This window comes from Halosimplex rubrum (genome assembly GCF_013415885.1).
Classification (GTDB): Archaea; Halobacteriota; Halobacteria; order Halobacteriales; family Haloarculaceae; genus Halosimplex; species Halosimplex rubrum.
The window spans coordinates 441,510-667,108 of record NZ_CP058910.1; the positions used below are offsets into that span (position 1 = coordinate 441,510).

The 225,599-nt window shown below is 69.4% G+C and carries 220 protein-coding genes, 2 tRNA genes and 1 pseudogene (2 of these 223 cut by a window edge); 117 read left to right on the forward strand and 106 right to left on the reverse strand.

Annotation, left to right across the window (positions count from 1 at the left end; translation table 11 throughout):
* On the reverse strand, positions 1-618 hold the 5' portion of the coding sequence (locus HZS55_RS02255; RefSeq protein WP_179910142.1) for a DUF63 family protein. The gene continues 225 nt to the left of window position 1, outside the view; the window shows 618 of its 843 coding nt (coding positions 1-618); its start codon is at positions 616-618; its stop codon lies off the left edge, out of view.
* Between the two features lie 177 nt (positions 619-795).
* Between HZS55_RS02255 and deoC the strand changes: the two genes are divergently transcribed.
* Positions 796-1,482, forward strand: a complete 687-nt coding sequence (gene deoC / locus HZS55_RS02260) for a deoxyribose-phosphate aldolase (protein ID WP_179910143.1) — start codon at positions 796-798, stop codon at positions 1,480-1,482.
* A gap of 93 nt (positions 1,483-1,575) precedes the next feature.
* Positions 1,576-2,832: a tRNA (N(6)-L-threonylcarbamoyladenosine(37)-C(2))-methylthiotransferase gene (locus tag HZS55_RS02265; RefSeq protein WP_179910144.1), complete on the forward strand. Its 1,257-nt coding sequence runs from the start codon at positions 1,576-1,578 to the stop codon at positions 2,830-2,832.
* 44 nt (positions 2,833-2,876) lie between these two features.
* On the opposite strand, the gene HZS55_RS02270 is transcribed toward HZS55_RS02265, so the two are convergent.
* On the reverse strand, positions 2,877-3,641 hold the full coding sequence (locus HZS55_RS02270; protein WP_179910145.1) for a hypothetical protein: 765 nt from the start codon (positions 3,639-3,641) through the stop codon (positions 2,877-2,879).
* A gap of 105 nt (positions 3,642-3,746) precedes the next feature.
* Between HZS55_RS02270 and HZS55_RS02275 the strand changes: the two genes are divergently transcribed.
* The 3 genes and pseudogenes from HZS55_RS02275 to HZS55_RS02285 all read left to right on the forward strand — a co-directional run bounded on the left by HZS55_RS02275 (position 3,747) and on the right by HZS55_RS02285 (position 5,354).
* The gene (locus HZS55_RS02275) at positions 3,747-4,538 is read left to right on the forward strand and encodes an alpha/beta hydrolase (protein ID WP_179910146.1); all 792 of its coding nucleotides are present in this window, start codon (positions 3,747-3,749) and stop codon (positions 4,536-4,538) included.
* 217 nt (positions 4,539-4,755) lie between these two features.
* Positions 4,756-5,193 (forward strand): annotated as a pseudogene (locus HZS55_RS02280) (SLC13 family permease); the annotation flags it as partial.
* 23 nt (positions 5,194-5,216) lie between these two features.
* Entirely contained in the window at positions 5,217-5,354 is a 138-nt protein-coding gene (locus tag HZS55_RS02285; RefSeq protein ID WP_394353560.1) for a hypothetical protein, read from the forward strand.
* Here HZS55_RS02285 and HZS55_RS02290 read toward each other — a convergent pair whose 3' ends face one another.
* The 4 genes from HZS55_RS02290 to HZS55_RS02305 all read right to left on the reverse strand — a co-directional run bounded on the left by HZS55_RS02290 (position 5,355) and on the right by HZS55_RS02305 (position 9,219).
* A complete protein-coding gene (locus HZS55_RS02290; RefSeq protein WP_179907703.1) occupies positions 5,355-5,948 on the reverse strand; it encodes a hypothetical protein in 594 nt (197 codons plus the stop codon). It abuts the gene before it with no gap.
* 103 nt (positions 5,949-6,051) lie between these two features.
* A complete protein-coding gene (locus HZS55_RS02295; protein WP_218927266.1) occupies positions 6,052-7,497 on the reverse strand; it encodes a carotenoid oxygenase family protein in 1,446 nt (481 codons plus the stop codon).
* Between the two features lie 182 nt (positions 7,498-7,679).
* Complete coding sequence (locus tag HZS55_RS02300) at positions 7,680-8,615, reverse strand: cation diffusion facilitator family transporter (protein ID WP_179910148.1); 936 nt, start codon at positions 8,613-8,615, stop codon at positions 7,680-7,682.
* A 52-nt stretch (positions 8,616-8,667) separates the two neighbouring features.
* Entirely contained in the window at positions 8,668-9,219 is a 552-nt protein-coding gene (locus HZS55_RS02305) for an HIT family protein (RefSeq protein WP_179910149.1), read from the reverse strand.
* A 122-nt stretch (positions 9,220-9,341) separates the two neighbouring features.
* On the opposite strand from HZS55_RS02305, the gene HZS55_RS02310 reads away from it, so the two are divergent.
* Positions 9,342-9,533, forward strand: a complete 192-nt coding sequence (locus tag HZS55_RS02310) for a hypothetical protein (protein ID WP_179910150.1) — start codon at positions 9,342-9,344, stop codon at positions 9,531-9,533.
* On the opposite strand, the gene HZS55_RS02315 is transcribed toward HZS55_RS02310, so the two are convergent.
* Positions 9,534-9,989 carry a GNAT family N-acetyltransferase gene (locus HZS55_RS02315; protein ID WP_179910151.1) on the reverse strand — a complete coding sequence of 152 codons (456 nt, stop codon included), beginning with the start codon at positions 9,987-9,989 and terminating at the stop codon, positions 9,534-9,536.
* A gap of 125 nt (positions 9,990-10,114) precedes the next feature.
* On the opposite strand from HZS55_RS02315, the gene HZS55_RS02320 reads away from it, so the two are divergent.
* Entirely contained in the window at positions 10,115-10,360 is a 246-nt protein-coding gene (locus tag HZS55_RS02320) for a hypothetical protein (RefSeq protein ID WP_179910152.1), read from the forward strand.
* Positions 10,361-10,400: 40 nt separating this feature from the next.
* On the opposite strand, the gene HZS55_RS02325 is transcribed toward HZS55_RS02320, so the two are convergent.
* Genes HZS55_RS02325 through map form a run of 3 tightly spaced genes read right to left on the reverse strand, consistent with a single transcriptional unit; the run spans position 10,401 to position 12,621 of the window.
* On the reverse strand, positions 10,401-11,270 hold the full coding sequence (locus tag HZS55_RS02325) for an NAD-dependent epimerase/dehydratase family protein (protein WP_179910153.1): 870 nt from the start codon (positions 11,268-11,270) through the stop codon (positions 10,401-10,403).
* Between the two features lie 45 nt (positions 11,271-11,315).
* Complete coding sequence (locus HZS55_RS02330) at positions 11,316-11,714, reverse strand: universal stress protein (protein WP_179910154.1); 399 nt, start codon at positions 11,712-11,714, stop codon at positions 11,316-11,318.
* Positions 11,715-11,727: 13 nt separating this feature from the next.
* The gene (gene map / locus HZS55_RS02335; protein ID WP_179910155.1) at positions 11,728-12,621 is read right to left on the reverse strand and encodes a type II methionyl aminopeptidase; all 894 of its coding nucleotides are present in this window, start codon (positions 12,619-12,621) and stop codon (positions 11,728-11,730) included.
* A 161-nt stretch (positions 12,622-12,782) separates the two neighbouring features.
* Here map and HZS55_RS02340 point away from each other — a divergent pair, with 161 nt between their 5' ends.
* From HZS55_RS02340 to HZS55_RS02360, 5 genes are all read left to right on the forward strand, one after another.
* Entirely contained in the window at positions 12,783-13,121 is a 339-nt protein-coding gene (locus HZS55_RS02340; RefSeq protein WP_179910156.1) for a DUF3784 domain-containing protein, read from the forward strand.
* A 96-nt stretch (positions 13,122-13,217) separates the two neighbouring features.
* Complete coding sequence (locus HZS55_RS02345) at positions 13,218-13,553, forward strand: winged helix-turn-helix domain-containing protein (protein ID WP_179910157.1); 336 nt, start codon at positions 13,218-13,220, stop codon at positions 13,551-13,553.
* Entirely contained in the window at positions 13,550-13,891 is a 342-nt protein-coding gene (locus HZS55_RS02350; RefSeq protein WP_179910158.1) for a DUF7521 family protein, read from the forward strand. Before HZS55_RS02345 ends, HZS55_RS02350 begins: the two co-directional genes overlap by 4 nt.
* 46 nt (positions 13,892-13,937) lie before the next feature.
* Complete coding sequence (locus tag HZS55_RS02355; RefSeq protein ID WP_179910159.1) at positions 13,938-14,192, forward strand: antitoxin VapB family protein; 255 nt, start codon at positions 13,938-13,940, stop codon at positions 14,190-14,192.
* Positions 14,189-14,581 carry a PIN domain-containing protein gene (locus HZS55_RS02360; protein ID WP_179910160.1) on the forward strand — a complete coding sequence of 131 codons (393 nt, stop codon included), beginning with the start codon at positions 14,189-14,191 and terminating at the stop codon, positions 14,579-14,581. The genes HZS55_RS02355 and HZS55_RS02360 overlap by 4 nt, the downstream gene beginning before the upstream one ends.
* Here HZS55_RS02360 and HZS55_RS02365 read toward each other — a convergent pair.
* Complete coding sequence (locus HZS55_RS02365) at positions 14,578-15,489, reverse strand: isoaspartyl peptidase/L-asparaginase (protein ID WP_179910161.1); 912 nt, start codon at positions 15,487-15,489, stop codon at positions 14,578-14,580. The two genes, HZS55_RS02360 and HZS55_RS02365, sit on opposite strands and share 4 nt — an antisense overlap.
* A gap of 102 nt (positions 15,490-15,591) precedes the next feature.
* Between HZS55_RS02365 and HZS55_RS02370 the strand changes: the two genes are divergently transcribed.
* Entirely contained in the window at positions 15,592-16,227 is a 636-nt protein-coding gene (locus tag HZS55_RS02370; protein WP_179909309.1) for an IS6 family transposase, read from the forward strand.
* Between the two features lie 512 nt (positions 16,228-16,739).
* Here HZS55_RS02370 and HZS55_RS02375 read toward each other — a convergent pair.
* A complete protein-coding gene (locus HZS55_RS02375) occupies positions 16,740-18,806 on the reverse strand; it encodes a histidine kinase dimerization/phospho-acceptor domain-containing protein (protein ID WP_179910162.1) in 2,067 nt (688 codons plus the stop codon).
* Between the two features lie 205 nt (positions 18,807-19,011).
* Between HZS55_RS02375 and icd the strand changes: the two genes are divergently transcribed.
* On the forward strand, positions 19,012-20,289 hold the full coding sequence (icd, locus tag HZS55_RS02380; protein ID WP_179910163.1) for an NADP-dependent isocitrate dehydrogenase: 1,278 nt from the start codon (positions 19,012-19,014) through the stop codon (positions 20,287-20,289).
* Positions 20,290-20,443: 154 nt separating this feature from the next.
* Here the strand turns inward: icd and HZS55_RS02385 are convergent, their stop codons facing one another.
* Together HZS55_RS02385 and HZS55_RS02390 are read right to left on the reverse strand one after the other, a co-directional pair.
* Entirely contained in the window at positions 20,444-22,717 is a 2,274-nt protein-coding gene (locus HZS55_RS02385; RefSeq protein WP_179910164.1) for an NHL repeat-containing protein, read from the reverse strand.
* A gap of 62 nt (positions 22,718-22,779) precedes the next feature.
* The gene (locus HZS55_RS02390; RefSeq protein ID WP_179910165.1) at positions 22,780-26,916 is read right to left on the reverse strand and encodes a PAS domain S-box protein; all 4,137 of its coding nucleotides are present in this window, start codon (positions 26,914-26,916) and stop codon (positions 22,780-22,782) included.
* 227 nt (positions 26,917-27,143) lie between these two features.
* Here HZS55_RS02390 and HZS55_RS02395 point away from each other — a divergent pair, with 227 nt between their 5' ends.
* Positions 27,144-27,497 carry a hypothetical protein gene (locus HZS55_RS02395; protein WP_179910166.1) on the forward strand — a complete coding sequence of 118 codons (354 nt, stop codon included), beginning with the start codon at positions 27,144-27,146 and terminating at the stop codon, positions 27,495-27,497.
* A 20-nt stretch (positions 27,498-27,517) separates the two neighbouring features.
* Here HZS55_RS02395 and HZS55_RS02400 read toward each other — a convergent pair whose 3' ends face one another.
* The 3 genes from HZS55_RS02400 to HZS55_RS02410 all read right to left on the reverse strand — a co-directional run bounded on the left by HZS55_RS02400 (position 27,518) and on the right by HZS55_RS02410 (position 31,717).
* Positions 27,518-28,603 (reverse strand): DUF373 family protein, encoded by a 1,086-nt coding sequence (locus HZS55_RS02400; RefSeq protein WP_179910167.1) that lies wholly within the window; start codon positions 28,601-28,603, stop codon positions 27,518-27,520.
* A gap of 443 nt (positions 28,604-29,046) precedes the next feature.
* A complete protein-coding gene (locus tag HZS55_RS02405; RefSeq protein ID WP_218927267.1) occupies positions 29,047-30,882 on the reverse strand; it encodes a vWA domain-containing protein in 1,836 nt (611 codons plus the stop codon).
* 115 nt (positions 30,883-30,997) lie between these two features.
* Positions 30,998-31,717: a hypothetical protein gene (locus HZS55_RS02410; protein WP_179911764.1), complete on the reverse strand. Its 720-nt coding sequence runs from the start codon at positions 31,715-31,717 to the stop codon at positions 30,998-31,000.
* Positions 31,718-31,871: 154 nt separating this feature from the next.
* Between HZS55_RS02410 and HZS55_RS02415 the strand changes: the two genes are divergently transcribed.
* Positions 31,872-32,984: a hypothetical protein gene (locus tag HZS55_RS02415; protein ID WP_179910168.1), complete on the forward strand. Its 1,113-nt coding sequence runs from the start codon at positions 31,872-31,874 to the stop codon at positions 32,982-32,984.
* A gap of 42 nt (positions 32,985-33,026) precedes the next feature.
* Here the strand turns inward: HZS55_RS02415 and HZS55_RS02420 are convergent, their stop codons facing one another.
* Positions 33,027-34,208: an MFS transporter gene (locus HZS55_RS02420; protein WP_179910169.1), complete on the reverse strand. Its 1,182-nt coding sequence runs from the start codon at positions 34,206-34,208 to the stop codon at positions 33,027-33,029.
* A gap of 202 nt (positions 34,209-34,410) precedes the next feature.
* Between HZS55_RS02420 and HZS55_RS02425 the strand changes: the two genes are divergently transcribed.
* Together HZS55_RS02425 and HZS55_RS02430 are read left to right on the forward strand one after the other, a co-directional pair.
* The gene (locus HZS55_RS02425) at positions 34,411-35,454 is read left to right on the forward strand and encodes a radical SAM protein (protein ID WP_179910170.1); all 1,044 of its coding nucleotides are present in this window, start codon (positions 34,411-34,413) and stop codon (positions 35,452-35,454) included.
* 271 nt (positions 35,455-35,725) lie between these two features.
* The gene (locus HZS55_RS02430) at positions 35,726-36,871 is read left to right on the forward strand and encodes a Gfo/Idh/MocA family protein (protein ID WP_179910171.1); all 1,146 of its coding nucleotides are present in this window, start codon (positions 35,726-35,728) and stop codon (positions 36,869-36,871) included.
* Positions 36,872-37,337: 466 nt separating this feature from the next.
* Here the strand turns inward: HZS55_RS02430 and HZS55_RS02435 are convergent, their stop codons facing one another.
* Positions 37,338-38,057: a hypothetical protein gene (locus HZS55_RS02435; RefSeq protein WP_179910172.1), complete on the reverse strand. Its 720-nt coding sequence runs from the start codon at positions 38,055-38,057 to the stop codon at positions 37,338-37,340.
* A 113-nt stretch (positions 38,058-38,170) separates the two neighbouring features.
* Between HZS55_RS02435 and HZS55_RS02440 the strand changes: the two genes are divergently transcribed.
* Both HZS55_RS02440 and HZS55_RS02445 read left to right on the forward strand, forming a co-directional pair.
* A complete protein-coding gene (locus HZS55_RS02440) occupies positions 38,171-38,788 on the forward strand; it encodes an IMP cyclohydrolase (RefSeq protein WP_179910173.1) in 618 nt (205 codons plus the stop codon).
* Between the two features lie 78 nt (positions 38,789-38,866).
* Positions 38,867-39,574: a metallophosphoesterase family protein gene (locus tag HZS55_RS02445; protein ID WP_179910174.1), complete on the forward strand. Its 708-nt coding sequence runs from the start codon at positions 38,867-38,869 to the stop codon at positions 39,572-39,574.
* Positions 39,575-39,623: 49 nt separating this feature from the next.
* Here HZS55_RS02445 and HZS55_RS02450 read toward each other — a convergent pair whose 3' ends face one another.
* From HZS55_RS02450 to HZS55_RS02460, 3 genes are all read right to left on the reverse strand, one after another.
* Entirely contained in the window at positions 39,624-40,802 is a 1,179-nt protein-coding gene (locus tag HZS55_RS02450) for an aspartate kinase (RefSeq protein WP_179910175.1), read from the reverse strand.
* 98 nt (positions 40,803-40,900) lie between these two features.
* Positions 40,901-41,050 carry a hypothetical protein gene (locus HZS55_RS02455; RefSeq protein WP_179910176.1) on the reverse strand — a complete coding sequence of 50 codons (150 nt, stop codon included), beginning with the start codon at positions 41,048-41,050 and terminating at the stop codon, positions 40,901-40,903.
* 88 nt (positions 41,051-41,138) lie between these two features.
* Entirely contained in the window at positions 41,139-42,884 is a 1,746-nt protein-coding gene (locus HZS55_RS02460) for a glycoside hydrolase family 97 protein (protein ID WP_179910177.1), read from the reverse strand.
* Positions 42,885-43,215: 331 nt separating this feature from the next.
* Between HZS55_RS02460 and HZS55_RS02465 the strand changes: the two genes are divergently transcribed.
* The 4 genes from HZS55_RS02465 to purM all read left to right on the forward strand — a co-directional run bounded on the left by HZS55_RS02465 (position 43,216) and on the right by purM (position 46,935).
* Positions 43,216-44,439 carry a GNAT family N-acetyltransferase gene (locus HZS55_RS02465; RefSeq protein WP_179910178.1) on the forward strand — a complete coding sequence of 408 codons (1,224 nt, stop codon included), beginning with the start codon at positions 43,216-43,218 and terminating at the stop codon, positions 44,437-44,439.
* Positions 44,440-44,539: 100 nt separating this feature from the next.
* Complete coding sequence (locus HZS55_RS02470) at positions 44,540-45,244, forward strand: DUF502 domain-containing protein (RefSeq protein WP_179910179.1); 705 nt, start codon at positions 44,540-44,542, stop codon at positions 45,242-45,244.
* An 85-nt stretch (positions 45,245-45,329) separates the two neighbouring features.
* Positions 45,330-45,812 carry a peroxiredoxin family protein gene (locus HZS55_RS02475; RefSeq protein ID WP_179910180.1) on the forward strand — a complete coding sequence of 161 codons (483 nt, stop codon included), beginning with the start codon at positions 45,330-45,332 and terminating at the stop codon, positions 45,810-45,812.
* 106 nt (positions 45,813-45,918) lie between these two features.
* Positions 45,919-46,935, forward strand: coding sequence for a phosphoribosylformylglycinamidine cyclo-ligase (purM, locus tag HZS55_RS02480; RefSeq protein WP_179910181.1), 1,017 nt, complete (start codon positions 45,919-45,921; stop codon positions 46,933-46,935).
* Positions 46,936-47,108: 173 nt separating this feature from the next.
* On the opposite strand, the gene HZS55_RS02485 is transcribed toward purM, so the two are convergent.
* Both HZS55_RS02485 and HZS55_RS02490 read right to left on the reverse strand, forming a co-directional pair.
* Positions 47,109-48,110: an SDR family NAD(P)-dependent oxidoreductase gene (locus tag HZS55_RS02485; RefSeq protein WP_179910182.1), complete on the reverse strand. Its 1,002-nt coding sequence runs from the start codon at positions 48,108-48,110 to the stop codon at positions 47,109-47,111.
* A gap of 81 nt (positions 48,111-48,191) precedes the next feature.
* Complete coding sequence (locus HZS55_RS02490; RefSeq protein ID WP_179910183.1) at positions 48,192-49,076, reverse strand: SDR family NAD(P)-dependent oxidoreductase; 885 nt, start codon at positions 49,074-49,076, stop codon at positions 48,192-48,194.
* 200 nt (positions 49,077-49,276) lie between these two features.
* On the opposite strand from HZS55_RS02490, the gene HZS55_RS02495 reads away from it, so the two are divergent.
* Positions 49,277-50,743, forward strand: a complete 1,467-nt coding sequence (locus HZS55_RS02495) for an FAD-dependent oxidoreductase (protein WP_179910184.1) — start codon at positions 49,277-49,279, stop codon at positions 50,741-50,743.
* On the opposite strand, the gene HZS55_RS02500 is transcribed toward HZS55_RS02495, so the two are convergent.
* Both HZS55_RS02500 and HZS55_RS02505 read right to left on the reverse strand, forming a co-directional pair.
* Positions 50,672-51,535 (reverse strand): acetoacetate decarboxylase family protein, encoded by an 864-nt coding sequence (locus HZS55_RS02500; protein ID WP_246308339.1) that lies wholly within the window; start codon positions 51,533-51,535, stop codon positions 50,672-50,674. The genes HZS55_RS02495 and HZS55_RS02500 overlap by 72 nt on opposite strands.
* A 24-nt stretch (positions 51,536-51,559) precedes the next feature.
* The gene (locus HZS55_RS02505; protein ID WP_179910185.1) at positions 51,560-52,531 is read right to left on the reverse strand and encodes an aldo/keto reductase; all 972 of its coding nucleotides are present in this window, start codon (positions 52,529-52,531) and stop codon (positions 51,560-51,562) included.
* A gap of 104 nt (positions 52,532-52,635) precedes the next feature.
* Between HZS55_RS02505 and HZS55_RS02510 the strand changes: the two genes are divergently transcribed.
* From HZS55_RS02510 to HZS55_RS02520, 3 genes are all read left to right on the forward strand, one after another.
* Positions 52,636-53,001 carry a hypothetical protein gene (locus tag HZS55_RS02510; RefSeq protein WP_246308340.1) on the forward strand — a complete coding sequence of 122 codons (366 nt, stop codon included), beginning with the start codon at positions 52,636-52,638 and terminating at the stop codon, positions 52,999-53,001.
* 108 nt (positions 53,002-53,109) lie between these two features.
* Entirely contained in the window at positions 53,110-55,089 is a 1,980-nt protein-coding gene (locus tag HZS55_RS02515; protein WP_179910186.1) for a DUF460 domain-containing protein, read from the forward strand.
* Positions 55,090-55,188: 99 nt separating this feature from the next.
* Positions 55,189-55,365 (forward strand): hypothetical protein, encoded by a 177-nt coding sequence (locus HZS55_RS02520; RefSeq protein ID WP_179910187.1) that lies wholly within the window; start codon positions 55,189-55,191, stop codon positions 55,363-55,365.
* Between the two features lie 53 nt (positions 55,366-55,418).
* On the opposite strand, the gene HZS55_RS02525 is transcribed toward HZS55_RS02520, so the two are convergent.
* From HZS55_RS02525 to glnA, 4 genes are all read right to left on the reverse strand, one after another.
* Positions 55,419-55,607: a DUF7470 family protein gene (locus HZS55_RS02525; protein ID WP_179910188.1), complete on the reverse strand. Its 189-nt coding sequence runs from the start codon at positions 55,605-55,607 to the stop codon at positions 55,419-55,421.
* A gap of 72 nt (positions 55,608-55,679) precedes the next feature.
* Entirely contained in the window at positions 55,680-56,093 is a 414-nt protein-coding gene (locus tag HZS55_RS02530) for an SCP2 sterol-binding domain-containing protein (RefSeq protein WP_179910189.1), read from the reverse strand.
* Positions 56,094-56,182: 89 nt separating this feature from the next.
* Positions 56,183-56,965 carry an endonuclease/exonuclease/phosphatase family protein gene (locus HZS55_RS02535; RefSeq protein WP_179910190.1) on the reverse strand — a complete coding sequence of 261 codons (783 nt, stop codon included), beginning with the start codon at positions 56,963-56,965 and terminating at the stop codon, positions 56,183-56,185.
* Positions 56,966-57,199: 234 nt separating this feature from the next.
* Positions 57,200-58,570, reverse strand: coding sequence for a type I glutamate--ammonia ligase (gene glnA, locus HZS55_RS02540; protein ID WP_179910191.1), 1,371 nt, complete (start codon positions 58,568-58,570; stop codon positions 57,200-57,202).
* 127 nt (positions 58,571-58,697) lie between these two features.
* On the opposite strand from glnA, the gene lrp reads away from it, so the two are divergent.
* Both lrp and HZS55_RS02550 read left to right on the forward strand, forming a co-directional pair.
* Positions 58,698-59,153, forward strand: coding sequence for an HTH-type transcriptional regulator Lrp (gene lrp / locus HZS55_RS02545; protein WP_179910192.1), 456 nt, complete (start codon positions 58,698-58,700; stop codon positions 59,151-59,153).
* A 162-nt stretch (positions 59,154-59,315) separates the two neighbouring features.
* The gene (locus tag HZS55_RS02550) at positions 59,316-61,034 is read left to right on the forward strand and encodes a protein kinase family protein (protein WP_179910193.1); all 1,719 of its coding nucleotides are present in this window, start codon (positions 59,316-59,318) and stop codon (positions 61,032-61,034) included.
* Positions 61,035-61,484: 450 nt separating this feature from the next.
* Here HZS55_RS02550 and thsB read toward each other — a convergent pair whose 3' ends face one another.
* Positions 61,485-63,134: a thermosome subunit beta gene (thsB, locus tag HZS55_RS02555; RefSeq protein ID WP_179911767.1), complete on the reverse strand. Its 1,650-nt coding sequence runs from the start codon at positions 63,132-63,134 to the stop codon at positions 61,485-61,487.
* A gap of 283 nt (positions 63,135-63,417) precedes the next feature.
* Positions 63,418-63,807 carry a DUF7383 domain-containing protein gene (locus HZS55_RS02560; protein ID WP_179910194.1) on the reverse strand — a complete coding sequence of 130 codons (390 nt, stop codon included), beginning with the start codon at positions 63,805-63,807 and terminating at the stop codon, positions 63,418-63,420.
* A gap of 151 nt (positions 63,808-63,958) precedes the next feature.
* Between HZS55_RS02560 and HZS55_RS02565 the strand changes: the two genes are divergently transcribed.
* Positions 63,959-65,338 (forward strand): heme-copper oxidase family protein, encoded by a 1,380-nt coding sequence (locus tag HZS55_RS02565; protein WP_179910195.1) that lies wholly within the window; start codon positions 63,959-63,961, stop codon positions 65,336-65,338.
* A 4-nt stretch (positions 65,339-65,342) separates the two neighbouring features.
* On the opposite strand, the gene HZS55_RS02570 is transcribed toward HZS55_RS02565, so the two are convergent.
* Positions 65,343-66,374, reverse strand: a complete 1,032-nt coding sequence (locus HZS55_RS02570; RefSeq protein WP_179910196.1) for a Gfo/Idh/MocA family protein — start codon at positions 66,372-66,374, stop codon at positions 65,343-65,345.
* A gap of 173 nt (positions 66,375-66,547) precedes the next feature.
* On the opposite strand from HZS55_RS02570, the gene hemL reads away from it, so the two are divergent.
* From hemL to HZS55_RS02585, 3 genes are all read left to right on the forward strand, one after another.
* Complete coding sequence (gene hemL, locus HZS55_RS02575) at positions 66,548-67,888, forward strand: glutamate-1-semialdehyde 2,1-aminomutase (RefSeq protein ID WP_179910197.1); 1,341 nt, start codon at positions 66,548-66,550, stop codon at positions 67,886-67,888.
* A gap of 143 nt (positions 67,889-68,031) precedes the next feature.
* On the forward strand, positions 68,032-68,700 hold the full coding sequence (locus HZS55_RS02580; RefSeq protein ID WP_179910198.1) for a DUF7344 domain-containing protein: 669 nt from the start codon (positions 68,032-68,034) through the stop codon (positions 68,698-68,700).
* Positions 68,701-68,762: 62 nt separating this feature from the next.
* Positions 68,763-69,569 carry an HVO_0234 family beta-propeller protein gene (locus HZS55_RS02585; RefSeq protein ID WP_179910199.1) on the forward strand — a complete coding sequence of 269 codons (807 nt, stop codon included), beginning with the start codon at positions 68,763-68,765 and terminating at the stop codon, positions 69,567-69,569.
* 62 nt (positions 69,570-69,631) lie between these two features.
* Here the strand turns inward: HZS55_RS02585 and HZS55_RS02590 are convergent, their stop codons facing one another.
* Positions 69,632-71,122 carry an endonuclease/exonuclease/phosphatase family protein gene (locus tag HZS55_RS02590; protein WP_179910200.1) on the reverse strand — a complete coding sequence of 497 codons (1,491 nt, stop codon included), beginning with the start codon at positions 71,120-71,122 and terminating at the stop codon, positions 69,632-69,634.
* Between the two features lie 160 nt (positions 71,123-71,282).
* Between HZS55_RS02590 and prs the strand changes: the two genes are divergently transcribed.
* Both prs and HZS55_RS02600 read left to right on the forward strand, forming a co-directional pair.
* A complete protein-coding gene (gene prs / locus HZS55_RS02595; protein WP_179910201.1) occupies positions 71,283-72,134 on the forward strand; it encodes a ribose-phosphate diphosphokinase in 852 nt (283 codons plus the stop codon).
* Positions 72,135-72,226: 92 nt separating this feature from the next.
* The gene (locus HZS55_RS02600) at positions 72,227-72,409 is read left to right on the forward strand and encodes a hypothetical protein (RefSeq protein WP_179910202.1); all 183 of its coding nucleotides are present in this window, start codon (positions 72,227-72,229) and stop codon (positions 72,407-72,409) included.
* A gap of 1 nt (position 72,410) precedes the next feature.
* Here the strand turns inward: HZS55_RS02600 and HZS55_RS02605 are convergent, their stop codons facing one another.
* Positions 72,411-72,722, reverse strand: coding sequence for a HalOD1 output domain-containing protein (locus tag HZS55_RS02605; RefSeq protein WP_179910203.1), 312 nt, complete (start codon positions 72,720-72,722; stop codon positions 72,411-72,413).
* Positions 72,723-73,002: 280 nt separating this feature from the next.
* Positions 73,003-74,754, reverse strand: a complete 1,752-nt coding sequence (gene ilvD, locus HZS55_RS02610; protein WP_179910204.1) for a dihydroxy-acid dehydratase — start codon at positions 74,752-74,754, stop codon at positions 73,003-73,005.
* A gap of 226 nt (positions 74,755-74,980) precedes the next feature.
* On the opposite strand from ilvD, the gene HZS55_RS02615 reads away from it, so the two are divergent.
* Positions 74,981-75,592, forward strand: coding sequence for a DUF7139 domain-containing protein (locus tag HZS55_RS02615; RefSeq protein WP_179910205.1), 612 nt, complete (start codon positions 74,981-74,983; stop codon positions 75,590-75,592).
* Between the two features lie 379 nt (positions 75,593-75,971).
* Complete coding sequence (gene priL, locus HZS55_RS02620) at positions 75,972-77,177, forward strand: DNA primase regulatory subunit PriL (protein ID WP_179911768.1); 1,206 nt, start codon at positions 75,972-75,974, stop codon at positions 77,175-77,177.
* A gap of 41 nt (positions 77,178-77,218) precedes the next feature.
* On the opposite strand, the gene HZS55_RS02625 is transcribed toward priL, so the two are convergent.
* Complete coding sequence (locus tag HZS55_RS02625; protein WP_179910206.1) at positions 77,219-77,467, reverse strand: DUF7472 family protein; 249 nt, start codon at positions 77,465-77,467, stop codon at positions 77,219-77,221.
* Between the two features lie 192 nt (positions 77,468-77,659).
* Here HZS55_RS02625 and HZS55_RS02630 point away from each other — a divergent pair, with 192 nt between their 5' ends.
* The gene (locus HZS55_RS02630) at positions 77,660-78,322 is read left to right on the forward strand and encodes an SWIM zinc finger family protein (RefSeq protein WP_179910207.1); all 663 of its coding nucleotides are present in this window, start codon (positions 77,660-77,662) and stop codon (positions 78,320-78,322) included.
* A gap of 42 nt (positions 78,323-78,364) precedes the next feature.
* Here HZS55_RS02630 and hjc read toward each other — a convergent pair whose 3' ends face one another.
* Together hjc and HZS55_RS02640 are read right to left on the reverse strand one after the other, a co-directional pair.
* On the reverse strand, positions 78,365-78,886 hold the full coding sequence (gene hjc, locus HZS55_RS02635) for a Holliday junction resolvase Hjc (protein WP_179910208.1): 522 nt from the start codon (positions 78,884-78,886) through the stop codon (positions 78,365-78,367).
* Between the two features lie 98 nt (positions 78,887-78,984).
* Entirely contained in the window at positions 78,985-80,838 is a 1,854-nt protein-coding gene (locus HZS55_RS02640) for a sensor histidine kinase (protein ID WP_246308341.1), read from the reverse strand.
* Between the two features lie 97 nt (positions 80,839-80,935).
* On the opposite strand from HZS55_RS02640, the gene HZS55_RS02645 reads away from it, so the two are divergent.
* From HZS55_RS02645 to HZS55_RS02685, 9 genes are all read left to right on the forward strand, one after another.
* Positions 80,936-81,676 carry a TetR/AcrR family transcriptional regulator gene (locus HZS55_RS02645; RefSeq protein WP_246308342.1) on the forward strand — a complete coding sequence of 247 codons (741 nt, stop codon included), beginning with the start codon at positions 80,936-80,938 and terminating at the stop codon, positions 81,674-81,676.
* Between the two features lie 142 nt (positions 81,677-81,818).
* Positions 81,819-83,243, forward strand: a complete 1,425-nt coding sequence (locus tag HZS55_RS02650) for an MATE family efflux transporter (RefSeq protein WP_394353561.1) — start codon at positions 81,819-81,821, stop codon at positions 83,241-83,243.
* 83 nt (positions 83,244-83,326) lie between these two features.
* Positions 83,327-84,061, forward strand: a complete 735-nt coding sequence (locus HZS55_RS02655) for a TetR/AcrR family transcriptional regulator (protein WP_179910210.1) — start codon at positions 83,327-83,329, stop codon at positions 84,059-84,061.
* 130 nt (positions 84,062-84,191) lie between these two features.
* Complete coding sequence (locus HZS55_RS02660) at positions 84,192-86,117, forward strand: ABC transporter ATP-binding protein (protein ID WP_179910211.1); 1,926 nt, start codon at positions 84,192-84,194, stop codon at positions 86,115-86,117.
* Positions 86,114-88,147: an ABC transporter ATP-binding protein gene (locus tag HZS55_RS02665; RefSeq protein WP_179910212.1), complete on the forward strand. Its 2,034-nt coding sequence runs from the start codon at positions 86,114-86,116 to the stop codon at positions 88,145-88,147. The genes HZS55_RS02660 and HZS55_RS02665 overlap by 4 nt, the downstream gene beginning before the upstream one ends.
* A 77-nt stretch (positions 88,148-88,224) precedes the next feature.
* Entirely contained in the window at positions 88,225-88,494 is a 270-nt protein-coding gene (locus HZS55_RS02670) for a glutaredoxin family protein (RefSeq protein WP_179910213.1), read from the forward strand.
* Entirely contained in the window at positions 88,495-89,010 is a 516-nt protein-coding gene (locus tag HZS55_RS02675) for a redoxin domain-containing protein (protein WP_179910214.1), read from the forward strand. It abuts the gene before it with no gap.
* 101 nt (positions 89,011-89,111) lie between these two features.
* Positions 89,112-90,101 (forward strand): ring-cleaving dioxygenase, encoded by a 990-nt coding sequence (locus tag HZS55_RS02680; protein WP_179910215.1) that lies wholly within the window; start codon positions 89,112-89,114, stop codon positions 90,099-90,101.
* Between the two features lie 525 nt (positions 90,102-90,626).
* The gene (locus tag HZS55_RS02685; RefSeq protein ID WP_179910216.1) at positions 90,627-91,223 is read left to right on the forward strand and encodes an L-threonylcarbamoyladenylate synthase; all 597 of its coding nucleotides are present in this window, start codon (positions 90,627-90,629) and stop codon (positions 91,221-91,223) included.
* A gap of 75 nt (positions 91,224-91,298) precedes the next feature.
* Here the strand turns inward: HZS55_RS02685 and HZS55_RS02690 are convergent, their stop codons facing one another.
* The gene (locus HZS55_RS02690) at positions 91,299-91,952 is read right to left on the reverse strand and encodes a CRISPR-associated protein Cas4 (protein ID WP_179910217.1); all 654 of its coding nucleotides are present in this window, start codon (positions 91,950-91,952) and stop codon (positions 91,299-91,301) included.
* Positions 91,953-92,262: 310 nt separating this feature from the next.
* On the opposite strand from HZS55_RS02690, the gene HZS55_RS02695 reads away from it, so the two are divergent.
* Positions 92,263-93,951 (forward strand): histidine kinase N-terminal 7TM domain-containing protein, encoded by a 1,689-nt coding sequence (locus HZS55_RS02695; RefSeq protein ID WP_179910218.1) that lies wholly within the window; start codon positions 92,263-92,265, stop codon positions 93,949-93,951.
* Between the two features lie 11 nt (positions 93,952-93,962).
* Here the strand turns inward: HZS55_RS02695 and HZS55_RS02700 are convergent, their stop codons facing one another.
* The 6 genes from HZS55_RS02700 to HZS55_RS02725 form a co-directional block, all read right to left on the reverse strand.
* A complete protein-coding gene (locus tag HZS55_RS02700) occupies positions 93,963-94,355 on the reverse strand; it encodes a hypothetical protein (protein WP_179910219.1) in 393 nt (130 codons plus the stop codon).
* Positions 94,356-94,463: 108 nt separating this feature from the next.
* Positions 94,464-94,973, reverse strand: coding sequence for a hypothetical protein (locus tag HZS55_RS02705; RefSeq protein ID WP_179910220.1), 510 nt, complete (start codon positions 94,971-94,973; stop codon positions 94,464-94,466).
* Between the two features lie 64 nt (positions 94,974-95,037).
* The gene (gene hisH / locus HZS55_RS02710; RefSeq protein WP_179910221.1) at positions 95,038-95,739 is read right to left on the reverse strand and encodes an imidazole glycerol phosphate synthase subunit HisH; all 702 of its coding nucleotides are present in this window, start codon (positions 95,737-95,739) and stop codon (positions 95,038-95,040) included.
* A 73-nt stretch (positions 95,740-95,812) separates the two neighbouring features.
* The gene (locus HZS55_RS02715) at positions 95,813-96,406 is read right to left on the reverse strand and encodes a uracil-DNA glycosylase (protein WP_179911770.1); all 594 of its coding nucleotides are present in this window, start codon (positions 96,404-96,406) and stop codon (positions 95,813-95,815) included.
* A gap of 76 nt (positions 96,407-96,482) precedes the next feature.
* Positions 96,483-97,103 carry an endonuclease dU gene (locus HZS55_RS02720; protein ID WP_179910222.1) on the reverse strand — a complete coding sequence of 207 codons (621 nt, stop codon included), beginning with the start codon at positions 97,101-97,103 and terminating at the stop codon, positions 96,483-96,485.
* Positions 97,100-97,279: a DUF5786 family protein gene (locus HZS55_RS02725; RefSeq protein WP_179910223.1), complete on the reverse strand. Its 180-nt coding sequence runs from the start codon at positions 97,277-97,279 to the stop codon at positions 97,100-97,102. The genes HZS55_RS02720 and HZS55_RS02725 overlap by 4 nt, the downstream gene beginning before the upstream one ends.
* 507 nt (positions 97,280-97,786) lie before the next feature.
* Between HZS55_RS02725 and HZS55_RS02730 the strand changes: the two genes are divergently transcribed.
* Both HZS55_RS02730 and HZS55_RS02735 read left to right on the forward strand, forming a co-directional pair.
* On the forward strand, positions 97,787-98,974 hold the full coding sequence (locus tag HZS55_RS02730; RefSeq protein WP_179910224.1) for a mandelate racemase/muconate lactonizing enzyme family protein: 1,188 nt from the start codon (positions 97,787-97,789) through the stop codon (positions 98,972-98,974).
* Between the two features lie 87 nt (positions 98,975-99,061).
* Positions 99,062-99,478 carry a hypothetical protein gene (locus HZS55_RS02735; protein ID WP_179910225.1) on the forward strand — a complete coding sequence of 139 codons (417 nt, stop codon included), beginning with the start codon at positions 99,062-99,064 and terminating at the stop codon, positions 99,476-99,478.
* Between the two features lie 4 nt (positions 99,479-99,482).
* Here HZS55_RS02735 and HZS55_RS02740 read toward each other — a convergent pair whose 3' ends face one another.
* The 4 genes from HZS55_RS02740 to HZS55_RS02755 form a co-directional block, all read right to left on the reverse strand.
* Positions 99,483-99,875: a type II toxin-antitoxin system VapC family toxin gene (locus HZS55_RS02740; RefSeq protein ID WP_179910226.1), complete on the reverse strand. Its 393-nt coding sequence runs from the start codon at positions 99,873-99,875 to the stop codon at positions 99,483-99,485.
* Entirely contained in the window at positions 99,876-100,112 is a 237-nt protein-coding gene (locus HZS55_RS02745; RefSeq protein WP_179910227.1) for an antitoxin VapB family protein, read from the reverse strand.
* Positions 100,113-100,161: 49 nt separating this feature from the next.
* Positions 100,162-101,118 carry a mannonate dehydratase gene (locus HZS55_RS02750; RefSeq protein ID WP_179910228.1) on the reverse strand — a complete coding sequence of 319 codons (957 nt, stop codon included), beginning with the start codon at positions 101,116-101,118 and terminating at the stop codon, positions 100,162-100,164.
* 109 nt (positions 101,119-101,227) lie between these two features.
* Complete coding sequence (locus tag HZS55_RS02755) at positions 101,228-101,809, reverse strand: hypothetical protein (RefSeq protein WP_179910229.1); 582 nt, start codon at positions 101,807-101,809, stop codon at positions 101,228-101,230.
* Between the two features lie 91 nt (positions 101,810-101,900).
* Here HZS55_RS02755 and HZS55_RS02760 point away from each other — a divergent pair, with 91 nt between their 5' ends.
* The 3 genes from HZS55_RS02760 to HZS55_RS02770 are packed head-to-tail and all read left to right on the forward strand — an operon-like array spanning position 101,901 to position 105,569.
* The gene (locus HZS55_RS02760) at positions 101,901-103,166 is read left to right on the forward strand and encodes a four-carbon acid sugar kinase family protein (protein WP_179910230.1); all 1,266 of its coding nucleotides are present in this window, start codon (positions 101,901-101,903) and stop codon (positions 103,164-103,166) included.
* Between the two features lies 1 nt (position 103,167).
* Positions 103,168-104,259 (forward strand): 4-hydroxythreonine-4-phosphate dehydrogenase PdxA, encoded by a 1,092-nt coding sequence (pdxA, locus tag HZS55_RS02765; protein ID WP_179910231.1) that lies wholly within the window; start codon positions 103,168-103,170, stop codon positions 104,257-104,259.
* The gene (locus HZS55_RS02770) at positions 104,259-105,569 is read left to right on the forward strand and encodes a DUF362 domain-containing protein (RefSeq protein WP_179910232.1); all 1,311 of its coding nucleotides are present in this window, start codon (positions 104,259-104,261) and stop codon (positions 105,567-105,569) included. The genes pdxA and HZS55_RS02770 overlap by 1 nt, the downstream gene beginning before the upstream one ends.
* A gap of 39 nt (positions 105,570-105,608) precedes the next feature.
* Here HZS55_RS02770 and HZS55_RS02775 read toward each other — a convergent pair whose 3' ends face one another.
* Positions 105,609-106,022 (reverse strand): cupin domain-containing protein, encoded by a 414-nt coding sequence (locus HZS55_RS02775; protein WP_179910233.1) that lies wholly within the window; start codon positions 106,020-106,022, stop codon positions 105,609-105,611.
* Between the two features lie 195 nt (positions 106,023-106,217).
* On the opposite strand from HZS55_RS02775, the gene HZS55_RS02780 reads away from it, so the two are divergent.
* The 3 genes from HZS55_RS02780 to HZS55_RS02790 all read left to right on the forward strand — a co-directional run bounded on the left by HZS55_RS02780 (position 106,218) and on the right by HZS55_RS02790 (position 109,829).
* Complete coding sequence (locus tag HZS55_RS02780) at positions 106,218-107,051, forward strand: phosphoenolpyruvate hydrolase family protein (RefSeq protein ID WP_179910234.1); 834 nt, start codon at positions 106,218-106,220, stop codon at positions 107,049-107,051.
* A gap of 31 nt (positions 107,052-107,082) precedes the next feature.
* Positions 107,083-108,300 (forward strand): Tm-1-like ATP-binding domain-containing protein, encoded by a 1,218-nt coding sequence (locus tag HZS55_RS02785; protein WP_179910235.1) that lies wholly within the window; start codon positions 107,083-107,085, stop codon positions 108,298-108,300.
* Positions 108,301-108,623: 323 nt separating this feature from the next.
* Complete coding sequence (locus tag HZS55_RS02790) at positions 108,624-109,829, forward strand: inorganic phosphate transporter (RefSeq protein WP_179911771.1); 1,206 nt, start codon at positions 108,624-108,626, stop codon at positions 109,827-109,829.
* 88 nt (positions 109,830-109,917) lie between these two features.
* On the opposite strand, the gene glmM is transcribed toward HZS55_RS02790, so the two are convergent.
* Positions 109,918-111,294, reverse strand: coding sequence for a phosphoglucosamine mutase (gene glmM, locus HZS55_RS02795; protein ID WP_179910236.1), 1,377 nt, complete (start codon positions 111,292-111,294; stop codon positions 109,918-109,920).
* A 183-nt stretch (positions 111,295-111,477) separates the two neighbouring features.
* Here glmM and pyrE point away from each other — a divergent pair, with 183 nt between their 5' ends.
* The 14 genes from pyrE (at position 111,478) to HZS55_RS02865 (ending at position 128,270) form a co-directional block, all read left to right on the forward strand.
* Positions 111,478-112,035, forward strand: coding sequence for an orotate phosphoribosyltransferase (gene pyrE / locus HZS55_RS02800; protein ID WP_179910237.1), 558 nt, complete (start codon positions 111,478-111,480; stop codon positions 112,033-112,035).
* A gap of 276 nt (positions 112,036-112,311) precedes the next feature.
* A complete protein-coding gene (thrS, locus tag HZS55_RS02805) occupies positions 112,312-114,303 on the forward strand; it encodes a threonine--tRNA ligase (RefSeq protein ID WP_179910238.1) in 1,992 nt (663 codons plus the stop codon).
* A gap of 183 nt (positions 114,304-114,486) precedes the next feature.
* Positions 114,487-116,538 carry a DEAD/DEAH box helicase gene (locus HZS55_RS02810; RefSeq protein ID WP_179910239.1) on the forward strand — a complete coding sequence of 684 codons (2,052 nt, stop codon included), beginning with the start codon at positions 114,487-114,489 and terminating at the stop codon, positions 116,536-116,538.
* Between the two features lie 110 nt (positions 116,539-116,648).
* On the forward strand, positions 116,649-117,518 hold the full coding sequence (locus tag HZS55_RS02815; protein ID WP_179910240.1) for a CehA/McbA family metallohydrolase: 870 nt from the start codon (positions 116,649-116,651) through the stop codon (positions 117,516-117,518).
* Positions 117,519-117,601: 83 nt separating this feature from the next.
* Positions 117,602-119,476 carry an SLC13 family permease gene (locus HZS55_RS02820; protein WP_179910241.1) on the forward strand — a complete coding sequence of 625 codons (1,875 nt, stop codon included), beginning with the start codon at positions 117,602-117,604 and terminating at the stop codon, positions 119,474-119,476.
* 90 nt (positions 119,477-119,566) lie between these two features.
* Positions 119,567-119,639, forward strand: a tRNA-Pro gene (locus HZS55_RS02825).
* Positions 119,640-120,245: 606 nt separating this feature from the next.
* Positions 120,246-120,791: a hypothetical protein gene (locus HZS55_RS02830; RefSeq protein ID WP_179910242.1), complete on the forward strand. Its 546-nt coding sequence runs from the start codon at positions 120,246-120,248 to the stop codon at positions 120,789-120,791.
* Positions 120,792-120,887: 96 nt separating this feature from the next.
* Positions 120,888-124,415: an LAGLIDADG family homing endonuclease gene (locus HZS55_RS02835; RefSeq protein WP_179910243.1), complete on the forward strand. Its 3,528-nt coding sequence runs from the start codon at positions 120,888-120,890 to the stop codon at positions 124,413-124,415.
* A 6-nt stretch (positions 124,416-124,421) separates the two neighbouring features.
* Positions 124,422-124,727, forward strand: a complete 306-nt coding sequence (locus HZS55_RS02840; RefSeq protein WP_179910244.1) for a DUF7854 family protein — start codon at positions 124,422-124,424, stop codon at positions 124,725-124,727.
* Positions 124,728-124,815: 88 nt separating this feature from the next.
* Positions 124,816-125,397: a DUF7504 family protein gene (locus tag HZS55_RS02845; RefSeq protein WP_179910245.1), complete on the forward strand. Its 582-nt coding sequence runs from the start codon at positions 124,816-124,818 to the stop codon at positions 125,395-125,397.
* 66 nt (positions 125,398-125,463) lie between these two features.
* Positions 125,464-125,802: a DUF7855 family protein gene (locus tag HZS55_RS02850; protein WP_179910246.1), complete on the forward strand. Its 339-nt coding sequence runs from the start codon at positions 125,464-125,466 to the stop codon at positions 125,800-125,802.
* Positions 125,799-126,677, forward strand: a complete 879-nt coding sequence (locus tag HZS55_RS02855; RefSeq protein ID WP_179910247.1) for a DUF7856 family protein — start codon at positions 125,799-125,801, stop codon at positions 126,675-126,677. Before HZS55_RS02850 ends, HZS55_RS02855 begins: the two co-directional genes overlap by 4 nt.
* An 88-nt stretch (positions 126,678-126,765) precedes the next feature.
* Positions 126,766-127,593 (forward strand): DUF7857 domain-containing protein, encoded by an 828-nt coding sequence (locus HZS55_RS02860; protein ID WP_179910248.1) that lies wholly within the window; start codon positions 126,766-126,768, stop codon positions 127,591-127,593.
* Positions 127,590-128,270, forward strand: a complete 681-nt coding sequence (locus HZS55_RS02865) for a nucleotide-binding protein (RefSeq protein ID WP_179910249.1) — start codon at positions 127,590-127,592, stop codon at positions 128,268-128,270. The genes HZS55_RS02860 and HZS55_RS02865 overlap by 4 nt, the downstream gene beginning before the upstream one ends.
* A 39-nt stretch (positions 128,271-128,309) precedes the next feature.
* Here HZS55_RS02865 and HZS55_RS02870 read toward each other — a convergent pair whose 3' ends face one another.
* The 5 genes from HZS55_RS02870 to HZS55_RS02890 form a co-directional block, all read right to left on the reverse strand.
* A complete protein-coding gene (locus tag HZS55_RS02870; protein ID WP_179910250.1) occupies positions 128,310-130,250 on the reverse strand; it encodes an ABC transporter ATP-binding protein in 1,941 nt (646 codons plus the stop codon).
* A complete protein-coding gene (locus HZS55_RS02875; RefSeq protein ID WP_179910251.1) occupies positions 130,247-132,157 on the reverse strand; it encodes an ABC transporter ATP-binding protein in 1,911 nt (636 codons plus the stop codon). The genes HZS55_RS02870 and HZS55_RS02875 overlap by 4 nt, the downstream gene beginning before the upstream one ends.
* 89 nt (positions 132,158-132,246) lie before the next feature.
* A complete protein-coding gene (locus HZS55_RS02880; protein ID WP_179910252.1) occupies positions 132,247-133,110 on the reverse strand; it encodes a transcription initiation factor IIB in 864 nt (287 codons plus the stop codon).
* 156 nt (positions 133,111-133,266) lie between these two features.
* Positions 133,267-133,668, reverse strand: coding sequence for a hypothetical protein (locus tag HZS55_RS02885; protein ID WP_179910253.1), 402 nt, complete (start codon positions 133,666-133,668; stop codon positions 133,267-133,269).
* Positions 133,669-133,818: 150 nt separating this feature from the next.
* Positions 133,819-134,859 carry a Gfo/Idh/MocA family protein gene (locus HZS55_RS02890; RefSeq protein WP_179910254.1) on the reverse strand — a complete coding sequence of 347 codons (1,041 nt, stop codon included), beginning with the start codon at positions 134,857-134,859 and terminating at the stop codon, positions 133,819-133,821.
* Between the two features lie 134 nt (positions 134,860-134,993).
* On the opposite strand from HZS55_RS02890, the gene HZS55_RS02895 reads away from it, so the two are divergent.
* Positions 134,994-135,500, forward strand: coding sequence for a DUF7858 family protein (locus HZS55_RS02895; protein WP_179910255.1), 507 nt, complete (start codon positions 134,994-134,996; stop codon positions 135,498-135,500).
* Between the two features lie 73 nt (positions 135,501-135,573).
* Here the strand turns inward: HZS55_RS02895 and HZS55_RS02900 are convergent, their stop codons facing one another.
* Entirely contained in the window at positions 135,574-136,005 is a 432-nt protein-coding gene (locus tag HZS55_RS02900; RefSeq protein ID WP_179910256.1) for a universal stress protein, read from the reverse strand.
* 108 nt (positions 136,006-136,113) lie between these two features.
* Between HZS55_RS02900 and HZS55_RS02905 the strand changes: the two genes are divergently transcribed.
* Entirely contained in the window at positions 136,114-137,121 is a 1,008-nt protein-coding gene (locus tag HZS55_RS02905; protein WP_179910257.1) for an alcohol dehydrogenase catalytic domain-containing protein, read from the forward strand.
* A 44-nt stretch (positions 137,122-137,165) separates the two neighbouring features.
* Here HZS55_RS02905 and HZS55_RS02910 read toward each other — a convergent pair.
* The 3 genes from HZS55_RS02910 to larE all read right to left on the reverse strand — a co-directional run bounded on the left by HZS55_RS02910 (position 137,166) and on the right by larE (position 139,075).
* Positions 137,166-137,238 (reverse strand) — tRNA-Gln (locus tag HZS55_RS02910).
* Positions 137,239-137,351: 113 nt separating this feature from the next.
* Positions 137,352-137,936, reverse strand: coding sequence for a homing endonuclease associated repeat-containing protein (locus HZS55_RS02915; RefSeq protein ID WP_179910258.1), 585 nt, complete (start codon positions 137,934-137,936; stop codon positions 137,352-137,354).
* A gap of 227 nt (positions 137,937-138,163) precedes the next feature.
* Positions 138,164-139,075, reverse strand: a complete 912-nt coding sequence (gene larE, locus HZS55_RS02920; protein ID WP_179910259.1) for an ATP-dependent sacrificial sulfur transferase LarE — start codon at positions 139,073-139,075, stop codon at positions 138,164-138,166.
* A gap of 241 nt (positions 139,076-139,316) precedes the next feature.
* Between larE and HZS55_RS02925 the strand changes: the two genes are divergently transcribed.
* Both HZS55_RS02925 and HZS55_RS02930 read left to right on the forward strand, forming a co-directional pair.
* Positions 139,317-140,309 carry a hypothetical protein gene (locus HZS55_RS02925; protein WP_179910260.1) on the forward strand — a complete coding sequence of 331 codons (993 nt, stop codon included), beginning with the start codon at positions 139,317-139,319 and terminating at the stop codon, positions 140,307-140,309.
* Between the two features lie 125 nt (positions 140,310-140,434).
* Positions 140,435-142,417: a MutS-related protein gene (locus HZS55_RS02930; protein ID WP_179910261.1), complete on the forward strand. Its 1,983-nt coding sequence runs from the start codon at positions 140,435-140,437 to the stop codon at positions 142,415-142,417.
* A 222-nt stretch (positions 142,418-142,639) separates the two neighbouring features.
* Here the strand turns inward: HZS55_RS02930 and HZS55_RS02935 are convergent, their stop codons facing one another.
* The 6 genes from HZS55_RS02935 to HZS55_RS02960 all read right to left on the reverse strand — a co-directional run bounded on the left by HZS55_RS02935 (position 142,640) and on the right by HZS55_RS02960 (position 146,462).
* Positions 142,640-142,882: a hypothetical protein gene (locus HZS55_RS02935; protein ID WP_179910262.1), complete on the reverse strand. Its 243-nt coding sequence runs from the start codon at positions 142,880-142,882 to the stop codon at positions 142,640-142,642.
* A 101-nt stretch (positions 142,883-142,983) separates the two neighbouring features.
* Entirely contained in the window at positions 142,984-143,697 is a 714-nt protein-coding gene (locus HZS55_RS02940) for a queuosine precursor transporter (protein WP_179910263.1), read from the reverse strand.
* On the reverse strand, positions 143,694-143,870 hold the full coding sequence (locus HZS55_RS02945; protein ID WP_179910264.1) for a ribbon-helix-helix domain-containing protein: 177 nt from the start codon (positions 143,868-143,870) through the stop codon (positions 143,694-143,696). The genes HZS55_RS02940 and HZS55_RS02945 overlap by 4 nt, the downstream gene beginning before the upstream one ends.
* A gap of 141 nt (positions 143,871-144,011) precedes the next feature.
* Positions 144,012-144,674, reverse strand: coding sequence for a hypothetical protein (locus HZS55_RS02950; protein WP_179910265.1), 663 nt, complete (start codon positions 144,672-144,674; stop codon positions 144,012-144,014).
* Positions 144,675-144,718: 44 nt separating this feature from the next.
* Positions 144,719-145,912 (reverse strand): FxLYD domain-containing protein, encoded by a 1,194-nt coding sequence (locus HZS55_RS02955; protein ID WP_218927269.1) that lies wholly within the window; start codon positions 145,910-145,912, stop codon positions 144,719-144,721.
* A 310-nt stretch (positions 145,913-146,222) separates the two neighbouring features.
* Entirely contained in the window at positions 146,223-146,462 is a 240-nt protein-coding gene (locus HZS55_RS02960; RefSeq protein ID WP_394353549.1) for a MarR family transcriptional regulator, read from the reverse strand.
* Positions 146,463-146,629: 167 nt separating this feature from the next.
* On the opposite strand from HZS55_RS02960, the gene HZS55_RS02965 reads away from it, so the two are divergent.
* Positions 146,630-147,514, forward strand: a complete 885-nt coding sequence (locus tag HZS55_RS02965) for a hypothetical protein (protein WP_179910267.1) — start codon at positions 146,630-146,632, stop codon at positions 147,512-147,514.
* A gap of 12 nt (positions 147,515-147,526) precedes the next feature.
* Here HZS55_RS02965 and HZS55_RS02970 read toward each other — a convergent pair whose 3' ends face one another.
* The 5 genes from HZS55_RS02970 to HZS55_RS02990 all read right to left on the reverse strand — a co-directional run bounded on the left by HZS55_RS02970 (position 147,527) and on the right by HZS55_RS02990 (position 152,045).
* Complete coding sequence (locus tag HZS55_RS02970) at positions 147,527-147,664, reverse strand: hypothetical protein (protein ID WP_179910268.1); 138 nt, start codon at positions 147,662-147,664, stop codon at positions 147,527-147,529.
* Between the two features lie 755 nt (positions 147,665-148,419).
* A complete protein-coding gene (locus HZS55_RS02975; RefSeq protein ID WP_179910269.1) occupies positions 148,420-150,027 on the reverse strand; it encodes a DNA primase family protein in 1,608 nt (535 codons plus the stop codon).
* 318 nt (positions 150,028-150,345) lie between these two features.
* On the reverse strand, positions 150,346-151,305 hold the full coding sequence (locus HZS55_RS02980) for a tyrosine-type recombinase/integrase (protein ID WP_179910270.1): 960 nt from the start codon (positions 151,303-151,305) through the stop codon (positions 150,346-150,348).
* A gap of 3 nt (positions 151,306-151,308) precedes the next feature.
* Positions 151,309-151,857 carry a hypothetical protein gene (locus tag HZS55_RS02985; protein WP_179910271.1) on the reverse strand — a complete coding sequence of 183 codons (549 nt, stop codon included), beginning with the start codon at positions 151,855-151,857 and terminating at the stop codon, positions 151,309-151,311.
* Entirely contained in the window at positions 151,854-152,045 is a 192-nt protein-coding gene (locus HZS55_RS02990; RefSeq protein WP_179910272.1) for a hypothetical protein, read from the reverse strand. The genes HZS55_RS02985 and HZS55_RS02990 overlap by 4 nt, the downstream gene beginning before the upstream one ends.
* Positions 152,046-152,320: 275 nt before the next feature.
* Between HZS55_RS02990 and HZS55_RS02995 the strand changes: the two genes are divergently transcribed.
* On the forward strand, positions 152,321-154,189 hold the full coding sequence (locus HZS55_RS02995) for a sensor histidine kinase (protein WP_179910273.1): 1,869 nt from the start codon (positions 152,321-152,323) through the stop codon (positions 154,187-154,189).
* A gap of 39 nt (positions 154,190-154,228) precedes the next feature.
* On the opposite strand, the gene HZS55_RS03000 is transcribed toward HZS55_RS02995, so the two are convergent.
* Complete coding sequence (locus tag HZS55_RS03000; RefSeq protein WP_179910274.1) at positions 154,229-156,430, reverse strand: twin-arginine translocase subunit TatC; 2,202 nt, start codon at positions 156,428-156,430, stop codon at positions 154,229-154,231.
* A 161-nt stretch (positions 156,431-156,591) separates the two neighbouring features.
* Between HZS55_RS03000 and HZS55_RS03005 the strand changes: the two genes are divergently transcribed.
* Together HZS55_RS03005 and HZS55_RS03010 are read left to right on the forward strand one after the other, a co-directional pair.
* Positions 156,592-158,361 (forward strand): twin-arginine translocase subunit TatC, encoded by a 1,770-nt coding sequence (locus HZS55_RS03005; RefSeq protein ID WP_246308344.1) that lies wholly within the window; start codon positions 156,592-156,594, stop codon positions 158,359-158,361.
* Positions 158,362-158,374: 13 nt separating this feature from the next.
* A complete protein-coding gene (locus tag HZS55_RS03010) occupies positions 158,375-158,995 on the forward strand; it encodes a histidine phosphatase family protein (RefSeq protein WP_179910275.1) in 621 nt (206 codons plus the stop codon).
* A gap of 207 nt (positions 158,996-159,202) precedes the next feature.
* On the opposite strand, the gene HZS55_RS03015 is transcribed toward HZS55_RS03010, so the two are convergent.
* From HZS55_RS03015 to HZS55_RS03040, 6 genes are all read right to left on the reverse strand, one after another.
* Positions 159,203-159,754 (reverse strand): GTP-dependent dephospho-CoA kinase family protein, encoded by a 552-nt coding sequence (locus HZS55_RS03015; RefSeq protein ID WP_179910276.1) that lies wholly within the window; start codon positions 159,752-159,754, stop codon positions 159,203-159,205.
* A 1-nt stretch (position 159,755) separates the two neighbouring features.
* Positions 159,756-159,953: a transcription elongation factor subunit Spt4 gene (spt4, locus tag HZS55_RS03020; RefSeq protein WP_179910277.1), complete on the reverse strand. Its 198-nt coding sequence runs from the start codon at positions 159,951-159,953 to the stop codon at positions 159,756-159,758.
* Positions 159,953-160,531, reverse strand: a complete 579-nt coding sequence (locus HZS55_RS03025) for a DNA-directed RNA polymerase (RefSeq protein WP_179910278.1) — start codon at positions 160,529-160,531, stop codon at positions 159,953-159,955. Before HZS55_RS03025 ends, spt4 begins: the two co-directional genes overlap by 1 nt.
* Position 160,532: 1 nt before the next feature.
* Positions 160,533-160,913, reverse strand: a complete 381-nt coding sequence (locus tag HZS55_RS03030; RefSeq protein ID WP_179910279.1) for a PIN domain-containing protein — start codon at positions 160,911-160,913, stop codon at positions 160,533-160,535.
* The gene (locus HZS55_RS03035) at positions 160,910-162,142 is read right to left on the reverse strand and encodes a translation initiation factor IF-2 subunit gamma (protein WP_179910280.1); all 1,233 of its coding nucleotides are present in this window, start codon (positions 162,140-162,142) and stop codon (positions 160,910-160,912) included. Before HZS55_RS03035 ends, HZS55_RS03030 begins: the two co-directional genes overlap by 4 nt.
* Before the next feature lie 103 nt (positions 162,143-162,245).
* A complete protein-coding gene (locus HZS55_RS03040; RefSeq protein ID WP_179910281.1) occupies positions 162,246-162,665 on the reverse strand; it encodes a response regulator in 420 nt (139 codons plus the stop codon).
* Between the two features lie 140 nt (positions 162,666-162,805).
* Here HZS55_RS03040 and HZS55_RS03045 point away from each other — a divergent pair, with 140 nt between their 5' ends.
* The 6 genes from HZS55_RS03045 to HZS55_RS03070 all read left to right on the forward strand — a co-directional run bounded on the left by HZS55_RS03045 (position 162,806) and on the right by HZS55_RS03070 (position 169,367).
* The gene (locus tag HZS55_RS03045; RefSeq protein WP_179910282.1) at positions 162,806-163,705 is read left to right on the forward strand and encodes a winged helix-turn-helix domain-containing protein; all 900 of its coding nucleotides are present in this window, start codon (positions 162,806-162,808) and stop codon (positions 163,703-163,705) included.
* Between the two features lie 162 nt (positions 163,706-163,867).
* The gene (locus HZS55_RS03050; RefSeq protein WP_179910283.1) at positions 163,868-164,386 is read left to right on the forward strand and encodes a DUF7287 family protein; all 519 of its coding nucleotides are present in this window, start codon (positions 163,868-163,870) and stop codon (positions 164,384-164,386) included.
* A 1-nt stretch (position 164,387) separates the two neighbouring features.
* Positions 164,388-165,017, forward strand: a complete 630-nt coding sequence (locus HZS55_RS03055) for a DUF7288 family protein (RefSeq protein WP_179910284.1) — start codon at positions 164,388-164,390, stop codon at positions 165,015-165,017.
* A complete protein-coding gene (locus tag HZS55_RS03060; RefSeq protein ID WP_179910285.1) occupies positions 165,011-165,976 on the forward strand; it encodes a hypothetical protein in 966 nt (321 codons plus the stop codon). Before HZS55_RS03055 ends, HZS55_RS03060 begins: the two co-directional genes overlap by 7 nt.
* Complete coding sequence (locus HZS55_RS03065; RefSeq protein ID WP_179910286.1) at positions 165,973-168,621, forward strand: DUF7266 family protein; 2,649 nt, start codon at positions 165,973-165,975, stop codon at positions 168,619-168,621. Before HZS55_RS03060 ends, HZS55_RS03065 begins: the two co-directional genes overlap by 4 nt.
* Positions 168,618-169,367 (forward strand): DUF7289 family protein, encoded by a 750-nt coding sequence (locus tag HZS55_RS03070; RefSeq protein ID WP_179910287.1) that lies wholly within the window; start codon positions 168,618-168,620, stop codon positions 169,365-169,367. The genes HZS55_RS03065 and HZS55_RS03070 overlap by 4 nt, the downstream gene beginning before the upstream one ends.
* Before the next feature lie 91 nt (positions 169,368-169,458).
* On the opposite strand, the gene HZS55_RS03075 is transcribed toward HZS55_RS03070, so the two are convergent.
* On the reverse strand, positions 169,459-171,669 hold the full coding sequence (locus HZS55_RS03075) for a vWA domain-containing protein (RefSeq protein WP_179910288.1): 2,211 nt from the start codon (positions 171,667-171,669) through the stop codon (positions 169,459-169,461).
* Between the two features lie 136 nt (positions 171,670-171,805).
* Between HZS55_RS03075 and HZS55_RS03080 the strand changes: the two genes are divergently transcribed.
* On the forward strand, positions 171,806-172,816 hold the full coding sequence (locus HZS55_RS03080) for a DUF5787 family protein (protein ID WP_179910289.1): 1,011 nt from the start codon (positions 171,806-171,808) through the stop codon (positions 172,814-172,816).
* 1 nt (position 172,817) lies between these two features.
* Here HZS55_RS03080 and HZS55_RS03085 read toward each other — a convergent pair whose 3' ends face one another.
* The gene (locus tag HZS55_RS03085) at positions 172,818-173,057 is read right to left on the reverse strand and encodes a hypothetical protein (RefSeq protein WP_179910290.1); all 240 of its coding nucleotides are present in this window, start codon (positions 173,055-173,057) and stop codon (positions 172,818-172,820) included.
* A gap of 186 nt (positions 173,058-173,243) precedes the next feature.
* Between HZS55_RS03085 and HZS55_RS03090 the strand changes: the two genes are divergently transcribed.
* On the forward strand, positions 173,244-173,777 hold the full coding sequence (locus tag HZS55_RS03090) for a gamma carbonic anhydrase family protein (RefSeq protein WP_179910291.1): 534 nt from the start codon (positions 173,244-173,246) through the stop codon (positions 173,775-173,777).
* 104 nt (positions 173,778-173,881) lie between these two features.
* Here HZS55_RS03090 and HZS55_RS03095 read toward each other — a convergent pair whose 3' ends face one another.
* Positions 173,882-174,331, reverse strand: a complete 450-nt coding sequence (locus tag HZS55_RS03095) for a hypothetical protein (protein WP_179910292.1) — start codon at positions 174,329-174,331, stop codon at positions 173,882-173,884.
* Positions 174,332-174,658: 327 nt separating this feature from the next.
* Between HZS55_RS03095 and HZS55_RS03100 the strand changes: the two genes are divergently transcribed.
* Positions 174,659-175,897: a tryptophan--tRNA ligase gene (locus HZS55_RS03100; protein ID WP_179910293.1), complete on the forward strand. Its 1,239-nt coding sequence runs from the start codon at positions 174,659-174,661 to the stop codon at positions 175,895-175,897.
* Between the two features lie 10 nt (positions 175,898-175,907).
* Here HZS55_RS03100 and HZS55_RS03105 read toward each other — a convergent pair whose 3' ends face one another.
* Entirely contained in the window at positions 175,908-177,104 is a 1,197-nt protein-coding gene (locus HZS55_RS03105) for a DUF4367 domain-containing protein (protein ID WP_179910294.1), read from the reverse strand.
* A 102-nt stretch (positions 177,105-177,206) separates the two neighbouring features.
* Here HZS55_RS03105 and HZS55_RS03110 point away from each other — a divergent pair, with 102 nt between their 5' ends.
* The 5 genes from HZS55_RS03110 (at position 177,207) to HZS55_RS03130 (ending at position 180,919) form a co-directional block, all read left to right on the forward strand.
* On the forward strand, positions 177,207-177,842 hold the full coding sequence (locus HZS55_RS03110; protein ID WP_179909309.1) for an IS6 family transposase: 636 nt from the start codon (positions 177,207-177,209) through the stop codon (positions 177,840-177,842).
* On the forward strand, positions 177,824-178,429 hold the full coding sequence (locus HZS55_RS03115) for a YegP family protein (RefSeq protein ID WP_179910295.1): 606 nt from the start codon (positions 177,824-177,826) through the stop codon (positions 178,427-178,429). Before HZS55_RS03110 ends, HZS55_RS03115 begins: the two co-directional genes overlap by 19 nt.
* 72 nt (positions 178,430-178,501) lie before the next feature.
* The gene (locus tag HZS55_RS03120; protein ID WP_179910296.1) at positions 178,502-178,900 is read left to right on the forward strand and encodes a hypothetical protein; all 399 of its coding nucleotides are present in this window, start codon (positions 178,502-178,504) and stop codon (positions 178,898-178,900) included.
* Between the two features lie 115 nt (positions 178,901-179,015).
* Entirely contained in the window at positions 179,016-179,678 is a 663-nt protein-coding gene (locus HZS55_RS03125) for an ABC transporter ATP-binding protein (RefSeq protein ID WP_394353562.1), read from the forward strand.
* Positions 179,678-180,919, forward strand: coding sequence for an ABC transporter permease (locus tag HZS55_RS03130; RefSeq protein ID WP_179910297.1), 1,242 nt, complete (start codon positions 179,678-179,680; stop codon positions 180,917-180,919). The genes HZS55_RS03125 and HZS55_RS03130 overlap by 1 nt, the downstream gene beginning before the upstream one ends.
* 32 nt (positions 180,920-180,951) lie before the next feature.
* On the opposite strand, the gene HZS55_RS03135 is transcribed toward HZS55_RS03130, so the two are convergent.
* Positions 180,952-181,641 carry a hypothetical protein gene (locus HZS55_RS03135; RefSeq protein ID WP_179910298.1) on the reverse strand — a complete coding sequence of 230 codons (690 nt, stop codon included), beginning with the start codon at positions 181,639-181,641 and terminating at the stop codon, positions 180,952-180,954.
* A gap of 148 nt (positions 181,642-181,789) precedes the next feature.
* On the opposite strand from HZS55_RS03135, the gene HZS55_RS03140 reads away from it, so the two are divergent.
* Both HZS55_RS03140 and HZS55_RS03145 read left to right on the forward strand, forming a co-directional pair.
* Positions 181,790-182,338, forward strand: coding sequence for a KH domain-containing protein (locus HZS55_RS03140; protein WP_179910299.1), 549 nt, complete (start codon positions 181,790-181,792; stop codon positions 182,336-182,338).
* 226 nt (positions 182,339-182,564) lie between these two features.
* Positions 182,565-183,626 (forward strand): zinc-dependent alcohol dehydrogenase family protein, encoded by a 1,062-nt coding sequence (locus HZS55_RS03145; RefSeq protein ID WP_179910300.1) that lies wholly within the window; start codon positions 182,565-182,567, stop codon positions 183,624-183,626.
* Between the two features lie 56 nt (positions 183,627-183,682).
* Here HZS55_RS03145 and HZS55_RS03150 read toward each other — a convergent pair whose 3' ends face one another.
* Positions 183,683-184,825, reverse strand: a complete 1,143-nt coding sequence (locus HZS55_RS03150; protein WP_179910301.1) for a PH domain-containing protein — start codon at positions 184,823-184,825, stop codon at positions 183,683-183,685.
* A gap of 207 nt (positions 184,826-185,032) precedes the next feature.
* On the opposite strand from HZS55_RS03150, the gene HZS55_RS22770 reads away from it, so the two are divergent.
* Together HZS55_RS22770 and HZS55_RS03155 are read left to right on the forward strand one after the other, a co-directional pair.
* Positions 185,033-185,155: a hypothetical protein gene (locus HZS55_RS22770; RefSeq protein WP_281372909.1), complete on the forward strand. Its 123-nt coding sequence runs from the start codon at positions 185,033-185,035 to the stop codon at positions 185,153-185,155.
* A 61-nt stretch (positions 185,156-185,216) separates the two neighbouring features.
* Positions 185,217-185,666: an RDD family protein gene (locus tag HZS55_RS03155; RefSeq protein WP_179910302.1), complete on the forward strand. Its 450-nt coding sequence runs from the start codon at positions 185,217-185,219 to the stop codon at positions 185,664-185,666.
* 106 nt (positions 185,667-185,772) lie between these two features.
* On the opposite strand, the gene HZS55_RS03160 is transcribed toward HZS55_RS03155, so the two are convergent.
* Positions 185,773-186,630, reverse strand: coding sequence for a hypothetical protein (locus HZS55_RS03160; RefSeq protein WP_179910303.1), 858 nt, complete (start codon positions 186,628-186,630; stop codon positions 185,773-185,775).
* Positions 186,631-186,825: 195 nt separating this feature from the next.
* Between HZS55_RS03160 and HZS55_RS03165 the strand changes: the two genes are divergently transcribed.
* Complete coding sequence (locus HZS55_RS03165; RefSeq protein WP_179910304.1) at positions 186,826-186,990, forward strand: hypothetical protein; 165 nt, start codon at positions 186,826-186,828, stop codon at positions 186,988-186,990.
* A 25-nt stretch (positions 186,991-187,015) separates the two neighbouring features.
* On the opposite strand, the gene HZS55_RS03170 is transcribed toward HZS55_RS03165, so the two are convergent.
* The 4 genes from HZS55_RS03170 to HZS55_RS03185 all read right to left on the reverse strand — a co-directional run bounded on the left by HZS55_RS03170 (position 187,016) and on the right by HZS55_RS03185 (position 190,167).
* A complete protein-coding gene (locus HZS55_RS03170) occupies positions 187,016-187,204 on the reverse strand; it encodes a hypothetical protein (RefSeq protein ID WP_179910305.1) in 189 nt (62 codons plus the stop codon).
* 63 nt (positions 187,205-187,267) lie between these two features.
* Positions 187,268-188,572, reverse strand: a complete 1,305-nt coding sequence (locus HZS55_RS03175; RefSeq protein WP_179910306.1) for an amidohydrolase — start codon at positions 188,570-188,572, stop codon at positions 187,268-187,270.
* Positions 188,573-188,635: 63 nt separating this feature from the next.
* Entirely contained in the window at positions 188,636-189,832 is a 1,197-nt protein-coding gene (locus tag HZS55_RS03180) for a M48 family metalloprotease (protein ID WP_179910307.1), read from the reverse strand.
* A 131-nt stretch (positions 189,833-189,963) separates the two neighbouring features.
* Positions 189,964-190,167, reverse strand: coding sequence for a hypothetical protein (locus tag HZS55_RS03185; RefSeq protein ID WP_179910308.1), 204 nt, complete (start codon positions 190,165-190,167; stop codon positions 189,964-189,966).
* Positions 190,168-190,278: 111 nt separating this feature from the next.
* On the opposite strand from HZS55_RS03185, the gene hisG reads away from it, so the two are divergent.
* Entirely contained in the window at positions 190,279-191,127 is an 849-nt protein-coding gene (hisG, locus tag HZS55_RS03190) for an ATP phosphoribosyltransferase (RefSeq protein ID WP_179910309.1), read from the forward strand.
* Positions 191,128-191,147: 20 nt separating this feature from the next.
* Here hisG and HZS55_RS03195 read toward each other — a convergent pair whose 3' ends face one another.
* Positions 191,148-191,579, reverse strand: coding sequence for a DUF7473 family protein (locus HZS55_RS03195; RefSeq protein ID WP_246308345.1), 432 nt, complete (start codon positions 191,577-191,579; stop codon positions 191,148-191,150).
* 113 nt (positions 191,580-191,692) lie between these two features.
* The gene (locus HZS55_RS03200) at positions 191,693-192,253 is read right to left on the reverse strand and encodes a TATA-box-binding protein (RefSeq protein WP_006882347.1); all 561 of its coding nucleotides are present in this window, start codon (positions 192,251-192,253) and stop codon (positions 191,693-191,695) included.
* A 242-nt stretch (positions 192,254-192,495) separates the two neighbouring features.
* Between HZS55_RS03200 and HZS55_RS03205 the strand changes: the two genes are divergently transcribed.
* The 9 genes from HZS55_RS03205 to HZS55_RS03245 all read left to right on the forward strand — a co-directional run bounded on the left by HZS55_RS03205 (position 192,496) and on the right by HZS55_RS03245 (position 202,025).
* Positions 192,496-193,542: a methyltransferase domain-containing protein gene (locus HZS55_RS03205; RefSeq protein ID WP_179910310.1), complete on the forward strand. Its 1,047-nt coding sequence runs from the start codon at positions 192,496-192,498 to the stop codon at positions 193,540-193,542.
* A gap of 60 nt (positions 193,543-193,602) precedes the next feature.
* On the forward strand, positions 193,603-194,295 hold the full coding sequence (locus tag HZS55_RS03210; RefSeq protein ID WP_179910311.1) for a nucleotidyltransferase domain-containing protein: 693 nt from the start codon (positions 193,603-193,605) through the stop codon (positions 194,293-194,295).
* A complete protein-coding gene (locus HZS55_RS03215; protein ID WP_179910312.1) occupies positions 194,282-194,797 on the forward strand; it encodes a hypothetical protein in 516 nt (171 codons plus the stop codon). The genes HZS55_RS03210 and HZS55_RS03215 overlap by 14 nt, the downstream gene beginning before the upstream one ends.
* A gap of 52 nt (positions 194,798-194,849) precedes the next feature.
* Positions 194,850-195,848: a thymidylate synthase gene (thyA, locus tag HZS55_RS03220; RefSeq protein ID WP_179910313.1), complete on the forward strand. Its 999-nt coding sequence runs from the start codon at positions 194,850-194,852 to the stop codon at positions 195,846-195,848.
* Complete coding sequence (locus HZS55_RS03225; protein WP_179910314.1) at positions 195,848-196,366, forward strand: dihydrofolate reductase; 519 nt, start codon at positions 195,848-195,850, stop codon at positions 196,364-196,366. The genes thyA and HZS55_RS03225 overlap by 1 nt, the downstream gene beginning before the upstream one ends.
* Before the next feature lie 80 nt (positions 196,367-196,446).
* The gene (locus HZS55_RS03230) at positions 196,447-198,084 is read left to right on the forward strand and encodes a DUF255 domain-containing protein (protein WP_179910315.1); all 1,638 of its coding nucleotides are present in this window, start codon (positions 196,447-196,449) and stop codon (positions 198,082-198,084) included.
* A 43-nt stretch (positions 198,085-198,127) separates the two neighbouring features.
* On the forward strand, positions 198,128-198,931 hold the full coding sequence (locus tag HZS55_RS03235; protein ID WP_179910316.1) for a TrmB family transcriptional regulator: 804 nt from the start codon (positions 198,128-198,130) through the stop codon (positions 198,929-198,931).
* Between the two features lie 89 nt (positions 198,932-199,020).
* Positions 199,021-200,085: a metallophosphoesterase family protein gene (locus HZS55_RS03240; RefSeq protein ID WP_179910317.1), complete on the forward strand. Its 1,065-nt coding sequence runs from the start codon at positions 199,021-199,023 to the stop codon at positions 200,083-200,085.
* Positions 200,082-202,025 (forward strand): ATP-binding protein, encoded by a 1,944-nt coding sequence (locus tag HZS55_RS03245; RefSeq protein ID WP_179910318.1) that lies wholly within the window; start codon positions 200,082-200,084, stop codon positions 202,023-202,025. The genes HZS55_RS03240 and HZS55_RS03245 overlap by 4 nt, the downstream gene beginning before the upstream one ends.
* A 149-nt stretch (positions 202,026-202,174) precedes the next feature.
* On the opposite strand, the gene HZS55_RS03250 is transcribed toward HZS55_RS03245, so the two are convergent.
* From HZS55_RS03250 to HZS55_RS03260, 3 genes are all read right to left on the reverse strand, one after another.
* Complete coding sequence (locus HZS55_RS03250) at positions 202,175-202,363, reverse strand: hypothetical protein (protein ID WP_179910319.1); 189 nt, start codon at positions 202,361-202,363, stop codon at positions 202,175-202,177.
* A 106-nt stretch (positions 202,364-202,469) separates the two neighbouring features.
* Positions 202,470-203,198, reverse strand: coding sequence for a hypothetical protein (locus HZS55_RS03255; protein ID WP_179910320.1), 729 nt, complete (start codon positions 203,196-203,198; stop codon positions 202,470-202,472).
* A gap of 102 nt (positions 203,199-203,300) precedes the next feature.
* Complete coding sequence (locus HZS55_RS03260) at positions 203,301-205,166, reverse strand: ATP-binding protein (RefSeq protein ID WP_179910321.1); 1,866 nt, start codon at positions 205,164-205,166, stop codon at positions 203,301-203,303.
* 266 nt (positions 205,167-205,432) lie between these two features.
* Between HZS55_RS03260 and HZS55_RS03265 the strand changes: the two genes are divergently transcribed.
* Positions 205,433-206,269: an endonuclease/exonuclease/phosphatase family protein gene (locus HZS55_RS03265; RefSeq protein WP_179910322.1), complete on the forward strand. Its 837-nt coding sequence runs from the start codon at positions 205,433-205,435 to the stop codon at positions 206,267-206,269.
* Between the two features lie 18 nt (positions 206,270-206,287).
* Here HZS55_RS03265 and HZS55_RS03270 read toward each other — a convergent pair whose 3' ends face one another.
* On the reverse strand, positions 206,288-206,968 hold the full coding sequence (locus HZS55_RS03270) for an HD domain-containing protein (RefSeq protein ID WP_179910323.1): 681 nt from the start codon (positions 206,966-206,968) through the stop codon (positions 206,288-206,290).
* Between the two features lie 113 nt (positions 206,969-207,081).
* Between HZS55_RS03270 and HZS55_RS03275 the strand changes: the two genes are divergently transcribed.
* Entirely contained in the window at positions 207,082-207,432 is a 351-nt protein-coding gene (locus HZS55_RS03275; RefSeq protein WP_179910324.1) for a DUF7113 family protein, read from the forward strand.
* A gap of 7 nt (positions 207,433-207,439) precedes the next feature.
* Here HZS55_RS03275 and HZS55_RS03280 read toward each other — a convergent pair whose 3' ends face one another.
* The 4 genes from HZS55_RS03280 to HZS55_RS03295 form a co-directional block, all read right to left on the reverse strand.
* Positions 207,440-208,366, reverse strand: a complete 927-nt coding sequence (locus tag HZS55_RS03280; RefSeq protein WP_246308346.1) for an ABC transporter permease — start codon at positions 208,364-208,366, stop codon at positions 207,440-207,442.
* Positions 208,363-209,445 (reverse strand): ABC transporter ATP-binding protein, encoded by a 1,083-nt coding sequence (locus tag HZS55_RS03285; protein WP_179910325.1) that lies wholly within the window; start codon positions 209,443-209,445, stop codon positions 208,363-208,365. The genes HZS55_RS03280 and HZS55_RS03285 overlap by 4 nt, the downstream gene beginning before the upstream one ends.
* 37 nt (positions 209,446-209,482) lie before the next feature.
* Positions 209,483-210,205 carry a helix-turn-helix domain-containing protein gene (locus HZS55_RS03290; protein ID WP_179910326.1) on the reverse strand — a complete coding sequence of 241 codons (723 nt, stop codon included), beginning with the start codon at positions 210,203-210,205 and terminating at the stop codon, positions 209,483-209,485.
* A 155-nt stretch (positions 210,206-210,360) separates the two neighbouring features.
* On the reverse strand, positions 210,361-212,523 hold the full coding sequence (locus HZS55_RS03295; protein WP_179910327.1) for a heterodisulfide reductase-related iron-sulfur binding cluster: 2,163 nt from the start codon (positions 212,521-212,523) through the stop codon (positions 210,361-210,363).
* Between the two features lie 183 nt (positions 212,524-212,706).
* On the opposite strand from HZS55_RS03295, the gene HZS55_RS03300 reads away from it, so the two are divergent.
* The 3 genes from HZS55_RS03300 (at position 212,707) to HZS55_RS03310 (ending at position 216,437) form a co-directional block, all read left to right on the forward strand.
* Complete coding sequence (locus HZS55_RS03300; protein ID WP_179910328.1) at positions 212,707-213,306, forward strand: conditioned medium-induced protein 4; 600 nt, start codon at positions 212,707-212,709, stop codon at positions 213,304-213,306.
* Between the two features lie 347 nt (positions 213,307-213,653).
* Complete coding sequence (locus tag HZS55_RS03305; protein ID WP_179910329.1) at positions 213,654-215,315, forward strand: sulfatase family protein; 1,662 nt, start codon at positions 213,654-213,656, stop codon at positions 215,313-215,315.
* Between the two features lie 72 nt (positions 215,316-215,387).
* A complete protein-coding gene (locus HZS55_RS03310) occupies positions 215,388-216,437 on the forward strand; it encodes an ATP-binding protein (protein ID WP_246308347.1) in 1,050 nt (349 codons plus the stop codon).
* Positions 216,438-216,482: 45 nt separating this feature from the next.
* Here the strand turns inward: HZS55_RS03310 and HZS55_RS03315 are convergent, their stop codons facing one another.
* Positions 216,483-216,638 (reverse strand): hypothetical protein, encoded by a 156-nt coding sequence (locus tag HZS55_RS03315; protein ID WP_179910330.1) that lies wholly within the window; start codon positions 216,636-216,638, stop codon positions 216,483-216,485.
* Positions 216,639-216,736: 98 nt separating this feature from the next.
* On the opposite strand from HZS55_RS03315, the gene HZS55_RS03320 reads away from it, so the two are divergent.
* On the forward strand, positions 216,737-217,636 hold the full coding sequence (locus tag HZS55_RS03320) for an alpha/beta fold hydrolase (RefSeq protein WP_179910331.1): 900 nt from the start codon (positions 216,737-216,739) through the stop codon (positions 217,634-217,636).
* A 24-nt stretch (positions 217,637-217,660) separates the two neighbouring features.
* Here HZS55_RS03320 and HZS55_RS03325 read toward each other — a convergent pair whose 3' ends face one another.
* Entirely contained in the window at positions 217,661-218,200 is a 540-nt protein-coding gene (locus HZS55_RS03325) for a TspO/MBR family protein (protein ID WP_179910332.1), read from the reverse strand.
* A 241-nt stretch (positions 218,201-218,441) separates the two neighbouring features.
* Between HZS55_RS03325 and thsA the strand changes: the two genes are divergently transcribed.
* Positions 218,442-220,121: a thermosome subunit alpha gene (gene thsA / locus HZS55_RS03330; protein ID WP_179911778.1), complete on the forward strand. Its 1,680-nt coding sequence runs from the start codon at positions 218,442-218,444 to the stop codon at positions 220,119-220,121.
* Between the two features lie 374 nt (positions 220,122-220,495).
* Here the strand turns inward: thsA and HZS55_RS03335 are convergent, their stop codons facing one another.
* Positions 220,496-221,044: a universal stress protein gene (locus HZS55_RS03335; protein ID WP_179910333.1), complete on the reverse strand. Its 549-nt coding sequence runs from the start codon at positions 221,042-221,044 to the stop codon at positions 220,496-220,498.
* A 121-nt stretch (positions 221,045-221,165) separates the two neighbouring features.
* A complete protein-coding gene (locus HZS55_RS03340; protein WP_179910334.1) occupies positions 221,166-221,474 on the reverse strand; it encodes a hypothetical protein in 309 nt (102 codons plus the stop codon).
* Positions 221,475-221,579: 105 nt separating this feature from the next.
* Here HZS55_RS03340 and HZS55_RS03345 point away from each other — a divergent pair, with 105 nt between their 5' ends.
* Positions 221,580-222,569 carry an ornithine cyclodeaminase family protein gene (locus tag HZS55_RS03345; RefSeq protein WP_179910335.1) on the forward strand — a complete coding sequence of 330 codons (990 nt, stop codon included), beginning with the start codon at positions 221,580-221,582 and terminating at the stop codon, positions 222,567-222,569.
* Between the two features lie 4 nt (positions 222,570-222,573).
* Here the strand turns inward: HZS55_RS03345 and HZS55_RS03350 are convergent, their stop codons facing one another.
* On the reverse strand, positions 222,574-223,167 hold the full coding sequence (locus HZS55_RS03350; RefSeq protein ID WP_179910336.1) for a nucleotidyltransferase family protein: 594 nt from the start codon (positions 223,165-223,167) through the stop codon (positions 222,574-222,576).
* A 746-nt stretch (positions 223,168-223,913) separates the two neighbouring features.
* Between HZS55_RS03350 and HZS55_RS03355 the strand changes: the two genes are divergently transcribed.
* Entirely contained in the window at positions 223,914-224,522 is a 609-nt protein-coding gene (locus tag HZS55_RS03355; RefSeq protein ID WP_179911779.1) for an ArsR/SmtB family transcription factor, read from the forward strand.
* Positions 224,523-224,868: 346 nt separating this feature from the next.
* On the opposite strand, the gene HZS55_RS03360 is transcribed toward HZS55_RS03355, so the two are convergent.
* Positions 224,869-225,599 carry the final stretch of a BGTF surface domain-containing protein gene (locus HZS55_RS03360; RefSeq protein WP_179910337.1) on the reverse strand. 790 nt of this gene lie beyond the right edge of the window, so only the last 731 of its 1,521 coding nucleotides appear in the window; its start codon lies off the right edge, out of view; the stop codon is at positions 224,869-224,871.

Consider the following 225,599-nt stretch of genomic DNA (forward strand, 5'->3'; position numbering starts at 1 on the left):
CCGGCGGGGGATGGGGGTACGCTCGCCGGTGCCGATCACGTCGACGCCGACGGCCGTCGAGAAGCCGTCGAGGGCGTGGGCGAACACGACCAGCGGGCCGGCGACGCCGGCGCGGTCGACGGCGGCGGTCCACTTGAGTGCGAGCAGGTAGTACACCGGCGCGGTGAGCACGCCGGCGCCGAGAAAGCCGATCGGGAGCCAGACCAGCGCGGTCGTCGAGTCGACGCGGCCGGCGGCGAAGACGTACGCGACGGCCGTCAGCGCGAGGACGAGCGCCGTTCCGAAGAACCCGAGGTTCCGGGCGATCCGACCCGTGTCGTCGAGCATCTGGGCGCGGATGACCGAGGGGAGCCAGACGGCGGCGCCGAGGAGGAACGTCGTCACGTACACCGCCGGCGCGGCGAAGAAGGGTCTGAGGACCGCGGGGAAGAGCCCGGCCTGCTCGAAGGCGTGGAACGCGCCGCCGGCGATCATCCACGGCGCGAGCGCGAGCACCTGCCGGGACGTGACCGGCGGGTCCAGCAGGTAGAGGCCGGCCACCGACGCCGCCGTCAGCACGACCAGCGTGATCGCGTACGGCAGCGGCGGGATCACCAGCCCGCTCGGGAGGATCTGCATACCCTGTGGCGCGGCGTCGACCGACGAAAGGGTTGCGGTCGGTGCGGTGTCGTTCGGTGGCGGGGTCCCGGTCGGAAACGACGAGCCCACGCCGCGACCGCCGGCGCGACCGCCGCCGCGCGCCCCGACGCCGCCGATCCGGGCGGGCTTTAGTGGCGGGGGTGCGAGGAGGGAGCTATGACCACGGACGCCGCGGACCTGACGGGTCGCATCGAACACACGGTCCTCGGGCCGGAGACGACGCCGGACGACGTGATCGCCGTGCTCGACGCCGCCATCGAGTACGGCCTGCGCGCCTGCATCCCGCCCTGTTACCTCGAACTCGCCGACGGCTACGCCCCGACCGTGCCGCTGTCGACCGTCGTGGGCTTCCCGCACGGCCAGCACACGCCCGCGACGAAGGTCGCCGAGGCCGAGGACGCCTGGGAGGCCGGCGCCGACGAACTCGACGTGGTGATCAACGTCGGCCGTCTGCGGGCCGACGAGGACGGCGCCGTGACCGACGAGATCGAGGAAGTCGTCGCCGCCGTCCCGGTCCCGGTGAAGGTGATCGTCGAGACGCCGCTGTTGTCCGACGCGGAGAAACGCCGCGCCGCCGCCTGCGCCGCCGAGGCCGACGCCGACTACCTCAAGACCGCGACCGGCTTCTCCGACGGCGGCGCGACGGTGCCGGACGTGGAGCTGTTGAGCGAGTACCTGCCCGTCAAGGCCTCCGGCGGGATCGGCTCGTGGAGCGAGATGGAAGCGATGCTCGACGCGGGCGCGGAGCGGATCGGCGCCTCCAGCGGCGACGCCATCGCCCGGGCGTTCCTCGACCAGCACGAGACCGCCGAGCGCTCGGACGTGAGCGGCTGGGACGACTAGCGTCCGTTCCGTCGACGGCCGTGGCGAACGCTCCGAGCCGCGCCCCCGATCCGTCGCGCTTTTGACCGCGAGCGCCAAGAGGATACCAACGCGATGGCCCGCTATCACATCGAGACCTACGGCTGCACGGCCAACCGGGGTGAGAGCCGCGAGATCGAGCGGTCGCTGCGCGACGGCGGCCACCACCCCGCCGACGGCCCCGAAGAGGCCGACGTGGCGATCCTCAACACCTGCACCGTGGTCGAGAAGACGGAGCGCAACATGCTCCGCCGGGCCGAGGAACTCGACGCCGAGACGCCCGCCGACCTGGTCGTCACGGGCTGTATGGCGCTGGCCCAGGGCGAGGAGTTCGAGGCCGCGGATCTCGACGCCGAGGTGCTCCACTGGGACGAGGTCCCCGAGTACGTCCGCAACGGCGAGTGCCCGACGACGACGCCCGACACCGAGCCCGTCCTCGACGGCGTGGTGGGCATCCTCCCCATCGCCCGCGGGTGCATGAGCGACTGCTCGTACTGTATCACCAAGCACGCGACCGGGAAGATCGACTCGCCTTCGGTCGAGGAGAACCTGGAGAAGGCCCGCGCCTTAGTCCACGCGGGCGCCAGGGAGATCCGCGTCACCGGCCAGGATACCGGCGTCTACGGCTGGGACGAGGGCGAGCGGAAGCTCCACGTCCTGCTCGACCGCATCTGCTCGGAGATAGAGGGGGAGTTCCGGGTGCGCGTCGGGATGGCCAACCCCAAGGGCGTCCACGGCATCCGCGAGGAACTGGCCGAAGTGTTCGCCGAGCACGACGAGCTGTACAACTTCCTGCACGCGCCGGTCCAGTCCGGTAGCGACGACGTGCTCGGCGACATGCGCCGCCAGCATCAGGTCAGCGAGTACGTCGAGGTCGTCGAGACCTTCGACGAGTACTTAGAGGAGTGGACGCTCTCGACGGACTTCATCGTCGGCTTCCCGACCGAGACCGACCGCGACTTCGAGCAGTCGATGGCCCTGTTGGGCGAGACCCGCCCGGAGAAGATCAACGTGACGCGGTTCTCCAAGCGGCCGGGCACCGATGCCGCCGACATGAAGGGCCTCGGCGGCACAGTGAAAAAGGAACGGTCGAAGGCGATGTCCGAGCTGAAGATGGACGTGATGGACGACGTCTACGAGTCGATGGTCGGCGAGGTGCGCTCGGTCCTGCTCACCGAGGACGGCACCGACGACTCGCTGGTGGGCTACGACCGCGCGTATCGACAGGTGGCGGTCCCCGACGCGCAGAACCAGGGGGTCGAACTGGGCGACACCGTCGACGTGGAAGTCACGGGGCACAACACCGTCTACGCGCTGGGCGAACTGGCGTAGCCGGGGGGACGCCGGGTGGCGCCGGGCGCCGCGGCCGACGGGTGTCAGAGCCCGAAGTGGCCGGCCAGGTCGGAGACGTACACCAGCAGGAGCGTGACCGGGACGACGACCGCGACGGCCGGTCGGTGCGAGACGCCCGCGCCGCGGCCGACGGCACCGGTCCAGAGGAGACCGCTGACCAGCGTCGCCGCCGCGCCGACGACGCGGGTCGCCGCGGTGAGCGCGGGGGCGTCGTCGACGACCGAGACGAGGTGACCCGCGGGCGTCACCCTGATGAGGCCCTCGGAGGCGTCGGCCCCGCCCGCGAGCGCGGCGACGAGGGCCCCGCCGGTGAACAGCGTCGCCGCGAACTGCGGGCCGAACCCGACCGCGACAAGTCCGTAGGTACGCGCGAACGCCTGCCCCCGCCGACGCGCGACGCCCACCGGATCGCTCGCGAGACGCCCCGGGACGGACGCCTCGCCGCGGCGAACGGCGGCGAGCGCGGCGAGGACGGCGGTCGGGACGTACGTCAGGACCGTCACGTAGAGACAGAAGACGAACGGCACGGCCAGCAGGAGCACGACGACCTCGACGAGTTGTCGGGGGAAGGTGACGACCTGGTCGCCCAGCGCGTAGGTGATCAGGCCGTCGTCGGGCAGGCGCCCGGGTCCGATGAACAGGACCGGCGCGAACGCGGCGACGAGCGTCGCGACGCCGAGGGCGAACAGCACCAGCGCCGGCCGGCCCAGCACCGGATGCCGCTCGGCGGCCTCCCAGGCGGCGGCCTCCGACGGGGCGACCACCAGCGATCGGACCGTCCGGAGCATCCGTCGGTCCCCCGTTCGATCAGGACCGGCTTAAACCAGTGGGGTCGACCGGGGACGTATCGCCGCGACCGAAACCCGTTTTCCGCTACCGGGCGACGAGCGGGCATGGCCGACGTGACCGTCCACCGCGACGTTGTCTTCCACCGTCCGCCCGACCGCGAGTCGCCGCTGGAACTCGATGTCTACGAACCCGCGGACGGCGGCGCGGACCGCCCGGCCGTCGTCGCCTACCACGGCGGCGCCTGGATCGAGGGCGAGAAGGGGCAACTCGAAGCGCTCGAACGCGCCCTCGCCGAGCGGGGCTACGTCTGCTTCGACGCGAACTACCGCCTGAGCGGCGAGGCGACGTTCCCGACGCCCGTCGAGGACGCGGCTGCGGCCGTCCGCTACGCGGAGGAACACGCCGAGGAGTACGGGATCGATCCCGACCGGGTGGCGACGACGGGCCACTCGGCGGGCGCGCACCTCGCGGCGCTGGTCGCCGCCGCCGGCGGCGGGTTCGACCCCGCGGACGCGGCCGTCTCCTCGACGGTAGCGGCGGCCGCGCCGATCAGCGGGGTCTACGACCTCCGCGACCGCACCTCGGAGACGGCCAACGATATCGAACGGCAGTTCCTCGGCGGCGGTCCCGACGAGGTGCCCGAGCGCTACGAGCGCGTGTCGCCGGCGGCTCACGTCGACGAATCGACGCCGCCGACGCTCGTCCTGCACGGCGACGACGACGACCTGCTGCCCGCCGACGGCGCCCGCGAGTACGCGCGGACGCTCGCCGCGGCGGGGCGGCGGGTCGAACTCGGCATCCTCCCCGGGGGCGGCCACGGCATCGTCGTCGACCCCGAGGACTGGCAAGCCCGCGGGATCGAGACGGTCGCCGACTTCCTCGACCGCCGCCTCTGACCGAGCGGGGGCCGCCCCCGCTGCGATGGAGTGCGACCGCCACCGTCCCGCCCGGGAGGGGACGATCGCCGGCGCATCCTCGCAAGGACGGTCGGCGGAGACGTTCGGACGGACCGGACACGCGGGTGTATCCATCCCGCACGGACCCGTCACGTAACTGCGGACTACGCTTTTGGAGCGGTCGTTCGAACGTCACCGCGCGGCATCCCCTGTTTCGCTGACACTCTTACAGCCGTCGGCACCGGCGGGTGTCACCGTCGAGATGGTCGTGGTGGGGCTGGTGGTCCTCGGCGCCGTGGTCCTGTTCGTGACCGAGTGGCTCCCGGTCGACGTGACCGCGATCGCGATCGTGGTGTCGCTGGTCGTCCTCGAACCGTGGACGGGGATCTCGCCGACGGAGGGGATCTCGGGATTCTCCAGCCCGGCGACGGCCACCGTGCTCGCGATGCTGATCCCGAGCGCCGGGATCAGTCGGACGGGACTGGTCCAGATCCTCGGGCGGCGGATCGCGGCGTTCGCGGGCGACAGTCTGGACAGGCAGCTCCTCGCGACGGTCGGGGCGGCGGGGCCCGTCTCGGCGTTCGTCAACAACACGCCCGTCGTCGCGGTGCTGGTCCCGGTCATCTCCGAAGTGGCCAACGAGGGACCCACGGCCGGATGGGGCTCGACCGGCTGGTGATGGGCAGCGTCGCGACGAGCGTCCTCCGGACGGCCGACCGGCCGGTGCTGACGGTGCGGCCGACTCCGCGAGCGCAGGCCGTTTCGGGAGGAGTCAGTCGTCCTCGGCGTCGAACCCGTCGAATCGTCGACGAGTGACTACCCCTCGCTCCGGTTCCCGGGTTCCCGATGCACGTCCGAGAGGCCCTCGACGGAGGACGCGTTGACGACCGTGACCGTCTCGTTTGCCACCCGCAGTCGGAAGGCGTCGCCGAAGCCGGCCCCCGCTTCGATGCGCCAGGTCCGGTCGCGGCCGTCGACCCGCTCAACGCGGGCCATCGTCCGCGCGACCAGCGCCGACCGCTCGCTCTCGGAGAGGCCGTCGGTCTGGTTCACGTCGATCGTCTCGTTGTACCAGTACCCCCCTTCCCACCCCAGACGGTCGGTCTCCGGATCCGGGGGGTTCTCGGCCATCGCGCCGTCGCCGTCGGCCGTCCGGTTCGGCGTCGTCGGTCCGGTCGGCGTCGCGGTCCCCGTTCCGGCCTCCGGCGTCGCAGTGGCGGTCGGTCCGGCCGTCGCCGTCCGGTCTGCCCGGCGTTCGGTCGGCGGACTCGGCCTCTCCGTCGGCGATACCGGCTCGTCGGTCGGCGACGCCGGTCGCCCGGCGGAACCCGGACCGCCCAGAAATCCCGAGCAGCCGGCGAGCAGCGCCGCGACCGCGATCGCTACCGTCGCGACCGTCCTGCGTTGCATGTGATACGTCTCGGCCGCGACGCCGAAACGAGCGGACCCGGCATTTGCGTGCCGGTCGTCCCGAGACCGGGGGACGGCGACGGCCGCGGAGCGCGGACTGGAGTCACCACTCCGGGAAGTATCGCCCGTGGAAGCCGAACGGGACGGCGTGGGGTAGCGGCGCCCGCGCCCGCTCGTCGAGCGTCTCGCCGTCGAGCACCAGCAGGTCGGTCCGCCCCTCGGTCGCGTTCAGCGCGGTCACCAGCACGCACCCCTCGTCGCTCGGCCGCTCGGCGTCGGGCGCGCGGACGAACACCGGCTCCTCGACGAACAGGCCCGGCTGTTCCCACCGACGGGCGTCACCGGTCCGCACGTCGACCTTCGCGACGTGGTTGCCGTCGCGCTCGGCGGCGCCCTGCGCGAAGGCGTAGCGGTAGGGTTTCGTCCGGTCGCCGCGGGCGACCCGGGGGAGTTCCAGGCCCTCGTACAGCGACTCGCTCGTGACCCGTCCCCGGTCGAGGGGGATCCGGAAGCGCCGGAGCTGCCCGTCCTGACCGCTCTCGAACCAGTCCTCGGCCGCCGAGAGATACAGCCCGTCGACCACGCCGGCGTCCGGGTAGGCGACCAGGTCGACGACGAGCTCGTCGGTCTCGCCGGCCGATCCGTCCGCCGCCGGGTCCCCCGCCTCGGCCTCGAAGGCGTTGACGTGGTGGAAGACGAACCAGGGGTCGGTGACGCGGGTCGCGACCACGTCGCCGGTGTCGCGGTCGACGACCCGGAACCGCGTCCCGCGCTCGGGCTCCCAGTCGTAGTTGTCGACGAAACTGTCCGACCCGGGCAGGAGAAAGGAGGCGGGGTTCGTGACGAACGGGTGTTCCGTGAGAACGGCGTACCGCTCGGTCAGCGCGAAGCTGTGGACGTACGCGGGGTCCCTGGCCGGCAGCGTCGCGATCCGCTCGCGGGAGCGCGAGCCGTCGGGGAGCCGGTAGAGCGTGTACTCGCTGGGGCGACCGAAGGCGGTGAGGAGGCCGACCGTCTCCCCGCGGTGGGGGTCGGGGACGACGTGCGCGCAGTTGATATGCCCGGTGAGCGCGTCGGCGAAGGCGAACTCGCCGAGCGTCTCCAGGGTCTCGGGGTCGCAGTTGAGAAACCGCGGGACCTCGGTCATCGCGACCAGCGAGTCGCCGACGCGGGCGACGTGGACGTTGCAGTTGTCGGTCGGGTCGTCGAAGAGCAACTGCCGGACCCGCTGGAGGTAGCCGCCGCCGGTGGCGAACTGCCCCGATATCTCGCCGGTCGCCGTCGCACGGCGGTAGGTCTCCGAGCGCAGCGCGCGGTTGGTGTAGCGGACCGCGTCGGCGCCGCCCTCGAAGGAAAACCGGTGGAGCATCGCGAGGCCGTCGAACCAGTGAGCGACGCGCTCGCCGCCGACCTCGAAGGCGGCGGGGCCGTTGCGGACCAGCGCGCCGTCGAGCCAGTCCGGCAGCGACCCCTCGACGGCGAGCGAGCGGTCGGCGACCTCGTCGTCGAGCGTCGCGAACCCCAGTTCGAAGCCGGCCTCCATCGACATACCGGCCGTAGGGCCGCCAGGGGGTAGTGGCTGGCGGTGGGACGGGGTGCCAGTCGCGTGTTCCGAGGCGCTCGCCGCTCGCGGGTCACTCCGTTCCCCGCTCGCAGATTCCGGGGGCTCCCTATCGGTTGCCCTCGCCGCTCACGGCTCGTTCCACTCGCCGTTCGCACGTTCCGAGACGCTCACTCCGTTCGCGTCTCGCCCTCGCCCGCCAGCTGGTCGATCTCCTCGTCGGCCTTCCACTCGTCGAGTTCGCGCGGGTCGACGTGGACGAACACGTCGTCGACCTCCGGGAGCTCGCGGATCGAGTCGACCACGGCCGACTCGATGTCGTGAGCCTCGTACAGCGTGCGCTCGCCCTCGACCTCGATGTGCAGCGACACGTCGATCTCCGGGCCGACGTAGTGGGCGATGGCGTCGTGGGCGCCCTCCACGTCGGGATGTTCGAGCGCCCGCCGGATGATCTCCCGGCGCAGATCCTCCGGCGGCGCGCGCCCGAGGAGGTAGCCGAGGTTGTCGCGGACGACCTCGATCCCCGTGTAGACGATGCCGACGGCGACGACCATCGCGGCCAGCGGGTCGAGGATCGGGTAGCCGGCGCCGGCGCCGAGGACGCCGACGATGGCCGCGCCCGCGGTGAGGATGTCGTTGCGGTTGTCGACGGCGGTCGCGGTCAGCGCCGGCGAGTTGTGCCGGTCGGCCGCCGCGAGCACGTAGCGGTAGAGGGCGAACTTCGCGACGGCGGCGACGGCGAGGACGGCGATCGCGGTCGGCCCCCGCGAGACCGTCACGTCGCCCGACAGCAGCGCGGTCGCCGACTGGTAGAGGACCGTGCCGCCGGCGACGAAGATACCGAGCGCGACGAACAGGCCGACGAACGGCTCGATGCGCTCGTGGCCGTGGGGGTGTTCGAAATCGGGCGGGCGCGTCGTCAGGTAGAGGCCGGCGACGGTGACCAGCGAGTAGACCGCGTCCGAGGCGCTGTTGACCGCCTCGGACTGGACCGCGAGGCTCCCCGTGGTGACCCAGGCGCCGCCTTTCAGCGCCGCGAGGGCGACGTTCGCCACGAGGAGCAAGATTCCCACACGTCGGAGCACGCGCGGCCGGTCGTCTGTCATCGTCGGTGGTTGACGGGGGTGGGTCAAAGCGGTGTCGGGACGGGCCCTCCGCTCACTCCGCGAAGACGACCGCCTCGTCCTCGCCGTCGACGGTCGCGCCCTCCTGCTGGGCGAAGGCGTCGCGGAGCCGGTCGTAGGTCTCGTCGACGGCCTCGACGATGACCTGGGTGTCCGAGACGACCGGCATGAAGTTGGTATCGCCTTCCCAGCGCGGGACGACGTGGGTGTGGAGGTGGTCGTCGATAGATCCGCCGGCGGCGCCGCCGCCGAGGTTGAGCCCCGCGTTGTAGGCGTCGGGGCCGATCCCGTCGTCCAGCGCGTCGAAGGTCCGCTGTTTCAGCCGGGCGTGGTCGAGCAGAGCCTCGTCGTCCAGGTCGCGGTAGTCGCCGGTGTGGGCGTGGGGGATCACCATGACGTGACCGGGGTTGTACGGGTAGTTGTTCAGGAGGACGAACGAACGGGCCGAGCGGGCGACGACCCGCCGGTCGCGGTCCTCGGCGAGGTCGCCGTCGGCGAAGGCGCAGAAGACGCAGCCGTCGACATCGTCGTTGCCGCCCTCACGTTCGACCCACTCGATGCGCCACGGGGCGAAGACCTGGTCCATGCCGGTCCTGCGAGGTCGACCCACTAAACCCCGACGGGCCGTCGCCGACCGGCGGACGGGAGTAGCGAACGGCCCGCACGAGGAGGAAAAGACGTATTGGAACGGGCGAGACATCCGGGGGTATGTCCCCCTCTCTCCAGACCGACCCCCTCCGGGCGGCCGCGGCGGCGTTCGTCGCCGGTGCCGTGGCAGTCACGCTGTTCGGCGTCCTCGTCGCCGGCGACCCCCTCGAACGAGCGGCGCTCGGTAGCCTCGGCTACGCCGTCGGCAGCGCGATCGGCGTCTACATCGCCTACGCCGGCCCGAACTGGTGATCAGAGCTCCCGCTCCAGCACCTGTCCCCACGCGTCCAGCCCCTCGGACTCGTAGAACGCCCGCCCGTCGTCGTTGCCCGCCCGGCACGCCAGCGACAGGTGCTCGCAGTCGCGCTCTCGGCCCCACTCGACCAGCCGGTCGAGCAACTCGCTCCCGAACCCCTCGCCGCGCCGCGGTTCGTCGACGACGAAGTCGTGGACCCAGCAGTGGCGCTCGTGGTGGAGCACCCGCTGGACCGAGACGCCCGCGGCCGCGACGAGCGCCTCGCCGCCACCCGTCGCCTCCGGCCCGGCGTCGGTACCGCCGCTCTCGTACAGACCGAACAGCCGGTAGTCGTCCTCCGCGCGCCACTCGCGGACGAACGCGTCGTCGACGTGGCTCCACAGCTGCCGGAGTATCGGGACCGCCTCGTCCCACCCCTCGTCGGTCGTGACTTCCCTGACCTCGGTCGGCATGGGCGAGTCGTAGCCCAGCGACGGGAAAACGGTTTTCGCACCGCGGTATCGCGGCGCACGGCCGACCGCCGGCCGTCCGACCCGCCGGCGGAACGGCTATTGCCGCTCGGGGCGTCCTGTCACTCATGGGACTGCTCGAAGCGATCCTGGTGTTCGCGGTCGGCTACGTCTGCGGTGCGGTCACGCGGATCTTCGCGGGGATCGCGGCGATACTCGCGCTCGTCCTGGCGATTCTGGGGGTCGCGCTTCCGACCGCTATCGTCGGGATCGTCGACCCGATCCTGGGGGTGTACCTCGGCAACGAACTGCTCTTCCTCTCGGGGTTCCTGTTCGCCATCGCGCACGACCCCGCCGGCGAGGACGACGACTGAACCGCGTCCGGGCGGTCGGCGACACAGCCGACGCGTCCGATCAGACCGTCGGCCCGTCCACGTCTTCCGCTGCGGCGTCGCGCCAGGAGTGTTCGGGTTCCCAGTCCAGTACCTCGGCGGCCTTCGCGTTCGAGATAGAGGCGTCGTCGCCCGACAGGTCACACGGTTCGGGCACTTCACCGAACAACTCCGCGAACAGCTCGGTCGTCTCGCGGTCGGCGTAGTTCTCGTCGGCGACCGCGAAGACGGCCTCGTGACCCTCGATATCGGCGTCCAGCGCCGCGGCGACGATGCTCGCGATGTCGCGCACGTCGACGTAGCTCCAGAAGTTCCCGACGCCCTCCGCGGGCGGTTCGTTGCCGAGACAGACGTACTCGCCGGGGTACTGGATCCACGAGGGGCGGATCGAGACGACCGGCACGTCGTGGCGTCGGACGGTGGCCCGGGCGAGCGCCTCGCCGGCCTCCTTCGAGACGCCGTAGGGGTCCTCCGGTCGGAGGGGGTGTTCCTCGTCGATGGGGAGGTACTCCGGCGCGGGCGTCTCGGCGGCGAAGGGGAACCCGAGCGCGCTCTCGGAGGAGGCCCAGACGACGCGGGCGTCGGCCCGGCCCGCGGCTTCGAGGACGTTGTACGTCGAGACGATATTGTTCTCGAACACCTCGCCGCCGGGGTGGTCGAGCGGGTCGGGGATGGCCGCCCAGTGGACGACCGCGTCGGGGTCGAACGCGCCGACGAGGTCGAACACGTCGCCGCGGTCGGTCAGGTCGGCGACCCGAACGTCGACGTTCCCGCGCTCGCTCTCGGCGAATCGCTGGTCGACGCACATGACTTCGTGGCCGTCTTCGGCCAGTCGGTCGACGATCCATCGGCCGGAGCCACCGAGCCCGCCGGTGACGAGTACGCGTGACATGTCCGATCCGACGGTCTCGCCCGTGATAAACCCGGAGAAAGCGGATCAGACGGGGACGAGCAGGACCGGCACGGCTCGCGTCTCCAGCACCGCCTCGGTCATGCTCGGCAGGACGAACCGCTCGACCGCACCGTATTCGACGTCGCCCATCACGACGTACGTCCAGTCGCGCTCGGGTTCGGCGGCTACCTCGGCCAGTCGGGCCTTGGTCGACGGGCCCGCCTCGTCGTCCTCGGCCGTCTCCACGGCCACCTCCACGGCCACGCCCGGCGCCACCTCGTCGAGCACCGTCTCGACCTCCGCCCGGACGTCGATCGATTCGCCGACCAGTTCCCGGAGGTGGTACACGTAGAGCTCCTCGCCCGTCTCGCGCGCCCGTTCGGCGGCGAACTCGAGTACCGATTCGCGGCCGTCACCGCCGTAGGCGACGAATATCGTGCCCATGTGTGGCGTGTTCCTACCGACTCCGCGTCGTCACTTCGCAGCCGTCCTCGGTCACGATGATCGTGTGTTCCTTCTGGCTGACCATCTTGCCGTCCTCTTCCTTGAGCACGGGGTAGCCGTGGACGATGTCCTGGCGCTGGAGGCGACGCAGGGCCATCTTCGGGCGGCGAACGTCGAGCCAGCGGGCGGCAAAGGGCAGCGTCCGGAACTCCTCGGTGATCTGTTCGAGGGCCTTCCGGGCGGTGCGGTCGCGGACCGAGCCCTCGCGTTCGAGGGCGAAGATCTCCTCCTGACTGCCTTCCTGGACCTTGCCGCCGCCGTCGGTGGCGAACGGCTCGACCGCGACCACGTCGCCGACTTCGAGTTCGACGCTCTGCTCGACGGCCCGGTTGGGGATGTTCGGCGTCGTGTGCTGCTCCCAGTGGCCCAGACCGTGGCCGGTGAGGTTGACGACCGGGTTGTAGCCGTAGCCCTCGATGGTCTCCTCGATGACGGCGCCGAGCTCGCCCGTCTCGACCCCCGGCTCGACCACGTCGAGAGCCGCGTCGAGCGCCTCGGCCGAGGCCTCGGTGAGTTCGTCCTCGCCGGCCAGGTCGACGGTGACGGCCGTGTCGGCGAGCCAACCGTCGATGTGGACGCCGATATCGAGTTTGACCAGGTCCTCGCCGATCTCGCGGTCGTCGTCGGGGCCGGCGGCGCCGTGGGCGGCCTCCTCGTCGACGCTGACGTTGACGGGGAAGGCGGGCTCGCCGCCGAGTTCGCGGATGCGGTCTTCGGCCCACTCGCTGATCTCGAGGTAGCCCGTCCCGACCTCGCACCGCTCGGCGGCCTCGTCGCGCACCTGCGCGAGGATCTCGCCTGCCTCGCGACAGCTCTCGTACTGCTCGGAGTCCAGATCGACGCTCATGGCTCGCGGTTTGCGCCCTGCGGTCAAAGGGTTTCTGTGTCGGGCGGGGCCGGTCCCCGCGGGCGCCGCCAGGCGGAACCGGACTGAAATAGATTACGGCCGGCCACACCGCCTGCGGTCGGCCGCCACGGCTTATCTCCCCGCCGGTCGCACCTCCGGGTATGGCACCTGCCCTCCCAAACGGTGCGGAATCGATCGCGATCGGCGGCGCGCTCGCCGCCGTGGGATACCTGATCGCCGTCCGCGGCTGGACGTTCCTGGTCGCCGGGTTCGACCGCACGTCCGCGGCCGACCCCGAGGCCGTCGGGGACATCGTCGGGAACGCCGTCATCCGGGTCGGGGTCGCCCTGGCCGTCGTCGGGGCGCTCGCCGCGGCGGGCCGCGCACCGGACCTGCTCTACACGGCGCTGGCCGCCGTGATCCTCCTCGTCGTCGCGCGCACGCTGTACCGCGTGAACGTGGTCGTCCCCCGCCAGTCCGGGGAGGGAAACGGCGCGTGACCGCCGAGCGTCCGGCGGCGCCGCCGAGTCGCGACGGCCGCGCCGAGCCCGAGGTGCCCGGTATCGTTTAGTGAACCGGCCGCACACGCCCCGACCGTGACGGACGAGGACGTCGAGTCGGTCGCGACGCTGCTGGCGGACGACACCGTCCGGTGTCTGCTCCTGGCGACGCGCGAGGGGCCGCTGTCCGCCGCGGAGCTCGCCGACCGCTGCGGCGTCTCCGAGACGACGGTCTACCGCCGGATCGAGGACCTCGCGGCCCGCGACCTCGTGGCCGAACGCACCGAACTCGACGACGGCGGCCACCACAGCACCTACGAGGCGACGCTGGACCGCGTGACCGTCGACGTGACCGACGACGGGTTCGACGTCACCGTCGAGCGCCGCGACAGCATGGCCGACGCGTTCACCCGACTCATCGAAGACCTATGACACCGACACCGCTCGCGACCGCGTTCGCGCCGCTCCAGAGCAGTCTCGCGACAGCCGAACTCGCGCTGCTCGCCGTCGATCTCACCTCGGCGCTGCTGGGCGTCGTCATCAGCTACATCGCCTACCGGGGGTACCGCCGCACCGGGAGCCGCGCGATGGCGTTCGTCGCCGTCGGCTTCGTGCTGATCATGGTCGTCCCGTGGCTCGGGTTCCTCGCCACCCTCGCCGTCGGCTCCTCGCGTCCGGTCGAACTCGCCGTCGGCGCCGTCTCCGAGGTGAGCCAGCTGCTCGGCACGCTCGCCATCCTCTACGGGATCCGTCTGGAGACGGCCGGGTAAGCGGTCGAGCCGATACTTTTTCCGTCTCTGTAAACGACGTATACGCATGGGGACGAAGACGGTCCGCCTGGACGACGACGTCTACGAGCGGATCAAGAGCCGAAAGCAGCCCGACGAGACGTTTTCGGACGCTATCGAACGGCTCACGAGCGAATGGACGCTACTCGATTACGCCGACGGCGAGTCGCCCGTCGACCCCGACCGACACCGAGCACTCATCGAGCGGTCCGAGCGAGCGGGAGCCGAGAAATCCGAGGGACGCCTGGAACGGCTCGGTGTCGACACGGATGCCGACGAGTGATCCTCGATACGGACTTTCTCATCGCGCTCGACGAAGCTGACGATGCCAGGGAGAAAGCACTCGAACTCGAAACCGCCGACGTTCCGTTGCGGGTTCCAGCGGTCGTCTTACAGGAGCTATACGTAGCCGTCGGTGCCGGCGAGAACGCGAACGAGAACGCGAGGAAGTTCGAGGCGCTGATAGCGAACAAACCGCTCGTCGACGTCGACGCGAACATCGCACGTCGTGCGGGTGTGCTGGAAGGACAGCATCTCGTGAGCGACGACAGACCGTCGCTCGGCCCCGGCGACGCGCTCGTCGCCGCGACCGGCCTCCAGTTCAACGAACCGGTCGTCACCTCGGACGGCGACTTCGAGACGGTCGACGGGCTCGTCGTCGAGTCGTTCTAGCGATCGTCCGTCCGCGCCGTCTGCATCGCCGGACTGTTGTACGCTTCCCCCGTCCGGCCGTCGGCGTCGACCACGACAATCCCAGCGTTCCCCGCCGCCGCGTCGTCGAACTCCTCGACCGCCAGCCGCGCGGCCGCCTCGGCGTCGGCGCCTCCTTCGAGCAGGTCGACGGCGCGGCGAGCGAGCCCCTCGCGGGCAATGTCTTCGCCGGCGCCGGTCGCGCTCGCGCCGCCCGCTTCCGAGGCGAAAAAGCCCGCGCCGACCTGGGGCACGTCGCCGACCCGGCCGGCCAGCGCGAACCAGCGCCCGCCCGTGGAGGTGGCGGCGGCGATCTCCTCGCCCTCGCGAGCGACCGCGCCGACGGTGTCGTGGTCGTGGGGGTCCGCGGGCGAGACCTGCTGGTCCCCCGCCCGGTCCAGATCCTCGTCGCTCGCGAAACGCTCGCGGACCCACCGGAGGTGGGCCTCGGGGTCGCCGGTAGGCGGTTCGGCGTCGCCCCACCGCTCGCGGGTGCGGTCGGCCCACAGGTCCAGGCCCGTCTCGACGCCGACGGCGTGGGCGAACGCGACCGCCCGTTCCCCCGCGAGCATGACGTGGGGCGTCTCGGTCATGACCGCGCGGGCGACTTCGACGGCGTGGCAGACCTCGGGCATCGCGCCCGCGGCGCCGACCTCCCCGTCGGCGGTCATCAGCCCGGCGTCCGTGCGGATCATGCCGTCGCTCTGGACGGCGCTCCCCACCCCGGCGTTGAACGACGGGTCGACTTCGAGGACGCGGACGGCGGCGCACACGGCGTCGACCGGGTCCGATTCCTCGGCGCCGCGGGCGACGGCCTCGTCCAGCACTGCCTGGCGCTCGGCGGGCTCGTCCGGCGGCGACCCCGCCCCGCCGTGGGCGATGAGTTGCATGTCTGGTCGTCCCGACCCCGGCGTCATAAGTTCGGTGTCCCGCGATCACGCGGTGTTCAGATAAGGTTTGAAGGGTGAGGCGTAGCGTTTTCTGAGTGATTCATGCCCGAAAACGCTAGCCTCGGCGGTAATCTCGACCAATTCGACTTAGATTTTGTGGAGCGAGAAGCGACACCACGACTGTTGATGAAGCTGAGTATTCAGTTGCATCTGGCTGGACTCTCACTTTCGAATACTGTTTCTATTCTTGAGGTATTCGGTGTCAAACGTGCTCGCTCAACTATTCATAATTGGGTTCACAAAGCTGATTTACAGCCCGAAGGTGGACACTCACCGGATCACGTCGCGGTTGACGAGACCGTGATCCGACTCAACGACGAGCAGTATTGGCTGTACGCTGCTGTCGATCCGGAAACGAACAAACTGCTGCATACAAAGCTAAGACCAACTACAACGAAGGTTCTCGCCCATTCATTTCTCGCCGAACTCAGCGAGAAACACGATGTTGACGACGCCGTGTTTCTCATCGATGGCTCCAAATCGTTAGAAGCTGCGTGTCACCGACATGGCTTCGATTTCAGATACGAAAAACATGGAAATCGGAACGCTGTTGAACGTGTCTTTAGAGAAGTAAAACGACGAACTGTATGTTTCTCAAACTGTTTTAGCAATGCCGAAGCAGAAACAGCCGACGATTGGCTCAGATCGTTCAGCTTCGCATGGAATCAGCTTATCTGAACACGATGCGCGATCAGGATCCGGGTGTGAGACAGCGACCGACGACTCGACCGCGACCGCAAACGGGGCGACCGCTACCGCAACAGCCGACAGCACCGCCGACTCGATCGGAGTACGAGACAGCGTGAAAGCCCCGACCTGCTTCGGTCGCGCGCCTTGCTGCGCTCCTCGCTCGCTCCGCTCGCTGCGGTGCTTGTGGCGGCGGGCTTCCCGAAGCAGGTCGCCCCTTTCATTCCCGCCCGTATCGGCTGGTCGGACAGTCTGGGCGGGCGGGAATGAAAGGGGCGGCCGTCTCGACGAACCCCGGCGATGTAAGCACTGGAGCGACCGGAGGGAGCGAAGCGCGCAGCGAGCCGCGGGAGTCGAGACGCCGGGAGAGCTTCGCTCTCCCGAGCTCGCGGCGGCAAAGCCGCCGCGAACGGCCGGGGCTTTCACGCTGTTCGCGATCGCTGCGGAGACGGTCGCTGCGGAGACGGTCGCTATCAGCCGGCAGAAGCCCCGTCTCCACCCTGTCACTCCCCGTCGAGTTCGACGGCGGAGACGTGGTCGAAGGTGGCCTCGCAGTAGGCGCCGATCATGGTCGAGCAGGCGGCGAGGCCGCCGCAGACGGGGTCATCGAGGTCGGCCGAGCGCTGGTCGACGGCGTGCCACTCCTCGCGGTCGGCGGAGACGAAGGCGGTGACGCGGTCGCCGGTCCGCTCGACGGCGAACCACTCGAAGTTGCGCTCGCCGCTCTCCAGCAGTTGCGCGCGGGTGGGCTCGCCGTCGGCGGTCCGCCAGCACACCTCCGTGCGGCCGTCGCCGGTCCGACCGACGTAGCCGAACGTCGCCGACTCGCCCGTGTCGTCGCGCAGCATCACCCCGGCCTTGCTCCGGTCGGCGGGCGCGTCGAACTCGTCGAGACGCGCCTCGACGCGGCAGGGGCCGCGGATCGAGGCCCACCGGAAGTGACACTCGTTGACCCGTCCGAGGAGGTTGTCGCCGGCCGCCCGGAGCGTCCAGCGGTCGACCGACTCGTCGTGGGCGGACTCCCCGGCGTTGAGCACCTGCCCCACGTCCCGGCCGGTCGTCAGCGGCCGCGGGGTGCCGGTCCCCGGGAGCGGGTCGGGGTCGGTCACCAGCAGGACGTTGCCGAACTCGAAGCGCGCGCCCCCGTCGCGGCTCTCGTCGATCCGGAGGTCCCAGCCGTGGGTGTCGGCGACCTCCGAGACGATGGCGAGGTCGGCCCCCGTCGCGGCGGTGTCGTAGCCGGCGTCGAGCAGTTCCTCGCGCTCGGCGGCGGGGACGGCCGGGCCGTCGTCGGCGACGAAGAAGCCGTCGTCGGTGGCCCCGACGTGGACGGTCACGCCGGGGCCGGTCCGCTCGAGACAGTGCTCGAAGCAGTTCTCGAACAGCGGTTTCAGCTGCAGGCGGTTGGTGTAGAGGACCGTCTCGGCCGGGAGGGCGACCTCAAGCGTCGCCGCGGCGGTGGCGACCTCGTCCCAGACGACCTGGAGAAACGAGCCGACCGCGACGCCGCCGACGGGGGCGGGCGCGGTGCCGCTGGAGGCGGCGAGTTCGCTCACGTCCTCGACGAGTTCCGCCATCCGGTCGAGGGCGTCGCTCACCCGCTCGGCGGCCTCCGGGTCGCCCTCGCGGGCGAACTCCTGGTAGGCCATCGCGACGTGCAACGGGTTGCGCAGGTCGTGGGCGACGAAGCTCGTGAAGTCGTCGAGCCGGCGATTCTGGGCCCGCAAGTCGCGTATCTGGCGCTTCTCGTCGCTCACGTCCAGCGTGACGCCGACGAGTCCGCGGGTCCGGTCGCCGTCGCGCCAGGGCACTTTCGTCGTGCGGAGCCAGCGACCGGCCTCGGGGGGGCCGTGGCACTCCTCGCGGTCGCGGATCGCCTCGCCCTCGTCGATGACGAGCCGGTCGTCGCCCAGCGCCTCGACCTTCGCCGCCTCGTCCCAGGAGTACAGCTCCCAGTCGGTCTTGCCGACGGCCTCGACGGGACCGGGAGCGCCGTGTACGTCGGCCATCTTCAGGTGTCGCGCCCGCTCGTCTTTGACGTAGATCGGCAGTTCGAGCTCCGAGAGGATCGCGTCGAGCATGTCGCGGTCGGTCGCCGCGCGGTAGCGCCTGTCGTGAGTGGTCAGCGCCTCCGCGACCGTCTCCAGCAACTCCTCGTGCGTCGAGACGGCCGGGCCGCCCGGCTGGGGGAGATAGGCGAACGCGCCGGCCCGCGTCGCCGCGCTGGCGAGCGATTCGTCGCCGTCGGCGGCGTAGACGACCACCGGGAGGTCCGGATACTCGTCGACGGCGGCGGCGACGCAGCCGACCGGGTCGGCGAGCACGTCGTCGACGACGAGACAGCCGACTGACTCGTCGTCGGCGAGTCGGTCCAGCGCGCTCGCGCAATCGGCTGCGGCGGCCGCTTCGACGGCGGGGTCGGTGTCGGTCGCGGCCGCCGCGCGGACGACGTCGCTCGTCACCGGCGACGGGAACGACCACCGCTCGACCGCGTTCGCGACGGCCGCGCCCACCTCGTCCTCGCCCGCCGCTATCACGACCGTCGACGGACCGTGCAGGTACTTGCTCACCGCGTCACCCCCAATAGGCGCCCGTTCCCCAGTCTCGTTGATAAATCTTCCCCCGGGGCGCGGGGATCGTCGACACACCCCTCGCGCATCGTCGAAATCACGTTCGACGATCCCGAACAAATTCGGGTCTCACGGGGTCTCGTTCGGCAGAAACCGCCTCAGTGAAAACGGCAGTCCTTTAGGCCCGACCGTGGAAGGGCGGATCATGGGATACGACTACGACAAGGTTGAGGTTCCGGCTGACGGAACGCCGATTCAGGTCGTCGACGAGGACGCCGACGAACTCGACGTGCCGGAGAATCCGATCGTGCCGATCATCCACGGGGACGGTATCGGGAAGGACGTGGGGCCGGCCGCACAGAAGGTGCTGGAGGCCGCCGCGAACGCCACGGGCCGGGACATCTCCTGGATGCGCGTCTACGCCGGCGAGTCCGGCCGCGAGAAGTACGACGAGAACCTGCCCGACGACACCGTCAACGCCATCGACGAGCACCGCGTCGCCATCAAGGGCCCGCTGACGACACCGGTCGGCGCCGGTTTCCGCTCGCTGAACGTCGCGCTGCGACAGACACTGGACTTCTACTCGAACGTCCGACCCACCTACTACCTCGACGGCGTCCCGTCGCCGATGAAGGCGCCCGAAGAGATGGACATGGTCACCTTCCGCGAGAACACGGAAGACGTCTACGCCGGCATCGAGTGGGAAGAAGGCACCGAGGAGGTCGAGCAGGTCCGCGAGTTCGTCGAAGACGAGATGGGCTTCGACGACGTCATGCACGACGGTCCCATCGGCATCGGCATCAAGCCGATCACGGAGTTCGGCTCCAAGCGTCTGGTCCGCAAGGCCATCGACTACGCCCTCGAACACGACCGCGACAAGGTCACCCTGGTCGGCAAGGGGAACATCATGAAGTTCACCGAGGGGCAGTTCACCGAGTGGGGCATGGAGGTCGCAGAGGAGGAGTACCCCGACGAGGACGTCTTCGCCGCCCCCGACTCCCTGTGGGAGGAGCAGGACGACATCGACGTCCCGGAGAATGCCGTCATGGTCGAGTCGCGACTCGCCGACGCGATGCTCCAGTGGATGCAGCTGCGCACCGACGAGTTCTCCGTGCTCGCCATGCCGAACCTCAACGGCGACTACCTCTCGGATGCCGCCGGCGCACAGATCGGCGGCCTCGGCATCGCGCCGGGCGCCAACTTCGGTGACGCCCGCGTGCTCGCCGAGCCGGTCCACGGCTCCGCGCCCAAGCGCGCCGGCCAGAACAAGGCCAACCCCAGTGCGATGATCCTCTCCGGTCGCCTGATGTTCGACTACATGGGCTGGAAGGACGCCGGCGACCTCGTCCGCGACGCCGTCGAGGAGACCATCTCCTCGGGCAAGGTCACCTACGACCTCGAACGCCATCTCGACGACGCCGAGAAGCTCGGCACCGACGAGTACGCCGAGGCCATCGTCGACAACATCGAAACGCTCTCCTAGAGAGCGTTTCGTGCGCCCGGAAATCGGAGATTTCCGGGAACATCGAGGAACTCGCGTAACGAGTTCCTCGGGCTCTGGCGGCTGCGCCGCCAGAACTTCGAGAAACTCTCCTGACGATACAGCCGCTTTTCGCGCCGTTTTCACAGCTTCGCACTCACGCCATCGACCAGCGATAGTGCTGTGCGACGTGCAGCGTCGAGTCCGGCACCACGATGTCGACGCCCGGCGCGTCCGAGGCGTCGCCGACTGACAGCAGATAGGGCAGCCACAGCTCCCCGGCGGCGACGTCGCCGCCGAACGCCCGATGTTCGTCGAGCGGTCGCAGGCCGCCGTCGGCCGCCGCGTCCTCCGCGAACACGCGGATCGAGCGGCTCACCAGGTCGAGGACGAACACCCGGCCCTCGCGAGCGGCGACGGAGATGGGCAGGAGGAACGCGCGGTCGCCGCCGTAGCCGGGCTCTCCGACGGGGTGCCAGTCGTCGCCGTCGAACCGCTGGAGGCGGTTGTTGTTCTCGTCGGCGACGTAGACGCCGCGCTCGCCGACGGCCACGTCCGAGGGGTTCCAGAAGCCGCCGTCGAGGTGGCCGAAACAGCCGCGGTCGCCCCGCGCCCGTGCGCCGTCGAGGACGCGGTCGTAGTCCCAGACGCCGATGCGGCCGTTCGCCGAGTCGGCGACCCAGACCCTGGCCACGCCGTCGCCCTGCGGCTCGACCGCGATCCCTCGCGGGAGCTTCGCCTCGCCCTCGCCCATGCCCCAGGGACCGAAAGAGTCGACGAGGGTGAGCGAGACGCCCGCGTCCGCGCCAGCGACGGCACCGGCACCGCCCTCCTCGTCGCTCCCGCCCGCGGGCGCCTCGTCGACGGCGTAGACGTGGATCTGCCCCGTCCGGTCGGCCTCGCGGTAGTGAGCGGTGTAGTCGGTCACGAACAGCCGGCCCCCGCCGCCGGTGCCCGCCGGCCAGTAGGCCAGGCCGAACGGGAACCGCGTCGCGGGCAGGGCCACCGGGTCGACGCGGCCGCCGGCGTGGCCCCCGGCGCGGTCGCCCCCGGTACCGGCCGCGCGGCCGCCGTCGGTCACGGCGGTAGATCCGTCGGTCCCGCCGGTCGCGTCGGTGAACGCGACGCGCTGGAGGCGCCCGTTCCCGCCGTCGCCGACGAGCGCGCAGCGACCGAGCGGCGAGTCGGGGTCGGCGACGACGACCGACCCGGTCGGGGACGAGAACTGCCCCGGGCGGTCCCGCGGGGCGCCCACCGACCCGAGCCGCCGGGCGGATTCGGTGTGGATATCGACGGCGTAGGCGCCGACCCGCCCCGCGAGCGCCTCGCTCGTCAGCACCGCCAGCGTCGGGTCGTCGGCGTCGGAGTTCGGCACCGAAACCCCCTCGAAGCCGGCGATTCCGACCGGGCCGCGGAACCGATCCTGGCCGGCGGCGTCGGTCGGGGCGGAGTCGTCCCCCCGCCCGCGCCCGTCGTGGGGGACCCCGATCCCGTCTTCGAGGGCGGCGTTCGCGCGGATGTCTTCGCCGTCCTCGGGGACGACGCCGTCGGCGATGCCGACGCTCGTGTAGGCGTGGACCCGCCCGGTCGCCGCGTCGGGGACGAAGACCTGGGCGTCGGCGCCCGACCCGACGACGGCCACGTCGCGGGGCATCGGCAACTCGGCGAGGGTCTCGTCCGCGAGCCCCTCGAAGGGCGCCGCCGCGCCGGTCCGGTCGCAGCGGACGACCGTCGCGAGCTTCGGCGGCCCGGTCGGCCCCTCGTGGAGCACGCCGTAGCCCGTGTTGGCCACGTAGATCCGCCCCTCGTCGTCGGTGTCGAGCCCCTGAGGCCAGTACAGCGGCGTCGGGTTGTCGTCGCCGACCGCGCGGATCGACCGGACCGGCTCCCCCGACTCGTCGAAGACGGCCAGCCGCCCCCGGAGGTCCGACCCCTCGCGGTAGAACTCGTCGGCCGCGACCACCCGGACGCCGTCCCAGTACTCGTGGGCGACGACGCCGTTGGGGTGGAACGGACCGTCCGCGGCGAACGCCTCGGCAGCGGTCACCCGCGGCGTCGCCCCGTCGTACTCGTAGTCGAGCCGCTGGAGCCGGCCGTTGCCGGTGTCGGCGACGTAGAGCGAGCGGTCGGTCGGGTGGTGAGCGAGCCGCATCGGGAGGTCGAAGCGGCCCGGCGCCGTCCCGACGCCGCCGACCACGGCGAGCAGCCGCTCCAGTCCGTCGTCGACGACGAGCAGGCGGTTGTGCCCCGCGTCGGCGATCCAGACGTTGTCCTCGCGGTCCTGAGCGGTCCCGACCGGCGACGCCAGCCGGGGGTCGACCGCCGCCAGCGGCGCCGGGAGCGACGACGCTTCGTCGGCCGCCCCACCGCCACCGACCGCTCCGTCCGTCGCCCGCGACCCGTAGTACCCGCGGTAGGTGAACCCGACCATACAGGTAGATCGGTTGCCACGTGCATGGTATTTGCTATCGGGAATCGATCGGTCGGGCGGCGTCACTCCGTCGGGGACTCGCCGGCCGCCGAGTCGGCGGCGGGCAGGGAGACGACGACCGCGGACGAGTCGCCCGAGTCGTCGACGCGGGCGGACCCGTCCGCGCGGTCGACCACCCAGGCGAACAGCCAGGCGCCGGCGTCGCGGTGGCGGTCGAGGGCCGCCTCGGGCGGCGCGACGAACGGGTCGACGGTCCCGCGGTCGACGCCCGAGTCCGGGAGCGAGACGCGGCACTCGACCCGCCCGTCGGCCTCGCTCGCTCGGACGCGGACGGTCGGGGCGTCGGCGGCGCTGTCCCGGGCGAGCGCGCCGAACAGGGCTTCGAGTCCCGTCACGAGCGACGGCGGGGCGACGACCGCCCGCTCGGCCGGGAGGGTCGCCGAGACCGACACGGGCCGGCGACGCTCGGCGGCCGCCTCGGCGGCCGCGTCGACGACGGTCGAGAGCGACTGGGCTCGCTCCGCGTCGCCGGGCCCGACCGCCCGCTCGGCCGTGCGGGCGGTCGTCGCGGTCGCAGCGAGATCGTCGCTCGCGCGCTGGATCGACCGCGCCAGCGCGAGCGGGTCGTCTGTGTCCTCGGTGTCGTCGGCAGTGTCGAGACCGGTGTCGTCGGTGTCGCCACCGGTCTCGTCGCCGTCGGCCAGCGCGTCGGCGACGAGCTGGGCGTGGCCGGTCACGAGCGTGAGTTCGTTGCGGAGGTTGTGCCGGAGGACCCGACCGAGCACCCGCTTGAGCCGGGCGAGTTCCGCGGCGCGGCGCTCGCGGGCGGTGACCGCTCGACAGGTGCAGACGGCTCCGTCGAAGGCGTCGGGGTCGGCGACGGTCAGCTCGTAGCGGTGGCGGTCGCCGTCGGCGCCCCGGACGCGCGCACAGAAGGTCCGGTCGACGCCGACGGGTCGCCACCACTCGTCGGTGTCGACGGCCGGGTCCCGGTCGCGGCCGCCCTCGTCGTCGCTGCCGTGGCCGCCGTCCGGGCCCCGAGCGCCGTCGACGGGCCGGTCGCCGTCCGCGGTGACGGTCGCGAAGGCCGCCTCGACGTGGGTGCCCCGCAGCGCCGACCGGGGGCGACCGAGCAGGCGTTCGAGCGCCTCGTTGACCAGCGCCAGCCGGCCGTCGGCGTCGACGACGAACATCGGGTCGCCGGCGCTCTCGACGAGCGTCCGGTAGCGTTCGAGCCGCGGGTCCGCGGCCGCGCCGGTCACGTCGCGGGCGACGTTGACGACGCCGGCGTACTCGCCGGCCTCGCGCCGGACGGCGAAGTGCAGCGCCAGCGTGACCCGCTCGCCGTCGGCCGTCTCGAAGGCCACGTCGAGCACCTCGCTGTCCAGCTCCGGCGTCGCGAGCAGCCGCTGGACGGCCAGTTGCCCCTTCTCCAGCTCGCCCGGCGCCATGAACTCCGCCGAGTGGACCCCGACCATGTCCTCGTGGCCCAGCGCGTCGGCGAACGCCTCGTTGTGGTACACCACCTCGCCGTTCGCGTCGACGACCGAGATGCGGTCGCGGGCGTGGTCGACCAGCGCCGACAGCAGCGCGCGACGGCGCTCGCGCGCGACCGCCGGCGTCAGGTCCCGCGCGTAGCGCACTCGGAGGTCGTCACCGTCGACCGACAGCGTCAGGCCCCACTCGCCGACGCGGCGGCGGCTCGTCCCGACGGTCGCGGTCGTGACCGCCGCGCTCTCGCCGTCGGCCGGCGGGTCGGCCGCGTCGGCGAACCCGGGGTGGCTGTCCGGCACGCGGGTCGCCGTCCCCGCGTCGGTCGCGACGCGGAGGGCCGCGCCCCCGGACGGTTCGACGGTCTCGCCAACGGTCGGATCGGCGGCCCCATCGGCAGACGGACGGACGGCCTCGCCAGCGGACCGATCGGGGGCTTCGCTGTCGCTCTCGGCCGCGTCCGCCCCGGCGTCCCGCTCGCGGGGCGCGTCCCCGTCCGCGCCGGCGAGCGCGAGGACCTTCTCGACCAGGAACGCGGCCGGGGCGGTCCCCGTGCCCTTCTCGACGAGGCTGTCGACGGCGGTGAGACGCGCCTCGTCGCCGGCGTGGGCAACACCGGCGTAGCAGACGACGGGGACGTCGGCCGCCGCGGCCGCGTCGGCGAGGCGGTCCCAGCCGGGGTCGTCGAGGCGGTCGGTCACCAAGCAGTCGACGCGGCCGGTCGCCAGCGCGTCGACGGCGCCGTCGACGCCCCCGGCGCGCTCGACCGCGACGGTCGGGTCGACGCCGGCGGCGGCCTCGCGGATCCGCGCCGTCGCCGAGCGGTCCGGGTCCAGGTGACAGACGCGCACGTCGGCGCCGCCGGGGTCGGCCGTCGTCGCTCCCCGGTCGCCGGAGCCGCTCAGCGGACCGTCGGCGGTGTCGGCGCGGTCGAACCGGATCGTCGCCCGGGTGCCGTCGTCGGTGGCGAACGACAGGTCGCCGCCCGATTTGGCGACGACCCACTCGACGAGCCAGAGGCCGACGCCGCTGCCGTGTTCGAGCGGCGTCTCCGCGCCGCGTTCGAGCGCCGACAGCTCCGCGTCGGGGATCCCCGGACCGTCGTCGGCGACCGAGAGGGTCACCGACCGCTCCGCGAGCGTCGCCGTCACCGAGACCGTCGGGGCCTCGCCGGCGTGACGGAGCGCGTTGTCGAGGAGGTTGCGGACCGCCAGGTCGACGACCGGGACGGCCCGAACGTCGACCGACGGCACGTCCACATCGACGGCCGCCGCCGAGCCGCCGTCGACCGACGCGACCGCGCGGTCGACGGCCTCGTCGAGGGCGACGGTCGTCGGCCCGGGGTCGGTGTCGACGATGCGGTCGACCGCCGCGGTCTTGGTGACCAGCGCCGACAGCGCGTCGGCGCGTTCGCGGATCGCCGCCGCGAGCGCCGCGGGCTCGCCGTCGACGGCCTCGGCCAGGCGGTCGGCCAGCTCGCCGATCTCGCGGACGCCGTCGGCGACGTCCGTGCAGACGACGCCGGCGAGCAGCCGCCGGAGCCGTTCGAGTTCCGCCCGGCGGCGCTCGCGCTCGGTCACGTCGCGAAAGGTGCCGACCGTCCCGACGACCGCCCCGTCGGCCCGCACCGGCCCGAAGGTGGCCTCGAACCGGCGGTCTCGGCCCTCCGCGTCCGGGAGCCGCAGGTCGGTGTCGTGCCACCGGCGACGGTCGCCCGCGCGAACGGTCTCCAGGGCCGCGGCGATCCGCTCGGCCGCCTCGGACGGGACCGGGTCGCTCACCGCCAGCCCCTCCAGGTCCGCGGGGTCGGCGCCGAGGAACTCGCCCATCGCCGCGTTGGCGAGGGCGATCCGGTCGTCGACGTCGACGACCCACATCGGGTCGGCGGCGCTCTCGACGAGCGTCCGGTACTGCTCGACGCGGTCGGCCCGCTCGGCCTCGTGGCCGGGACGACGGACCGCGCCGAGGACGCCGCCGCCCGACCGTCCGGTCAGCGCGACCGAGAGCACGACACGCGACCCTCGCCACCGGAACTCGAACTCGCGAGTCAGCTCGGTCTCGGGGTCGAGGTCGCCGACCGCGGCCGTCCACGCGGGGCGCTCGCGCTCGGCGACGACCCGCTCGACCGACCGCCCGACGAACGGCGCCGGGTCGGCGCCGAGCCAGGCCGCGAACGGCTCGTTGCAGTAGGCGATCCGGCCCGCGCCGTCGGTCGCGAACAGGCCGTCGCGGGCGCGCTCGGCGAGCGTCTCGAACAGGTCGAGCCGGTCGGCCCGCTCGCGGGTCCGCGTCACGTCCTCGAACAGCGCCAGCCGGTCGGCGGCCGAGTCGGGGGGACACGCCAGGCCGGCGTGGCGGACGACTCGCCGACCCGCGTCGGTCTCGACCGCCAGTACGGTCCCGCGGGTCGCCGCTCCCTCGGCGGCCGCCGCCGCGACCCGCTCCATCGGCGCGCCGTCGGTCGCCGCGGCCGCGAGGCCGTCGTAGAAGTCCGCCTCGCCGGTCGCGACCGCCGGCTCTACACCCAGGGCGGCGTCGAGCGGGGCCGTCGCGTCGACGACGCGGCCGTCCGCGAGCGCCACGGCGACACACCGGCGCTCGCGGACCGCGTCGGCGACCGCCCCACCCGCCGCTCCGCCGTCCGTCGACCCGGCGTCGGCCGGCGGCTCCGCTCCGCCGTCGGCTGCCCCCGAATCCCCGTCCGTCATCGTCGGTTCCGAACCTCCCGAACGAGCGGCGGCGGCCACTGTCGCGGCCCCTCGCGGGTCGCCCGGCGACACCCTCGTCCGATCGTTGACACGAAAGCGCGTAGCGGGGCGGACGCGATAAAAGTACCGTCGCCGGGGGCGAGACCGGCGCAGACGGCGGTCGCGGCCGCGCCCCACGTCCGGGACCGGTCGAAACGTTCACCACGGTTTGGCCCCGACGGCACGCTGTGACCGACGCGCTCGACCTCGAACCCGGGCCGGCCGCCGTCGGGACGCTCGTCGGCCTCGCGGGGCTGACCTTCCTGCTCGAACCGGTGGTCGGTCCCGTCCCGGTCGGCGGGCTGCGCGTGCGGCCGGTCGCGCTCTCGGCAGCCGTCCTCGCGGCCGCGCTGGTACTCGGCGCGGTCGTCTTCTACCGGCGGGGCCGGCGGCTGTTCGCGCTGGCTCACGGCGTCTTCGGCCTCGCCTGGACCGGAATCGTCCTCGGGACGGCGACCGGGAGCGGGTCGTTACTGCTCGGCGGCGTCCTCGTCCTGATCGCCGGTTGCGGCTTCCTCGCGAGTCGAGCCCGAGAGCGATAGGGGCGGCGGGCGGGCGACCGCTAGGTCGGATTGACGCGGCCGCCGAACCGCGACTCGGCGAGCGCGAACGCGAAGGTGCTGGCCAGGCCGAGCAGCGTCGCGCCGGTGAGGGTGAAGGCGAGATACGACAGGTCGCCGTACGCGAGGAGGAAGCTGGTGACCCCGTGGAGGATGAAGGCGATGGCCAGCACGTAGACGGGCGCGTTGAGGTGGCGCCACTCGAACTCGCCGTCGATGTAGCCGTCGACGACGCGGCCGAAGCTGCTCGTCACCCCGGCGGCGGCGAACCAGCGCAGCGACCCGTACACCATCGCCGCGATCACTTCGATGACCGTCAGGGCGTCGCCCGTGTCGGCCTGGAGACCCTGGACCGTCTGGACGCCGGTGAACCCGCCGATCATCAACAGCAGGCCCGCCACGAAGTACGTCACCAGCGAGACGCGCCCGGCGTACAGCCCCTCGCGGATCCGCTCGACGAACGCGTCGAGGCGCTCGCCCAGCGCCAGTCCCCGCGACAGCAGGTAGAAGCCGATCAGCGCCGAGGTGACGCCGAACACGGCGCCGGGCATATCCAGCCGTTCGGCCAGCAGCGACAGCGGGTAGATGAGCAGCAGGATGCCCATCGGGATGAGGATCGTCCCCCGCGTCTCGGGGTCGTCGAGCACCTGCTTGATCGTGTAGTACATCGATTCGAGGTCCTGGGCCTGGCGGACGACGACGCGCTGGACGCCGTCGATGGGCACCCGCGAGCGGATCACGGGCAGCACCGACTCGTCCTGGGCGCCGTCGGTGACGACCATCGCGCGCACGTCCTCGCCCGTGACGAGGCCGGCGAGTACTTCGTCGAGTTCCTCGCCGACGGCGCGGTTGGCGGCCACGTCGCTGCCGTCGACGCCGGTGACCGCCGCCACCTCGACGGACTCGTCGGTGATCCGGTCGGCGACGTGCAGCCCCTCGAAGAGGACGTTCACGTCGCTGTCCTCGGGGTCGGCGGTCGCCAGCTCGACGGCCGCGTTCTCGACGGCGTCGCGGCCGACCACCGGCGTCTCGACGCCCGTCTTCCGACCGAGGTCGTCGTCGAGGTCCACACACAGGACCAGCAGCATCGGTCGAGGGTAGGCAACGGGCCTGTATCAGTCTTCGGGGCTCTGGGTGAGATCGATGTCCGTGGTGTGGGTTGATACTGAGGGGCGCCGGCTCTCGACCCGCTCGCTAGGAGTTAGATCTACCACAGGAATCAGGAGACGCTGAAAGCCCTCGGCCCGCTCGCGGGTGCTGTGCGACATATCCTCACTCGCTCCGCTCGTTCGGATAGTGGTCGCGCACCACCCGCGAGCGCGCCTCGCCCTTTCAGTCCACCAGGAGAGCAAGCTCTTCTGAGCCCGCGCTCACTCCGTTCGCGTGGACACCAAGGACCGCCCCGCACAGCACCGCACCGCGCCACACACCTCCCCAGCCGATTCGCTCGCCTTCGGCTCGCTCATCCCTCGCACGATGCTGTCGCGACACGAGAGTCGCGACAGCGCGCGCCACCGCAGTTCACCCACCTTCAGTCGGCTTCGTCAAGGATGGGCCCCATGATCTCGACCTCCTGGGCGAGCGCCTCGTCGCCAATGGCGTCCATCTCCGCTCGGAAGTACTCGCGGAACGCCCGGATGCGCTGCTCGTAGGTGTCGCTCACCGTCAGCGGCACGGACTGCTGTTCCCACTTGCCGAGTTGCTCCTCCGGCGGAGGCACCTGGATGCCGTCGTCGGGGGCCGGAGTCTCGTCCTCGCGCTCGCGCTCGTCGACCATCCAGTTCTTCAGGAGGTCGGCGTACCGCGAGAGGAGGACCGCCTTCCGGACGCCGCTGTTGGCGTAGTAGTCCGGTTCGGCGTCGGGGAAGCGGATGCGGGTCGCGTTCTCGTGGCTGCGGCCGCGGCGGTCCGTCCAGGTGACGGTCAGATCGAGGACCGCGTCCGCCGACTGCCGGTCGACCTGTACGAGGACGACGCCGCCGCGGGACTTCCCGCCCTCGCTGGGCGACGCGAACAGCGTGTTGACGTGCATGATCCGCCCGGTCGCCTCCTCGGCGGCGGTGGTGCCGTAGACCCGCTCGATGTCGTACCCGGCCGCGTCCAGGCTGAGTTCGAGGTCGAAGACGAGCGGCGTGACCATGTACTTGAACTCCTCGCCGAGGCGGCGGGTGAACTCGTCGGCGGAGTGGACGCTGTAGTAGTTCGCGCCTTCGATCGACGTGATGGCGTCGACGAGTTCGGCGTTGAAGTCGACGCCGACGCCGACGAACGTCGTGTATCGCTGCCGGTCGGCGTTGTCGGCGAGGCGCCCGCGCAGGTCGCCGGCGTCGGTCTCGCCGAGGTTCGGCATCGCGTCGGTCAGGACGATGGTCCGGTTCTCGTAGACGGCCCGGTCGGCGTCGTCGTACTCGCGGAGCATGTCGGTCGCGTCGGCCACGCCCGCCGAGAGGCGCGTCCCGCCCCCGGCCTCGATGTCCTCGCGGATGTGGTCGCGGATAGCGTCCATGTCCGTCGCCTCGACCGGTCTGAGCGGCTTCGCGACCGTCGACTCGTCGTCGTAGAGGACGACGCCCAGACGGTCGCCGGGTCGGAGCTGTTCGGTCAGCGCGACCAGCGCCTCGCGGGCGACCTCGATCTTCTTGCGGTCCGTGTCGCCCTTCGGGGTCTGCTCGTTCCCGAACTGGTCGTAGTAGTAGTCGTCGAACTCATCGGACATCGACCCGGAGACGTCGACGACGACAGTGAGGTTGAGCCGTTTGCGCTCGAACTCGTCGGCGGCCAGCCCGGAGTTCAGCCCGACGGTGAGATAGCGCTCGGTCTCCCCGGAGAGCGGGTCGGCAGTCACCGCCGGCGAGTAGGCGGGCCCGAAGGTCGCGCCGCAGAGCCGGCCCGGGTCGCCGGTCTCGAAGTAGTAGTCGTAGAACATCCCCTCGTAGCTCAGGCTCTCGGGGAGCGGGAGATACCCCTCCTCGACGTTGCGGCGGAAAGTTCCGATATCCTTCGCGCCGCCCGCTGCGAGACCGACGCTCCCGTCGGCGGCGACGGCCGTGGCGGTCGGCATCGGCGTCGGGGTCCCGCCGCCTCCGCCCCCTCCTCCACCGTGGCCCGGTGTCGGCGTCGGGGTCGGGTCGTACTGCCAGTCGTCGATCCGTTTCCGGTCGGTGTCGACGGGCGGGGCGGTGCCCGTCGGCGTCGGTGTACCGGCGCAGGGCGTCCCCGTCGCCGGCGTGGTGATGTCAGTGCCCGAATCGGTTCGGTCACCGCTGCGATCCGTCTCCCCCTCGTCGGCGCGACAGCCTGCGAGGGCGGCCGCGGTCGAGGCGGCGGCCGCGCGCAGTAGCCACCGCCGTGATCTGTCTCTCGGCATACGTCCGGCTTCGGGGACAGTTCAAAAGGCTGTGATGAACGATCAAAGAGCGGTTTGAAGCTGGTCGGCCCCGGGAGGTCCGAGGACTGATTCGAGATTCATATCTGTCCGCTAGTCAGGGAACTCTCTCAGTAACGTCCCGCAGGTCCTCGGGGTCGGTCCACGGGAGACAGCGCCCGTGGAGTTCGAACAGTCGGAACTCGTTCAGATGCACCCAGCTGTAGGACACTGCCTCGTGCTCTGCATCCTCCCGATCCTCGATCCGGTCGACGATCTCTTCGTGCGAAACCTCGACACCGTTCCGCCGAGCGCGTGTGACCAGCGAATCCAGCTCTGTCTCAGTGTCTTCCTCGTCAAGGTCGTCATTGAAGTAGACGTTCACCGCGGCGGCGAGAAGGTCGGCCACGGTTTCGATATGTCTGTCGGTCATCCAGGCGTAATCTCGGGGGAGAACCGTCGATCGCTCGAAATACGGAGTCGCGCTGATCTTTCCGAGTTCGGTCACTTCACCGCCGGCGTCCTGCTCGTGGACCGCGACGATATGGTCGGCGTAGGTGGCCAACAGCGTGAACCGGATCCGGAACACCGGAAGACGATCGATCTCGATCTGCGGGAGATCACCCATCAGGAACGGATAGGTGCCGAGCCGTTTGTCCAGTTCGTTCTCGACGATCCGCAACCGGCGGATGTACGGGTCCCGATAGCTACCCAGGATAAAGTACGACTCCTCTGGGGTCTGCAGATGTGACACTTCCCGATTGGCGAAGCCAAGGATCTCGGCGGTCTCGTGTGGTTCGAGTTCGAGGCCCTGCAGCGCTTCGTCGACCGCTTCCATGATCTCGGCGTCGTCCCCTGATGTCTCCGACCCGGTCATCGGGCGTTGTTTTCAGCTACGAGAACAAATACCTTTTCGACTGGTTTGGGAAAATAGCGTTTCTACCAAACCAGTTGTCCCAAAGTGTTTTGCGCGTCCGCGAGAAGTATCGAACATGAGCGATGCGCCTGCCGCGGAGGACGGTGGTCCCTTCGAGGAGCAGCGGCAGATCTACGAGTTGCTGTCCCAAGAGACGCGACATCTGGTGTTACAGTACATCCTGGGGCATCCAGCGCATCTCCCGTCGCTCGACGAGTTCGCGTACCTGATCCCCAAAAACAAGGCCGCGATCCGGGACCAGTTACAGGTCCTCGAAGATGCGGACGTGATCGCGTGTTACGAGCATCCGCCCAACGAGCGTACTCGGGGTCTCCCATCGCAGTTCTACGGCCTCACCGAACACGGTGTAGATGTCCTCTCCGAGTACAACTACCTGCGAGGGCTCCCCGTCGCCCGCGCACTGTACGACAACACGCGGCTCTCGGAGAAAGTGCAACGCCACCTCAACGCGCCGCGCCCGGCGCTCCCCCCGAGCGTCGGCCGATCACTTACTATCGGCGAAGAACCGACCGATTTCGACCGAGTAGAGAGCTACATTCGGGAGCGACAGGGTGGCGTTCCCAGTACCGACGACCAGGTCCTGCTCGCAAAGGCGTTCTTCGAAGCGGAGATCGGTCCCGACCACGAGGGGATCAAACGAACCGATCTGCTCGACGAGTTCGGAGTCGAACTGGAGCATCGCGCAGAAACGGTGCTCGACAACCTCGTCGATACGGGTCTGCTCGAAGCGACGAAGCCACCGGGACCGGACATCTTCGCGATCAGCGAGCGCATCGACGAAATCGTCAACGGACGCGTTACCGAGGAGGCCCGGGAAAATCTCGACGGGCTCGTCGCCCACATCGACGACGAACTGCAGTCGATCGAACTGGATGACGGGGCCGCCGAAATCAGCGGCTCGGAGACGGTCGCGTCGGAGCCGTCGGTCGCACTCGCCGACGGGGCCGGTCGCACGATACGGAGTATCCTGGCGAGCGAATTCGGCGTTGCACCGGAGCGTGTCGTCGAACACCTCCGTTCGGGGGACCCGATCGACCGCCTCAATGCGGCCGTCGAGGCGATCGACTCCTCCGAAGAGGTCGCCAGTTCCGAAGAATACGGACGGATCGTCTTCCTGAGTCAGGCGTACCGCTATCGGCTGACGGAGCGGGCGATGGAGCTGCAGTAACTGTCTCGAACGGATCCGGATCGATGGCTACTGCACGGGCATCTATGTCGGCGCGCCGCGCCGAGCCTGAGACACCCGCGTCAGCACGGCGACGACGAGCATCGCGACCAGCAGCGCGGGCAAAATTCCGAGCGCCCCGCGCAGGCCGACGCGCTCGGCCAGGAGTCCGACCACCGGCGGCACCAGCGCGATGCCGACGTAGCCCGCGCTCGTCGAGATGGCGTTGACGGGGCCGCTGTACTCCGGCGCGGCGTTCATGCCGAACGCCGACAGCGTCGGGAACGTCGCCGAGATCACGAGCCCGAGCGCGAAGACGGCGACGAACAGCCAGCGCCCGCTCGCGAGGTAGATCGTCGCGATCAGTGCGGGCATCGTGAGCGTCAGCGTCACGAGCACGATATCGAGTGTGCGGCCGGTGCGGTCGGCGAGGTAGCTGTAGGCCAGCCGCCCGGGGACGTACGCCGCGAGGAAGGTAGAGAGGACGAGGTTCGCCTCCGCGGCGGGGAGCTGCCGAGCGGCGAAGTAGGGGAGCCAGGTGAAGAGGGTGCCCTCGATGCCGCCGTTGAACACGAGCACGCCGGTCATCCCGGCGACGGCGGGCTTGCGGAGGACCGCCCGCAGGTCGTCGAGGGTGAGTTCCCGCTCGGTCGCGACGGAGTCGGGGAGGTCCAGCCGGACGAGCAGCGCCGTCGAGACGGCGAAGCCGACGGCGACGACGCCGTAGGCGAACCGCCAGTTCCCGGCCGCCAGCGCCGCGGTGACGACCAGCGGGCCCGCGGCGGCGCCGGCGGCCCAGACGAGGGCGTAGCGGTTGAAGATCCGCGCGCGGCCGTCGGGGTAGAGGTGGCTCAGCACCGCCCGGTCCAGCGCGCGGAACGGCCCGGTGGCGACCCCGCGGAGAAAGAGCGCGGCGAGGAAGACGAGAAAGACCGGCGCGATCCCCGTCAGGACGGCGCCGACGGCGACGACGGCGGCGCTGCCGACCAGGGCGCGGTAGATGTCGATGCGGCCGGCGACCAGGCCGACGACCAGCACGGAGGCGACGAAGCCGAGCGTGCCCGCGGTGGCGACGAGCCCCAGCAGCGCCTGGGAAACCTGGAAGCTCTCCTCGATGCTGGGCAGCAGGGCGCCCCGTAGCTGGAAGCCGACGGCGTCCGTGGTGACGAACGCGAAGATGGCGACCGTCCACAGCAGGCGCTCGCGGCGATCGGTGGCCTCAGCCATGTGAGTGTCCCGCCGTGGTCGACGGCTCGTCCTCGTCGCGCGACTCGAACCGATGCACTTGGTGTGTCGATCGGGTGAATCGCCTAATAGCTTCGCGCTCGCGGTCGGTCCTTCCGGTTCGGTCCACCGGCGGGCGTCAGCGGTTGACACCCCCGGCGAGGGAACGCACGACTTTTGCCGCTCGACGGGATAGATAGGGGCAATGATATCCGAGGGCTGCGAACAGTGCGCCAAGGGCGGGAAGATGGTCCTGTTCGTCTACGGCTACTGCGACCAGCGCGACTGTTTCTACTGTCCCCTCGGCGAGAACCGCAAGAACGTCAATCAGGTGTACGCCAACGAGCGGCCCGTCGAGTCCGACGACGACGTGCTCGAGGAGGCCGAGCGCATGGACGCCCTCGGGGCGTCTATCACCGGCGGCGAACCCCAGGAGGCGATGGGGCGCACGACGCGGTATCTCTCCCTGCTGAAAGACGAGTACGGCGAGGACTTCCACACCCACCTCTACACCGGTATCACCGGCGGCCGCGAGAACATGCGCCGGCTCTCCGAAGCAGGTCTCGACGAGATCCGCTTTCACCCACCCTACGAGCAGTGGGGCGACCTGCACGGCACCGAGTGGGAGGAGATCCTCTACATCGCCCGCGAAGAAGGGCTGACCCCGGCCTTCGAGATCCCGGGCATCCGGCCCGAACAGGAGTTCGTCGACTTCCTCGACGAGGGCGCCGCCGACTTCTGTAACATCAACGAGTTCGAGATGTCCGACGGCAACTACCGCCGGATGCAGGAGGAGGGCTTCGAGCTGCGCGACGAGCACATGAGCGCGGTCGACAGCCCGCGCGAGGAGATCCTCGATCAGATGGGCGACCACGAGAAGGTGTACTTCTGCACGAGCGTCTTCAAGGACGCCGCCCAGCACCGCCGGCGGCTCAAGCGGATGGCCCGAACCCTGCGCCGTCCGTTCGACGAGATCACCGACGACGGGACGCTGGTCTACGGGAAGGCGTGGGCCGACGCCGAGCGCATGGACGCGCTGGGCGTCCCCGAGGAGTACTACACCGTCAAGTCCGAACACGTCGAGGTGGCGTGGTGGCTGCTGGAGGAGATGGTCGAAGACGGCGACATGGAGAGCGGCGAGATCGTCGAGCAGTACCCGACCTACGACGGCACCGTGGTCGAACGGACGCCGCTGTCGGGCGGTAGTAGTGGTGGTAGCGACAGCGGCCAGTCCGCGGCGGGCGACTGAGTCTACGGGACCGACCGGGTCGTACTACCCGTCGAGCGTCGGCGGGAACGGCCGGATACGCGCCAACATGACGCTCCTTCCGTCACAGGCGTTCGTCGAGTCGCTGAACGCGACGGTCCCGGTCGAGCGCTCCGACGACTGTCCCGCCGAGAGCGAGCGCGAGCGGATCGTGGTCTTCGTCGGGTAGCCGGCGCGACCGCGCCTCGACGGGAGTCGGGGCGACCCTCTCCGGGAAGCGCGCGTTCTTTTCCGTCCCCTCCGATCGACGCCCATGACAGTCGAGATCGGTATCGTCGGCGCGGGCAATCGCGGACAGGCCCACGCCGACTCCTACGGCGACGTCGACGGCGCCGACGTCGTCGCCGTCGCTGACATCGACGAAGAGGCGGCGGCCGAACTGGCCGACGACCACGGCGCCGACGTGTACGGTGACTTCCGGGACATGCTCGACGACGCGGGCGTCGACGCCGTGAGCGTCTGCGTCCACAACAACCTCCACCGCCCGGTCGCCGAGGCCGCAGCCGACGCGGGGGCGCACATCTTCACCGAGAAGCCCATGGCCGCCACCTACGCCGACGCGAAGGCCATGGCCGACGCCGCCGAGACCGCCGGCGTCCACATCGGCGTCCAGAACTACGACCTCTTTAACGACGAGACCCGCGCCGCAAGCCGCCTGGTCGACCAAGGCGAACTCGGCGAGCCCTACTACGCCCGCGGCGTCTTCTCCCGGCGCCGGGGCCGCCCCTACATCGACGGCTACGGCACCCCCGGGTTCGTCTCCAAGGACTCCGCCGGCGGCGGCCCGGTCATCGACATCGGTACCTACGTCCTCGGGCAACTGCTCTACCTGCTCGGCAACGCCGACGTCGAGCGGGTCGGCGGCGCCACCTTCGAGAAGACCGACGACGCCTACGCCGAGGAGCAGGTCGGCGAGAACCGCGACACCTACACCGGCCGCCTCGAGGAGTCGGGCTACGACGTGGAGGATTCGGGGGTCGGGATGGCCCACCTGGCCGACGGGTCGGTGCTCGAACTCCGGGCGGCCTGGCACATGTACCTCCCCGACCGCCCCAGCGTGGTCGCCGGTTCCCAGGGCGGGCTCCAGCTGGACCCCTTCGAGTTCTACACGACGACGGGCGACTACGAGGCGACCGTCTCGCTGGATCTGGACGAGTACGAGCGCCGCCAGGGCCTCATCGCCGGCGACGGCTACGAGACCGCCGACACCGGCGACCAGTTCGCCCACTGGATCGACACCATCGAGGGCGACGTGGACGGCGAGCCCATCGACACCGGCGACCTGGCGCTCAACTCCATGCGGATCATGGAAGGCATCTACCTCTCGCAGGCAGCGGGCCGCGAGCTGACCGCCGAGGAGATCGCCGAACAGTCCGAATCGACCGCCGTGGAACTGTAGCGCCCGATTTTCACAGTCGGCGCGCGCTGGAGCGCGCTCTCGTGCGCGCGACGTAGCCGCGCGAGGGATGACTGAGCGAGTATCGCGAGCGAAGGAATCGGTTGGGGAGGGTCGTGGCCGTCTGCGGTGCTGTGCGGGGCGGTCTGCTGTTTCTGTGGCTGTCCTGGCGGACTGAAAGGGCGAGGCGCGCTCGCGTTTATGTAGTCGCCTGAGCGACCGCTACCCGAGCGGAGCGAGGGTATGTCGCTCAGCGACCGCGAGCGGGGCGAGGGCTTTCAGCGCTTGCTGTCTCCTGCAGTTACAGCGGTTCGTAGCGAGCGGGGCGAGGGCTTTCAGCGCTTGCTGTCTCCTGCAGTTACAGCGGTTCGTAGCGAGCGGGGCGAGGGCTTTCAGCGGTTACCGAAGACTGCGGTCGCTCAAACTGCGAGCGAGCGGGTCGGAAACGAATCAGAACAGACTGCTCAGACTACAGCTCGACGGTATCGAGGCTCTCGGAGATCTCGGAAACGTGGTCGTTGAAGGCGTCGACGAACCCCGAAAAACCGTCGGCGTGGGCGCGCAGGTCCTTCGGGGCGGGGGGCTGGTACTGCGAGAGGAGGTAGACGCCGCCCTCGCCGCCGACGCGGAGGTAGCTGGCCCTATTTTCCTCCCACTTGAGTTCCCAGCGGGAACTGCCCACGCGCGCGGAAAAGGTGCCGTAGTCGTTGCCCTCGACGCGGTTGAGTTGCTCGGCCATCAGGTCACACACCTCGCGCATCCGCGAGAGGATGCGTTCGCGGGCCTCGACGACCGAGTCGACGGACTCGATGGCGGGTAGCTCGTCGGCGGTGTCGTCGAGGACGCCGTCGAGCGAGCGGACGTACTCGTTGAAGGCGTCGACGAAGGCGTCGTAGTCGGCCATCGCTTTCGCGAGCGCCTCGGGGTCGGGCGGTTGCTTGGTGGAGACGACGTAGACGTCGTCGCCGCGGCCGTCGAAGCGGAGGTAGTCGACGTCGCCGCCCTCGTACTTGAGCGTCCACGTGGCGCGGTCGGTGTCGAACTCCCGCTGGCCGTAGTCGCCGCCCTGGAGGCGGGCGAGTTCGCGCGCGATGCGGCCGGCGTGGTCGGTGACCTGCGCGACCAGTTCGTCCCGGCGGTCGGCGGCCGCGTCGGCGCCGACCACGTCCGCGTCGAGCCCTGCTGTCATCGGCGGATCGACGGGCGCGAGGGGCATAACCCTCCTGTTCCGACCCCCGCTGGGACCGCACCGCACCGAACCGTATCGACACCTACTTTCCGTCCTAAGGCCGACGGTTGCCCATGTACGTCGGACGCTTCGTCGTCGTCGCACCGGAGGTCGGCGCCTACCGCGTCTCCTCCCGTTCGTTCCCGAACAGGAAAGCGACCGGTCGCGAGCCGGGCACCGTCACCGTCGGCCCGACGGCCGACGCTCCCGAGACCGACAACCCCTACGTCGAGTACAACTGCCTGCGGCTGACCGACAACGGCGCCGTGATCGGCAACGGCTCGCACGTCGACCCGATCGCCGAGAAGCTCGAACTGGGCTACCCCGCTCGCGACGCGCTGGCCGAGCCGCTGCTGGCGCTGGACTTCGAGAAGGACGACTACGACACGCCCCGCGTCGCGGGGGTCGTCGGCGTCGGCGCCGCGGACCCGAGCACGAACGCCGACGGCCCCGGTGCCGTGATCGGGACCGTCCGCCGCGACGCGCTGCTGGTCGAGGAAGTGACGGAACCGACGCTGGTCGCGACCTACGAGAAGGACAGCCCCGAACCGGTCGACTTCGACGCGACGGGTGCCGCCGCGGCCGCCAGCGAGGCCTACGGGATGGATCTGGAACACGAGGTCTGCGCCGTCGGCGTCGCCGGCGACGGCGAGGGCGGGTTCGAGACGGCGATCTTCAACGGCGAGGAGTAGACGCGTCGCCCGCCGCGCCTCGCCGCTCTGCCGGGATTTTGCCGTACTACTAAGAGCGAGGGGTGCGCAGGCCAGTCCATGAAGGTGGGCGTCATCTCGGACATCCACGGGAATCTCGTGGCGCTGGAGGCGGTGCTGGAGGACATGCCGCCGGTCGACCGGCTCGTCTGCGCGGGCGACGTGGTCGGGTACAACCCCTGGCACGCCGAGTGCGCGGCAGCCATCCGCGGCGAGGGCGACCACGGGCTGAGCGACGAGGCGGCCGCGATGTTGCCCGACGGAGCGGTGCCGACGGTGATGGGCAACCACGACCGGGCGGTCGCGTCCGACCAGGCCTACGGGTTCAACGACATGGCCGCGGCCGCGGTCGACCACGCCCGCGAGACCTGCAGCGACGACCAGCTGTCGTGGCTCGGCGAACTCCCCGAACAGCGCGTGGTCTGCGACCGGCGGATGCGACTCGTCCACGGTCACCCCCACGACCCCGACCGCTACACCTACCCCGAGGAGTACAACCCGGACATGCTCGGCGACGAGGACGTGCTCGTCACGGGCCACACCCACGTCCAGGGCCACGAGTTCTTCGACGAGGGGCTGATCTTGAATCCCGGCGCCGTCGGGCAACCCCGCGACGGCGACCCCCGGGCCGCCTACTCGCTGATCGACTTCGACAGCCGGGAGATCGAGGCCCGCCGCGTCGAGTACGACGTGGATCGGGTCGTCGACGCGGTGCGGGAGGCCGACCTGCCGCTGCGGATCGGGACGCGACTGCGTTCGGGGCAGTAGACGTCCGAGCGCGGAAGGCGGAGGGCGGAGGGCGGCGCGTCGGCGCCGCTCAGAACACGTCCTGGACGAGCTGGAGCGTCTGTTCGCGGTCGTCCCAGGGGACGAACACGGAGACGGAGGTCGCGGAGGTGATCACGTCGTAGAGGTGGATGTGGGCCTCCGAGACGGGGTCGATGGTGCGCTTGACGATGCCGGGCTGGTTGGGGAGGTCGCTGCCGGTGACGCGGACGACGGCGATGTCGTCCTCGACGGTGACGCTGGAGAGCGCCTCGCCGTCGACGACCTCGTCGTGCAACAGCGCCTCGGCGTCCTCGGCGTCCTCGGCGTCGACGTAGAAGGTGATCGAGTCCATGCCCGAGGAGTTGGCGTCGATGTTGATCCCCTCGTCACCGAGCGCGGCGGCGAGGTCGGCGAGGATGCCCGGGCTGTTGCGGATCGCGCGACCGGCGACGGTCACGCAGGCCAGCCGCTCCTCCTGCAGGTCGATGAGGTTCTGGAACTCGCCCTCGATAGAGGTCCCACCCGTCAGCAGGTCGTCGTGCTGGTAGTGGACGACGCGAACGCCGAGATCGCTCCCCTTGTACGACAGCGCGGAGGGGGCGACGACTTCGGCGCCGCGGAACGACAGCGAGCGGAGCTCGTCGACGGTGATCTCGCCGACGTTGCGGGCGCCCTCGACGACGCGGGGGTCGCCGGTCATGACGCCCTCGACGTCGGTGACGATGACGACCTCGTCGGCGTCCATGAACTTGCCGAGCATGACGGCAGTGGTGTCCGAGCCGCCCCGGCCCAGGGTGGTGACGTTGCCCTCGTGGTCCTGGGCGAGGAAGCCGGTGATGACCGGGACCACGTCGGAGAGCTGGCCGCCGAGCGCGCTGGCGCGTTTCTTCGTCTCGTCGACGTCGACCTCGCCGTACTCGTCGGTGATGATCGGCCACCCCTCGCTGCCGGGCTCGAAGAAGTCCGACTCGATACCGCGGGCGGCCAGCGCCCCCTTGAGCATCCGGACGGACGTGCGCTCGCCCATGGAGACGATCTCGGCGCGGTCGGCGTCCTCGGCGTCGTAGTTGATGTCGTCGAGCAGGTCGTCGGTCGTCGACCCCATCGCGCTGGCGACGACGGCGACCTCGTGACCGTTCTCGATGGCTGCCGCGATAGAGTCGGCCGCGCGCGTGACGCGCTCGCCGTTGCCGAGACTCGTGCCCCCGAACTTCACTACGACTCGCATCGGATCACCCGCAACGTGGTTGCGTGACGCATGGCTGGTGGAGCGGTGTTATCCCTCTCCCCGAATAACTGTGTCCATTGCGCGGCGGCGAAACTCCGCTATCGTTCGATCTCGGCGGCAAGTTCTGCGACGGCAGTGGACACGTCGCCGGTATTCTCGTAGCGGTGCTCGGCCAGCGTCCGCGCGGGGTACCGCCCGACCTCGGCGTCGGCGAACTCCGGGACCGTCGTGACCGAACTCGTCGCCATCGTCGACGCGATGGCCGAGGTGTCTCCCCACGCCGAGATCGGCGGACTCCAGAAAACCGGGCGCGAGTGGCTGTGATGGCGAAGACCGTCACCGCTCGAACCGCGCCGCGAACCCGCCGTTCTCGGGGACCACCACGTCCAGCGCCTCCTCGCCGGTGACGGTCCACTCCTCGGATTCGAGGCCGCCCTCGCCGTCGTCTCGAACGACGTGGGCGGTCCACTCCTCGTCGGAGACGGCGTCGCCCTCGACGAGGAACGCGCAGTCCACCGTCACGATCCGCTGTGGCCCGGCCGTGATCGACCCGAGGAACCACTCCTCGCCGTCGCGGCGAGCCACGGTCGCTTCGACGCCGGGATACCCACCCACGAAACGCGTCTCGTCCCAGGCCGCCGGAACCCGCTCCAGGAACCCCTCCGCTTCGGGTCGAGCGGCGTACTCGTCGACGGAGTCGGCGAAGTGCTGGAGCGCCGACTCGAAGACGACCGAGAGCGCGAGTTCGTGGCCCGGCGTCGTCCGGGCGGCGTCCGCCGAGAACGTGACCGGCGTGTAGTCCATCGGCCCGACGACGTTGCGGGTGAACGGGAGGGTGCAGTTGTGTTCCGGCGTGACGGTGGACCACTTGTAGTACTCGGCGCCCATCACGCCCTCGTAGGTCATGACGTGGGGGTACCGGCGCTGGAGGCCCGTCGGAACCACGGAGCCGTGGAAGTTCACGAGGAGTTCGTGGTCTGCGGCCGCTTCGGCGAGGTCGTCGTAGAACTGCATCCGGCCCTGGTCGTCGGCGTCCATGAAGTCGACCTTGACCCCCGCGGCGCCCCAGTCGGCCCAGGTCGGGAGTCGCTCGGCCCGTTTGCTCTCGGTGTTCACGTCCGTCCAGTGAGTCCAGAGGATCACGTCGATCCCGCGCTCCGTCGCGTAGTCGATCAGGTCGGGCATCGCCGCGCGCTCGCGGGGCCAGCCGGCGTCGACGAGGACGTACTCCCAGCCGCGGTCGGCGGCGTAGTCGACGTACTCGCGCTGGCGCTCGAAGTCGTCGGGGCTGTCGGACTCGGACCACCACGACCACGCGACCCGACCGGGTTCGACCCACTCGTCGTCGAACCCGGCGTCGTCGACGAGGTCGGTCACGAGCGTCGACTCGACCACGTCGGCCAGGTCGCCGGTGATCGCGACGCGCCAGGGCGTCTCCAGCGGGAAGTGGGCGTTCATCTGCGTCTGCGGGAGCCCGAAGGTCATCCCCGGTCCCGAGTCCTCGGCGCGGAGGCGGGCGGCGGCGTAGTCGCCGTCGGCGCCCGCTTCGGCGAGCAGCAGCCACTCGTCGTCGACCCGAAACAGGCCGGGCGTGCAGTACTCCCCGTCGGTCTCGACGATGGGCTGCTGGCGGGCGCTGGCCTCGTGGGCCTCGTCGAAGGGGGTCAGCCACGTGGCGGTGTCGCGGGGCAGCGAGAGGGTCGTCTCGTCGCCGGTGTGCCGTTGCATCGCCGTGCCGGTGACGCGGAACCGGAAGGCGACGCCCTCGGCGGCGGCTCGGAGGTCGACCTCGACGACGCCGTCGGCGTCGGGATGGTCGTAGGTGACCGTCCGCTCGACCGCCCGATGGGTTCGCTCGCGAGCCTTTCCCTTCGGGAGGGCGTAGGTCTCGGCGACCTCCGCGGGGTCGTCGACCGACACCGCGGCGCCGGTCCAGTCGACGCCGTGGAGCTGTCGGGCGAGTTTCTCCACGGGGAGTTCGGAGGGCGTCACGAGCGTCGTGCCGTCGCGTTCGACGGCGAGTTCGGCCGTCTCCGGGTCGAAGACGACCGCGTTCGCGTCGGCGGGGCCGGTGAGTCGCATGTACGTGGGGGCTCGCGGCCGTCGCAAAAAGTTGCGGGTGCCGGAACGAGTCGCCCGATCCGTCGCCGGGTGTGCAGAACTGTCGATGGCGTTCAGTACAGGTGATAGGCTGATCAGTAGCATTCGCGCGAGCGGAGCGAGCGCGATTCACTGAATCCGAGCAGAGCGAGGATTCAGCCTTTTTCCCCACGTTTTTGCGACGGAGGATTCCCGCAGGCGCGCGAAGCGCGCCGAGGAACTCTCCGTCGCAAAAAGTGGGTTCGCACGCGAAACTGATCGCTGTCGACCCCGCGACCGAAGCTATATCGGACCCGACACCCCGAACGGAAGTATGACGGACGACGCAGCCGCCGCGGTGCGACCCCTCTCGGCCGACCGCTACGACGAGTTCCGCCGGATCGTCGACTACGCGTTCCACCCCGAGGAGGGGCCCCAGCGCTACGACGACGACCCCGAGCGGATCGCCGACCGCTACGGGGCGTTCGTCGACGATGCCCTCGTCAGCGTCTGCGGCCACTACGACCTCCGGGCGACCCTGCGCGGCGAGTGGGTCCGGCTCGCGGGCCTGGCCGCCGTCGCGACGCCGCCCGAACACCGCCGGGAGGGGTACGTCGGCGCTCTGGTCGCCGACGCGCTGGAGCGGTGGCGCGGCGAGTACCCGCTCTCGGCGCTGTGGCCGTTCGCGCGGTCGTACTACGAACAGTTCGGCTGGGCGACCGCCAACACGGCGACGACGTACACGTGCCCGCCCGAGCAACTGGCGTTCGCCCGCGGGGCGGCCGACGGGCGCGCTCGACCGGTCGAACCCGACGAGTGGCGCGCGCTCCGCTCGGTCCACGAGACGGCCGCCGCGGAGACGACCCTCGCGCTCAAGCGTCGGTCGGAGGCGTGGTGGCGCGAGCGCGTCCTCTCCGAGGGGGGCGACGACCGACCGTGGGCGTACGTCTGGGAGCGCGACGGCGACGTGTGCGGCTATCTCGTCTACGACTTCGAGGACGCCGGCGAGGGGTTCGAGAACCGGCGGCTGGCGGTCGACGACATGGCCGCCGCCGACCACGAGGCGCGGCTCGGCCTCCTCGGATTCCTCGCCGACCACGACTCTCAGGTCACGGAGATACGCTTCGAGAGCGACGCCCGGACGGAACTCCTCGACCTCGTCGACGACCCCGACGCGGTCGACTGCGGGGTGGAGACGGGGCCGATGGTCCGCGTCGTCGACGCGGTCGACGCGCTGGAGACCTGCCCCTATCCGGCGGACGCGAGCGCCGACTGCACGCTCGCCGTGACCGACGAGACGGCCGACTGGAACGACGGCGTCTTCGACCTGGCAGTCGCGGACGGCGAGGCCGACTGCGCGCCCCGCGAGGCGGACGCCGAGACTGTCGACCCGGACGCGACCCTCGACGTGGGGACGCTCTCGCAACTCGTCGTCGGGTATCACGACGTGGCGACCGCCCGTCGCGTCGGCGGCCTCTCCGTGGCCGAGGGATCCGTCGCCGACACCCTCGCGACGCTGTTCCCGCCCGAGCGGGTGTATCTGCGGACGTTCTTCTGAGCGAGGCGGCGCCGGGCGCGGCGCCGGCCGGTGGCGGAGCGAACCGCCGCGGGGCGCCACCCCGAACAAGGCACTTCGGTGTCCGGACCCAACCGTTCGCATGTCCAGACCGGACGTGAACGACATCGCGCAGGTCGCGGCCGAGGAGAGCAGGGAGGCGCGTCGGGACCTCAGGCAGACGCTGCTGTCGGGGCTGGCGCTGACGGTCCCGTTCCTGATCACCGTCCTCGTGTTGATCTGGGCGCTGGGGTTCGTCGCCGGCATGCTGGCGCCGCTGGCCGACGCGCTCGTCGCGCTCGGCCCGGGCAGCCAGATGAGCGACTGGGTCGTGCAACTGCTGGCCGGGGCCATCGTGTTCGGGCTCGTGTTCCTCGTCGGGGTCGCCGCCCAGCACGGCCCGGACACCCACGTCGCCCGCCGATTCGACGTGCTGATGGAGGACCTGCCCGGCATCGGCTCCATCTACACCAGCGTCGAGCGCATGAGCGACGTGCTGGTCGAGGGCGACACCGAGAGCTTCCGCGAGGTGAAGATCGTCGAGTTCCCCCGCGAGGACTGCTTCGCGCTCGCCTTCCTCACCGCGAGCACGCCGCCGACGGTCGAAGCCGCCGCCGGTCACGACGCGATGGAGACCGTCTTCGTCCCGATGGCGCCCAACCCCGTGATGGGCGGGCACCTCGTCAACCTCCCGGAAGAGCGCATCTTCGACGTGGATCTCTCCGTCGAGGAGGGGATGCAGGCGATCATGACGACCGGCATGGCCATCGACGAGAGCGTCGAGGACGGCGGCCGCGGCGCCGACTGACGCCCGGGCGGGCCTATCGCCGCCGATCGGCGGGCCCGGATACTGCCGGCCGCCGACGTACACCGCTCGCGCCCCTCGCTCCGGTATGAGCCTCGACGGCGAATCCGCGCCGGAGTTCGAACTGCCGAGCACCGCCGGCGACACCGTCGCCCTCGCCGACGAACTGGCGCAGGGGCCGGCGGTGGTCCTGATCAACCGCGGCGTCTGGTGTTCCTTCTGCGCCGAACAGCTCCAGACGTTCGGCGAGGTGTCCTACGATATGTGGTTCCACGACGACGTGAGCGTCGTCCCGGTCGTCCCCGACCCGCTCCCCGAGGTCACGGAGATGCGCGACCGCTACGACCTGTCGATCCAGCTCCTGGCCGACCCCGAGGGCGAGGTCTGCGAGCGCTACAGCGGCACCGAGGAGACGAGTCACGGGCTCACCGGCAAGGCGGCCACCTACGTCGTCGACGGGGGCGGGACCGTCCGGTACGAGGACCGCTCGGACACCCCCGCCGACCGCACCTACGGCAACTGGGTGCGCTACTACGTCCGGAACGGCTACGAGCCGCCGTTCGAGGGGTGAACGACGGCGGCCCCTGGCGAGGGTCGCAGCCGGAGCGCTCGACGACCGGTCGCTCCGCTCCACCCGAAACGGTGGCCTTTTGCTCGCGCTCCGCGGGGGATCCACCATGACCGACGGGGACGCTGCGGACGGACCGGAAGAAGCGGACGGGACCGACGAGGAGGGACTGACCTACGCCGAGGCGGGCGTCGACATCGCCGGCCAGGAGGCCGCGACGGCGGCGCTGGTCGGCGCGACCGGCGACTTCGAGGGCGACTTCGCCGGCCTGCTCGACATCGGCGACCGCTACCTCGCGCTGGCGGCCGACGGCGTCGGGACCAAGCTCCTGGTCGCCGAGGCGCTCGACGACTACTCGACCATCGGCATCGACTGCATCGCCATGAACGCCAACGACCTGGTCGCGGCGGGCGTCGACCCCGTCGCGTTCGTCGACTACCTCGCCGTCGAGGAGCCCGACGACGCCACCGCCGAGCAGATCGGTGAGGGCCTCGACGAGGGCGCCGAGCGCGCCGGCGTCGCCCTCGTCGGCGGCGAGACCGCGGTGATGCCCGACGTGATCAAGGGCCTCGACATCGCCGGCACCTGCGCGGGACTCGCGCCAAAGGACGCCATCTTCCCCGGCGAGGCCGAGGCGGGCGACGTGGTCGTGGGGTGGCCCTCCTCGGGTATCCACTCGAACGGGCTGACGCTCGCCCGCGAGGCCGCCACGCGCGACCACGAGTACACCGACCCGTTCCCGCCGAATCCCGACAGGTCGATCGGCGAGGAACTCCTGGAGCCGACGCGGATCTACAGTGACCTGCTGGGGCCGCTCCGCGAGGTCGACACCCACGCCGCCGCCCACGTCACCGGCGGCGGCTGGACGAACCTGACCCGGATGGGCGAGTGCCACTACGAGATCACGGACCCCTTCGACGCCCAGCCGGTCTTCGCGTTCGTCCAGCGGGAGGGCGACGTGACCGACGAGGAGATGCACCGCACGTTCAACATGGGCACCGGCTTCGTCGCCGCGATGTCCGAGGCCGACGCCGAAGCGGTCGTCGACGCGACCGACGACGGACGGATTATCGGCCGCGTCGAGGACGGCGAGGCGTGCGTCGCGGTCCGCGGGCTGGAGCTGTAGCCGGCCGACCGTCGCCCCGAGAACGTATCTCACGACACCGGTCGATTCGGCGACACGATGGGGTCCGAGAATCTACCGGGTGACGACGTACCGACAGCGAGCCCGCCGTCGACCGACGGCCCGCCGAACGTCCGCTGTCTGCGATTCCTGAAGCCCGCGGACCCGGAGTGAGGTCACGTCTCCGGCGCTCGTTCACCGCCGGTACCGACGACCTCGGCCTCGTCGAGACCCAGCCACGCGACGCTGGCCCGCCAGAGGTCCCGCTGGGCGTCGCGGTCGGCGGCGGCCTCGGCCGGGCGAACGGCCTCGCAGTCGTCGAAGTACTCGCCGGTCGTGTCGGTCACCGCGGGCGAGATCGCCAGGTAGGTCCCCGTCTCGGCGGACTCGGCCGCGGTATCGACCGTGCCGGTCAACCGCCCGACCGCGCCGAACAGTTTCCAGCCGAGGCCGGCGACCAGCGAGCCGTTTCGCGACAGCCCGGTCGACGGCGACACGCCCGGGTGACAGCAGTTGGCCGTCACACTCCCCGGGAGCCTCCGGGCGAGTTCGTACGTGAACAGGACGTTCGCGAGCTTCGAGTGGCCGTAGGCCCCCACGCCACTGGGCCCGTCGGGACCGCGGACGCCGTCGAGGTCGAGTTCGGCTCGCCGGTGGAGGTCCGAGGAGACCGTCACGACGCGAGCCGGGTCGGCCGCGTCGGCGTCGTGGCCGCGTTCTCCGTCGTCGCTCCGCTCCTGGGCCCGCCGTTCGCCCGTCGCCGCGAGGCGGTCGACCAGCGCGTTCGTCAGCAGGAACGTCGCGAGGTGGTTGACGGCGAAGGTCGACTCGACGCCGTCGTCGATCCCCGGCACGTCGACCAGGTGGCGGTCGCCCTGCCACGTCCCGGCGTTGTTGACCAGGCAGTCCAGTCGGTCGAAGTCCGCGAGCACGGCGTCGGCGAGCGCGCGCACCTCGTCGAAGTCGGCGTAGTCGGCGGCGTAGAAGGCGTGACCGTCGCCGGGGAGGTCGGCGACCAGTTCCTCGCCGGCCGCGCGGTCGCGACCGTGGACGACGACGGTCGCACCGGTCGCGGCGAGGTTGCGCGCCGTCTCCGCTCCGATACCGCTCGTCGACCCGGTCACGAGCGCGACGTGTCCCTCGCCGAGCACCGAGTCGCTCCCGCCTGCAGCTGTCATGACACGTCGTTCGGTTCGGACCGAGTTAACGGCGCCGCCGACGCCGTGCCGTCGGAGCCGGGCCCCGTCCACCCGGTTCGGTCAGCCGATCAAGCGTCCGACCGTCGCGGTCGCCCGCTCGTAGCCGGCCTGGATCGCGTCGATGGCGGGTGCGGGGAGCCAGTTCGCCCACCGGACGAAACGGGCGAACCGCCCCACGGGGTAGCGGGCCTTCGGGTCGTCGGCCTCGGCGGCGCGAACGACGGCCGCGGCGACGCGTTCCGGTCCCACGGCCAGCGGGTTGCCGTCGAGGACCCACCCGTCATCGAGGCCGGCGTAGGTCCGCGTGTAGGCGGGCGTCCGCTCGCGGCCGGCCAGCCGCCGGCGCGCCGCGTCGGCGAAGTCGGTCTCGACCCACGCCGGCTCGACCAGGGACACGTCGACGCCGCTCGTGCGCAGTTCGACCCGGAGCGCGTCGTGGAGCGATTCGACGGCGGCCTTCCCCGCGGCGTAGGCACCCAGGCCCGGCGAGGCGAGCAGGCCCATGACGCTGGAGACGGTGACGATCCGTCCCCGACCGCGCTCGCGCATGTGCGGGAGGGCGGCGCGAGCGAGCCGGTGGGGACCGTGGACGAGCACGTCGAATCCCTCGCGAGCGGCGTCGACGGGCACGTCCTCGACGGGCCCGGCTTCGGCGTAGCCGGCGTTGTTGACCAGGCAGTCCAGCCGCCCGGCCTCGGCGACCACCTCGTCGACGACGCGTTCGCACCGCTCGTCGTCGGTCACGTCCAGCGCGCGGGTCTCACAGCGGGCCCGGACGCGCTCGGGTAGCGGCGTCGCCACGTCGGTCGCGTACACGCGCCACCCCCGCTCGGCGAACCCGAGCGCGATGGCCGACCCGATCCCCCCGCCTGCGCCCGTCACGAGGACGACCGGCCCGCCCCCGTCGCCCCCGACCGCACGAACCGACTCGTCGTTGCGTGACACGGCCGACCGGGCGCGTGCCGGCGAAAAAAGCGTTCCGGGCCGGTGCGAGCGGGTCGGATAAATCGACGCCACGGGTGAGGGGAAGTACCTTTGCCGGTCGCGTTCGCACCCGTTCCTGTGAGCGAGTTGCCCTCTCCTCGGGTGACGAACGGGGTGTCCGGCCGCGAACCGACCGGCGGGGTGACGGGGGTGCGTCCGCGGTGACGCTCGCGGCCGTCGACCGCTATGACCCCGGTCGCGTCGGTGACGTGGGCGGTCGCGCGGTCGTCCTCGGAGGGAGCGTCGCGGGACTGTGCGCGGCGCGAGTGCTCGCCGACGGCTTCGACGAGGTGGTCGTCGTCGAGCGCGATTCGCTGCCCGACGCACCGGTCGCCCGCGACGGCGCCCCCCAGACGAGCCACCCCCACGCGTTGCTGTCGGCCGGCCAGGCGGTCCTGGAGGATCTGTTCGTCGGCTTCGGCGAGGACCTGGTCCGGGCGGGGGGACTCGTCGTCGACACCACGCGCAACTTCCTCGAGTACCAGCGCGGCGGGTTCGTGGCGCCCGGTACCGAGCGGACGCCGACCTACTGCGCCACCCGGCCGCTGTTCGAGCACGTCGTCCGTCGCCGTCTCCGCGAGCGCGACGCCGTTCGCCTGCTGAGCCCCTGTCTGTTCGTCGACTACCGCACCGACGACGCCGGCCGCGCGGTGACCGGCGTCACCGTCCGCGAGGGCGACGGCCCGACGGAGTCGCTCGCGGCCGACCTCGTCGTCGACGCCACCGGCCGGGCCAGTCGGACGCCGGAGTGGCTCGACGACGCCGGGTACGACGCCCCGCCGACCGATCGGGTGGAGATCGACCTCCAGTACAGCTCCGTCCGGATCGACCGCCCGCCGGGCGACCGCCGGGTGGTCAGCGTCCCGCCGGACCCGCCGCGGCGCCGCGGCGCCGCGCTGATACCCGTCGAGGGCGACCGATGGGAGGTGATCCTCGCCGAGATGGGCGCCGACGGCGGCCCGGCCGACCGCGCCAGCGTGGTGGCGTTCGCCGAGGACCTGCCGGTCGATCTGGTGGGCGAGCTCCTGCGCGACCGCCCGTGGGTCTCCGACGACGTCGCCCGCTACCCCTTCCCCGCGAGCGTGCGCCGCCGCTACGAACGGCTCGACCGGTTCCCCGAGGGGCTGGTCGTCACCGGTGACGCGCTCGCGAGTTTCAACCCCGTCTACGGGCAGGGGATGTCCGTCGCCGCCCTCGACGCGTTGGTGCTCCACGGCGCGCTGGCCGACGGCGGCCGCGACCGACTCGGCCCCCGCTTTTTCGACCGGGTCGCGCCGGTGCTGGACACCCCCTGGCAACTGGCGGTCGGCGCCGACCGCGGCTTCGCGGCGACCGACGGCTCGGCCTCGCCGGCCGAACGGCTGTTCGAGCGGTACTTCGACCGCCTGCTCCGGCGGGCCCACGAGGACAGCGCCGTCGCCGCGGCCTACCAAGAAGTCGTCGGGCTGGAGCGACCGCCGACCGCCCTGCTCCGCCCCTCGGTCCTCGCCCGGGTCCTGCTCCCAGTCGGTGGGGACGCCGAGCGGACGGGGCCGCCGCGGACCGCCCCGCCCGCCTCAGACCGGGGGCCGCCCCTCGGCGATGACGAACCGCCCGTCGAACGCGACCGCTCCCAGCGACCGACCTAACCCGAGGCCGCGCAGCCGCTCGGCCAGCGGATGGGTCCCCAGCGAGTATCGTCCCCCGAACGGTCGGGCGCCGAACCGCCCGGACAGTTCCAGGGGTTGGCGTCGGACGGCCGTTTCGGGCCGCTCGGGACCGCTCTCGGTTCCGTCCCCACCGGTGTAACTCGCCGTCTCGACGGTCGTCCGAAATCGCGGGTTCCACGGCGCGTCGAGCGTGAGGACGTGCCCTCGCTCGTCGCCGACGGCCGTCCGCCGGCGGTCGCCGCGGTCGGTGATCCCGATATCGGCGACGGACTTCGGGTACCCCCAGATCTCGACGCCGAGGGCGCGGGCCGGTTCGGTCGTGACCGGGAGCGCCGCGACGTAGCCGCCGAGGCCGTCCCGAACGGCGCCGAGTTCCGGGACGGGGCCGTCGGCGGGCGTCGCCGCGAGGAGGACGCCGAACTCCTCGTAAGGCGCCATCGCGTCGTCGCCGATCCGACGGTAGTCCACCGAGAGGAAGGTGACCGCGGTCCGTCCCGGGGAGAGACGAACCGGTGTGAGGCCCTCGGGGAGCCACTCGCCGGCCGCTCCCGCGTCGGCCGCGACGGCGACCGCCGTCGCCTCGGCCTCGGTCTCCAGCGGCACGGCGACCTCGTGGCCCGTCGAGAGCGTGTGCGTCTTCGGCGTCCGGTCGGACACGCCGATCCCTTCGGTCGAGTCGGCCGAAAGAATGTCGGTGGCGCCGTCTCCGAGAGCGGCCGCGGCGATGGGAGTCACGGCGATGGGAGCCGCGACGGTGGCGGTCCGTCCCACTCGCCGGTTTCGCGTCCGAGCCGACTACTCGTGGCCGTAGACGGGGACGGGCTCGTAGGGTTCTTCGAGGTACTCCACGTCGGAATCCGACAGCGACACGTCCAGGGCCTCGACGGCCGCTTCGAGGTGTTCGATACTGGACGTGCCGACGATCGGCGCGTCGACGTTGTCGTTCTGGAACTGCCAGGCCAGGGCGATCTGGGCCATCGTGACGCCCTTGTCGTCGGCCAGTTCCTCGACGCGTCCGTTGATCGCCTCGCTACCGGGCCCCTGGTGGTAGGGCGTCCCGTAGTCGATCTCGTGCTCGCCGCGGTCGGTCGAGGTGAACTCCTCGTGGGGACGGGTCAGGTAGCCGGCCGCCAGCGGGCTCCACGGGAGGACGCCGACGTTCTCCCGGTCGCAGACGGGGTACATCTCGCGTTCCTCCTCGCGGTAGGTCAGGTGATAGAGGTTCTGCATCGTCTCGAAGCGAGCGAGCCCCTCCTCGTCGCTGACCTGCAGGGCTCGCTGGAACTGGTGGGCCCACATCGACGAGGCGCCGATGTGGCGGACCTGCCCCCGGGAGACGGCGTCGTCGAGCGCGCGGAGGGTGGTCTCGATCGGTGTGTCGTAATCCCAGCGGTGGATCTGGTAGAGATCGACGGTGTCCATGCCGAGTCGGTCGAGCGAGTGGGTGAGTTCCTGCTCGATGGTCTTGCGCGAGAGGCCCTCGGCGTTGCGGTGGTCCTTGGCGCCCGAGAAGCGAACCTTGGTGGCGACGACCTGCTCGTCGCGGTCGTAGTCGGCGAGCACGTCGCCGAGAATCTCCTCGCTCTCGCCCGCCGAATAGGTGTTCGCGGTGTCGAAGAAGTTGACACCCAGGTCGATGGCCCGCTCGACGAGTTCGCGGCCCTCCTCCTCGTCGAGCATCCAACTGTCCCCGCTCCCGAAGCTCATACAGCCGAGACAGACCTTCGAGACTTCCATGCCCGTGGATCCGAGCGTGGTGTACTCCATGGCGAACGGACGGCGCGACCGGACGTAAAACGCCCGCTCTCGGAAGTCCGCGGGCGCTCCGACGGCCGCTACTTTGACAATGCGAGACTCGAAACGTGTCGTGTATGGTAACCGATGACGAGGGTGCGCTGGTCGAGGCCCTCCGGGGGCTGGCCGGGGACGCCCTCCGCGTGGTCGCCACGTACGACCGGGACGGCTGCGACCCCGTCTACGTCGCGCCGGGCGCGGAGGACCGGGTCCGCTCGCAGGCCGAGCGAGTCCACGACGAACTCGTCCTCCAGGGCCTGGGCCGGGGCCACCTCGAGGAGCTGTTCGCCGCCGGCGACCTGCACTGTTCGATCCACCGCTTCGACGACCTGACGACCTTCCACTTCGCGTCCGGCGAGTTCTCCGGCCTGTTCGTCAGCGTCGACTCCGAGGCGGACCTGCCGCTGGCGACGTTCTCCCAGACCTGCAAGGAGTACGTGTAGCCGGGTCGGGCCGGCCCGCCTACGGCGCGGTCGCGCGGTCCGGACGACCGGCGACGGCGGGCCCGTCCCCGCGCCGGGTTTATATTCGCAGATTGCATACGCGTGCGTGTGAGCACCCGTACGAGTGCGCTGGACGCCGTCGTCTTCGGGGTGGATGTCCAGAGCGGCGACGTGCGCGGGGACGTGTCCTACGCGCTGGTCGCCTTCGACGGCGAGCACGTGGATCGGGACGTGGTCTCCCGGCGGAAGCTCCGCCGACTGATCCGCGACGAACGGCCCGCCATCGTCGCCACCGACAACATGTACGAACTTGCGGAGAACAAGGACGCGCTCGTCCACTTCCTGGGCGAACTCCCGGACGAGACGACGCTGGTGCAGGTCACCGGCGCCGAGCGGCCGGAACCCCTCTCCCGCGTCGCCAACCGCCACGACGTGCCCTACGGCAAAGATCCTATGAAGGAAGCGGAGGCCGCCGCCCGTCTGGCCGCCAACAACGTCGGCCAGGTCGTCTCCGCCTTTACCGACGAGACCGAGGTGAAGGTCTCGCGCGGGCGCTCGACCGGCGGTGGCGGCGGCTGGTCCGAGGACCGCTACACCCGCCGGATCCACGGCTCGGTCAAGAAGCGCACACGCGAGGTCGAATCCGACCTGAAAGAGGCGGGGCTGGAGTTCGAGCGCGAGGAGACCGAGAAGTACGGCGGCTTCTCCAACGCCATCTTCACCGTCGAGGGCCGCCCGCGGGACATCCCGGTCTCGAACGAGCGAGCGGGCGACGTGCGCGTCGAGGTCGAGCGCGTCCGCCGGGACGGCATCGAGTTCCGCCCGCTCGCCAAGCGCCGGGACCACGTCGTCGTCGGCGTCGACCCCGGGACGACCACGGCGGTCGCCATCGTCGGCCTCGACGGCGAGGTGCTGGACGTGCTGAGCACGCGGACGGCCGACAGCGCCGATGTGACCGAGTGGATCGTCGAGCGCGGTCGGCCGGTCATCGTCGCCGCCGACGTGACGCCGATGCCGAACACGGTCGAGAAGCTGCGCCGGTCGTTCGACGCCGCCGGCTGGACGCCCGACCGGGACCTGCCGGTCGACGTGAAACAGCACCGCACCCGCGAGGAGGGCTACGACAACGACCACGAACGCGACGCCATGGCCGCCGCCTTCGGCGCCTTCGACGCCCGCAAAGACCAGTTCGAGCGCATCGCCGCGAAGGTCCCCCCCGGCCAGGACGTGGGGCCGGTCGTCGCCCGCGTCGTCGCCGGCGAGGAGTCCGTCGAGACCGTCCTCGACGACCTCCGGGACGACGGCGGCGAGGACGGCGAGGAGCCCGACCGGCCCGACAACGAACAGTCCCCCGAGCAAAAGCGCATCTCACAGCTCGAATCGCAGGTCGCCCAGCTGCAGTCGCACGTCGAGAGCCTGGAGGAGACGGTCGACGAGAAGGACGACCGCATCGACGACCTGGAGGGGAAGCTCTCGGAGGCGCGCAGCGAGACCCGCGTCGAGGCCCGCAAGGACCGCGAGGTCACCCGGCTGGAGCGCGAGAACCGCCGCCTGACGGGCGAGGTCGACGAGCGCGAGGAGCGCATCGACGACCTGGAGGGCAAACTCGAGCGGCTGAAGGCGCTCTGGAAGCTCGATCACTCGAACTTCGCGGACATCTCGGAGAAAAAGAAGGGGCTCGTCCCGGTCAAGGTGGTCGAGCAGTTCACCAGCGACGCCATCGACGACGCCGACGAGCGGTTCGGGCTCGCCGAGGACGACGTCGTCATGTTCCGCGACGCCTCCGGCGCCGGCGCCTCGACCGCCGACAAGATCGTCGACGTCGATCCGCAGATCGTCCTCCGCGACGGCGGTCTCTCGGATATCGCCGACGAGATCCTGTTCAAACACGACATCCCCGTCGCGCCGGTCGAGATGGTGACCGTCCAGGAGGTCGACGAACTCGCCGTCGCCCGCGAGCGCGAGGTCGAGGCCGCCATCGAGGACTGGGAGGACCGCGCCGAGGAGCGCGAACGGGAGCAAAACGCCCGGATGGTCGACCGGCTCATCAGCGAACACCGCGCCGGCGACCGCGGCGAGAGCGACTGACGCGGCGGCCGACGCGTCGTTCCGGCGCACTGCCGTCCCCCCACCGCCGTCTGTACGCGCGGCTCTTTCACGACGACTGTCGTGTCAAGTTTTTTTCCGGTGGGGCTCGTCCAGACGCTGCTGTTCGAGTTGCTCGGGCCGTCGTTCGACCCGCGGGTCGGCCTCCTGCTCGCGCCGCTGCCGGTAGTGCTGTACTTCCTCGGGTTCGTCCTCGCCTTCTACCTCTACTCCGAGACCGACATCGCCGACGGCCGAGGCGGCGAGACGACCGCGTAGGAGAGAGGAGCGGACGGCCGCGTTGGACGGTCGCGTGGGTTCGATACCCTCGTTCAGACCATGCCGCCCATGCCGAACGAGGCGAGGACGTTCGTGACGACGCCGTAGAGTATCAGGCCGACGCCGGCGACGACGAGGCCGATCCCGGCGGCGATCAGCGGTTCGACCGACGCGATGAGTCCGATACCGCCCAGGATCACGAGGATGCCGACGATCCCGGCGGCGCCGAGTTTGTCTATCACGTCTCCGCCTCCACTCGGCCGGGCCTTAACCGTTTCAGTCTCCGCGCTCGGCGGCGTCGTCGGCTTTCGCCGTCAGTACTCGAAGTCGGCCTCGACGGTCTGGGCCGCTCGCACGAGTTCCGTGACGGCCTCGCGGTTGCTCAGTAGTTCCATCTCCGAGCCCTCGAACTCCAGGGAGTCGCCCATGACGGCCTCGGTGATGTCGAGGTCGTCCTTCAGGAGGTCGACCCACACCGCGTAGGGACCGGCCAGCCCGAAGTCGTAGTCGGCGTCGGGGTCGTGTCCGCGGGCGGCCACGCAGGCGCCGTCGGCGACGACGACGGTGAGGACGACGGGGTCGCCGTCGTAGCGGTCGTCTGGGAGGATGGCGAACCGGAAGGTGGCGTCGAAGCCCGCCGCGGCCTCCGCGAAGGCGTCGCGGTCGTTGAGTCGCGCCTGGAGTCGGTCGGCCCACTCGTCGGCCTCGCCCGGCAGCGTCGGTGTCATCGTGTGTGGTGTGGACCCCTCCGCGGCTTTGACCTTTCGGGTTTCCCGGGGCGTCTCGGCGTCCCCAGGGCTGGGCCACCCGCGCAGCCTCACACGTCGCCGTTCTCGAACTCGAGGACGACGGGGCGGTGGTCGGAGACCTGCACGTCGATCACGTCGCAGCGGGTGGGCTCGATGTCGGGGGAGGCGAGGAAGAAGTCGAGTGTGCGGGTCTCGGAGACAAGCGAGTCGAGCGGCCGCGGCGGGACCGTCTCCCCGGGGTTGTGGAGGACCAGGCCCGTCTCTTCGAGCGCCGACTCGACCTCCTCGAGGCCGTCGTAGGCGTTGAAGTCGCCGGCGACGACGACGCGGTCGCGCTCGGCGACGATGGCGGCGATCTCGTCGAGCTGTTTGCGGCGACCGCGGCCGCTCATCGCGAGGTGGACCGCGAAGATGGACAGATCGCCGATGCGGACCTCCGTGACGAGACGCTTGGGACCGGTCTCCAGATAGTGCGCTTCGATGACGGCGTCGATGTCGTCGCGGACGAGCAGCCCGTTCGAGAGGTGCGAGAGCACGGGGAGCCGTCCGAGGACGTTGCCGTCGCCGTACTTGGCGTCGGCGCGGGCGTGGTAGGCCAGCCCGCGGTCGGTGAGCGCCTCCGCGAGTCGGGTGACCTGGCCCTCGGTCATGGTGCGGGCCGACCCCTGGTCGACTTCGAGCAGGCACACCACGTCGGGGCGCTCGTCGGCGATCACGTCGACGAGGCGCTCGGTGGCGCGCTCCTCGGCGGCGTCGTCGCCGAGTAGTCCCCGGTGGGGCTTCAGCGCGTAGTCGCGAAGCGATCCGTCGTAGTCGAGCAGGTAACCGGCGTTACACGAGAGTATCTTCACACGTTCTCCGTCGCCGTAGGTGGCGACCGACCGTCCGTTGGGGGGACAGAGCCGGTATGGGCTTATAAATGCGACGGTGACCTGTCGGCGGGCGAGACTGACGCCGGCGCCACCGGCGCGAGGGCGCGGCTGGCGAGAAGCGAAACGCGAGTCGGGCGGCGCGCCCGCCGCGGGCGGCGGGACCGCGGCGAGCGACAGACCCGAAACGATCGCGGCCGACGCGGTGTCGGACCGTTAGAAGGTTTCGAGGTAGCGGTCGAGTTCCCAGTCGGAGACGTCGACGCGGTAGTCGTCGAACTCCTGGGTCTTCGCTTCGACGAAGTTCTCGTAGACGTGCTCGCCGAGGGCGTCCTGGACGACCTCGTCGGTCTCGAGGGCGTCGAGGGCCTCGCCGAGGTTCGTCGGCAGCGTGGTGATGCCGTACTCCTCGCGTTTGGCCTCGTCGAACTCGTAGATGTTCTCGCGGACCGGGTCGTCGCAGTCGAGGCCGCGCTCGATGCCGTCGAGACCGGCGTGGATGAGCGCGGCGAAGGCGAGATAGGGGTTACACGACGGGTCCGGGAACCGGGCCTCGATGCGGGAGGCGGTCGGGACGCGCGCGGCGGGCTTGCGGATGAGCGCCGAGCGGTTCCGGTCGGACCAGGCGACGTAGACCGGCGCCTCGTAGCCCGGGACGAGTCGCTTGTAGGAGTTGACCGTCGGGTTGGAGACGGCGGCGATGGCCGGCGCGTGGTCGAGGATGCCGGCGATGAACTGCTTTGCCGTCTCGCTCAGGTCGAACTCGTCGTCGCCGTCGTGGAAGGCGTTCTCGCCGTCCTCGAACAGCGAGAAGTGCGTGTGCATGCCAGAGCCGTTGATCCGCGGGATGGGCTTGGGCATGAAGGTGGCGTGGAGGTCGTGTTCGGCCGCGATGGCGCGGACGACCGAGCGGAAGGTTGCGACGTTGTCGGCCGTCGACAGCGCGTCGTCGTACGTGAAGTTGATCTCGTGTTGACCCTGGGCGACCTCGTGGTGGGAGGCCTCGATGTCGAAGCCCATGTCCTCGAGCCCGAAGATGATGTCGCGACGCACGTCCTGGGCGAGGTCCTTCGGCGCGAGGTCGAAGTAGCCGCCGGCGTCGTTGGTCTTCGTCGTCGCGCGACCCTCTTCGTCCTCCTCGAAGAGGAAGAACTCCGGCTCGGGCGCCGCGTTGACGGTGTAGCCCATCTCCTCGGCGCGTTCGATGGCGCGCTTGAGCACCCCGCGCGGGTCGCCCGAGAAGGGCTGGCCGCTGGAGGTGTCGATGACGTCACAGATGAGGCGACCGGCCGCGCTGTCGTCGTTGTTACGCCACGGCAGCACGGCGAACGTCGAGGGGTCCGGATCCAGACGCATGTCGGACTCCTGGATGCGGACGAAGCCGTTGATCGACGACCCGTCGAAGTAGATGCCCTCTGTGAACGCCTTCTCGGCCTGGTCGGCCGGTACCGAGACGTTTTTCACTGTCCCCAGAATGTCCGTGAACTGCAGGCGCAGGAAGTCGACGTTCTTCTCCTCGATCTCGTCGAGCACGTCCTGTGCCTCGGCGGAGAGACCCCCGTCCGGTTTCGCGTTTTCGCTTGTCATGATTATCGACACCTGAAGGGAATACCCATAGTATTAAAATCCTATCCATCTGCGCAAATCTTCCCCTTCGAGAGACGGAATTGCATATTCGTAAAATTCTAATGCCCCGGTGTCGTGTGTGGACGTAATGACGTACGAAAATCTGGACCGCAAGTTGGTGAATGCGCTGCTGGGCGACGGGCGGGCGAGCCTGCGCAGCCTGGGTGAGGACCTCGACGTGTCGGTGACCACGGTGTCGAACCACCTCTCGGACCTGGAGGAAGACGGCATTATCGAGGGGTACACCCCGAAGGTCGACTACGACAAGCTCGGCTACGACGTGACCGCCATCCTCCAGCTGAAGATCGAGGGGAGCTCCCTCCCGGAGGTCACCGACTCCCTGCGCGAGCACGACCAGATGATCTCCGTCTACGAGGTGACCGGCGACTACGACATCATCGCCATCGGCAAGTTCACCGACACGGACGGCATGAACGAGCACATCAAAGAGCTGCTCGTCGACCCCGAGATCAAAGAGTCCAACACGAGCGTCGTGCTCAACGCCGCCTCCGAGCACGAACAGTTCGAACTCGAGACCGAGTGAGTCGGCGCCGAGCGACCCCGCCCGTTCGGGCGGCGTGACACCCACCGGGTGTGGGTGCGCGGGAAACCACCGCGTATTTTCCGCTTTCGAAACGGCCGTCAGCGGCCCGTCTGACGACGGTCTGACGGGTATTCTTGTGGGGTGAGTGGCCTTCTCACGGGTATGGACAGCCGGGGATCGAGCCGGCCGCCGGTCGCGGTCGAAAGCGACGGCGACGCGGCCGACCGGGACATCCGGGACGTGCTCGCGGGGCTGGTCGTCGGCGACGGCGCCGGCACCGACGAGTCGATCCGGGCGGTCGCCCGCGCCGCGGGCGGGAGCGACCGCCTCGTCCCGGAACTGCTCGACGCCCTCGGCGACGACGCGACCGCCGTCCGGATCGGCGCCGCGTGGACGCTCTGTGCGCTGGCCGACGACCAGCCCGCCGCCGTCGGCTATCTCGCCGAACGGCTCGCCGCCTGGAGCGACCGCGAGGGCGGCGCGGAGCCGTTCGAGGTCGGACAGGTGCTCGCGTACCTGCGCGGGAAGTATCCGGGTCGCGTCGCCGACGCCGTCGACTCCGCCGCGGCGCTGGGCGCGCTCGACGCCGAAGGCGGGCGACCGGGCGACGGACGGTCCCGGGGCGGCGGGCGGTCGGCAACCGACCGATCCGGCGGGAGATCGGCCGGGGGCGGCGCGCCGGCGGGTTCACCGTCGTCGGTCGACGGCGCCGCGGACGCCCCTGGACGAGTCGAGACAGACGGCGGCCTCGGCGGGACGGCGGTCGCCGACCTGGGCGACGGACGGCAGATCGTCAGGTCCTCGGGCCGGCGCGGCGGCGTCCACCAGCGGCCCGTCGGCCCCGGATCCGGACCCGAGCGGACGCCCCGACCCGAGCGAGCGGCGGACACCGGGGCGGTTCCGGAGACGCATCCGACTCATCCGGATTTCGAAGGGGGCGACGCCGAATCGATCCCCACCGAACACGCCGCACCGGCCGAGTCCGAGGACGCGACCGGCGCCGCCGAACGGGCGCCGACGATCGGCGGACAGGAACCGGGGACGCCGGAGACGTTCGCGGCCATCGGCGCCCTGAGTTCGTTCGACCGGCTCTCGGCGGTCGCGGAGGGCTGCGAGGCGCGGTTCGCGACGGGGTACCGGTGTCGCGCCGTCGACGAGGACGAGGAGCGCGGCGTCGCGACGCGGCTGTTCGAGCGTCCCGACGAGCCCGACCGGCTGGACTTCGCGGCCGATCTCACGAAGCGGCTGAGCCGCTGGCGGGCGCTGGCCGACGGCGAGCGCGTCGTCGACGTCGTCGAGTGGGGCGACCGGCCGCGGCCGTGGGTCGCCACCCAGCCCGTCGACGAATCGCTGGCCGAGCGCGACCGCCCGCCGGTCGACGAGGCGCTCCACCAGGCCGAGCAACTCGCCGACGCGGTCGCTCACTGCCACCGCCACGGCACCGTCCACGCCGGCATCGACCCGAAGAGCGTCGTCTTCCGCGGGGACGCCCTCTCGGGGCTCGAACGGCCGATGCTCGACAACGTCGGCCTGATGCACGCCTTCCGCGAGTACTTCCAGCCCGCGAACTACCTCGACCCGCGTTTCGCCCCGCCGGAGTACTTCGACACCGACTTCGGCCGCGTCGACGCCGCGACCGACGTGTACGGCCTCGGCGCGACCTGTTACTACCTCTTCACCGGCCGGCCGCCCTACACCGGCACCTACTGCGAGGTCCGCGAGGGCGTCCTCGACGGCCGCCCGCCGGCGCCGAGCGCGGTCAACGAAGCCGTTCCCGAGGAACTCGACCGCGTCCTCGGCAAGGCGATGGGCAAGGAGAAGATGAAACGCTACGACGCCGTCGAGGGGTTCACGTCGGACCTGGAAGCGGTCGGCGGCTGAGACCCGCGGCCTACGGCCGACCGGACGATCCCGACGGAGCCGCCGCTCACCGGTCGAAGACGGAAGAATCGCGAACTGCGGACGCCCGGTTCGGGAGGGGTCGCAGTGGTCGGACGCGGTGCGGCAGTCGACGGGTAAGCATCCGGCGCCGAAGGCGCCGGTTCCCCGTCAGAGCGGTGCTCTGACGAGCCTCGCGTCGTTGTACTCCGCGAGACACCGGACGCGAGCGAACGGAGTGAGCGAAGCGTCCGGCTTTTTCCCCACGTTTTTTCTGGAGAGGTTCCCCGCAGCGAGGCCGAAGGCCGAGCGAGGAAACCCCTTCAGGAAAAGTGGGCTTGCCTCGCGGGTCACTGCGTGCGAGGCGGCGGAGCCGCCTCGACTTCGCGGCGCTTCGCGCCGCGCGTTCCCCGCTCGGCTTTCAGCGGTCTCTCACTTCGTTCGAGCCCGCTCTTACATCATGCCGCCCATGCCGCCGCCCATGCCGCCCATGCCGCCGGGCGCGCCGCCGGGGCCGCCTTCCTCGTCGCCGCCCTCGGTCGAGAGGTCGCCGGCGGCGATGATGTCGTCGATCTTCATGACGAGGTTCGCGGCCTCGGAGGCCGAGGAGACGGCCTGCTCCTTGGCGTGGGCCGGCTCGACGACGCCGGCTTCGAAGGTGTCGACCACGTCGCCCGAGTGGACGTCGAGACCGGCGTGCTCGTCGCCGTCCTCGTGGGCGGCGCGCAGGTCGACCAGCGTGTCGATGGAGTCGAGGCCGGCGTTCTCGGCGAGCACGCGCGGGACGAGCTCCAGCGAGTCGGCGAACGCCTCGACGGCGAGCTGCTCGCGGCCGCCGACGGAGTCGGCGTAGTCGCGGACGCGACCGGCGAGTTCGACTTCCGTGGCGCCGCCGCCCGCGAGGACGCGGCCGTCGGCGACGGTGGAGGCGACGACGTCGAGCGCGTCGTTGATGCCGCGCTCGAGTTCGTCGACGACGTGGTCGGTCGAGCCGCGCAGCAGCAGCGTCGCGCCGTGGCCGCTGCCCTCGACGTAGAACAGCTCGTCGTCCTCGTCGCGGGTGACCTTCCCCTCGGCGACGTCGTCGGCGGTGACGGAGTCGATGTCCGAGACGATCCGCGATTCGAGGATCTCGGAGACGAACTCGATGTCCGACTTCTTGACGCGGCGGACGGCGAGGATGCCCTCCTTGGCGAGGTAGTGCTGGGCCATGTCGTCGATGCCCTTCTGGCAGAAGACGACGTTGGCGCCCGAATCTTTGATCGTCTGGACCATCTCCTGCAGGCGCTGTTCCTCCTGCTCGATGAAGTCCTGGAGCTGGTCGGGGCTGTCGAGGTTGAGCTGGGCGTCCGTCTCGGTCTCCTCGACCTCGATGGGCGTATCGAGGAGGAGGACGTTGGCGTCCTCGACGGTGCTGGGCATGTCGCTGTGGACGGCGTCCTTGTCGATGATGCCGCCGGTCAGGAGGTCAGAGTCGGAGACGGCGCGGCCCGTCTGGGTCTGGAGCTTGAGGAACTGCAGGTCCGGGACGTGGCTGCCGTCGTCGGCCTCGACGGTGACCGCCTGGATGGCCTCGACGACCAGGTCGACGAGCACGTCCTTGTTGAGCTCGGCGCCCTTGCCGGTCATGGAGGTCTCGGCGACGCTCTCGAGGATCTCCTCGTCGCTCGGGTCGACGGCGGTGGCGATCTCGCCGATCTCCTTTTTGGCCTCCTTGCTGGCCATGTTGAACCCGCGGATGATCGAGGTCGGGTGGATGTCCTGCTCCAGCAGGTCCTCGGCGTTCTTCAGAAGCTCGCCCGCGATGGCGACCGCGGTCGTCGTACCGTCGCCGGCCTCGTCCTCCTGGGCCTCGGCGACCTCGACGATCATCTCGGCCGTCGGGTTGTCGATGTCCATCTCGGTGAGGATGGTCACGCCGTCGTTGGTGACCGTTACATCGCCCAGGGAGTCGACGAGCATCTTGTCCATCCCCTTCGGCCCGAGTGTGGAGCGGACCGACTCGGCGACGGCTCGCGCCGCCGAGATGTTGTGACTCTGCGCGTCCTTGTCCTTCATCCGCTGGGAGTCCTCGCCCAGAATGATCATGGGCTGACCCTGCATTCGCTGCTGACTCATGTTCACCCGAGAGTATGAATGTGCTTCTATATAAATGTGGGTGTTCGAGGCCGCTCGTCCACCCCCAAGTAGCAACGCTGTATCACCGGATTCCCGGCATATCGGGTCCGCTACCTCGTTTGCGTGTGTGGGGTGTTACCAACGTATCCGAACCCGTGATGCTGGGGTTTATATGTCGGCGACGAAAGGCGAGCGGTCGGCGCGGAGCGGGTCGTCGGGCGCGGTCGATCTGCGTCGCGTTCGACGCGCGCGGGTCGGTCGGGACGGGTCAGACCGGTTCCTTCCAGTGGACGACGACGACGCCGACGACGAACGCGTCCGTGGTGCCGGTGTCGCGTTCGAATTTGATGGTGTTCTCGCCCTCGGCGAGGTCGATGCCGGAGAGGGTGTCCATCCACTGCTGCCAGCCGTCGCGGGGCGGGATGTCGAACCCGGAGAGCGCGACGTCGTTGACGCGGATCTCGTGGCCGTACTCCTCGACGTCGTAGGCCTGGAGTTCGAGGTAGGCGTCGGTGGCGTCGTCGGTCGGGACCTCGAAAGTCAGCTCGTCGGTCTCGTCGCCGACGAACTCGGCCCACGGCACCGCGAGGCTCTCCTCGTTCTGTCCGAGGTGTTGCTGGAACGGGACGAGCGCGTAGTTGGAGCGGCGGTCTCCCATACCGGACAGTGGGCGTCAGCCGATTTATATTTCGGGTCGCCGGACGGTCGATCCGGCCGCCCGGTCCCGACCGCGACCGGCGGCGTCCGCGGCCCGGTGGCCGAACGTGTTCGGCCACAGGCCGACGAGTTCGGCGGTCGTACGGTCGGGTATGAGCGCGATCCCGGGCGAGGTCGACACCGACCGCCAGCCCCCGATGACGGTGCCGCTCCGGCACTTTCTCGTGGGGCTGGCGCTGCTCGTCGCCGGCGGCGCCGCGGGGGTTCTCGACGCCGTCGGGCTGCTGTCGGGGTTTTCGGCGCTGGCGCACGTCCACCTGCTGCTGGCTGGGTGGGTCTGCGTGACGATCATGGGCGCGATGGTGCAGTTCGTCCCCGTCTGGTCGAACGTCCCGTTGCACTCCCGTCGGCTGGCGACCGCCCAGCTGTGGCTCGTCGCCGCCGGCGTCGGCGGCATAGCGGCTTCGTTCGCGACCGGCGCGCTCGGCTGGGTCCACGCCTTCGGCGGCCTCGCCCTGATGGGGTTCTGGACGTTCGTCTACAACGTCGGCCGGACCCTCCTCGACGCCCGTCCCTGGGACGTGACCGAACGCCACTTCGCGCTCGCGCTCGCCTGTTTCGCCGTCGTCCCCGCGATGGGGTTCGCCCTCGCGATGGACTACTCGATCCCCTTCCTCGCCGACTCGCCCGTCGGCCGCGTCCGGTTGACGGCCGCTCACGCCACCCTCGCCGTCTTCGGCGCCGTCCTGACGACGGTGCTGGGCGCGCTCTACCAGCTCGCGACCATGTTCACCCAGACCGAGTTGCACGGCGTCGACAGCCACCTCCGTCGCGTCGAGGAGGTCGGCTACCCCGCGGGCGTCCTCGCGCTCGCGACCGGGCGTCTGGTCGGGTCGGCGCCGCTGGCCCGCGTCGGCGGGCTCCTCGTCGCGCTCGCGATCGGGGGGTTCGCGGTCGTCCTCGGGCGCAGGCTCGTCGAGACGACCGTCCAGCGGACGCCGATGCTCTCGCGGTACGCCGTCGCCGCCGTCGCGATGGCCGCCTGGGCCGTCCTCGCCGGCCGCGCCTGGCTCGCCGACCCGCTCGCGCCGTCGGCGCTGTTCGGCGGCGGCCCGCCCCACCTGCTCGTCTTCGGCGTCGTCGGCTTCGTCGTCCTCGGGACCCTCTACCACGTCGTCCCGTTCATCGTCTGGGTCCACCGCTACAGCGACCGCCTGGGCTACGAGGCCGTCCCGATGATCGACGACCTCTACGACGACCGCGTCGCCGCCGTCGACTTCGCCTGCGTCACGCTCGGCGCGACCGGGCTCGTCCTTGCGAGCGCTCTCGGTCTCCCCGCCGTCACGGCCGTCTCGGGCGCGCTCGCGACCGTCGGCTTCGCGCTGTTCGCGACGAACATGCTGCTGGTCGTCCGCGAGCACAGCCCCCGCCCGCTCCGTGCCGTCCTCGTCTCCCGGCTGGGCGACGGTGGTGACCCGCCCGGCGAGTCCGCCAGCGATGGGCCGAGCACCGCCGAGGACACCGCCCGCTGAGGCCCTACCCTCCGTACTCCTCGCGCGCACTGGCGACGAGTTCGGTCACGTCGACGGTCGTGCCGGACTCGCGGGCGCGGTAGGCCGCTTCGGTGAGCGCGGTGACTCGCAGCCCGAACTCCGGGGGGACGGGGTTCTCGCGGCGCCCCTCGACGGCGTCGAGGAAGGCGACGACCTTCTCCGTCGTCTGCTCGGCGTAGGTGCCGGCGTCGAACTCGCGGTGGTCGGGCTCGCCGCCGGAGCCGTCGAAGACGGTGAGCCCGTCGTGACCGAACTGGAGGTGGCCGTCGGTGCCCCAGAGGACGAGCGACTCCTCGAAGCCGGTGCCGTCGCCGCTGACGCCGACGCTCGCGGTGATCGGACCGTCCGGGCCGTCGAGCGTCGCCGACAGGGCGGTGTTGACGTCGACGGCGTGGTCGCGGTCGTCCATCACGGCGGCGACCTCCCGGGCCCGGGAGTCGGTCGTCCACAGCAGCGCGTCGAGCAGGTGCGACCCGGAGTCGCTGAGCTGGCCGCCGCCCGACAGTTCGGGGTCGACGCGCCAGGTGCCCTGCGTGTTCGCGATCCAGTCCTGTGCGAGGTGGCAGGCGGCCATGTGTACGTCGCCGATCTCGCCGCTCAGGACGGTCTCGCGGACGGCCCGGTAGCCGGGGTGGAGGTGTCGCTGATAGCCGATCTGGAGGAGGGCATCGCTCTCGCGGGCGCGACGGACGAGGTCGACCGCGTGGCCGGTGTCGGTGACCATCGGCTTCTCCAGGAGCACGTCCAGCCCGCGCTCCAGGCAGGCGACGGTCTGCTCGTAGTGGAGGGTGTGGGGCGTGACGACGGTGACGGCGTCGATCGCCTCGGAATCGAGCATCGCCTCGTAGTCGGCGTAGGCGGGGGCGTCGTACTCGGCGGCGAAGGCCTCCCGGGCGTCGGCGGCCACGTCGGAGCCGGCGACGACCGCCACGTCGGCGTCGGGGTGGGCCGTCACGCCGTCGAGCTGCATCCGTCCGAGGTCGCCGAGGCCGATCGCCGCGAGTCGCGTGGTCATGGGGTGTGCCACCGCGTGTCGGGTCAAGAAGCTACCGAACGCGGAAGCGCGGCTCGGCCGCGGCGGGATACCCGGCCCTCGGAACGAACGAGTTCGGTCGCGGCGCGGAGCCGAAACCGGAAGCGTGTGCGCACCTCGGTACGCCTTTGGACGACGAGCGAGAAGCGGGGGGTATGAACCACGACCGGTCACGGGACCTCTACGATCGCGCGCTGTCGGTCATGCCCGGCGGCGTCAACTCTTCGGTGCGGGCCGCAATCGAGCCCTACCCCTTCTTCGTCGAACGCGGCGACGGCGGCCACGTCGTCGACGCCGACGGCAACCGCTATATCGACTGGGTGATGGGTCTGGGCCCGCTGCTGTACGGCCACGACCTGCCCCAGCCCGTCGAGTCCGCTGTCCAGTCGCGGGTCAGCGAGGGCCCGATGTTCGGCGCGCCCACCGAGATCGAGGTCGAACACGCCGAGTTCGTCACGCGACACGTCCCCAGCGTCGAGTCGATCCGGTTCGTCAACTCCGGCACCGAGGCGACCGTCTCGGCCTGCCGGCTCGCCCGCGCGGCGACCGGCCGCGACAAGATCGTCGTCATGCAGGGCGGCTACCACGGCGCCCAGGAGACCACCCTCGTCGAGGGGGAGTACGACGACGTGAAGCCATCCAGCCCGGGCATCCCCGACGAGTTCGCCGAGCACACGCTCGCGGTGCCGTTCAACGACGAGGAAGCCGCCCAGCGCGTCTTCGAGGACCACGGCGAGGACATCGCGGCCGTCCTCGTCGAGCCCATCCTCGCCAACATGGGCGTCGTCCACCCGGTCAAGGGCTACCACGAGACCCTGCGCGATCTGACCGAGGACAACGGTGCCCTGCTGATCTTCGACGAGGTGATCACGGGCTTTCGCGTCGGCGGTCTCCAGTGCGCCCAGGGCAAGTTCGGCATCGACCCGGACATCACGACCTTCGGCAAGCTCATCGGCGGCGGCTTCCCGGTCGGCGCGATCGGCGGCCGCTCGGAGCTGATCGAGCAGTTCACTCCCTCCGGCGAGGTGTTCCAGGCCGGCACCTTCTCGGGCCACCCCGTCACGATGGCCGCCGGGCTCGAATCGCTGCGGTACGCCGCCGAACACGACGTGTACGAGCATATCAACGGACTGGGCGAACAGTTGCGTACCGGCCTCCAGGAGATCGTCGAGGACCAGGCGCCGGAGTACACCGTCGCGGGGACCGAGGGGATCTTCAAGGTGCTGTTCACCCGCGACGCCCCCGAGACCTTCGAGAACCACTGCGAGGGCGGCTGTTCCCAGCGTCCCGACTGTCCGCGCTTCGAACACTGTCCGAAGAACGCCGCCGACGTGGCGGCCGGCCAGACCGACCGCTGGCGGCGCGTCTTCTGGGGCGAGATGAAAGACCAGGGCGTGTTCCTCTCGCAGAACCAGTTCGAGGCGCAGTTCGTCACCTACGCTCACACCGACGACGACGTCGAGGAGACGCTCGAAGCGTACAAACGAGCGCTGTAGCGGCGTCGGTGACCGGTCGCGCTTCGTGACGGTGGTTTGATCGTAACTGGTCGCGAGACAGCGATCCGCTCGGGCGTCGAGATGTCAGTGGTTGAAATGGCTCGGAACGGTTTATAGTGGTTCCGAGCGGGAAGGGACACACGATGGAGATCCCCACGGCGTCGCCGGCCGTACTGGACGCGCTGGCCGACGCGACGCGGCGGGCGGCGCTCGCCGAGCTGGTCGCCAGCGGCGCGACCGCGACCGTGGAGGAGCTGACTGCGGCGCTCGCGGCGGGCCCGGCGGGGGACGGTTCCGACGCCGCGGCCCCCGACACGACGGCCGACCGGGCGGATCTGCGGACCGCGCTCCACCACGTCCACCTCCCGGCGCTCGCCGCGGCCGGTGGGATCACCTTCGACCCCGAGACCGGACTGGTCGCGGCCCCCTCGGCCACCCCCTTCGACCGCGAGTGGGCCGCTCGCCTGGTCGCCGACCACCCCGACGCGGCCTACGACGCGACGCTCGCCGCGCTGGCGAGCGCGCGCCGTCAGGTCGTCCTCCACGAACTGCTCGCCGAGAGCCCCGCGACCGACCGCGATATCGCCGTCGCCGTGGCCGCCCACGAGCGCGGCGTCGAACCGGGCGCCGTGCCCGCCTCCGTCGCGGAGGTCGTCGAACTCTCGCTGACGCACACGCACCTGCCGACGCTCGTCGACGCGGGCTTCGTCACCCGCGAGCCCGACGGGACCCTCGTCGCCGCGTCGATGCCCTGGCGGTCGGACCGCTGGGTCGCCGCGAGCCCCATCGGCCCGTGGGCGGCCGTGGAGTGAACGGGGGGCGCTCCGAACCGGTGGGGCGGCAGGTTTTCACGGCCGGGCCGCCCACTTCCCGTATGAGCGCCATCGAGGAGAAACGGATGTACGGCGACCGCCGCGAGGAGACGGTCGCCTACCTCGCGACGGCCCGGGGCGTGGCGACCGTACGAATCTCGGGTGACCAGGTGGGCCGCTTCGGACTCGCCAACCGGACGGACGCCCGCGACGTGGCGACGGTCGACGGCGCGGTCGTCGTCGCCACCGACGAGGACGCCGTCGTCGGTCCCGAGACGTTCGAGCCGCTGGGGTTCGGCCCGGCGGTCGCCGTGGGGACCGACCGCGGCGACGACGTGCTCGCGGCCGACGAGTCGGGCCGGGTCGCCCGCTACCGCGACGGCCAGTGGACCGACCTGGGGACGGTCGACGACGTGCGCGCCATCGCCGACGGGTTCGTCGCCGCCGCCGACGGAGTCTACCGCGTCGACGGCGACGCCCTCGCGACCGCCGGGCTGGAGGCCGTCCGCGACGTGGCGGTCGCCGACGGCGTCCCGCTGGCGGCGACCGACGACGGGCTCTACCGGCTGGGCAACGGCTGGCTGTGCGAACGCGAAGGGGCCTTCCGCGCGGTCGCCGCGGGCGGGGGCCACGCTCACGCCGCGACGGCCGACGAGTTCGTCGAACGCGACGGCGAGGCGTGGGCGCCCGTCGACCTGCCGGTCGAGGAGTCGGTCGTCGACGCCGGCTACGGCGAGTGCGTCTACGCCGTCACCGCCGACGGGACCTTCCTCGTCGAGGCCGACCCGGAGACGACCGCCGACGGCGCCGGCGGCTGGCGCTCGCGCTCCCTCGGCCTCCCCGGCGTGGCCGCGCTCGCGGTGGTCTGAGCGCTCGCCGTTCGACGGGAGGCGGCGCGGAGAACCGACGGCCGGCGGAGGTCGACGACCGGTCAGTTCCCGTCGTCGTCCCGACCGCGCGCGAGTATCCCACCGACGAGCGCCGCGGCCGCCGCCAGGAGGCCGAACCCGGCGCCCGCCCCGCCTGTCGTCCCGGAAGGCCGCGTCGGTGACTCCGCCGGCGCGTTCGTCGCCGAACCGGTCGGGGAAGCGTTCGGTGGGGGCGTCGGCGTTCGACTCCCCGTTCGCGTCCGCGTGGACGCCGGGTCCCGCGCCGGGATCGGACTCCGCGTCGGGGTCGGCGTCCGCGTCTGGGTCGGGGTCGACGACCGCACCGGCGTCGCCGCCGCGATCGGGTACGTCGCGGCGACCCCGGCGTGGTCCGAGGGCCAGACGGTGACCGTCTCGCCGTCGACCGTCGCCTCGACGCGGTCGGCGGGGTCGGCGCCGAGCCGTTCGACGGCGGTCGGGTCGGGGCCGCGCGCGAGCACGTGGTCGACGCGACTGCCGAGGCGCGGGCGCTCGTTTCGCAGGTCCGACGGTTGACAGCAGGTGTCGCGCGGTTCGGGCGGCGCGAGGCTGGCCGCCGCATCGGTCAGCGGCGCGGTCACCGTCCCGTAGGCGTCGCCGCCGGCCGCCGGCCCGCTGTTGAGGTCCGCGCCGACGACAACGGTGCCCGCAGCGGGGAGCAGGTCGACGAGTTCCCCGGCCTGTCGCCGTCGGACCGCGGCCTTCGACGATTCGAGGTGGGTCGAACAGGCCGTCAGGACCGCTCCGTCGACGGCGAGGTCGGCCAGGCAGTACCCCCGCCGGAGCGTCACCGTCAGGTCGTCGCCGAGCACCGGGTACCGCGCCCGCGCGTCGTAGCGACCCGAACGCGTGTCGCGAACGTCCACCCCCTCGCGGACGAGCAGCGCGACGCGGTCGGTCAACTGCACGTCCAGCCACTCGTCGTCCGCCTCGGCGGGCACGGACACGTCGGTCGTGACGGTGGCGGCCGCCACGTCGTAGGCGGCGCCTCGGTCGGCGAGCGCCGCGGTCACGAGGTCGAGCAGGTCGACGACCGTCTCCGCGTCGCCGTCGGCGAACAGCGGCCGCGTCCGCACGAGCGCGGCCTCCTGGAGCGCGACCACGTCGGCGTCGGCGGCGAGCAACCGCTCGGCGATCGCGTCCGCCCGGGCCGCGTACGGGTGGCGCCGCGCCTCGGCGACGAGGTCTCCGGCGATCGACCGCGCCTCGGCCAGCGAGTCGGCATCAAACAGGTCGAACAGGTCGACGCCGAGATAGCAGTTCCAGGTGGCGACGGTCGCCCCCGCGGCGTCGTCCGCGTCGGTCGCGGCGCCCGTCTCGCCGGACGTGTCGCCCGTCCGCTCGCCGGACGCGGCCGCCGACCGACCGACGGCGGTGGCCGCGGCCCCCGCCGCACCGGCGAGAACCGCCCGACGCGTCGGTGAGCGGGGCGACGAGTCGTCCCCTCCGTCCCCGTCGCTGTCGTCACCGTCGCCGCCGCCACCGCCCTCGATCGCATCGGTCGTCGCGGGCATCGTCGGCCCGTATCCGGCTGTCCCCCTTGACGATGTCGAACCAGTTCTCAGCGTCGATTCTGGCGACGCTCCGCTCCGGTCGCCGCCCCGGTCGCCCGGCCGCGAGCGACCGGCCGGTGCAACCGAAACGGTGTTTACCGGCGAACGCGACGGCCCGCACATGATCGTCAGCGGGTCCACGTCACAGGGGTTCGCGGCTGCACTGGCCGACGCGACCGGCCGGGACCTGGCCGCCGTCGAGTACGACCGCTTCCCCGACGGCGAACTCCAGGCCACGCTCGCCGAGTTCGCGGCCGAGGAGGCCGTCGTCGTCGGGTCGACCGTCTCCAGCGACGCCCACGTCGAACTGCTCCAGCTCCAGGACGCCGTCCGCGAGGCCGGCGCTCACGAGGTGACCACCGTCCTCCCGTACATGGGCTACGCCCGCCAGGACCGCGCGTTCTCCGGGGGCGAACCCGTCTCGGCGCGCGCCGTCGCCCGCGCCGTCTCGACGGGGACCGACCGCGTGCTCACGGTCAACCCCCACGAGACCGCTGTCTGCGACTTCTTCACCGTCCCCGCCGAGCCCGTCGACGCCGCCGGCCTGCTGGCCGACCCGCTACCCGACGAGCTGGCCGACCCCCTGTTCCTCTCGCCCGACGAGGGGGCCATCGACCTGGCGGCGACGACCCGCGACGCCTACGGTCGCGGCGACACCGACTACTTCGAGAAGGACCGGGACTACGACACCGGCGACGTGACGGTCGAACCGAGCGACGCGGCGGTCGCCGGCCGCGACGTGGTGCTGGTCGACGACATCGTCGCGACGGGGTCGACGATGAGCGAGGCCATCGCCGTCCTCGCCGACCGCGGCGCCGCCAGCGTGTTCGTCACCTGCGTCCACCCGATGCTGGCCGCCGACGCCCGGACGAAGCTCGAACGCGCCGGGACGACCGCCATCTTCGGCACCGACACGATCGAACGCCCGGTCAGCGCCGTCAGCGCCGCCCCCGCCGTCGCCGACCGCCTCTGAGCCCGTCGCCGCGCCGAACTGTTCCTCGAAGCACGTGTCAATACCAAAACCTATAAATTGGGTGTACGTGAGGTAGCAGATAACACGGAGCAATGACGGGACACACGCAAGGCACTTCGGGGACGACGGAGGGGCCGCCACTGGGGACGCTCGATCCGGAGTCGGTCGAGCGGATAGACGTGCATCTCGAGCGGGCGCTCGACGCCGAGGACTCCGATCGGAAGGACTTCCACGTGCGCCACGCCAGGCAGTTGCTCGAAGCCTGTCGGGAGTAACTCACTCCGAGCGGGTTCTGACTCGGATCCGACCGTCGCCCGTGACGGTCACGTCCGTCCCCGCGTAGTCGATCGTGACTCTGACCGATAGCGGGTCGCCCGAGCGGACGAGCATGTCTAGCGCGTCCGCGTCGGCGACCTCCTGGACCGGCGGGAGCGCCGTCACGCTCCGGTTCGTAACCGCCGCGACGGCCTCCGCGACCGCGATACTCGGGGAGTCCTCCCCGTCCCAGTCGTAGTGGTCGAACGTGACGGCGTTGGACCCGTCGCTGTGCGCGTCGCCGCTGTCGTCCCCCTGCTTTTCGTCTCTCATGTGTCGGTACCCGATTGACGATGCCGGCCGCCCGAATATGTGACCAGCAATATACGTCACTACGTTCCCCTGTCGCATATGCCTTGTGTCGCCAGATCTCAGTAGTGAAATTAACTCTCGACGGCTCAGAACCCGTCAAACGGCTGCAAATTGGCGCCCCAGTATAAATTGTTGATGTAATAGTAATTGGATTTCGAGGTGAAAGAAGCCGGCCAGACGAACTGGGGTCGCCCCCTCGCGTCGGCCACCGAAGGTCAGGTCCGCGGCCCCGCGGCCCCCGCTAGTCCCACTTGGCGCCGGGGTTCGTGACCGCGCCGTTTGCCGCAGACCCGAAGTCGCGGTGGTACTTGGCGAGGACGCCCGACTCGTAGGTCGGGTCGGGGTCGTGGTCCTCGAGGCGCTCCTCGAGTTCCTCGTCGGTCAGGTCGACGGAGAGTTCGAGGTCGTCGATGTCGATGGTGACAGTGTCGCCGTCCTCCAGCGCGGCGATGGGGCCGCCGACGTACGCCTCGGGGGCGACGTGGCCGATGGAGAACCCGCGGGTCGCGCCGGAGAAACGGCCGTCGGTGAACAGCGCCACGTCCTCGGCGTGGCCCTGACCGGCCACCGCGCTGGTGACGCCGAGCATCTCGCGCATGCCGGGGCCGCCGCGCGGTCCCTCGTTGCGGATGCCGATCACGTCGCCGGACTCGACCTCCCCCTCCTGGACGTAGCGCATCGCCTCGCTCTCCTCGTCGAAGATGCGGACCGGTCCCTCGTGGTGGAGGTGGTCCTCGCCGGTGATCTTGATGACCGCGCCGTCGGGCGCGAGGTTCCCGGTCAGGATGCGGATGGCGCCCTGCTCGTTTTTCGGTTCGTCGACCGTGTAGAGGTAGTCGGCGTCGAGGTCCTCGATGGCGGGCGGGTCCACTCGTTCGAGCTCCTCGGCGATGGTGTTGCCCGTCACCGTCAGGGCGTCGCCGTGGAGCAGGTCGCTGTCGTGCAGCTCCTTCAGGACGACCGGGACGCCCCCGACCTCGTGGAGGTCGTTCATGAAGCGCTCGCCGCCGGGCTGCAGGTCGGCGATCTTCGGCGTGCGCCGGCTGATATCGTTGAAGTCCTGGATGTCGAGGTCGACGCCGGCCTCGGCGGCCATCGCGAGCAGGTGGAGGACGGCGTTCGTGGAGCCGCCCACGGCGACCTGCATGGCGATGGCGTTCTCGAAGGACTCCCGGGTGAGGAAGTCGGAGGGGCGGCGGCGCGCCTCGACGACCTCCGTCGCGAGTTCGCCGGCGCGGCGGGCCACCTCGTAGCGCTCCTCGTCTTCGGCGGGCGGCGAGGCCGACCCCAGCGGCGCGAAGCCGATCGTCTCCGAGACGGAGGCCATCGTGTTGGCGGTGAACATGCCGCCGCAGGAGCCCGCACCGGGACAGGCCTGGCGCTCCATCTCGTCGAGTTCGTCCTCGGTCATGTCGCCCTCGGCGACGGCGCCGACGCCCTCGAACATGTTCTGGATGGTGATCTCCCGGCCGTCGTGCTCGCCGGGCATGATCGACCCGCCGTAGAGGAACACGGAGGGGAGGTCCGTCCGGATCGCGGCCATCATCATCCCGGGCATGTTCTTGTCGCAGCCGCCGACGGTGACGAGGCCGTCCATGCGCTCGCCGAAGCTCACGAGCTCGACGGAGTCGGCGATGATCTCCCGGGAGATCAGCGAGGCCTTCATCCCCTCGGTGCCCATCGAGATGGCGTCGGAGATGGTGATCGTGCCGAACTCGATCGGCATGCCGCCGGCGTCGTCGATGCCCTCGTAGGCGGCGTCGGCCACGTCGTCGAGGTGGACGTTACACGGTGTGATGTCCGCCGCCGGGTTGGCGACGCCGACCATCGGCGACGAGAGGTCCTCGTCGTCGTAGCCCATCGCGCGGAACATCGCGCGGTGGGGCGCCTTCTCGACGCCCTCGGTCACTTCCGTGCTCGGGAAGTCCTCCGGTTTCCCGCCGTCGTCTCCGTCCGCACCGTCGTCACGCGGTTCCGGCTCCTGTTGGCTCATATCCCTGAGTCGTCGCCAGCGCCCTAAACCGTTTTCTACCGCGTGGTGACCCCTCGCACTCGGCGGCCGAACCGGTTCGGACCGGGTGGTAGCCGCGGGCGGAGGCGGGCGGCCGCACCGTCGTCCCCTCCGGATCCCCGTGCGGGTCGGTAGCGTGCTCGCCCGCGGGCGCCGTCATGCGCGCGTCTGACGGGTAGTTTTGTAGGACGGCCGACGAGGATCGGCTATGCCCAGTCTCTCGGAGGCCTACGACCGCGGGGAGTGGACCGGGCGCGACCCGCGGCGCGTGTCGGCGGGCGGGGGTCTGTTCGCCGTCGGCGCGCTCGCCGTCGTGAGCGCCATCCTCGTGTTGACGACGGACTTGGCCGCCGTCTTCGACGCGACGAGCACGACCGACGCCCGACGCGTCGCCGGCGCCCTCGCCGGCCTGGGGATCCCGGCGATGTTCGTCGGCGTCGTCGCCGTCCTGCCCGCCAGCCGCCGCGAGCGACTCGGCGCGCTCGCCGGCGCCGCCGTCACCGTCGCCGGCGTCGTCATGTACTGGCGCGTCTACCCCCAGCAGTGGGTCGAGGCCAGCGACTCGATGGCTTTCCCGACCGCCATGCTGTACTTCGTCGGCGGGAGCGTCGCGCTGTGGTTCGTCCTCTCGGCGGTCGCCTCGTTCAAGCTCCGCAACAACCCTCAGGGCACCGTCCGCCTGGAGGTCACCCGCCAGGGCGAGACCGAAGAGATCCACGTCACCCGAAGCGAGTACCAGCGCTACAAGCGGGCCGTCCAGGGCGACGCGGACAACAGCGAGGCCGTCGCCGAGGAACTGCGCGCGCTCCACCGGGACTGACGCCCGCCGATTCGACCGACCGCCGGTTCTGCCGCCCTCGCCACCGCCGACAGCGACGCGAGCGGCGCCGCCACCGGACTAGATTATCAACTTTTATGATAGACACGATGTAACACGACCGTGTGATGAGTCTCAGGGATCGACCGTCGAGAGGGTCGAGTACGGAACGGACCGCGAGGACGACGCTGTCGCGCGCGCTGGCGCGGGTACAGGACCACTTGCGAACGTGGCCGGAGCGATTCGTGGAGATGCGGACGGCGGCCGTCCGCGAGCGGTAGCCGACCGATTGTCCCCCGAGTTCGAGCGCCGCACAGCCGCGGCGTCGGGTCGCTGACCGTCGGCTTTATTCGACGGTAGAAACAACGAGCGCTCGATGCGAATCGAGCCCATCCACGCCCGGTACCCCTGGCGGGAGGAGTCGCGACAGGCCGTCGGCGAGGCCGGCGTCGACCTGTCGGCCGTGGTCGCCGAGGACGACGCCGTCGTCTCCCGCGGGGTCGAGCGCGTGGTCTGGGCGCTGGAAGACGGCACCGTCGGCGACCCCCACGACGTCGACCGGATCGAACTGCTCTCCTACCCGGTCGCGCGCGTGCTCGTCTCGCTCGTCGACGAGCACGTGCTGACGCGCAAGTACGCCCAGGCCGAAGCTACCGCCGCCCGCGAGCGGTTCACCGCCGACTTCGCAGACACCACGGAGTTCAAATCCGCGAGCACCCCCCGGCTCACGCTCCCGGAACTGCTCTCGGAGTTCGATCTGTCCGGTCCCGTCCGGGCGGTCGACGGGGCGGTCGGCGACGGCTCGGCCGTCGTCAGCGACGGCCAGTCCAGGGAGTTCCGCGTCGAGGTGGGGACCTACCTCGACCTCGCCTCGGACCGGCGCGGCGACGAGTGGCGGCTGGTCAACCGGGCACTGTCCGACGGCGAGGTGCTGATCGACGGCGAGGAGCTGGTCGCGCTGTTGCGCCAGGCCGTCCGCCACCGCGTCGACGACGGACTGCCCCTCTCGGTCCCCGACGCCATCGCCGACGAACTCGCCGCGGAGGCGGAGGAACTGCGCGAGCGACTCTCCGAGCTGGACCTCACCCGCGACATCGACACCGTCGTCCCCGAACTGTTCCCGCCCTGCATGAAACACCTCCTCGACCGGGTCCAGCAGGGCGAACACCTCGAACACCACTCGCGGTTCGCCATCGCCTCGTTCCTGACCAGCATCGGGATGACGACCGACGAGATCGTCGATATCTTCCAGGTCAACCCGGGCTTCGGGGAGGAGGCGACCCGCTATCAGGTCGACCACATCCGCGGGGCGACCAGCCCCACCGACTACTCGCCGCCCGCCTGTGCGACGATGCAGTCCTACGGCGACTGTATCGGCAAGGACGATATCTGTACCGAGGAGATCAACGAGTCCCATCCGCTGAACTACTACGAACACCGCCTCGACGAAGAGGACGAGGACGACCTGACCGACTGGCGCGAGGGGTGCGAAGACGGCGACGCGGAGGGCGCCGAGGCCGAGGACGCCGAAGCCGAGAACGAAGACGCCGAGACCGAGGACGCCGAAGCCGGAGACGCGGAAGCCTGAGCGGCCGGGGAGCGGGGTCGGACCGGCCAGCGGGAACTGCGCTACTCCTCGTCGAAGTTCGCGCGGTACAGGATCAGTCCGGCGAGCGCCATGATGAGGACGAACAGGCCGACGACGCCGACCATGACGAGCCCGCCGTCGGGCTGGAGCACGGGCGCGGCCGAGCCGTTGCCGGTCGCGTTGCCAGGGGCGGCGTAGTTAGCGCTGACGACGTAGGCCGCACCGACGAACAAGACGACCGAGGCCGCCGAGATCCCGAGTTCGACGGCGAACTTCCGGTCGATTTCCATGGCCGTGGCTTTCCCCGGCCCGGGCAAAAGCGCTTCGAAGCGCGCGCTCACCGGTCGCCGACCGGAGGCGGACGCGGCCGAGTCGCTCGTCGATAGTCTTTCGCGCGCGCACACCCGCGACGGACTTAGGTACGCTCGTCACCTACGTTTCCAGTGGACGCAGTCGCGAGAATCACCAGCGTCCGAACGCCTATGTCCGAAACACGTCCCCCTACCCAGGTCCGGAGAACTGCACTCGCACCGGACGTTCGACGGCTCGACGAGCGGGCCGCGCGCGCCTGGACCGAGCGCATGGCCGTCCGCCCGCTGGGCGGCGGCCGCTACGCCGTCGACAGCGCGAGCGGCGCGACCTACGTCGTCGACCTGCCCGCGGGTACATGTACCTGCCCAGACCACCAGATCCGCGGCGAGCGGTGCAAGCACCTCCGCCGCGTCGGTATCGAGATCACTACTCGCCGCGTGCCCGCCCCCGGCAAGCGCGCGGCCGTCTGCGACGCCTGCGGGATCGACACCTTCGTCCCCGAAGACGAGGGCCCGCCCGACCTCTGTCCCGCCTGCCGGCTCGAACCCGGCGACGTGGTCAGCGACCGCGAGACCGACGACCGCCTCGTCGTCGCCCGCGTCACGCCCGAGCGCGCCTACGACGCCGTCATCGAGGGCGTCGGCGAGACCGTCGCCGACTACGCCACCAACGAGGGCTACCCCGCCGACGATCCCGTGGTCGAAGCGGTGTATCTGGGCGACCTCGCCCGCCGGGAGTCGCCGCGCCGGTACTCGTTCCCCCTGTCGCGGCTCGAACGGGTCGACGACGCCGCGGTCGTCGACCGGAAGCTGCGCGAGCGCGTGACGGCCTGACGGCGACGACACCCCTGCGGGAACACGTCGATTTCGTCGTTCCTACAGCATCTCGGCGGCCTCTTCCTTCGAGAGGTCGCCGCGTTCGAACGCCGAGAGCACGTCCAGCGTGCCCTGGTCGGGGCCGTCGTCGGCCACCTCCTCGAGGGTGACCTTCTCGGAGTGGCCGACGAGTTCGTCGAAGTCGGTGCCGTGGGCCAGCGCGGTCTCCTTCTTGACGCGGTAGTTGCCGCCGTCGGTGACGTGGACGGCCTCGTCGCCGGGGTGGAAGAAGTACCAGTCCTCGCGGTCGAAGCGGACGCCGATGCGGGGTTTGGCGCCGAAGTTCCGCGAGAAGAAGAGCAACGCCTCGACCTCCTCGCCGTCGAGGTAGATGGGGTCGCCGGCGGAGGATTTGGCCTCGACGGCGTAGAAGTCCGTCCCGTCGCCGGCCAGCACGTCGGGGAGTTCCCGCTCGGTGGCGCTCCCGCTGGCGGGCGCGCGCATCACCGCGAAGCCCGCCGCGTCGAGTTCGTTGACGAGTTCGCGCTCGCGGCGGTCGCCCTTCGCGTTCGAGTTCGCCATCTGCCCGAAAATCGCCGCTCGCCGGCTAAAGGCTGTCGGCACCGGAGCGGAAGTGCTCACCCGACCGCGCGGGACCGACTCGCCGCCTGCGACCGCGGTCACTCCTCGTCGAGACCGGAGACGACGAACTTCGCGCCGGCCTCGTACCCCTCGTCGACGGCGATCCGCCAGCCGTGGGCCTCGACGATCGTCTCGACGATGGCCAGCCCGAGCCCGGTGCCGTCTTCGGCCGTCGTGTGGCCGTACTCGAAGACGGCGTCGGCGTCCTCGGGCGGGATGCCGGGGCCGCCGTCGGCGACGTAGAAGCCCGTCTCCGCGAGCCCCACCTCGACCGAGAGCGCCGAGTCGCCGGCCCGCGACGCCGGGTCCGCGGAGCCGTGCTCCACGGAATTGCGGAAGAGGTTCTCGAAGACCTGCCGGAGGCGGTCGGGGTCGGCCGCGACGGTCCGGGACCCGACGACCGACAGCGACGCTCCCCCGTCGTCGACCGTCGCCCACGCGTCGCGCGCGACGGTTTCGAGGTCGACCGGCTGGGTCTCGTCGATGGCCTCGCCCTGCCGGGAGAGTGCGAGCACGTCCTCGATGAGCGACTCCATGCGGACGTGCGCGTCGTCGATCGTCTCGACGTGGGAGGCCAGCGACTCGGTCGCCTCCGCGCCGAGATCGTCGAGTTTCCGCTCTAGCAGTTCGAGGTGCCCGCTGGCGACGTTCAGGGGGTTGCGCAGGTCGTGGCTCACCGTGCCGGCGAACTGGTCGAGCCGTTCGTTCTGGCGCGCGAGGTCTCGCCGGGACCGCTCGGCGCGCTCGCGGGCGGTCTCGGCCTCGCGTATCTGTGTCCCGAGCGCTCGGCGCATGCCGTCGAACGCGGCGAACAGCCGCCCGATCTCGTCCTCGCGAGCCGTCGACAGGTCCACGTCGAGGTCGCCGGCCTCCATCGCCTCCGCGCGGCGCCGGAGACGCCGGAGCGACCGCACCGTGCCCGAGCCGAGGACGACCCCGACGGCGGTGAGCGCGAGCACCGACGAGACGACGAGGACGATCACGTTCCGGCCGACGGTCCGGCTGGCCTCGTAGAGGTCGGCCTTCGCGGCCACCGTCATCACGACCCAGTCGACGCCGTCGACGGGCGCGAACGCCGTCACGTTCGCGGGGTCCTCGTACACCCCCTCGACGCCGTCGACGGCCCGAGAGAACGCCGTGGACTCCGTCGAGTGCGGTCGGCCAGTGTCGTTCGGAGCGAAGACGTTGTCGCCCGCCGGGGTCAGGACCTCGGTGGCGACGACCGACCGCGTCCCGTCGATCCGCTCGTGTTCCTGCGGGATTTCGGCGGTCACGACGAGCGCACCGTCGTAGACGGGCACGACGAACGCGAGCAGGCGCCGTCCGTCGCGCTCGTAGGCGGTGTCGGCGACCGAGACGCCCCACTCCTCGGCGGTCGTCGCCGCCTGGATCGGCGCCCCCCAGGACTCGCTCATCGATTGCACCGATCGCCCCTCGTAGTCCCGGGTGGTGCTCACGACGACCGCGTCTTCGTCGGTCTCGACGTAGTGGAACCCGGTCACGTACGGGCTGGCCCGCTGGAGCGACCGCGTCAGGTGCCCCCGTATCTGAGAGCGGTCCCGGCCGCGGAAGACGTTGGAGGTGGCGCCGCCCCGGGCGTCCGCGGACACGCCGGCGGCCCAGTCGCCGACCGAGTCGGCCTGCAACTCCGCGGTCGACTGGAGCGTCCGCTCGGCGTCCGCGCGGGTGAGGTCCTGTATCTGGACGTAACTCAGGGCGCCGACGCCGGTGATGAGCAGGGTTATCAGGAGAAAGGCGACGGCGAACTGCAGCGCGTAGTTGCGCCGGACGACCCCCGGGACGAGGGCTCGCCCCGCCCGGGCCAGCGGGCCGGAACGCGACCGCTCGTCGCCCGCCCCCGACGCCTCCTCGGCCGAACGGTCGTCCGTCACAGTTCCCTGTAGCTCTCGGGTCAGCCCTCTTGACTGTTGTCCAACCGCGACCGACGAGCGACGGGTATTTATATATCGACTGGCCATTCAGTCAGATATGTCCGGCGACGAGTCGACGCGCGCGGCGATCATGGACGCCACCTTCCGCGCGCTCGCGAAACACGGCTACGCCGACTTGACGGTCCAGGCCATCGCCGACGAGTTCGAGAAGAGCAAGTCGCTCATCCACTACCACTACGACTCGAAGGCCGACCTGTTGGTCGCGTTCCTCTCGCACCTGCTCGACGAGTTCATCGGCGAAGTCGAGGACGGCGGTCCGGACGACCCCCGCGAGCGACTCGTCCGGATGGCCGAGATCGTCGTGGTCGGCCTGGGCGACCGCGAGGACGCCCGCGACTTCCACACCGCCCTGCTCGGGATGCGCGCTCAGGCCCCCTTCGAGCCGGACCTGCAGGAGCAACTCGTCGAGAACGACCGGCTCATCCGCGGCGTCGTCGCCGACATCGTCCGCGAGGGGATCGAGACCGGCCAGTTCCGCGACGTCGACCCCGAGCGCTACGCCGCGCTGTTCCGCTCGACCATCGAGGGCGCCCAATCGCACGACGTGATCCTCGGCGACGCGGCCCCGACCGACGAGGCCTTCGCCGGGATCGAACAGTACCTGATCGACGACCTGCTGATGGCGAGCGAGGGCGAGCGAAGCGAGCCCTCGAACGCGAGCGGGGAGAGCGAGGCGCAAAGCGCCTCGAAAGCGAGCGGCGGAGCCGCGAGCGAGGAACGACCCGCGAGCAGCCGACCGTCGGACGCGACCGACGGCGCCGAGGACGGGGAGGCGTGACCGCGTGACGGACACGGCGGACGAGTCGTCGGACGGCGAGCCGGACGCCTCGTCCGAGGATGCGCCTGACGACCGCCCGGCGGAGGACACGCCGGGCGACCCGGGCCGCGACAGCGACTACGACCTCACGGAGGGGTCGCTGTTGCGCCCGCTCGTAGCGCTGTCGGCGCCGATCGTCTTCACGCAGCTGCTGCAGGTCGTCTACAACCTCGTCGACACCTTCTGGGTCGGGCGGCTCGGCGGCGACGCCGTCAGCGCCCTCTCCTTTTCCTGGCCACCCGTGTTCGTGCTCATCTCGCTGGGCGGCGGGCTCACGCTGGCGGGGAGCGTCCTCGTCGCCCAGCACAAGGGCGCCGGCAACCTCGAACGGGTCAACGAGGTCGCCGGCCAGACGCTGGCGTTCGTCACCCTGTTCTCGCTGGCGCTCGGTGCCGTCGGCTACCTGCTCGCGCCCGCGTTCCTCCGGCTCATCGGCGCCGAGCCCGGAACCACGGTGTTCGCCTACTCGCTCGAGTACATGCGGGTGATCTTCCTCGGCGTCTGGTTCATGTTCGGCTTCTTCGTCTTCCAGTCGCTCCTGCGCGGGTGGGGCGACACCCGCACGCCGATGTACCTGATGGCCGTCAGCGTCGCCGTCAACGTCGTTCTCGACCCCGTGTTCATCTTCGGGTTCGCCGACAACCCCCTGTTCGGCATCCTCGGCGCTCGCGGGCTCGAAGCGGATCTGCTCGCCGCGACGGGCTTCCGTGGCCACGGCGTCGAAGGCGCGGCGATGGCGACCATCCTCTCGCGGGCGCTCGCGACGGTACCCGGGGTCGCGCTCCTCTTTTCGGGGCGACTCGGCCTCTCCCTGTCGCTCGCGGACCTGCGCCTGGAGCGGGCGACCGTCCGGAAGATCATCGAGATCGGCTATCCCGCGAGCATCGAGCAGAGTTCGGGCGCGCTCTCCTACACCGCGATGACGGCCATCGTCGCGGTCATCGGCTCGACGGCCGTCGCCGCCTTCGGCATCACCGCCCGACTGACTTCGTTCGTGTTTCTGCCCGCCGTGGGACTGGGGATGGGCGTCGAGACCGCGGTCGGGCAGAACCTCGGCGCGCGGCGGGCCGACCGGGCGCGCAAGGCCGTCTACCTCGCCGTCGGCATGCTCGTCGCCGCCTACGTCGTCGTCAGCGCCGTCGGGATCTACTGGGCCCGCGACATCGTCGGCGTGTTCATCTCCGGCGAGGAGGCCGGCCGGATCGTCGACATCGGCGAGACGTACATGCTGATCGTCGCGCCCACCTTCGCGTTCATGGGCACCTTCCACGTCATCAAGGGCTGTTTCAACGGCGCCGGCAACACCCGCGCCGCGATGGTCATGTCGGTCACCGCCGTCTGGGGCATGCAGGTCGTCCCCGCGTGGATCCTCGTGACGAACTTCGACATGGGCACCACCGGCGCCTGGTGGGCCATCGCCATCATGCACGTCGGGAGCGCGCTGATCGTCGGCGCCTGGTTCCTCCGTGGCACCTGGACCGACACCGTCGTCGAGGAGGACGAACCCGCGGCCGCACCCGCGGACTGACTCCCCGACGCGGGGGCCGGCAGTAGGGGTCGCCGCTTCCGCGACCGCCAGCCATTTATTTGATTGAGTACTCAATCAAGAGCATGACGGACGACGCCGCGGACGCGAGCGCGACGACAGAGGCGGATCCGCCGGACGACGGCGGTAACCGATCCGACGACGGATCGGCCGACGCGACGACGGGCGGCGGTGACGCGCCGGCGGGCGGGGGCGAGGACGAGGAGCCCTCGACGGCCGACGAGATCCGCTGGGCGGCGTTCGACGTGCTGGTCGAGCGCGGCTTCGACGAGTTCACGACGCAGGCCGTCGCCGACGCGGCGGGCGTGAGCCAGTCGCTCGTCCACTACTACTACGACACGAAAGAGGACCTCGTCTTCTCGATGTTCACGAACGGGCTGGACCACCTGACCGACGAGGTCCGCGAGCGGGCCGACAGCGACGACCCCCGCGAGCGGCTGCTGGAACTCGCCCGGTACATGCTCAGGACGCCGGAGGGCGAGGAGTTCGAGGAGGCCGTCGAGTTCTCGCGGATGCTCCTGGAGATCGAGGCCCAGGCGCCCTACGACGACCGGCTGCGCGAGGCCGTCGAGTACGATTCGGAGTTCCTGGAGAGGTTCGTCGCCGACGCCGTCGAAGAGGGGATCGAGTCCGGGCAGTTCCGCGCCGTCGACCCAGAACCGTTCGCGGTCACCTTCGTCGCGGCCGTCCGCTCGGGCCAGAACCGCCACGCCATCTTCGCCGACGACGAGCGCGTCCGGCCGGTTCTCGACGGCCTGGAGGCGATGGTCGACGACTACCTCGCGGAGGATAGCGCGTGAGCCGGCCGACCCGCTCGCCGACGAGCGGTTCCGTCGCGTGCGCTAACGACACTCACACCACCGGTAGCGATATGGGTCGCCCGTCGGGAGCGGATCGTACCCCGCGCCACCGCCCCCGAGGTGATCCACCGTGAGTGACACGCCCGAGTACGAGGCCCCCGACCACGTCGGCAACCCGCTGGTCCACCTCGTCCGCCGGTACGCCCGCCCCTACGGCGCCCGCTACGCCGTCGCCATCGTCGGCACGGCGCTGGCGCAGGTCCCCCAGCGCGTGCCCGCCCTGGTCGTCGGCGTGGCGCTCGACGCTATCCTCCTGTCGAGCGCCTCGTACTCGCTCCCGCTGGTTCCCGACGGCGTGATCCCGACGACGACGGAGGGGCAGGTCACCTTCACCGTCGGGCTGCTCGTCGCCGCCTTCGCGCTGGACGGCGCGCTGAGCTGGCTCTCGGGACGGGTCGCCGGCACCGCCCGCCTGCGGACGCTCCACGACGTCCGGGTCGACACCTTCGACGCGCTGGTCGGCCGGGAGATGGACTTCTTCGACCGCCGCCAGACCGGCGACGTGATGAGCGTCCTCAACAACGACGTGAGCAACCTGAACGGCTTCGGCAACAACGCCGTCCAGGGGCTGCGCTTCGTCACTCAGATCGCCGTCGCCTTCGCGTTCATGGCGACGCTGCACGTCCGGCTGGCGGCGCTGTTGCTCGTCCTCCCGGTCGGGCTGGCGCTGCTCGGCCGCTGGTACACCACCCGCGTCGAACCCGTCTACGAGGACGTGCGCGAGAGCGTCGGCCGGATCAACGCGCGCCTGGAGGACAGCATCGACGGGATCGCGACGGTCAAGAGCTTCGCCCGCGAGGACCGCGAGCGCGACGCCGTCGCCGGCGCCTCCCGGGAGTACCGCGACCGCAACTGGTCGGTCATCCGCCTGCGGCTCATCTTCAACTACAGCAGCTGGTCGGTGTCGTCGTTCTCGTTCGTCGGCCTGTTCGCGATCGGCGCCTACATCAACCTCAACGGGGCGCCGCCGGTCTTGGGCCACTCGCTGACCGCCGGGACGCTCCTGACCTTCCTGCTGTACAGCAAGTCCTTCTACGGCCCGATCCGCCAGCTCATGCTCGACGTGCTCGACAGCTACGAGAACGCGCTGGCGTCGAGCAAACGCATCGTCGCCGTCCTCGAGACCGACCGGCAGGCGAACGAGACCGGCGCGGACCTCGACGTTCGCGAGGGCCGCATCGAGTACGACGACGTGAGTTTCTCCTACGAGAGCAGCGACGAACAGCAACTCACGGACGTGAGCTTCACCGCCGAACCGGGCTCGCTCGTCGGCATCGTCGGCCCCACCGGCGCCGGCAAGTCGACGATCACGAAGCTCCTCTTTCGCTTCTACGAGGCCGACGCGGGCAGCGTCGCCGTCGACGGCCGGGACGTGACCGACGTGTCACCCCGCAGCCTGCGCGATCACCTCGGCTACGTCAGCCAGGACCCGTTCCTGTTCTACGGGACGATCCGACAGAACATCGGTTACGCGGTGGACGACCCCGACGACGAGGAGATCGAACACGCCGCGAGACTCGCGGGCGCCCACGAGTTCGTCACCGGCCTCGACGACGGCTACGACACGCAGGTCGGCGAGCGGGGCGAGAGCCTCTCGGGCGGCCAGCGCCAGCGGGTCGCCATCGCCCGCGCCCTGTTGCGCGAACCGGAGATCCTCGTCCTCGACGAGGCGACCAGCCACGTCGACAACGAGACCGAACGACAGATCCAGGAGAGCATCGACGCGCTCGCGGGCGAACGGACGACGCTGGCCATCGCCCACCGGCTGTCGACCGTGCGCAACGCCGACCGGATAGTCGTCGTCGACGACGGCCGGGTCGTCGAGCAGGGGAGCCACGAGGAACTACTCGAGCGCGACGGGCTCTACGCCGACCTGTGGCGGGTGCAGGTGGGCGACACCGACGCCGTCTCGGAGGCGTTCCTGCAGCGGGCGCGCGCCGAGGACCGCCCCTCAGAGCGCATCGAGTCGGCGGTCGACGGGGAGGTGTCGCGATGAGTGACAGCGAGGACGACCGAAGGGAGTCCTCGGACACCGCGAGCGGGGAGGGCGAGGCCGACTCCGAGGCGGCCGCGGACGGCCCCGAACGCGGGCGCATCGCGGCGGCCGCGGAGGACGTGCGCCGGCCGCTCCCGTCGCTGCTGCGCGACGGCGGCCGGGGGAACCTGCGGTGGCTCGGCGCCGGCGCCGCGTCGTCGGTGGCCGCGCAGTTCCTCTCGAACCTCGACATGTTCATCGTCGGGCTGGCCTTCGACGCGATGTTCAACGGCATGAGCTACGACCTGCCGCTCGTTCCGGCGGGGTGGATCCCGGCCGACCCGACCGGGATGCTCGCGTTCACCGTCGCGCTGCTGGTCGGCCTGAAGCTCGTCGACATGACCTTCGGCATCTTCGCCGAGTACGCCCTCTTCCTGTTCGCCCAGCGCACCCTCCACCGCATCAGGGTCGACGCCTTCGACCGCGTCCAGCGGCTGGACATGGGCTTTTTCGACACTCAGCAGACCGGCGAGGTGATGAGCGTCCTCAACAACGACGTCAACTCCCTGGAGCAGTTCCTCGAGGTCGGACCGAACCTCGGGGTCGTCGCCGTCGCGATGTTCGCCAGCTCGGTCGTCTACATGGCCCTGCTGAACTGGCAGCTGGCGCTCATCTCCGTCGCCGTCGCACCGGTGTTGCTGGCCGCCAACGTCTGGTTCGGCGCCCGCCACGAGGCGCGCAACGACGACGTGCGCGAGGAGACCGGGATCCTGAACGCCTTGCTGGAGACGAACATCAGCGGTATCCAGACCGTGAAGGCCTTCGGCGGCGAGCGCCACGAGACCGAGCGGGTCACCGACCGGTCGGCGACCCACCGGACCGCCAGCTGGCGCGCCCACATGGTCGGCGTCGGCCACCAGCCCGCGCTGCGGATGCTCGCCGGTGTCGCCTTCGTCGCGACGCTGTTCGTCGGCACCGAGTGGGCCATCGACAGCCGCTTCTGGCTGTTCCCGGGCACCATCACCGCCGGCGAACTCGTCCCGTTCATGTACTACACCCAGCAGCTCGTCATGCCCGTCCGTTTCCTCGCCTGGGTGACCGGCCTCTACAAGGGCGCCACCTCCTCCGCCAAGCGCATCCTCGGCGTCCAGCGCATGGAACCGCCCCGCGAGGAGGGCCGCACGGAACTGGTCGACCCCGAGGGCCGCGTCGAGTACGAGGACGTGTCCTTCGCCTACCCCGGCACCGACGAGCGCGTCCTCAGCGACATCGACCTCGACGTCGAACCGGGTGAGACCGTCGGCCTCGTCGGCGAGACCGGTGCGGGCAAGTCCACCCTGCTCAAGCTCCTGCAGGCGTACTACGACCCCGGCGAGGGGAGCGTCCGCGTCGACGGCACCGACGTGCGCGAGATCACTCGCGACAGCCTCCGCACCTCGATCGGCTACGTCGCCCAGGACCCGTTCCTGTTCACCGGGACGATCCGGGAGAACATCGCGTACGCGGTGAGCGAGGCCGACCGCCGGGAGGCCTCGGAAGACGCGAGCAGCGCGGAGCAAGACTCCGCGGGCCGTTCGAGCGGGCGGAGCCCGCGAGAAGACGGCGATAGCCGCGAGCGCGGCGATCCGACCGACGAGGACATCGAGGCCGCCGCTCGCGAGGCCGGCGCCCACGAGTTCATCGGCGACCTCGAGAAGGGCTACGACGCCGAGGTCGGCGAGCGCGGCGTCATGCTCTCGGGCGGCCAGCGCCAGCGGATCGCCCTCGCTCGGGTCCTGCTGGCCGACCCGCCGATGTTCATCTTCGACGAGGCGACCAGCCACGTCGACAACCGCACCGAGGTGCTGATCCAGCGCTCGCTCGACGCGGTGACCGAGGACCGCACCACCTTCGTCGTCGCCCACCGCCTCTCGACGGTCCGGGACGCCGACCGCATCGTCGTCATGGACGACGGCCGGATCGTCGAACAGGGCACTCACGACGAGCTGCTCGATCTGGACGGGAAGTACGCCGACCTCTGGAAGGTGCAGGTGGGCGCCGTCGGGACCTGAAGACGGTCCCGACCGCCCCCGTCGGGGGCTGCCGGGGGCGAAGCGCTTACCCGGCTGTTGGCCCTACCTCCGGCCAGATGAGCGACCCAGCCATCACGCTCTACCGGCTGCAGGCCTGCCCGTTCTGCGAGCGGGTCGTCCGCCGGCTGGAAGCGTACGACCTCGACTACCGCTCGCGGTTCGTCGAGCCGATGCACAGCGACCGCGACGCCGTCCAGCGACTGACCGGCAAGCGCTCCGTGCCGGCCATCGTCGACGAGTCGACCGGCGTCACGATGTCCGAGAGCGGGAACATCGTCGAGTACCTCGAGGCCACCTACGGCGAGCGCTCGAAGGGGGGCGCCTGAATGGACCTGCCCTTCGAGGTGGTCGACCTGCCCGAGACCGACCACCCCGAGGAAGGCGACCGCGTCCCCGACTTCGAGCGCCCGCTCGTCGGCTCCGAGTTCTGGGAGGACGTGTCGCTCTCGACGCTGACCGACGAGGCGCCCGTCGTCCTCCTGTTCCACTCGATGGACGGCGCGTTCCCCGCCACCTACGTCTGGAACGAGGTCCGCGACCGCGGGTGGCTCGACCGCGACGACTGCCAGGTGGTCGGGCTGTCGATCTCCTCGCCGTACGAGCACGCCGACCTGATCGAGGACCGCGGCGTCGACGCCCGGCTGTACTCCGACCCGAGCAACGAGGTCTCAGAGGCGTTCGACATCGTCAACGACCTGGACGGGATGGCCGGAATCTCCGAACCGCGCCCGGCCGTCTTCGTTCTCGACGAGGAGCGCGTCGTTCAGTACGCCTGGGTCGCCGGCGAATGGCCCGAGTTCCCCGACTACGACGAAGTCGAAGCGGCGATGGACGAGCTGTAGACCGGGGGGAGACCGACGCCGCGCGCGGTACGGACACCGGCGGGACCCGGTGACATCGATGTCAGCGCCTATTGAAGTATCGCGAGTCCCTACCGGGAGCAATGGCAGATCCGAACCCGACACCGGGCATCCACCACGTGACGTGTATCGCGGGCGACCCCCAGCGCAACATGGACTTCTGGGTCGAGACTCTGGGCTTGCGGCTCGTCAAACGGTCGATCAATCAGGACGACCCCGAAACGTACCACTTCTTCTTCGCCGACGCGGAGGGGACCCCCGGCACGAGCATGACCTTCTTCCCCTGGGAGGGGATGTCCCGCGGCAAGGTCGGCTCCGGCCAGGTCTCCCGGACGGCGTTCCGCGTGCCCGAGGGCAGTCTCGGCTACTGGGAGGACCGCTTCGACGACCACGGCGTCGACTACGACGACCGCGTCGAGCGCTTCGGTGAGACGGTCCTCCCCTTCGAGGACCCCGACGGCCTCCCCGTCGAACTGGTCGAGACCGAGATCGGCGACGACGACCCGACCGTCCCCTGGACGGAGTTCGTCCCCGAGGAGGCCGCCATCCGCGGGTTCCACTCGGTGACGCTGTGGCTCGCCGACCCCCAGCCCACCGAGGAGTTGCTGGAGGCCATGGGCCTCGAACGCGTCGGCACCGAGGAAGCCGAGGGCGACACGCCCGGCGACGAGCGCACCCGCTTCGAAGCGACCGGTACCGTCGGGCAGTACGTCGACGTGCTCCCCACGATCCAGGGCGGCCGGCAGGGCCACGGCACGGTCCATCACGTCGCCTTCCAGACGCCCACCGACGACGACCAGGAAGCCATGCGCTCGGCCGTCCGATCGCGCGGGCTCAGCCCGACCCAGCAGATCGACCGCCACTGGTTCCGCTCGGTGTACTTCCGCGAGCACGGTGGCGTCCTCTTCGAACTCGCCACCAGCGAGCCGGGCTACACCAGCGACGAACCGCTCGACGACCTGGGCGGCCGGCTCGTCCTCCCCGGGAAGTTCGAGGACCGCCGCGAGGAGATCGAAGCCAACCTCACCGACGTGACCGTTCCCCGCGCCGAACAGGCCGAAGCCGACGACTGAGAACGAGTTCGCGACTGGCGAATCGGACCGGGAGATACCCGCTGTGGCGCGCGCTGTCGAGCGTGCCCGCCGCTTGGCGGGCCGCTCGAAACAGTCGTGCGAGGGATGACTGAGCGAGCACCGCGAGCGAAGGAATCGGTTGGGGAGGCTCGTGGCCGTCTGCGGTGCTGCGCGGGGTGGTCTGCTGTTGCGGTGCCGTGCGGTCCCTGGCGTCCTCGTGAGCGAAGCGAACGAGGGCTCAGGAGAGCTTGCTCTCCTGGTGGACTGAAAGGGCGAGGCGCGCTCGCGTCCATTTTAGTCGTCTGAGCGACCCCTATCCGCGCGGGCGATGCGGAGAGCGCGGATATGTCGCCCAGCGACCGCGAGCGGGTCGAGGGCTTTCATCGCTTCCCGTCAAGTGCGGTCCCGACTCCAGCTTAGCGAGCGGGTCGAGGGCTTTCAACGCCTACTGGAATCTACGGCAGAGGTCGCTCCGACCGATCGAGTCGCGTCACGCTTATCCCGTCGACCCACAGAAATCCGACAATGAGCGACGTGGTGCGGGCCGCACGAGCGATCGAGGCGGGCGACCTCGTGGTCTATCCCACCGAAACCGTCTACGGGATGGGGGCGAACGCCGTCGACGCCGACGCGGTCGAGCGGGTCTTCGACGCGAAGGGTCGCGACCGCGACAAACCGGTCTCGCTGGGCGTACCGAGCGTCGAACGGGCCACCGAGTACGTCGACCCGACCGACCGGGAACTGGCGTTCATGCGCGAGTTCCTGCCCGGTCCCGTGACCGTGGTCGTCCAGCGCCGCGAAGTCGTCCCCGACGTGCTGACCGCCGGCCGCGAGAAAGTCGGCGTCCGCGTGCCCGACCACGACCTCGCGCTCGACCTGTTCGAGGCGGCGGAGACGCCCGTGACCGCCACGAGCGCGAATCTCTCGGGGACCGGGAGCGTCCGCGAACTCTCCGAGCTGAGCGACGAGGTCCGCGAACGGGTGAGCGCGGTCCTCGACGGCGGCCGCACCGAGGGGATGGAGAGCACCGTCGTCGACGCCGAATCGGGCGAGATCCACCGCCGCGGCGCGATGGCCGACGAGATCGGAGCGTGGCTCTCCGAGCACGCCGACGCCGAGTAGTTCGACCCGAAACCGGGGGGTCGAACCGGCCCGGCGAGTCGCCGGTGATCCGAGCGCGACCGACCGCGCGGCCGCTCACAGCATCGATTTCAGCGACCGCGTCGTCACGCCGCACTGGCCCTGATAGTCGCACGGTGAGCACTTCTCGCGGTTGGCGGTCCGGGAGGGCGGACCGTCGATGGCGTCGGCGGTGCGGACGGCCGAGCGGTAGGTCGCCTTCCGACGCGTCGTGAGCGGGACCTCGCGGACGACGCCGAAGGCGGGGTACTCTGCGAAGGCGCTCTCGACGGTCGTCTCCCGTTCCCAGGCCAGCGCCTTGGCGGCGGCGACCAGCCGGACGGTCTGGGGTTCCCAGACCCCCTGTTCGGGCGGAGCGCCCGCGAACACCAGCGACGGCCGCGGCGGCCCGTCCAGCACCTTGTGGGCGATTCCGCGACACTCCCGACCCTCCAGCAGCACTTCCCGGCCCGCCGGGTCGACCAGGCCGTCCCAGGCGTCGAGGCTCGCCCGCATGCGGCCGAGTCGCGAGCGGTACTGCGTGGGCGTCACCTCGATCGGCGCGGCCTGGATCTCGGGGTCCGACTCGAGCAGTTCCGGGTAGCGGAAGGCCAGGTCCCGGCGAGCGCGAACCTCCTGGGGGATCTCCTCGTCGGCCGCGGGGTCGCGGTGGCGGTAGTAGAGCTTCCGCGGGCAGTACGCCGCCGTCGCCACGTCGCGAAACGTGTGCATAGCCGGCGGTGGTCCCGCTTTCGGTCTTAAACTCTCGCGCCGCCATCTTTCTCCCCGTTTTTGCGGTAGCGAGGGACCGGCGGTCCCCCGGACCATGCGCACAGCGTGGGAGCGAAGCTCCCACGGGCCGTGCGAGCGGGCCAAAGGCGCGAGCAGACGGCGCGTGGCGCCGTGAGCAGACGGCGGATTCCCGCAACGCGCCCGCGAGCGCGAGGACCCCTCCGCCGCAGAAGTGGGTTCGCAACACGGACCGAACGGGTGCGAACGCCCGGACCCAAATTCCGAAGTAGCTGTACTCGCTGTACTACCCATGGTACTCTCGCCGTGGCCGGTGGTGGCGTCGTTCGCGGCCGCGGGCGGGACGGTGCTGTTGATCCGCCATCTCTGGCGCTATCGCGGCAAGCCCGGCGCGGACTGGTTCCTGGCGAGTCTGGGCGCACAGGCGACCTGGAGCCTGGCGTACGGCGTCGCACTGGTGACGTTCGCCGAACCGATGCGGTGGGCGCTGGAGGTACTCTCGTGGGCGACGATGGCGGGGACGGGCGTCTACTTCCTGGCGTTCGCGCTGGCGTACACCGGGCGCGGGGGCGTCGTCGACCGAGCGTGGTGGGGGTTCGCCGCGTTCCCGATACTCGTCGGGCTGATCGGGGCGACGAACCCGGTCCACGGGCTCGCCTGGGGCGACTTCGAGGTGGTTCGGGTGCTAGGCGTCGCGGGCGCGGCCTACGACATGCAGTTGTGGGCGCTGCTGGCGGCGACGGCGGGGGTCCTGCTGATCACGGTGGGGAGCCTGTTGCTGTTCGACACGGTCGTCAGCTACGGGCCGCTGTACCGGCGGGAGGCCGTGGCGGTGGGGCTGTCGACGTTCCCGCCGGTCGCGGCGGTGCTGGCCTGGCTCTACGGCGTCGGGCCGGTGCCGGCGGTGAGTTTCGTGACCGTCGCCTTCCTCCCGCACGTCGCGCTCGACGCCTACGCGTTCGTGGGGAGCGACATGTTCGAGTTCCACCCGGCGACGCGGCGGGTGGGCGAGCGGGCGGCCATCGACGACCTGGGCGCGCCGGTGGTGATCGTCGACGAGCAGCGGCGAGTGGTGACGCTTAACGGCGCGGCCGAACGGGCCTTCGGCGTCGGGAAGTCGGCCGCGCTCACGCGACCGCTCGCGGCGTTGCTCGGCGAGGACGGGACCGACCCGACCGAGACGGACGCCGTGACGGTGCAGTCCGGTGGGCGGCGGCAGATTTTCACGGTGACGACGACGCCGCTGTCCGACGCGGGAGGTACCCACGTCGGCTACACCGTCGTCTTCCAGGACGTGACCGCCGAGCGCCGGCGCGAGCAACGGCTCGGCGTGCTCAACCGCGTCCTCAGGCACAACCTCCGCAACGACATGACCGTCGTCCAGGGGTTCACCGAGGCCGCCGCGAAGGAGGTCGACGACCCCGCCGTCCGGGACATGCTCGACCGCGCCGAGTCGAAGGCGGCGGAGCTGGTCGCGCTCGGGGAGAAGGCCCGGACCGTCGAGCGCGTCCTCGACAGCGACCCGCGCTCCGAGCGAGTCGACCTGGCGGCCCTGCTGGAGACGGTCCGCGCCGAGCACGCGAGTGACGGCGACGGCACGGGGACGGTGACGGTCGAGGCCGACGCGGTCGCGGTCACGGCCGATCCGGCGGTCCTGCAGGTCGTCGTCGGGACGCTGCTGGAGAACGCGCTCGAACACGCCGGCGAGGCGCCGACGGTGACGCTGTCGGCCGAGCGCCGGGGCGGGGCGGTGGCGGTCACCGTCGCCGACGACGGGCCGGGCGTGCCCGACCACGAACTCGACGTGCTGAGCGCGGGGGCGGAGTCGGCGCTCGAACACGGGTCGGGGCTGGGCCTCTGGCTGGCCAACTGGGGCGCGACGGCGCTGGGCGGCGACCTCTCCTTCGACACCCGCGAGGGGACGCGGGCGACGCTGACCGTGCCGGACGGCGAGAAACGGGGGCCGGCGGGAGGATCGTAGGTCCGCGGCGTTCAGGCGCTCGCGTAGCCCGACACCTCGCGCTCGTCGAGCTTCCGTTCGGCCTCCGCGACCGAATCGGCGGTCTCGCCGCTGTATCCCACGTCCTGGGAACGCCGTTCGAAGGCGTTGACGACGACCTGACTCGTCTCCTCGTCGGTGACGCGGACGACGCGGTCGACGCCCATCTCCTTCAGTTCGGCCTGGGCGCGCTTGATCGGCTTGGCCGCCTCGGGCGACGGCGGCGTGAACCCCGAGAGGTCGTTGACGATGTCGAACCCGTCGCGCAGGCGCTCGGCCGCCGCGACCGTCTCGTCGGCCGCCGTCTCCATCTCCTCGCGCTCCATCCGGCCGGTGAAGCTCAGGTGGAGTCGGTTCGTCCGCTGGTCGGCCTCTATCTCGTACATACCTGTAGGAACGTGGCCAGTATCAATGATGGATACACCTTACTAGTTAGGCACGCCGGCACCGCCACCGAACACCCCGATACAGCCACCGAACGGCCCGATATCCCCTCAGAGCCGGTCTTCGAGGACGGCACCGAACCCAGCGGCACCGATACAGAACGCGATAATGCCGCCGACGCCGGTGAGGACGAGGCCGCCGTTCATCGCGGCGGCGACGACGAGCGCCGTCGTCCAGTCGTCGCCCTCGCGGTCGACGACGCGGTCGGCGATGGCGAGGAAGGCGACGGCCGCGCCGACCGCCCAGACGACGTACGCGAGCAGGGCGAGCGGGAGCGCGACGACGACACCGATGATCGTGACGAACAGGACGAGGATGGCCAGCGCCAGGAATATCAGGACGAGGACGCCGTAGACGAACGAGCCGACGGGGTCGTCGAGTACCGCGGCCATCCGGTCTTCGAGGAACGCGGGCGCGATAGCGACGAGGATGGCACCGACGATCAGCGTCGTCAGGAACGTGCCGACAGCGCTCCCCACGACGTTGGCGACCGGGTTGAAATCGACGTTCACGTCGACCTGGAACAACGGATCCGCGACGGCCGCCAGCGCTGGGAACATAGTGAGCGGAGACGACAGCGAGCGGTAAGTAGCCACCGGCGCGAGCGGCCGCGTCTCGTGCGGCTCAGACCCCGTCGACGCAGATGTCGACGAAGTTCCGCAGGATACGCAGGCCGGTCTCGCCGGACTTCTCGGGGTGGAACTGCGTGCCGAAGACGTTGCCGCGTTCGTTCGCGACGACGGAGGCGAAGTCGGTGCCGTAGTCGGTGGTGGCGACAACCGCCGCTTCGTCGTCGGGTTCGGCGTAGTAGGAGTGGACGAAGTAGGCGTGCTCGCCGTCGACGGAGCCGCCGGCTCCGTCTGCCCGTGGCGCCTCCGACGCCACGCTGTCGACGCCGTCGACGATCGGGTGCTCGCGGGTGGCGTCGAGTTCGTTCCAGCCCATGTGGGGCACCTTCAGGTCGCCCCGGAAGCGGACGTTGCGGCCCGGAATCAGGTCCAGCCCCTCCACGTCGCCCTGCCCCTCGCGCTCGGCCTCCTCGCTGGTGGTGAGCAGCATCTGCATGCCGAGACAGATGCCGAACAGCGGCGTGCCGGCGTCGGCCTGCTCGACCAGCGCGTCGCGGAAGGGGCCGGCGTTGTCCATCCCCTCGGAGAAGGCGCCGACGCCCGGGAGGACGACCCCGTCGGCGCCGTCGAAGTCGGCGGGGTCGTCGCTGAGTTCGACCGCGGCGCCCGCGCGTTCGAGCCCGCGCGTGACGCTACGGAGGTTTCCCAGCCCGTAGTCGACCACGACGACCTCGGCCGCGGTCTGTCGCGTGTTCATACCCGCCGATACGGCGACCCCGGTAAAGTCGCTTTCCGTCCGGGCGAGGACTGCGAGTGCGGCCGCGGACCGTTCAGAACTCGCCGAGACGGGACTGACCGCTGGACTCGTCGGTGAACTCCGCCGCTCGCTCGAGCGTCGACGAAAAGGTGTCGCGCTGGGAGGGGTCGTACAGCGTGGCCGCGGGGTGGACGCAGACCAGCACGCGCCGGCGCTCGCCGGCGATCTCGGCCTCCACGACGTCGCCGGCCTCGCTGGTGACGGCCACGTCCCGTTCCAGCAGGTGCTCGGCGGGGACTTTCCCGAGCGTGACGACGACCTCGGGGTCGACGCGGTCGATCTCGGTCTCCAGGTAGCCCCGACAGTTAGAGAGTTCGTCGTCGGTCGGGTCGCGGTTGTCGGGCGGGCGACAGCGGACGCAGTTGGTGATGCGCACGTCGCCACGGTCGAGTCCGGCGTCGCGGAGGGCGTCGTCGAGCACGTCGCCGGAGCGCCCGACGAACGGCTCGCCCCCCTCGTCCTCGTGCTGGCCGGGCGCCTCGCCGACGAACAACAGATCCGCGTCGGCCGGGCCGACGCCGTTGACGATGCGGCTGCGGCAGTCGACCAGGTCGGGACAGCGCTCGCAGGCGACCACGTCGAGTCCGTCCATCTCGGCCTCGCTCATGAGACGGGAGTCGCCCGGCACGACCATAATCGGGTCGGTCTCGGCGACCGACTCGCCGTACCGCGCGGCCGACGACTCAGGCGTCGCCGCCACCGTCCGCGCCGTCCGCGCCGTCCGCACCGTCTACGCCGTCCGATTCCCTGCCGCCGACGAACCGCTCGTCGGCCGCGCGGGCGGCCAGCCGGGCGACCCGCAACGGCTCGGGCCGACCGCCCTCGGGGGTGAACGCCCGAACCACCTCGGCCGCCTCGTCGGGGTCGAGGCCGGCGGCGCGGACGTAGACGGTGTCGTCGTCGAGGGCGACGGCGTGGCGCTCGGGCTGGCGGCGATAGACGGCCAGCCGCTCGTCGAGCGCCTCGCCGTCGAAGGCCTCCCGGAGCGGCCCCTCCAGCCCCTCGCTGTCCTCGAAGGCCACCGAGACGACGGGGCGGTCGACGCGCTCGCGGATCTCGGGGAGGTCGAAGAAATTGAACCACGCGGGCGCGACGCCCGCCAGCAAGAGGTACCGCGCGTCCCCGCGGTCGAGTCGGTCGACCAGCGAGACCGCCGTCTCGGTGGCGTCCGTGCCGCCGACCGCGCAGGTGTCGAAGGCGAGCCCGTCCGCGACGCGGCTCGCGCGGACGACGGCGGCCGCCAGCGTGCTGTGCTCCGTGCGATAGGATTCGGCCACCCCGATGGCGCGAACCCCGCGTTTCACGTGTTCTCTTTGATGTCCTGTAGCCTGTCGAGCAGTTCGTCGTTCGACGCGTCGAACTCGTACTCGACATCGCCGTCGTGTGTGTTCTCCGCTGTGTTGACGCCGTCGTCGTCCTCGAGGTCGGCGTTTAGCTCCTGGTTCTCCTGTTCCGATTCGTCGTAGCTCCCGAACCCCATACGAGTGATCGTTATACACTGATCGTGAAAAATCATACGCCCCATCGGGAGTAACCGGCAATTAACTGATCGAACATCGAGTAACGTCGATCAAACGGGACGGATCCGTGACTGTTCCGGCCGTCACGAACGTTAGTCAAGATCCGGCCGCGATAACTGGACGGCCGTGCGTCGGGTTATCGTGGCACTGTGGGTGGGGGACGGTCACGTGGATCGTCGCCAGTGGCGCCACTCGGTGGCGCTCGCGCCGTTTCGTCGTTCGACTACGACGGGTTCGACCGGTGTTGTATCTCGAGAGACAGGTCGACGCGGCGGCGGCGAGGGCGAGCGACGAGCGCGGTGGGCGCGGGCGAGCGCGGGGCGGGGGGTCGGCGGGCGGCCAGCGAGGGGAACGACGCGGGCCGTTCGCCGGGCGGCGGAAGGACTCTCCGGGAGTGGGCGGGAGACGCGACAGGTGGCTGATGGGACGCCCCGACGTTGATTACGGAGGCCTCGAAAGGGGGCGCTATGACCGACGTGGAGATCACGGACGTACAGGCGACACAGGTCGACGCGGACTGGACGTGGACGTTCGTCCGCATCTATACGGACGCGGGCGTGACGGGCACCGGCGAGTGTTACTGGGGCCCGGGCGTCGGCGATATCGTCGAGGACTCCGCCGAGTGGCTGGAGGGCGAGGACCCCCGCGATATCGAGCCGCTGGTCCACAGTCTCTACGAGATCCACTCGGCGACGGGGTCGCTGGCGGGCGCGACCGTCAGCGCCATCTCGGGCATCGACATCGCCCTGCACGACCTGGCCGGCAAGCTGGAGGAACAGCCGGCTTACCGACTCCTGGGCGGAGCCTACCGCGACGAGGCGCGGATCTACGTGGACTGTCACGCCGGCGCGCACCTCGGCGGCGCCTTCGAGGGCGCGAAACAGGACGAACACGACCGGGACATCTACGCGCCCGAGAGCTACGCCGAGGCCGCCGAGCTGGTCGTCGAGGAGGGCCACGACGCCATCAAGTTCGACCTCGACGCGAGCAAGCGCTACGAGAAAGACAGACACAACCGCCACCTCAACGCCGAGGCCATCGACTACAAGGCCAGCGTCGTCGAGGCGGTCACCGAGCGGGTCGGCCACGACGCCGACGTGGCCTTCGACTGCCACTGGAACTACGCGGGCGACAGCGCCCGGCGGCTGGCCGCCGCCGTCGAGGACTACGACGTGTGGTGGCTCGAAGACGTCGTCCCGCCCGAGAACCTGAAGGTACAACGGGAGGTCACGCAGGCCACCGACACCACCATCTGCGCCGGCGAGAACGTCTTCCGCACCCACGGCGTGCGCGACATGGTCGAGCGACAGGGCATCGACGTGCTCCAGCCGGACATGCCGAAGTTCGGCGGCATGCGCGAGACGGTCAAGGCCGCGAACCTCGCCGACGACTACTACATCCCGCTCGCGCTGCACAACGTCTCCTCGCCGCTGGGGACGATGGCCGGCGCCCACGTCGGCGTCTCCGTCTCGAACTTCCTCGCGCTGGAGTGGCACGGCCGCGACGACCCCGACTGGGACACCTTCGTCGAGGAGGACGTGATCGAAGGCGGTTCGATCCCCGTCTCTGACGAACCGGGTCTGGGCGTCACGCTCGATCTCGACGCCGTCGAGGAGCACATGAAAGACGGCGAGACGCTCCTGGACCCCGCGTGAGGACCCGCGCCGGCGCGGTCTGACGCCGCTCGCCGCACGTCCCGTTAGCCGCACGACTTTTTCCCTCGGCGGTCGTAGCGACCGCGTATGAACCGACCGCTCCTGCACCGGCTGCTCTCGGTCGCGCTGGGCGTCGCGACGGGCGGCGGGCTGTGGTTGTTCGACGCGAATCCCGGTATCGCCGGGGCCGCCGGCGCCAGCGTGCTCGTCCTCGGACTCGTGACGGGCCGGATCGTTCGCACCCACCCGGAGTTCACGAGTTCGAGCGGCCGCTGGCAGGACAGCAAGTGGACCGCGGCCGGACAGTTCTTCGTGATCGTCGTCGCCTTCCAGGCCGTCTTCTCCGCGGCCGTCGACCTCCCCGACCAGATCGGACTCCACGTCGTCGTCCTCGCCACGTACATGGTCGGCTACTTCGTCGGTGGCCTCGACGCGCTGGAACGGGGCGGTCGGGACGCCGCCCGCGAGGGGTCGGCGGGCGCCGTCGACCCCGCGGACGACTGAGCGGTTAGTACGTCTCGACGTCGACGCCCGGTAGTCGTTCGAAGTCGGCGGCGTTGCGAGTGAGGACTGGCTCGTCGACGACGACCGCCGTCGCGCCGATGATCACGTCGCCGTCGGCCACAGTGTTCCCGTCGGCGGCCAACTCGCCGGCCAAGCGTCCGGCTTTCCGCATCACTGCGGTGTCGGCGGGATGGATCGGCTTCGATTCGAGGACCGTTTCGATCTCCTCGCGTTCGGCTTCGGATTGATCCGCTCGGCCGATGCCGTAGTAGAGTTCGAACAGCGTCATCGACGAGATCCGCTGCTGGACGAGGTTCGTTTCCAGTGTTCGCGCCCGCTCGACCGCCCCGTCGTCTCCGTTCAGCAGGTCGATGAGAAACGCGGTGTCGAGCAACACTCACGACTCACCTAACTTGTCGGCAACGGCGTCGAGGTCCCGACTGCGGCGCTCGCGCCGCTCGGCGACGGCCTCCCGAAGCACGTCGGCCTCCTCGTCGGAGAGGACGCCTGCGATGTCCAGCAGCGAGCGCTCGCCGGCCAGTCGGAGCACCACATCGGAGAACGTCTCGTCCTCGCGCTTGTGCGCGGCGAGACGCGCGTAGGCGTCTTCCGAGAGTCGGATACTCTTGGACATGTGCATACGGTCGTATGCAGCGAGCAAAAGCCCTTCGCTGCCCCGACTGCTACTCCCCGCCCATCGACCGATACTGGTCGCGCAGCCCCTTCAGATACCCCACGGCGAACAGCCGGCCCTTGTCGTGATACCCCGGCGAGGCGTTGTCCTCGCCGGCCATCGTCGGGCAGTGGTCCGGCCGCAGCGGCCCGTCGAAACCGATCTCCTCGTAGGCCCGGATCGCCGCGGCCATGTCGGTCGGTCCCTCGTCGTGCCACACCTCGGTGAACGACTCGGCGGTCCCCGCCACGTCCCGGAAGTGCGCGAAGTGGATCCGCTCGTCGAACTCCCGAATGGGCGCCGGTACGTCCGCGCCCATCGCCGCGAAGTTGCCCTGACAGAGCGTGACCCCGTTGTACGCCGAGTCGTACAGGTCCATCGCGCGCCGGTAGGCCGCCGGGCTCGTGACGACGCGCTCGACGCCGCGAATCGGCGAGTGGGGCGGGTCGTCAGGGTGGAGCGCGAGTTTGACGCCGGCCTCCTCGGCGACGGGGACGACCTCCTCGAGGAAGTGTTCGAGATTGGCCCACAACTCGGCCTCGCTGGCGCCACGGAGTTCGGGGCCGCGGTCCATCTGGTCGTGGTCGTAGCGGGTGACGAGCGACCCGCCGCGACCGCGCACCGACCGCGACGTGCGGAGCACCTTCAGCGGCGCCATCCAGACGTAACACCACACGTCGATGCCGACCCGCCCCATGTTCCGCAGCAGCGTCTTGACGGTCTCGATCTGCTCGTCGCGGCCCTCCCGGCCGAGGATGGCGTCGTCCAGCGGTGGCCGGTCCTCGATCACGGCCAGGTCGAGCCCGGCGTCGGCGAACCGATTTTTCAGTTCGAGCAGCGGTTCGAACGCCCAGGGGTCGCCGTCGGCGCCGCGCGGCAGTCCCGAGACGGCCCGCGAGAGTCCCATCTGTTTCGCGAGGTCCCACCGTTCGGTGGGCTCGGTCGACATGAAGACGGTGTAGTCCACGTTCCCGCCTGCGACCGGCGGGGCAAAACCGTTCGGTTGGTCGCGGTCGCTCCGGTTTCAGCGGACGCGAGCGGGGGTCGTTCGGCACGCCCCCGGCGTTGACGGGTCGCTACGCGGTGTCCTCGGAGACGCGCTCGGCGAGGTAGACGTCGGCGTCGGGGTTCTGGTCGGCGTCCTGGACGATGTCGCCGCGGTCGCCGGCGGCGGTCAGCGCCTCCCGCGCGGTCGGGCGGTCGACGCCGCCCACGAGCTGGAGCGCCTGCAGGACGGCCGGTTTCGGCACGCCCTGACCGGGACCGCCCAGCGCCAGGTCGTCGAGGTACTCGGGCTCCTCGTCCTGGATGAAGGCGACGTACTCGGTGACATCGGTCGACCCGCCGAGCTCCTCGTGCCACAGCTTCGGGAAGAGACTGATCCGGTGGTCGTCGACGTCGTCGCCGATCTCGTAGTAGCCGCCGCCCGCCCAGCGGTCGGCGTCGGTGGTGTGCTCGTCCACGTCGGCGAGGAACGCCTCGGCGTCGAAGGCGTAGTCGTCGCGCGCTTCGAGTTCCGCCGCGTAGGCCTCGATAGTCTCGGGCTCGACGCCCACCCCGTCGTGGTGGCGCTCGATCAGCTCGACCAGGTCGCGCCCGCCCATCGACTCCCCCTCGCGGACCGCCTCCTCGACGGCCGCCCGGTTCGGTTCGGTCACGTCACCGGTTCGGTCTTCGGGCGAATAAGTCGCCGGCCGGCGAGCGAAGGTCGACGGACCGGTTAAGTGCGAGCGAGCGGAAGCCACGCCAATGCCGAACGCGCTGGTCGTCGCCGACGACCTGACGGGAGCGATGGACACCGGCCACGGCTTCGCCGCCCGCGGGCGGGAGGTTCGGGTCCGCCGGTCGGCCGACGCCGGTCGCGCCGACACCGACGCCGGATCCGACGTGCTCGTCGTCGACACGGACACCCGCGACGCCGACCCCGAGACGGCCGCCGCGGCGGTGACCCGCGCGGTCGAGAGCCACCCCGCCGACCTCGTCTACGAGAAGGTCGACTCGACGCTGCGGGGGAACGTCGTCGCCGGGGTCGACGGGGCCGTCGCCGCCGCGGGCACCGACCTCGCCGTCGTCGCGCCGGCGTTCCCGGCGACCGGCCGCACCACCGAAGGCGGGCGCCACTTCGTCGACGGGACGCCGCTGGCCGAGGCGGGCTACGGCGTCGCCGACTCCGACCTCCGCGAGTACTTCGCCGCCTCGGAGTACCGCGTCACGCGCCTCGACATCGACACCGTTTCGACCGGCGCGGCGGCCGTCGCGGAGCGTCTCGCCGACCGCGCCGCGGGCGACCGGCCGGCGCTCGTCGTCTGCGACGCCCGGACCGACGACCACCTCGAAGCGATCGCGGCGGGCGCGGCGTCGCTGGACGAACCGGCGCTGTACGTCGGCAGCGGCGGGCTCGCGGCTCACGTCGGCGTGCCGGGCGACCCGCCCGAGGGGGCGGCGGGAAGCGCGGACCCGGCGGCCGATCCGAGGAGCGCGGGCGTCCTCGGCGTCGTCGGGAGCGTCAACGAGCGAACGCTCGATCAGTTGGGGACGGTCGACGACGACGCGCTCGTCCGGTTGGACCCCGCGGCGGCCGTCCGCGAGCCCGAGCGCGCGGGCCGCGCGGCCGCCGAATCGCTCTCCGCGCTGCTCGATTGGCGGGGGCGGGCGGTCGTGACCGCCGCGACGGATGCCGAGGACGTGCGTGCGGCCGAGCGGGCGGCCGGCGAGATGGGCGGGGACGCGACGGCCGCCGACCGGGTCGCGACCGCGCTGGCCGCCGCCGCGCGGGCGACCGTCGAGGCGTCCCCGCCGGCGGGACTCGTCCTCACGGGCGGCGACACCGCGGGGGCGGTCCTCGACGCGCTCGACGCCGAGGCCATCGATCTCGCGGGTGAGGCGGTCGCGGCGGGCGTGCCGATCGGAACGGTCGCGACCGGGCCGGCGACGGGGACGCGGGTGGCCACGAAGGCCGGCGGCTTCGGAACGGAAAGGGCCATCCTCAACTGTCTGGACGCGGTGGGTCGGTAGCATGGAGCGACCGACCGTCGCCGTGACGATGGGCGACCCCGCCGGCGTCGGCGCCGAGGTAGTCGTCGAAGCGTACCCGGCCCTGTGCGACGCCGCGACGCCGCTCGTCGTCGGCGACGCCGACGTGATGCGTGCGGCCGTCGAGATCTGCGAGGCCGACCTGGCCGTCGAGGCCGTCGACTCGCCGACTGCGGCGAGCGCCGACCCCACGACCGTCCCGGTGATAGACCTGGACAACGTCGACGCCGCAGCGCTCGAATATGGGGAGGTCCGCGAGGACTACGGCGCGGCGAGCCTCGAATACGTCGAGCGCGCCATCGAGCTGGCGACCGACGGGGCCGTCGACGCCATCGCGACCGCGCCGATCAACAAGCAGGCGACTCGCTGTGCCGGCAGCACCTACGCCGGCCACACGGGGATGCTCGCCGACTACACCGACACCGACGAGTACGCGATGATGCTCGTCGAGGGGCTGGGCGAGGCCGCCGACGGGAGCGTCGACGCGGACCTGATCGTCACCCACGTCAGCACCCACGTCCCGCTGACCGAGGCGTGCAACAAGGTGTGTCGCGGGCGCGTGCGGACGACGATCGACGTGACCCACGAGGGGCTGCGCGACCTGGGGATCGAGGAGCCGACCATCGCCGTCGCGGGGCTGAACCCCCACGCCAGCGACGGCGGCATCCTCGGCATCGCCGAGGGCAGCGAGATCGAACCCGCGGTCGACGACGCCCGCGCCGACGAGCTGGACGTGTACGGGCCCGAATCCCCGGACACCGTCTTCGCGCAGGCGGCCGGCGGCGCCTACGACTGCGTCGTCGCGATGTACCACGACCAGGGCCACATCCCGATCAAGATGCTCGGATTCGCCAGCGACGACGCCGTCTCCGGCGTCAACGTCACCGTCGGCCTGCCGATCGTCCGCACGAGCGTCGACCACGGCACCGCCTTCGACATCGCCGGCGAGGGCGTCGCCAGCGAGAAGAGCATGGTCGACGCCGTCGAAGTCGCCGCACGCATCGCCCGCAACCGCGCCGGACGCGACGCGCGCGCCCCCGACGAGTCCCCCGCCCCGGACGCCGGGAGCGACTGATGGACGTCGAGTTCCCCGACGGGGACGCGTTGGCCGACTGCAACGACCACACCGTCGACGACCTGCCCGAGTTCGCCGTCGCACACCGCGAGCGCGACCCCGAATCCGTCGACGACGTGGCGGCGGCCGCTCGCGAGGCTGTCGACGCGATCGCGGCGTTCGACGGGCTGGACGAGGGATCCGAAGTCGCGATAACGGCCGGGAGCCGCGGGATCGAGGACGTGCCGGCGGTCCTCGCGGCGGCGGTCGACCGGCTGTCCGAGCGGGGGTTCGAGCCGTTCGTGATCCCGGCGATGGGGAGCCACGGCGGCGCGACCGCCGACGGCCAGCGCGAGACGCTCGCGGCGCTGGGGATCACCGAGGAGACGCTCGGCTGTCCGATCCGCTCGTCGATGGCCGTCGAGGCGGTCGGCGAGGACGACCTGGGCCGGCCGGTCTACGCCGCCGTCGACGCCCTCGACGCGGACGCCGTCCTGCTCGCAAACCGCGTCAAACCGCACACCGACTTCCGCGGGGACGTGGAGAGCGGCCTCGCGAAGATGGCCGTGATCGGCCTCGGCAAACACCGCGGGGCCGAATCGCTGCACAACGCCGCCATCGCGACGGAGTTCGCCGACGTGATCGCCGATCGATACGAGGTGTTGCGCCGGGAGACGCCGGTCGTCGGCGGGATCGCGCTCGTCGAGAACGCCCACCACCGCGCCGCGCGGATCGAAGGGATCGACGCGGCGGCCGTGCTCGACCGCGAGCCCGAACTGCTCGCGCTCGCTCGCGACCACCTCGCGACGCTCCCGGTCGACGACCTGGATCTCCTCGTCGTCGACGAGATGGGCAAGGACAAGTCCGGCACCGGGATGGACACGAACGTCCTCGGGCGCTACGACTTCCACGGCGAGGCCGAGCCCGACAGTCCCTCGATCACCCGCGTCTACGCCCGCTCGCTGACGGAGGCCTCCCACGGCAACGCCGTCGGGATGGGCCTCGCGGACTTCGTCCACCGGGATCTGGTCGCCGCCGTCGACTTCGCGGACACCTACGTCAACATCGTCACCAGCGGCGAGCCCCGGCGGGCGAAGCTCCCGTTCGTGGTGCCGGACGACGCGACCGCCCTCCTGCTCGCCGCCTCGACGACGGGCGTCGCCGACCCCGCCGAGTTGCGCGTCGCGCGTATTCCGAGCACGATGGACCCCGACTCGCTGGTCGTCTCCGAACCGGTCGCCGCCGAGTTGCGCGACCGGCCGGACGTGACCGTCGGTCCGCCGGCCCCGCTCGAACTGTCGGACGGAACGCTCGAAGCGGACCCGTACTGAGGACGCGACCGCTCGCCGGCCGAGTTCGGATCGCGGGCGTCAGTCCTCGCGCGTCGGAGTCTCGCCGGGCGGGAGGACCTCGCACTCGGGCATCTCGGCCAGTTCGGACTCCGGACCCGGCGGCGCGTAGACCGCGAGCAGTTTCAGCGTCTCCCAGCCGGTGTTCTGCGTCCCGTGCTCGACCCCTTCGGGGATGTAGACCATCTCGCCGGCGCCGACCTCGCGCGTGTCGCCGTCGACGGTCTGCTCGCCCTCGCCCGCGAGGAAGTAGAGGATCTCGTCGCTGTCGGGGTGTTCGTGGAGGTCGTGGCCCTCCCCAGGTTCGAGCTGGACGACGCCCGCGCTCAGCCGCTCGGAGCCGTTCACTTCGGGCGTCGCCATCCACTTGAGCGTCCCCCAGTCGAACTGCTGTGTCGATACGTCGCCGCCCTCGACGAAGTGCTCGTCTGCCATTGTCGCGTGCGAACCGTTCGCATCGTCGTCGCTTATGCGTTCGTACCTGTCAGGTTTCGCATCTGATTCGCGGACCGACGGATTCGGGAACCACCTCGAAGGTATCCGGATCCCGCCGTCTCGCCGGGGCTGGGGCCGGACTGGATACCTCCCCGACATCTTGATTAGGTCGTTGGTCGTCTGTCGAACCATACCATGGAATTCAGCCGTGCGGACTCCCTGGCGCGACTCGAATCGGTCGTCGAGAGCGGCGAACCAGTCATCGGCGCGGGCGCCGGAACGGGGATCTCGGCGAAGTTCGCCGAGCGCGGGGGCGTCGACCTGCTGATCATCTACAACTCCGGGCGCTACCGGATGAACGGTCGCGGGTCGCTGGCGGGCCTGCTGCCCTACGGCGACGCCAACGAGATCGTCGTCGAGATGGGTCACGAGGTGCTGCCGGTCGTCGAGGACACGCCCGTCCTCGCCGGCGTCAACGGGACGGACCCCTTCCGCGACATGGGCGTGTTCATCGAGGACCTCAAACGTCGGGGGTTCTCCGGCGTCCAGAACTTCCCGACGGTGGGACTCATCGACGAGGACAGCGGCTTCCGCCAGAACCTCGAGGAGACGGGGATGGGCTACGACGAGGAGGTCGAGATGATCCGCGAGGCGAGCGACCAGGGGATGCTCACCTGTCCGTACGTCTTCAACGAGGACCAGGCCCGCGCGATGACCGAGGCCGGCGCCGACGTGGTCGTCTCGCACATGGGCCTGACCACGTCGGGCGACATCGGCGCCGAGACCGCGCTCGACCTCGAGACGGCCGCCGAGCGCGTCCAGGCCCACTGCGACGCCGCCAAGGAAGTCAACGAGGACGTGATGGTCATCTGCCACGGCGGCCCGATCGCCTGGCCGGACGACGCCGAGTACGTCCTGAACAACACCGAGGGCGTCGTCGGCTTCTTCGGCGCGTCGAGCATCGAGCGCCTGCCCACCGAGGGGGCCATCGAGAACCAGGCCCGCGAGTTCAAGGAGATCGACTTCTGATGGCCCCCCACAGCTTCGGGAGGTGGCGACCGTGAGCGTCGTGATCGTCGGCACGCTCGACACGAAAGGCGAGGAGATCGCGTTCGCCCGCGACGTGATCGAAGCCCAGGGGCTCGATATCCACGTCGTCGACGTGGGCGTCGTGGGCGACCCGGCGTTCGACCCGGACACGGCCGCGAGCGAGGTCGCCGAGGCCGCCGGGACGACGCTCGCGGCGCTGCGCGAGGCGGGCGACCGCGGCGCGGCCATCGAGACGATGGGCGATGGCGCGGCCGCGGTCGCCACGCGGCTTCACGACGAAGGAGTCCTCGACGCGGTCCTCGGTCTCGGCGGGTCGGGGAACACGTCCATCGCGACCGCGGCGATGCGGGAGTTGCCCGTCGGGGTCCCGAAGGTGATGGTCTCGACGATGGCCTCGGGCGACACCGAACCGTACGTCGGCGCCCGCGACGTCATGATGCTGTACTCGGTCGCCGACATCGAGGGGTTGAACCAACTCTCGCGGCGAGTCATCTCGAACGCCGCGCTCGCGGTCGTCGGGATGGTCGAAAACGAACCGGACGTCGAGGTCGAGGACCGGCCGACGGTCGGCGTCACGATGTTCGGCGTCACAACGCCCTGCGTCCAGACCGCCCGCGAGTACCTCGAAGACGCGGGCTACGAGGTCATCGTCTTCCACGCCACCGGGACCGGCGGCCGCGCCATGGAGTCGCTGATCGAGGAGGGCGTCGTCGACGGCGTCCTCGACGTCACCACGACTGAGTGGGCGGACGAACTCGTCGGCGGCGTCCTGAGCGCGGGGCCCGAGCGCCTCGACGCCGCCGCCGAGGCGGGGATCCCGCAGGTCGTCTCCGTCGGCGCGCTGGACATGGTGAACTTCGGCCCCCGCGACTCGGTCCCCGCGGAGTTCGAGGGGCGGCGGTTCCACGTCCACAACCCGCAGGTGACGCTCATGCGGACGACGCCCGAGGAGAACGCGGACCTCGGTGAGATACTGGCGGAGAAGCTGAACGCGGCGACGGGGCCGACGGCGCTCGCGCTCCCGCTGGGCGGCGTCTCGATGCTCGACGTCGAGGGCGAGGAGTTCCACGATCCGGAGGCCGACGCGGCGCTGTTCGACGCGCTCCGGGCGGGGCTCGACGACGGCGTCGAACTGGTCGAGGTCGACACGGCGATCAACGACGAGGCGTTCGCGCGGACGATCGCCGAGCGGCTGGACGAGTCCATGCGCGAGGCCGGCGTCGTCTGACGGGGGACCGGCCCACTCGCCGTCGTCGGGCGACCACCGCAGTTCGAGGGTGACCGGGTCGGTGACGAACGGGAGCCGCGACTCGTCGGTCTCGACCTCGACCGTATCGGGCGGGGGGAGGTCGACCGACTCGCCGTCGACGGGCGGGGCAAAAGGCTCTCCGCCGCGGTCGACCCCGCTCGACCGCCCCGGGGTCGGCGATGTCGGCGCGAACGTTTATTCGCGCACCGACACAACGTGTCGTCCATGATCGGGTCGTCCGCCGACAGGGGGTCGTTCACCGCCGAGTGGGGACCGTTCGTCGCCGACAGGGGGTCGTGAACGTGGTCGCCGTCGGCTTCTGGGCGCTGGTCGTCCTCGCGACGGTCGTGAGCCTCGGCACCGCCTGGACGCTGGGCGCCAACAGCAACTCCCCGCCGTTCGCCCCGGCCATCGGCGCCAACGCCATCTCGACGATGCGCGCCGCCTTCCTCATCGGCATCCTCGCCGCCGCCGGCGCGCTCACGCAGGGCGGATCCATCTCCGAGACCGTCGGCGCCGGCCTCATCGACGGCGTCGCGATCACGTCGCTGGCCGCCACGGCGGGCCTGCTCACCGCCACCGCGTTCATGGCCTTCGGCGTCTACAGCGGCTACCCCGTCCCCGCCGCCTTCGCGACGACGGGCGCGATGGTCGGCGTCGGCCTCTCGCTGGGCGGCGACCCCGCCGTCGGGACCTACCGCCAGATCGCGACCTTCTGGGTGCTCGTCCCGCCCGTCTCGGGCGGCCTCGCGTATCTCACCGCGACGATCCTCCGCCGCGACGACATCCCCGAGACCGTCGGCGTCCCGCTGCTGGCGGCCGTCGTCGGCGCCATCGTCGCCAACGTGCAGTTGAGTGTCATCCCGTCGGGCCCCGACGCCACGCAGAACTCGCTGGCCGGCCTCGGCGCGGATCTGGTTGGGCTGTCGCCGGTCGCGGGGGTCGAACCGACCGTCGCCGTCGTGACGGTCGCCTTCGCCGCGCTGAGCTTCCAGTTCATCCGCCGGCGGACCCAGGACTCGGTCGACAAGGGGATCCGGACGTTCCTCGTCGTCCTCGGGAGCGTCGTCGCCTTCTCCAGCGGCGGGAGCCAGGTCGGGCTGGCCACCGGCCCGCTCGAGAACCTCTACGGCGCCGAACTGGGGCTGCCGGGGATCGTCCTGCTGGCCATCGGCGCCGTCGGCATCCTCGGCGGCGCCTGGATGGGCGCGCCGCGACTCCTCCAGGCGACCTCCCGGGAGTACGCCTCGCTGGGCATCCGCCGGTCGATCGCCGCGCTGGTCCCGGGATTCGTCATCGCCCAGCTCGCCATCGCCCTGGGGATCCCCATCTCGTTCAACAACATCATCATCTCCGGCGTCATCGGCGGCGGCCTCGCGGGCGGGTCGGCCGGCGTCTCCCGCCGGAAGATCGGCGTGACGCTGGCGTTCTGGATCGTCACCCTCGTCTCCTCGATCGCCGTCGGGTTCGGCCTCTACCGGGTGTTCGAAGCGGTTCTAGGCGGCTGACGCAGGTCCGGCGGGAACGCGGCGCTCGCCGTCGAAGCGCGGACCGGAGTCCCGGGGTTCGACACGAAACGGAGGGGGAAGCCGCAAGTTAGTCGACGCGGATCCCGGAGACGGCGTCGTGGAGCCGGTCGGCCAGATCCGCGGCGCGGTCGGCCGAGCGAGCCTCGGCGTACACGCGGACGACGGGCTCGGTCCCGGAGGGGCGGGCGAGCGTCCAGCCGTCGCCGTAGTTGAGGCGGTAGCCGTCGGTGGTGTCGAGTTCGGCGACGGACTCCTCGGCGGCGCGCTCGATGGCGTCGAGCATGGCCTCCCGTTGGCGCTCGCTGTCGTAGGCCACGTCGCGCCGGACGTTCACGTAGTCGTCGTAGCGGGCGACCACGTCGCTCGCGGGCTCGCCGCGGCGGGCCAGCAGTTCGCAAAAGCGCGCGGCGGTGTAGGCGCCGTCGCGGGCGATCCGGTAGCCGGGAAAGAGGATGCCGCCGTTGCCCTCGCCGGCGACCGGGACGGACTCCCCGGTCGCCAGGAGGTCGCGGATGCGCGAGACGATGTAGGTCGACCCGATGGGCGTCAGGGAGAGCTCCGCGCCGGCCGCCTCGACCACGTCGACGAGGCGCTGGGAGGCGTTGACGGCGGAGACGACGGTGTCGCCCTCGCCGAGAGCGTCGGCGGCCAGCGCCGCGAGTGCGGCGCCGCCCTCGACGTGGTCGCCCCGCTCGTCGACGAAGATGGCGCGGTCGGCGTCGCCGTCGTGGGCGACCCCCAGGTCGGCGTCCGTGGCGCGGACGAATCGCCGGAGGTCGCCGAGGTTACTCTCGACGGGCTCGGGGTCGCGGCCGGGGAAGTGGCCGTCGGGCTGGGCGTGGATCGTCCTGACGCGACAGCCCAGCCGCCGGAAGAAGTCGGGGCTGGTGACCGCGCCGGCGCCGTGGCCGGGGTCGACGGCGACGGTCAGGTCGGCGTCGGCGACGGCGTCGCGGTCGACCGCGGCGAGGAGTTCGTCGACGTAGGCGCGGGCGGCGCCGTCGACCGAGCGGCTCCGCCCGGTCTCGTCCCAGGCGACGCGGCGGGGGGCCTCGTCGAGCAGCCGCGACTCGATGGCTTCGAGGCGTTCGCGCGGGAGCTCGACGCCGTCGGCGCCGACGAGCTTGATGCCGTTGTACTCGGGGGGGTTGTGCGAGGCGGTGACCATCAGGCCGGGGACGCCCTCCCGTTCGGCGTAGGCCTGGAGCCCGGGCGTGGGGACGACGCCGAGGCGGTCGACGGAGACGCCGACGCTGGCGAGGCCGCTGGCGACGGAGTCGACGAGCATCGGGCCGGTCCGACGGGTGTCGCGGGCGACGGCCACGCGGTCGACGCCCCCCGCGCGCCAGACGGTCCCCGCCGCCTGCGCCACGTCCGTGGCGTCGCCCGGCGTGAGGTCGTCGTTGACCACGCCGCGCACGCCGCTGGACCCGAAGACCCTCATTGGGGACTAGTCAGCGGTCCGGCCGCATAGTGGTTCCGGAGCGCGACGGGCGGCTGCCGCGGCGCCGTCACAGGCTGTGGCTTGCCCTCGCAAGCGGCCTCGCGACCGGCTTCGACCCCGGCCGCGTCGTCACCGCCGACACGTATCGAATCGGCTAAACCGCCGGGTGCCGACACCGGAGGTATGGACACCCAGGGACTCATCGACGCGCTCCGGGCGGCCGACGCCGTGAAGTTCGGCGAGTTCGAGCTCTCCCACGGCGGTACCTCGAACTACTACGTCGACAAGTACCTCTTCGAGACCGACCCCGACTGCCTCGAAGCGATCGGCGAGGCGTTCGCCGACCACCTCGCGGCGACGACCGACGGCGAGACCAAACTCGCCGGCGTCGCGCTGGGCGCCGTCCCGCTGGTCGCGGTCACGAGCGTCGAGTCGGCCAGTCCCTACGTCATCGTCCGCAAGCAGCAGAAAGAGTACGGCACCGCCAACCTCGTCGAGGGCGAGCTCGCCGACGGCGAGGAGGTCGTGGTGCTGGAGGACATCGCGACGACCGGCCAGAGCGCCGTCGACGCCGCCGAGGCGCTCCGGGAGGCCGGCGCCGTCGTGAATCGGGTACTCGTCGTCGTCGACCGCGAGGAGGGCGCCGCCGAGAACCTCGCCGAGCACGACCTCGAACTGGAGTCGCTCGTGACCGCGTCGAACCTGCTCGACGACGCCCCCGAGGACGTCGACGCGGCCTGACGCCGACGAGTCGATCCGCAGCCTGTCGGTTGCCGCGAAATTCGCCGGCCGGCCGACGGCGGTGTCCGGCCGCGACGCGCCTGGTAATGACTCGCACGGTCAGAACAGGTCGGCGCACGTCACAACGCTTTTATCCGAAAGCGCGTTAGCGGAGAGCAAGATGGCAGGTGACTGCTTTACACGCGGGCCTCCCGCCCCATAACCAGTCACTGCCATGTTCTCGCGCTCGACGCTCGCTGCCCGACAGCGGTGCGTGGCGCGGTGGAGGCAGATGACATGTCACAGCAGGAATCCTCAGTCACGGTGGAACTGCCCGATGGAAGCACGCTCGACGTTCCGTCGGGCGCCACAGTCGAAGACGTGGCCTACGAGATCGGTCCGGGGCTCGGAAGCGACACCGTCGCCGGCAAGCTCGACGGCGAGCTCGTCGCCAAGGAGGCGCCGGTCTACGACGACGCACGCGTGGAGATCGTCACCCCCTCGGCCGACGAGTACCTGCAGGTGATGCGCCACTCCGCCGCACACGTCCTCGCGCAGGCGATCCTCCGGGAGTACCCCGACGCCAAACTGGCCACCGGTCCGCCCACCGAGGAGGGGTTCTACTACGACTTCGACGGCATCGACGTCGACGAGGGCGACTTCGACGAGCTGGTCGCCGAGATGGAGGCCATCGTCGACGAGGACCTCGACATCGAGCGCGAGGAGGTCTCGCTCGACGAGGCCCGCGAGCGCGTCGCCGGCGACCCCTACAAGGAGGAGATCCTCGAGGATCTGGCCGCGGGCGACCGCGGCGCCGACGACGACATCGAGACCGTCTCCTTCTACAGCCAGGGCGACTTCTCGGACCTCTGTGCCGGGCCGCACGTCGCCTCCACCGGCGAGATCGGCGCTATCGACCTGCGAGAGATCGCCGCCACCAACTGGCGCGGCGACGAGGACCAGCCGCGACTCACCCGCGTCTACGGCACCGCCTTCGGCTCGGAGTCCGACCTGGAGGACTACTGGGAACGCAAGGAGGAGGCCGAGCGCCGGGACCACCGCCGCATCGGCCGCGAGATGAACCTCTTCTCCATCCCGGAGCACTCCCCGGGCTGCGTCCACTTCCACCCCGACGGGATGGCGATCCGCCGGGAGCTGGAGGACTACATCCGCGGGAAGAACGACGATCTCGGCTACGAAGAGGTGTGGACGCCCGAACTCAACAAGGTCGACCTCTGGAAGACCTCGGGCCACTACGAGCACTTCTGCGAGGAGGACGAGATGTTCCACTGGGACCAGGCCAGCGCCCGCACCGAGGGCGACGAGGCCGACGAGTACGGCCTCAAGCCCATGAACTGCGCCAACCACGTCCACCTCTACCAGCGCGAACGCCGCTCCTATCGCGAGCTCCCGAAACGCTACTGCGAGTTCGGCACCTGCTACCGCAACGAGCGCTCCGGCGAACTCTCCGGGATGCTCCGGGTGCGAGGGTTCACCCAGGACGACGGCCACGCGTTCGTGACTCGCGACCAGATCCAGGGCGAGGTCACCCGCACGCTCGAGGTCATCGACGAGGTGCTGGCCGACTTCGGCCTCGACGTGACGTTCAAGCTGGAGACCCAGCCCGACGACTCCTTCGGCGACGACCAGCTGTGGGAGCGCGCCGAGAGCGACCTGCGGAGTTCGCTCGACGCCCTGGGCGAGGGCTACGCGGTCGAGGCCGGCGAGGGCGCCTTCTACGGCCCGAAGATCGCCGCCGACGCCGAGGACGCCATCGGCCGCGAGTGGACCGTCGGCACCGTCCAGTTGGACTTCGTCCAGCCCGACCGGTTCGACCTCGTCTACGTCGGCGAGGACAACGAGGAACACACGCCGGTGATGATCCACCGCGCGCTGCTGGGGACGTTCGAGCGGTTCATGGCTGTCATGATCGAGCACTTCGCGGGCCGGTTCCCGCTGTGGCTCGCGCCCGAGCAGGTGCGCGTGCTCCCGCTGAACGAGGAGGTGCTGGGCTACGCCCACCGCCTGCGCAACGACTTCGAGGAGAGCGGCTTCCGCGCGACCGTCGCCGACGGCGACGACACGCTCCAGCGCAAGATCCGCGCCGCCCACGACGAGAACGTCCCCTACATGTGCATCGTCGGCCCCGACGAGGAGGAGGCGGGCACCGTCTCGGTGCGCGACCGCGCCGAGCGCGAGGCCCGTGACGTGGACCCCGAGACCTTCCGCGAGCACCTCCGCGCGGAGCGCGAGGAGAAGCGGCTCGAACCGGACTTCCTCGACGACTAGGTCGACACCGCACGCTCTTCTCCCGCCCAGTCCCGCGCAGCGAGCGCGACCGGACCGCGTCGAGGCGACGCGAGTCCACCGTGCTGGGACGGAGGCCCGTCCGACGGGAGCGACCGTCGGCGGAGCGGCGTCGGGTCGTCACAGTCCGAACGGCTCAAATACCTGCCGAACCGACAGGGGACCGTGTCACAGCAGGTCGGCGAGGTCGGGACGCTGTTCCTCCACGAGTACGGCGACGACGTGCGCGTCGCCGTGGTCAAAGAGGGCGAGCGGCGCCTGCACGCGATACTGGAACTCAAGGAGACCGACGCCGGGCCGCGGCCGGCGCGACTCCGCGTGAAACAGGGCGCCAGCGAGGAGCCCCGCCCGCCCGACCTGTTCGTCGAACTCGCCCGCTCGGCCTCGCGCATCCGCATCTCCGAGCAGACCTCCCCCGCCGTCCGCGGCCGGCTCCAGGAGCTGCTCGACGCCTACCAGCTGGAGGCCAAGGCCGTCCGCACCTGCCGCTACTGCGCCAGCGAGGGGCAGTACTCCCCCGTCACCTCCGAGACGGCCATCGAAGCCGACGGCGAGTACATCTGCCCCGACTGCGCGAAGGCCGAACTCGACCGCGAACTCGCCTACAAGGGCGAGATCACCAGCGGCGCCCGCGACCGGCTCTACGATCTGCTCACCGAGGTCCAGGACCTCGAACGCGTCTCGAACCTCCTCAAAGGCGACCTGGACCCCGACCTCACGAAGTTCGACGAGATCTCGGCGACCGTCGACGAGGTCGACCCCGTCCCCGTGGACTCGCTGGATCTCCACCCGGGCATCCAGGACCACCTGGAGGGGCGGTTCGACACGCTCCTCCCCGTCCAGAGCCTCGCCGTCGAGAACGGCGCCACGGAGGGCCGAGACCAGCTGGTCGTGTCCGCGACGGCGACCGGGAAGACGCTCATCGGCGAGATGGCCGGGCTCGACCGGGTGCTCAACGGGAAAGGGAAGATGCTCTTTCTCGTCCCGCTGGTGGCGCTGGCCAACCAGAAACACGAGTCCTTCGAGGAGCGCTACGGCGACATGGTCGACGTGTCGCTGCGGGTGGGCGCCAGCCGTATCAACGACGGCGGCGGCCGCTTCGACCCCGGCGCCGACGTGATCGTCGGGACCTACGAGGGGATCGACCACGCGCTCCGGACCGGCAAGGACCTGGGCAACATCGGTACCGTGGTCATCGACGAGGTCCACACCCTCGGCGAGGACGAACGGGGCCACCGCCTCGACGGGCTCATCTCCCGGCTCAAGTACTACTGCGGCGAGCGCGCGGACAACCACAGCACCGACGGCACCCAGTGGATCTACCTCTCGGCGACCGTCGGCAACCCCGGCGACCTCGCGGAGAAGCTGCGCGCCCAGCTCATCGAGTTCGAGGAGCGACCCGTCCCGATCGAACGCCACGTCACCTTCGCGGACGGCCGCGAGAAGATGCAGATAGAGAACAAGCTCGTCAGGCGGGCGTTCGACACGAAGTCGTCGAAGGGGTATCGCGGGCAGACCATCATCTTCACCAACTCCCGGCGGCGCTGTCACGAGGTCTCCCGGAAGCTGGAGTACGACTCGGCGCCGTACCACGCGGGACTAGACCACCGCCGGCGCAAGAAAGTCGAGGGGATGTTCGCCGACCAGGACCTGGCGGCCGTGGTCACCACGGCGGCGCTGGCGGCGGGCGTCGACTTCCCCGCCTCGCAGGTCGTCTTCGACTCGCTGGCGATGGGCATCGAGTGGCTCACCGTCCAGGAGTTCCACCAGATGCTCGGCCGCGCGGGCCGGCCGGACTACCACGACAAAGGGACCGTCTACGTCCTCGTCGAGCCCGACGGCGCGTATCACAACAGCCAGGAGATGAGCGAGGACGAGGTGGCGTTCAAGCTCCTCAAGGGGGAGATGGACCCCGTCGTCACCCGCTACGACGAGGGCGCGGCCGTCGAGGAGACGCTCGCCAACGTCACCGTCGGCGGGAAACACGCCAAGCGGCTCAACGAGCGGATGATCGGCGAGGTGCCGACGACACACGCCGTCGGGAAGCTGCTGGAGTACGAGTTCATCGACGGGCTGGAACCGACGCCGATGGGCCGGGCGGTCACCTCACACTTCCTCTCGCCCGACGACGCGTTCCTGCTGCTCGACGGCATCCGGAAGGGCGACGACCCCTACGACATCGTCGGGACGATGGAACTGCGCGACGACGAGCGGTGACGAACGCGGACGGAACGGTGACAGATCGCGGTAGGGCGAGCGTACTCCGTGGTAGCTCGCCGCACGCGAGCGCCCACAGACTTATCCTCGTGGACGGCCTGGAGTAGGCAATGACTGCCGGAACCGGAACCGACCCGACCCGGACGATCACCCTGGACGCCCACGTCCACACCGACGCCTCCTACGACTGCTCGACGGCGCCCGAGCGCGTCGTCGACGCGGCGCTGTCGGCCGGCCTCGACGCCGTGGCGATCACGGACCACGACGCCGTCGACGGCGCGCGCCGCGCGGTCACGGCTGCCGAGGGGACCGACCTGCTGGTCGTCCCGGGCGTCGAGGTGTCCACGGCCGAGGGGCACCTCCTCGCGCTCGGCGTCGACCGGGCGCCCGCGCCCGACCGGCCGTTCGCCGAGACGGTCGAGACCGTCCGGTCGGCCGGCGGCGTCGCGGTCGTCCCCCACCCCTTCCAGGTCAGCCGCCACGGCGCCCGCCGAGCGGCGATGGCCGACTGCGAACTCGACGGCGTGGAGACGCGCAACGCCGTCGCCGTCACCGGCTACGGGAACCGGCGCGCCCGTGCCTTCGCGGCGAGCGAGGGCTACCCGACGGTCGGCGGCAGCGACGCCCACCGCCCGGGCCTGATCGGGCGGGCGTTCACGAGCGTCACGCTCCCCGCGGGCGTCGACTGGACGACCATGACGGCCGCGGACGTGCTGGCGGGGATCCGCGCGGGCGACGCCGCCGCACAGGGGACCATCACGACGCCCGTCGAGTTCGCGACGACCTACGCGTGGCACGCTCGCGACACGGCCGCGACGGCGGTCGACTCCGCCCGGACGGCCACGGCGACCGGGCGCTCGGCGGCCGGCTCCCACCCCGCGGTCGGTGCCGGTGCGGTACTCGGCTCCGCGCTGTTGCTCGGCTCGCGCGCGGGGCGCTTCGGTCGCGTCCCGAGACGGATCGCCGGCCGCGTCCGGTAACCGGCCCGCTCCCGGCCGACCCCCGCGTCGCACCGCACGGGCGATGAGTGGCCTTTTTCCCGTCTCACCGCAACAATTCGGACGTGCCATTCGGGATCACCGCCGGCGCGACCTTCGTCTTCCTCGTCATCCTCGCCGCGCTGATCCTCTTCGCCACCGAACCCGTCCCCGTCGACATCACCGCTATCGGCGTCCTCGTCGCCCTACTGCTCGTCGAACCGCTGTCGGCGACCGCCGCCGACTGGGGCCTGCTCGCCGAGCCGCTGGTCGTGTTGAGCGACCCCGCCGAGGGCGTCTCGGCCACCGAGAACGGTCTCTCCGGGTTCGCCAGCTCGGCGACGCTGACCGTCCTCGCCATGTTCGTCCTCTCGGAGGGCGTCCAGCGCACGGGCGTCGTCCAGATCCTCGGGTCGAAGATCGCCGCCGTCACCCGCGACAGCGAGTCCCGCCAGCTCGGCGCCATCATCGGCGTCGTCAGCCCCATCTCGGGGTTCATCAACAACACCGCCGCCGTCGCCATCCTCCTGCCGATGGTCACCGACCTGGCCCACGAGGGGAAGACCTCCCCCTCGAAACTGCTCATCCCGCTGTCGTACGCCTCGATGTTCGGCGGGATGCTCACGCTGATCGGCACCTCGACGAACATCCTCGCCTCCGAGCTCTCCGGCCGGCTCATCGGCCGGACGTTCACCATGTTCGAGTTCACGCAGCTGGGAGTCGTCGTCTCGATCGTCGGCGCGGCGTACCTGCTGACGGTCGGCCGCTGGCTGACGCCCGAGCGCATCCCCGTCGCGCGTGACCTCACCGCCGAGTTCGAGATGGGCGAGTACCTCACCGAAGTCGTCGTCCGCGACGACTCGCCGCTCGTCGGACGGACCGTCAGAGACGCGCTCCGCGAGACGGACTTCGACATCGACCTCGTCCAGTTGATCCGCGGCGACCGGGCGTTCACCGAACCGCTCGACCCGAAGACGATCCAGGCCGGCGACGTGTTCGCGGTACGGACCGACCGCGACACGCTCGTGGAGATCTCCGACGCCGAGGGGCTCGACCTCCTCCCCGAAGTCGAAGTCACCGAGGCCGAACTCGAAGAGCCCAACGAGCGCGACAACCTCGTCGAAGTCGTGATCGCGCCGGGGTCGAACCTCGTCGGCGAGACGCTCCGGACGACCAACTTCCGCCAGCGCTACGACGCGACCGTCCTCGCCCTGCGGCGCGGACAGGAGCTGTTCCGCCAGCGCATGGACGACGTGCGCCTCCGCGTCGGCGACACCCTCCTGATCCAGGGGCCGCCCGACAGCATCGAACGCCTCAACGTCAACCGCGACTTCATCGTCGCCCAGGAGATCGACCGCCCCGACTACCGCCGCTCGAAGATCCCCGTCGCCATCGGCATCGTCGGCGCCGTCGTCGGCGTCGCCGCCATCGGCGTCCTCCCCATCGTCGTCGCCGCGCTGACCGGCGCCCTGTTGATGGTCCTCACCGGCTGTCTCAAGTCGACGGAGGTGTACGACGCCGTCCAGTGGGACGTGATCTTCCTACTCGCCGGCGTCATCCCGCTCGGCATCGCCCTGGAGAACACCGGCGGCGCCGACCTGATCGCCGACCTGGTCGTCCAGTCGGCCACGTTCCTCCCCCCGCTGGGCGTGCTCGCCCTGATGTACCTCGTCACCGCCCTCCTCACGAACATCATCAGCAACAACGCCAGCGTCGTCCTCATGATCCCCGTCGCCGTCGAGGCCGCCCGGCAGCTCCGCGTCGAGACCTTCTCCTTTATCCTCGCCGTCACCTTCGCGGCCTCGACGGCCTTCATGACCCCCATCGGCTACCAGACCAACCTCTTCGTCTACGGCCCCGGCGGCTACCGCTTCTCCGACTACCTCAAAGTGGGGACGCCGCTCCAGCTCATCTTCGCCGCCGTCACGACGCTCGGTATCTACGCGTTCTGGGGGCTGTGAGAGTCCGTCCGCGGCTGACGGCGCACTGACGAAAGCGACGGCGGGCCGCAACGAAACGCTTTACCCTGCGTCGCACCGAATATGGAACGCGGGATCGTGGGGTAGCTTGGTAACCTTCAGCGTTTGGGACGCTGTACCCCCAGTTCAAATCTGGGCGATCCCATCTCTCTTCCCGTCCGTGTCGACCTCGACGTGCGGAGTACGACATCCTCGCGGACGCGGACGGGACGACCGTCCGGCTGGGCGCCGAAACGGGATAGGTCGAAGACGGCCGAATTCGAGAAGCGCTAGCCCACTAAACCCGAAACCACGCGAGTCGACAGAGATAGATTCGACCGACTCCGCTCAGACCCTCTCGTTGCGCGAGTAGCCGCAAGTGGTACAGTAGTACTTCTTCGGCCCGTCTTGCACGAGTTCGGCCGAACAGTCCGGACACGTCTTTTCGCCTGAGGATTGCCCTTGACCCGACATCAAGTCTGTGTCATCGATTCACACACAAAAATACATCGGAGGGTTATCACGGCGCGAAACAACCGACGAAGGGGCGAACGGACGATCAGTTCCCCCGATATTGAGGGCAGTGATTGATACTGTGGTGGCCCCTACTGCCGAGTGGCCGAGGGGCGCTCGGCCGCGGGGCGGACAGCGAGGGCGACCGTACCTCTGGTATCTCCTACCCTCCGATATCTCTCTCCGGAATCTGCGGGCGGTCCGCGCTCCTAACTGGTTTGGCCGTGTGCATTTTACGTACGAGGGACTCCCTAGAAGTATGAATCCCGCACGCGGCGACCGACCCGTCACTGGGATCGAGGTGAGCGGGGAGTGGGTCCGGGCGGTCGTCGCCGGCGTGGAGAAGTTCTCGGCCGACTCGCGGGAGTCGGCGCTGCTCGTACTCGAAGCGGCCGGCCTCGCCGACGCCGAACCCGGGGAGTGGTACGCGCTCGCGGGCTACGTCGACGCCGTGGCGGACATCCACGACATCGTCGGCGACCAGGCCGTCCACGCGCTCGGCCAGCGCATCGCCCGGGCGGTGTCGTTCCCGGACGGCGCCGGGAGCGTCCCGGCGGGACTGACGGCGCTCGACGACGTGTGTCGCGCCGGCCACCGCGGCGGCGACCCCGGTGGCTACGCGTTCCGTCAGATCGGCGACGAGGACGGTCGCGTCGAGTGCCGGACGCCGTACCCCTGCGTGTTCGACCGCGGCATCGTCGAAGGGGCCGCCGTCGCCCACGCCGACGGCTTCGTCTGCGTCTGCGAGGTCGGCGCCTGCCGGACCGACGGCGCGGACCGATGCACCTACGAAGTAAGTTGGTGAGCGCGCGACTGCGAGGGCCTCGCCGACCGGGGGGTTCACTTCCGCTCCGGTTTGCGAACCTTCTTACCCGAGGGAGGGGTAAGCTGGGTTCACCCAATGGCGCGCGCCGAGAACACCGAACTGATAGACTCCTTCGAGGAGCTCTATCGGGACTACTACCGCAACGAGATCGGCGAGCTCGCCCAGAAGTACCCGACCGAGCAGAAGTCGCTGTATCTCGACTGGGGGGACATCTATCGGTTCGACCCCGACCTGGCCGACGACGTGCGCTCCCATCCCGAGGACCTGCGCGACTACGCCGAGGAGGCCCTGCGACTGTACGACCTCCCCGTCGACGTGAAGCTCGGGCAGGCCCACGTCCGCATCCACAACCTCCCCGAGTCGACGGACATCCGCGAGATCCGCGCCGACCACCGCGGCCAGCTCATCGCCGTCCAGGGCGTCGTCCGCAAGGCCACCGACGTCAAGCCCAAGATCACCCAGGCGGCCTTCGAGTGCCAGCGCTGTGGCACGCTCACGCGCATCCCTCAGCAGTCCGGCGACTTCCAGGAGCCCCACGAGTGCCAGGGCTGTGAGCGACAGGGCCCCTTCCGCGTCAACTTCGACCAGTCGGAGTTCATCGACGCCCAGAAGATCCGCGTTCAGGAGTCTCCCGAGGGATTACGCGGCGGCGAGACCCCACAGAGCATCGACGTGAACATCGAGGACGACATCACCGGCGAGGTGACGGCGGGCGACCACGTCCGCGTCAGCGGCGTTCTCAAGCTCGACCAGCAGGGCAACGACCAGGACCAGTCGCCCATGTTCGACACGTACATGGACGGCTTCTCGATCGAGATCGAGGACGAGCAGTTCGAGGAGATGGACATCACCGAGGAGGACAAACAGGAGATAATCGAACTCTCGGGCCGCGAGAACATCTACGACGAGATGGTCGGCGCCATCGCCCCCTCGATCTACGGCTACGAGCGCGAGAAGCTCTCGATGATCCTCCAGCTGTTCTCGGGCGTGACAAAACACCTTCCTGACGAGTCGCGGATCCGTGGAGACCTGCACATGCTCCTGATCGGTGACCCGGGTACGGGTAAGTGCGTGCGCGGGGATACGAGAGTGACGCTCGCGGACGGATCGGAAGTACCGATCCGAGAGCTCGTCGAGGAGAACCTGGAGGATCCCAAGCCCGTCGACGACGGGGTGTGGGACACCGTCGACTTCGAGGTCCCGTCACTACAGGAGAACGGAGCTATCGCTCCCCAGCAAGCGACGAAAGTCTGGAAGCGAGAGGCCCCTGACCGGATGTATCGCATTCGTACGTCGACGGGTCGCGAACTCGACGTGACGCCGTCACATCCGTTGTTCGTCCAGTCCGGTGGCCGGTTCGAGCCGACGAAAGCGGAGGACCTGACAGAAGGAGACTTCGTCGCCGTTCCTCGGCGGCTTCCGGCCGAGGGCCAGACGGAGCTCGACGTGGATTTCAGAGAGTCTCGGGCACACAACCGGATCGATCTCGATCTACCCGACGGGTGGACACCGGACCTCGCGCGGCTACTGGGCTACATCGTCGCCGAGGGGTACGTCGAACAGCGTGATGACAACACGGGATTCGTCTCGATCACGAACAACGATCGGGAGGTGCTCGACGACGCGACAGCGGTCATCGAATCGCTCAACCTGAACGTCACCGAACGAGCGTCCCACGACGGGAAAGATGCCAGGGAGTTGCTGTGCTCTGCCGGTGAGTTCGTCAGTTTCCTTCGGCAGTTGGATGAGACGTTGCTCGAGTCTTCCAGCCAGCAGCGTGTACCACGGCCGTTAATGCAGGCGACAGAAGAAGTCAAGGTCGCGTTCCTCAAGGGGTACATCGAGGGCGAAGGCCACGTCTCGGCGTCACAACGGGAGATAACCGTTGCTTCGATGAGCCAGCGACTTGTGGAAGAGGTCCGCTCGCTACTCCTCTCTCTCGGGATCTCCTCGCAGTTGCAGCCACGGGAGAACGGGAGCTGCCGTCTCAGGATCTCCGGTGAGTCGTTCGCGAAATACGTTCAGTGCGTCGGGTTCATCACCGAACGGAAGGCCGAAGCCTGCGCCGAATACGATGACCATTCGGGCAACACGAATCTCGACGTGATCCCCGGCATTGGTACGGACCTCAAGCGGATCCGAGACGGGTTAGGTCTGACCCAGCACGACTGCGGAATCCCGCGGGCGACCTACCAACACTACGAACGTGGTCGAAGAAATCCCAGCCGCGAAAGTCTCTCGGCGGTCGTTCAGGCGTTCAAATCGAGACTCGAGGAGATCGACTCGACCGACGGTTCGGCACCGGAGGCCCACGCGGACGGCGGGGGTGCCACCGCGCTAAGACAAGATCTCGAAGCTCTCGAAGCATTGGTCGAGGGCGACACTTCGTGGGACTGCATCGAGTCGATCGAACCCATCGAACCGAACGAGGAGTGGGTGTACGACCTCGAAATCGAGGGGACGCACAACTACGTGTCGAACGGCGTCGTCTCGCACAACTCACAGATGTTGTCGTATATCAAAAACATCGCTCCGCGTTCGGTCTACACCTCGGGGAAGGGTAGTAGTTCGGCCGGGCTCACCGCGGCCGCCGTGCGAGACGACTTCGGCGACGGCCAGCAGTGGACGCTGGAAGCGGGCGCGCTCGTGCTGGCGGACCAGGGCATCGCGGCGGTCGACGAGCTGGACAAGATGGCCGCCGACGACCGCTCGGCGATGCACCAGGCGCTCGAACAGCAGGAGATCAGCGTCTCGAAGGCCGGTATCAACGCGACGCTGAAGTCTCGGTGCTCGTTGCTCGGCGCGGCCAACCCGAAGTACGGCCGCTTCGACCAGTACGAGCCCATCAGCGAGCAGATCGACCTGGAACCGGCGCTCATCTCGCGGTTCGACCTGATCTTCACGGTCACCGACCAGCCCAACGAGGAGAAAGACCGGAACCTGGCGGGCCACATCCTGCGGACGAACTACGCGGGGGAGCTGCACACCCACCGAGTGGAGTCGAACTCCTCGAACTTCAGCGACGAGGAGGTCGAGAACGTCACCGACGACGTGGCGCCGACGATCGAGCCGGAACTCCTCCGGAAGTACATCGCCTACGCGAAGCGAAACTGCTACCCGACGATGACCGAGGCGGCCCGCGAGGAGATCGAGGACTTCTACGTCGACCTGCGGACCCAGGGCGCAGACGAGGACGCGGCGGTGCCGGTCACCGCGCGGAAACTGGAGGCGACGGTGCGACTGGCCGAGGCCTCTGCGCGGGTCCGCCTGTCGGACAAGGTGACCGCCGAGGACTCCCAGCGGGTCATCGAGATCGTCCGCTCCTGTATGGAAGACGTGGGCGTCGACCCCGAAACGGGCGAACTCGACGCCGACATGATCGAGGCCGGGACGACCAAGAGCCAGCGCGACCGCATCAAGAACATCAAGCAGCTCATCGAGGACCTCGAAGACGAGTACGACGAGGGCGCGCCGGTGGACGTGGTGGCCGACCGCGCCGAGGAGATCGGCATGGACCAGACCAAGGCCGAACACGAGATCGAACAGCTCAAACAGAAAGGCGAGGTGTACGAACCCCGCACGGACTACCTCCGGACCACGTGACCGGCCATGGACCGTATCTCCGCGCTTCGCAACGTCGAGGACGCGCTCCGCCGGTTCGAGGACGGGGAGATGGACCTGTCGGGACTGGAGCGCGAAGTGCGGGGGACGCTGCGGACCTACGCCACGGAGTTCGAGGGCGACCTGGCGGCCTACCGGGTCGAGAGCGCCGAGGAGGCCGGGAGTGGGGACGGGAGCGCGGCGGTCGACGGGACGGTCGTGCTGGCGGGGTCGAAACAGGGCGCCCGCGAGCGGGTTCGCGAACTGGTCGACCGGCCCGGTCGGTTCGCCGTCGAGCGATTCGACGGGGAGTGACGGGCGCAACCGTCGGGAGCGCCCTGCAACCCCCGGAACGGAAGGATTTTGAGCGCGCCGCGGCTAAGTCGGCTGAACGGACACTGGGATGACCGACCTGCACACAGAACTGGCCGACGCCCGGAACGTCCTGCTGTGCGCGCCGTCGATGAGCGGCGGCGAGGCCGAGGCCTGTACGGACCTGCTGATCCCGTCGAACCCGGCGGGCGCGACCGCGCTGTGGGTGACCTTCCGGAGCGACGCGACCGACTGCGTCGACCAGTGGGTCGCCGAGACCGACGAGCGGCCAGCCGAGGCGGCGGTCGTCGTCGTCGGCGAATCGCCGGGGAGTCGGCCCGACGGCGTCACCGTCGAACACGTCTCCTCGCCGAGCGACCTGACGGGTCTGGGGATCACTATCGGCGAGTTGCTCTCGGGATGGGAGACGCCGCCGGTCGTCTGCTTCGACTCCCTGACGGCGTTGCTCCAGTACGTCGACGTGGAGACCGCCTACGAGTTCCTCCACGCGGTCACCGGCCAGCTGTACGCCGCCGACGCGCGGGCGCACTTCCACATCGACCCGACCGCTCACGACCGCACGACCGTCGACAGCATCGCCTCGCTGTTCGACGCCGTCGTCGAGTTCGGCGACGACGGCCCCGAGACCCGCAAGCGCCACCTCCTGCAGTAACTTCTGACACCCGTTCGTTCTGTTCTTTCGATAACTTTATGTCGGGAGAGGATACAATCGCCGCCCGTGCTACTGGTGGTGACCTATTCGCGGGCGGCGCGGGGGACGCTCCGGAACATCTGCCGAACCCACGAGGAGGTCGTCGTCCGGCGGTTCGGGCGGGTGGCGCTTTTGGCCGAGACGGAGTTCGCGGCGTTCCAGGCGCTGCGGCTCCGCGAGAAACACGGGGGCGACGTGCAGGTCGAGCGGACGCGGCCGTTCAACGAGTACGAGGCCGTCGACGAGTCGATCAGGGAGGCCGCGACGGCCTACGAGGGTCGCGACCGGCCGGCGCTGCCCTACGCGACGTTCGCCGACGGGAGCGCCCATCCCGACCCCGATCGGATGCGCGACGTCGAATTATGAGCGAACGGGTGCGATTCACGCCGGGACCGGACGGCGAGTCCGCGAGCGGCCGGGTCGTGGACCTGCGCGACCGAGGGCTCGATCGCGACCGGGTCGCCGCGGCGGTGCGGCGCGAGTCGCCGACCGGCGACGGCGAGGCCGAAGAGCCGCCCGGCCCGGTCGTCGACTGTCCGCGGCCGCGACCCGTCCACGACCACGTCGGACTCCTGGGCCCGTCGATGTGTGTTCGGGTCCGGACCGCGCTGGCCGCGGCGGCGCGGTCGCGGGGCGGGGAGACACCCCAAGACGAGGCGCTCGCCGACGTACGCGAGGAACTGGCCGAGCTGACCGTCCCGGAGCCGCCGGATCTGGACGCGCCCAGGGAGCGGCTGGCGGGGACCGACGACGCCGTCGATCGGATCCGCGAGCGGGTGGCGGCGCTGCGCGGGCGGATCCAGGCCGGCCGCGAGGCGGGCCGGGACGTGAACGACCTGGAGGCCGAGCTGGCCGAGGCGACCCGCGAACTCAGCGAGCGCGAGACCGAGCGGGCCGCCGCGCGGGAGGCCGTCGAGCGGGCCGAGCGACTCGCTCGCGAGAGCCGCGACGCCCGCGAGCGCCGGCGGCGACTCGAAGACCGAAAGGCGAACCTCGAACGGCGCGCCCGCGCGCACCTCGTCGAGCGGATCCGCGAGGAGTACGAGCGGGCGCTCGCGGCGGTGCCCGGTGGGCCCGACGATACCGAGGACGAGGACCCGTTCGCGGTTCGGGGGGTCACCGCGGCGCTCGCAGTAGGGCGGGTCGCCGCGTTTCGAGCGCCGGTCGTGGTGGCCTGCGACCGGTTCGAGAGCGGTGCGGCGGCCGTCGAGTGGCTGGACGCGACCGTGATCCGGGTCTGAGCGGAGGCGGTCGCGCGGGCTCCGCCGGGAGGGCACGGAGTCGGGGACCGTCCGTGAGTTTATATCGGAACGGGCGACCAGCGCCGCCATGGTCACGCTCGAGTGGAGTTGCGAACGGAGCGACGGAGTGACGCTCGTCTCGCTCGTCGTCGCGGCCGACCGTCCCTGTCGGGTACGCGTCGAGAACCGGCTGGACGGCCCGGTGTGGCCGCCGCGACGGCGCGGACAGCCGGCGGCCGGCTGGGACGGCGACGCGTTCGCCGGACGGGTCCCGGCCGACGGGCGGCTGACGGTCGGCTACGCGACACCGGCCCGGCCCGCGGACCCGCCCGCGGAGGTCGTCTCGACGGTCCCGGCGGCGGAAGTCGACGAGGAGTCCGAGCCTCGGTCTACGGAACCGGCGCCCGCGGTCGAGTCGACGCCGGCCGGCGTCGTCCGCGACCTCGGCGACCCCGTCGTCCCGCGGGACAGCGTTCCCGTCCCCGAAGTCGTCCCTCCGGAACCCTCGGACGGAGCCGCCACGGCACGGGAGGTCGGCGGTGAGGGCGGGACGGCGCGTGGACGGACACGGGCGGCCAGCGACACGACGCAGTCGACCGACGCGGCCGGGGACTCGGAACGGTTCGTCGTCCCGGGCGCCGTCCGGGCGTGGCTCCGCGATGTCGACGAGCGACTCGACGCGACTCCCGTCGAAACGGGACGACCGGACGGTGACGCGAGCGCAGACGGTGGTCTCGAGGCGGCCGTCGCGGCGGACCGGCGAGCGTTGCGGCGGGTTCGCGACCGGATCGACGAGTTGCTCGCCCGTGCGGGTGAGAGCGGCCGTGACGGCCAGACCGCGGGTCGAGCCGGCGAACGGGTCGGCGGAGGCGGGGCCGACGGCCGCGAGACGCGGGTCGACGGCGGGGGGCCATGATCCTCGCCGTCGTCGGCGGGAAGGGCGGCGTCGGCAAGTCGACGGTGGCGTACAACCTCGGTGCGGAGCTGGACGCGGTCGTCGTCGACGCGGACCTGGCGATGGCGGACCTACCGGTCGACCGGGGACCGGACCTGCACGACGTACTCGCCGGCCGGGCCGACGCGGTCGAGGCCGTCAGGGAGAGCGGGCCGGTCGCGCTGCTGCCCTGCGGGCGCTCGCTGGCCGGCGCGCGGGCCTGCGAGCCGACGGAGCTCGTCGCGGCGGTCGAGACGGTCCGCGACGAGTACGGCCGCGTCGTCGTCGACTGTCCGGCGGGGATGTGCGGCGACGTGGGGCTGGGCCTGCTCGTCGCCGAGGCCTGCGTCCTCGTGACCCAGCCCGCGCCGCCGGCGCTGGGCGACGCCCTCCGTGCTCGGGCGCTCGCCCGCGAACTCGACGCCGGGCTGGCCGCCATCGTCCTGAACCGCGCGAGCGAGACGTCGCCGACGGAGCTGGTAGCCCGGGAACTCGGGGGTCCCGTCGCGACGGTCCCCGAATCGACCGCGGTCGCCGACGCGCAGGCCGCCGGCGTCCCGGTGGGGGTTCACCGCCCGGAATCGCCGGCCGCGGACGCCTTCGCGGACCTCGCCGAGACCGTCGAACGAGCGTGTCGACCGCACGGGAGGGTCGCTTGAAGCGGGCGAGAACGGACGAGGAACGTGAGACGCGCCCGGTCAGTCGTCGAGCGCGTCGGCGCGGCGTTCGATCCGGTCGACGAACGCTTCGGGCAGCGACTGCACGTCGCCGACCTGGACCTGCCAGAGCGTGGCGTAGAGACCGTCGCGGCCGAGCAGGTCCTCGTGAGAACCCTGCTCGACGACTTCGCCGTCGTCGAGGACGACGATGCGGTCGGCGTCCTTGACCGTCGAGAGGCGGTGAGCGACGACGAGCGTGGTGCGGTCGGCGACGACGGACTCGATGGAGCGCTGGATGAGCGCCTCGGTCTCGTTGTCGACGTGGCTGGTCGCCTCGTCGAGGACGAGGATCGCCGGATCGTGGAGCATGACGCGGGCGAGACAGATCCGCTGGCGCTGGCCGCCCGAGAGTTTCACGCCGCGTTCGCCGATGGTCGTGTCGATGCCGTCCGGCAGGTCCGCGACGAACGCGTCGGCCTCGGCGCGTTCGAGCGCCGCCCGGACGGCGTCGGCGTCCGCCTCGGGACTCCCGTAGGCGACGTTCTCGCGGATCGTCCCCGAGAAGAGGAACGGGTCCTGGCCGATGAACCCGACCGCGCCGCGGAGGCTCTCCAGCGTCAGATCGCGCACGTCCGTCCCGTCCACGCGGACCGACCCCTCGTCCACGTCGTAGAAGCGGACGAGCAGCTTGAGGAGGGTGGACTTGCCGGCGCCGGTCGGCCCGACGATGCCGACGGTCTCGCCGGGTTCGACGTCGAAGCTCACGTCCTCGACGACGGGGCCGGCGGCCGCGCCGTCCCCGCCGGGCGCGTCGTCGCGCTCGCTCTCCGGATAGCTGAAGGTCACGTCCTCGTAGCCGACGCGGCCGCGGACGTCGGTCAACCCGGTGGCGTCGTCGCGCTCCTCGACGGACTGGGCGGCGGTCCGGACGCCCAGCAGGCGCTGGGCGGAGGCGTCGGCGCTCGAATAGCTCTCGACGACGCTCGCGACCTCCTGGAGCGGCCAGCTGAGGTGCTGGACGTAGATCAGGTAGGTGACTAAGGCCCCGGTCGTCAGCGGCTCGGTGAACGGTCCGGGCGGCCCCTCGACCACCCAGAACGCACCGACGCCGAAGGTCAGCGCGACGGCGACGCCGGTCAGGAAGCGCATCATCGGGTAGTGGTACGACCCCAGGTCGATGGCGTCGAGGAAGGCGTCGACCACGTTCTGTGAGGACCGCTCGACGCGCTCGCGTTCGTGCGGTTCGGCGGTGTAGGCCTTCACGACCGAGATCCCGCTGATCGAGGCGCGCAGCTGGGCGTTGAGTTTGCCCTGGGTCTCGCGGACGCGGCCGTAGATCTCGCCGATGTACCGCGAGAAGACGTAGTTGGCGACGACGATGACGGGCGTGACGGCGAGCGCGACGATGGCGAACTGCCAGTTCAACAGCGCCATGAGGACGGCGTAGGCGGTCAGGCGGGTGACGACGGTCAGCGCGTCGTCGATGGTATCCGTGAAAAAGCCCTCCATCGCGTCGACGTCGTTGTTGAGGATGCTCATCACTTCGCCGGTCTGGTGGTCGTCGAAAAAGTCCATCTCCAGGCGCTGGACGGTGTCGTAGGCGTCGACGCGCACGTCGTGTTGGAGCCGGTAGGCGAACACCCCCCAGAGCAGCGAGCGGGTCCACTCGACGGCCTGCCCCACGACCGATATCGTCAGGATCAGGCCGACGAGGAGGGACAGCTGGCCGAGTTGAGTCTCGGGGACCAGCCCGGAGGAGACCAGCGGGAGCGTGAACGGGGTGGTGTCGCTGAAGACGGTGTCGAACAGGTAGCCGACGATCAGCGGGTTGGCGTGGCCGGGGAGCATCCAGAGCAGTCGGACGACCAGTCCGGCCAGCGCGTAGGGGAGGTGCGGACGGCCGTACTCGCGCAGGAGCGCGAGCACCGGCCAATCGGCGTCGGCGCGGTAGGGGTCGCCGCCGTCCTCGGTGGCGCTCATGCCGACTCACCTCGACGAACGCGCTCTAAGAACGCGTCGGGCAGCGCGGTCACGTCACCGACCTGGACGTGCCAGAGGTTGGCGTAGAGCCCGTCCCGCTCCAGTAGTTGCTCGTGTGTGCCGCGTTCGGCGATCTCGCCGTCGTCGACCACGAGGATGCGGTCGGCGTCGCGCACCGTCGAGAGCCGATGGGCGACGACGAAGGTGGTGCGGTCGGCCGCGAGTTCGTCCAGCGTCCGCTGGATCAGGACCTCGGTCTCGTTGTCGACGTGGCTGGTCGCCTCGTCGAGGACGAGGATCGCCGGGTCGCGGAGGATGGCGCGGGCGATGGCGATCCGCTGGCGCTGGCCGCCCGAGAGTTTCACGCCGCGTTCGCCGACCATCGTGTCGTACTCCTCCGGAAGGTCGACGACGAACTCGTGGGCGCCCGCGAGTTTCGCCGCCTCGACGACCGCCTCGTCGGCGGCCTCGGGCCTGGCGTAGGCGACGTTCTCCCGCACCGTGCCGTAGAACAGGAACGGGTCCTGGCTGACGTAGCCGATCGAGTCGCGGAGGCTCTCGACGGTCACGTCGCGCACGTCCGTCCCGTCGACGCCGATCGTCCCCCGGTCGGCGTCGTAGTACCGGAGCAAGAGCTTCAGGACCGTCGACTTGCCCGCTCCCGTGGGGCCGACGATCCCGACCGTCTCTCCCGGGTCCGCGTCGAAGGAGACGTTCGAGAGCGTCGGTTCGTCACGGCTGGGGTAGGTGAACGTCACGTCGTCGTAGGTGACTGCGCCGTCGGGGTCGGCCAGCTCGCGGGTGTCGGGGCGGTCGACGACGGCGTCGTGTTCGACGACGCCCTGTAGCCTGGTCGCGGCGGCCTTGCCGGTCTGGTAGGCGTCGACCACCTCGGCGACGCCCTGCATCGCCACCATGAGCGAGCCGACGTAGCGGTAGAAGACGTACAGCGCGCCGGGCGTGAGCACGCCGGTGAAAAACAGCGGCGGGCCGGAGATGACCCAGACGCCGCCGAGAACGAGCGTGAGGACGCGGGCGAGCTGTGAGACCGCTCGCGTGACGGGGTCCATCGTCGCCGACGCCCAGTGGGCGTCCCACTGGGCCGCTCGGTGGTCGCGGGAGGCGTCGCGGACGCGCTCGCGCTCGGTCGACTCGGTGCCGAACGCCTTGATGACCGAGACGCCGTCGATGTTGTTGTTCAGCCGGCTGTTGAGGTCGCCGACGCGCTCGCGGACGGCGAGCTGTTTGGGCTCGATCCACCGCGAGAAGCCGTAGCTCATGCCGAACAGGACGACCGGGACGAACGAGAGGACGATCGCGAGTTGCCAGTTGAGCCACAGCAGGTAGGCGTAGGAGGCGACGGCGACGGTCACCAGCGAGAGCCCGCGCGCGAGGACGCCGCCGACGAGCGACTGCAGCTCCTGGACGTCGTCGTTGAGGACGCTCATCACCTCGCCGGTGTCGTGGCTGTCGAAGTACTCCATCTCCAGGCGCTGGACGGTGTCGAACACCTCCGTCCGGACCTCGTGCTGGAACGCCTGGGTGAACCGACCCAACACTCGTCGGCTCGTGAAGTTCAGGACGGCGACGGCCGCGAAACTCCCGAACAGCAGGGCCAGCGACAGGCGCAACTGCGCGCCCTGTCTCGTCGGCAGCCAGGCGTCCGGCACCAGCGGCAGTCGGAACGGGCCGCTCCCGAGCAGGACGGCGTCGATGGCGACGCCGATGAGCACCGTCTGGAGCCGGGACGGGAACTGTTCCGACGTCGACAGCGCCAATCCGCCGGCGAACGACTTCCAGTAGGGCCGCGCGTACTCGTCGAACAACCACACCACCGGATGCCGCGAGTCGTCGCCCGCACCGTCGCCCGGCACCGGCTCGCTCGACCCCTCGGCGTTCACGCCCATATCGTCACTCGATTGATACCCGCGTGGTTTAACAGGATCGGCGGTGTGCGACACCGTCTCAGGCCGGTGGGGCGGTCGCGGCCGGGGGCTCAGTCGTCGGTCAGCGCCTGGTAGGTCGCCCGCAGCGTGACCGGCGTCACGTCGGCGGCGTCGGCCGCTTCGGCCTGGGTGAGCGGGTAGGTCCGCTCGTCGGCGGCGGTGTAGAGACAGCCGGCGGCGACGCCGGCGGGGTTGCGGCCGTCGACGTGGCCCAGGTCGCGGGCGCGCTCGACCAGCTCGCGGGCGCGGCCCTCCAGATCCTGCGGGAGGTCCAGCTCGCTGGCGAACCGCGCGAGGTACTCCGCGGGGTCGATCGGGCCGGTCGGGAGGCCGAGTTCGCGATTCAGGGCGTCGTACGCCGCCGAGAGTTCGGCCTTCGACGCACGGGCGTCGGCGACGACCTCGTCGACGGTACGGGAGACCTCGGCCGTGCGGCAGGTGGCGTAGACGGTCGCGGCGGCGAACCCCTCCAACGAGCGCCCGCGGAGCAGGTCCTCGTCCTGGGCGGACTCGAAGAGGACACAGGCCCGGTCGCGGATGTGGTCGGAGAGGCCGAGCGAGCCGACGAGCCGGCGGATCTCCGTGAAGCCGTACACCTGGTTGCGCTCGGCCTTCGAGCCGACCTTCGTGCGGTTGTGCTGACGGCGCAGGCGGGCCATCCGCCGGCGTTTGCGACCCTTGAGACGGGTCGACCGGCCGATCTCCGTCGAGAGTCCGCGGTCGTGGCGCGACCGGGTGAGCGGAGCGCCCGTGCGTTCGCGGTTGGTGTCGTCGTCTTCGAACGAGCGCCACTCCGGGCCGTGGTCGATGTTGTCCTCGGCCACGACGAGGCCGCAGTTGGCACAGACCGTCTCGCTGTCGTCGCTTCGCAGACTCCCCTCGCATTCCGGGCACGCGGTCACTGTCGTGCTCATACACGACGGTTGGCCCGGAAGGGGGTTAATAAACGGTGCGGTGACCCCCCGTCTCGGCCCCTGTCGCGGCCGATCCACCGACCGGTTACCGGTAGGTGGTGAGTCGACGGGGCGACCGGCAGCGCGAGCCGACGGCGGGCCGGTGATCGGTCGGGGCTACTGCTCGTCGATCCACTCGCGGGCCTCGCCCATGTCGCCGGCCATGACGTTGGTGTACGGGTGGTCCTGGGTCTGGTCGACGAACTCCTCCATCTCCATCTCGGAGATGACGCTGTCGGAGGTGACGGTGACGCTGTACCCGATACCGGCCTCGATCACCTTGGGGATCCACTCCTCCTGGAGCCACTCTTTGTCCGCGTCGTCGTGGGCCTGGATCCCGCTGGTGTCGATGATCATCTTCGACTTGTCGTTGCGCCGGACCACGTCGAGCAACTCGTTGCAGCCGTCGCGGAACGCCTGACCGGCCGCGAAATCGTCCCACGTGTGGATTATCGCGTCGATATTCTCGTCGATCTCGATCGTGTACTTCTCCGTGTCCGCTGCGACCTGGCGCGGCATACCTCACTGACTCCGATGCCCGATATTCAAACCTCCCCTCACAGTATCAGAATCGATAAAACTGGCGTTTCAGGCGATGATGTGGGCGATATTAACGGACACGCGGAGATGACATCTCTTCTTGTGATGCTGTAGACTGGAATGGCGCGATCAGTCGCTCCGGACCTCGTCGAGGGCGACGCGCTCGCCGGTTTCGGCGGAGCGGTAGGCGGCGAGGACGATGTCGACGGCGGCGCGGGCCTCGCGGGCGGGGGCCTCGGGTTCGCGACCCTCGCGGACCGCGTCGACGAAGTCCCGGACGACGCCCTCGTGGTCGGTGCCGGCCGGGTGCGCCGCGCTCTCGACCGCCGGGTCCCGCGACTCGGTCTCGGCGCCCCACAGCGTCTCCTCGCCGGTGCCGACGCGGACCTCGATCCCGTTGCCGCCGAGCGCGAGCGACCCGTCGGTACCGTTGATCTCCGTGCGGTCGGTGCCGCCCTTGGTCGCCATCGTGACGGCGACGGTCCCGACGGCGCCGCTCTCGAAGCGCAGCGTCATGGCGCCGGTGTCCTCACATTCCAGGTCGCGGGCGAGCGCGGCCGCTTCGGCCTGCACGGACTCGACGCCGCCCATGACCCACTGCAGGGCGTCCAGCGAGTGGATCCCCTGGTTCATGAACGCGCCGCCGTCCATCTCGCGGGTGCCGCGCCACCCCGACGAATCGTAGTACGCCTGCGGACGGAACCACTTGAGGTGGGTGTCCGCCAGCACCGGCCGGCCGATCTCGCCGTCCTCGACCGCGCGCTTCGCGCGACGGACCGCCGGGTCGAACCGCCGCTGGAAGACGCCGGCCAGCGTGACGCCCGCCTCGTCGCAGGCCGCGACCATGCGATCGACCCGTTCGGCGGTCACGTCCAGCGGTTTCTCGCAGAGGACGTGCGCCCCGGCGTCGGCGAGGTCGGCCGTCACGTCGGCGTGGGTCCCGCTCGGCGTGCAGACGCTCGCGGCGTCGATATCCGCCTCGGCGACCATCGTCGCCGGGTCTTCGAAGGTGCGGGCCACGTCGTGGTCGTCGGCGAACGCCTCGGCGGCGTCGGCGTCCAGATCCGCGCAGGCGACCAGGTCGGCGCCGTCGACCTCGGCGACCGCTTCGGCGTGGGTGTTGCCGATGCCGGCGCAGCCGACGATCCCGTATCGCAGTGAGTCAGCCATGGACTCTCTCGGCGCGGCCAGCCGTAAGTATCCCCCGTCGCCGGAGAGTCATGCTTCCGCTTCCGTCGACCGTCCGGCCGAGTGTCGTGTTCGTTTCCCAACTATTAAACCGGAGACGGGCGAAGCCGCTGGCAATGGGGCTGTCGGACATCGCCGCGGGGATCGAGGTCGTCGACGAGCAGCGCGCGGGCGGGGTCGCCACCGTCGACCGCGTCGACGACCCGCTGGCCGACCGGCTGGAGCCGTTCGCCGAGGAGTTGCCCTGCTCGCCCGGCGAAGCCGCGGCGCTCGTCGACGCCTACGCCGCCGGCAAGCGCGTCGGCGCCGCCGCTCGCGTCGCCGGCGTCGCGCCCACCGACGGGGCGAAGGCGCTGCACCTGTTCGGCGAGCACGTCTCCCCCGTCGGCCCGATGGGCCGGGAGATCGTCGCCGACTGGCTGGCCGGGGAACTGCCCCGCACCGAAGCCGTCGAACTCGCCGGCGTGTCGGACGGGGAGTTCGCCCTCGCCGCCTTCGTCGAGACGCACGACCCCATCGACGGCGCGATGGAGGCCGTCGCGGGCGCGCTCTCGGTCGACGACGCGGACACGCGCGAGGCGCTCGGCGAGACGATGGACGGCCCCGGCGAGACGGACTTCTGACCGCGTCTTCGGGCTGACAGCCACTGCGGGAGACGCGTGCGCCACCGCACCCACTCCGGCGATCGCCGACCGCTCACCGAACGACGGTCACGGTCACGGGCGCCTCGCCGACGACGGTCGTCGCGACGGTCCCGAGGAGCCGGCGGCCGATATCGGAGCGGTCGCCCCCGTGGCCGCCCATGACGATCTGGTCGACGTCCATATCCTCGGCGGCCGCCAGGATCGTCTCGGCTGGGTCGCCGGTCTCGACGACCGTCTCGACGGTTCGGTCGCCCTCGGCGGCGGCCCCGCGGGCGCTCTCGACCAGCGACTGAGTACGCTCGCGGGCGTCTTCGCGGCGCCGCTCGTCGGGTTCGAGGACGCCGCCCTCGCTCATCGAGGCGTCGAGCGGCGTGACGACGTTCAGGACGGTGATCCGGCAGTCGAACGTCTCCAGCGCGTGGGCGAGCGCCTCGTCGGCCAGCGGTGACCCGTCGAGCGGGACGAGCACGTGCGAGGGGGTCATACTCGACCAATGTACGCCCGAACGGAAGTACCTGCGCCGGCGGGGACAGCGGCGGCACGGATCGCCGCCGACGCCGGACTCTTGCCCGCAGACCACGGATCGCCACCCATGCGAGCCGCAGCGTTCACCGACCTCGTCGGACCGGAGGGCGTGCGCGTCGTCGACCAGCCCGACCCCGAACCCGCCCGGGGCGAAGCCGTCGTCGACGTCGAGGCCTGTTCGATCAACCGCCACGACCTGTGGATCCTCGAAGGCGACTCCGCGATGGTCGACGCCGACGACCTCCCGTTCGTCTCGGGACTCGACGTCGCCGGGACGGTCCGCGAGGCGGCCCCCGACGTGACCGGCGTCGAACCGGGCGACCGCGTCGTCCTCTGTCCCAACGAGACGTGCGGGCGGTGTCGGTTCTGTCGCGAGGGGCCGGAGAACATGTGCGAGCGCTTCTCGCTGTACCACGGCGGGCTGGCCGAGCGGGCCCGGGTGACGGCCGACCGACTCGTCGCCCTCCCCGACGGCGTGGACACCACGACCGCCGCCGCGCTCCCGACGGCGTACATGACTGCCTACCGGATGTTGCGACGCGCCGACGTGACGACCGGCGACCGCGTGTTCGTCCCCGGCGCGACCGGCGGCGTCGGCGTCGCGGCGGTCCAACTGTGCGACGCCCTCGGTATCGAGACGGTCGGCACCTCTCGCTCGGCCGCGAAACTCGACCGCGTCCGCGAGGTCGGGCTCGATCGCGGGATCGAATCGGCCGACACCGACGAGATCGAAGCCGCGATCGACGAGCCGGTCGACGCCGTCGTCAACCACCTCGGCGGCGAGTACTCGAACCTGGGCCAGTCCGTCCTCCGTCGGGGCGGAACCATGGTCGTCTGCGGCCGCACCGCCGGCGGGACCTCCGAGTTCGACGTGGCCGACCTCTTCCTCGGGCACAAGCGGATCGTCGGCTCGACGATGGGCACCCAGTCCGACCTGGAGCGGCTGGTCGCGTTCGTCGAAGACGGCCGTCTGGACCCCGTGGTCGACGAGACCTACCCGCTGGCCGAGACCGGCGCGGCCTTCGCGGCGATGCAAGAACGGGAGAGCGTCGGGAAGCTGGTGGTGGTATCGTAGCGGGCCGACCGCTCCTCTCAGAACGTGACAGATGCCGAAAAGTATAGTCCCGGGAAGATTCGAACTTCCGTCGTTGCCCCCAGAAGGCAACAGGATTGGCCACTACCCCACGGGACTTTGACATGTTTTCCGCCTGTTCGCTCAGCGACTCTACACCAATCGTAGGTGGGAGCCGCACTTGAGTGTTGCGGAGCAGCAGTCATTCGAGGGATGGTAACGTGCATACAGCACTACGGGTCTGTCGTGGCCGAGGCCGGAACTTCGTAGTGTTCCTTTCGGTGGCAGTTGGCACAGAGCACTTCGCAGTTGTCGATCTCGTCGCGGATGCTCTCCTCCGCGTATCCGTAACTGATCATCTCGGAGACGCCCAGTTCCTTCTCGGTCGAATCGGTGTGGTGAAAGTCGAGACAGGCCGGATGACCGGCACCGCAGCGACGACACTCGCAGTGCTCGCGTTTGAACTCGTGGAGCCAGGCGCGCAGCGTCTCCCGCCGGTCTTCCTTCTTCTGTATCTCGGACTCCCTGTTTTTGTAGTACCAGCGCTGGTATCCCGACAGGTCTTCCCACACTTTGTCGTCCGGAAGGTCTACCCCGTTCGGTTTCGGCTGAACGGGGAAGCCACCGTTTTCGCCCTGCGAGTAGGTTTCCAGTCCTGCCCGCTCCTTGGCTTCGTTCCAACCGCCGAGTATCCGCATTATCGTCGAAGCCGCCGGCGTCAGTCCGAGTTCGACGTACTCCTTCTTCGTCGGAGAGTCACCCAGCCGCTTTGCGGCCTCCCGGAGCGATTCGATACACTCCCGTTCCGTTCTCGCCATGGACACGTCCGTTTGCTCCCGGTTTCCGTCAAGTATCTACGGACCCGAAGCGACGCCCCGGCTACAACTCCCGCTCGTAGAAGGTCATCGTCACGGCCGGCGTCGACTCCCGATGCGTCTCGGCGTACGGCACACCGAAACCTCGGTGGGACGAGAGAAACCGACGGTTCGAACGGCAACGTCTGGCGGACTTCGTCGGGGTCGGGCGCGCGTCGCCGGGAAAGCGCTCAGATCTCATCTGCGGTCGGGTAGTCGGTGCCGAACACGTCCTCGACGGCGGAATCGTCGTCGCCGTCGTCGTCGGTCTCCGGTTCGTCGGGTGCTTCCTCGTCGGCGGGGCTGACGCTGCCGGTGCGGTAGCCGTCGAGGTCCAGCGTCACGTGGTCGAAGCCGAGTTCGCCGATGTACTGGCGGGCGGCGCGGACGAACTCCGGGTCGAGCGCGTCTTCGAGTTCGTCCTCGCCGACCTCGATGCGGGCGATACCGTCGTGGTCGCGCACGCGGAACTGCTCGAAGCCCCACGTCCGCAGGACGGTCTCGGCCTGCTCGATGCGGCCGAGCCGCTCCTCGGTGACCTCCAGGCCGGTGGGGATGCGCGAGGAGAGACAGGCCATCGAGGGCTTGTCCGCGACGGAGAGGCCGTAGTCGTCGGCGATCTCCCGGACTTCCGACTTGACGAGGTCGTGCTCCAGCAGCGGCGAGTAGGCGTCGAGCTCCTCGACGGCCTGGAGTCCCGGGCGGTGACCCTCGCCGGGGTCGGAGGCGTTGGTGCCGTCGCAGACCACGTCGATGCCCAGTTCCTCGGCGTGGTCGAACATCGCGCCCAGCCGCATGGTGCGGCAGTGATAACAGCGGTCGTCACCGTTCTCGACGAACGCCTGGCTGTCGAGCTCGGAGAACTCGACGACCTCGTGGCGGATGCCGATCTCCTCGGCGACGCGGCGGGCGTCGTCGAGTTCGGCGTCGGGGAGCGTCTCGCTTTTGGCCGTGCAGGCGACGGCGTCGTCGCCGAGCGCGTCGTGGGCGATGGCGGCGACTGCGCTGGAGTCCACGCCGCCGGAGAAGGCGACGAGGACGCCGTCGCGGTCGGCCAGGTCGGCGCGCGCGGCGGCGAGCTTGTCGGCGACCGAAGTGCTCATCGCCGGCGATTCGGTGTGAACGGGCAAAAGCCCGTTGTTCGCCGCCGCGCGGGCGCCGTCGAACGCGACCGGACCGGCGAGTGCCGGGTCCAGACCTTTCGGTCCGGCGGTTCTCCCTCGGGTATGGAAGTCCCTTCTCGCGGTCGAGTACGGAGCCGACGGCTCGGGGCCGACGCCGCCCGGGATCCGTCGCGGGAGTCACGGCGGACGGTCGGTCGCGGTCGCCGGGCCGCGGTGGACGATGGCCGGTAGCGAGGGGTCATCGGGCGGTTCGGACGCCGGGACGAGCGGCCTGCGCCACTGGGTGTTCCTCGACGGGAACCGCTGGCTGATCACCGCCGTCGTCTGCGTCGCGGTCTTCGCCGTCACGCGCGGGCTCGTCGCCCTGGGGGTCCTCGCGGTCGGGCCGAGCGGCAACGTACCGACGGTGTTCGGGAGCGGCATCACTTCCGGGGTGTTCACGCTCGTCACGCTGACGCTGACGGTCAACCAGCTCGTCTCCTCGCAGGTGTTCGGCAAGCCCGACTCGCTGCGACAGCGCTACGAGAAGGGCGCCCGGCTCCGCGACCGCGTCGCGGAGCTGAGCGGCCGGTCGACGGTGCCGGTCGACACCGCCGACTTCGTCGCGGTCGTCGGCGAGGCCCTCGACGACCGCGCCGACTCGCTCCGCGGATCGCGGCAGGGGACGGCGAGCGCCGACGCCGGGGGAGCGGGCGACCTCGCGACGCTGGCGAGCGACCTCGGCGACTTCGCCGACCGGATCGCCCGCGTCTCCGGCGAGATGAAACCGGTCGAGGCCATCTCGGCGACCGCCGGGTCGGACTACGCGCGCTTCCGGCGGCGCGTCCGGGCCGAGACCGCGGGCGCGGAGCTGTCCGACCCCGTCGCCGACGACCTCGACGCGGTCGAGGAGTTACTGGGCCACCTCTCGGTCGCCCGGCAGTACTTCAAGACGCTCGCGCTCCACCAGGAACTCGCGAAGCTCTCGCGGGAGATTATCTACCTGAGCGTCCCCTGCCTGCTCGTCGCGGTCTCCGTCCCGCTGCTGTATCGCTCGAACGGGGCGGCGGTCCCCGAACCGGCGCTCCCGTGGGTGATCAGCGCGGCGGTCGCGGTGGTGCTCGCGCCGCTGGTCGTGCTCGTGGTGCGACTGCTGCGCGTCTCGACGGTGATGCGCTACACCGTCTCGACGGGGCCGTTCGCGCCGCCCGAGGACTGGCCCTGGAACGAGTGAGGACCCGCCGGCGCCGTCGCTCGCGACGCCGCTTCGGCGGCCGACCGACGGTCTCGATGGCTCCCAGCGACCGGCCCGCGGCCGGCCGCGGGATTTTTCTCCGCCGGTAGCAATGTGGCGGGTAGATGGACATCGAGACGATCCCCGGGGTCGGCGAGAAGACGGCCGCGGCGCTGTCGGAACTCGACGACCCCGAGCGGGCGCTCCGCGACGGGGACGTGGCCGCGCTGGGCCGGGCCCCGGGCATCAGCGACGGCCGCGCCGCCCGCATCGCCCGCGCCGCCATCCGCCGCGAGCACGGCGATCCGGGGGGGTTCGCCGCCACGCCGCGCGCCCAGGAGATCTACCGCGACGCCCTCGATCTGGTCGGCGACCACGCCGTCACCCGCTACGCCGAGCGCCGCCTGGAGACGTTCTACCCCTCCCCCTCCCGCACCCGGGTCGAGGAGGCCCGCGAGTTCGCGGCTCGCGCGATGGAACGCGACCCCGACGACGAGGTCCGCGGCGCGCTGGCCGGGGTCGAACCCCTCGAATCACCGCCGAGCGTCCGCGTCCGGGACCGCTGTCTCGCCACGACCGACGCCGAGACCTACGCCCGCGCCCAGGACGCGCTCCCCGAGGTCAGCGTCGAGATCGTCGACGACGCCCGCGGCCTCGCTGACCTCGCCCGGGGGTACGCCACCGTCGTCGCGCTCGACGACGCCTTCACCGGCGTCGAGGTCGACGGCGACGTGCGCGTCGAGCCCGACGCGCTGGACGACCCCGCCACCGTCGTCCCCGAGCGCACCCTCGCCTTCTTCGCCCACAACCGCGATCGCCTGCGGGCGGCCGTCGAGGTCCACCGCGTCGCCGAGATGGACCCGCCCTGCGACCTGGACGAACTCGCCGACGCGCTCGCCCGCATCGACGACGACGGCGACGTCGCCGACGACGACCGTCTCGAGCGGTTGCAGACCGCCGTCGACGACCTCGACGCCGCCGTCTCGACCGCCGAGAGCGTCGCCAACGACCGCCTCCGGGCGGCCATCGAGGAGCGCGACGTGACCATCGAGGGCGCCGACCTCCTCTCGCTGGTCGAGCAGGGCGCCGGCGTCGACTCCCTGCTCCAGCGCGAGCTCGCCGACGAGTACGCCGAAGCGGTCGACGACGCCCGCGACCACCTCGTCGACGCCCTCGGCCTGGACGACTACGCCGACATGGCTCGTCGGGCGTTCCCCGACCAGCCCACCTTCCCCGTCGAGCGCGACGAGGCGGTCGTCTCGCGGCTGCGCGAGGAACTCACCACCGCCCGCGACCGCCGCGCGACCCGCCTCAAGCGGGAGGTCGCGACCGACCTGGCCGACGCCCGCGAGGACGCCGAGGCGCTGGCCGAGGCCGCGCTCGAACTCGACGTCGAACTCGCGATCGCCCGGTTCGCCCGCGAGTACGACTGTACGATGCCGGAAGTCGGCGGCGAGGGGATCGCCATCGAGGGCGGCCGCTCGCCGCTTTTGGACGTGGCCTACGGGGAAGTCGACCCCGTCGACTACGGCGTCGAGGGCGTCGCCCTGTTGACGGGCGTCAACAGCGGCGGGAAGACGTCCGTGCTCGACCTGGTCGCGCTGACCGTCACGCTCGCGCACATGGGGTTGCCCGTCCCCGCCGACTCTGCCCGCGTCGAACACGTCGAGGAGTTGCACTACCACGCCAAGACTCAGGGGACGCTGGACGCCGGCGCCTTCGAGTCCACCCTCCGGGAGTTCGGGAGCCTGGTCGACGATATCCGGTCGGGCGACGGGGGGAGCGTGGTCGTCCTCGTCGACGAACTGGAGAGCATCACCGAGCCCGGCGCCAGCGCGAAGATCATGGCCGGCATCCTCGAAGCGTTCGACGCCACGGACGCCACCGCCGTCTTCGTCACCCACCTCGCCCGCGAGATCCGGGACGCCGCCCGCACCGAGCTGGCCGTCGACGGCATCGAAGCCGAGGGCCTGGTCGACGGCGAACTCGTGGTCGACCGCTCGCCGGTGAAGGACGTGCTCGCCCGCTCGACCCCGGAACTCATCGTCGAGAAGCTCGCCGACGAGCGCGACGGGTTCTACGTGGAACTGCTGGAGAAGTTCGAGTGAGAGGGTTGGCAGTTTTGATCTCCGACGTGGTGCGGTTGCGGTGGCGTGCGCTGTCGCGCGCTCTCGTGCGCGCGACGACAACCGCGCGAGGGATGAGACGCGCAGGAGCCTGCGACGAGCGTCGAATCGGCTGGGGAGGCTCGTGGCCGTCTGCGGTGCTGTGCTGTCCTGGTGGACTGAAAGGGCGAGGCGCGCTCGCGCCAATAGTCGCCTGAGCGGGCACTATCCGCGCGGGCGGTGCCGAGAGCGCGGATATCCCGCCTCAGCGACCGCGAGCGCGGCGAGGGCTTTCAACGCCTGCTGTCTCGTGCTGTCGATCCAACTCCTAGCGAGCGCGGCGAGGGCTTTCAACGCCTGCTGTCTCGTGCTGTCGATCCAACTCCTAGCGAGCGCGGCGAGGGCTTTCAACGCCTGCTGTCTCGTGCTGTCGATCCAACTCCTAGCGAGCGCGGCGAGGGCTTTCATCGTCTGTCGTCGAGTGCGGTGGAGTCAGTTCAGAGCGAGCGGGTCGACGGTGTCCACCGATTACCGTCTCCTGCGGTCAGAGCGAATCCGACGCTCCGAACTCACTCCGAGCCGGCGTACGCGGTCGCGGAGGCGGTCTTCCGCGAGCGGACGGCGGCGACGACGGCGTAGACGAAGGGAGTGTCGGCGACGGCGACCAAGAGCTTGAAGAGGTACTGTCCGGCGACGAGCGCGACGGCGCCCGACAGCGGCGTCGAGCCGAGGAAGTAGAAGCCGACGAAGACGAATATGACCGTGTCGACGAGCTGGCTGGTGGCCGTCGAACCGATGTTTCTGAGCCAGAGGTACTTCCCGTCGGTGGCCTCGCGGATCCAGTGGAAGACGAAGACGTCCCAGTTCTGGCTGACGACGTACGCCGAGAGGCTGGCGACGACGATGGCGGTGCTGGAGCCGAGCACGTTCCGGAACGCCGCCAGGTCGATCTGGCCGGGTTCGGTCTGGGGGAGCGCCGGCGCCTCGATGGTGGTCCAGACGAGCACGAGCATGACGACGTTCATCGCGAACCCGACGTTGACGACGACGGTGGCGGCCTTCCGGCCGTAGAGCTCCGAGTAACAGTCCGAGGCGAAGAAGGTCAGCGCGTACGCCAGCGCCGCGCCCGGGAGGACGAGGGCGCCGCCGACGACCGGCAACTCGAACGGGAGCCCGAACTGCAGCAGCTTCGAGGCGGTCAGCTGCGCGGTCACGATGGCGGTGACGAACAGGCCGATCAGGCCGACCTGTGCCGGCGAGAGCGCGGGACGGGGCTCGCTCACTCGTCGTCCTCCAGGCGGCCCTGCCGGGCGTCGATGTCGTCGAGCATGTCGAGGGTCTTTCGCATCGACGCCCGGATCGCCTCGCTCCGGTTGACGAACTTGCCGTCCTCCCCGACGTGCTCGTCCATGTCGTCCAGCAACTCCTCGGGCACCTCCACGCTGATCTTGGGCATTAGTTTCTCACCTTCTAGAGACTCTATTATCTACTACCTGAACAACGACGGTTCGTGCTGGCTGTCTGAATGCTCGCATAGTATTCTCGTGGGAATATCTACGGTGGGTGATTAAAAGCTCGCCGCTCGCCGACGATGACCTCAGTCTTCTAAATGCCAAAGAATCCGGTTGTCCAGTTGCGTACTCATATCCTCTAAGTCAAGCGAATATTGTGTCTGTACCACTTCTCCATCTGGATCCTCTCCTCTGACTTCTATGATGGCTTCGTCCCACTGTGTGTCTTCTATCGTCTGCTTCGTCAGTTCTGTTTCCGTAGTCGGTGTATCAAGACCCAGATTGTGGATCTGAATCCGTGAAGGCTCACTCCATCCCCCAGCGGCAGGGAAAATGACTTTGAAGTCCGACTCCGGATCGAACCCTCGTCCAGCTGAATAATCTTGAATCAGTCGAAAAACCTCAACCCATTCAGCTTCGCCACCAATGAGATCTATCGATTCATTCGAGTTCTCTCTTGCCCACACACAGGTCGTGTCTACTGTTATTTCAGTATCTGAATCGTCAGATTCCCGAGTCCCTGTCAGTCTAAGCTTAGGCGTACAATTGTAGACAGTCTTCCGTCCGAAGTTTTCGACTCTCGCTCGATAAACGGCGGAGAGGACTTCCTTTTCCGCAAAGTCACTTCCGTAGAGGGCTATCCCGCGTGTCGAGGTCACCCCGAGTGATCCCCGTTTGAATCGGCCAACGAGAATTTGGCCCAATCGAAGGAGCGGAGAGAGAAGCTTTGCTAGGATTCCGCCGTCCATAGACGACAGTTGTGATGACGAGTTATAGTACCAACTGAACTCAACTACGTATTGCCATACCCAACAGCCACGTGTTCACTGACTCGATCTATTCGATCCCGAGCGTCCCACTGAATCTCGAATTGCCAAGTCTCTTCTGCCGGAATATCGGTCTCCTGATCGTGGCCTCCTGCGAGAACGACACCATCTCCATCGTAGATCTTACTATACGCTGAAGCAGAGAGCAATTCTTGTCCGCTGGTGTTCGCAAGCTCCCCAGTTATTGTGACGGTCGTTCCGTTGGTCTGTAACTCGCTATTTTGGACCTCAACGTTTTCATCGGAGGGGATGGGGTAGCCTTCGGCGTCGATTTCGATCTCGGCGTCCCCAATTGAAGCTTGTTCTTTGCTCGCGTACACTCGCGCCTCCCACGTCTCCTCTACAGCAAGCGAGACAAGTTCTGCTTGGCCGCCACCCTCATAGAGGAAATTACCATCGTCATCGTACCAGCGTACGACAAGTTCTGCTGGACCTGATTGCCCATCCCCACGGTTCACGATAGTAGCAGCCACGTACGGCGCTGGTTCATCACTACTATCATCGACCGAAAACCCACGGCTCACAATCTGGAGATCGGACGTAGGTGTCTCCTCCGAAGTTTCTGTCTCTGCCGAGCTTGGTGTCTCCATTGGCGTCCCTTCATCGAGAGGAGTGTAGGACTCCGTTGGTCTGCCCAATATCCGATCCAACAGTTGCGCAGGAGGAAGCGGGGAGTCAGCCCGTTTTGCTTCATTATGTCGTTGGGTAAACCAGTCCCTCGATGGACCACCTAAGTCACCAAACATACTGAGAGCATCAAGATGTGCCTGAGTCCAGTCGACGGCACGTACACACGGCTCGTTGAACTCTGGAGATTCGCTTAGTTGTCTGGATTCTTCGAACAGGTCGGCTGCTTCTCCGAAATATTCAGACGCACTCTCCATTGTATCCGATAGGGTCTGCCAGTCGAACGGGTAGTCCTCAAGATTGGACTCCCCCTCAGGTAGATTCTCAAAGAACAACTGTCGGCCAGTATTGTACTCAGCAAGTGCATCCTCCGAGAGGTTGTACGCTTCTTCGTATTTCTGTAGTCCCTGCTCGTCGTGTTCGGAGAGATCGGAGCGACCACTACTCTCCATCGTGTCTAATGACCCAGTACAGCCCGCAATGGTAACGATCCCGACCGGGATAACTGACCGTATCGCGGTTCTGCGCTTCATATATGAATATTGAAATTTATATTTCTATGAAATAAGTAGCTTGCGTTCACTAACGTGGATGGAAACGAGGAGAGTACCGTCATTGGATGATACAAGAGTACAGAATTACTTATAGCTGGCCACAATATATTGTGGCTCTAAATCAGGATACAGGATATGGACTCCCGTCTTCTTTCGATGACAAGTGTTGCGTTAGTACGGTTAGCGTATTCTCATTAACCAAAGTCCTGTCAAGACAACATCCGAACTATCGAGGACTCATAATTCGATGTACGAGAGCTAAGACTGCGTAAAATGAGCCGCTATACGGTCAATCTGCGATTTGAAGATCTTCGGCGTCAAGTTCTCCCTTGAGATACCGTTCACCTTTCTCTGTGATCCGATAATTCGTAGCATCGGCTCGTTGAACGAGTCCTGCGTCGGCCAGCTTCCGACATCGTCGAGAGATGTATTCGCCGGTATAGTCGATGTTTGCGCCGATGACGCTGGGTGACGCGATTATCTCCTTCTCGTGGAGAAACTCTAAGACACGTTCATCGGCCTGAGTCATCCAGTCTACGCGAGCCCGCATCCAATCCATATCTATGCTTGAACCGGCCTAAGAGGGAGCGAGGATGTGTCTAGAGACACCTGAAACTGACCTGTAGACACAAGATTTTGTGGACAGGTTCAAGTGAGGCGAAGGAGTACGCGAATCCAATCGCCTTTCCGACATCAATGAGTACCCCTGCTAACAATCCAGAAGAGGCGCTTTTGAGTATTGTAGACGACTACGAGCAGTCACAGGCTCTCTTTGAGAAGAAAGACCCAGAGGATGATGTCGATCTCCCGCTCAAAGAGGCCCTACACGAACTAGATACAGCGGGTGAATTTGCCGATGACCGAGCACGGTGTCTCTATCTGACCTTCACTCTAACACTCAACTTCAGTAGGCCTGCTGATCGTCTCAGCCAACGTCTTCAGAGTCTCTGGGTCGCTGAACCGTGGGTCTTCGATCCGCAAACAATTGTAGCAGAGCAGAGATACCACGATCTATTGGACCTGTTCAAGGGACACAACGACTTCCAAGACCACCCCGTGATGAACGAGTACGGGCTAATGGAGTACGGGAAACAGGACGCCGCCTTCTGGTACACAGTCGCGCACACCCTCTATCACGAGTTCGAGTCTAATCCTCTGTCGCTTATTGATGACCACGACGGCGACGCCCACGCTATATATCAGTATGTGAGCAACGAGCGATTGGATGAACCCGCCCACGAGGAGATCCAAACGACAAAGAAGTTTCCTGGTCTCGGCGGCGAGAAGATCGCTCCGTTATGGCTTCGTGCGATTGATGACTATATCCGTCCGCTCGATAACATCGCTCTGCTTCCGATCCCGGTGGATGTCCAAGTTGCTCGTGTTACGAACAGTCTATTCGGAACCAAGTACACGGCGGACAGCGACGAAGATCGAGAGGCGATCCGAAACCTATATCGGCAGTTCTGCGAGGAGTACAATCGGACATCGACACGACTCGATAAGGCGATCTGGCTGATTGGGGAAAACTGGAATGACGGCGGCCGCGATTATTTGAATGAAAAGAGAGGTCAACACTAAGGACTGGAGGGGTCAGCCTCTGTTTTCCTTATCGCCTTTCTCACGAGCGTTCTGGAAGCCCTCGGTCACCGCCCACCCAAAGTCCTCCTCCATCCACTTGGCTATCTCGTCCGCGCCAGCGTCGGAATCGGGGCGGTCAGGACGAGTCATCACCTCTTGTTTCGGAGGGGGCGCACTTATCAACTGGGCTTCAGCATTCGTCGGGGGCGACATAATCTGTCAGAAGCGCGATTTGTCTAAGCCGTCCGCCAACGTCAAGATCGGGGCTCTATTCAAGATTCTTTCTGGCGTCTAAAGCTCTGAAGTCTCCAAGGAGGTTTGTATAGGCCCTAACAGCGTTTGTACACTGTTCCGGGAGACTGAGGTTAAAGCCCTATGCGTAGCGTTGGACCACAATCTAACCCCCACTCCACGCTGTCTACACGCTGTCTGCCAGTTAGCGGTTGTTCTGACTCGACAACTTGGGACGGCACTTATATTTTTTATTGGCCAACGACACTTACAGACGACCAGTAGAGATACCACGAATTAGAAGCCGCAGATTGGGGTTTTGCTAAATTGGTGAGATCGTCTCAAGGGTGGCCGAACGGGAATCTGAGATCGATGGATTGGCAGAGAACCCCTACCCATAGGGATCGAAGTCAAAACGCCGTATAACTCACCCTCTGTCTCGATACCACAAAATCAAGGAGGTACTATTTGATCGCCTCAGTAATCGACTGAAGGAGCAATAGTCGGCATTCCAGTCCTTGATTTGGGTCTCAAAAAGTTATTTTGGAGACCGGAAGACACACAAAACAGCTACGACTCTCAAATTACTTTCTGAGATCCCAATCAAGGACTAGTCGATTAAATCGGTAGATGTCGCGCGATTTATCGAATCAGGTCCTTGATCTTCTACTGTCTTAGATGCCGAGATCTTGTACGACTTCTTTTGAATCGAGGTCACGGAGCATTATCCCTGTGAAGCAACCGGCAGAATTGCCTTTTCGAGGATCCCACTCTCTCGTGTACTCGGCGATACCGCGCTCTTTGAGTTCTGCCGTGAGTTGATGCTGTTCTCGAGCTACTTCCCGTCCAGTCCTCGCACAGAACTCTTCGTAGTGGCTGTGGAGGTCATCAGTGAATACAGTGCTTCCTGATTGATTCGCAATAGCAACGTCAATAAACTCACTAACTACGTCTCCAAATCCAGTCCAGAGTTGGTGTGTTTCGCTCGGACTTCGTGAATCAGTAAAGCTATCTTGAGCGCGAAGTCGATCAAGCCCGTCTAACGCCCAGTTTAGGATACCCGCAGCCTCATCCTCAAATTGGGATATGATTTGATCCTGAGAGACCCGATTGTCCTTTGGAATCTGTTCTTCAAACACAACAGTAACCCATCGACTCCAGAATGCGTCCTCTGTGATAGATGCCTTGAGTGATTTGTTCGATGCGAAAATGTGCTTACAGGTCGGGGTGAAACGATATTCCTGTTCGTATTTCGGTTCAGCAGCCATGGGATCACCTGAGATAGCCTTCTTAATCTTGTCAGTTCTGTTGAGGTGATGGCCATCTAGCTCGTCAACGATATTGACCGTCTTATGCTCTAAATTTGCGGCTGTATGCTTACTCAATTGTAACTTCTCGGGAGAGACACTTGCGATGTCTTGATCTCTGAAGAGTTGCTCGATGGCCCGCAGGAACGTCGATTTTCCTGTACTTGTCTCTCCCAACAGCATTAGCCCCTTCTTGTACGGAACCTGTGGCAGCAGACAGTACCCTGCGAACTCCTGTAGTTTCTGTTGTTTCTCTGCCTCCGGAACTACTGTATCTAGGAGGCTCTGAAACTCTGGACACTCTGCTTCGGAGTCGTACGAGATTGGAAGCTGCTCAGTGATATAGTCGTCCGGTTGGATTGGTTTCAATTCGCGGTTGCGTAGCTCAAAGAGGCCATTCTGAAGAGGAAGCGTCCCGGCAGGAACACCGAATCTCTGCCGCGGAATCGCCCAGTTAGCCCGGATATTCACTTCCGCTGCCGAGAGCACGCTCTTAGAATAGGAGCGGTCCATATAATCGGACAACCTCTCGCGAAGTACCTGTTCACTGTCGTTATGCCAAACACCACTATGGCAGGCGTACAATTCGCCTGTATCACGGAGCGCAACTATCTGAAGCTCATTGGATAGTTCTTCTAATGCGTAGCTTGCTCGCTCGTTCGCTCTCGTCGGTTCCTCCTGAGCTACGACCTGTTGCCAACTTCGTTCTGGACCTCTTGGTTCGAGCCAGATTTCGCAGTTCCTTGGATCAGATTCATCCGTTGACTTGACCCAGCCGTCTAAAACGGCCTTCATTAGGAGTGTTTGATAGGGTATCTCCGAGAATCCCTCCTCAACGAGAGCCGCACGCAGTTGGTCAAACGGAACTCTCTCGCCGCGGTTTAGATCAAGTCCATTGGTGTAGATCCATCTCAGATCTCGCTCGAACGTCTCAACTTCGTCCTTGTCGGCTGAATGTTTTTGTGCCGCCTCCACTATGTTTCGACTGGGTCGTTTAATTGACATTGTTGTCATACCGCTGGGATGTACCAGTGAAGATCGGAGCTACGCTCGGCATTGGTAGGTGAGTTACTGCTCCGATTGTAACTGGTCTGTATCTTCTATATCCGATTCCTCAAGAGCAGCATTAACCAGCTCATCGAAGGTCATACCCTTCGGCTTCAGGGTCTTCAGTCGTTCGTGGGTCTCTGCTTGAATCCAGATCGTTGTCGGATCACCCGTCACGAGCAATTGTCTATAGAATCCCCAGCCAATAAAGTATAACGAGTTTTACAAATTTACATTTCGATATATTTATACGGATTTTGTATCGCCGAACTGCTGGTAGGCATCTTTGACATCATCGTCGAGGATTCTGAGATAGCGTTCAGTCGTATCGAGGTTCTTGTGACCGAGATGCTTCTGGAGCGTCCGAATGTCGACACCGGACTTCAGAGCGTGGATCGCGTGTCCGTGGCGTAAGCTATGAGTCGTGATTCGCCATTTCGGCTTCCCGCCGGCGTCCGTGTACATCTGCTCTTGACAACCCGCGTTCTTGGCTGCCTGAACGACTAACTTCCCGATTGTCTGTCTCGAAATCTGCTCTGACCGCTGACTGGGAAAGAGGTACGGCGACGTGGTCGATGGCCCATACGCATCACGATACCCGCTATCGATCCACTGGTCGAGAAGGAAATCAAGAGATGGCTGGTAGTAGACCGTCCGCCAGTCGTCCGTCTTACTGGAATAGACCCGAATGCTCCGCTCTTCTCGGTCGATATTCTCTAGCTCCATACCGGCGAGTTCGTGACCTCTGACTCCGGTCTGCCACAGCAGTCGGATGATCAGTCGGTTTCGGAGCTGTGGCGACGGAGCGTGTTCGACCATCGCCTCCTTCTCGTCCTCGGTAACGTAGACGACATCGGCTTCATTGTGCTTCTTCGTCCCGTTCGTGAGCGACCGTAGGTTACTCTGGTCGATCTCGTCGGCCGGGTTCTCCTCGATGACGTCCTTCCGGTCGAGGAATTTGTAGAACAGGCGAACACCGGACAGGGAGCTGTCGATTGAATTGGGTGCGTACCCCTTGTTCGCCAAGTGAGCGAGGAAGTCCTCGATTTCGAGCGGTCCGATCTCAGTCGGCTCGTATCCCGTCTCCTCTAACCATTCGTTGAATCGGCGAAGCGCGTTCTTCCGTGCTTCGTGCGTGCCCGCTGACTTCATGCCCTTGACCCGCTTGAGAAAGCGGTTCATATGCTCGTTCTCGAACTCGGACATCGATCACACCTCCTTGTAATAGCGGCCGTCGTCGGTCTGGCTGACTGCGTAGGTCGTCTCTTGTAGGTGGTCGAGAGCGGCCTGTATCTGATACCGAGGGACGTCAAGCCGCTCTGACAGCCACTCAATCGACCCTTGTTCCGGGGCAGGGACACCGTCTGCCGTTTCGGAAATGACCGGCTCCGTATGGGCCTCCTTCTTCGAGGGAAGCATCTCGAAGATGTCGTCCGCAAGGGCCTCCGTTTCGGGTCCAACCGCCTCGCCAGTGACGGCTTCCCGAACGTCCGTGAGTTGCCCTTTGATCCCGTCGAGATGTTGTGCGAGTTGCTCCTGTTGGGTGTTTAGTTCCGTTAGCTGTTCGTGAATCTCCTGTGAGACCTCTCCGCTGGAGCCGTTAGCTCGGTCGCGGAGGTATCGATTGACGGCTACGCGAACGAGTTGCGAAAGCGAATCGGCGTCGGGATCGTCCTGTGCCGCCGACTCCCACTGGTCTTTGGTGTCGGGATATACGGCGAGGGTGACGATCTCGTTTCGACGATCCTCGTCGCTCATTCTGACTGCCCCACGTTGTAGTCCTGTTCGAGATCGAAACACTCGAAGCACGGGAGATCGTCGCCGGTTGGCCCGTCGCACCATTCCTCACCGTTCGGACAAGTATCGTCTTCCTCGTCAATAACTGGTTTAGCGAACTGGTCGATAGTCGTGACAGCGCGGCCGCTGTAAGGCGTTTCTGAAGCCATCTCTACATAGCATACTAAGACTGATAGGATATTAATTGTATTGGATAGTTGACACTATATCTTGGGCATGATAGTATCCAGGGGTTCGTCGAGGAGTATAGGCGGTTCGATCCCGCCGATGGGGCCCGCCGCCTCCGAGAGGACGACCGCGAGCGATCCGCGGGCGTCCGCGGACCGCTCGGCGCCGCCGCTCCGTGGACAGTTCGATCGATCACATTTCGAAGCGGACTGTCCGGTCGGGAAGTATTTCACAGGGCCGAGCGAAGACGCGGCAAATGCAGGGGACGCGGGACGAACCAGTCAGGACCGCGGTGGTCGGGTCGGCCGACGACCGCGAGCGCCTCGCGGCGGCGCTGTCGGGGGACGACGCCGTCGCGGTCGTCGAGCACGGGGGGCTCGACAGGCTCGCCGAGGGTTCGACGACCGAGGTCGATTGCATCGTCTGTCCGACGGGAGCGGACTACGAGCGGACCAGAGAGACCGACCCGGCGGTCGGGGTCGTCGTCGTCGCCGAGGGGGTGGAGCGGGCGGTCCTCGAGCGGGTCGTCGGCGACCCCCGCGCCGTCCACGTCCACCCGGGCGGCGACCTCGCGACGATACTCCCGTTGCAGGTCGACCGACTCGCCGACCGGCCCGCCTCGACGACCGCCTGGCGACTGGCCGACTTCGCCGACGAGGCCGTCGTCGAGTTCGACCCCGAGACGCTCGCGCTCCGGGACGCCAACGAGCGGTTCCACGACCGGTGGGGGTGGGACCCAGCGGACCTGACCGACGCGACCGTCCGGGACCTGCTCGTGACCGACATCACCGAGGAGCTCCGCGGCCGGGGCCGCGGCGCCGACGGCGAGGAACACCTCGAGTGGATCGACCCGGACGCGGACCCGGTCGAGACGATGGTCGAACGCGCGCGCGGCGGCAACTACGAGACCCGCGAGTGGCACTGCACCGACGCCGACGGTGCCGCGTTCAAGACGGCGGTCGACCTGCTCGTCGACGACCGCGCGGGCACCGGCTACCTCGTCGCCGACGTTCCCACGCCCGAATCCGGGCGGGAGGCCGACCCGCACGCCCGCGACGAGGCCGCGATGTTGCGCTCGCTCGTCGAACACGTCCCGATGTCGGTGTACTTCAAGGACACCCGGAGCCGTCACGTCCTCGTCAGCGAGGACGTGGTCGAGCCGTTCATCGAATCGCCGGAGGGGAAGATCCTCCACACCCCCGAGGACGTGGTGGGCAAGACCGACTTCGACCTCTACGAGGGGGACAACGCCGCCGCGGCGGTCGCCGACGACCGCGCGGTGATCGAGAGCGGGGAGCCGATCCGCGACCGGGCCGAGCACGCACAGCCGCCGAACGGCCAGGATCTCTTCTTCCGGACCACCAAGGCGCCGTGGTACGACAGCGAGGGCCGCGCCCGGGGCATCGTCGGCGTCACCGTCGACGTGAGCGAGCAGAAGCGCCGCGAGCGGGAACTCGACCGCCAGAACGAGCGGTTAGAGGAGTTCGCCGGCATCCTCAGCCACGACCTGCGCAACCCGCTCAACGTCGCCAAGAGCCGGCTCGACCTGTACTGGCGGTCGGGCGACGAGTCGGAACTCGAGGAGGTCGCGGCGATGCACGACCGCATCGAGGCCATCGTCGACGAGGTGCTCACCTACGCCCGCGAGGGCAGCCACATCGACGAGCTGGAGTGGATCACGGGCGTCGACCAGGCCGAGACCGCCTGGAACGCCGTCGACACCGGCGACGCCGCCCTGACCACCGACTGGGCGTACTCGATCCGCGGCGACGCCGACCGCCTCGGCCGCCTCTTCGAGAACTGCTTCCGCAACGCGGTGGAACACGGCTCCACGAGCGGTCGACCGGGGGGCGACGACGCCGTCACCGTCCGCGTCGGCACGCTCGCCGAGACCGATCCCGGGTTCTACGTCGAGGACGACGGCCCCGGCGTCCCCGAAGACGTGCGCGAGCGGGTGTTCGAACGCGGCGTGTCGAGCGAGGAGGGCGGTACCGGCTTCGGGCTCGCGATCGTCGCCGAGATCGCCGACGCTCACGGCTGGGAGGTGCGGGCGACCGAGAGCGAGACCGGCGGCGCCCGGTTCGAGGTGACCGGGGTCACGCGCGGCGACGAACTGGAGTCGTAGGGGTCTTCGACCCGGCTACGAGAGAGGACCGACGACCCGTCAGTCGGCGGCTTCGCCCTCGCGGCTGGGTGTGCGGCGGCCGCCGAGGGTGTACAGCCACAGCAGTCCCAGACCGATCATGTAGGCGACGGCGACGGGGATGGCGAACACGAGCATCGTCAGTAGGCTGGAGGGCGTGATGAACGCGGCGACGACGACGATGGCCATGACGACGGTCCGCCAGCGGTCGAACATCGTCTGGAAGGAGATCAGGTTGCCGCGGTGGAAGAGGAACATCGTCACCGGGACCTCGACGAGCAGGCCGAAGCCGACGGTCGTCAGCACGACCAGCCACCCGAACTTGTTGATCCGGTAGTAGATGACCATGCTCGACTCGATGGCGTCGGCCGCCAGCCAGGAGATGATCGCCGGCGCGACGTAGAGGAAGCCGACGATCGACCCGCCGACGATGCCGACGACTAAGGTGACGGCCCACGCGCCGAGCACGCGGCGGTCGCCGCCGACCAGCCCGCGCTCTTTCAGCCGGGGCCAGGCGTAGTAGAGGATCAGCGGGAACGTCGCGACCAGGCCCAGAAGCGTCGCGAACTTGATCTCGAAGATGAGCGCCTCCGCCGGGTGCAGCGTCACGATGTCGGCCTGGGCGATCTGGCTCTCGGGCATCTGCCCGAAGAAGGCCTTCCGCAGCGTGTTGATCCCGCCCTGGTAGAGGAAGACGAACGTGGCGGCCATGATGATACCGAACAGGCCGACGATGCGGAACGCCCGCGAGGTGAGGCTCTCGAGGATGAACGCGATGTCGTAGTAGTAGCCGCCGATGTCGTCCTCGGTGGTCTCCTCCTCGGTGAACGAGTCGACGACGCCAGCGGTCGTCGAGGTGAGGAGCCCGCCCTCCTCGTCCTCGGTGGCGGCACCCTCACCGTCAGCGGCGTCGCCGCCCTCCTCCGCCGTGGCTTCGGCGCGGGCCTCCTGAGCCTCTTGGACCTCGTCGAAGCGGTCGAGGATGGCCTGGGCCTTGTCGGGGTCCTCCTGTTCCTGGAGGGCCTCGCGGGCGAGTTCGGTCGCCTCGCTCTCGTCCATCTCCTCGAAGCGCTCGGGCGGGGCGGCGGGGATGGCCGCCGCCGACAGCGCCAGCAGGTCGATGTCGGTCGGCGAGCCCTGCGGTTCGGCGGGGTCCCGCGCGGCGTCGAGTTCCTTGATCGAGAAGTAGAAGATCGCGGCCCCGGCGGCGACGGCGGCGACGACCAGACCGACGAGCGCGGCGACGAGCTGGGTGTCCAGCCCCGTGAGTTCGGTGAGCGTCGGGTAGGGCCCGTACTGGAAGTTCTCGGGGAGGGTGGCGAGGGTCTCGTTGACGGCGGCGACGCCGTAGCGGGTGACGAAGAGGTAGCCGGCGCCGGCGGCGACCAGCGCGACGGCGAGGAGCTTGTTCCAGTAGCGGCGGGCGACCATGCCGGCCGAGACCTCGTCGGCCGAGCGCCGGAGCAGTTCGGCGAAGCGGGCGAGCGCGAGGCTGAAGCCGTAGAGGCCGATCAGCGGGATGGCCCACATGAGCTGGGTGAGCGGGTCCGGCGGCGAGAAGAAGGCGCCGAACGTGACGATCCCGAGGACGGCGTAGCGCCAGCGGTCGCGCATCGCCTGGTAGCTCACGATTCGCAGGTAGGCGAGCGAGCTCATCGCCAGCGGCAGCTGCGCGGCGAGGCCGAAAGAGAGGCCGAGGAAGGCGATGAACTGCGTCCACTTGACGATCGACCACGCGGGCTCGAAGCCGGCGTTGACGGCGTTGCCGGCGAGGAACCCGAGCATGAGCGGGAAGAAGAGGTAGTAGGCGTAGGCGAGGCCGGCCGCGAACAGGACCACCGAGAGCAGCGTCGGGACCGCGAGTTTCCACCTGGGCACGTCCTCGGCGGGCCACCAGCCCCGCGCTCGCAGGGCGTCGCGGCCGAAGTAGACGACGACGGGCAGTGCCATGAGGACGCCGACGAACATGCCGATCTTCGCCTGCAGGAGGATCACGTCGAACGGCGTGGTCGCGACGATCTGGATGTCCGGGTTCTGGTTCAGGTCGGCTTTGAGCTGGTCCCAGACGTAGAGCCGAAGCGCGTAGAACGTCCCCATGAACCCGATGACGAAGACCATGAACGCCTTCTGGAGGTCCTCGCGGGCGCTGCCGATCATGGACCCGAGGGTCGCGCGACCCTGTGCGACGGTCCGCTTCGTGTCCTCGTCGATCGCGGCAGCCATCTCGGGGAGTGGTAACCGAGTGACTGTTATCAATCTATTCATCACGAGAGCGCGCGCGGGCCGAGACGGCCGTCCGAGCGCCCGAGCGCCGACCGCTTCGCCCCGCCGACGGGACGGGCGAAAAGAAGGCTTACAATAGGGGAGCGCAAACCCGGCCACGAATGACTGACGAGCGGCCCGGCGACGGCGACGACGAGGAGGGAGCCGCCGGTCCGCGCGACGACGAACGGGGGTCGGACGGCTCCGTTGACGAAACAGCGGAGCCGTCCGACGACGGACGGGGGGCGAGCGACTCGCCCGACGAGTCGATCTCGGGGAGTGCCGACGACCCCGATCGCTACGACCCGGCCGCCGAGCGGCGGACCGACGCCAACCCCTCGCCGCGGCCGGACAACCTCCCCGGCGACGACGACCGGTCCGACCGGGACGACGGCGAGGGCGACACCTCGGACTCCCTGGGCTACCCCGGGGCCGACGATGACGAGACGCCCGGCGACCCCTCCGAGTGGGTCGACGACGGGGAAGACACCGACGCCGACGCCGGCGACACCGACGCCGGCGATACCGACGCCGTACCCGCCGACACGGTCGAGGGCGGCGCCGCCGCCGACGGCGGCTCGGACGCCACCGAGTTCGGCGGCGACATCAACCCGCACGCAGACCCCTCCTCGGGCGGGCCGGCGGAGGGCGCACCGACCGCACCGGTCGACGAGGGCATCGGCGGCGCCCCGGACGACCAGGAGATGCCGCTGGCCCAGCACATCGAAGAGATGGTCCGCCGGCTGGGCGTCGTCGTCGTCGTGATGGCGCTGGTCAGCGGGCTCACGTTCCCCTTCGCCGACCGACTCATCACGTTTCTGTGGTACTCCTTCCTCGAGGGGTCGCCGCAGGTCTGTCCGACGACTTCCCCGTCCGCCGACGCGGCCTGTCCGTACCTGTTCCAGCCGCTCGCACTGATGTTCGCCCGGCTGAAGGTCGCCTCGCTGGTCGGGTTCGTCATCGCCCTACCGGTCACCGTCTACGAGTCGTATCTGTTCATGCGCCCCGGCCTCTACCCCCGCGAGCGCCGCTACTACCTCGCGTCCGTCCCGACGAGTCTGGTCCTCGCCGGCGTCGGCATCCTCTTCGCGTACCTGCTCGTCCTCCCGACGCTGTTCGTCTACTTCACCGGCTACACCGCACAGGCCGCCGAGGTCACCTTCAGCCTCACCGAGACGTTCAACCTCATCGTGATGATGCTGGGCTTTTTCGCACTGGTCTTCCAGATCCCGCTGCTCATCATGCTCGCGGTGATGATGGGCGTCACCTCCCGCGCGTGGCTGGCCGCCCGCCGCATCTACTTCTGGGGCGGGTTCGCCACCGTCGCCTTCCTCTTCAGCCCGGACCCGACCGGCATGGCGCCCATCCTCGTCGCCGCGACGATGATCGTCCTCTTCGAGGGCACCCTGCTCCTGCTGTACTGGACCGGCGAGGCCGCGGGGGTCACGGCCGAAGACCTCGCCGCTCGACGGCCGTTCGTCTGGCTCGGCGCTCTCGTCGTCGGCTACGTCGTCTCCACCGCGCCGCTGCCGAGCGGCTACTACGACCAGTTGCCCGCGGCGTTCACGTCGATACTCGCCGACCTGAGCGCCACCCGGTTGACGCCGCTCGTCATCGGCCTCGGCCTCGTCGCCGTCTACGAGGCGGTCCTCTACCTCGACCGGAACGTGGGCGGGCGGTCGAGCGTCTACAGCTACCTCGCCCGCGGTCGCGTCGCCGTCTGGCCGCTCTCGCTGTTCGTCGGCTACCTCGGCAGCCCCGACCCCGCGCTCCTCCAGCGGATCGACGCCGTCGACCTCTCGACGGCGGAGTCGGCCGGCGTCGTCGTCGGGCTGATCGTCACCTACGAGTTCCTCCTCGTGGTCGTCGACTGGATCGAGAACCGCGGATGACCGGGCGGGCACCGTGACCGGGCGGGTGCTGTTGGTCCGCCACGGCGAGACCACCTGGAACCGCGCCGGCCGGATCCAGGGGTGGGCCGACGCCACGCTCACCGAGACGGGCCGCGAACAGGCCCGTGCGGTCGGGTCGCGTCTGGTCGACTCCCACGGCGTCGACCGACTCGTGGTCTCGGATCTGAAGCGGACGCTGGAGACCGCCGACGTGCTTCGGGCGGTCGGCGTCGGGGCCGACCCCGAGCGCGCCCGCGCCTGGCGCGAGCGGAACTTCGGCGAGCTACAGGGGCTCACCCGGACCGCCATCGCGAGCCGTCACCCCGAGTACCACCGCGGCGGGTCGCTGCTGAGCGTGCGCTCCGTGGCGGGCGGCGAGTCGCTCTCGGCGTTCGAGACCCGGGTCCGCGAGGGCTGGAACCGGCTGGTCGACGGACTGGGTGAGAACGAGACCGCGGCGGTCGTCACCCACGGCGGGCCGATCCGGGCGGTGTTGGCGGCTGTGAGCGACCGCGAGTTGGCGACGCTCGCCTCGGAGTTCTCGCCCGCGAACTGCGGGCTGACGGAGATCGAACTGTCGGCGTCGGGCCCCGAGGTCGTCGGCCGGGACGGCACCGACCACCTCCCGGTCTAGCCGTCCGCTCAGGTCGCGGTCTCGACCTTCGAGAGCCGCCAGAGCCCGTACAGCACCAGCGCGAGAATCGACGCTGCGAGCGCCAGCCAGACACCCCCAGGACCGCGGCGGCGACGTTCGAAGGACGAGCCACTGCCGGGTCGCGCTCACCGTGGCCCGACACACGACCGCACCCGTGAAATCGGTTGTGGCGGCCGGAGTCGACCCTCAGTCCGCGTCGAGGCCGAGCGCGGCGAACGCGCGGGCTGAGTCCCCGTCCATCCGGCCGAGGAGGTCGACGACGCGCTCGCGGGTGTCGGTGTCGACGGTGACGTGGACGACGCCCTCGCCGGGCTGGCCGTAGCAGACACTGGCGCCGTCTGGCGCCGCGGCGATAGCGGGCAGGGCGGCCAGGTCCTCCTCGCCGTCGACGCGGACGAGCGTCCGCTCGCCGGACGCGAGCGCGTCGTCGAGCGCCGAAAGCAGCGCGGCGGTGAGCGTCCCGGGCGGGTTGTCGATGGCGCGGACGCGGTCGAAGCGGTCGTCCTCGATCCCGGCGCTGACCTCGTCGTCGACGGCGGCGCGCTCGGTGCGCTCGTCGACGAACGCGAGGTCGGGCACCCGGCCCGCGTCGAGGATGTGGTAGGTGACGATGTCGCCGACGGCGACGAGCGGGTCGCCGGCGGCGTCGAGAACGGCGGCCGTGTCGGTGGACACGGGCCCGAAGGGGTCTTTGAGCTCCGAGCGGAGCGCGGACTGGAGTTCGAGGACGACGGTCACGTTAGCGGACCTTCAGCGCGTACCGGCCGGCCTCGGTGACGCCCATCTCCTCGGCGATCTCGCTGCGGTCGGGGTGCGTGATGACGACGAAGCCCGCCCAGTCCTCCGTGAGCGACGACGACCCGCAGGAGACGCAGGTCTCGGCCTCCTCGGAGTCCTGCACGCGGTGGCACTCGCGACAGACCAGTCGGTCGGCCATCAGTCCTCACCCGCTTCCGTCGTGGGCTCGCGCTTCTGGCGGTCCTCTTCGAGCCAGCCGTGCTTGCCGAGGCCGACCTGTTTCGCGGTGAGGCCGATCTTCGAGTCCCGGGGGTTGCGCTCGTCGATGCTCTTGGTGACGATGCGCGCCCGGACGGCGTCGCCGACACCGAGGGTGCGATTCGAGTCCCGCGAGGAGAGCATCTGGCCCTCCTCGTCGTAGGCGAGGTACTCGTCGGAGATCTGCGAGACGTGCAGCAGACCGTCGACGGGGCCGATCCCGACGAAGGCGCCGAAGTTGACGACCTCGACGATCTCCCCGTCGACGACCTCCTGCATCTGCGGATCGAAGGTCAGCGCGTCGAACTCGGCGGTGAAGTAGACGCCCTCCTGTCCGGGGACGACCGCCCCCTCGCCGATGTCGTCGACGTCGATCACGGAGACGACCGAGCCCACGTCTTCGTCCATCCGTCCCTCGAGCTTGTCCTGCAGGAGCCGTTTGACCAGCCCCGGCGTCACCTCGGCCAGGTGCGCCGGCGGCACTTCGACCGTGTCGCGGAGTGTAACCCGTTTGTACATGTTATGGTTGAGTGACTGTGAGTTTGTTCTCGGCCCGTAAACTAACTACCGGAACGCCGGCGTCGAGCAGCCGGCGCTTGAGCGGACCGTCGTTCGTGACCGCGTGCGTGACGCCCTCGCGCCCGGCGACTTCGACCACCGCGTCGTCGGCGTAGCCCTCCTCGTGGCCGACCGACTCACAGCGGTCGGCCGCGAGATCCAGCCCGACGCTGGCCGCCGTCGCCTCTTCGCCCCGCCCGTCGGCGAGCTTCGCGAGCTCGTCGCGGACCGCCTCGGGGACCAACAGATCGGACCCACCGAGCAGCCGCTCCAGCTCCTCGAACACGCGAACGTCGCATTCGACGGGCATCATCAGTGCGTTCGTGTCCATGACGACGCTCATTCCCGCAGCGTGCCGATGCCGATGAGCCGCCAGCGGCCGCCCAGCCGTCGGTTGATGGCGATCTTCGCGCCCTCGCGGGCGCAGACCGGTCGCTGGAGCGCGACCTCGGCCTCGCCGCCCCGGGCGCTGGTGACCGACCCGACCGTCGTGGCCGTGCCGATGGTCATCATCAGCGGCTCGCCCGTCGAGATCTCCTCGACGTCGCTGGCGTTCTCGCCGACGATGCGGTCCAGGAGATCGACGTCCATCGTGAACTGCTCGTGGGTCGGCGGCAGCGTCCCCGGCGGTCCCGCGACCTGCCCGGCGAGCGCGTCGCCCTTCGTGATGGCGGGGTCGAGTCCCGTGCCGACGCCCAGCAGGCCGCCGGGCGTGGCCGTCTCGACGGTGTCGCCGCCCGCTTGCAGCGACCTGACGGTCGTCTCGACGGGCTGCCACTCGGACTGGCCGCCCTCCTCGACCTCGCGGCCGGGGCGGAGCTGGATCTCGTCGTCGGCCTCGAGTTCGCCCTCGACGAGCGACCCGCCGAGGACGCCGCCCAAAAGCGAGTCCCAGGTCGTCCCCGGGCGGTTGATGTCGAAGCTGCGGGCGACGAGCATCTCCGCGTCCGCGTCGGGGTCCCGATCGGGCGTCGGGATCTCCCGCTCGACGGCGTCGATGAGGAGATCCATGTTGACGCCCTGTCCGGCGCTGATCGGGACGATGGGAGCGTCCTCGGCGACGGTTCCCTCGACGAACTCCTGGATCTGCTGGTAGTTCTCGCGGGCCTGCTCGGCGTCGACCAGGTCGATCTTGTTCTGGGCGACGACGATGTTGTCGATGCCGATGATGTCCAGCGCCATCAGGTGTTCCTCGGTCTGTGCCTGTGGGACGTCCTCGTTGGCGCTGACCACCAGCACCGCGCCGTCCATGATCGCCGCACCGGAGAGCATCGTCGCCATCAGCGTCTCGTGACCCGGCGCGTCCACGAACGAGACCGTGCGCAGCACGTCCGTCTCCGTATCGTGCTCGCCGCAGGTCTCGTCGACGGTGTACGCGTCGGGGACCTCCCCCTCCGGACACTGCCGGAACGTCGCGTCGGCGTAGCCGAGGCGGATCGAGATCCCGCGTTTCATCTCTTCGGAGTGTTGGTCCGTCCATTCGCCCGACAGAGCTTGCACCAGCGTCGTCTTGCCGTGGTCGACGTGACCGACGAGTCCGATGTTCACCTCCGGTTGTGTGTTCGTCGTCATCTCGAGAGTAATCTTGGGGAATCTTCGCCCTCTGCGACTGATAAACCTACTGTTTGCGCCCGTGGAACGCGCCGCGGTGGCACCCGCCACCGCCCGCGCCGCCTCAGTCGTCGAGCGCGTCCTCGACGGCCGCGACCAGACCGTCGAACCCCCCCGCCGAGACGCCTTTCCGGACGAACTCCGCGCCCCGCTCGCGAGCGCGCTCGGCGAGACCGTCCTCCGCCGCGCCGGTGAACAGCACCAGGTCCACGTCCGGGTGGGCCGCGTCGACGGCGTCGAGCAGCGCGAGCCCGTCCATGCCGGGCATCTCGTAGTCGCTCACCACGCAGTCGACCGTCTCGTCGACCCGGGCGAGCGCGTCGTTCGCGTCGGTCGCCGTCCGGACGGCTACGTCGTCGATCCGACCCAGATAGGCGCCCGCCAGCGCCGTCAGATCCGGGTCGTCGTCGACGACCAGTACCGTGCGCGTCTCACAGCATCCCGTCGACCGGTAGCGGGGCCCCGACTCACGCGATGCACACATCACTCGCCGATTGACCCCTGTCCGTGTTAATGATCCACGAGCGTTTTCTGACGCTGAAGTCGCCGTCTGACGGGTGACATATAGGTTACAAAAAACCGCTTCAGGGAACGATTTAGGTCGGTCCCGCCGATCGATCGGGTATGAGCGGAGCCAGCGACGAGGCCGGCGAAGAGGGCGACGCCGCCGAGGTCGACCCCGCGGAGGCGTTCGGCGTCGTCGCCAACGAGACCCGTCTGGACATCCTGGAGGCGCTGTGGCGCGCCGACGACCGCCCCGTGAGCTTCTCGGCGCTGCACGACGACGTGGCGATGCGAGACAGCGCGCAGTTCAACTACCACCTCCAGCAGCTCACCGACCAGTTCGTCGCGAAATCCGACGAGGGCTACGACCTGCGCCACGCCGGCGCCCAGGTCGTCCGCGCGGTCCGCGCGGGCACGTTCACCCGCACGCCGGACGTCGACCCCTTCGCGGTCGAGGGCGCCTGCACCCGCTGTGGCGGCGGCCTCGAAGCCCGCTACGCCGACGAGCAGTTCCGCGTCGACTGCGTCGACTGCGGGAAGTCCCACGGCGAGTACGAGTTCCCGCCCGGCGGACTGGTCGACCGCACCGACGCGGAGATCGCGACCGCCTTCGACGAGCGGGTCCGCCACCTTCACTGTCTCGCGGCCGACGGCGTCTGCCCCGCCTGCGCCGGCCGCATCCACACCGAGATCGTCCGCGGTGGCGACTGCTGTCTCGACGTCGCCCTGCGCGTCGAACACGTCTGCGAGCGCTGTCGCAACGAACTCTGTTCGCCGGTAGGGCTCGTCCTGCTGGACGAATCGGTGGTCTCGGCGTTCTACGAGGACCACGGTATCGATCTGTCCTCGCGTCCGTACTGGACGCTCCCGTGGTGCGTCGACGACGAGTACACGACCGTCGAGAGCGTCGACCCCTGGCGGGTCACCGTCGAGATCCCGCTGGCCGACGACCGCCTGACGGTCACGCTGGACGGCGACCTCGACGTGGTCGACAGCCAGTGCCACTCCTGCGAGGGGTGACCACCCCCCGTCCCGCGCCGTGTCCACCGCCCCGTTTCGACGCGGTCCCCGCCACTGGGCGGGAGAAGGGATCCGTTACTCGCAGTAAGCCGGCGTTACTAGCGAACCGACGTTACGCCGTAACAATCATACTGGTGGACATCAAACCCACGCGGTATTCGAATGGTGGATCGCGAACGGAGACAGGCGGGGGAATCGCCGGGAGGGGGGTCGCGACTCGGGGCGGCCGACCGGGGGCAGACACTGCACGATTACACGGTCGGTATCAGTCTGTTCATCATCACCGTCAGCACCGTGCTCGTCGGGCTGTTCGGCTTCGTCGGCCCGCTGTCGACGGGCGTGGGGAGCGAGGAGGTCTCGCAGTCCGAACGGATCTCGACGGCGCTGGTCCAGAACCTCTCGACCGGCCGGCAGCCGAACGAACTGCGGGCCGGCCTGTTGACGACGGCCCTCTCGCGCCCGGAGACGCAGTTGCGGACGCGATGGGGACTCGAACGGTCGACGCGGTTCAACGTCACGTTCACGACGCTGAACGGGAGTCGGATCGTGACCGGCGGCGGGACGAAGCTCGCGGCCGGTTCGAACTACGAGGGGAACGCGGCCGGCTCCACCGCCCGGATCGTACAGTTCGACGACGGAACCTGTCGACCGGCGTGTCGGCTCACCGTGAGGACGTGGTAACGTGTTCGACGACGCGCGCGGACAGGCGTTCACGCTCGAAGGGCTCGCGGCGTCGCTCGTGTTGCTCGGCGCGCTGCTCTTCGCGCTCCAGGCGGTCGTCGTGACCCCGACCACCAGCGGCGATGTCGACCAGTCCAGTCAGGTCGACCTCCGGCAACAGGCCGACGACATCCTCCTGTTGAGCGCCCGCTCCGACGACACGGACCTCTCGTCGCTCGTCCGCAACTGGTCTCAGAGCCAGCGGACGTTCGCCGGTGCCGTCAACCCCCGGATCGGGTACGGTCCGGAGCCGCTCCCCGGGAGAGTCGGGGTCATGCTGAACCGGACGTTCACCCAGCGGTCGCACTTCTTCAACCTCGAGATCACGTACCGCCCCGGTGACCTCGGGAACGAGACCGAGTCCATCCCGGTGGCCTACCGCGGCGAACCGTCCGACGACGCCGTCTCAGCGAGCTACACCGTCACGCTCTACGACAACCAGACGCTGACCGCGCCCAACGTGTCGCGAAACGTCGAGCTCTGGCAGTACGACACGAACGCCACGAACAGCGCGGACGGCTACTACCCGATCCCCAACGCCGTCGAGGGACCGATCTACAACGTGGTGGAGGTGCGCATCGTCGTATGGTGAGCGAGGTCACGCGCCGGCGAGCGCAGATGATACTGATCGGCGCCGTCACGTTCGCGGCCGTCATCATCGGACTGACCGTCATCATCAACAGCTACTTCGTGACCCAGAGCGGCGTCGTGTCGGACGTCTCCCCGCAGATAGACGAGGCCAACGAGTTCGAGTACGAGTCGCGCAAGGGCGTCCGCTCGCTCGTCGTGCGGCTCAACCACCGCCACCGGAACCTCTCGGCGACGGACCTCGCCACGGTCATCTCCCGCAACACGACCGTCTACAGGGACCTGATGGCCGAGTCGTACGCGAGTTCACGCGGCGAGTACGTCACGGTATCGTACGTCAACGACAGCTCCCAGTTCGGGTCGCGGGTCGTCCAGAGCGCCGACGCCAACGTCACGTCGAACCCACCCGCAAACCAGAGCGAGTGGGTGATCGGCCGCCCCGCCGAGACGAGCAACCTCGGCTGGTTCACGATGAACGTGAACGTCCAGGAGACGAGCGAGACGCCGATGTGGATCAACGTCACCAACGCGAGTTCCCACTGGGTCAACGTCTCGATGCACAGGACGACCGCGGGGTCGGGGGAGAACCTCAGAGTCACGTCGAACGTCAGCAGCGCGGGCAACACCTCGACGCTCTGTGACCCCTCGCGCGACCGCGTGCTGCTCGACCTGGTCGACGGGTCCGCGTTCACCAGCGACTGCCGGTTCAACGCGACGACGGCCATCGCGCCGCCCTACCGGGTCTCGGTGTCCGGCGGCGAGAACGCGGTCGCCAAGTACGAACTCGTCTACAACGAGACGGCCGACTCCGCGCACTACGAGGTGTGTGACTCGTCGGTCGCGCGGACCCAGCCCTGCCGGACCCCGGCGGTCTGGGTCGCGAACGTGACGACGCAGTTCAGCGGGAGCGAGCTCACGTACGCGAACGAGTACAACATCACGGTGTACGAGGAGGCACGATGACCCACGGATTCACCGATCGAGGCGTCTCGACACAGATCTCGCACGTGTTCGGTATCGCGATCACCACGCTCCTCATCGTCGTGCTGGTGAGCGGCGTCACCGGGTTCGTCCATGACGAACGGGCGACCATCGCCGACTCGCAACTCGAGACGGTCGGAAACCAGCTCGCCTCACAGGTCGAACGCGTCGACGAACTCGGACAGCACGGCGGGAACGTCTCCGTCGAGACCTCGGTCGACTCGACCGTCGTCGGGACCGACTACCGGGTGCGGATAGCCGACGGGGAGGCGTGTCAGACCGGCACCTTCCACACCGATTCCTGTCTCGTCCTCGCCGGGACCGACATCGACGCGAGCGCGAAAGTCCCGCTGAATCTCACGACCGACGTGGGGATCGAGGCGAACGCCGGCGGTCGGTTCCGGCTCAGCGTCGTCGACTCCCCCGCGAGCACCGGGACGGTCCAACCGCTCGTCGACCGCCAGCCCAGGATCGGGATCGGCAGTTCGTTCGAGGTCGACCGCTTCGGGACGGTCGTCAGCCCGGTCAACCGCCCGCCGATCGCGAAGTTCACGTTCTCGCCCGGGATGCCCCGGAGCGGCAGCGAAGTACGCTTCGAGGCGGGCGAGTCGTTCGACGCCGACGGCGAGATCGTCGCCTACAAGTGGGACTTCGGCGCCGACGGGACGTTCGACGCCCTCGGGCGGAACCTCTCGCGGTCGCTCGATCCCGGCCCCCACGAGGTGACGCTGCGGGTCGTCGACAACGAGGGCGGGACCACCAACGTCACGCGGCGGCTCAGGGTCTCCGGCCTGGCGTACGGCGGCGACCTGGACGACACGAACGACGGCGCGGACGGCGGCGGCGAGAGCGCGCTCACGTTCTCCGTCACCAACGAGTACCCCGACACGGTCGACACGTCGGTCGAGATCGTCGAGATCCTCGTCGACCCGAAAGACGACTCGCTGACCGAGCTGGAGAACGACTGTGACGACGGGGGTAACGACTGCCTGTTCGGCGAGTGGGACAACGACGAGGAGATCCTCGTCGACGACGGAGACGACGGGACCGTCGATTCGAGGACCGCGACGGACGACTACATCCCCGCTGGAGGGCAGATCATCGAACTCGAGGACCCGGTGCGCGTGTCCGACGGCGATAGCGCCCGGTTCTGGATCGGGCAGTTCGCCGAGGGCGACCTGACCGACGCCTTCGATATCGGGGTCAGATACCGGGTCGACGGCCGGATGAACTCGACCCTGGTCACCGACGTTCCCGGGAGCCCCAACGTCGACGACGTCCAGATCGAACACGAGGCCGACGACGACGTCAACCTCGTCGTCCTCGCGGACCGGCAGCTCGATACGGTCGAATTCGACCTCGGCGGCGACCTGAGCGGGACCGCGACGGGTATCGACAGTACGACCGCTACCGGCGACCTGTACCGCCACGAGCTGAACGTCGTCGGATCGCTGTCCAGCGGGACCGTGAAGGCGAACCTCACTGTCGCCGAGGCGGGCGGCGTCCCCGCCTTCGAGACGCGCGGGTCGAAGACGATAAACGAGTCGCTGGCGGTCCTGAGTGGTGACTACGTCTGGCAGTCCCCCGGCGACTGGGACGGGGCGACCGACTCCGAGGGCGTCGTCCACGCGTCGTTCGGCGACCGCCAGAGCGACCGGCTCGCGCTGGGCTACCCCGCCGCCGACCAGTTCGGGTCGGGGCTCGCGGGCTACTGGTCGCTGGACGGGACCGCAGACGATGCCACGGGGTCGGGACTCTCGGGTTCGATGGTCGGCGGCCCGGGAAGCGACCTGGGTGTCTTCGGGACGGCGAGCTACCAGTTCGACGGGGACGACGACTACGTCGACATCGGAGACGACCTCGGGGACGTCCACCGAGGCACGTCGTCGCTCTCGGCGTGGGTCCAGACGGCCGCTTCCGGGAACCCGCAGACGTGGCAGTCGCCCGGTATCCTCGGCATCGAAGAGAACGGGGGCACTGACGACATCTTCTGGGGATGGGTCGACCAGTTCGGCCAGATAGGCATTCAGGCGGGCGACAGCGCAGCCGCGATGAGTTCGACGGAGATCGACGACGGGCAGTGGCACCACGTCGCCATGACCTACAACGCGTCGACGGGCCAGGAACAGGTGTTCGTCGACGGCGACCTCGAGGACTCGGTGACGACCAGAACGGGACCGACAGGTACCGACTTCGGCAGTATCGGCCGCATCGAGGACACCGCCGGCTCCGAGGAGTACTTCGACGGGAACCTCGACGAGGTCCGGTCGTACGACAGGGTGCTTTCGGCGTCGGCGGTCGAGGAACTCGCCGACCTGAACGGGACGCTGACGACGGGATGGCAGTCGGGGACGCAACCGCTCGGCCCGTCGAACGCCTCGCTCCAGTACGCGGCGGACATCCCGTCGGCGACGGGTATCAACGTCACCGTCGCGGCCGATTACGACGGCGACGGCACTGCGGAGGAACGCAGCGACGTGATCGAACTCCGCGACGGACAGAACGCGGTCGACGTGACCGGCCTCTCGGGCACGGCCCGTGACTTCCGGATCGAGGTCGAACTCGAGACGGGGTCTGTGGTCAAATCACCGACGCTCAAGCGGGTCGGCCTCACGGAGGACGCATGAGACTCCACGACGACGACCGCGGCGTCCGGAACCTGGTCGGATTCACGCTCACGTTCGCTATCATCGTCGTCGCCGTCGGATTCGTGGCGACGACCGGGTATCAGCAACTCGGCGACCTGAGCCGGAACGAACAGCTCGACAACGCGGAGTCGGCGATGGAGCTGGTCGCCTCGGACGTTCGGCAGCTCGAGGGGAGCCAGGCCGTCGTCCGGACGAACGACCTGTCGCTGTCGGGCGGGTCGCTGACGGTGCTCGACGGACCGACGATGCGCGTCAGGGCGGAGAACACCGACTTCGACCGGACGTTCGACATCGGTGGCCTCCAGTACGCCTACGGACGGTCGACGATCACCGTCGAGAACGGCGGCGTGTTCTGGACGAACGGCGAGGGGAACACGGCGACCGTCGACCGCCCGGCGCTCACCTGCACCGACGAGCACGCGATGGTGTCGGTCGTCCGCCTGACGCCGGCGTCGACCGCCCAGACCGGCGCCGACTACGTCTCGGTCACCACCGAGCGCCAGTCGAGCGAGCTCCGGTTCCCGATGAACCGGACCGGACCGGACAGCGCGGCCGCCGCCGACGAACTTCGGGTGACGGTCTCGTCGCCGCGGTCGGCGGCCTGGGGACGATACTTCGAGAGCGCGGGGAACTGGACCGCCGCGGCCTCGCCCGACACCTATCGCTGTGACGGGATCGACGCCATGTACGTCCGCGAAACGGTCGTGTCGGTGTCGATCCGATAGCCGAGCGGAGCGCGCACGAGCGGATAGCCCGTCGGTGGGTCTCGATCCGGTGGCCCGCGGTAGAAGCGCCGATCCGGAACCCCGGTGGTTCTCAGCCGGCGACCCGAACGTCGTTGACTCTGACGTTGACGATCCCTTCCGGTGTCGCCTCGGACTCCGCCAGCCCGACCTGATACAGCAGGACCAGACGGTTCGTGGAGTTGGTCCCGTCGGGGTACTCGAGGACGACCAGCGCCTGGTTGCTCTTCATGTGGGTGATGTTGGAGGTGGTGTTGAGTCGCACGTCCGACCGGGAGTCGATCGCGTCTCTGACCGACTCCTGCCACCAGGCGGGGTCGTCGCGCTCGAAGAACGTGGTCATGTTTTTACCGTCGAGGAACACCGACGCGTTGCCGGCGCCGACGGCGTCATCGCGCGTGGTCATGTTCGAACATCTGGTGACCTGATAGGTCGAGCCGTTGTGCGACCGGGTGATCCCCGTCCCGCGCCACTCGGCGCAGTTGTACGTCGAGGCGTTGAACGAGACCGTCTCGTTGTCGGTGACCGCGAAGGCGTGACTGAACAGCGTCGGTGACGTCGGGTCGTTGATGTTGAGGTACCGCGTCCCGTCGGTGACGTTGACCGCGACCCGGTCGGTGTCGCCGGCGATCTGGGGCGCGTACGCCCCCCCGGCGCCGGTCTGGAGACTCGTCGACGTGGGGAGCCGCGCGATCTGCTTGGTGCTGGAGATGCGGGTCGCGATATTGACGAACACTTCCGAGAGGTCGTCCTTGTCGCTGGCGTAGTAGTACTCCCCGCCGGTCGTCGTAGCAATCTCCTGTAGCACGGATTCGTTGAAGTCGCCGGTCGACTGCCCGAACCCGACGGTGTACACAGCTGCATCCTGCTGAGCGGACGTGGAAGCTCGCTGTTCTGCCGCCTCGTTGGGATCGCCTGAGTCGATCCCGTCCATCGTGTGCCCGTTGAACTCTCCGTCGGAGAGGAAGACGACGATGCTTTCTCGGGTTTGGTTGCTCTTGAGGTGTTGCAGGACGTTCGCCACGTCAACGCCGGCGCTCCCGTAGGTCGACACATACGAGTTCGCCGGTCCGGTTGTATCGACAGTCGAGTTGAACGCGTCGCTCGGCGGGGTCAGGTATCTCCCGTGAGTCAGGTACGGCCACGCCGCATCCGATCCGTCGGTGTACGACGGACCGGCACCCGGCTGGGAGTAACCGACCAGACCGACTCTGTCCTTTGACGCGTTCAGTTGCCCGGTGAACTGTTTTATCGCGTCCTGTGCGGCTTGGATCTTTCTGACCCCGTCCGATGTCGTACTCAGCATCGATCCGGACTCGTCGACGACGAACACCACATCCAGCGGCGGTCCGGTGACGTTCTGGGCGTCCTCGATGCGTCGGATCTGGCCGATGTCGACGCGGTTCTTCGAGAGCGCCTCGACGTAGACGCTGTACTGGTTGCTGGTGTTTTTAGTGACGCGGACGGTGTTGCCGTCGATCTCGACGTCGTCCATGTACGGCGCCCCCGACATGTTGATGACGTGGTTGCGGCTATCGTCGACGCGCCGGGGGAGTCGATCCTGCGTCAGCGTGACCCGGACCGTCCGGTTCGAGTCGAACGTCTCGGGTTCGGTCCCGAGTTCCGCCGCCAGATACTGGCCCCACGCCTCGTAGAAGTCGCTCCGGACCTCGACCGTGACGTTGTTCGGCCGGGCGCAGGTTCCCGTGATGACCTGCTGGGACCGCCGCACCGACTCGCGCTGGGAGGTCGTCGCGTTGTAGAACGCCCGGTTGTTGGCGTTCGAGACCTCGCCGGTCATGTTCGTCACCGCGATGTCGAGGCTCCCGTTGCGGAACTGGAAGTCCGGTGCCGTCTGCATCGCGCTCCCCTCGTCGCCGCCGACCCAGACGCCGCCCGCCTCGTAGGCGACGGTCTCGTCGTCGGCGTTCTCGTATCGTATCGAACTCAGCGGGATGTTCGTCGCGCACGTCGCGTTCTCGTTGACGGTGACGTTCAGGAACCCGTCGCGGACGAGTCGGGCCCTGTTTCGTTCCAGTTCGCCGAGCGAGAACCGCTCGCGGGCCGAGTACTCCGAGTTGGTCAGCGTCGCGAGTTTCGAGTCGGCCCCCTCCATGACGACGCGTGCGCTCGTATCGGCCCGGTCCTGCTGGAGCGACTCGATGACCGTCGATCCGCCGTACAGGACCAGCATCGCCCCCACCAACACCAGCCCGATCAGTATCACCATCCCGATGATGCCCGTCTGCCCCCTCGCGTCCGCGCTCTTCCGGTTCGTTCCCATATGACCCAAATCTTGTTCCCAGTTGCGGATGGCCGATCAAAAGTGTATCGGTGAGATGACTCGTCCCCGCCTGCGTCGCCGACGGCGCGGGGATCGCCGTCAGCGCGCTTATGTCCGTTCGCGCCAACCACTGCCCGTGCAGGAGTTCGCGTTCGAACTCGCGCTGTGTGCCCATCTGGAAGGCCCCGAGCGGGTGGTCGGCCGCCAGCTCGGCGCCGCGGTCCACGGTCGCCGCGTCGCGGACGTGTGTCTGGTCGAGCCGGGCCCCGAGTTCGAGGGCCGCGCGGCGATCACGCCCGAGACGATCCCCCCGTTGGCGATCGAGAGCGCCGTCGGGCCGGGCACCGCCCGGTCGGTCACCGACGCCTTCGACTGCCACCCCGACCGCGCCCGCGCGGTCGCCCAGCGGGCGGTCGAACTGGGCTTCTTCGAGCGCGAACGGGCGGGCGCGAGCACGGCCGTCCGCGCGACCGTCCGCTATCCCGACGACTGGTTCGACTCGCTGGTCGGCATCGAGAACAAGCCCGACCTGAACCGGCCGGGCGACCTCCGGGACCAGCTGCGGATCGACGCCTCGCTGGGCGTCTTCGACGAGGTGATACTCGCGACGGAGACGTACGTCACCGGCGCCCACCTCAACCGCCTGCCCGACGCGGTCGGGGTCTGGCGGTTCGACCCCGAGACCGGCGAGCGCGAGGTCGTCCGCGAGCCCGAGTCGCTGGAGACCGACGGACCGGGCATCGAACTCCTCGACCGCGAGCCGGGCCGCGCCGAGGTGCGGCCGGTCACCGCCGCCGAGAAGCGCCGCCAGCGCCGACGGATCGCCGAACGGGCCTACGGGAAGGGATGGCGGACCTACGAGCTGCCCGACTGCGAGCGGTGCGCCCCGGGCGACGCCGAACCGGCCGAAGTCGCCGACGCGGGGCTGCCGTGGTGCGCGTGGGGCGAGGAACTCGTCCGCCCGGTGGCCGACTGCGGGCCGGCGTGTCCGGGGTACGAGCCGGTCGACGGCGACGGCGAACACGGAGACGCGGGCGACGACCCGCCGACGGGCGACCGGGACGCCATCCGCGCCCGGCGGAGCGCCTGGGAGCCGGACCCGGCGGGTGTCGACCGCCGACAGGCCGGCCTCGACCGCTTTCTCTGAGTCACTCGGCCGCGTCGCCGGTCGCGTCGTCGCCGGTGTCGTTCGTCCGCTCGCGCAGGTAGCGGGCCCCGGCGACGTACACGAGCGTGAAGATCAGGACAAACGACGCCGTCTCTGCGGGCGCGACCGCCCCGTCGAGGACGAGTTGCACCCCGACGTAGGCCACCGCCGCGACCGCCGCGACGACGACCGTCGCGAGGACGGGGCGCTCGACCGCGATATCGTCCGATTCCATGTTCATGGCACGCCCCACGGCCTCGATCCGCATAGCTGTGTGGGAGCGTGCTCCCCGGCGCCGACGGCCCGTACGCTCGTTCCATGCGAAACAGGGGGCGCCGCCGCGAAACGCTCGACGCCGCCGTGTCGCGACCGTCGAGCCGCACGGGACGGGCCAAGCGTTTAGACGTGTGAACACGACACACATCACATGGACAGCCGCGAGTACGCGTTCGAGGGGCAGCGACCGGAGGTCCACGGATACGCCCACGTGAGTCGGGAGGCGACGCTGGTCGGTGACGTGACCGTCGAGGCGAACGCGAGCGTCTGGCCGGGGACGGTCCTACGCGGGGACGTGGGACCGGTTCGAGTCGGTCGCGAGTCGGCCGTCGGCGACAACGCCACCGTCCACGCCTCGGCGATCGGCGGGAAAGCGATGGTCGGCCACAGCGCGGTGCTGAACGACACGACCGTCGAGGACGGCGCGCTGGTCGGGTTCAACTCCACCGTCAGCGACGCCGTCATCGGCGCGGGGAGCATCGTCGCGATGGGTACCGTCGTCCCGGCGGGCTACGAGGTGCCGCCGGAGTCGTTCGTCCGCGGGACCCCCGCCACGGTCACGCCGCTCTCGGAGACGAACATCGACCCCGGCGCCGTCTTCGAGGCGTTCAGCTCCGGCGACTACGCCAACCTCGCCGACCGCCACGAGGAGCTGTTCGGTGGTCCCGACCCGGGCGGGGAGTAGTCACTCCCGGTCGGTCGAGCGCCTCGACGACGGTCCGGACCATCCCCTCGTTGACAATCCAGCGGAAAACGACGCGGCCGCGCGAGGACCCGGTTTGCGACCCCTCAGAGGCCGTTCGTGTTCACCGCGGTGGTCACGTCGCGCCAGTTGCGGACGGTCCAGTAGCCGAGGCCGGAGGCGATCATCGCGGCCGACAGCAGGTACACCGAGAGGTGCGAGGCGACCACGGCGTCGGGGTGGGTCAGCCCGTAGACGACGCCTTCGGTGCCCAGCCCGATCATGACGAAGCCGACGACGCCGACGCCCGCCGCGGTGACGAGCGCGGGCCGCCCGTAGTACTCGGAGTGTTCGGCCGCCAGCACGGCGGCGACGAAGCCGACCGACCCGGCGAGCACGTAGAGGGGCAGTCGCCCGACCAGCCCCGCCGCGTCGCCCGACGCGATCCCGACGATCCCCAGAAAGGCCGCCGTCAGCGCGAGCGTCGTCGCGCAGATGAGCGGCCCCGCCCGTGCCAGTACGTCCCGTTCGAGATACCCGTTCGCCGACGTAGCCATCACTACAGAGACGGCCGTCTCCCTACAAAAACACCCGTCAGCCGGGCGTCTGACCCCTGTGAACGGAGTGATGGATCTCGTTCGTCGTCCGACCGCCCGTACCAGCCCCTTCCCTCCGAAACCTATTTGCCCGCCAGCGGGCTACCGGTAGGTGATGACGCGGTCCGCTCTCGCGTGGCGCTGGCGCTCGCCCGCTCCGAGAGCGGACGGTACCGCGAGCGCGGTCGGTCGGGCCTAACCCGGCCGCCCGGGACGCGGTGCTCACTCGTTCTCCCGCTCGCTCGCCCGCCAGCCACCGCACACCCACCGACACACCCACCGACACACATGCACGACGACAGCGCCACCGACGCACAGCCCGCCGACCAGTCCGCAGATTCGACCCAGGAATCCGACGGGACCGACGGCGACGAGCCCGCCGACGCCGACGAGTTCACCGTCACGCCCTACGACGTGGACGGGACCGTCGACTACGACCGCCTGCTGGAGCAGTTCGGCGCCGACCGGCTCACCGACGAGCAGGTCGAACGGTTCCCCGACCACCCGATGCTGCGCCGACGGGTCTTCTACGCCGGCCGCGACGCCGACCGTTACCTCGCGGCCGCCGAGGCCGGCGACACGCACTCGATCGTCACCGGGATCGGCCCCTCCGGCCCGATGCACCTGGGCCACGTCCTCGTCTTCTACCTCGCCAAGCGACTGCAGGACGAGACGGGAGCGCACGTCTACGTCCCGCTCTCGGACGACGAGAAGTTCTACGCGAAGGACCTGTCCTTTCCGGAGATCGAGGACGCGACTCGCTCGAACCTGCGGGACCTCCTGGCCGTCGGGTTCGACCCCGAGCGCACCCGTATCGTCGTCGACCGCCTCGACGCCGACGCGGTGTATCCGCAGGCCGCCCGCGTGGCCGCCGACATCACGCAGTCGACCGTCGACGCGACCTACGGCGACCCCGACAACGTCGGGCTATCGTTCTACCCGGCGGTGCAGGCCACCCACCTGCTGCTCCCGCAACTCGTCCACGGTCGCCACCCGACGCTGGTCCCCATCGCCGTCGACCAGGACCCCCACGTCCGGGTCTGTCGCGACGTGGCCGCCAAGGAACGGTTCGACGTGGACAAGCCGGGCGCCCTGCTCGGAAAGTTCCTCCCCGCGCTCGACGGCCCCGGGAAGATGTCCTCCTCCTCGGACGCACCGGCCATCGAGCTGACCGACGACCGCGAGACCGTCCGGGCGAAGATCATGCAGCACGCTCACTCCGGCGGTCGCGTCGATATCGACGACCACCGCGAGCACGGCGGCGACCCGAGCGTCGACGTGGCCTACCAGTACCTCCACACGTTCTTCGAGCCCGACGACGAGCGCGTCGAGGGGCTCGCGGCCCAGTATCGCTCGGGCGAGTTGCTCTCCGGTGAACTGAAGGGGATCGCCGCCGAGCGGATCGGCGACTTCCTCGCCGAGCATCGCGAACGCAGGGACGCGCTCGGCGACCTGGAGTCGGAGCTGGCGCCGTATCGGTTGACCGAAAAAGAGCGGTCACGGCTGCGACCGTCGGTGTTCGCGTAGCCGAGCCGCGCTACGTCGCGACCGACTCGGCCAGCGCGACAAGCTCGTCGCGCGGCAGGTCGGCGACCACGGCGCGCGTCACGCCGTCGTCCTCCCAGACCACGGCCGCCCCGTCGTCGCGGTCGACGTAGGTCGCGTTCGCGCCGGCGACGGTGACGGACTCGCCGTCGGTCGCGTTCCCGCCCGCGGTGGCGTTCAGCATCGGCAGGTCCTCGGCCGTCGCGACGACGGTCACGTTCGCCGCGCCGACGTAGCTCCCGGCGGCGACCGTCCGGCCCGCCCGGGTCACGACGACCGCTCCGTCGAACTCGTAGCCCTCGCTGTCGAGGCGCTGGAGGGTCACGTCGGTACCCGCTTGCGCGGCGTCGAACGTCTCGTAGCGCTCCTGGCCGACGGTGTTCACCGACGCGGCGTCGGGCGGCCGGAACGTGCTCTCGTGGACGCTCGCGTTGAACTGGAGGGTGTCGAAGGCGACGGTCGTCCGGTTGTCGCCGTAACTCGCGCGCAGTTGGTGGACGCGATAGTCGGCGGTGTCGACCCACAGCGTCGCCTCGCCCCGGTCGGACTCGTTGGTCGGCTCGACCCCGACGACGTACACCTCCGCGCCGTCGAGCGTCGTCGTCTCGCGCAGTTCGGCGGTGACGTTCTCGGCGAGCCACTCGGAGACGGAGGCGTTCGCCGAGCCGTTCCAGTCGGCCCAGGAGGTGCCGTTCCAGGTGTGGTTCCCGGCGTCCGACCAGTTACCGGCCCGAGCGGTGTCGTTGCCAGCGAGCGCGGCGCCGTCGGCGGCCATCGCCGACCCGTTCCAGTCCGAGGCGTTGTCGGGCAGGTCCCAGACGCGGGCGGTGTCGTTCGCGCCGTCGTAGACCCACGCGACCGAGCCGTTCGTGCCGGCGGCGTACTCGCTGCCGTCGTAGCTGGTACTCAGCTTCGTCCGATTCGGGCGGTCGAGGACGAACGAGACGGGCTCCGAGCGCTCCGCGGTGGCGTTGGCGACGGTGACGGTCGCCTCGCCGGTCAGCGTCTCGGCGCTCTCGTAGCGCTGCTCGACCCGGTCGAGGACCTCGTCGCCGTCCGGCTGCGCGTCGCCGTCCAGGCTGCCCGCGGGCATCGCGCCGGTCGCGACGGCCGCCGCGAGCGCCACGGCGAGGACGCCGACGGCGACCAGCGCGGACCGCATCGGGAGGGACCCGCTGTCGTCTGTCATTGACGCCGCTTAGGGTCGGAGACTCATAACGGCACGGTCGCCGGTGAGCGCGGTGTTCAGATAAGGTTTGAAGGGTGAGGCGTAGCGTTTTCTGAGTGATTCATGCCCGAAAACGCTAGCCTCGGCGGTAATCTCGACCAATTCGACTTAGATTTTGTGGAGCGAGAAGCGACACCACGACTGTTGATGAAGCTGAGTATTCAGTTGCATCTGGCTGGACTCTCACTTTCGAATACTGTTTCTATTCTTGAGGTATTCGGTGTCAAACGTGCTCGCTCAACTATTCATAATTGGGTTCACAAGGCTGATTTACAGCCCGAAGGTGGACACTCACCGGATCACGTCGCGGTTGACGAGACCGTGATCCGACTCAACGACGAGCAGTATTGGCTGTACGCTGCTGTCGATCCGGAAACGAACAAACTGCTGCATACAAAGCTAAGACCAACTACAACGAAGGTTCTCGCCCATTCATTTCTCGCCGAACTCAGCGAGAAACACGATGTTGACGACGCCGTGTTTCTCATCGATGGCTCCAAATCGTTAGAAGCTGCGTGTCACCGACATGGCTTCGATTTCAGATACGAAAAACATGGAAATCGGAACGCTGTTGAACGTGTCTTTAGAGAAGTAAAACGACGAACTGTATGTTTCTCAAACTGTTTTAGCAATGCCGAAGCAGAAACAGCCGACGATTGGCTCAGATCGTTCAGCTTCGCATGGAATCAGCTTATCTGAACACGATGCCGGTGAGCGTCGAATCGCTGCGGGCGGACGCGACCGAGGCGCCCGTGACGACCCTCGGCAGGCTCGCCGTCCGCCTGCACCCCGACGACTGGCACTGGGAGCTCGTCGACGCCGACCGCGAGCCGGTGGCGACCGGCCGCGTGACCCACGACTCCCGCGAGGCCGTCGAATCGGCCGTCTCAGACCTCCAGGCGTCGGCCGCCGAGACGACCGTCTACGAGATCCGCGACGCCGCCTTCGACTGCTATCGCTCCGAGAGCGGCTGGACGTGGCGGCTCGTCGACGCCGACCACGAGCCGCTGGCTCGCGCCTCGGCGACCTACGACGACCGCGCGGCCGTGCAGTCGGCGGTCGAGCGCGTCAGCGCGCTCGCGCCGGACGCGGACGTGGTCGACTACGACGACGTGGCCTTCGAGCTGCGGTCGGCGGCCGACGGCTGGACGTGGCGCCTCGTCGACGAGGACGGCGAGGAACTCGCCCGGAGCATCGCGACGTTCGAGAGCCGCGTCGAGGCCCAGGAGGACCTCTCGACCGTCAAGTCGCTCGGACCGGACGCCTGGGTCTCGACGGCCGAGTAGACGGGCCGAGTAGGTCCGTCTCTCCTTCGAGCGACGACAACCGCTTTCCCGACGGGCGTCGAACCCGCGACCGTGAACGCGGACGCCGGAGCGGGCGCGACGGTGAACGTTCGTGAGGTCGCGGTCAGTGCCGTCTTCGCCGTCGTCACGGGTATCGTCCTCTGGCCGCCCGGGGCCGTCTACTGGACCGCGGTGGCCGCGGCGGTCGGCGAAGCCGCGACGCTGGCGCTGGTCGTCGTCGCGGCGCTGGCGCTCGGCGCCGCGTTCGGGGCGCTCACCGGCGTCCGAGTCCGCGAGTTCGCCGCAGGTGGCGCGGTCGCCTACGCGGTCGGTATGGCCGCCGTCGCAGTCGCCGTCTCGCCGGACAGTCCCGCGCACCTCGTCCTCTACGGCGCCCTCGCCGTTTGCCTCGTCGTCGGCGTCGCCGCCGCGCGCGTTCGGGCCGTCCCGGCGCGACCGTCCGATCATTAATCTCCGTGCGCCCCCTGGGACGGGTGTGACCGACGCGACCGACACGGAGGCGGCAGGGACCGACTCGGTGGGTGGAGGGCGGTCGACACCGGCCGAGGGCGAGCCGGTAGTCGATCTGGCGGACGTGACGAAGACCTACGAGGGCGGCGTCGCCGTCGAGGCGCTCTCGGACGTCTCTCTGTCGCTCCCCGCGGGTTCCTACACCGCCGTCATGGGCCCCAGCGGCTCGGGCAAGAGCACCCTCCTCAACCTCGTCGGCGCCCTCGACACGCCGACGAGCGGCACCGTTCGGCTCGACGGCCAGGACATCGCGGCGCTGTCCGAGGCCGAGCGCGCACGCGCTCGTGGCCGGACGGTCGGGTTCGTCTTCCAGACGTTCAACCTCATGCCGCGGCTGACCGCCGTCGAGAACGTCGCGCTCCCGCTGGTCTTCCAGGGCGTCGACCGCGGGCAGCGCCGCGAGCGCGCCGCGGATCTGCTCTCGCGGGTCGGCCTCGGCGACCGCCTCGACCACCGCCCCTCGGAGCTGTCGGGCGGCCAGCGCCAGCGCGTCGCCATCGCCCGCGCGCTGGCGGCCGACCCCGCGCTCCTGCTCGCCGACGAACCCACCGGCAACGTCGACACCGAGACGGGCGCGCAGATCATGGAGCTGTTCGCCGAGTTGCACGAGGCCGGCAACACCATCCTGCTGGTCACCCACGAGCGCCGCATCGCCGAACACGCCGAGCGGGTCGTCCACTTCCGCGACGGCGTGATCGAGGACGTGGAGGTCCTCTGATGGACCTGACCGAGACCCTGCGGATCAGCGTCCGCTCGCTGCGCTCGCACCGGTTGCGGGCGGCGCTGACGGTGGTCGGCATCGTCATCGGCATCGCCGCGGTCGTCACCTTCGCGACGTTCGGCGCGAGCCTGAAGGCCGACGTGGTCTCGGAGATCGAGGGGTCGAGCGCCAACGAGGTGTACCTCGTCGCCAGCGAAGCCGACGAGGGCGGCGGGTTCGGCGGCGCCGGTCAGCCGGTCTTCACCGAGTACGACCTCTCGCAGTTGCGCGAGATCGAAGGCGTCCAGCGGGTCGTCCCCCGCGGGATCGTCCCCGTCAGCGCCGTGAGCCACGACAACGAGACGATTGCCCAGCGGCAGGTCACGGCCACCAACGCCACCGCCTTCGACACCGCGACCTTCGAGTCCGGGCGAGCCTTCGAAAACGGCGCGAGCGAGGCGGTCGTCAACCGTCCGGCCGCGCGGCTGTTCCCGGGCAATCTCTCGACCGGCGACGACCTCTCGATCACCCGTTCGTCGGGCGAGGAGTTCGACGTCACCGTCGTCGGGATCGTCAACGGCACCGGCGGGCAGCTGCCGTTCAGCTCCTTCACCGACCAGCCGCGGGTGTTCGTCCCTGCCGACCCGTTCTACCAGTCGGTCGTCGAGAGCCCCAACGCGGTGAGCAACCAGCGAGTCTACTCGCAGGTGACCGTCGTCACCGACCCGGCCGACACCACCGCGACCCAGGAGCGCGTCCGCGAGTACTTCGCCAGCCCCCGCTCGGACGCCGCACAGCTTCTCCCCCAGGGCTACGAGGTGAGCGCTCGGACCAACGCCGACCTCGTCGACAGCATCGAGCGCATCGTCACCAGGCTCACCCGTTTCGTGACGGGCATCGCCGTCATCGCGCTGATCGTCGGCGCCGTCGGCATCGCCAACATCATGCTCGTCAGCGTCACCGAGCGGACCCGCGAGATCGGGATCATGAAAGCCGTCGGCGCGCGCAGCCGCGACGTGATGGCGCTCTTTCTCGCCGAGGCGGTGCTGCTGGGCGCGCTGGGCGCCCTCGTCGGCGTCCCGCTGGGGGTCGCCGCCGGCTGGGCCGCGACGCGGTACGCCGAGATCCAGCTGACCCTGGCGCCCGGGTGGTTCGCCGCCGCCGTCGCCGTCGGCGTCCTCACCGGCGTCGTCGCCGGCCTCTACCCCGCCTGGCGGGCCGCCCGCGTCGACCCCATCGACGCGCTCCGGTACGAGTGAACGGGGGGCGGCGGTCGCCGCTCCGGCCGCGGTTACCCGCCGGCGGCCACCCTGTGGCGCTGGCCGCGGAGGACGAGCCAGCCGCCGCCGATCCCGGCGACCCACTGGAGGCCGATCACGATATCGCGGCGTTCGCCCGTCGTCGTCCGGGACGCTACTTCGGTGACGACGTAGTAACTCCCGTCGTGGGCGACGAGTTCGTCGGCGTCGTCAAGCGGGTCGCTCGTCCGGTACTGTCCGGTCTCCAGCGCCCCGCGGACGCCGCGGGAGGCGTCGTCGCTCGACACCGCGACCGAGTCGAGCACTCGCGACTTGGGCACGGGTTCCAGCCCGTACTCGACGGAGCCGTTGGCCAGTTCCTCTGTCGCGGTCTCGAAGAAGCCCGCTCCCCAGACGTGGACGTACGGGTAGCGAACGTCGCGGACGACGAAACGCGGGTACTCGTCGTACGTGACTCCGCCGTTTGCGTGGACCGCCCGTTCGAGCGCACACGACCTGCTCGGCAGGGTATCGAGACACGCGACCCCCGGGTCGATTTCGTCGACACCGATCGGCGCGTCGTAGGTCCCGTTGTCGTGGAACGTGATCTCCTTCGGCTCGTACGTGTAGCTGTCCGGGTCGCCGATGTCGAGCGCGCCGACGACGAACGGGTTCAACAGGAGGGCGAATCCGACGAACACGTAGAGCCCCCCGCGCTGTCTCCGCGTCAGCGACCGGACCATGGACAGTTGTTCAGTCTCGCCGACAAAACGATGTCGGTTCCGCGGGCGGTCGACCGTCGCGGGCCCCCTCGCGGGTCGGCCCGGGTGCCCGTCACACGGTCGCGCGGCCAACAAAGGCTTAAACCGGCGGAGACTCCTACGGTCAGGTATGCAACACGTGAAGATTCCGCAGGACCGGATCGGCGTGCTGATCGGCGAAGGGGGTGCGACGCTGCGGGAGATCGAGGACCGTTCGGAGGTGCGACTCGATGTCGACAGCGAGACGGGACAGGTCAAGGTCGAACAGACCGGCGACCCGCTCACCGCGCTGAAAGGCCCGGACATCGTCAAGGCCATCGGCCGCGGGTTCGCCCCCGAGGAGGCCATGCGCCTGCTCGACGACGAGATGATGATGTTCGACATCATCGACATCGACGCCGCCGCGCGCAACCGCAACGACCTCCAGCGCCACAAGAGCCGGCTCATCGGCGAGGACGGCCGCACCCGCGAACTCATGGAGGAACTGTCCGGCGCTTCCGTCGTCATCTACGGCTCCACGCTGGGCATCATCGGTGGTCCCGAACAGGTCGACACCGTCCGCGAAGCCGCCGAGATGATCATCGAGGGCGCCCCCCACGGCACCGTCTACTCCTTCCTCGAAGAGAAGCACAACGAGATGAAACACAAGGGCCTCGACTACCACAAGTTCTCCGGCTAGACGTTCTCGTCGTTTTCGTCTCTTTTAGGCTGTTTTTGCACTACGATCCGCCCAGCGGTGCTGTCTGCCGTCGTAGTCGCGGAGGTTCGCGGGTCGTTCACAGCCCAGCGATCGGTACCGACAGTCGTCGCAGCGGTCCACTCGGTCACTACATCGATCCACACGACACCGACTCGAACGGCTTCAGGTACGAGGGTATTTCACGGGCGCTGCCGATAGCCCGGGTATGCGCGCAGCAGTCTTCACGGACTACGGCGAACCGCTGGAGGTTCGGGAGGTCGACGACCCGGAACCGGAGCCACACGGTGCGGTCGTCGCGGTGGAGGCCTGCGGGGTCTGTCGCAGCGACTGGCACGCCTGGCAGGGCGACTGGGAGTGGCGCGGCCTCGACCCGGTGCCGGGCCACATCCTCGGCCACGAACCCGCCGGCCACGTCGTCGCCGTCGGCGACGAAGTAGCGGGCGTCTCCGAGGGCGACCACGTCGCCGTCCCGTTCAACCTCGGCGACGGCTCCTGTCACCTCTGTCGGACCGGCCACTCCAACATCTGCGAGAACCGCGAGGCGCTGGGGCTCCAGCCGAGCGCCCCGGGCGCGTTCGCCGAGCAGGTGCCGGTCCCCCACGCCGACCACAACCTCGTCACGCTCCCCGAAGGCGTCTCCTCGGTCGACATGGCCGGGCTGGGCTGTCGGTTCATGACCGCCTTCCACGGGCTGGCCCACCGCGCCGACGTGGGCGCCGGCGACTGGTTCGTCGTCCACGGCTGCGGCGGCGTCGGCCTCTCGGCGGTCCAGATCGCCGACGCCATCGGCGCCAACGTCGTCGGCGTCGACCTGATGGACGAGAAACTCGACTTCGCGGAGGAACAGGGCGCCGTCGAGACCGTCAACGCCGCGGAGGTCGAGGACCCCGCCGCCGAGGTGCGGGCGATCACCGACGGCGGCGCCGACGTGTCGATGGACGCGCTCGGCATCGAGACCACCTGCCGCAACGCCGTCGAGAGCCTCGGCAAGACCGGCCAGCACGTCCAGGTCGGGCTGACGACGAAGGAGGCCGGCGGGACCCTCCCGCTGCCGACCGACGAGATGGTCACCGCCGAGATCGACTTTCTGGGCGCGCTGGGGATGCCGCCCGAGCGCTACGACGAGATCTTCCGGATGGTCGCCACCGGGAAGCTCGATCCGGCCGCGATCATCACCGAGCGCATCGGCCTCGAAGATGTCTCGGGCGTCCTCGACGACATGACCGACTTCGAGACGGTCGGTATCCCCGTCATCGACGAGTTCTGAGAGACTTGTGTGGATCGGGGGAAGCGAACTCTCGTGAGGCGCCCGGCCGCTGTGGGTCAGATTCGGTCGAGCAGTTCCCGCTTTTTCTCTTCGAACTCTTCGTCCGAGAGAACACCCGATTCGTGAAGATCTGTGATATTTTTCAACTGTTCAGTGGGATCCGGTTCCGAGCTTTCGGTCTGTACAACTGTTTTATCTGCTTCTTCGGCCATATCTCGGACGAACCGTAGCGCCGTCCGGAGCTCGTCTTTTCCGACGCCTTGTGCCTGAATGTGATAGGTCGGTCCTTTGGTCTGTAACGACACTCGCTTTGCGACGAGTCCGGTGTCGAGGTCGCACGAGACGATAGAGGAGTAGGGAATGTGGCGCTCGTCGTCCCCGAGGAACTGCGGGATATTGATCACCACTCGTTTGTCCGTTATCGCGGTGAAAATGCCTTTCAACGATGACTTCCGGTCGCGGTCGTTACCCCAGAGTGATTCGCCTGATGTCGACCCTTCGACATCGATTGTCCCTCCTTTGAACATGTAATGAACGTTCTCGTCCTCATCGAGCGTGTCCCCCATCTTCTGTATTCGTTCCGGTGTGACCCAACCGCCTTGCGGATCGGCGTTCATGTGTTTTTCTGGGTCGGCGAGTTCGTCGAACCCCTCAGCACGTTGGGGCTCATTCTCACTCGAGATGTCGTTCCCCCATAACCGCTTCAGCCCTGTTCCGTCCGCGCTACTGTGCTGAACGAGCCACGAGTGAACCGCGTCGATCTCCTCGTCGTCGTACATGTTCCCGATTGGAACGACGACACCGAACTCCTCGGTGGTGAACGACACCTCGTGAGTCCCGAACCCGCCCGTCTCGACGGTGACACCGTTGATAGATTCAATCGGGACGTCCATCGATTGGTCTCCGTCCTGATTGGCTGCGACAGTCAGCCAGCGCTGATCAGTCACCATATGCATGACCATTCCGGTGCCCTTCTGGACCGGTTTCGAAGGGGCACCCGGTCCCTCGAGTTCCACCGTCTTGTTCCTCGCCGCGAATATGAAATGTGGTTGCTCGTCGGGCCGCAGGTACTCAACCAGTGATTTCGAGTGTAAGTATCGAGTTGTCAGGCCCGGCTTGATCTCGGTGAGGCGTTGGATGGTGACCGATTCGTGGTCGGCATTTTCGACGAGCGTCGTGTCTTCAGAAGAGTTAGCCATTCTAACGGTGCCTCACTCTCGAATCCGATCACTTAACGATTGCTTAAGAAATCATATCATTATGCCCGTCTTTTAACCGGTTCGTCTCTCGATCCGAGATTGTCGAAGGTGCCAGTACCCTCGATTCCCGTGCATGGCACGTGTAACGAACGCACCGATGCGCACCCGTGGAAACGTAAGATACACCTTAGAGAGCATCAGATACCCGTGGGTAACTGTCGCTATCTTGCCGTCAGAACCGAACGCATCGGCCTCGAAGACGTCTCGGGCGTCCTCGACGACATGACCGACTTCGAGACGGTCGGCATCCCCGTCATCGACGAGTTCTGACGGCGTTCCGACCCGCCGGACGACGACAAAGCACTTCCGCGCGACGGACACAGACGAGTGCATGGACGACAGCTTCGAGCGGTGCGGTCCCGGCATCCGCGGCGTGGCGATGGCGATCGACGCCGTCGTCTGGTTCGCCCTCCTGTTCGTCGCGATCTACCCGATCGCGGCGGTGACGGGCGACATCACGACCACGAGTGAGGGCGTCGACGCGTCGCTCAGCGGGACGCCGGGGCTCGTCGCGTTCGGGCTCTGGTTCGCGCTGGCGCTGGGCTACCACACCGTCGCGGAGTGGCGATACGGGCGGACCATCGGGAAAGCACTCGTCAAGATCCGGGTGACTGACGGCGACGGCTCGCCGCCCTCGCTGCGCGCCGCGGCGGTGCGGAACGTCCTCCGGCTCGTCGACTGGCTGCCGGCGTTCTACGTCGTCGGGATCGTCGCCGTGTTCGCCTCCGACGGGTCGCGACGGATCGGCGACCGGGTCGCGGACACCGCCGTCGTCAGGTGACGCTCCGGTCCGCCCCGCGGTCAACACCGCGGGCGCTCGCCGTCTCGCCCTCTCGAAAACAGTGTCGGTGACTGCGCGGCCGGCCGCGAGACCGCGCTACCGCCGACTACCGGTCACCGCCGGCTCCGTTCCCGCCGTCGTTGCCGGCGTGGTCCGGCGGTCCGCCGGACTCGTCCTCGTCGTCTTCGTCCGCGTCGTCAGCATCGTCTTCCTCGTTCGCTTCGTCTTCGGCCTCGTCACCCGCTTCGTCGTCTTCTTCGTCCTCTTCGTCGTCGTTACCGGCGTGGTCCGGGGGTCCGCGAGTCTCGTTGCCGTCGTCGCCGGCGTGGTCCGGCGGTCCCCGCGTGTCGTTGGCCGTCTCGTTGCCGGGACCAGCGTGGTCCGGCGGCCCCCGGGTGTGGTTGCCGGTTTCGTTCCCGGTGGCGTTGCTCGGACCAGCCCACGCGGGCGGCCCGCCGCCGTTGCCGGGATTGTTGGCCGTCACCCACGACGCGATGGCCAGGCCGCGCGGCCCGTCCGTGTCGTCCATCCCCGACATGAAGCCGACGAGCTGCAGCCCGAACGGGGCCGTCTCGTTCGCATCGCCCGTCTCGTTGGACTCGCCGGCCGCCAGGTCCGCCGTGGTCGTCGCCGAGGCGTTGTCGAACGTCGCCGTCACCGACACCGTCAGCGACTGGTTCGGCGCCTGAAGCGTGACAGTCCCGTTCTCACCGGTAGTGTGCGTCCCCGCATCGGCGTACGTGACGTTCTCGGTGACCGTCGTCACGTTCACCGACGCGTTCGCGACCGTGTCGTCTCCCATCCCATTCCCGACCGTCTCGTTCGTAACCGTCACCGTGACGTCGTCGTCCTGTTCAACATCGACGCTCAGCGACTCCGCCGACGCTGTCGCCGCCATCGCCGGCGCCGCCACCGAGACGACCATCAGTACCGCCACCAGCAACGCCCGTGTGCGCTGACTCATACGTCGATACTCCACGGCCTATTTCCACTTAGTCGTGGGTTACCCTCGTCCGGAATTTTGCCGAATTAACGCGAATTTTCGGCCGATAAACGGTCTACCCGTCGGTTATCCGTACTGAGAACGCCGCACAGAGACCGGCATGGGCCGACGCCAGCGGACGGGAAACGATTTCCGGACCGGTAGCGAGACATCGGTATGAACTTCCGCGAGGTCACGACGGACTCGTACGCGCTGTGGCTGGTCGCCTTCCTCGTCCCGGCGCTGGTCGTCGGCGCGCTGACCGACGCCGTCGTCGAGGCGTCGGTCGCGGCGTGCGTGCTGGCCGGCGTCGGGTACCTCTACTTCAACTACCCGTTCTGAGCGGACGCCCGTCGTCGGGGCGTGCTCACCCGGATATCACGACGCACACGCCGTAGACCGCCACTGTCCCGTCCACGAGGCGCACGGCCGCGACGTCGGCGCCGAAACTGCCGCGCCCTTCCACAGCCGAACCGGCCCGCGCCGCGACCGCCGGCGCCACGTACGCGACGTAGAGTCCGATGCCGACGACGAACAACCCCGTCAACGCTACCATGCTCGAAAAGCTTGATCCTGACTGACACGATTCTGCGATGCGACTCGGTGTCGACCGGCCGCGCTACGCGTCGCCCTCGGCCCGAGCGATCAGGTCGCGGGCGTGCTCGCTCGCCCGCTCGCGCACGGCGGCCTCGTCGAGGGGCAGCACCCCGCGGTCGCGCATCAGGACCTCGCCGTCGCAGACGGTGTGGCGCACGTCGCTGCCGCGGACGGCGTAGGCGAGGTGGCTCACCGGGTCGTGGGCGGGCGTCAGGTGCGCCGCTTCGAGGTCGACCACGGCGAGGTCGGCGTTGGCGCCCGCTTCGACGCGGCCGCCGTCGAGGTCGAGCAGGTCGGCGCTCCCCCGCGTGACCATCTCGACGACAGCCTCGGCGGGGACGGCGCCCGCGTCGTCGGCCACGAGCTTGCCGATCATCGCCGCGTCGCGCACCTCGTCGAAGGCGTCCAGGTCGTTGTTCGAGGCCGCGCCGTCGGTCCCGATACCGACGGTGACGCCGGCGTCTCGGAGGCGCTGGACGGGCGCCATCCCGCTGGCGAGCTTCATGTTCGACGCCGGGCAGTGGGCGACGCCGGTCCCGGTGTCGGCCAGCAGGTCGATCTCCGCCTCGTCGACGTGGACGCCGTGGGCGACGTAGGTGTCCTCCCCGAGCAGGTCGAGGTCGTCGGCGTACTCCAGCGGGCGGGCGCCGTGTTCGTCGACGATGGGGTCGACCTCGTTCTCGGTCTCGTTGGCGTGAAAGTGGATCGGCAGGCCTGCCTCGCGGGCCTTCGGGACGAACTCCCGGAGATACGCCTCGCCGACGGTGGTCAGCGAGTGGGGCTGGAACGTCGTCGAGACCCGACCGTCGGCGGCGCCGTCCAGCTGCTTCGCCACGTCGATGCTCTGCTGGAGATCCGCGCGTGCGGCCTCGTCGTCCTTGCCGACCGTGACGGCCGTGTGGCCGAGGACGGCCCGCACACCGGCACGGTCGACCGCGTCGGCGATCCGGTCGACGTGGAAGTACATGTCCGAGAACGCGGTGGTTCCCGACCTGATCATCTCCACGATACCGAGTTCCGCTCCCGCCTCGATGTCGTCGGCGGTGAGTTCCGCCTCGACCGGCCAGATGTCCTCCTGCAGCCACGCGTCGAGCGGTTTGTCGTCGGCGTACCCGCGCAGCAGCGTCATCGCGACGTGCGTGTGGGCGTTGCCCAGCCCGGGGATCACCAGCCCGTCGCTCGCGTCGAGGGTCTCGGCGGCGTCGACGGTGCCGGGGTCGACCACGTCGGCGATGTCGCCCGACTCCCGGTCGACCAGCACGTCCGCCCGCTCGACGGTGAGATCGGGTCGCAGTACCTGTCCGCCCGCGACGAGGAGGTCGCTCATGGCGGCGAGTTCGGCCGGGGGGTGCCTGAATGTGCCCCTTCGCGACCGCGTCGGATCGCGGGGTCACTCCCGGGCCGCGCGGTCCCGGATCCGGTCGATCCGCTGGGTCAGCGACGGCTCCATCCGCCGGAGCGAGGCGAGGCGGCCCCACTCCATCGGCGCGTCGTTCAACTCGGCGTAGCGCTCGATGGCGGCCTCGACGGCCTCGCGACTCGTTCGCTCGACGGCCGCGATGTCGGCCCGATAGACCAGCCACTGCCCCGCCCACAGCCCGAGGAGCCCGGCCGACAGCGCGACCAGTGCGACCGCCCCGTCGGCGACGCCCGGCACGGAGAGGACGCCGAGGAGCGGCCCCAGCGTGAACAGCACCGTCCCGACGGCCAGGGCTAACCGCGCTTCGAGGTGGTTCCTGTCCGTCCGTGCGGCCTGGAGGGCGAGGGACGCCCGAAGCGTCTCGTCGTCGAGCTCGTCGAGCAGGTAGTCGGTGACGAACAGCTGTCGACGGCGGGGCGGGCCGCGCACGAGCGCGAACGCCTGTTTCGCGTCGGTCGCTTCGAGGACGCGGACGCCGTAGGGGTCCAGCCCCGCCTCCTGGCACAGCCGAGCGAGCCGTTCGCGCTCGGCGTCGGTCGGCGACCGCGTCGAGCGGGTCAGCCGGACCAGCCACGGCGCGGTGACCCAGACGGCGAGGAGCAACAGGAAGAGGACGGCGACGAACGGGAGCGCGGTCGTCGAAGTCGTCGTCAGTGCGTTCTGTACGACGACGAGCACGGTGAAGTACAGTGCCGCACCGAGACCGAACCGGCCGAGGCGGAACGCGGCCGACACCGGCGACACGTCCGTCCCGCGGAGCGACTGGGCCGCGGGGAACGCACCGAAGTACGCGCCGATGGCGGCCGCGAACGGCGTCGAGACGCCGAGAAACAGCGTGGCAGCGCTCGCGAGTTCCGTGTCGATTCCGACCAGCGGTGCGGCCGCCGCGTCGACGACGCCGAACCAGCCGGCGTCCAGCAGCGCGAGGACCGTCCCCGCGTAGACGACCACCAGCACCGCGCGGACCGCGCGGCGAAGCCGAGCGAGCGCGGCCACGCGGTCGTCGGCGCCGCGAACCCGCAGACCGTACAGGTACAGGACGAGCGCGCCGATGGCCGCACCCGCGGCGAGCGCGCCCAGCGAGTCGCGGACCGCACCGCTGTCGACGCCCGACTGGAGGGCGACACCGGCGTCGATCCCAGACTGGAGGAGATGGAGGGCGAGCACGTCCGCCGATCCGACCGGCCGGTCGAAAACGTTTGCGTGTCGTCACGTTCGATCAGACCGCGCGGCTGTTCCCCGGCGGACGCCGTCGGCGATCACCTTGTACAGTAGCCCCATCGATCCGGCGTACAGCGTCAGACCGCCCGCGAGCGACAGCGCCGCACCGAGGAGGAATCGCCCCAGTCCATACCCCCTCCGTAGAGGCCGTACGTCCGGGCCGTCATCGCCATGTTTGTCCCGACGACGGTCAACACGGCGGCGACGGTCAGGAGGATCCCGAACACCGCCACCATTCGAAGCCCGTACGCGAGTCCGTCGGTCACGCTGACTGTCGTCATGGAAGCCGGTGGTCGCGCTCTCGGGGATAAACCTACGGGCGGTAACCGTCTCGGGGACCCACGTCGCCCGGAGAGGGAAAGACAGTTGCCCGCGGCCCGCGCAGTAGGCGTATGCGCATCGCCGTCCCCAACAAGGGTCGCCTACACGACCCGGCGATCGATCTGCTGGACCGGGCCGGCCTCCACGTCGTCGACGGGGCCGACCGGAAGCTCTACGCTCAGACCGTCGACCCCGACGTGACCGTCCTCTACGCCCGCGCCGCCGACATCCCCGAGTACGTCGCCGACGGCGCCGCCGACGTGGGGATCACGGGGCTGGACCAGGCTCGGGAGTCGGACACCGACGAACTCGTCGACCTGCTCGACCTGGAGTTCGGCTCGTGCCGACTCGTCCTCGCGGCGCCCGAGGACGGCGACATCGAGGCCGTCGCGGATCTGGACGGCGGCACCGTCGCCACGGAGTTCCCGAACGTGACCCGCGAGTTCTTCGCCGAACGCGATATCGAGGTGGACATCGCCGAGGTGTCGGGTGCCACGGAGCTCACACCGCACGTCGACATCGCCGACGCCATCGTCGACATCACCTCGACGGGTACCACCCTGCGGATGAACCGCCTGGCGGAGATCGCCGACGTGCTGGAGTCGTCCGTCCGCCTGTTCGCCCGCGACGACGTGGCCGACGACGAGAAGGTCCAGCAGATCCGCATGGCGCTCGAATCCGTGCTCTCCGCCGAGGGCAAGCGCTACCTGATGATGAACGTCCCCGAGGACCGACTGGAGGAGGTGAAGGACGTGCTGCCGGGGATGGGCGGGCCGACGGTGATGGACATCGCCGGGAAGGAGGACGTGGCCGTCCACGCCGTCGTCGACGAGCGAGCCGTCTTCGAGACCATCAACGCGCTCAAAGAGGTGGGGGCGAGCGACGTGCTCGTCACCGAGATCGAGCGGCTGGTGGAGTAGTCAATCGGCGGCGGGCGTCCTCAGAAGAAGCCGAAGATGTTGTTCAGCGCGAAGCCCAGCACGGCCGCGAAGGCGAGGTGCAGCGCCGTGAGCACCGCGGCGGGTCGCCAGGAGATCCGGTAGGAGACGCTGATAGCGATGGCGTCGGCAGCCAGGGTGGCCAGCAGGACGATGACGATCCCGAGGCCCGGGGAGACGAACCCGATGCTCTCGACGCCGTAGCGGCCCAGCAGGATGGAGACCAGCGCCGGGACCGGGCCGACGTAGGCGGCCCGCTGGCTGGGCACGTCGCCGATGAAGAAGGTCGCGGCGAGGTGCAGCGTCACGGCGTAGAAGACCGCGGTGAGCAGGAAGGTGACGACCAGCGCGAAGATACCGCCGCCGGTCGCGTCGGTCTGGAGCGGCGCGAGCGCGGTCGGCGTCTCGACCGAGAGCGGCGCTACGAGGTCCATGGCGGCGATAGGCAGGGCGGCGGTTTGTAGCCTGCTATCGCGGACGGCCGGGCGTCGCGAGCACAGGTGGTTCGGGCGCGGGACGTGTGGGGCCGAGCGCCGCAGTGTCGCGACTACTCCAGCAGACCGAGGTCTTCCAGCCGGGAGACGATCTTGTCGACCGCTTCCTCGGCGTCCTCGGGCTGTTTGCCGCCGGTGATGACGAGCTTCCCGGAGCCAAAGAGCAGCGCGACCACGTCGGGGTCGTCCAGCCGGTAGACCAGCCCGGGGAACTGCTCGGGCTCGTACTCGATGTTCTCCAGGCCGAGACCGATGGCGATCGCGTTGAGGTTCAGATTGCGGCCCAGGTCCGCGCTGGTGACGATGTTCTGGACGACGATCTCCGGGTCGTCGTCGACCTGGATGTTCAGGTCGCGCAGCTTGTCGAAGACGATGCGCAGGCTCTCGTGGACGTCGTCGGTGCTCTTGGCACCGGTGCAGACGATCTTGCCCGAGCGGAAGATCAGCGCCGCCGATTTGGGCTCCTGCGTGCGGTAGACGAGGCCGGGGAACTGCTCGGGGTCGTAGTCCGCCCCTTCCAGGTCCATCGCCACGCTCTGCAGGTCGAGCTCCTGCCCGATTCCAGTCGAGGCGACGACGTTTTCGATATTGATTGTCTCCTTGGGGTCAACCATGTCTCGACTTAAACGTTGTATTTAAGGCTTATAAACTTTCATACGGGACGTTGATACGTCACGAACGCGGACGGGTCACCTCGCTTAGGTTCTCGGCCCGGACGACGCCTAAAAACGCCTTTTAGTGGGGGTGAGGAGCGGTTTTATCAGGGGTCGGGGTCCGGCGAGCGGACGGTCGGGGTGGGGAACGGTCGCCGGCGAGCACCGGTGGGTTCTTGGCCGGCGGCGGGCGACTGTCGGGCGTGTACGTCCTCGAACTGGGCGGGCAAGACGACGATTTCGCGGCCTGTGAGGCGGCCAGCGCCGCCGCAGGGGTCGAGGTCGTCGGTGCCGGGCTGGCGACCGCGCGCGCGGTGACCGACCGCGTCCGCGACCTGGCGTTCGTCCACCGCGCGAGCGAGGTGGTCGGCCACTGCGACCCCGACGTGGCGAGCGCGCGGGCGCTGCTGGACGCCTCGACGGTCGACCGGGAGGGGAGCGTCGCCGTCCGCGCCGTCGACGTGCGCGCCACGACCGGCGTCGACACCCAGCGCGTCGAGCGCGAGCTGGGTCAGGTGCTCGTCGACCGCGGGTTCGCCGTCGACCTCGACGACCCCGACCACGAGCTGCGCGCGCTGTTCGCCGGGCCGCCGGGCGCCGAGAGCACGGCGGCGAACGGCGAGTCGGCGGACGCGGCCGACGGCTCCGACGCCGACGGCACGGGCGTCTGCGTCCTCGGCTGGCTCGAAGCCGAGAGCGAGCGCGGCTTCGGCGACCGCCGACCCACCGACCGCCCGTTCTTCCAGCCCGGGAGCATGGACCCGATGCTCGCCCGCGCGCTGGTGAACGTCGCCGGCGCGCGAGAGGGAACAACCGTCGTCGACCCGATGTGTGGCACCGGCGGCGTCCTTCTGGAGGCGGGACTCGTCGGCGCCCGCGCCGTCGGGAGCGACGCCCAGGCGAAGATGGCCCGGGGCACGCGGGCGAACCTGCGCGACGCGCTCGGCGCCGACGGCGATTTTGCGGTCTGTCGCGGCGACGTGACGCGGCTGCCGTTCGCCGACGGCGTCGCCGACGCCGCCGTCTTCGACGTGCCCTACGGCCGCCAGTCGAAGATCGAGGGCGACTCGCTGGCGGACCTCGTGGGGGACGCCCTGGCGGAAGCGCGTCGCCTGGCCGGCCGCGCGGTGGTCGTCGCCGACCGCTCGTGGGAAGCGCAAGCCGTCGACACTGGGTGGCGCGTCGAGGAACACTTCGAACGGCGCGTTCACCGGTCGCTGGTGCGGCATATTCTGGTGCTGACGGAGTAAGCCGACTGCGAATGGCCTCCGGGGTACACGTTTAATACTAAACGAACTGTCTTAGCATTCATGACCACTGAGACGGTTCATTCGGACGACCCTCCGGAGGGGGCATACGTTCGACTTCCCGTCCCGCTCGGAGATACGGACGCGTTTCGTCACGGAGCGACCGGAGATGTCCTTCACGTGCTCGTCGACAACCCCGAGCGGACGTTTACGAACCGCGGATTACATCGAGTGACGGGGCGGGGCTTGGGCGGTGTGAACGCGGCGGTCGATACTCTCGAAGCGCTCGGGGTGGTCGATGTCGACCGTTCGGGCCGAGCGAACGCCGTCCGGGCCGACCCCGAGATGCTCGTCACGCCCGACGATCCCGTGACGGTCGTCCCGCAGTCGGAGTTCCACGCACCGATCAGAGCGGTTCTCTCGCGACTCGACGCGCGGATCGGGGAACCGATCGGCGTCGTTCTCTTCGGAAGTGTCGCACGGGGCGACGCCGACCGAACGAGCGACATCGACCTGTTCGTCGTGGTCGAGGACGGACGGATGGACGCTCAACGAGCCGCACACGACATCGAACGGGCGATGGCCGACGAGCGGATCGACGGCGAACGGTACGAACCACACATCGTCGTCGAGACTCGCGAGTCGGCACCAGGCCACGACCGGATCGACGATGTTCTCACCGAAGGGGTGACGCTCCGAGAGACGCCAGCGCTGGACGCGGTGAAGCGGGAGGTGTTCGACAGTGGGACTGACTGATGTCGTCGCCGCGCTCGAACGCGTCGAACAGTTGCTCGAAGACGACGAGACCGGACCGGTGCAGGATTCGCTGTCGTGGCAGCGGCCCGACGACGACGCGGACATTCAACTGGGAAAGGCCTGCGCGATGCTGGGGACGTGTCGACAACTGCGGCAGGGCACCAACAACTACGTCAGTATCGTCGAGCTGTCGTTCAACGCGATCGAGCGGTCGCTTCAGTTCTACCTCGTCGAGATGACTGCGGCGGAGTCGGCGGATTATCGGAAACACGGGGAGGTGTTCGACGACATCGCGTCGCGAAACGTGTTCTCCGGCGAGGCCGTCGCCGACCGGATCGACGCCTTCCGTGCCGAGCACCGGTCGCGCTTCTACTACGACCTCGACAGGCCGGGTCGGGAGTTCGCCGGGGCGATGCACGACCTCGCAGAGGAAGTTCACCGATACGTTGTCGCGTTCGCCGATGCCCACTCGCGGTGCAACTGCGACCCCGGCGACCGATGACCGGACCCGAGTAGTCACCTTTTAGCGCTCCCGCACGGTGGTACGCCCAAAGATGCAGCAGTACCTCGATCTCGTCCGGGAGGCCATCGCCGACGGCACCTACAAGCCCAACCGGACGGGCGTGGACACCCTCTCGACGTTCGGCGCGCACTACGAGGTCGACCTCCAGGAGGGGTTCCCCCTCCTGACCACGAAGGATCTGTCGGGCTACCGCTGGAACTCCCTGATCCACGAGCTCCTCTGGTACTTCTCCGGCGAGGAGCACGTCCGCAACCTCCGCGAGGAGACGAAGATCTGGGACGCCTGGGCCGACGAGGAGGGGCGTCTCGACACCGCGTACGGCCGCTTCTGGCGCCGCTATCCCATCCCCGAGGAAGGCCTGGAGGGCGAGTCCTGGCCCGACGACGCGGGCCGCTGGGTGAACGACGACGAGAACACCTTCGACCAGTTCCAGTACGTGCTGGACACGCTGCGGGAGAACCCCCGGTCGCGGCGCATCGTCGTCAACGCCTGGCACCCCGCCAACGCCGCCGTCAGCACCCTCCCGCCGTGTCACTACACCTTCGTCTTCAACGTCCAGGGCGACCGCCTGAACCTCCACCTGACCCAGCGCTCGGGCGACATCGCGCTGGGCATCCCGTTCAACATCGCCGCCTACTCGCTGGTGACCCATATCGTCGCTCAGCGGACCGGCTTCGAGGTCGGGAGCTTCTCCCATTCGGTCGTCGACGCCCACGCCTACTGCGGCGAGGGGGCCCGCGGCGAGTGGTACGAGGCCAACCGCGAGGAGTTGCGCGAGCGGATGGCCGCCGTCGACGACCGCGCGGGCTACGCCGGCGTGCGCGACTGGATCCTGACGGACGCGCCCGCCGAACCCGGCGAGGAGAACGCCGACCACGTCCCGAACCTGCTGGAGCAACTGACTCGCGAGCCCCGCGAACGGCCGACCATCGAGGTGGCCGACGAGCCGATCGACGACCTGACCTACGAGGACATCGCGGTGCGCGGCTACGACCCCGCGCCGGGGCTGGACTTCGCGGTCGCCGAGTGATGGCGGGCGACTCGGCGTCGTCGATGGAGATTGCGCTGATCGCCGCCGTCGCGGAGAACCGCGTCATCGGCGACGACGGCGGGATGCCGTGGCACTACCCCGCCGACCTCGCTCACTTCAAGGAGACGACGATGGGCCACCCGGTTATCATGGGTCGAGTGACCTACGAGTCGATCGCCGGCCAGCTGGGCGGGCCGCTGCCCGGGCGGACCAACGTCGTGGTGACGCGCTCCGGTGTGGACGCGCCCGACGAGGTCGTGCAGGTCGGGAGCGTCGACGCGGCCGTCGAGGCCGCCGCGGAAGTCGCCGCCGAGACGGGCGCGGAGACGGCGTTCGTCGCCGGCGGCGCGACCGTCTACGAGGCGTTTCTGGACCGGGCCGACCGTCTGGTGCTGACGGAGGTCCCCGGCGAGCCCGAGGGCGACACCCGGTTCCCGGAGCGGGACCCGGCGGCGTGGACCGAGGTCGAGCGCGAGCGCGAGGGGGAGCTGTCGTTCGTGACCTACGAGCGGCGGTGACCGTCGCCCGCGTGGCTCGAGGGGCCGTGTTTGGCGAGCCCGATCAGTGAGCCTTACCGGTGGGAGTTCTAATCCCGGGTATGGACGATTCAGCGGACGCGACGAAAGTCGAGTGGCGCGAGTGGGGCGACGAGGCGTTCGCGACCGCCGAGCGGGCGGGCAAACCCGTCCTCCTGTCGCTGTGGGCGCCCTGGAGCGAGGACTGCCGGGAGATGGACGAGACGACCTACTCGGAGCCCCGCATCGCCGCCAACGTCAACGACGGTTTCGTCCCCGTGCGGGTGAACGTCGACCGCCGGCCGCGCGTCCGCGACCGCTACAACATGGGCGGGTTCCCCTCGACGGTCTTCGCGACGCCCGACGGCGAGGTCATCACGGGCGCGACCTTCCTCGGGGTCGACGGCTTCCGCGAGATCTTAGACGCCGTCCGGCGCACCTGGGACGGGAAGGGCGCCGACGCGGGGTCGATCCCCAGACAGCTCGGCGACGCCGACCCGCCGGCGGGGGAGCTGTCGGCCCGCGTCGAGGAGCACATGGTCGAGCAACTGCTCGCGGCCTACGACGAGGAGTTCGGCGGCTGGGGGACGGACGTGAAGTTCCCGCTGCCCCGCACCATCGAGTTCGCATTGGTGCGGGCCCGCGACCAGGCCACGCGGACGCTCGAAGCGGTGCGGACGCGACTGTTCGACACCTACGACGGCGGCTTCTACCGCTTCTCACACAACCGCAACTGGGGGTCGCCCCAGCGGGAGAAGCTCGTCGACGAGAACGCGGCGCTCGTGCGGGCCTTCGCCCACGGCTACCGCTACACCGGCGAGGACGCCTACCGGGAGACCGCCGAGGACACCGTCGAGTACCTGACGACGGACCTGTGGACCGGCGACGCCTTCGCGGCGAGCCAGGGCGGGAACGACGCCTACTACCGCCAGGAAGCGACCGAGCGCGAGGACTCGGCGGCGCCGCCGGTCGACGGGACGGTGTTCGCCGGCCACAACGGCGTCGCCGTCGACGGGTTGCTCACGCTGGCCGCCTACACCGACGACGAGCGCGCCCGCCGCTACGCCGAGCGCGCCCGCGACCACGTGCTGGCCGAACTCGTCGGCGAGGACGGGAGCGTCGTCCACTTCGGCGACCCCGAGACGGGCGAAGTGGGCGAAGCCGGGCTCCTGCCCTCGCAGGCCCGCGTCCTGTCGGGACTGACGACGAGCGCGTCGGTGCTGGGCGAACCGGGGTCGATGACGGCGGTCGCCGACTACGCTCTCGACCACCTCCAGGGCGAAGCGGGGGCGTTCCGCGACGGACCGAGCGAGGGCGCGGGCCTGCTCGACCGCCCGCTGTACCCGCTGGACACGAACGTCGACGTGGCCGACGCGCTGGTCGAGACCTGGCTGCTGACCGACGACGACCGGTATCGGGAAGCCGCCGAGGCGGCGCTGTCGGCGTTCGCCGGCGCGACCGACCGGATGGGCGTCGAGGTGGCGACGTACGCCTCGGCGGTCGCCCGACTGCGCGACCCGCGGCTGGTCGCCGTCGGGACCGACGCCGGCAGCGACCTCCACCGCGCCGCGCTGCGGCTGGCCGACCACGAGACCGTCGTCGCGCCCGCCGACGACCGCGCCGACGACGGCGAGGCGGTCGTCCTCGCCGACGGCGACGCCGACGAGCGCGCGAGCACCCCCGACGAACTCGAATCCGTCCTGACCGAATCGCGCCCGTAAATTCACCCGTTGTTTTTTGTTTGGCCGGCGCCAGGGTGGGATAATGGCGAGTCTGAGAGATCTGGGCCTCTCGGAGTACGAGGCGCGGGCCTACCGCGCCCTGCTGGAGGCGGGGCCCACGACGGCGAAGGAGCTCTCGCGGGCGAGCGACGTGCCGATGGGCCGGATCTACGACGTGCTCAACAGCCTGGAGACCCAGAGCCTGGCGCGCAGTCAGACGGCGAGTCGGCCGAAGAAGTACGTCGCCGTCGAGTCCGACACGGCCTTGGACCGGCTGCTGGACGCGAAAAAGCGCGAGCTCGAACAGCAGGTCGAGCAGTACGAGGACATCGTCGACGACCTGACCGACGAACTCGACGGGACCGACCCCGTCGAGGAGCCGTTCTGGACGGCCAGCGTCGGCCCGGGCGAGGCGCTGGATCTGCTGGTCGAGCGGCTCACCGCGGCCGACGAGCGGATCGTCGTCGTCGCTTCCGCCCCGGTCCAGCAGTTCGACATGGACGACGTGGCCGCCCGCATCACCGCCGCGCTGGAGGACGCCCTGAATCGGGGCGTCTCGGTGTCGATCCTGCTGACGCCCGAGATGGTCGACGCGCTCCCCGAGGCCGTCGGCGAGCGCTACCGCGAGGCGCTCCAGCCCCACGAGAACTTCGAGACGCGGACGAGCGCGAACGTCACCGGCACCTTCGAGATCGTCGACGACACCGAGGTCTGCATCGAGGTCCCTCATCCGCTGACCGACGACGAGACCCTCGCGGTGATCGACCTCAAGGACCCCGAGTTCGCGGCCGACATCGCCGCCGAGTTCGCGCCCCGGTGGGACGAGGCCCGCCGGTTGCGGCTCTGACCGGCGGTCGCGGCCGCGTTCGGCGCACGAGAGATCCTGTCGCGGCTGTAACCAATCCTTAAGTCGCTCGCCGCCGCGGGACGGGATACATGCGGCTACTGCACACCGCGGATCTGCACCTCGGGCGCGGCGGCGAGCGGTCGCTGGACGCGCTCGACGCCCTCCTGGCCGCGGCCGAACGCGAGGCGGTCGACGCCCTGACCGTCGGCGGCGACTGCTTCGACTCCGCGGCCGCCGCCGACGAACTCCGCCCCGAGTTGCGCGAGCGGTTCACCGACAACGACTTCGACGTGCTGGTCGTCCCCGGCAACCACGACGCCGCGGTCTTCGACGGCAACGTCGAGTTCGGTCCCGACTTCCGGGCGCTCTCGACCGACCCCGTCGAGGTGGCGACCGTCGGCGACGGCGAGGTCCTCGGCGTCGCCGACCGCGAGCGACTGGGCGAGGACCTGTTCTTCGACGTGCGCGAGCGCGCCCACGAGGAGGCCGTCCTCCTGATGCACTGCACGCTCGACGCCGGGTTCGGCGCCGGCGCGACCGGCGACGAGGCCGAGCCCACGTACTGTCCCGTCCAGACGGAGACGCTGGGCGAACTCGGCTACGAGTTCGTCCTCGCGGGCCACGTCCACAGCGAGCTCTACCAGCGGAAGCTCCCCAACGGCGGCCTGTTCATCTACCCCGGCTCGCCCGTCTCCCACTCCTGGGCCGAACTCGGTCGCCGCCACGCCGTCGTCGTCGACACCGACGACGCCAACGTCCAGCCGGTCGCGCTCGACACCTTCTACCGCGACCGCTTCGCGGCGACGGTCGCCCCCGGCGACGGCTACGACGCCATCGAGCGCGTCGAGGGGTGGATCGACGGCCAGGAGACCGACCGCAGCGACCTCGAAGTCCGCGTCGACGGCTTCACCGAACTCGACGAGTCGACCTTCGACGAGCGCCTGCACGCCGCCGCGGGCCCGGCGACGGTGGTCAACGAGACCCGCGGCGTCGCGGCCGTCCTCGACCACCCCATCTACGCCGACTTCGTCGACCGGCTCGACGACCGCGACCTCGACGAGTTCGACCGCGTCGACGACTCCGAGGTCGTCGAGGAGCGACTCGTCGAGACGCTCGCCGAACTGCTGGCCGCCGGCGAGGTGACCCACGCGTGAAGCTGCGCGAGGTCCACGTCGACCGCTACGGGCCGCTCCGGGAGACGCTGCAGTTCGGCGACGCCCACGTCGTCTACGGTCCCAACGAGTCCGGGAAGACGCTGCTCGTCGAGTCGCTGCTGCGGTCGCTGACGGGCGACCGGCGCGTCGCCCAGCCGCGAGTCGACGAGCCCCCCGAGGGATACGTCGTCCTCGACGGCGACGAGGGCGAGCACAAACTCGCGAACGGCGAGACGCTGCTGGACCGCTACGCCGAGCGGTACAACTTCGAGCTGACGCCGGCGGAGTTCCGCAACGTGTTCGTCGTCCGCGACGGCGACCTGCGCGTGCTCGACGAGCAGGCCTTCTACCGCCGGGTGACCGACCGCGTCGTCGGCATCTGGACCGGCGATATCGAGACGGTCCGCGACCGCGTCGTCGAACGCGGCCGCCTGACGCCCGACGAACGGGACCTCTCCGGCCGGGACGACGCCGCCGACCAGCGCGACCTGGCGACGGACCTGCTCGCCGACGTGGAAGCGTACCTCGACCGGGCCGACGACGAGGGGCTCGACGCCGCCGAGCGGGCGTGCTACGAGGCCGCCCGCGAGCGGCGCGAGGCCGAGGCCGAGGTCGAGGCGCTGGAGGCCGCGAAGGCCCGCGAGGACTACGAGCAACTGGTCAAGGCGAAGGGGTCGCTGGAGCGCAGCCTCGACGAGCGGGCCGAGCTCCCCGACGAGCGCGACCTCGACGAGCTGTCCGAGCGCTTGGACGACCTGGCGACCGGGAGCGAGGACGAACTACGGCGGCGCAAGGCCTGGTACCGGCGAGCGACGCTCGCGGCGCTGCTGGCCGGCGTCGTCGCGGCCGCGGTGCCGCTGGGACTCGGGGTCGACGAGCCGCGACTGGTCGCTGCCGGCCCCGCTGCCTTCGGCGTCGTCACCCTCGTCGCGCTCGGGGCCTACCGGTCGGCGAGCAACGCGGTCGGCGGGCTGGAACGCGACCGCGAGGCGGTCGTCGAACGGGCCTCCGAGGTCGGCATCGACGCCTACGACCCGCCGGCGGTCCGCGGGGCCATCGCCGACTACCGCGAGGAACACGACAACCACGCGGAGGTCATCCAGGGTAACACGGAGGTCCTGCGGCAGTGGCTCGACATCGACGCCGAGGACCCCCGCGAGGTCGTCGCCGAGGCCGGGGACGCTCTCGACACCCGGCGGGCGGAGATCGACTTCGACGCCGACCGCGAGTTCACCGAGGAGACGCTCGAAGACGCCCGCGAGCGCGCCCAAGCGGCCGACGAGCGCGAGCGCGAGCGACGGGAGACGCTCCGCGACCACCGCCGACAGATCGAGCGGTTCGCCGAGCGCGCCGGCGGCGTCCGCTTCGAGGCGTTCACCGGTGACCCGCTCGATCTGACCGTCGCCAACCTCGGAGCACTGGCGGATCTAGCCGACCGCCTGCGGGCGGTCGTCGACGCCATCGAGACCGACGCCGACGTCTCGCGGGCCGCGGCGACGGTGCTCGACCGGATGGCCGCCTCCGAGCACGAGAAGATGGCGACGCTGTTCGCCGACGGCGAGGCCGCCGACGTGTTCCGGCGAGTGACCGACGACCGCTACGTCGACGTGGGCCTGGCCGACGACTCCCGGCTGGTGGTCGAGCTGGCGAGCGGCGAGCGGCTCTCGCCCGCGGAACTCTCCCGCGGGACGCGCGACCAGCTGTATCTCGCCGTCCGCGTCGCGCTCGGCCGTCGCCTCATGGAGGGCCGCGACGGCTTCTTCCTCATGGACGACGCCTTCCTCTCGGCCGATCCCGAGCGGCTCCAGCGGCAGGCCGAGGTTCTCGGCGACCTCGTCGAGTCGGGCTGGCAGGTGGTGTATCTCACCTGCAAGCCCGACGCGAGAGACGCGCTGGCCGAGCGGGCCGGCGCGGACGTGACGGAACTGACGCCGCTGTGACGAGATCCAGTCCGCGGTGAACGTTTCTAACGGTGGTTCACAACCGAATTCGGACCGGAAAGTCGCCACTGCTCGACTCGATTAATCCGAAATGCAACGGAGACCGTACCCGTGTCCGATGAGCTAAAACCCGTGAGGAGAGGGACGAATCAGTCGCTGGCCGACAGACGATCGTAGGAGTCAGTTCGGCCTTCGCCGAGTACGACATCGAGTTCGTCCCGCTCGAACCGGACGAAATCGTCTTCCCGGGATGCCCCGTCAAGTCTATCTAAAACAGACTTGAATCCTTCCGTACCCCCCTCCAGCGATTGGAGGACACGGGCTTCACTCGGGTCCATACCCACACCAAGTAGCAACGTAGATAAAAGTCTGGTGGTCGGTTCAACTTTTCACGGCGTCGTGTACGTCCGGGGGCTGATGGTGAACTGAACAGGCGTCTCGATCTCAGGCAACGTCGTCTCGCAACTCTCCGAGCCTCGTTCGCCGGCTTCGTAGTTCGTGGGCGTACCGTTCTTTGGCATCCTGAAACAACCACCCGTAGAACTCTTCGTTCGCGTTTCGATACTCGACGACCTCCGAATGGAGACAGATATACGCGTCGTCCCTGTCTTCCAGATATCCGATCGCGGCTTCCCTGTCCCGTGACCCGCGGACCCAGTCGAGAAGGAGTTGCCGGTCTATCACGACACCGTCGGACTCGTCGATGTCGAAAAAGTTGTATTTCGTATTTGTAAGCAGACTCGGGGTTCTGATCTTCTGGACGACCACTCGCAGCGAGTTCATATACGCACCCATCTCAGTGAGGCCGCTCTCCCGAAGGTTCGAGAGGTACGGCTCGAACTCGTCACAGGAATCCGGAGAGCAATTTTCGTTGGTGCAGTCGCAATAGAACCGTGACTGGAAGTCCTGTGCTTTCGAAAACACGCCATACGAGGCGGAGAAATAGTCGTGAAGACAGATGAGGAATCGATCGTTCTCGTCTTCTGTGATAGCGCCTCTCCCGTCGGACTGAACGTCCGAGCGGAACTCGAGCAGCAGATCCTCCAGTCGGTCGGTGTGGTGGAAATAGATTTGGAGGGCACGCTGGAGACTGTCACGCTGCCAGACGAGGCGCTGTCCCGGGTGATCGGAGAGTTCTTCGAGGAGTTCTCGGACTTCGTCATCAGCAGCCATCGATGGGAAAGTCAACAGGAAGCGATGATGTCGTCGGTAGTTACCGTGTCGGTTCGTCGGTGTACAGATCGCAGGCTCGTCTGACTGCCACAGATCGCCCCCTCACTCGTGGTTGACGAGACACTTCGAGAGCCCGATCAGCTCCACGGGCTCGGAGTTGTCCGGCGAGTAGACGACTTTCTGGCCCTTCTCCATGTAGGGGACCTTCTGTTCGAGGTTGGCGGGGATGTTCACCGCCGAGATGGCGTCGTCGTCGCCGAGGTTGAGGACGACCGTCGAGTTGATCTGCTTGAAGACGGGGTCGGCGATGTCCTGGGGGTCCTGCGTGATGAGAAAGAGGCCCAGCCGCTCTTTGCGGCCCTGTTTGGCGGCCTCGGTGAACTTGCCGATGATCTGCTCGCCCTGGACGCTGTCGACCTCCGAGAGGAAGTTGTGGGCCTCGTCGAGCCCGAGGACGAGCGGTGTGTGCTTGATGCGCTCGTACTCGGGGTCGTTCGAGAGCTTCTGGTCGACGATCAGGGCGGCGAGCGCGAGGACCACCGTCACGGTCGTCCGGGAGTTGTTGATGTGGTAGGTCGGGACGACGGAGACCCCACCCGCGCGGACGAACTCGTGGACCCGCTCGGTGATCGGGCGGGCGTCCTGGTCGAAGATGCCGTCGAAGCCCAGCGCGCGCCGTTTGACCGCGTTGAAGGTGGCCTCGTGGACCCGTCCCGTCTCGTCGAGTTCCTCCCGGAGCGCCGGGTCGTCGAGGAACGTTTTAAACTGCTGATAGGTGCCGTCGGCCCCGTAGTCCCGGGAGAAGCGGTTGAGCAGCAACTGGAGGGCGTTGTACTGGTTCCCGTTCAAATTGGCGCCGGCGATGAGCCAGGGGTTGTCCTGGACCATCGAGAAGGGGATGGTGAACTCGACCTGCTCGGCGCGGTGGTCGCCGGTGGCGTAGGTCGCGCCCTGGACTTTCGGGACGAACGCGATGGTGTCGTCGACGCCGCCGTAGGCGATCCCCTCCCGCTCCAGGCGGCGGGCGAAGTCGCTGTCGAGGTCGGGGTTGTCGTCGTGCATCTGGGCGTACTCGTCTTGCGGGTCGAACATGACGAGTCCGGGCGACACGTCCCGACTACCGTCCTCGACGGGGTAGGTGCGGTCCTCGGCGAGGTACTGCCGGAGGACGTTCTTGGCGCTGTGGGTCTTGCCCGACCCGGTGCCCCCGGCGACGAGCGTGTGGCGGAAGACGAGCGGGTCGCCGTCCTCGTAGTCGTCTTTCAGCCGGTAGTCGATGTGGGGCGGGTCGGCGGCGGTCTTCACCTTCTCGCCGCCCACCGAGAGGTGACCGAGGAAGACGCCGTCCTCGGGGATCTTCAGGCCGGTCTTGATCTCCGACTTGTCCGTGGCCTCGCGGACGACCGTCTCGGGTTTCGGGACGCGGTCGGTCATCCGCCGCTTGAGTTCGTCGCCCTCGGAGTACAGCACCGCGACGGGCTCCAGCGTCGCGACGAACTTGAAGTCCTGCTCGTCGATGTCGCCCCTGCGCATCGCGCGGCGGGCGTGGATCTCGGTGGCGTCGTCGGCGCGGAACTCCTGGGCGTACTCCAGGGCGGTGATCCGGCAGAACAGCCGCTCTTCGTCTTGGTAGGGGACGAGCAGGTACTTCCCGATCCGCACGTCCGAGCGGTTCTCGACGGTGACGTACGCCCGCAGCTCCGTCTCCTCGCCGTCCTCGCTGATGCGCAGGCCCTCGGTCGCGGAGACGACGCCGACGCCGCGGTCCTCGCCGGCGGGCGTCACGTCCATCGCCTCGAAGTCGTCGTCGGCGTCGCCCGCGTCGAACGCGTCGGCGTCGGTCGAGTCGGACGCCGATCCGTCCGCGGCGGCCTCGGTATCGACCGCCGCCGCGTCCGCGCCGTCGGCCGCCCCGCCGTCGCCCTCGTCGCTGCCGTCGAAGTCGGTGAAATCCCCGAGATCGGACATACCCGCCACGTCGTACTGGGAGGGTATGGGTCTTGCCCACCGCCCGTCTCGCGGAGAGCGGGCACACCGCACCCACCTCGCTGCCGGAGACGCGGGTCCGAAGGGCGGCCTCCGCGGTGCTCCGCCCCGATGCGGTGGACGAACCGCGCGCCGACGGCGCGCGGACGCCGACGATACGTGAGCACGCGTTCCGGATCGACGTCCCCGGGCGGTCGGGTCCTGCCGACCGCGGTAGTCTCAAGACCCCCGGCGCCCGAGAGACCGGTATGAACGGCGAGGCGGTCCGGGTACTCACGTACAACGTTCGCCGCGACACGGCGCGCGACGGGGAGTTCGACTGGGCGGGTCGGCGCGACGCCGTCGCGGGCACCATCCGCTTTCACCGCCCGGACGTGGTGGGCCTGCAGGAACCGCTCGCCCACCAGTACGCGGATCTGCGCGAGACCGTCCCCGGCTTCGAGTGGGTCGGCGACTCGCGGGAGGCCGAGGAGGGCGACGGGGAGTTCTGTCCCGTCGGTTACCGCGGCGACCGCTTCGACCGGCTCGATTCGGGCACGTTCTGGCTCTCGCCGACGCCCGACGACCCCGGCAGCGTCGGCTGGGACGCCGCCTACCCCCGGATCGCCACGTGGGTTCGCCTGCGCGACCGCGCCGCCGGCGGGACAGTGCTGTACTGCAACACCCACCTCGACCACGAGGGCGCCCGCGCCCGCGTCGAGGGCGCTCGGGTGCTCCGCGAACGAGCGAGCGAGATCCGCGAGGACGACGAACCGGTCGTCGTCGGTGGGGACTTCAACTGCGTGGCCGGCGACGAACCGTACCGGGCACTCGCCGACGATAGCGGCGACGCCCCCGAAGCCAAACGGGGTGGACAAGGCGGGCTCCGGCTGGTCGACGCCCGCGAAGCGAGCCCGTACCCCGCACACGGCCCGGACACCACCCGGACCGACTTCGAGTCGCTGTTGCCCGACCGGGGGATCGACCACGTCTTCGTCGCCGGCGCGGCGGTGGAGGGGTACGGCGTCGCCGCCGACGCGGTCGGCGACGGCTGGTTCCCCTCCGACCACCTCCCCGTCGTCGTCGACCTGGATCTGTGGACCTGAGCGGGCGGCCGACCGCCGTCAGCCGTCCGGGACCGCCGTCTCGGCCTCGAACCGGTCGAAAAAGTCCTGCATGAACGCCCAGCGGGACTCGCCGCGCCGGCGACCGGGCGGCGTGTACAGCGCGTCCAGTCGCTCGCGCGCCCACTCGCGGAGGAGCGTCAGGTCCGGCACGCCCGCGTCGTCCGCGCCGCTGGCGCCGACCGCCCCGGGAGCCGACCCGGTGTCGATCGCCGCGTACTTCTCGCCCGCTCGCCCCGAGCGCTCGCCGACGATACAGGCCAGGCGGACGAGACCGACCGCTCCGGCCGCGTCAAGCTTGTCGGCGTCGAAGAGCAGTTTCGCCGCCGTGGTCTCCGGTTCGGGGGAACTCGGCCGGATGCTGTGACTCCGCAGACAGTGGACGACCGCGTCGACGCGGTCGGCGGTCACTCCCTCAGAGGCCAGCAGGTCCGACGCCTCCACGGCCGCCCACTCGCCGTGGTCGTCGATCTCGCCGGTCCGTTCGAGCGGCCGGCCGACGTCGTGCAGCCAGGCCGCCGCGGCGAGGACGCCGCTGTCGACGGACCGGTCCCAGTCGCCGGCGAGCCGAAGCGACAGGTCGCGGACGCGCTTGGCGTGGAACGCGTCGTGAGCGGGGAGGGCATCGTCGTAGTGCGGCACCGCCAGCCGGCGGGCCAGCGAGTCGAGGTCGGAGGGCATTGCCGAGCGGTCCGCGCGCCGACAGGATAGCCGTTCTGGAAGCGAACGCCGAGTCGTCGGTTCCCCGGAGCGCCCGGCGCGCTTTTGCCGTTCGGCCCCCTACCGTCGGGGATATGCTACTGGTACGCGGCCACGCGGGCGGGACGGCGCTGACGGGGACGCTCTACGAGCGGGGCGAGCGGCCGCCGACCTTCGAGGGCGCGCCGGACGAGGGCGCCCCCTACGTCTGGATCTGCGACGAGTTCTACGAGGTGGAGTCGGGCGGACAGCTCCAGCGGATCGACGGCACGGAGCGGCGGGTCGCCTTCGAGGCGCCCACCACCCGCGGGTTCGACACGCGCGAGGCGGGGCTGGCCGCGGCGAAGGAACACGTCCGCACGCAGTTCGCCCGGCTCGGACTCCGGGGCGAGGACGTCGAGATCGAGATAATCGAGAACCCGGACAGGGAGGAGCCGGAGCTGTAGGAGTCGCCTACTGCACGTCCGACGACGACGCGCGGTTGAGCAGGTAGACGGCGATCCCGCCGAACAGCACGTCGAGCGCGAGCAGCACGGCGATCGCGGGGACGAGCGTGTTCCAGATCCCCGTGAAGCGAGTGACCTCGACGACGGTCATCACGTCCTGGTCGAGCATCAGCGCGCGAGCGGCGTCGACGCCGTAGGTGATGGGGTTGAAGGTAGCGACGGTCTGGATCCAGCCGGGCATCGCCGACAGCGGGAGAAAGGCCGTCGAGACGAACAGCAGGGGGAACTGCAGGAGGTTCGCGCCGATAATCGTCGACTCCTGGTCGCGCGTGACGACGGCGAAGATGTTCGAGAGCGCGACGAACCACAGCGAGAAGAGGATCCCGACGAAGACGATCCCGACGGCGCCGACGAACCCGGTGGCGACGTTCGCGCCGAGGACGGTGCCGAGGCCGAGGATGATGGCGATCTGGACGACGATGCGGAGGATCTCGGCGGCGGTCTTGCCGAGGAACATCGCCGAGCGACTCATCGGCATCACGAGCGTCTTCTCGAACAGCCCTTCCTCCATGTCGTTGACGAGGCCGATCCCCGACCCCGCGGCGGCCGCCAGCGACACCTGCATCGCGATGGCGGGCAACAGGAACGTCTCGTAGGTGATGCCGCCGGTGGCGCCGCCGCTGATCGCGCCGGTGGCGATCTGGCCGAACACCTGCGTGAACAGGACGAGGAAGATGATCGGCTGGACGAGCGACCCGACGACGACGAAGGGGTTGCGCACCGCCTTGAGGTTCCAGCGGACGAAGTTCACCCAGAAGTCGCCCAGGAAGGAGTTGCCCGACAGCCGCTCGTCCGTCGGACGGGCGGTGCCGCCGTCGGTGCGAACGTCCCCGCCGTCGGTCTCCCGCGCGTCGTCGACCGACCGATCGCTCATTCGGCGGTCACCTCCCCGGTCACGTCGGCGGCGTCGGCCGCCCGGTCCTCCGAATCGAGCTCCTCGCCGGTGATCGCGAGGAACACGTCGTCCAGCGTCGGCGAGCGGATGTTGAAGCCGGTCACCGTGATCCCGTCGTCCCGGAGCGCGACCAGCAGGTCGGTCCCGTGCTGGCGGGCCCGCTCGGCGGTGACGCTGATGCCGTCGTCGGTGACCGCCACGTCGGCGTCGGCGTCGAACACGTCGCCCGCGCGGGCGATCTCGGCGGCGCGCTCGCGGGCGGCGGCGCTCCCGTCCCCGGTCGCGTCGACCGCCTCGCCCTCGATCTCCACGTCGAGGATCTCCCCGCCGACGCGGCGTTTCAGCTCCATCGGCGACCCTGTGGCGACGATCTCGCCGTCGAGGATGACCGAGAGGCGGTCGCAGAGCTGGTCGGCCTCCTCGAGGTACTGCGTGGTCAGAAAGAGGGTCGTCCCGCGCTCGTTGATGCGCTCGAAGTACTCCCAGAGGCGGTTTCGGGCTTTGGGGTCCAGTCCCGTCGTCGGTTCGTCGAGGAAGACGAGCGGGGGGCTGTGGACGAGCGCGGTCGCGGCGTCCAGCCGCTTTTTCATCCCGCCGGAGAACTCGCCGGCGCGCTTGTCGCCCACGTCGGCCAGGTCGACCAGGTCGAGCAGTTCGTCGATGCGGTCGGCGCGCTGGCTCTTGGGCACGCCGTAGGCCCGCGCGGCGAAGCGGATGTTCTCCCGGGCCGTGAGTTCCTCGTCGACGCTGGTCTCCTGGGCCATGTAGCCGATCGTCTCGCGGACGCGGCGCGCGTCGTCGCGCACGTCGTAGCCGTTGACGGTGATCGAGCCGCCGGTCGGCGAGAGGAGGGTCGCGAAGGTCTTGATCGTCGTCGTCTTCCCGGCGCCGTTCGGGCCGAGGAAGCCGAAGAACTCCCCTTCCGGCACGGTCAAGTCGATCCCCTTGACCGCCTCGGTCCCGTCGGCGTAGGTCAGTTCCACACCGCTGGCTGCGATGGCGTTCCCGCGACCGTCCCCGGCGTCGCCGCCGTCCGGTCGTGGCTTCCGTTCTCTCACGCGAGTGAGTTACGGCTACGCGCCCGTAGCCCTGGCCCTAATCCATTCGGGGTTTTATGTGTGAGTCGGCGTTGCGGAACTGCGCGACGAGGTGGCTCTGGGCGCGGCGCAGTCGCTCGGAGCACGACGCGGGCGTGACGCCGAGTTCCTCGGCCACGTCGGCGGTCGACGCCGTCCGCGGCACGTCGAAGTAGCCCATCTCGTGGGCGAGCACGAGCGCTTCGCGCTGCGGTTCGGTCATCCCCGGCGGGCCCGGGGAGTCGCCGTCGAGAGCGCCGAAGGGGCCGGGTTCCTCGGCGTCGCGGGCGCCGTCGCCGTCGTCGACCTCGACGAGGCGGTCGAGGCGGAAGGTGTAGTCGTTGGTCCGACAGAAGTCGCGGAAGGCGTCGAACTCCTCGCGGTCGGCGAACCACCGTCGCTCGGTCCACCCCTCCGGCGTGACCGTCACGCGGTCGGGGACCGACCTGTTGTTCGCGAGCGCCTCCAGCCCCTCCGGCGGCCCGCCGGTCGGACGACACTGATACCGGCGGGCGTCGCCGTCGGCGACGACCAGCGAGTGGTCGGTCACCGAGTCGGCCGCGGCGAAGGCGGCCTCGACGGCCTCGCGACTCGCACCGACCGTCCGCACGACGAACTCCGGCGGCCCCGACGGCGCGGCCCCCACCGACTCGAACTCGACGGTCGCCTCGGGCACGCCGGCCGCCACGTCGACGAGCGCCAGGTCCTCGCCGGCCAGCCGAAACTCCGCGATCAGTCCCATGGGACTCGGGAGGGCCCCGAGCGTGTTAATCGATCGGACGGCGCGGTGGCCGGTTCGGTCGACGGGGCGCCGATCCCGGGGAGCGACCCGGGTTGCGGGTCCCGGGGTTCGCCGGCGCGCTCGTCGGACCCGGCGAACGGGTGCGGCCGATCGCCTCAGTCGTCGGCCGCCGACTCCGCGGGACCGCCGCCGACCGCGACCGCCTCGCCCTCCCGGACCTCGATCGCCTCGATCAGCAACTCCGCCACGTCGACGACCTCGATCTCGTCCTCGAAGCCGCCGGTCTTGCGGCCGTCCTCGAACATCGTGGTACACATCGGGCAGGCGACGACGAACTTCTCGACCGCGGGACCGACGGCGGTGTCCTCGACGGCCTCGCGCAGCCGTTCCTCGCTGGGTTTGGGCTCCTCGTCGAACTCCATCCAGAGGCCGCCGCCGCCGCCGCCACAGCAAAAGGAATCGCTCCGGTTGCGCGGCATCTCCGCCAGCTCGCAGCCCGTGGCGCGGACCAGCTCGCGGGGCGCCTCGTACTCGCCGTTGTACCGCCCGAGGTGACAGGGGTCGTGGTAGGTGACGGTGTCGTCGAGTTCGTCGCCGCGCAGGCCGAGCCGGCCCTCGCTCACGAGGTCCTCGACGACCTGGGTCCAGTGGAAGACCGGCGCGCCCGCCCAGTTCTCCTCGGGCACCTCCATCATCGGGTCGTCGGCGTACGCCTCGAAGTCCACTTCGGGGTACTCGTTTTCGAAGGTGTTCATCGCGTGGGGGTCGGTGCAGACGATCCGTTCGAACTCACAGTCGTCGAACGTGTCGACGAGGGTCGCGGCCTGCTCGACGAAGAGGAACTCCTCGCCGACCCGGCGGGCGTCGTTGCCGTCGTACACCTCGTCATCGTAGAGAATCCCGTAGTCCACGTCCGCGCGCTCGAAGATGCGGGCGAGCGAGCGAGCGACCTTCCTGTTGCGGTCGTCGAAGCTCGGGTAGTCGCCGACGTACCAGAGGTACTCCACCGACTCCTCGCGGGCGTCGGTCGGCTCGGCGTCCAGTTCGTCGGCCCAGTCCGCGCGCTTGCGCTGTGACTCCCCGAAGGTGTTGCCCTGCTGCATCACGTTCTGGAAGACGTCCTGAACCGACCGGTCCAGGTCCCCCTGGTCGACGAGCTGGCGGTTCATCCGGGTAAAGGAGTCGAGGTGTTCGATCTCGACGGGGCAGGCGTCCATGCAGGCCATGCACGACATACAGGACTCCATCGTCGCGGCGTCGACGACGGAAGTACCCCCGTCGGCGACGATGTCGACCGCCTCGCTGCCGGCGTCGCGACTCTCGCGGTAGCGCTTGAGGTCGAGGATCACGTCCCGCGGGTCGAGCGGGCGACCGGCGGCCTTGGCCGGGCAGGCGGTCGAACAGCGGCCGCACTTGGTGCAGGCGTCCTGGTCGAGCAGCTCCTTCCAGGTGAAGTCGTCGATGGACTCGGCGTTGGTGGCGTCCAGATCGGCCGGGACGCCGGGGAGCCGGCGACCGGCGTCCTCGTCGCGGGCGACGACGTTGGCCGCCGAGGCGAGCATGTGGAACGGTTTCCCGAGCGGGAGCGCGGCGATAAAGGCCAGCGCGAGGACCGAGTGGCTCCACCAGACGAGCGGGTACGCCGCCTCGGCCGCGGCGGCGCTCACGCCGGCGCCGTCGAGGGCGACGGCGACCGCCCAGCCGACGAAGCTCACCGTCTCGAAGTCGGGGAAGTTCTGCCCGAGGATCCGGACCCCCTCGGTGAGGTAGCCGCCGACGCCCAGCAGGAACAGCGCCCAGACGAACAGGTCGTCCTCGGCGGAGGTGTGACGACCCCACAGGCGGTCGTCGCGGGCGGCATAGCGCCGGTAGAGGAGGACGCCGAGGCCGACGACGAACAGCAGCCCCATCGCGTCGACGACGAACGAATAGGAGAGGTAGAAGTCGCCGACGAAGAACGAATCGCCCGTGAGCGGGCCGTAGATGTCCATGTCGATGCCGAGGACGGTGGTCGCGATGAGAAGCGTGAGAAAGCCCCAGAGGACGAAGGCGTGAGCGAGGCCAGCGACGAGATCGCCGTCGCGCAGGGTCCGGTTCGACAGGACGGTCCCCGCCGCGCCGACGACCCGCTGGGGCAGGTCGTCGAGCCGGTTCAGCGGGTCCTCGCGACCCTCGGCGTAGCGGGCGACCCGGCGGTACGACCCCAGCAGGAAGACGGCGATGGCGACGGCAGCGAGGTAGTAGAACGCGGCCTTCCCGACCGGGCCGATCCCCCAGAACGTCGGGCGAGTCACCGCGTCGGCCTGGAGCAAGCGCATACTAGAACCCGGTCGGACGCCCCCTTAACGTTTGTCACGATCCCACACGGATTCGGTTCACAACCGTTGTGCCGTTTGTCGGTTTTCGGCGGTCGCGAGTCGAGCGCGACGGTGACGACGAGGCCGCTCGCCGCAGATGTCAACAATTATTTAGGTGTGCGTCCCCGCAATGCGGTTCGGGCAATGGACGAAAAGACCGAGGAACTGCGGGACATCTTCATGGACGTTTCCGACGAGGAGACGGTCACGGAGACCCAGGAGGAGCCGCGGGGCTCCATCGCGGACCAGCCGGACGAGGCGACGATCCGCGAGCGCCTGCGGGGGGTAATCGAGGCGCTCGCCGACCGCTACGACTTCGACTCGGCGTTCGAGACGGAGACGTACGTCGACCTGGTCCGGGGGTTCTACGACGACGGGTCCGACGAGGCGATCGCCGACGACCTCGGCGTCTCGCCCGACGAAGTGTTCCGCGCACGCATGGATCTGCACCTGTTCCGGGGGGACGACACGGCGGCGCCGTTCGACATCTGCGAACTGCGCCGCCGCCGCGACGCCGACGACGCGGCGCTGGCCGCCGAGTTCGGCGTCGACGAGCCGACGCTGGCCCACTACCGCCGCGTCGTCGACGCTCAGGACGCCGCCCGGGCGGCGAACCACCGCTATCAGACCGAGTTCGACGAGATACTCACCGACGCCGCCATCTCGGGGTCGCTCACCGAGTCCGTCACCGACGACGGCCTCGACGAGGCCGCCGAGGACATCGAGACTGACGTGTCGTTCTGAGCGGGGACTTCGATCCGATCTCCTCGGCACCGGGGTCTCCGTCCGCGTTCGATTCGTGCCGATCAGTTTCGCGTGCGAAACCATCCTTTTCCGCCTCGGGTTTCCTCGCTCACTCCGTTCGCTGCGGGAACCACTCGGCGCAAAAACATGGGTGAAAAAGGCCGCCTCCGCCGTCTTCGACGGCTCCGGCGGTGAACCGCTCGCTTCGCTCGCGGACGATCGACTAGGGATCGACCACTAACTGCACCGCCTGTACTGAACGTCGCGACTCGTGTCCCACCGTCGGTCCCGTCCCCGCCGAACGACCCCGCAACAACACTTAGGCCGGCGGCGGACGCCCGTCGGGTATGCCCGGGGCCGACCGGCCGAACGTCCTCTGGATCGCGATGGAAGACACGACGCCGCGATTGGGGTGCTACGGCGACGAGCTGGCCCGAACCCCCGAGATCGACGGGCTCGCGGCCGACGGCCGGCGCTACCCGAACGCCTTCTCGACCGCGCCGGTCTGTGCCCCCAGCCGCTCGGCGGTGATGACCGGCTGCCATGGGAACGCCATCGGTACCCACCACATGCGGACGACCCACACCAACGACGACGCGCCCGAGCTGCCGACGCCCTACGACGCCGTCCCGCCCCATTACGTGACGGCGGTTCCCGAGTTGTTCCGGCGGGCGGGCTACTACTGCACGCTCGACTCGAAGGCCGACTACCAGTTCGGGACGCCCGCGACGATGTGGGACCACCACGGGTCGGACGCGGACTGGCGCGACGACGCCCGCGACGCCGACCAACCGTTCTTCGCGATGGTCACCAACGGCGTCACCCACGAGAGCGGCCAGTGGGACCCCACCGAACCGGGGACCGACGACCAGTTCGGCGGGGCCGTCGCGGACCCCGAAACCGACCCGTCGGCCGTCGAGGTCCCGCCGTATCTCCCCGACACGGAGACCACGCGGCTGGCAATCGCCCGGCAGTACGACAATGTCGCGCGCTCGGACGCGTGGGTCGGCGACGTGCTCGACCGCCTCGCCGCCGACGGGCTGGCCGAGGACACCATCGTCGTCCTGTGGAGCGACCACGGCGAGGGGCTCCCCCGCTCCAAGCGCTGGCCCTACGACGGGGGGATCCGCGTCCCCCTGATCGTTCGCTGGCCCGGCGCTATCGACCCCGGGAGCGTCGACGACCGACTCGTCAGCACGATGGATCTGGGGCCGACAATGTTGGCCGCCTGCGGCCTCGACGTACCGCAGTATATCGGCGGCCGGCAGTTCTTCGGCCCGGACGCCGACGAACGGGAGTACGTCTTCGCCACGCGGGACCGCTACGACGAGTCCTACGACATGGTCCGGGCCGTCCGCGACCACCGGTTCAAGTACGTCAGACACTACCGGCCGGGGACCCCCTACCGACAGTGGATCCCCTACCGGAATCGCCACCCGGTGATGCGGGAGATCCTCGAACGCGCCCGCGAGGGGGAACTCGAGGGCGCCGAGCGGTGGTTCGACGCCGACCGGCCCGCCGAGGAGCTATACGACCTGCACAGCGACCCCTGGGAGGTCGACGACCTCGCCGGCGATCCCGAGTACGCCGACACGCTGGACCGGATGCGCGGGGCACTCGACGACTGGCGCGACCGCGTGGGCGACGCCGGCGACACCGCCGAGAGCGAGATGGTCCGCGAGCGCTACGGCGGGACCGACCAGCCCGAGACCGCCGCGCCGCGGTTCCTCGTCAACAGCCCGAACCACGACGAGCGCACGGCCAGGACTGCCGGGCTGGAACTGGAAGGGCCGGCGACGCTGTCGCTGTACTGCGCCACCCAGGGCGCGTCGACGCGCTACGCGTTCGCCGACGAGCGCGTCGACGAGGACGGCACGGAACCCCGCTGGCGGCTGTACACCGGCCCGGTCGACCTGCCCGAGGGCGAGACCACCGTGCGGGCGAAGGCCGTCCGCTACGGCTTCGCCGAGAGCGACGAGCAGGTGGGGATCTTCACCGTGTCGGAGTGAGGTGTCCCGGAGTCGCCCGTCAGAAAAGCTATCCGGCTGGGCGGCCAATCACGCAGTAATCGGGCGAACAGCATGACAGACGACACCGACCAGCCGACGGCGGACGGGCGCTCGGGGGAGACCGAGACCGTCGGGAATCTGGTCGAGAAGATACGGGCACTGGACGACGACGAGGAGCGCGGGCAGGGGATCCTGCTGGACCAGCTCGCCGAGGTCGAGACCCGCCTCCTCTCGTTCGGCCGCGCGCTCGGGGGCGACCCCGACACGGTGGCGGACCTGCCCTTTACCGAAGAGGCGGGCACCGACCGGATGCCCGAACCGCTGTACGTCCGCCACGACACCGAGATGCTCAACCAGGTGACCGGCTGGCTCCTCCAGGAGCAACACATCGGGCTCGTCAGCCACTACGGCACCGGCAAGACCGCCTTCCGGGAGATCGTCCGCCGCGACCTGGGCGAACACGACGACTTCGTCGTCGCCGTCCTCGACAACCCCCGCGAGACCACGCCCCGGAAGCTGTACGCGACGATCCAGACCACGGCAGAGGCCGCTGGCTACGAGGTCGAAGACCGGGACTACTGGCAGACCCGCGACGGCGTCCCCTGGGCCACCGAGGACGCCAAGGAGGCCGCCCGCGAACTCGTCGAGGACGTGCGCGCCGACGGCAAGACCATCCTGCTGGTCGTCGACGAGATCGAGGTGTTGCCCCCGGAGATCCTCTCGACGCTGCAGGTCGCCGGGGACATGGGCGTCCGCCTGTTCCTGATGGGCACCCCCGAAGGCAAGGAGCGCGTCGCGGATCTCAGGGGAACGCTCGACTCGCGGCTGCGCTACTACGAGGGGATCGAGCCGTTCGGTCCCGAAGACATCGCCGAGTACATCGCCCGCTCCTTTGCCTACTTCCGCGACGAACCCTACGAGGACCAGCCCGTCGAACTGTTCACCGAGGCCGCGGTCCGCGACATCCACGAGCGCAGCGAGGGGGTCCCCCGAGAAGTTCGTATCGAGTGTCGGGAACTCTTCACCCGGGCCGCGTTCGTCTGGTACCGCACCGGCCAGGAGATCGACCGCATCCAGATCACCCCCGAACTCCGGCATCGCCGCTTCGGGATGGGACGGTAGTTCTCTCTCGCCGACGGAATCTCACCGTTCTCGACGGTCATCGGTTCACGACGGGTGCTGGTGTTTGATCCGCTCGGCGTGGACGCTGGGGACCTCGCTGCGACACTCCCGGCACTTCCAGGTCGGATACACCTCGCCCTGCTCTTTGCGGAGGTCCTGTTTGTACTCCAGGGTCGCCCCGCACTGGCAGGTGTAGGCCATACCCGACGCACGCGGCGAGCGACAATAAATCGCCCGCCGGTCCGCCGACCAGTCAGCTAACCGGAACTTACAGGGGGCTGTCGGGCGGACTGTCGCGTATGACCGCGACCGACGCGAGCCTGCTCGACCTGCCCTCTGCCGAGTCGACGCGTCACACCGTCAACGGCGTCGACCTGCACGTCGTCCGCGCGGGCGACCCTGACGACGAACTGGTCGTCCTCCTGCACGGGTTCCCGGACTTCTGGTACGGCTGGCGCCACCAGATCCCCGCGCTGGTCGACGCCGGCTACTACGTCGTCGTCCCCGACCAGCGGGGCTACAACCGCAGCGAGAAACCCCGTGCCCTCGACGCCTACCGGATGCGCGAACTCTCGGGCGACGTCGCCGCACTGATCGACGCCGAGGGACGCGACGACGCCCACGTGGTCGGCCACGACTGGGGCGCAGCGGTCGCGTGGGATCTGGCGCTGCGCCACCCCGACACCGTCGACCATCTGGGGATCATCAACGTGCCACACCCGTCGGTGATGCGCCGGACGCTGAAGTCCAGTCCCCGCCAGCTCGCCCGCAGCTGGTACATGTTCTTCTTCCAGTTGCCGGTCGTCCCCGAGATGGTGCTGGGGCGCGGCGACGCCCGGGGCGTCCTCGACGTGCTGGAGGGCAGCGCCAACCCCGGCGCGTTCACCGACGACGAACTCGCCCACTACCGCGACGCCTGGCGCCGGCAGGGCGCGATCCGCGGCGCCGTCAACTGGTACCGCGCGCTGCTCCGCCGCCGCGACGACGCGCCCCGCGAGACCGTCGACGCGCCGACGCTGGTCGTCTGGGGCGACGAGGACGCGGCGCTGCTCCCGTCGATGGCCGCCGAGAGCGTCGGCTACTGCACCGACGGCCACCTCAAGCGGATCCCGTGGGCCTCCCACTGGGTCCACGACGAGGAACCCGAGCGGGTCAACGACGCCTTGGTCGGACACCTGCGGGACGGAAACGGGTCCTGACCCACCGCGGGCTCGATTCCGCCCTCAGTTCAGCGCCAGGAACCGGTAGTTCAACACCGCGGCGAAGGTCACCCAGGCGAGATACGGGACCAGCAGCGCGGCCGCGCGACGGTCGACGCGGTCGAAGGCCCAGATCGTCGCGAGCACCGCAGGCCACAGCGCGACGATGACGACCAGTCCGGCGAGCAGGTTCTCCGCGGCGAAGAAGGCGGGCGTCCACGCGACGTTGAGGACCATCTGGCCGGCGAACGCCGCGAGCGCCACCCGTCGAGCGGTCCAGCCGCTACCGTCCGCACTCGTCCCGACGCCGCCGCGACCGTCGGCCAGCCACACGAGCGCGACGGCGACGCCCAGCAGGGTAAAGAGGAGCGTCCAGACGACGCCGAACAGCCACGGCGGCGGGTAGATCGTCGGCTTCGCGAGCGCCTGGAACCACGGCGACCCCGGCCCGGACAGCACCGCCGGCGCGGCGCCGACGAGGTTGACGAGCAGGACCCCCGCGACCACCGTCAGCACGCGCTCGCGTCCCCATCCGCCGGATCCGATCGTCGATGTCTCGGCCATGCGTCCGATACGGCCCGGACGGGCAAGTGTGATCCGCCCGACCGGTTGGCGGGCCGAACTGCCCCGTTCACCCCGGTCGAACACCCGCTGGCGCCCGTGCTCACCCGAGGACCGTATATAAATACGTCTTTGAGATCGCTTCACACACTATCCTCGGGCGCCCAGCGACACCAACGACGCGATCCTCCGTTACTTTTATATAGAATCGCAATCAACCTTTCTCTTGACTATGGCTCAGCAGATGGGTAACCAGCCCCTCATCATCATGTCCGAGGACTCTCAGCGCACCTCGGGCAAGGACGCACAGTCCATGAACATCACGGCCGGGAAGGCCGTGGCGGAGTCCGTACGGACCACACTCGGTCCGAAGGGGATGGACAAGATGCTCGTCGACGACTCCGGCGGGGTCGTCGTCACCAACGACGGCGTCACCATCCTCGAGGAGATGGACATCGAGCACCCCGCGGCCAACATGATCGTCGAGGTCGCCCAGACCCAGGAGGACGAGGTCGGCGACGGCACGACGACCGCGGTCGTCATCTCCGGCGAGCTGCTCGGCAAGGCCGAGGACCTGCTCGACCAGGACATCCACGCCACCATCCTCGCGCAGGGCTACCGCCAGGCCGCCGAGAAGGCCAAGGAGGCCCTCGAGGACATCGCCATCGACGTCGACGCCGACGACACCGAGATTCTGGAGTCCATCGCCGCCACCGCCATGACCGGCAAGGGCGCCGAGAACGCCAAGGACACCCTCTCCTCGCTCGTCGTCGACGCCGTCCAGTCCGTCGCGGACGACGAGGGCGTCGACACCGACAACATCCAGCTCGAGACCGTCGTCGGCGGCTCCATCGACGAGTCCGAACTCGTCGAGGGCGTCATGATCGACAAGGAGCGCGTCCACGAGAACATGCCCTACGCCGTCGAGGACGCCGACGTGGCGCTGCTCGACACCGCCATCGAGGTGCCCGAGACCGAGCTCGACACCGAGGTCAACGTCACCGACCCCGACCAGCTCCAGCAGTTCCTCGACCAGGAAGAGGAGCAGCTCAAGGAGTACGTCGACGAGCTGGCCGACGCCGGCGCCGACGTCGTCATCTGCCAGAAGGGCATCGACGACATGGCCCAGCACTACCTCGCCCAGGAGGGCATCCTCGCGGTCCGCCGCGCGAAGAAGTCCGACATGAAGGCCCTCTCCCGGTCGACGGGCGCCCGCATCGTCTCCAACATCGACGACATCACCGCCGACGATCTGGGCTTCGCGGGCAGCGTCGCCCAGAAGGACGTCGCCGGCGACGAGCGCATCTTCGTCGAGGACGTCGAGGACGCCAAAGCCGTCACGATGATCCTCCGCGGCGGCACCGAGCACGTCGCCGACGAGGTCGAGCGCGCCATCGAGGACTCCCTCGGTGTCGTCTCGGTCACGCTCGAAGACGGGCAGGTCCTCCCGGGCGGCGGCGCCCCGGAGGCCCACCTCGCGCTCGAACTCCGCGACTTCGCCGACTCCGTCGGCGGCCGCGAGCAGCTCGCCGTCGAGGCGTTCGCCGACGCCATCGACGTCGTCCCGCGCACGCTCGCCGAGAACGCCGGCCTCGACCCGATCGACTCGCTGGTCGACCTCCGCAGTCAGCACGACTCCGGGAACCATCAGGTCGGCCTCGACGCCTACACCGGCGACACCGTCGACATGGTCGAGGAGGGCGTCGTCGAGCCCCTCCGCGTCAAGACCCAGGCGGTCGAGTCCGCCACCGAGGCGGCCGTCATGATCCTCCGCATCGACGACGTGATCGCCGCGGGCGACCTGAAGGGCGGCGGCACGGACAACGACGACGACGGCGGCGCGCCCGGCGGCCCCGGTGGCGCGCCCGGCGGCATGGGCGGCGGCATGGGCGGCATGGGCGGCGGCATGGGCGGCATGATGTAAGAGCGGGCTCGAACGAAGTGAGAGACCGCTGAAAGCCGACCGGGGAACGCGCGGCGCGAAGCGCCGCGAAGTCGAGGCGGCTCCGCCGCCTCGCACGCAGTGACCCGCGAGGCAAGCCCACTTTTCCTGAAGGGGTTTCCTCGCTCGGCCTTCGGCCTCGCTGCGGGGAACCTCTCCAGAAAAAACGTGGGGGAAAATCCGGAACCGCGTGGTTCGAGAGAGCGACGCTCTCTCGTCATCACGAAAGACGGCTGTGCCGTCTTTCGAACGACTTCGCTCGGTTCCGGTGAATCGCGCGCCTTCGGCGCGCGAATGCCTACCCGTCGACCGCCGTACCGTCCGCTGATTATCTCTCTCCGTTTTCGCACCGCCAGCTACGCCGTCGGCGCCGGTTCCTCCGACTGTTCGCCGACGCGCTCGACCTTCGTGCCGCCGCAGTTGCGACACGAGGGGATCGTCATGTCGTCGTCGGTGTAGTACTCCTCGCCGCAGCTCCCACAGCGGTGGCTCGGGATGTGCTGTTGCTCGCGGTCGCCGGTGACGACCACCGGCCGCTCGGCGTCGAGCGTGACCTCCTGGCTGACGCTGCCGAACAGCACCGAGCCGAGCGGCGACCGCTTGCGCCCGCCCAGCAGGATCATGTCGGCGCCGTAGTCGTCGGCCGCTTCGAGGATGCCTGACGCCGGGTCGCCGTACCGGGTGACCGGCTCGACCGAGAGACCCGCCTCGTCCAGTCGGTCGTACGCGTGCTCGCCCGCCCTGAGCTGGAGCGGCGACGCCTCCTCGGCCCGGTCGGCCTCACGGAACACGTGCAGGAGCTTCACCTCGACGTCTTCGCCCGCGTTCGGGAGCCCGATCGCCGTCTCTACCTGCGCCGTCGCCCGCGACTCCGCCATGTCGACCGGCAGCAGGACTGTGTACATGGGTATATCACCCGTGTTAACGTACGGCAAGTGGCGACAAAACGGTTCCGCCACCATCTTTTTCCCGCCCGGGTGTCCTCGGCGCGCGGATGTTCAGTGCGGGATACCTCAGGTCCGCCCTCTAATCGAGAACGATCGGCCCTTTCGGAGATTCCGTCTTGATCGGTATTCCGTCAATTTCAGACGGCACTTTGTCGACGTGCTCGTCTTCGACGTAGACGACCGGTTGAGAGAGCGTGTACCCTTCGACTTCTTCCTCCCCGGTCGTCGTCGCGACCCCGGTCACCCCTTCGACATCGAAGAACTCTTCGGTCAGATATGAGTTGATCTCCCTGACGCGCTGGCTGTTCTCGTACCACGCTTTGGGAACGCGCTGCGTCACCGATTTCTCACCGGCTTTTTCGGTTACGATCTCCACCCACTCGGTCATGAGCCGTGTTTCGGCTCGCTTCGATTTCAATTCTTCCCGCATTCAGTACGCACACCGCCTCGAAACCGGTCGAACTTCTAAGTGTGCGGCCGGGGAACATCCGGTATGCAGACGCTCCTTCTGGATCCCGACGCGGTCGAGGAAGCCGCGGAGATGTCGGCGGTCGTCTCGGCGGTCGAAGACGCCTTCGTCGCCGACGCGCGCGGCGACACGCAGATGCCCGCCAAGTCCTACGTCGACCTGCCCCAGTACAACGGCGACTTCCGGTCGATGCCGGCCTATCTGGACGCCGGCGAGTGGGACGCCGCGGCGGTCAAGTGGGTCAACGTCCACCCCGACAACCCCGAGGACCACGACCTCCCGACGGTGATGGGCACCGTCGTCTACTCCGACCCCGAGACCGCGTTCCCGCTCGCGCTGCTCGACGGGACGACGATCACCCGCAAGCGCACCGGTGCCGCCGCGGCCGTCGCCACGAATCACCTCGCCGTCGAGAACGCCCGGACGATGGGCATCGTCGGCGCCGGCGTCCAGTCATACACGCAACTCGAAGCGATCGCGACCGTCCGACCGATCGAAGCGGTCGTCGTCGCCGACCGCGACCAGGAGCGAGTCGACGAGTTCGTCGAGGCCTTCGGCGACCGCTTCGAGGTGCGGGGCGGCACCATCGAGGAGGCCGCCCAGTGTGACGTGCTCTCGACGGTGACGCCGGTCGAGGAGCCCATCGTCGACAGCGTCGGCGACCACACCCACGTCAACGCGGTCGGCGCCGACGCCGCCGGCAAACACGAGATCGACGACAAGATCCTGCTGGATTCGCTGCTGGTCATCGACGACTACGAGCAGTGTACACACTCCGGAGAGATCAACGTCCCCTGGAGCGAGGGCGTCCTCTCCGACGAGGACATTCACGGCGAACTCGGCGAGGTGATCGTCGGCGAGAAGCCCGGACGCACCCCCGAGACCGGGGTGTCCGTCTTCGACTCGACGGGGCTTGCCATCCAGGACGTGGCCGCCAGCCACGTCGTCTACGAGTACGCCGCCGACCGCGACGTGGGCGAGCGCGTCTCGCTGGTCGACACCGACGTGCTCTGAGCGGTCAGTCCCGGAGCCGGCCCAGGTCCGCGACCGTGTCCACGTCGACGTGGACGCCCGGGTCACCCGTCTCGACGACCGCGGCGTCGTCGGCTCGTTCGAAGACCGCGCGTCCGCCGGTGTCGCCCTCGACGGCGGCGAGCGCGTCGAAGTGCCGCCCGTCGAAGAGGACGGGATTGCCGCGTCGACCGTCGTAGCCCGCGGCGAGCGCGGACCCGCGGCCCTCGCGGTAGGCCCCGACGAGTCGATCCACGGTTTCGGGGTCGACTCGCGGCATGTCCCCGAGCGCGAACGCGACCGCGTCGGCCCGCTCGCGCGCCCACGCGACGCCGCGGCGGACGGACGCGGCCTGGCCGGCGGCCGCGCCCGGATTCTCGACGGTGGTGACGTCGAGGCCGGCGAGTGCGTCGCGGACACCCGACGACTCGGGGTCGACGACCGCCGCGACCGGACCGACCTCGGCCTCGGTGATCGTTCGCGCGGCGTGGCGGACCAGCGGTTCACCGTCGAGCGTCGCGAGCAGTTTGTTCGGCTCGCCGAAGCGGTCGCTGCTGCCCGCGGCCAGCAGCACGCCCGCGACGGTCCGGTCGGCGGTCACGCCGCCGTCTACGGGGCGGGACCGGAAGTGCGTGGCGTCGCGAGGGGTGACGGTCCCGTCTCCGGCGTCCCCCGAGTAGTCGGAGACGCGTCTGCGTTGTCTTACACTGTATCCGCCGCCCGCCGGTCGTTCAAACGGCCGCTGTACCCTCCTGAAGGCCCTTATCCGGGACGCCCGACCGTTCGGGTGTGGACCGACGCGACCTCCTGGCCGGCCTCGCCGCGGGCGCCGTCGCCGTCCCGGGCTGTCTGGGCGCTTCGAGCGGCGGGGACGACGGGTCACCGTCCGGGGCGCCCACCGAGACGCCGACGGGGACGGCCCCGTCCGGAACTCCGGTGGACACCGACCCGGGGACCGACGCGGGGCGAGCGGCGACTTCGTCGAGGAGGCGTTCGCCGTCCCGGAACTCGCCGCGCCGAACTCGCCGGACTCGCTGGGCGTCTACGGCGACCGCGACGAGCAGTTCGTCGTCGCGATGCTGGCCGGCGGCCCGGAGACGGCGCCGCCCGTCGAGGAGGTCGAACTCCGCGTCGGCGCGGGTCTCCGAACACCACTTCGCCGACGACGGCTACCGCCCGGAGACGATGCCCGCCCTCGGCGCGCTCGCCGCCGCCACCGACGACGTGGCGATCGGCACCTGCATCGCCCTCGCGCCGCTGTACGACGCGTCGCGCCGCCCGTTCAAAGCGGGATTTAACCTTCGGATAGGGCTATATGGGGAGCGGCGAAACGATCGGGACGGACAGATGTCGGGACTCATCGACCGGATCCAGGACCGGACGGCGACGAGCGACGAGCGGCTGCGAGTCCTCGACGTCGAGGGCGAGGAGACCGACGACGTACTCGACGCGCTCGCGACGGACACGCGCCGGGCGGTGTACCGGGCGCTGTTCGAGCGCCCGCGGACCGCCTCGGAGATCGCCGACGCCGTCGACACGTCCGTCCAGAACGTCCACTACCACGTCTCGAACCTCGAAGCCGCCGGCCTGGTCGAGCCGGTCGACTCGCGGTACTCCGAGAAGGGCAACGAGATGACCGTCTACGGACCGGCGAGCGACCCGCTGGTGATCGTCGGGAACAGCGAGATGCGTCCGCGCGTCCAGCGGACGCTGACCGACGTGGTGGGCGGGATCGGCCTGCTCGGGGTCGCCGCCCTGCTCGTCCAGTGGGGGGCCGAACGGGTCGCCCGTCCCTCCATCGGCGGCTCGGGCGCCGGTCCCGCGAGCCCCAACGCGACCGTCGGCGAGCCCGGGTCGCTCGCCTGGGTCGTCTTCGACGTGGTCGAGCCCGGCGTCCTCTTCTTCTTCGTCTGCCTCGCGGTGGCCGCGCTCGCGGCCCTCGCGCTCGACCGGTAGCCCGGACGGTCGCTCCGTCGGCACGTCCCGCGTTCGATCGGCGACAGCGCGCGAGCGGCGCGACCGCCGCCGCTCCGACGATCTGCGGCGGCGTGGATCGGCCGGTGGGCGCGCCGTAACATCGAGAAGATCGAACGACGACCGCGCCAACGGCGAGGCGCCGTGAGGTGCGGGGAAGTGACGACGCGCGGGAATCGGAGAAGGGGAACGGAGGAGAGCGGAGACGGTGAGGAGAGAGCGGGGAAGGGGAACAGAGGAGAGCGGAGACGGTGAGGAGAGAGCGGGGAAGGGGAACAGAGGAGAGCGGAGACGGTGAGGAGAGAGCGGAGACGGCGACCGGACGGCGTCAGTTCCGGACGAAGCCGAGGAACACGGCGACGCCGCCGAAGGCGATCAGGCCGCCGACCGCGAGCGCGGCGAGGCCGGTGAGCGCGGATCCGGACCCGCCATCGGCGGCGACCGTCGCGCCGTTGGGGCCGGCGGGGTTGGCGGGCGGGTCGTCGGCGGTGGCCGTCGCGCCGTCGCCGCCCGCGCTCCCGTCGTCGGCGGCGACGACGAGCGTCCCGATCGCGTCGGGTTCACCGCCCGCGGGGGTCGCCCCCGCAGACACCGAGATGTCGTACTCGAAGGGGTCGAGCGACCCGTCGAGCGTCGTCTCGCTCGTGACGTTCGCCGGCCGCGTCTCGCCCGCCTCGGCGACGGCGAGGACGGGCCGGTCGGCGTCGTCGGCCGCACCCGTCCTGACGACGACGACCGCGCGGCCGTCGCCGTTCGTGTCGCGGATCACGGCGCTCGTCTCGTAGTTGACGGCCGCCTCGTCGCCGAGCGTGACCGTCAGCGCGTCGGCGTCGCCGAAGGTGACGGGGACCCGCGCCACGTCGTCCTGGGCGACCTGGACGACGCTCCGAACGTTGATCTCACCGGCGTCGAGCGGCGTCGCGGTCGACTCCTCGCCGTCCGAACCGGACCCGGCCGTCGCGGTCGGACACTCGCCCTCGCAGTCGGCGACCCGACCGTAGGCCTCGGCGAGCGTCTCGTCGTCGCCCCGGACGGTCACCTCGAAGGCGGTGCCGACCG

Coding starts and splice junctions, on each gene's coding strand:
- deoC (WP_179910143.1), top strand. CDS start 796: ATGACCACGGACGCCGCGGACCTGACGGGTCGCATCGAACACACGGTC.
- HZS55_RS02265 (WP_179910144.1), top strand. CDS start 1,576: ATGGCCCGCTATCACATCGAGACCTACGGCTGCACGGCCAACCGGGGT.
- HZS55_RS02270 (WP_179910145.1), bottom strand. CDS start 3,641: ATGCTCCGGACGGTCCGATCGCTGGTGGTCGCCCCGTCGGAGGCCGCC.
- HZS55_RS02275 (WP_179910146.1), top strand. CDS start 3,747: ATGGCCGACGTGACCGTCCACCGCGACGTTGTCTTCCACCGTCCGCCC.
- HZS55_RS02285 (WP_394353560.1), top strand. CDS start 5,217: ATGGGCAGCGTCGCGACGAGCGTCCTCCGGACGGCCGACCGGCCGGTG.
- HZS55_RS02290 (WP_179907703.1), bottom strand. CDS start 5,948: ATGCAACGCAGGACGGTCGCGACGGTAGCGATCGCGGTCGCGGCGCTG.
- HZS55_RS02295 (WP_218927266.1), bottom strand. CDS start 7,497: ATGTCGATGGAGGCCGGCTTCGAACTGGGGTTCGCGACGCTCGACGAC.
- HZS55_RS02300 (WP_179910148.1), bottom strand. CDS start 8,615: ATGACAGACGACCGGCCGCGCGTGCTCCGACGTGTGGGAATCTTGCTC.
- HZS55_RS02305 (WP_179910149.1), bottom strand. CDS start 9,219: ATGGACCAGGTCTTCGCCCCGTGGCGCATCGAGTGGGTCGAACGTGAG.
- HZS55_RS02310 (WP_179910150.1), top strand. CDS start 9,342: ATGTCCCCCTCTCTCCAGACCGACCCCCTCCGGGCGGCCGCGGCGGCG.
- HZS55_RS02315 (WP_179910151.1), bottom strand. CDS start 9,989: ATGCCGACCGAGGTCAGGGAAGTCACGACCGACGAGGGGTGGGACGAG.
- HZS55_RS02320 (WP_179910152.1), top strand. CDS start 10,115: ATGGGACTGCTCGAAGCGATCCTGGTGTTCGCGGTCGGCTACGTCTGC.
- HZS55_RS02325 (WP_179910153.1), bottom strand. CDS start 11,270: ATGTCACGCGTACTCGTCACCGGCGGGCTCGGTGGCTCCGGCCGATGG.
- HZS55_RS02330 (WP_179910154.1), bottom strand. CDS start 11,714: ATGGGCACGATATTCGTCGCCTACGGCGGTGACGGCCGCGAATCGGTA.
- map (WP_179910155.1), bottom strand. CDS start 12,621: ATGAGCGTCGATCTGGACTCCGAGCAGTACGAGAGCTGTCGCGAGGCA.
- HZS55_RS02340 (WP_179910156.1), top strand. CDS start 12,783: ATGGCACCTGCCCTCCCAAACGGTGCGGAATCGATCGCGATCGGCGGC.
- HZS55_RS02350 (WP_179910158.1), top strand. CDS start 13,550: ATGACACCGACACCGCTCGCGACCGCGTTCGCGCCGCTCCAGAGCAGT.
- HZS55_RS02355 (WP_179910159.1), top strand. CDS start 13,938: ATGGGGACGAAGACGGTCCGCCTGGACGACGACGTCTACGAGCGGATC.
- HZS55_RS02365 (WP_179910161.1), bottom strand. CDS start 15,489: ATGCAACTCATCGCCCACGGCGGGGCGGGGTCGCCGCCGGACGAGCCC.
- HZS55_RS02370 (WP_179909309.1), top strand. CDS start 15,592: ATGCCCGAAAACGCTAGCCTCGGCGGTAATCTCGACCAATTCGACTTA.
- icd (WP_179910163.1), top strand. CDS start 19,012: ATGGGATACGACTACGACAAGGTTGAGGTTCCGGCTGACGGAACGCCG.
- HZS55_RS02385 (WP_179910164.1), bottom strand. CDS start 22,717: ATGGTCGGGTTCACCTACCGCGGGTACTACGGGTCGCGGGCGACGGAC.
- HZS55_RS02390 (WP_179910165.1), bottom strand. CDS start 26,916: ATGACGGACGGGGATTCGGGGGCAGCCGACGGCGGAGCGGAGCCGCCG.
- HZS55_RS02400 (WP_179910167.1), bottom strand. CDS start 28,603: ATGCTGCTGGTCCTGTGTGTGGACCTCGACGACGACCTCGGTCGGAAG.
- HZS55_RS02405 (WP_218927267.1), bottom strand. CDS start 30,882: ATGCCGAGAGACAGATCACGGCGGTGGCTACTGCGCGCGGCCGCCGCC.
- HZS55_RS02410 (WP_179911764.1), bottom strand. CDS start 31,717: ATGGAAGCGGTCGACGAAGCGCTGCAGGGCCTCGAACTCGAACCACAC.
- HZS55_RS02415 (WP_179910168.1), top strand. CDS start 31,872: ATGAGCGATGCGCCTGCCGCGGAGGACGGTGGTCCCTTCGAGGAGCAG.
- HZS55_RS02420 (WP_179910169.1), bottom strand. CDS start 34,208: ATGGCTGAGGCCACCGATCGCCGCGAGCGCCTGCTGTGGACGGTCGCC.
- HZS55_RS02425 (WP_179910170.1), top strand. CDS start 34,411: ATGATATCCGAGGGCTGCGAACAGTGCGCCAAGGGCGGGAAGATGGTC.
- HZS55_RS02430 (WP_179910171.1), top strand. CDS start 35,726: ATGACAGTCGAGATCGGTATCGTCGGCGCGGGCAATCGCGGACAGGCC.
- HZS55_RS02435 (WP_179910172.1), bottom strand. CDS start 38,057: ATGACAGCAGGGCTCGACGCGGACGTGGTCGGCGCCGACGCGGCCGCC.
- HZS55_RS02440 (WP_179910173.1), top strand. CDS start 38,171: ATGTACGTCGGACGCTTCGTCGTCGTCGCACCGGAGGTCGGCGCCTAC.
- HZS55_RS02445 (WP_179910174.1), top strand. CDS start 38,867: ATGAAGGTGGGCGTCATCTCGGACATCCACGGGAATCTCGTGGCGCTG.
- HZS55_RS02450 (WP_179910175.1), bottom strand. CDS start 40,802: ATGCGAGTCGTAGTGAAGTTCGGGGGCACGAGTCTCGGCAACGGCGAG.
- HZS55_RS02455 (WP_179910176.1), bottom strand. CDS start 41,050: ATGGCGACGAGTTCGGTCACGACGGTCCCGGAGTTCGCCGACGCCGAG.
- HZS55_RS02460 (WP_179910177.1), bottom strand. CDS start 42,884: ATGCGACTCACCGGCCCCGCCGACGCGAACGCGGTCGTCTTCGACCCG.
- HZS55_RS02465 (WP_179910178.1), top strand. CDS start 43,216: ATGACGGACGACGCAGCCGCCGCGGTGCGACCCCTCTCGGCCGACCGC.
- HZS55_RS02470 (WP_179910179.1), top strand. CDS start 44,540: ATGTCCAGACCGGACGTGAACGACATCGCGCAGGTCGCGGCCGAGGAG.
- HZS55_RS02475 (WP_179910180.1), top strand. CDS start 45,330: ATGAGCCTCGACGGCGAATCCGCGCCGGAGTTCGAACTGCCGAGCACC.
- purM (WP_179910181.1), top strand. CDS start 45,919: ATGACCGACGGGGACGCTGCGGACGGACCGGAAGAAGCGGACGGGACC.
- HZS55_RS02485 (WP_179910182.1), bottom strand. CDS start 48,110: ATGACAGCTGCAGGCGGGAGCGACTCGGTGCTCGGCGAGGGACACGTC.
- HZS55_RS02505 (WP_179910185.1), bottom strand. CDS start 52,531: ATGGAGTACACCACGCTCGGATCCACGGGCATGGAAGTCTCGAAGGTC.
- HZS55_RS02510 (WP_246308340.1), top strand. CDS start 52,636: ATGGTAACCGATGACGAGGGTGCGCTGGTCGAGGCCCTCCGGGGGCTG.
- HZS55_RS02530 (WP_179910189.1), bottom strand. CDS start 56,093: ATGACACCGACGCTGCCGGGCGAGGCCGACGAGTGGGCCGACCGACTC.
- glnA (WP_179910191.1), bottom strand. CDS start 58,570: ATGACAAGCGAAAACGCGAAACCGGACGGGGGTCTCTCCGCCGAGGCA.
- lrp (WP_179910192.1), top strand. CDS start 58,698: ATGACGTACGAAAATCTGGACCGCAAGTTGGTGAATGCGCTGCTGGGC.
- HZS55_RS02550 (WP_179910193.1), top strand. CDS start 59,316: ATGGACAGCCGGGGATCGAGCCGGCCGCCGGTCGCGGTCGAAAGCGAC.
- thsB (WP_179911767.1), bottom strand. CDS start 63,134: ATGCAGGGTCAGCCCATGATCATTCTGGGCGAGGACTCCCAGCGGATG.
- HZS55_RS02560 (WP_179910194.1), bottom strand. CDS start 63,807: ATGGGAGACCGCCGCTCCAACTACGCGCTCGTCCCGTTCCAGCAACAC.
- HZS55_RS02565 (WP_179910195.1), top strand. CDS start 63,959: ATGAGCGCGATCCCGGGCGAGGTCGACACCGACCGCCAGCCCCCGATG.
- HZS55_RS02570 (WP_179910196.1), bottom strand. CDS start 66,374: ATGACCACGCGACTCGCGGCGATCGGCCTCGGCGACCTCGGACGGATG.
- hemL (WP_179910197.1), top strand. CDS start 66,548: ATGAACCACGACCGGTCACGGGACCTCTACGATCGCGCGCTGTCGGTC.
- HZS55_RS02580 (WP_179910198.1), top strand. CDS start 68,032: ATGGAGATCCCCACGGCGTCGCCGGCCGTACTGGACGCGCTGGCCGAC.
- HZS55_RS02585 (WP_179910199.1), top strand. CDS start 68,763: ATGAGCGCCATCGAGGAGAAACGGATGTACGGCGACCGCCGCGAGGAG.
- HZS55_RS02590 (WP_179910200.1), bottom strand. CDS start 71,122: ATGCCCGCGACGACCGATGCGATCGAGGGCGGTGGCGGCGGCGACGGT.
- prs (WP_179910201.1), top strand. CDS start 71,283: ATGATCGTCAGCGGGTCCACGTCACAGGGGTTCGCGGCTGCACTGGCC.
- HZS55_RS02600 (WP_179910202.1), top strand. CDS start 72,227: ATGACGGGACACACGCAAGGCACTTCGGGGACGACGGAGGGGCCGCCA.
- HZS55_RS02605 (WP_179910203.1), bottom strand. CDS start 72,722: ATGAGAGACGAAAAGCAGGGGGACGACAGCGGCGACGCGCACAGCGAC.
- ilvD (WP_179910204.1), bottom strand. CDS start 74,754: ATGAGCCAACAGGAGCCGGAACCGCGTGACGACGGTGCGGACGGAGAC.
- HZS55_RS02615 (WP_179910205.1), top strand. CDS start 74,981: ATGCCCAGTCTCTCGGAGGCCTACGACCGCGGGGAGTGGACCGGGCGC.
- HZS55_RS02625 (WP_179910206.1), bottom strand. CDS start 77,467: ATGGAAATCGACCGGAAGTTCGCCGTCGAACTCGGGATCTCGGCGGCC.
- HZS55_RS02630 (WP_179910207.1), top strand. CDS start 77,660: ATGTCCGAAACACGTCCCCCTACCCAGGTCCGGAGAACTGCACTCGCA.
- hjc (WP_179910208.1), bottom strand. CDS start 78,886: ATGGCGAACTCGAACGCGAAGGGCGACCGCCGCGAGCGCGAACTCGTC.
- HZS55_RS02645 (WP_246308342.1), top strand. CDS start 80,936: ATGTCCGGCGACGAGTCGACGCGCGCGGCGATCATGGACGCCACCTTC.
- HZS55_RS02655 (WP_179910210.1), top strand. CDS start 83,327: ATGACGGACGACGCCGCGGACGCGAGCGCGACGACAGAGGCGGATCCG.
- HZS55_RS02665 (WP_179910212.1), top strand. CDS start 86,114: ATGAGTGACAGCGAGGACGACCGAAGGGAGTCCTCGGACACCGCGAGC.
- HZS55_RS02670 (WP_179910213.1), top strand. CDS start 88,225: ATGAGCGACCCAGCCATCACGCTCTACCGGCTGCAGGCCTGCCCGTTC.
- HZS55_RS02675 (WP_179910214.1), top strand. CDS start 88,495: ATGGACCTGCCCTTCGAGGTGGTCGACCTGCCCGAGACCGACCACCCC.
- HZS55_RS02680 (WP_179910215.1), top strand. CDS start 89,112: ATGGCAGATCCGAACCCGACACCGGGCATCCACCACGTGACGTGTATC.
- HZS55_RS02685 (WP_179910216.1), top strand. CDS start 90,627: ATGAGCGACGTGGTGCGGGCCGCACGAGCGATCGAGGCGGGCGACCTC.
- HZS55_RS02690 (WP_179910217.1), bottom strand. CDS start 91,952: ATGCACACGTTTCGCGACGTGGCGACGGCGGCGTACTGCCCGCGGAAG.
- HZS55_RS02695 (WP_179910218.1), top strand. CDS start 92,263: ATGGTACTCTCGCCGTGGCCGGTGGTGGCGTCGTTCGCGGCCGCGGGC.
- HZS55_RS02700 (WP_179910219.1), bottom strand. CDS start 94,355: ATGTACGAGATAGAGGCCGACCAGCGGACGAACCGACTCCACCTGAGC.
- HZS55_RS02705 (WP_179910220.1), bottom strand. CDS start 94,973: ATGTTCCCAGCGCTGGCGGCCGTCGCGGATCCGTTGTTCCAGGTCGAC.
- hisH (WP_179910221.1), bottom strand. CDS start 95,739: ATGAACACGCGACAGACCGCGGCCGAGGTCGTCGTGGTCGACTACGGG.
- HZS55_RS02715 (WP_179911770.1), bottom strand. CDS start 96,406: ATGAGCGAGGCCGAGATGGACGGACTCGACGTGGTCGCCTGCGAGCGC.
- HZS55_RS02725 (WP_179910223.1), bottom strand. CDS start 97,279: ATGGGGTTCGGGAGCTACGACGAATCGGAACAGGAGAACCAGGAGCTA.
- HZS55_RS02730 (WP_179910224.1), top strand. CDS start 97,787: ATGACCGACGTGGAGATCACGGACGTACAGGCGACACAGGTCGACGCG.
- HZS55_RS02735 (WP_179910225.1), top strand. CDS start 99,062: ATGAACCGACCGCTCCTGCACCGGCTGCTCTCGGTCGCGCTGGGCGTC.
- HZS55_RS02745 (WP_179910227.1), bottom strand. CDS start 100,112: ATGTCCAAGAGTATCCGACTCTCGGAAGACGCCTACGCGCGTCTCGCC.
- HZS55_RS02760 (WP_179910230.1), top strand. CDS start 101,901: ATGCCGAACGCGCTGGTCGTCGCCGACGACCTGACGGGAGCGATGGAC.
- pdxA (WP_179910231.1), top strand. CDS start 103,168: ATGGAGCGACCGACCGTCGCCGTGACGATGGGCGACCCCGCCGGCGTC.
- HZS55_RS02770 (WP_179910232.1), top strand. CDS start 104,259: ATGGACGTCGAGTTCCCCGACGGGGACGCGTTGGCCGACTGCAACGAC.
- HZS55_RS02775 (WP_179910233.1), bottom strand. CDS start 106,022: ATGGCAGACGAGCACTTCGTCGAGGGCGGCGACGTATCGACACAGCAG.
- HZS55_RS02780 (WP_179910234.1), top strand. CDS start 106,218: ATGGAATTCAGCCGTGCGGACTCCCTGGCGCGACTCGAATCGGTCGTC.
- glmM (WP_179910236.1), bottom strand. CDS start 111,294: ATGAGGGTCTTCGGGTCCAGCGGCGTGCGCGGCGTGGTCAACGACGAC.
- pyrE (WP_179910237.1), top strand. CDS start 111,478: ATGGACACCCAGGGACTCATCGACGCGCTCCGGGCGGCCGACGCCGTG.
- thrS (WP_179910238.1), top strand. CDS start 112,312: ATGTCACAGCAGGAATCCTCAGTCACGGTGGAACTGCCCGATGGAAGC.
- HZS55_RS02815 (WP_179910240.1), top strand. CDS start 116,649: ATGACTGCCGGAACCGGAACCGACCCGACCCGGACGATCACCCTGGAC.
- HZS55_RS02830 (WP_179910242.1), top strand. CDS start 120,246: ATGAATCCCGCACGCGGCGACCGACCCGTCACTGGGATCGAGGTGAGC.
- HZS55_RS02835 (WP_179910243.1), top strand. CDS start 120,888: ATGGCGCGCGCCGAGAACACCGAACTGATAGACTCCTTCGAGGAGCTC.
- HZS55_RS02840 (WP_179910244.1), top strand. CDS start 124,422: ATGGACCGTATCTCCGCGCTTCGCAACGTCGAGGACGCGCTCCGCCGG.
- HZS55_RS02845 (WP_179910245.1), top strand. CDS start 124,816: ATGACCGACCTGCACACAGAACTGGCCGACGCCCGGAACGTCCTGCTG.
- HZS55_RS02855 (WP_179910247.1), top strand. CDS start 125,799: ATGAGCGAACGGGTGCGATTCACGCCGGGACCGGACGGCGAGTCCGCG.
- HZS55_RS02860 (WP_179910248.1), top strand. CDS start 126,766: ATGGTCACGCTCGAGTGGAGTTGCGAACGGAGCGACGGAGTGACGCTC.
- HZS55_RS02865 (WP_179910249.1), top strand. CDS start 127,590: ATGATCCTCGCCGTCGTCGGCGGGAAGGGCGGCGTCGGCAAGTCGACG.
- HZS55_RS02870 (WP_179910250.1), bottom strand. CDS start 130,250: ATGAGCGCCACCGAGGACGGCGGCGACCCCTACCGCGCCGACGCCGAT.
- HZS55_RS02875 (WP_179910251.1), bottom strand. CDS start 132,157: ATGGGCGTGAACGCCGAGGGGTCGAGCGAGCCGGTGCCGGGCGACGGT.
- HZS55_RS02880 (WP_179910252.1), bottom strand. CDS start 133,110: ATGAGCACGACAGTGACCGCGTGCCCGGAATGCGAGGGGAGTCTGCGA.
- HZS55_RS02885 (WP_179910253.1), bottom strand. CDS start 133,668: ATGCCGCGCCAGGTCGCAGCGGACACGGAGAAGTACACGATCGAGATC.
- HZS55_RS02890 (WP_179910254.1), bottom strand. CDS start 134,859: ATGGCTGACTCACTGCGATACGGGATCGTCGGCTGCGCCGGCATCGGC.
- HZS55_RS02895 (WP_179910255.1), top strand. CDS start 134,994: ATGGGGCTGTCGGACATCGCCGCGGGGATCGAGGTCGTCGACGAGCAG.
- HZS55_RS02900 (WP_179910256.1), bottom strand. CDS start 136,005: ATGACCCCCTCGCACGTGCTCGTCCCGCTCGACGGGTCACCGCTGGCC.
- HZS55_RS02905 (WP_179910257.1), top strand. CDS start 136,114: ATGCGAGCCGCAGCGTTCACCGACCTCGTCGGACCGGAGGGCGTGCGC.
- HZS55_RS02915 (WP_179910258.1), bottom strand. CDS start 137,936: ATGGCGAGAACGGAACGGGAGTGTATCGAATCGCTCCGGGAGGCCGCA.
- larE (WP_179910259.1), bottom strand. CDS start 139,075: ATGAGCACTTCGGTCGCCGACAAGCTCGCCGCCGCGCGCGCCGACCTG.
- HZS55_RS02925 (WP_179910260.1), top strand. CDS start 139,317: ATGGCCGGTAGCGAGGGGTCATCGGGCGGTTCGGACGCCGGGACGAGC.
- HZS55_RS02930 (WP_179910261.1), top strand. CDS start 140,435: ATGGACATCGAGACGATCCCCGGGGTCGGCGAGAAGACGGCCGCGGCG.
- HZS55_RS02935 (WP_179910262.1), bottom strand. CDS start 142,882: ATGAAAGCCCTCGCCGCGCTCGCTAGGAGTTGGATCGACAGCACGAGA.
- HZS55_RS02945 (WP_179910264.1), bottom strand. CDS start 143,870: ATGCCCAAGATCAGCGTGGAGGTGCCCGAGGAGTTGCTGGACGACATG.
- HZS55_RS02950 (WP_179910265.1), bottom strand. CDS start 144,674: ATGGACGGCGGAATCCTAGCAAAGCTTCTCTCTCCGCTCCTTCGATTG.
- HZS55_RS02955 (WP_218927269.1), bottom strand. CDS start 145,912: ATGAAGCGCAGAACCGCGATACGGTCAGTTATCCCGGTCGGGATCGTT.
- HZS55_RS02960 (WP_394353549.1), bottom strand. CDS start 146,462: ATGACTCAGGCCGATGAACGTGTCTTAGAGTTTCTCCACGAGAAGGAG.
- HZS55_RS02965 (WP_179910267.1), top strand. CDS start 146,630: ATGAGTACCCCTGCTAACAATCCAGAAGAGGCGCTTTTGAGTATTGTA.
- HZS55_RS02970 (WP_179910268.1), bottom strand. CDS start 147,664: ATGACTCGTCCTGACCGCCCCGATTCCGACGCTGGCGCGGACGAGATA.
- HZS55_RS02980 (WP_179910270.1), bottom strand. CDS start 151,305: ATGTCCGAGTTCGAGAACGAGCATATGAACCGCTTTCTCAAGCGGGTC.
- HZS55_RS02985 (WP_179910271.1), bottom strand. CDS start 151,857: ATGAGCGACGAGGATCGTCGAAACGAGATCGTCACCCTCGCCGTATAT.
- HZS55_RS02990 (WP_179910272.1), bottom strand. CDS start 152,045: ATGGCTTCAGAAACGCCTTACAGCGGCCGCGCTGTCACGACTATCGAC.
- HZS55_RS02995 (WP_179910273.1), top strand. CDS start 152,321: ATGCAGGGGACGCGGGACGAACCAGTCAGGACCGCGGTGGTCGGGTCG.
- HZS55_RS03000 (WP_179910274.1), bottom strand. CDS start 156,430: ATGGCTGCCGCGATCGACGAGGACACGAAGCGGACCGTCGCACAGGGT.
- HZS55_RS03005 (WP_246308344.1), top strand. CDS start 156,592: ATGACTGACGAGCGGCCCGGCGACGGCGACGACGAGGAGGGAGCCGCC.
- spt4 (WP_179910277.1), bottom strand. CDS start 159,953: ATGGCCGACCGACTGGTCTGTCGCGAGTGCCACCGCGTGCAGGACTCC.
- HZS55_RS03025 (WP_179910278.1), bottom strand. CDS start 160,531: ATGTACAAACGGGTTACACTCCGCGACACGGTCGAAGTGCCGCCGGCG.
- HZS55_RS03030 (WP_179910279.1), bottom strand. CDS start 160,913: ATGAGCGTCGTCATGGACACGAACGCACTGATGATGCCCGTCGAATGC.
- HZS55_RS03035 (WP_179910280.1), bottom strand. CDS start 162,142: ATGACGACGAACACACAACCGGAGGTGAACATCGGACTCGTCGGTCAC.
- HZS55_RS03040 (WP_179910281.1), bottom strand. CDS start 162,665: ATGTGTGCATCGCGTGAGTCGGGGCCCCGCTACCGGTCGACGGGATGC.
- HZS55_RS03045 (WP_179910282.1), top strand. CDS start 162,806: ATGAGCGGAGCCAGCGACGAGGCCGGCGAAGAGGGCGACGCCGCCGAG.
- HZS55_RS03050 (WP_179910283.1), top strand. CDS start 163,868: ATGGTGGATCGCGAACGGAGACAGGCGGGGGAATCGCCGGGAGGGGGG.
- HZS55_RS03060 (WP_179910285.1), top strand. CDS start 165,011: ATGGTGAGCGAGGTCACGCGCCGGCGAGCGCAGATGATACTGATCGGC.
- HZS55_RS03065 (WP_179910286.1), top strand. CDS start 165,973: ATGACCCACGGATTCACCGATCGAGGCGTCTCGACACAGATCTCGCAC.
- HZS55_RS03070 (WP_179910287.1), top strand. CDS start 168,618: ATGAGACTCCACGACGACGACCGCGGCGTCCGGAACCTGGTCGGATTC.
- HZS55_RS03075 (WP_179910288.1), bottom strand. CDS start 171,669: ATGGGAACGAACCGGAAGAGCGCGGACGCGAGGGGGCAGACGGGCATC.
- HZS55_RS03085 (WP_179910290.1), bottom strand. CDS start 173,057: ATGAACATGGAATCGGACGATATCGCGGTCGAGCGCCCCGTCCTCGCG.
- HZS55_RS03090 (WP_179910291.1), top strand. CDS start 173,244: ATGGACAGCCGCGAGTACGCGTTCGAGGGGCAGCGACCGGAGGTCCAC.
- HZS55_RS03095 (WP_179910292.1), bottom strand. CDS start 174,331: ATGGCTACGTCGGCGAACGGGTATCTCGAACGGGACGTACTGGCACGG.
- HZS55_RS03100 (WP_179910293.1), top strand. CDS start 174,659: ATGCACGACGACAGCGCCACCGACGCACAGCCCGCCGACCAGTCCGCA.
- HZS55_RS03105 (WP_179910294.1), bottom strand. CDS start 177,104: ATGACAGACGACAGCGGGTCCCTCCCGATGCGGTCCGCGCTGGTCGCC.
- HZS55_RS03110 (WP_179909309.1), top strand. CDS start 177,207: ATGCCCGAAAACGCTAGCCTCGGCGGTAATCTCGACCAATTCGACTTA.
- HZS55_RS03115 (WP_179910295.1), top strand. CDS start 177,824: ATGGAATCAGCTTATCTGAACACGATGCCGGTGAGCGTCGAATCGCTG.
- HZS55_RS03130 (WP_179910297.1), top strand. CDS start 179,678: ATGGACCTGACCGAGACCCTGCGGATCAGCGTCCGCTCGCTGCGCTCG.
- HZS55_RS03135 (WP_179910298.1), bottom strand. CDS start 181,641: ATGGTCCGGTCGCTGACGCGGAGACAGCGCGGGGGGCTCTACGTGTTC.
- HZS55_RS03140 (WP_179910299.1), top strand. CDS start 181,790: ATGCAACACGTGAAGATTCCGCAGGACCGGATCGGCGTGCTGATCGGC.
- HZS55_RS03145 (WP_179910300.1), top strand. CDS start 182,565: ATGCGCGCAGCAGTCTTCACGGACTACGGCGAACCGCTGGAGGTTCGG.
- HZS55_RS03150 (WP_179910301.1), bottom strand. CDS start 184,825: ATGGCTAACTCTTCTGAAGACACGACGCTCGTCGAAAATGCCGACCAC.
- HZS55_RS03155 (WP_179910302.1), top strand. CDS start 185,217: ATGGACGACAGCTTCGAGCGGTGCGGTCCCGGCATCCGCGGCGTGGCG.
- HZS55_RS03160 (WP_179910303.1), bottom strand. CDS start 186,630: ATGAGTCAGCGCACACGGGCGTTGCTGGTGGCGGTACTGATGGTCGTC.
- HZS55_RS03165 (WP_179910304.1), top strand. CDS start 186,826: ATGAACTTCCGCGAGGTCACGACGGACTCGTACGCGCTGTGGCTGGTC.
- HZS55_RS03170 (WP_179910305.1), bottom strand. CDS start 187,204: ATGGTAGCGTTGACGGGGTTGTTCGTCGTCGGCATCGGACTCTACGTC.
- HZS55_RS03175 (WP_179910306.1), bottom strand. CDS start 188,572: ATGAGCGACCTCCTCGTCGCGGGCGGACAGGTACTGCGACCCGATCTC.
- HZS55_RS03185 (WP_179910308.1), bottom strand. CDS start 190,167: ATGACGACAGTCAGCGTGACCGACGGACTCGCGTACGGGCTTCGAATG.
- hisG (WP_179910309.1), top strand. CDS start 190,279: ATGCGCATCGCCGTCCCCAACAAGGGTCGCCTACACGACCCGGCGATC.
- HZS55_RS03195 (WP_246308345.1), bottom strand. CDS start 191,579: ATGGACCTCGTAGCGCCGCTCTCGGTCGAGACGCCGACCGCGCTCGCG.
- HZS55_RS03200 (WP_006882347.1), bottom strand. CDS start 192,253: ATGGTTGACCCCAAGGAGACAATCAATATCGAAAACGTCGTCGCCTCG.
- HZS55_RS03210 (WP_179910311.1), top strand. CDS start 193,603: ATGACCACTGAGACGGTTCATTCGGACGACCCTCCGGAGGGGGCATAC.
- thyA (WP_179910313.1), top strand. CDS start 194,850: ATGCAGCAGTACCTCGATCTCGTCCGGGAGGCCATCGCCGACGGCACC.
- HZS55_RS03225 (WP_179910314.1), top strand. CDS start 195,848: ATGGCGGGCGACTCGGCGTCGTCGATGGAGATTGCGCTGATCGCCGCC.
- HZS55_RS03230 (WP_179910315.1), top strand. CDS start 196,447: ATGGACGATTCAGCGGACGCGACGAAAGTCGAGTGGCGCGAGTGGGGC.
- HZS55_RS03235 (WP_179910316.1), top strand. CDS start 198,128: ATGGCGAGTCTGAGAGATCTGGGCCTCTCGGAGTACGAGGCGCGGGCC.
- HZS55_RS03240 (WP_179910317.1), top strand. CDS start 199,021: ATGCGGCTACTGCACACCGCGGATCTGCACCTCGGGCGCGGCGGCGAG.
- HZS55_RS03250 (WP_179910319.1), bottom strand. CDS start 202,363: ATGGACCCGAGTGAAGCCCGTGTCCTCCAATCGCTGGAGGGGGGTACG.
- HZS55_RS03255 (WP_179910320.1), bottom strand. CDS start 203,198: ATGGCTGCTGATGACGAAGTCCGAGAACTCCTCGAAGAACTCTCCGAT.
- HZS55_RS03260 (WP_179910321.1), bottom strand. CDS start 205,166: ATGTCCGATCTCGGGGATTTCACCGACTTCGACGGCAGCGACGAGGGC.
- HZS55_RS03265 (WP_179910322.1), top strand. CDS start 205,433: ATGAACGGCGAGGCGGTCCGGGTACTCACGTACAACGTTCGCCGCGAC.
- HZS55_RS03270 (WP_179910323.1), bottom strand. CDS start 206,968: ATGCCCTCCGACCTCGACTCGCTGGCCCGCCGGCTGGCGGTGCCGCAC.
- HZS55_RS03275 (WP_179910324.1), top strand. CDS start 207,082: ATGCTACTGGTACGCGGCCACGCGGGCGGGACGGCGCTGACGGGGACG.
- HZS55_RS03280 (WP_246308346.1), bottom strand. CDS start 208,366: ATGAGCGATCGGTCGGTCGACGACGCGCGGGAGACCGACGGCGGGGAC.
- HZS55_RS03290 (WP_179910326.1), bottom strand. CDS start 210,205: ATGGGACTGATCGCGGAGTTTCGGCTGGCCGGCGAGGACCTGGCGCTC.
- HZS55_RS03295 (WP_179910327.1), bottom strand. CDS start 212,523: ATGCGCTTGCTCCAGGCCGACGCGGTGACTCGCCCGACGTTCTGGGGG.
- HZS55_RS03300 (WP_179910328.1), top strand. CDS start 212,707: ATGGACGAAAAGACCGAGGAACTGCGGGACATCTTCATGGACGTTTCC.
- HZS55_RS03305 (WP_179910329.1), top strand. CDS start 213,654: ATGCCCGGGGCCGACCGGCCGAACGTCCTCTGGATCGCGATGGAAGAC.
- HZS55_RS03310 (WP_246308347.1), top strand. CDS start 215,388: ATGACAGACGACACCGACCAGCCGACGGCGGACGGGCGCTCGGGGGAG.
- HZS55_RS03315 (WP_179910330.1), bottom strand. CDS start 216,638: ATGGCCTACACCTGCCAGTGCGGGGCGACCCTGGAGTACAAACAGGAC.
- HZS55_RS03320 (WP_179910331.1), top strand. CDS start 216,737: ATGACCGCGACCGACGCGAGCCTGCTCGACCTGCCCTCTGCCGAGTCG.
- HZS55_RS03325 (WP_179910332.1), bottom strand. CDS start 218,200: ATGGCCGAGACATCGACGATCGGATCCGGCGGATGGGGACGCGAGCGC.
- thsA (WP_179911778.1), top strand. CDS start 218,442: ATGGGTAACCAGCCCCTCATCATCATGTCCGAGGACTCTCAGCGCACC.
- HZS55_RS03335 (WP_179910333.1), bottom strand. CDS start 221,044: ATGTACACAGTCCTGCTGCCGGTCGACATGGCGGAGTCGCGGGCGACG.
- HZS55_RS03340 (WP_179910334.1), bottom strand. CDS start 221,474: ATGACCGAGTGGGTGGAGATCGTAACCGAAAAAGCCGGTGAGAAATCG.
- HZS55_RS03345 (WP_179910335.1), top strand. CDS start 221,580: ATGCAGACGCTCCTTCTGGATCCCGACGCGGTCGAGGAAGCCGCGGAG.
- HZS55_RS03355 (WP_179911779.1), top strand. CDS start 223,914: ATGTCGGGACTCATCGACCGGATCCAGGACCGGACGGCGACGAGCGAC.